This window comes from Streptomyces cyaneus (genome assembly GCF_004028635.1).
In the GTDB taxonomy this organism is placed as follows: domain Bacteria; phylum Actinomycetota; class Actinomycetes; order Streptomycetales; family Streptomycetaceae; genus Streptomyces; species Streptomyces cyaneus.
This window is the reverse complement of the sequence record NZ_RQJW01000005.1, coordinates 1-229594: the sequence shown is the minus strand read 5'-3', so window position 1 is coordinate 229594 and position 229594 is coordinate 1. Positions and strand designations below refer to the sequence as shown.

The window sequence follows — 229594 nt, the reverse complement described above, 5'->3', positions numbered from 1 at the left end:
GCTGCGGCGCGGGCTGCTGTGGGGCATCCGGGAGCTGCAGGTGCAGGCGTTCACCAAGCACCCCGACCAGCTGGGCCTCGTAGAGCAGTTGGCCAAGCGCAACATGGGCCGGTCCATCAAGGACCCCGCCCTGCGCGCCAAGCTCACCCCCGACTACCGCATCGGCTGCAAGCGGATCCTGCTGAGCAGCGAGTACTACCCCGCGCTCGCCCGGCCCAATGTGGACGTCGTCGCCAGCGGGCTGAGCGAGGTCCGCGGCTCGACCGTCGTGGCCGCCGACGGGAGTGCGGCCGAGGTCGACGCGATCATCTTCGGTACCGGGTTCCATGTCACCGACATGCCCATCGCCGAGCGGGTGGTGGGCGCGGAGGGCAGGACGCTCGCCGAGGTGTGGAAGGGCGGCATGGAGTCGCTGCGGGGCGCCTCGGCCGCCGGGTTCCCCAACTGGATGACGATCATCGGACCCAACACGGGGCTCGGGAATTCGTCCATGATCCTGATGATCGAGTCCCAGCTGAACTACATGGCCGACTTCGTACGGCAGCTGAACGTCCTCGGAGGCCGTGCGGCTCTCGACGCGCGGCCGAGCGCCGTTGCCGCCTGGAACCGGCGGGTGCAGGAGCGGATGAAGCGGACGGTGTGGAACACGGGCGGGTGCACGAGTTGGTACCTCGACGCCAACGGTCGTAACAGCACCATCTGGCCCGGTACGACGACCGAGTTCAGGCGGGCCACGCGGCGGGTGGATCTGGCGGAGTACGAACTCCTGCGAGTGCCGGTCGAGAAGGACGCCAAGTCGGAGGTGACCGCGTGAGCCGGCTGATGAACGTCGCCTCCGGGCCGTACGCCCCGCCCGCCCCCGCCCGTGAGCTGACGGCGATATCCGCCGACGGCGCCCGGCTGCACGTCGAGATACACGGTCCCGTGGACGACACCGCCGCGCCCGCCGTCGTTCTCGCGCACGGCTGGACCTGCTCGACCGCCTTCTGGGCGGCGCAGATCCGGGAGCTGGCCGCCGACCACCGGGTCATCGCCTACGACCAGCGCGGCCACGGACGCAGCCCGGCGAGCCCGGCCTGCGGCACCGAGGCCCTCGCCGACGACCTCGAAGCCGTACTGAAGGCGACCCTCGCACCCGGCGAGAAGGCGGTGATAGCCGGGCACTCCATGGGCGGCATGACGGTGATGGCCGCTGCCGCGCGCCCGGGGTTCCGGGAGCACGCCGGTGCCGTCCTGCTGTGCAGCACCGGCTCCTCGCGGCTGGTCGCCGAGTCCACGGTCGTACCCCTACGGCCGGGGCGGCTGCGGACCTGGCTGACCAAGCGCATACTCGGCTCCCGGGCGCCGCTCGGGCCGGTCACGCCGATCGCCCGGGCGATCCTCAAGTACGGGACGATGGGGCCCGGTTCGGCCCCGCACATGGTCGAGGCGTGCGCGCGGATCGTGCACGCGTGCCCGCGCAAGGTGCGGTACGTCTGGTCGCAGGTGCTCGACCTGCTCGATCTCGACCACGGCGTGCGCGAGTTGGCGGTGCCGACCGCCGTGGTCGTCGGTACGGCCGACCGGCTGACCCCACCGGTGCACGCGCGCTCGCTGGCGGCCGCGCTGCCGCACTGTCTCGGCGTCACCGAACTGCCCGGCCTCGGGCACATGACGCCGATCGAGGCGCCCGAGCTGGTGACCGGGAAGATCCGGGAGCTGGTCACGACGTACACGCAGGCCGAGACATACACGCAGGTCGACACATACCCGCAGGTCAAGGAGGGCGCATGAGCAGGGTGAGCCTCGAAGGTCAGGTCGCCGTCGTCACCGGGGCGGCGCGCGGCGTCGGTGAGCTGCTCGCCCGCAAGCTCTCCGCGCGCGGTGCGAAGGTGGCGCTCGTCGGGCTGGAGCCGGACGCCCTCAAGGAGGTCTCCGAGCGGCTGCACAGCGACAGCGACCACTGGTACGCCGATGTGACGGACCATGAGGCGATGGCCCGGGTGGCGCGGGAGGTCAAGGAGCGGTTCGGGAAGGTCGACATCGTCGTGGCCAACGCGGGTGTCGCGACCGGCGGGCCGTTCGTCGACTCCGATCCCGAGGCGTGGCGGCGGGTCATCGAGGTCAACCTCATCGGGTCGGCGGTGACGGCGCGTGCGTTCTTGCCGGTGCTGATGGAGAGCCGGGGGTATCTGCTGCAGATCGCCTCGCTCGCGGCCATCACTCCGGCGCCGATGATGACCGCGTACTGCGCGTCCAAGTCGGGTGTGGAGGCGTACGCACACAGTCTGCGGGCCGAAGTCGGTTACCAGGGTGTACGGGTGGGGGTCGGGTATCTGTCCTGGACCGACACCGACATGGTCCGCGGGGCCGATCAGGACGACGTCATGCGGGAGTTGAGGAAGCGGCTGCCCTGGCCGTCCAACAAGACCTATCCGCTGGGGCCGGCGGTCGACCGGATCGTGGCCGGGATCGAGCGGCGGTCCAGCCATGTGTACGGGCAGTGGTGGCTGCGCGGCATGCAGGGCGTGCGCGGGTATCTGCCGGGGATCATCGGGACCGTGGGGCAGCGGGAGATGCGGCGCTTCGCCGGGCGCCTGGAGGGGATGCGGACGGGGCTGGTCGGGGCGGGGGGCGCCGCCGATGAGCAGGAGAGGACTACGCGGCGTAACTGATCGACATGCGTGCGGTTATCGCCCGTGTGAATCTGGTCGAGGCCCCACCGAGGGGCCAATCCCCCCACTCACTACGGGAGTGAACCCACATGGGCATGAAGGACCAGTTCCAGGAGAAGTCCGAGCGGATGCAGCAGCAGGCTCGTGAGAAGGCCCAGCAGGCCAAGGAGCAGGCGCAGCAGCGTGGGCGCCAGCGGCCGCAGCGGGACGAGGAGAGCGAGCGGTCGCTGCGTGAGGAGCGGGAGCGGCTCGACCAGGACTACGACGCCTAGCCGCTGCGCTCGGCTTTAGCCGGATTGCGTGGGGTGCCCTGTGTGTTGGGGCGCCCCACGTTTGCGTTGCCGGTGGGGTTTCGTTGTCGGGTGCGGGGCGGTGGGGGCTTGTCGCGCAGTTCCCCGCGCCCCTGGGTGGGCTCTCCCGGCGTGTCTCAAGAGCGCGGCGGCAGCTTGGGGCGGGAGCGGTCCGGGACGTGGGCGTAGTCCGGGGGTGTTGCGGGAGGATTCGTCTCCAGTAGCTCGAGGGCCAGTTCCACCGCGTCTGTCAGTTGGGCGTGGCGGCCCTCTGCCCAGTCCAGGGGGGTGCGGAGGACCTCCACGTCCGGGCTCACTCCCTTGTTCTCGATCGTCCAGCCGTAGGCGTCGAACCAGGCCGCGTTCATGGGGACCGTGATCACCGTGCCGTCGCCGAGGCGGTGGCGGCCGGTCATGCCGACTACTCCGCCCCAGGTGCGTTGGCCCACTACCGGGCCGAGTTTCAGGAGCTTGAAGGCCGCGGTGATCATGTCGCCGTCCGAGGAGGTCGCCTCGTCGGCCAGGGCGACCACCGGGCCGCGCGGGGCGTTCGACGCGTACGACACCGGCTGGGCGTTTCTCGTCAGGTCCCAGCCGAGGATCGTGCGGGTGAGCTTCTCCACGACCAGCTCGCTGATGTGGCCGCCCGCGTTGCCGCGTACGTCGACGATCAGCGCGGGGCGGGACATCTCCATCCGCAGGTCCCGGTTGAACTGGGCCCAGCCCGAGCCGCCCATGTCCGGGATGTGCAGGTAGCCGCAGCGGCCGCCGCTCAACTCCCGTACGACGTCGCGGCGTTTGGCGACCCAGTCCTGGTAGCGGAGCGGGCGCTCGTCGATGAGCGGGACCACTGCCACCCGGCGTGCTCCGCCCGCCTCGCCCTCGGCCGGGGTGAACGTCAGCTCCACTGTGGTGCCGCCCGAGCCGGCCAGGAGGGGGTAGGGGCCGGCCACCGGGTCCACCGGCCTGCCGTCCACGTGGGTGAGTACCGCTCCCTCGCGGATTCCCGTGCCTGCCAGGGGGGAGCGGGCCTTGGAGTCGGACGATTCGCCGGGGAGGATGCGCTTGACGATCCAACCCTCGTCGCGGCGTACGAAGTTGGCGCCCAGCAGGCCCTGCCAGCGCTGGTAGTGCGCCGGGCCCTCGTTGCGGCGGGCGGGTGAGACGTAGGCGTGCGAGGTGCCCAGTTCGCCCAGTACCTCGCGGAGCAGGTCCGCGAACTCGTCGGGGGAGGCGACCCGTTCGACCAGGGGGCGGTACTGCTCGAGGACCGCGTCCCAGTCGATGCCGCACATCTCCGGCTCCCAGAAGTACGCCCTGATCAGCCGGCCCGCCTCCGCGTACGACTGCCTCCACTCCGCCGTCGGGTCCACCTCGTGCAGGATGCGGCGCAGGTCGATCCAGACCGTCGTGTCGCTGTCGCCGGACTCGGAGGCGGGCACCGCCCGCAGGTCGCCCTCGTCGACCAGGACCAGGCGGGACCCGTCGCCGCTCACCGTGAACCAGTCCAGGTGGTCGACGAGTTCGGCCTTCTTCGCCTTGCTGATGTTGAAGTGTTCGAGGGTCGGCCGCCCGGTCATGTCGTCCGGGTTGGCGAAGGTCTCGCCCAGCGCGCCCGAGATCGGCCAGCGCAGCCAGACCAGTCCGCCGCCCGCGACCGGGTGTAGCGCAGAGTACTTGGAGGCGGTGACCGGGAAGGGGGTGACCCTGCTCTCCAGGCCCTCGATCTCGACGGTGGTGGTGCCGGCATCCCCGCCCTCCTCGTCCTCCACCGGGTCCAGGCCACCGGCGGCCGGCCGGCCCTCCGGGTTCAGGGCGAACGGGGAGGGGGTCGCGGAGGACAGGGGCACCAGGTAGGGGCGGCAGCCGAGCGGGAAGGACAGATCTCCGGTGTGGACGTCGTACACCGGGTCGAAGCCTCGCCAGGAGAGGAAGGCCAGGTAGCGGCCGTCCCGGGTGAACACCGGGTTCTCGTCCTCGAAGCGGCCGTTGGTGACGTCGACGATCGAGCGGGCCCCTTCCCCGGTTCCGGAGATCCGGGCCAGCTTGATCTGGCGCAGGGAGCGGCCGATGCCCGGGTGCGACCAGGTCAGCCATGTCCCGTCCGGGGAGAAGGCCAGGTCCCGTACGGGGCCGTTGATCGACCGGATCAGCTCTGTGACCTCGCCGCCCGAGTCCTCCGTTCCCGCGGCGGTAGCCGCCTCATCGGGCACAGTGACGAGGAGCAGTCGGCCGTCGTGCGAGGCGATCGCGAGCCGCTCGCCCTTGGGGTCGGCGACCATCTCCAGGACCCGGCCCAGCTCGCCGGAGGCCAGTCGGCGCGGCTCTCGGTCGCCCGTCGCCCGCGGCAGGTACGCGATCTCGATGGCGTCCTCGCCCTCCGCGTCCGTCACATACGCGACCTGGCCGACCGAACCGAGCATCTCCGGGAGCCGGACCCGTACACCGGGGGTGTCGGTCATCGTGCGGGCCGGGCCGTCCCGGTGGGTCAGCCAGTAGAGGCTGCCGCGTACGACCACGGCGCTCGCACGGCCCGTCTCGTCCACGGAGATGCCGTCGATGTGCTGGGCGGCGGGCACCTGGTACCTCCGGCGGCCGGCGCCGGGGCCGCTCAGGCGTACGTCGAGGCGGCGGGGCTGGGAATCCGCGTCCGCGGCGAGGTCGTCCACGATCCACAGATCACCCGCGCACTGGTACACCACTCGGGTGCCGTCACTTGAGGCATGCCGGGCGTAGAACGCGTCGTGGTCGGTGTGGCGGCGCAGGTCGGAGCCGTCGTACGCGCACGAGTAGAGGTTGCCGACGCCCTCGTGGTCGGAGAGGAAGGCGATACGGCCGCCGACGAACATGGGGGAGTGGAGGTGGCCGCCGATGTCCGGCAGCAGGCGTTCGCCGTGCAGCCAGAGGCGGCCCGTGGCCCCGCCCCGGTAGCGCTTCCAGGCGGCCGGTTCGTGGGGCGGGGTGCCGGTCAGGAGCAGGGTCTTGCGCTCGCCGTCGATATCGGCGACCTGGATGTCGGAGCACGGTCCCCAGGGGAGTTTGCGGCCGGGGTCGCCGCCGAGGCTGAGCTTGTAGGCCCAGGTGAAGTGGGAGAAGGGCTCGCCGTGGGAGGCGACGGCGAGGATGATGCCGTCGGGTGTCCAGCCGCACACCTGGGTGTCCGCCGACCCCCAGTGGGTGAGCTGGCGGCCGGGGCCGCCCTCGACCGGTACCAGGTGGATCTCGGGGACCAGACTGCGCCAGCTCGTGTACGCGATGTGGCGGCCGTCGGGCGAGAAGCGGGGGTGGCCGATCTTGGTGCGGTCCACGGTGAGCCGCCAGGCGCGGCCCGGGCCGTCGAGGGGGGCCAGCCACAGGTCGTCCTCGGCCACGAAGCACAGCAGATCGCCGCTCAGATGCGGTAGGCGCAGGTAGCTCACCTCCCCATGCTTTTCCCGTGGACGTACCTGGGCAACTCGTGACACAAGGACTTACGTGACCGGCGCGAGAGCCGGCGGTGACCCAGAACACGAACGAAACCGTTTCGTTTCGATGGGGGATGGGGTACCTTTCTTGGTGTACGAAACCGTGTCGTTCGGAGTGGGAAGGTGGGAACGGTGACCGAGGTCGCAACAGGACGTCGCAGCCGCATCACCCCTGAGCGTGAGGCCGAGTTGTACGAGGCCGTGCTCGACCTGCTCCGGGAGGTCGGCTACGACGCCCTCACCATGGACGCCGTGGCGGCCCGCACCCGGTCCAGCAAGGCGACGCTCTACCGCCAGTGGGGTGGCAAGCCGGAACTGGTGGCGAAGGCGGTCCGGCACAACAAGCCGGGCAATGTCGCCGACGTCGACACCGGGTCCCTGCGGGGCGACCTCCGCGCCCTCACAGCACGCGAGGACGACTGCACCATGCAGCAGAACGCCGCGCTGATGCGGGGTCTGTTCATGGCGGTGCACGGCAACCCGGATCTCCTCCAGGCGTTCAAGGAACTGCTCATCGAGCCGGAGATGGAGGAGTTCCACCGGGTGGTGCGGCGAGCCGTCGACCGCGGCGAGGTCCGCGCCGACTGCCCCGCGCTGGACTACGTGGTGCACATGCTCGTCGGCGCCTTCGCCACCCGCACCCTGATCGACGATCAGCCGCCCACCCAGGCGTTCCTCATCTCGTACATCGATGCCGTGGTCCTCCCCGCCCTCGGCGTTCCGACCGGCTGACCCTTTCCCCAGCAAGCCCTCCACCTGACGTAACCGCTCACGTCGTCGGGCTGATCACCCCTGCCCAAGTACCGACCCCACGACCTGACCGGGAGACGCCTCCGTGGCCACGTTCCTGTACAAACTCGGCCGGCTCGCCTTCAGGCGACGGCACTTCGTCGCCCTCATATGGGTCGCGCTGCTCACCCTCGCGGGCGTTGGCGCGGCCAGTGCCCCCAGCGCCGGATCCAGCTCCTTCTCCATCCCCGGCACCGAGGCGCAGAAGGCCTTCGACCTGCTGGAACAGCGCTTCCCGGGCGGTAGCGCGGACGGCGGCACCGCCCGTGTCGTCTTCAAGGCACCCGACGGCGAGAAGATGACGGACGCCGCCAACAAGGCGACCGTCGAGAAGACCGTGGCGGAGCTGTCCGACGGCTCCGAGGTCGTCTCCGTCGCCGACCCCTACAAGGCGCACGCCGTCAGCAAGGACGGCACGATCGCGTACGCCTCGGTGCGCTACGAGGTGCCCGGCATGGAGTTGAAGGACGCCAGCCGGGACGCCCTGGAGGACGCCGGGCAGCAGGCGCGGGACGCCGGGCTGACCGTGGAGATCGGCGGCGACGCGCTCCAGACGACGCCCGAGGCCGCCTCCTCCGAGATCATCGGCCTCGCGGTCGCCGCGGTGGTCCTCGTCATCACCTTCGGCTCGCTGATCGCGGCCGGTCTGCCGCTGCTGACCGCGCTGATCGGCGTCGGCATCGGCGTCTCGGTGATCACCGCGCTGGCCAGCGCCCTCGACCTCGGCTCCACCACCTCCACCCTCGCCATGATGATCGGCCTCGCGGTCGGCATCGACTACGCCCTGTTCATCGTCTCCCGCTACCGCGCCGAACTCGCCGAGGGCCGCGACCGCGAGGAGGCGGTCGGCCGGGCCACCGGCACCGCGGGCTCCGCGGTCGTCTTCGCCGGCCTCACGGTGGTGATCGCACTCGTCGGCCTCGCGGTGGTCAACGTCCCGATGCTGACGAAGATGGGTGTCGCCGCCGCGGGCACGGTCGTGATCGCCGTACTGATCGCGCTGACCATGGTCCCCGCACTGCTCGGCTACGCGGGCCGGAAGGTCAAGCCGGCCGGAGAGAAGGGCAAGCTCCTCGGACGCGGCAAGAAGGCCGCCGCGAAGGCCGGCGGGGAGGAAGGCGAGAAGGCCGCCGCGGACAAGCCGAACATGGGCACACGCTGGGCGAGCTTTGTCGTACGCCGTCCCGTGGCCGTCCTCCTGCTCGGCGTCCTCGGCCTCGGCGCCGCCGCCCTCCCGGCGACCTCCCTCGAACTGGGCCTCCCGGACGACGGCTCCCAGCCGACGTCGACGACCCAGCGCCGCGCCTACGACCTGCTCTCCGAGGGCTTCGGCCCCGGCTTCAACGGCCCGCTCGTGGTGGTCGTCGACGCGAAGGCGAGCGACGCCCCGAAGAACGCGGTCACCGAGGTCTCCGACGAGATCAAGGGCCTCAAGAACGTCGTCACGGTGACCCCGCCGACGTACAACAAGTCCGGCGACACCGCGACGATCACCGTGATCCCCGACTCCAAGCCGTCGTCGGTCTCCACCGAGGACCTGGTGCACTCCATCCGTGACGCGGGCACCGGGATCACGGCCGAAACGGATGCGAAAGTGCTGGTCACCGGCACGACCGCGATGAACATCGACTTCTCGCAGAAGCTGAACGACGCGCTGGTGCCGTATCTGATCCTGGTGGTCGGCCTGGCCTTCCTGCTCCTGATCCTGGTGTTCCGCTCGATCCTCGTCCCGCTGAAGGCGGCCCTCGGCTTCCTCCTGTCGGTCCTCGCGGCCCTCGGCGCCGTCGTGGCGGTCTTCCAGTGGGGCTGGCTCGCCGACCTCTTCGGCGTCCAGGAGACCGGCCCGGTCATGTCGATGATGCCGATCTTCATGGTCGGCGTGGTCTTCGGTCTCGCCATGGACTACGAGGTGTTCCTCGTGACACGGATACGCGAGGCGTACGTCCACGGCGAGCGGCCCGGTCAGGCCGTGGTGACCGGGTTCCGGCACAGCGCGCGGGTCGTCACGGCCGCGGCGATCATCATGATCGCGGTGTTCTCCGGCTTCATCGGAGCCAGCGAGTCGATGGTCAAGATGATCGGCTTCGGCCTCGCGATCGCGGTCCTCTTCGACGCGTTCGTCGTCCGCATGGCCATCGTCCCGGCCGTCCTCGCCCTGCTCGGCAAGACGGCCTGGTGGCTCCCGAAGTGGCTCGACCGCGCCCTGCCCAACGTGGACGTGGAGGGCGAGGGGCTGCGCACGGACGCCGAGGCCGGGAAGGACACGGACCCCGACGAGGACCGCACGCTGGCACGTGTCTGACCGTTCACCCTTGAAGTGGACCGGCCGGTGAGGGCTCCGTGGGGACGGGGGCTCTCACCGGCTTTTCATGCGGTGCCGCTGCAACGGCCCAACGCAGGGAAGACGGTGCCCACTTCATCCGCTCCGTCGGCGCCGACCCCGCGCGCTGATCAGCGGCGGGGAGTTGACCACGAACGCCGGGTCTCTCAGCAGCGCGTAGAACCGCTGCAGCTCGGCCTCCGTCACGCCGTCCGCCCGCAGCCCCGTCTCCGCCTGCTGCATGTTCACGCGGTGCAGGGCGATGCCCGGGCTGCCGCCCTGCCAGGACTCGGCGTACGTCGTCGCCGTGACGCCCTCCAGGCCCGCCCGCCGCATGGCGCCCAGCACGCGCCGGCCCCAGAGGGTGTCCGCGCCCGCCTTCTCCAGTTGCGCGAGCAGGGCCGCCTGGACGTGGTCCCACAGGGCCGTGGACGCCTCGTCCGGGGTCGCGAGCACCGGAGTCCAGTGGCAGTCGAACTCCTCCAGGACCAGGACGCCGCCCGGGCGCAGGGCCGTGACCAGCCGGTCGAGGACCTGGAGCCGTTCCGGCAGGTGGATGAGGACCAGCCGGGCGTGGATCAGGTCGTAGCCGTCGCCCGGCAGCGGGTCGTTGACGATGTCGTGGTGGATGAGGCGGAGCTGGGGCGCGTGCGGGCGGGACTCGGCCCAGCGGGGGTCGATGTCGGTGACGGTGACCTCGCCGTCGGGGCCGGTTCTCTCGGCCATCCAGTCGCCCAACGAGCCGCCCCCACCGCCGACTTCGAGACAGCGCCAGCCGGGCGAGAGACCGGCCAGTTCGAGCTGGCGGCGGGAGACGTGGTCGTAGCAGGACTCCAGGACGGCGAAGCGGTCCGGTGTGCGGGCGTCCGTGTTGTCGAAGAGATACCGGGACATATCGCCATCTTCGGGGAGTTCGGGGTGGATGAACGGGGAGAGCCCGAGGACACGCCGCGCGTGCGTCGCACATGACCAACTCGGTCGCATGGGCCGTACACGCACCGCTACCGTGCCCTCCATGACGACAGCCGCCCACCCCCGTTTCGCCGCCGCCCTCGAAGAGCTGGGGCTCGGTGAGTTGCACGAGCGGATCCGCCGCTTCCCGGACGCGACCCGTACCGCCGCCGAGGCCGCCGCAGCCGTCGGGTGTGAGCTCAGTCAGATCTGCAAGTCGCTGATCTTCGCGGTCGACGGGGTGCCGGTGCTGGTGCTCATGGACGGGGCGTCCAGGGTGGACTTGGAGCTGGTCCGCAAGGAACTCGGCGCCGAGAAGGTCACAAGGGCCAAGGCCGACGTCGTACGGGAGACCACCGGGTACGCCATCGGGGGCGTACCGCCCTTCGGGCACCGTACGAAGACGCGGGTGCTCGCCGATCGTTCGCTGCTGGAGCACGACGTCGTGTGGGCCGCCGCCGGGAACCCGCATGCCGTGTTCCCCATGGCACCCAAGGACCTTGTCACCCACGCCGGCGCCACCTTGGTGGACGTGCGCGAGCAGACGCAGACTTCGTGACCCCGCTGGTCACCGCCGCCGTGCTGCTGGCGGCCGTCACGCACGCCAGTTGGAACGCCATCGCCCACAAGATCACCGACAAGCTGGTCGCGTTCACGCTCATAGGGGGCGGCGGGGTGCTGATCGGGCTGGCCCTCATACCCTTCGGGGCGTTCCCGGCGGCGGGTGCGTGGCCGTATCTCATCGCGTCCGCACTCGTCCACGTCGTCTACTTCGCGCTGCTCATGAAGTCCTTCCGGCTCGGCGACTTCGGGCAGGCCTACCCCATCGCGCGCGGCACCGCGCCACTCGTCGTCGCCGTACTCGCCGCCCTCGTCGCGCACGAGGTGCCGGACGGGTGGGCGGCGGCCGGGATCGCCTGCTCCTGCGCGGGACTTACCGGCGTCGCCCTGTGGGGTCTGCGCGGGCGCCGGCCCGACTGGGCGGCGATCGGCGCGGCGTTGGCGACCGGGCTGAGCATCGCGGTGTACACCGTCCTCGACGGGCTGGGTGTGCGGGCCTCCGGCTCGTCCCTCGGCTATGTCGCCTGGCTGATGGCGGTCCAGGGCCTCGCCGTCCCGGCGTACGCCGTCTGGCGCTGGCGCGGGGAGACGGTCGCCGTGCTGCGGCCGTTCGCCGGGCTGGGGCTGCTGGGTGCCGCGCTGTCCGTCGCCGCGTACGGGCTGGTCCTGTGGGCGCAGACGAAGGCGGAGCTGGCGCCGATCGCGGCCCTGCGGGAGTCCTCGATCATCGTGGGGGCGGCCATCGGGGCCGTCTTCTTCAAAGAGCGGTTCGGAGCTCCGCGGATCGCGGCGGCGGCTCTGCTGGTGGTGGGCATCGGGATGATGCTGCACGCCAGTTAGGCCAGGCGGTCAGCTGTTCGCTGACCGCCTGTGATCTCTGGTACTGCCAGAAGGGCTGGGCTAGAACGCGCTGTTGTTGCAGCCCATCGTCGAGCCGAGGCGGGTGGCCTGGCTGCCCTCGCTGCCCTCGCCGTTGAGCGCGCCGCCCAGTGCGCCGTTGAGCACCCCGACCACACCGAGAATGTCGATGTTCAGGTCGTGGGACTTGCACTGGGTGCTCTGCTGGACTTTGTACTCGTTGCCCTTCTGGCCCCGGCCGTCGGCGTGGGCGGTTCCGGCGGCCGCGAGGCCGACGGTGCTGAGGGCGGCGACCAGGACGGCGGCCTTGCGAAGCTTGTGCATGTCATCTCCGGTGGAGTGAGGGTGGGTGCGCTGCATGCAGGATCGACTCCTTATGAAAAGGAGCGACTCCTTACGATTAAGGGAGATTAAGTAGGAAAGGCCCCAAATCATCCTGAGGCACGCCGAGTTTCACGATCTTGCACTAGAAGTGCCGCGCGGCAGGGCCTAGGCGAGGGCCGGCTTGCCCACCCGGAACGCGAACTGGCCGCAGTACGTCAGCTTGCGCAGGTTCACCAGGGCCGTCCTGCGGCGGCCGTTCTCCGCCGCCCACTGGTCGATCTCGGTGTTGAGCGGGGACTGTTCGTTCCAGTAGCGGCTGTACTCCGGCGGTCGGCCCAGATAACTCCGCATGATCAGCGCAACTCCGTCGAGGGAGGGCCGGATCTCCTCCAACGCGAGCCCCGCCTCCTCGACCAGGACCCGGAAGCCGTACGGGGTGTAGTTCCACAGGCTGAAGGAGTGGTACGGCTCGAATTGGGATGTTGATCCGATGAAAAGCCCGCCGGGTTCCAGCACTCGGGCGATCTCCGCCAGCAGTTCGCGCGGGCGGGCGACGTGTTCGAAGACCTGGTGCGAGTAGATCAGCGGGAGAGAGTCCGAGCCGAGGGGGAGGTGGACGCCGTCGTAGTGCACCACCGGGTCACCGCCGGGCGTGCGCTGGCCGGCCTCCGGCGAGTCCCGGATGTCGACCCCGACCCAACGCACCTGCGGGGCGTGCTTACGGAAGAGCGCGGCCGACGTCCCGCGGCCGCACCCCAGATCGACGACCAGCCCGGGTGCGCCGGGGGAGCCCATCACCTCGTCGACGTAGTAGCGCGAGGTGACCTGACGGGCGTGGTCGTCGGGGATGCAGTCCCGCATGAGGTCCCAGAGGGTCGCCATGCTTCGATGCTACGGACACTCGCTGTTACGTGCGATTCACGCCCCGTGAAACCGTGACTCCCGACAGATCGTGCGAGGTCACGCTGTTACGGTCGGTGACCGATCGGCCCAGGGCATGGTGGGGCCAAAGACCCGCGGCCACCCGGCGGCTGCGCTCGCTCCACTGTCGGGCCGCCAGGTCGCCGGACTTGTAGTGGTTGAGGGCGTAGCCGCCGGAGTGGATGCGCAGGAGGGTGAAACCGCCGGGGTACTCCTTGGCGGCGGCGACCTCCTGCTGGGTGACGTGCGGGGCCCGCGTCAGCACGGTGCGCTTGTTGCGGTGCGTGTGGCCCGCGTGGTGGAGGAAGACGCCGGGCGCGGACGCGTAGGCGTCGACGACCGCGCGGGCCTGGCGGCGCTCCAGGCAATGGCCGCGGGTCACCGGGAAGACCGAGTCCCGCACGGTCAGCGGATGGTGGCCGAACACGAGCGTCGGCTGGTCCGGCGCTTCCCTCAACCTCGCCCGGAACCAAGCCAGTTGCTCGGCCCCGAGCCCGCCCGCGTCGGCGCCGTTGCCGGTCTTGACGTAGGTGTCGAGGCCGATGATCCGCAGCCCGCCGAGGTCATGGGCGAAGTACTCCAGCCCGTCGTCGCCGCCGACGCCACCCGCGAACGCGGTACGGAAGGTGCTGGTGTCCTCGGAGCGGTCGTGATTGCCGCGTACGACGAAGTAGTCCCGCCCGTGCGTGCCGAAGCCGTCCAGGATCCGCCGGGCCTCGCGCAGGTCGTGCGCGCCTCCACCGGCCGAGATGTCGCCGCCGGCCAGCAGCAGGTCCGCCCCGCGCCGCCGGGCCTCCTCGACCAGGGCCCGGCTCATGAGCTCCGGATACGGCGCACGCCCCGGCTGCTGCGAGATCCCGCGCGGCAGGGGCAGACCGCCGACCAGGCCCGCGGTGGTCTCGCCGAGGTGCAGGTCGTTGCAGAGCGCGACCGACAGCAGGAGCCGGCCGGGCGGAGGCTGCGGGGTGGTGAAGGAGTACGGCCCGCCGCCCGAACCGAACCCGAACGTCGACGTGCCCACCGCGTTGCCGCGCACCAGGTGCAGCGGGGTGGGTGTGGCGGCCACGCCCCGTGAGCGGGCCTGGTAGTAGTACGTCTGCCCCGGCTCCAGGCCGGTCAGCTCGACCTGGTGGTGGGCGGTCGGCCGGCCCTCGGACGCGGTGCGGTTGAGCCGGGAGGGGTGGGTGCCGTAGACGACCTCGCCCTCGGTGATCGCGGGCAGGGGGTGGCCCAGGCCGTCGTCGGTACCGGGGATGCCGGTGTACCAGGTGATGACGGCGGTGTCCTCGGTGAGGGTGACCAGTTCCAGATTGACGGCGGTCAGGTCGTCGGGGTGGTGGGAACGCGCCCGCTGCATGGCGGCCGAGGCCGTGCGCAGCAGGGCAGGGGCGAGGCGCGCGCCGGAGCGCAGCACCTCGCAGGGGCCGGGGAAGGCCGACAGTGCCGCGAGAGCGGGGAGGTGGGCGGAGAAGCAGCAGCGCATGTCCTCGATGTGGCCCGGAGCGGTGAACGGGGGAGGTGGCGTTGGCGGCGGGGCCAGGTCCGGCGCGCGACATCTCCGTGGAACGGGACATCTCCATGGAAGCAGGGCGGAGCCGGTCACCGAAGCGAGTGTGCCGAGTCTCACTGATCCCGAGTTGTGGTCTTTGCTCCGGTACTACGATCGGACGTGCGAAAACTTCACCGAGGGGGCGGGGCAGTGACTGCGCTGAGCGAGGGGTCGGATTCGGGCGCCGGAGTCGGCGGCAGGGCGCCGCTGGACGCGGACCGGATCAAGCATCTGGAGTTCATCCAGGCGACGATCACGCGCTTGGGCACCAACTCGTTTCTCGTGAAGGGCTGGGCGCTGACCCTGGCCGCGGGTCTGCTGGCGCTCTCCGCAAGCCGTCTGAGCTGGCAGCTCGCGGCCGTCGGCGTGGTGCCGCTGCTCTGCTTCTGGTACCTGGACTGCTTCTTCCTGCGCCAGGAGCGGGCCTTCCGACGGCTCTACGACGCCGCCCGGGTCCCCGACAGCACGGTCGAGGTGCTGTCCATGAACGTGGGCCCGTATCTGGCGCGGATGCCCTGGCCGGAGGTCTGGATCACGCCGACGTTACTGCTGTTCTACGCGCCCTTGCTGCTTGCCGACCTCGCGCTGGTCGTCATCGCCTTGTGAACTCAGCGCGCCGGACCGGCGATCGCCTCGCAGAGCCGGGCGGCGAGCGCGTCCGCGGCGGCCTCGGCCTCGTCGACGTCCTCGTCCCGGAACCCCGCCCCCTTCGGCGGCCAGATGGGCCCCATCGCGTCGCCGGGCCGGCGCGGCACGAGGTGCACATGGGTGTGGAGCACGGACTGCGAGGCCACCGCGCCCGCGGAGTTGATCACGTTCATGCCGTCGGGTTCGAGGACCGCGCGCAGCGCCCGGCCCACCACCATCACGGTCTGGAACAGGCGTTGGGCATCCGCCTCGTCCATCGCCCACAGGTCCGCCGAATGAGCCCTGGGCACGACCAGCGTGTGCCCGCGCGTGGCGGGCGCCAGCGGGAAGAAGGCGAGGGTGTGCGCGTCCTCGTACACCACTCGCGCCTTGCCGGTGCCGGCGACGATCTCGCAGAAGGCGCAAGCCTGTTCACGGGCGTCCATGGAACTTCCCTGTCGCTCTAGGGTGTGCGGGGTGGGCGGCATCTTCATCAACTACCGCAGAGGCGATCACGAAGACGTCGTGCGGGAACTGTACGACCAGCTCGAACAGCATTTCGGCGAGGACCAGGTGTTCCGGGACGTCGCGTCCATCGTGCCGGGGCAGCGGTACCCGGACACGCTGCGGGAGCGGGTGGCGGACTGCGAGGTGCTGCTCGTGGTGGTGCACCGGGGCTGGCTCGACGCGCGGGGCCCGTCCGGCGGGCTGCGGCTGGACGACTCGGGCGACTGGGTCCGCCGGGAGATCGACCAGGCCCTGCACACCGGCAAGACCGTCATCCCCCTGCTGCTGGACGGCGCCGACCCGCCGAGACCGGACCAACTGCCGCGGCCCATCCGCGAACTGGCCCACCGCAACGCCCAGTCACTGCGCGCGGCCCGCTTCGAGGACGACCTTTCGGAACTGATCGCCGTACTGGAGACCGACGTCTCCCGCACCTGGCGCCCCGTCCCGCCGCCACCGCCGGGACACCGGCCGGGGTGGTGGCTCGGCGTCCTCACCGCCGTGCTGGCCGGCGCCGCGCTGCTCGGGGTTCCCGCGCTGCCCCAGGACGACGGCTGGGCGCGCGGGGACGGCCTCCCCTGGACCCTGTACGCCACCCTGGGAGGCTGCCTGCTGCTGTGCGCGCCGCTCGTCGCGGTCGCCGTGGGCCGCTTCCTGCTCCGCCGCCCCATCGACAACTGGGAGCGCGACCTGCACGCCGTCAAGCATCAGACGTACGTCCGGCAGACCTGGCCGATGGGCGTAGGGCTGGCGCTCATCGGGTTGTTCTCGGTGCTTCAGCTGTGGGGCGACAAGGGCATGTGGGCCTCCTTGGCCCTCTTGGTCGTCATGGGCCTCGCCGTCGCGCGCACGGGCGCCACCCACATCCGCCTCAAGCGGCGCGACGCCGACCTGTGGGCCCGCTGGCCGCAGGGCCTGCCGGACCGGGTGACCCGGCCCGTGCTGCGCCGGGCGATCGCGCGGCTGGAGCTCCGCCTGGCCGAGTCGCGGCCGCCGCTCTCCCGTGAGCAGCGCGAGAAGGCCGGCTGGGAGCTGGCGGACATGCGCGGGGCGCTCGGGCGGCTGGCGGAGGAGGCGCGGCGCTCTCGAGTGAGGTGGCTGTGCCAGGACCACCCCTGGATCTTCGGCGGCTACTGCGTGGGGCTGGCCCTGATCACGGCCCTGGCCGTGGCGTCCGGGCTCGCCTACGACGCGGCGGGGGAGGGCAGGCCCCGTGTCCATCTCGCGCTGGCGGTCTTCGTGCTGATCGGCGCGGCCCTGGCGCTGGCCACCATGGAACTCGCGCTGCGCCACCAGCGCCGGCTGCGCACCGACCTGGTGACCGAGGCCGCCGGGCGGATCGCCCTGCTCGCCGACCGCGTCACCGCCCTCAGCGCCCCCGCCCGCACCAGGCGCCCCGCCCCGGCCCCGCGGCCCGAGGAGTTCGCCGAGCCCGACTAGGCGCCGAGCCCGACTAGTCGGCGGACCCTTCCGAGGCGCACCCTGGAAGCAGTACTTCCGGAGGTGATCGTCATGATGCACACCGCAGTGGGATGGCATGTCGAGCTGGAGTTCCAGGAGGACGAAACCCACACCAGGGCAGTCGCGATGGTGCGGCTCCCCGACGGCACCGAGGTACGGGCCCACGGGCACGCCTCACGGCACCACACCGACGCGAATCAGCCACGCGTGGGTGAGGAGATCGCCGGTGCCCGCGCGCTGAACGAGCTGGCGATGCAGATGCTCACCAAAGCGCACGGGGAGATAGACCAGGCGTCGGGGCGCACCTCGCACCCGATCCACGTCTGAACCGACCGCTGCGCGAGGGACCCTGAGGGCGAGGGACCCGACCGCTACGCGAGCGCCGCCCGCAGCGCCCGTATCAACCCCTGCGCCCTCGGATCCGCCGTCACCGTCTTGCGGAAGCCGTTCGTCACATAGCCGAACGCGATCCCCGTCTCCGGGTCGGCGAAGCCGAGGGCGCCGCCGCGGCCGGGGTGGCCGAACGAACCCGGTCCCAGCAGGGGCGACGCGGTGCCGTGCAGCATGTAGCCGAGGCCGAAGCGGGTGTTGACGACCAGGACACGGTCCGGGCCGGCCGACTCCTCCGCCCGAGCGAGCTCCACCGTCGCCGGGTCGAAGAGCCGTACGCCGTCGACCTCGCCGATCAGCGTGGCGTAGAAGCGGGCCAGAGCGTCGGCCGTCGCGATGCCGTTCGTGGCGGGGAGGGCGGCGGCGCGGTACGCGGGGTCGTTCTGCTCGGGGAACGGGGTGATCGCGGCGAACGCGCGGCGGGTGAGGGAGTTCGGGTCGTCGTAGGCCTCGGTGACCGTGCGCTTCGGGCGTGCGCGCAGTCCGCCCACCGGCTCGGGCCCCTCGACCCGGCCGCTGCGGCCCACCCGTCCCGCCTCCGACTCCGGCAGCCCCAGCCACAGGTCCAGGCCCAGTGGGCCGGAGACCTCCGCGGCGAGCCACTCGCCGGCCCAGCGCCCCGTCACGCGCCGGACCAGTTCGTCGACCATCCAGCCGTACGTCAGCGCGTGGTAGCCGTGGTCGGTGCCCGGCTCCCAGGCGGGCGCCTGCGCGGCCACCGCCGCGGGGCCGCGGTGCGGGTCCAGCGCCTCCTCGGGCGTGAGCGGGCGGTCGAGCACCGGGAGCCCGGCACGGTGGTTCAGCACGTGCCGGACCAGCAGCCGCTCCTTGCCGTGCGTCTTGAACTCCGGCCAGTACTCGCCCACCGGCGCGTCCAGGTCCAGCTCCCCGCGCTGATGGAGGACGAGGAGCACGGCGGCGGCGACACCCTTGGTCGCCGAGCGCACGACCTGCGCGGTGCCGTGCTGCCACGCCTGCGTACCGTCGACGTCCTTCGTGCCGGCCCACAGGTCGACGACCTTGCGCCCGTCCCGGTACACGGCGACGGCCGCGCCCCGCTCGCCGAGCGTGCCGAAGTTCCGTACGAACGCCTCCCTGACCGGCTCGAAGCCCTCGGCCACTGTGCCGTTCACGCTCACGTCCGTCTCCTCGTCCTGCCTGGTGCGGGTGCCCTTCTACCCAAGCAGGATGGTGACGTCGATGTTCCCCCGGGTCGCGTTGGAGTACGGGCAGATCTCGTGCGCGGCGTCCACCAGCTTGGCCGCGAGGTCGGCGTCCAGCACCGGCAGCGAGACGCTGAGGGCGACCGCGAGGCCGTAGCCGCGGTGCCTGTTGGGGCCGATGCCGACCTTCGCGGCGACCGTGGATCCGGTGAGGTCGTAGCCCTCGCGGTTGCCGACCAGGATCAGCGCGTTGTGGAAGCAGGAGCTGTAGCCGGCGGCGAACAGTTGCTCGGGGTTGGTGCCGTTGCCGTCACCACCGAGCGCCGGCGGCATCGCGACCTTCAGCTGGATCTGGCCGTCCTGGCTGGTGACATAGCCGTCCCGACCGCCGTGCGCGGTGGCCTCGGCGACGTACATGATCTTCGTCGGACGGGTGTCTACGGCGGTGTCCTCGGCGGTCATGGTTGGCCCTCCCCCAGAAGCTGTGCCAATGTGCGGCGCACCGCGTGGGCGCACAAGTACATCGTGCACAAGGTACTTGCCGGTAGGGGATTTGTTGTTACCAGGGGGTAGTAACTGTCGGTAAGCCGAGATCAGCGGGCGCGGTCGGCGACCGCCGTCGCCTTCGCCGCCAGCTGCCACAGCTCCTTGCGCAGCCGCTCCACCTCCGGGCCGCCGAGCCCGGTCTCCGCGAGCAGCGTGCCCGGTACGCACTCCGCGCGCTCCCGCAGCGCTTCGCCCTGCCCGGTGACCGCGACGAGCACCGACCGCTCGTCCCGCGCCGACCGCTCCCGCCGTACCAGCCCCGCCGCCTCCAGCCGCTTCAGCAGCGGGGAGACGGTCCCGTAGTCGAGCCGAAGGGCGGCCGCCAGTTCCTTCACCGGCATCTCGCCGCGCTCCCACAGGACCAGCAGAACGAGGTACTGCGGGTAGGTGAGGCCGAGTTCGTCGAGGAGCGGGCGGTAGGCGGCCGTCACGGCGCGCTGGGCGGCGTACAGCGCGAAGCACAGTTGCTCGTCGAGCAGCAGCGAGCCCTTGGTCTCCTCGTTCGTCACGCGCCCATTGTCACGGACCGCGGATCGAATCCGAACGGCAGCTCCAGGCGATGGGCGCGCATCAGCTCGTCGTCGGACAGCAGCTGCGCCGTCTTGCCGTCCGCCGCGATCACGCCCTCGCTGAGGATCAGGGAGCGCGGGCACAGCTCCAGGGCGTACGGCAGGTCGTGCGTGACCATCAGGACGGTGACGTCCAACGAGCGCAGGATGTCGGCCAGTTCGCGGCGGGAGGCGGGGTCGAGGTTGGAGGACGGCTCGTCCAGGACGAGGATCTCCGGCTCCATCGCGAGCACGGTCGCCACCGCGACCCGGCGCCGCTGGCCGAAGGACAGGTGGTGCGGCGGACGGTCCTTGAACTCCGCCATGCCGACCCGCTCAAGCGCCCGGTCGACCCGCTCCTCCAGCTCCGGGCCCTTGAGCCCGGCCGCCGCCGGCCCGAAGGCGACGTCCTCGCGGACCGTCGGCATGAACAGCTGGTCGTCCGGGTCCTGGAAGACGATGCCGACCCGGCGCCTGATCTCGGCCATGTGCTGCTTGCCGACGGGCAGCCCGGCGACGTGCACGGTGCCCGTGCCGCCGGTCAGGATGCCGTTGAGGTGGAGGACGAGCGTCGTCTTGCCGGCGCCGTTCGGGCCGAGCAGCGCGACCCGTTCGCCGCGGGCGATGGAGAAGTCCACGCCGAACAGGGCCTGGTGGCCGTCGGGGTAGGCGAAGGCGAGGCCGGAGACCTCCAGGGAAGCAGTACTCACAGGGCCCATCCCAACAGACAGACGACAAGGGCGGCGAAGGGGAGCGCGAGGGCGTACGACCACTGTGTCCGGGACGCGGTCACCTCGTCGATCACCGGCATCGAACCGGCGTACCCCCGGCTGATCATGGCCAGATGTACGCGCTCGCCGCGCTCGTAGGACCGGATGAACAGCGCGCCCGCCGACTTCGCGAGGACGCCCCAGTGCCGCACGCCCTTCGCCTCGAAGCCGCGCGACTCGCGGGCGATGCGCATCCGCCGCATCTCGTCCGTGATGACATCGCCGTACCGGATCATGAAGGACGCGATCTGCACCAGGAGCGGTGGGAGCTTCAACCGCTGGAGGCCGAGGAGCAGTTCACGCAGCTCGGTGGTGGAGGCGAGGAGTACGGAGGCGGCGACGCCCAGGGTGCCCTTCGCCAGCACGTTCCAGGCACCCCACAGTCCGCTGACGCTCAGCGACATGCCCAGCACCTCGACCCGCTCGCCCTCCGCCACGAACGGCATCAGCACGGCGAACGCGACGAACGGCACCTCGATCAGCAGCCGCTTCAGCAAGAAGCCGGCGGGCACGCGCGCGACATACGCGACGAGCGCGAGCAGCACGGCGTACAGGCCGAACGCCCACATCGCCTCCCGCGGCGTCGACACCACGACCACCACGAACGCGAAGACCGCGGCGAGCTTGGTGTGCGGCGGCAGGCCGTGCACGGGCGAGTGCCCGTGCCGGTAGAGCCTGTGCGCGTGCCCGGCGCCCACGGTCAGACGCTCGTGCTCGTGGGCGACACGTCGGCCGCCTCGTCCGTACGGCGCCGGCGCACCGCCCAGAAGATGCCGGTGCCCGCGACGACCGTGGCGCCGACGCCGATCACGCCGGCGAGGCCACCGGACAGGCGGGCGTTGTCGATGTCCTTGATGCCGTAGTCCGCGAGCGGGGAGTCCGCGTTGGCATGCTCCTCGGCGGACCCCGCGAAGCCCTTGTCCTCGGCGACCTTCTCCAGGCCGTCGGGGCTGGCGGAGGCGTAGAAGCTGACGAACCCGGCGAGGACGAGGGAGGTGACCAAACCGCTGATCCACAGCGTGCGGCGCGAGGTCCGGGCCGCGACCGGCTGCCCGGCCCCGGCGGCCGGAGCGTCGACGAGCTCCCCGCCGACCCGCAGCTTCAACGGCTGTCGCAGGTCACGGGCGCCGTACACCAGGTCCGGGCGGACGGCGACGACGGCGCCGATGGTCAGCGCGGTGATCGCCGCCTCGCCGATGCCGATCAGCAGGTGGACGCCGACCATGGCGGTGGCGACCTTGCCGATCGAGACGTCGGTGGTGCCGCCGATCCAGAACAGCAGCGTGAACGCGAGGGCCGCGGCCGGCACCGACACCACCGACGCGACGAACGAGGCCGCGGTGATCGACCGCCGGGTCTTCGGCAGGACCTTCACCAGGCCACGGAAGACGGCGTAGGCGACGACGACGCCGACGATCGCCATGTTGGTGATGTTCACGCCGAGCGCGGTGAGGCCGCCGTCCGCGAAGAGGATGCCCTGCATCAGCAGGACCACGGAGATGCACAGGGCGCCCGTATAAGGGCCGACGAGTATCGCGGCCAGCGCCCCGCCGAGTAGATGTCCGCTGGTCCCGGCCGCGACCGGGAAGTTCAGCATCTGCACCGCGAAGATGAACGCCGCCACCAGGCCGGCCAGCGGCGCCGTCCGCTCGTCGAGCTCGCGGCGCGCACCGCGCAGGCTCACGGCGACCGCGGCCGCGGCGACCACCCCGGTCACGGCGGAGGTGGGGGCGTCGATGAATCCGTCAGGTACGTGCACCGTTCGATGATAGTGGCTTAATGCGAATGAGTTGCAAGAGCGAGGAGCTTGTGTATCGCATCCGTGTATCGCATCCGTGTATCGCACATGTGAGATACGGCGGCTACGGGGAGCGCTTTCGGGAAGATATGCGACATTGGAGGGGGAGCGGAAGCACAGCTTTCGCACAGGTCACGCAGCGTGAGAGGGCCGTCCGATGTCGGTAGTCGAACAGTACGCGCGAGCCCATATCGTCACGGACGCCGATCTCTTGCAGGAAGAGCAGGAGGCCGTCCCGGTCGTCCTGTGCTACGACCCCGATACCGACCCGCGCTCGGTGCGCGTGCGGTTGCCCGGGCGCGAGGCCCACGAGTGGACGTTCTCGCGCTCCCTGCTGGAACAGGGGCTGCGTGCCCCCGCGGGGAGCGGTGAGATACGGGTGTGGCCGTGCGGGAGGGTGCAGGCCGTCGTGGAGTTCCACTCGGACCAGGGCGTTTCCGTGGTGCAGTTCGAGTCGAAGGCCTTGATGAGGTTCCTGCGGCGGACGTATCTGGCCGCCGCACCCGTGGCGCGCTGAGACTCAGCCGCCCCTCTTCACCGCCGCTCAGCCGCCCATCTTCAGCAGCGCCGCCACGATCGGGCCCGCCGTGTCGCCGCCGTGGCCGCCCGCCTGGACCACGCCCGCTGCCGCCAGGTCGTTCCGGTACGCCGTGAACCAGCCGTTCGGCTTCTTCTGGCCGTCGACCTCCGCCGAGCCGGTCTTCGCGCCGACATCGCCGACGACCCCGGACATCGCCTCGGCCGCCGTGCCGTAGGCCGCCGTGTAGGCCATCAGCTCGCGCAGCTGCGACAGCGTGGCCGCGGACATGGAGCGGGAGGCGGTGGCGAGGGTGCGGTTGTCGACCGTCGGGGCCACCAGGTAGGGCTGCTTGAAGGTGCCCGTCTTGACGGTCGCCGAGACCGACGCCATGTTCAGCGGGTTCATCCGCACGCCGCCCTGGCCGATGAGCGAGGCCGCCATCTGGGCCTGCGACTGGACCGGGACGGCGCCGTCGAAGGTGGGGACGCCGACGGACCAGTTGTTCATGGAGAGGCCGAAGACCTGCTGGGCCTGCTTGGTGAGGCTGTCGTTGTCCAGCTCGGGGGCCTGGCTGATGAAGGCCGTGTTGCAGGAGCGGGCGAAGCTCGCCTTGAACGTGCCGCCCTTGATCTCGAACTTGTCGTCGTTCTGGAACTTCCAGTGCCCGTACGTGAAGTACTTCGGGCAGGGGTGCTGCTTGTCCGCCGACGCGAGGCCCTTCTCGATCAGCAGCGACGAGGTGATGACCTTCATCGTGGAGCCCGGGGCGAGGGAGCCCTGGAAGGCGGTGTTGAAGCCGTGCGAGGAGTTCGCGACGGCCAGGATCTCGCCGGTCGAGGGGCGCAGGACGACCACCGAGGCCTTGGGTCTGTCGGCCACCTGCTTCTCCGCGGCGGCCTGCATGGCCGGACTCAGCGTCGTCTTCACGGTGCCCGGCGTGCCCTTGCTCAGCTCCAGCAGGGACTTGTCGGACAGCTCGGCTTCCTTGGACTCCTTGCCGCGGATCACCTGGAGCTCGACGCCCGCCTTGCCGCCGGCCTTCTCGCCGTACTTCTCGCGCAGCCCGTCCAGGACCGAGCCCAGCGACGGGTACTCGGCCTCCGTCAGCTCGCCGCCGTCCCGGTCGAGCGCCTTGACCGGCGGGGTGCCGGACTCGCCGGTGACGAGGGTGTCGCCGTCCTTCAGGTCGGGGTGGACGATCGCGGAGTGCCAGTCGACGAGCGGCTTTCCGTCCTCGGCGCGGCGCACGACGGTCAGCGAACTGTCGTACGCCAGCGGCTTGCTGGTGCCCTTGTACGACACCGTGCCCTTCACGGAGAAGGGGACCTTGTCGCCGGTGCGGGGGCCGGCGGTGAGGGTGACGTCCTTGATGTGGGCGTCCTTGGTGTAGCCGGTCAGCAGGGTCTGGGCCGCCGTGGCGTCGTCCGTGGCGGCGGCCGCCGCGGTGACCTTGCCCTGCTGCCAGGCGGTGAGGAACTCCCGGGCCGCGGACGTGACCTCGGTCGCCGACAGCGGGCCGGTCTTGACGTCCTTCGCCTTGTCGTCGGCGCTCGACGACGTCGACTGCGTACGGCTGTCGGCGACGGCACCGCCGCCGAACAGCGCGTAGGCGCCGAACCCGGCGCCGCCGATGACCACGGCGATCATCCCGCCGAGTACCGCGGGGTTGGTCTTCCGTCGCTCGGCGACGAGCCTTCTGTTACCCACTTCTTTCCGTTCCCTCGCGTATTCCAGGGGCCCCCGCCGCCCCGCCGATCTCACGCATACCAACGACGACGACCACCCTAGAGTCCCGTGCCGCGGGGGATAAGTTCAGCCGGAAGCTCGTAGCACGGCTGCGACAATCGGCCCGGCCGCGTCGCCGCCGTGGCCGCCCTGCTGGGACAGGGCCGCGGCCGCCACATCATCACGGAAACCCGTGAACCAGCTGTCGGAGGTGGCCTTTCCGTCGACCTCTGCGGACCCGGTCTTGGCGCCGATGTCGCCGCCGAGCCCGGACATGACCCGCACGGCGGTGCCCTGGGCCGAGGTCGCGGTCAGCCGCATCATCTGCTTCAGCTGGGCGGCTGTGCCCGCCCGCAGCCCGTCGGCGGTGGCGAACGGCCGGTCGTCGAGGTCGCGCGAGACGAGATACGGCTGCCGGAACGTGCCGGTGATCGCGGTGGCCGTCACCGACGCCATGTTCAGCGGGTTCATCTGGACCTGGCCCTGGCCGATGGCGTTGGCCGCGCGGTCCGGGCCGGCGGAGGCGGGGACGCTGCCGTCGACGGAGGTGATGCCGGTCTTCCAGTCGCGGCCGAGTCCGAACCGCTCCTCGGCCTCCTGTGTCAGCGAGGCGTCGGTGAGCGGGTCCTCGTCGACGAGCTTGATGAAGGCCGTGTTGCAGGAGCGCATAAAGCCGTTGGCGAGCGTGGCGTTCGCGCTCTCGTCGGCTTTCAGGCCCGTGAGGTTCTTGAAGGTCTGGCTCTGCCACATCGCCGAGTCAGGGCAGGGCGCGGGGCCGTTCATCGAGGTCACGCCGTTGTCGATGAGCATCGCCGCGGTGATGATCTTCATCGTGGAGCCCGGGGCGACCTTGCCCTCGAAGGCCGCGTTGAAGGCGTCGTCCCGGTGGTTCGCGACGGCGAGGATTTCGCCGGTACTCGGCTTGAGCGCCACCACCGAGGACTGCTTGTGCTGCTGCACCGCCTTCTCGGCCGCCGCCTGCACGCTCGCGCTGAGCGTCGTCTCCAGCTTGCCCGGCTTGCCCTTCGCGAGGGTCAGCAGCGAAGTGTCCGGCGACTCGTCGGCGTGCCGTATCGCCAGCTCGATGCCGGGCGAGCCGCCGGCCTTGCTGCCGTACCGCTCGCGCAGGGTGTCCAGGATCGGGCCGAGCGAGGGGTACTTGCCCTTCGTCAGCACGGTGCCGTTGCGGTCGACGGCCTCGATGGGCGGGCTGGCCGCCTCGCCGGTGACGAGGGTGTCGTCCTTCCTCAACTCCGGGTGGATCACGGTCGGTTGCCAGTCGACGAGGGCCCGCCCGGTGGTGAGCCCGCGCACGACGGTGAGCCGACTTTTGTAGCTGAGCGGCTCGGACTTGCCGCTGTAGGACACCTTGGCCTTCACCGTGTACGGCACGGTGGCGCCCTTCGGCGCACCCGGCGTGATCTTCACGCCGGTGATGTGCGCGGCCTTGCCGTAGGACGTGAGCACGGCCTCCGCGGCCGCGTCGTTGTTCGTGTACGACGCCGCCTGCGCCGCCTGCCCCTTCTCCCAGGCCGCGAAGAACTTCGCCGTGGTCTCCTCGACCTCGTCCCCACTAGGCGGCCCGGACCGCACCGGCGCCGGCCCACCGCCCTGCCCCGTGGCCCCGCCGCCGTTCAACGCGGACATGATGTTGTACGCGCCGTACCCGGCACCCCCCACCATCACGGCGAACACCCCGCCTATGACGGCAGCCTTGACCCCCTTGGACATGGTCCCCTCCCCGTTTTCGTCTTCCGCACTGTAAGTGGCGTGAGGGAACCCTGTGGGAGGAGTTTTCTTTTGTTGGCCGCTTTATGGGCGGTGGAGTGACCGAAGAGCGTCGTAACGCCGTAGACGCGACTGAGCGCTGCGGTCGGCCTGGTCGGCCGGCCGCAGCGCTCAGCGGGAGACGATCCTCAGAGGACGCCGAAGAGAAGGGCGGCCGCGGGAGCAGCCGCCAAGGGGAGGATGCCCGGCGGGTAGGCGGCCGAGTACGGGTACACCAGGTTGGTGGACGTCTGCGCGGGCTGCGTCTCGCGCGCATCGCGCGTGTCGGCGCTGGCGACGGTGGTGGCCGACAGGACAGCTGCGCCGGCGAGGGCGATGACAGCGAGTGTTCGTTTGGTTACGTTCATGTTCAGTGAACGATCATCGACTGCTCCTGTTACGCAAACTACACCCATGTATCCAGCCACATCCGCGACCGCCAGTCGTCGACCGGGATCGCCGTGCCCGTGTAGATCGGCCAGAAGTAGATGAAGTTCCAGGCGATCAGCAGTACCAGTACGCCCGCGCCCGTGGCGCCCACGACCCGGCGGGTCTCGCCGGCGCGTGCGGGGCCGATGATCGCGCCGAGGAGCATGGCTACGGCCAGACAGAGGAAGGGGAGGAAGACGACGGCGTAGAAGAAGAAGATGGTGCGTTCCTGGTAGATGAACCAGGGGAGGTAGCCGGCCGCGACGCCGCAGGCGATGGCGCCCGCTCGCCAGTCGCGGCGGAAGGCCCAACGCCACAGGATGTACAGGACCGCGAAGGCGGCCACCCACCACAGCAGCGGGGTGCCGATCGCCAGGACCTCGCGGGCGCACTTCTCGCCCGCGTCGACGGGGCAGCCGTCCTTGCCGGGCAGGGGGGACTCGTAGAAGAACGACACCGGGCGGCCGTCGACGATCCAGCTCCACGGGTTGGACTGGTAGGTGTGCGGGGACGACAGGCCGACGTGGAACTTGTACACCTGGCTCTCGTAGTGCCACAGGCTGAGCCACCAGTCGGGGAACAGCCACGACCAGCTGCTGGCGCGCTCGTCGGTGCTCGCCCAGTCGCGGTAGTAGCCGCCGCTGCCGTCCGTCGGGGAGAGAAGCCAGCCGGTCCACGACACGAGGTAGGTGACGATCACCACCGGCACGGTCGCGAGGAAAGCGAGGCCCAGGTCGCGCTTGACCACCGCCATGTACGGGTAGCGGGCGCCGGCGACCTTGCGGGCGCCGACGTCCCACAGCACTGTCATCAGGCCGAACGCGATCAGGAAGTACAGGGCGTTCCACTTGGTGCCGAAGGCCAGGCCCAGCATCAGACCCGCCAGCCAGCGCCATGGGCGCCAGCCGAGGAACAGGGTCTCGGCGGTGTGCGCGTCGGGGCGGACCCGGCCGTCGGCGTCGGCGGGCAGCGCGGCGGCGAGTTTCGCGCGGGCCCGGTCCCGGTCGATGACGAGGCAGCCGAACGCCGCCAGCACGAAGAACATCAGCACCCCGTCGAGCAGCGAGGTGCGGGCCATCACGAAGGCCAGCCCGTCGACCGCCATCAGCCCGCCGGCCAGGCAGCCGAGGAACGTCGAGCGGAAGATGCGGCGGCCGATGCGGCACAGCATCAGTACGGCGAGCGTGCCGAGCAGCGCCGTCATGAAGCGCCAGCCGAAGGGGTTGAAACCGAACATCAGCTCGCCGAGCCCGATGACGTACTTGCCGACCGGCGGATGCACGACGTACGCCGCGTCCGTGGGGATCGGGACGTGACCGTTCGTCGACAGGATCAGGTCGTTGGCGTTCTTGTCCCAGTTGACCTCGAAGCCGCGGTGGACGAGCCCCCACGCGTCCTTGGCGTAGTACGTCTCGTCGAATATCACCTTCTTCGGGCTGCCCAGATTCCAGAACCGCAGCAACCCGGCCAGCAGCGTCACCAGCAGCGGACCGCCCCAGCCGGACCAGCGCGCGATCCGCTCGGCGAGCAGCCGCGGGACGCCGAGGAACTGCCACATCCGCGGGCTGGGCTGGACGTACGGCGGCACGAGCCGGTCGCGTACGTCGCTTCTGGGCGCCGCCGTGTAGCCGAATCGGCGCAGCCGCTGCTGCCACGAAGGTCGCTGCTCGTGGGTCGCCTGGCCCTGCCGGGTGTCCGTGGAGGACGCGGTACTGGTCACCGCGCCATCGTAGGGAACACGTCTGTGGGAGTCCCGTGGATGCGCCCTGCGAGGATGGAAACGTGACAGGAACCCTTGTTTTGGCAGGCACCCCCATCGGCGACATCAAGGACGCCCCGCCCCGGCTCGCCGAGGAACTGGCGGGAGCGGACGTGATCGCCGCCGAGGACACCCGGCGGCTGCGGCGCCTCACCCAGGCGCTGGGCGTGCAGCCGGCCGGGCGGGTCGTGTCGTACTTCGAGGGCAACGAGTCGGCTCGTACGCCCGAACTCGTCGAGGCGCTCCTGGAGGGCTCGCGCGTGCTGCTGGTCACCGACGCGGGGATGCCGTCGGTGTCGGACCCCGGGTATCGGCTGGTCGCCGCGGCCGTCGAGAAGGACATCCGGGTCACCGCCGTACCGGGGCCGTCCGCCGTGCTCACGGCGCTCGCGCTGTCCGGGCTGCCCGTCGACCGGTTCTGCTTCGAGGGGTTCCTGCCGCGCAAGGCGGGCGAGCGGATGTCGCGGCTGCGGGAGGTGGTCGAGGAGCGGCGGACGCTCGTGTACTTCGAGGCCCCGCACCGGCTCGACGACACGCTCGCCGCGATGGCCGAGGCGTTCGGCGCCGAGCGGCGGGCCGCCGTGTGCCGGGAGCTGACCAAGACGTACGAGGAGGTCAAGCGGGGCGGGCTCGGGGAGCTCGCGGCCTGGGCCGCGGAGGGGGTGCGCGGGGAGATCACCGTCGTGGTCGAGGGCGCGCCCGAGAAGGGGGCCGAGGAGGTCGGTGCCGAGGAGCTCGTGCGGCGGGTTCGCGTGCGTGAAGAGGCGGGGGAGCGGCGCAAGGAGGCGATCGCGGCGGTGGCGGCGGACGCCGGGGTGCCGAAGCGGGAGGTCTTCGACGCGGTTGTCGCGGCGAAGAACGCGGGGGCGTGAAATGCCGTGTGAGCAGGGCGTATATCGCATGAGCGCGCGCCCCATGCCGAGGTAAAGGGACCCGGCCCTTACGGCAAGGAACGCCCAAGTCGCCGCCAACACTGGACAGATGGCGTGCGTTCGCTCCTGCCGAGGAGTCCACTGGGTGGTGGGACGCGACCCGTCCCACCCAGCGGACCACAGGAGCTGGCATGAGTGAGATCGCACAGCAGACCACGGGCCTTCGCAGCGCCGCGACCGCCGTCGTCCACGAGTCGTATTCGTTCGCCTGCATGCGCTGCGGGCACGGCTGGGAGCAGTCGTACGAGATAGAGCACCACATAGACGGTGACGGCCGCGAGTTCGTCATGTACGTGGCCGACGGCCAGGTGGTTCCGTCTCCGTTGAGCCGGCCCACGTGTCAGAACTGCGACAACCACGTCGTCCGCATCATGCGGGCCGGGCAGGTGTCCTCCGTGCAGAACTCCCTGCACCCCCACCGGTCGATCCCCCGGCAGGCGAAGCCGGAGTCGGAGTCGGCGGCCGGGGCGGACCACCACTGGCATCTGTCCGATCTCCTGCACGTCTTCCACCGCAAGGCGAGCTGAGCCGAGCGCCCGGACGATCAGGCATGCCCCTTTCGTAGGATCGGGGCATGCCTTCGAACGCCACCGACGCTTCCGACAAGCACGCCGCCCCGCCCCTCCCGGAACCGCTCCGGGTGCCGGTCGCCGACTCCCACACCCACCTGGACATGCAGTCCGGCACGGTGGAGGAGGGCCTGGCGAAGGCGGCGTCGGTCGGGGTGACGACGGTCGTGCAGGTGGGCTGCGACGTACGCGGCTCGCAGTGGGCGGCCGAGACGGCGGCACGGCACGACGCCGTGCACGCGACCGTCGCCCTGCACCCGAACGAGGCTCCGCGCATCGTGCACGGGGACCCCGACGGCTGGTCCCGGCAGGGCGCACGCGAACCCGGCGGCGCGGCGGCGCTCGACGAGGCGCTCGCGGAGATCGACCGGCTGGCCGCACTGCCGCATGTCAAGGGCGTCGGCGAGACCGGCCTCGACTACTTCCGCACCGGGCCCGAGGGCAAGGAGGCGCAGGAGGCGTCCTTCCGCGCCCACATCGAGATCGCCAAGCGGCACGGAAAGGCCCTGGTCATCCACGACCGCGACGCCCACGCGGACGTCCTGCGCATCCTCAAGGAGGAGGGCGCCCCCGAACGGACCGTCTTCCACTGCTACTCCGGGGACGCCGAGATGGCCCAGGTGTGCGCCCGCGCCGGCTACTACATGTCCTTCGCCGGCAACGTCACCTTCAAGAACGCCCAGAACCTGCGGGACGCGGTGGCGGTGGCCCCGCTGGAGCTGCTCCTCGTGGAGACCGACGCGCCCTTCCTCACGCCGGCCCCGTACCGCGGACGGCCCAACGCTCCGTATCTCATTCCGATCACGGTGCGCGCCATGGCCGCAGTGCGGGACATCGACGAGGACGCGCTGGCGGCGGCACTCGGACGGAACACGGCACATGCCTTCGGCTACTGACCGATAACCGACGGATAACGCTCGCGCGGGTTCACCTCGGATCTCTGGTTACGCTGCGTAGTCGGCGGCTTTGGAGAGTAACCACCCCTCCGCTAGGTTCTGTGGGCCCGATCCGGACCCCTCCGCTGGAGCGTGTCGTCGTGAGCAACGTGCAGTTCGAGACCTATGGCCCGAGCCCCGCCCACGAGCCCCTGGCGTACGGCGGCTTCGACCCCTACAGCGCTCAGACGCTGGGGTACGGGGTGCAGGGGGCGTACGGGATGCGTACGGACACCTATGGACCTGTGTACGGGGTGTACGCGGGCTACGGCGACCAGGGGGACTACGGCGGCCACGGGGACCACGGGGACCACGGGGACCGTGGGCATTACGGGGACTACGGCGATTACAGCGAATACGAGGACACGTACCGGCCCGCGTACGAGCTGCCCGAGGAGGCGCCCGCGCCCGTGGTGCGCCCCCGGCGTGGTCGGCGGGCGGCGCGTCGGCACCGGGCGCGGGGCGCGGAGCGGGTGGTGGACGGGCCCATGCGGCGGCTCGTGCCGCAGGCGCTGGTCGTCGCGTTCCTCGCGGGCGGGACGACCGCCTTCGTCGCCAAGGACAAGGCGATCGAGCTGACCGTCGACGGCGAGCCGAGCAAGATGCACACCTTCGCGGACGACGTCACCGAACTGCTGGCCGAGCAGGGCGTGGCGGTGGGGGCGCACGACGTGGTGGCGCCCGCTCCCGACGCGGCGCTCTCCAACGGTGACGAGGTCGAGGTGCACTACGGGCGCCCCGTGCGGCTCACGCTCGACGGTCAGCGGCGCGAGGTGTGGACGACCGCGCGCACGGTCGAGGCGGCGCTCGAGCAGCTGGGGGTGCGTGCGGAGGGGGCGTATCTGTCGACGTCGCGCTCCCGGCGGATCGGGCGCGAAGGGCTCGCGCTGGATGTGCGCACCGAGCGCGCGGTGACGGTCATGGCGGACGGCCGGGCGCGCACGATCCGTACGAACGCGGCGACCGTGGGCGAGGTCGTCGAGCAGGCCGGCATCACCCTGCGCGGGCAGGACACCACGTCCGTCCCGCACGAGAGCTTTCCGCGCGACGGTCAGACGGTCACGGTCCTGAGGATCACCGGCCGCAAGGAGATCCGCGACGAGGCGATCCCGTTCGCCGTGGAGCGGATCGAGGACGCCTCGGTGTTCAAGGGCACGGAGGTCGTCGAGCGGGCGGGGCAGCCGGGGCTGCGGCGGATCACGTACTCGCTGCGCACCGTCAACGGGGTCCGGCAGAAGCCGCGGCGGATCAGGTCCGAGGTGGTGCGGGAGCCGCGGACACAGGTGGTGAAGGTGGGGACGAAGCCGTTGCCGACGTCCGTGCGCAGTGCGGGTGATCTGAACTGGCAGGGGCTGGCGGCGTGCGAGTCCGGGGGGCGCGCGGATGCGGTGGATTCGTCGGGGACGTACGGCGGGCTGTACCAGTTCGACACCCAGACCTGGCGGAGCCTCGGGGGCGAGGGGCGCCCGCAGGACGCACCGGCGGAGGAACAGACACAGCGGGCGAAGAAGCTGTATGTGCGGCAGGGGGCTAGTCCTTGGCCGCACTGTGGGGGGCGGTTGCACGGGTGACCGTCCGCGCGCGGTTGCCCGGGGATCCGTCGGCTGCGGAGCCCGCTGCGCTGGTGCGATCGTGCCCGGCGGTGCCCCGTACCCTTGTCGGGTGAGCAGCCCCACCCCTGACGCCCTGCTGGGCCCCGCCGACATCCGTGAGCTGGCGGCCGCCCTCGGTGTGCGTCCCACCAAGCAGCGCGGCCAGAACTTCGTGATCGACGCGAACACGGTCCGCCGTATCGTCCGCACCGCGGAGGTCCGCCCCGACGACGTGGTGGTCGAGGTGGGCCCGGGGCTCGGCTCCCTCACCCTCGCCCTGCTGGAGGTGGCCGACCGCGTCACCGCCGTCGAGATCGACGACGTACTGGCCGCCGCGCTCCCCGCGACCATCGCGGCCCGCATGCCGGAGCGCGCCGACCGTTTCGCGCTGGTGCACTCCGACGCGATGCACGTCGCCGAGCTCCCCGGCCCGCCGCCCACCGCCCTGGTCGCGAACCTCCCCTACAACGTGGCCGTCCCCGTCCTCCTGCACATGCTCGAGACTTTCCCGAGCATCGAACGCACCCTCGTCATGGTGCAGTCCGAGGTCGCCGACCGGCTGGCCGCCGCGCCCGGCTCCAAGGTGTACGGCGTGCCGTCCGTGAAGGCCAACTGGTACGCCGAGGTCAAGCGGGCCGGTGCCATCGGGCGCAATGTCTTCTGGCCCGCGCCGAACGTCGACAGCGGGCTGGTGGCGCTGACCCGGCGCGCCGAGCCGCTCAAGACCACCGCCTCCCGGCGCGAGGTCTTCGCCGTCATCGACGCCGCGTTCGCCCAGCGCCGCAAGACGCTGCGGGCCGCGCTCGCCGGGTGGGCGGGTTCGGCGGCGGCCGCCGAGGCGGCGCTCGTCGCGGCCGGGGTCTCGCCGCAGGCACGTGGAGAGGCGCTGACCGTCGAGGAGTTCGTGCGGATCGCCGAGCACAAGGAAGCCGGCGTCCGGCCGGAGGCGTCCGGCGCCCAGCACAAGGAGTCCGAGTAAGTGAGCGCGAGCGTCGCCGTCCGCGTCCCCGCCAAGGTCAACGTCCAGCTCGCGGTGGGCGCCGCCCGTCCCGACGGGTTCCATGACCTGGCCAATGTCTTCCTCGCCGTCGGCCTGTACGACGAGGTCACCGTGACCCCGGCCGAGGAACTGCGCGTGACCTGCGAGGGGCCGGACGCCGACCAGGTCCCGCTCGACCGTACGAACCTGGCGGCGCGGGCGGCGATCGTGCTCGCCGAGCGCCATGGGATCGACCCGGCCGTACACCTCCACATCGCCAAGGACATCCCGGTCGCCGGTGGCATGGCGGGCGGCAGTGCGGATGGCGCGGGCGCGCTCCTCGCCTGCGACGCGCTGTGGGGTACGAACGCCTCCCGCGAGGAACTCCTCGACATCTGCGCCGAGTTGGGCAGCGACGTGCCGTTCAGCCTGGTCGGCGGGGCGGCCCTCGGCACCGGGCGGGGCGAGAAGCTCCGCGCGCTCGACGTGGGCGGCGATTTCCACTGGGTGTTCGCGATGGCGGAGCGCGGGCTGTCGACGCCCGCCGTCTTCCGTGAGTTCGACCGGCTCGGCGAGGGCACTCACATCCCCGAGCCCGTCGCCTCCGAGCCGCTGCTCGACGCCCTCGCGAAGGGCGACCCCGACGCGCTCGCCGCCGCCGTCTCCAACGACCTGCAGCCCGCCGCCCTCTCCCTCTTCCCGGAGCTCGCCGACACCCTCGCCGCCGGCCGCGCCGCGGGCGCGCTCACGGCGCTGGTCTCCGGGTCGGGTCCGACGACGGCGTTCCTCGCCCGCGACCCCGAGTCGGCGGTCAAGGTGGCCGAAACTCTACGGTCGTCGGGGACCTGTCGGGCGGTGCGTACGGCGTCCGGGCCTGCGCCGGGCGCCACCGTACTGTCTGCATAAAACCGCCACAACATCTCCACATGGGTCAATGTGGCCCCTTGATCTGCATAGATATGTGGGTCAAGTGTTAGCTAGTTCACGGTAGTTGATTGTTAGACAATCATGTTCATGGTCCCTTTCGCGCCACTGTGCGTCATGGAAACGGCTGGCATGATCAGCCATCCCCGGTCCTCTGTTACCGGTGGTACTCCTGAGGAGCTCCCATGGGGCACATGGATCACTTCAGCGCGGGATGGGTCACCCCCGTCCTGTCCTACGCGATGGCCTGCGTCGGCTCGGCGCTCGGACTGCGCTGCACCGTCAGGGCACTTGAAGCGGACGGCGCCTCCAAGCGGAACTGGCTGCTGCTCGCCTCCCTCGCCATCGGCTCCGGCATCTGGACCATGCACTTCATCGCGATGATGGGCTTCAGCGTCGACGGCACCCCGATCCGCTTCGACGTCCCGATCACCGTGCTGAGCCTGCTGATGGCCGTCGCCGTGGTCGCGGCCGGCGTCTTCACCGCCGGATACGGCCGCTCACGCGTGATGTCGGTCGTCCTCGGCGGCCTCGGCACCGGGCTCGGTGTCGCCGCCATGCACTACACCGGCATGGCCGCGCTCAACCTCCACGGCGACGTCGACTACGACCCGATGCTCGTCATCGCCTCGGTCGCGATCGCCGTCGTCGCCGCTACCGCCGCGCTGACGCTCACGCTCATCGTGCGCGGCCCGGTGCTGGCGACCGCCGCCGCGCTCGTCATGGGGCTCGCCGTCAGCAGCATGCACTACACCGCGATGTACGCCGTGAACATCTCGCTGGCGCCCAGCAGCGCGGCCCTGCCCGGCGCCACCGCCACGGAGTTCATCTTCCCGCTGGCCGTGCTGCTCGGCTCGTTCCTCTTCCTCGCCGCCGCGTACGTCGCCCTGTCCCCGACCGGCAAGCGCCACGAGTCGGCGGCCGCGGCGCAGCTGCTGCGCGAGGTCGAGCTCACCACGGCCTGACGGCTCCCCCTGCTCCCTGAGCTTCTCCCCTGACCCAGGTCGAACGAGGTCCCTCATGCGCGTCCCCCGCCGTACCTCCGCCCGGCTGCGCCCCAGATCGGTGCGGGCGAAGATCGTCTCCCTGCTGATGCTGCCCATCGTGTCCCTCATGGCGCTGTGGGGCTTCGCCGCCGTGACGACCGCGTCCAGCATCGGCGACACCGAGCGCGCCAAGGACGTCAACGCCGAACTGCTCACCCCGGTCGGCGACTTCGTCACCGTGCTGCAGGCCGAGCGCACCGCCGCGATGCGGTACGCGGCCGCCCCGGAAGCCTTCGCCAAGGCCCGCCAGGCCACGGACAAGGCCGCCACCGCCCTGCTGAACGGCATCAACGCCTCCAGCTCCGACGCCGCACTCCTCGACGCGAGCCTGCCCGGGCGCATCGAACAACTGGAGGCCGACGCCGGAAGGCTGGCGAAGCCGCGCGCCGAGGCGACCGCGAAGAAGGCGGGGGCGCCCTCGGCCGCGTACACCGCGTACTCGGCGATCATCGAGCACGCCTTCGCCGTCACCGGCGCCCTCACCGGCGACCAGGGCACCGACGCCGCGTCCGAGGCGCGCGTGGTGCTCGAACTCGCCCGCGCGCGGGAGGCGCTGGCGCGGGAGCAGGCGCTGCTGGGCGCCGCCGACGCGCGCGGGACGCTGAGCCAGGGGCAGTACGGGCTGTTCGTGGGCGCCGTCGCCACGCAGCGCGAACTGCTGGAGCCCGCGGTCGCCGACCTGAAGGCGGCACACCGGGTGGCGTACGAGGAGGTCCTGGACGGCGACGGGTACGCGCGCGTGCGGGCCGTCGAGAACCGGGTGCGGGACGCCGGTGCCGGGGCGGCGGCCGTGACGGCCACTTCGCTCGCGGGCTGGGACACGGCGGTCTCCGGCGTGCTGACGGAGCTGACCGAGGCCGAGACGGCGGCCGGAACCGGGGCCGCCGCGCAGGCCGACCCGTTCGGCTGGGACACCCTCGGCGCCTCGGGCATGGCGGTGGTGCTCGGCCTGGTGGGTGTGCTGCTGTCGCTGCTGGTCTCCGTGCTCGTCGGCCGCGGCCTCATCGTCGAGCTCCTCGACCTGCGCAACGACGCCCTGGAAGTGGCCGGCCGACGCTTGCCCCAGGCCATGCGCAAGCTGCACGCCGGACAGGGCGTCGACATCGACGCCGAGGCACCCATGCGGCGGCTGGTCGGCGACGAGCTGGCCCAGGTCGGCACCGCGCTCACCGCGGTGCAGCGGGCGGCGCTGAAGGCGGCGAGCGAGCGGGCCGAGCTGCTCAGCGGGATCTCCGGGGTGTACGTCAGCCTGGCGCGCCGCAGCCAGGTGCTGCTGCACCGTCAACTGGACCTGCTGGAGGGGATGGAGCGGCGGCAGCAGGATCAGGCGGAGCTGCAGGACCTGTTCCGCGTCGACTACCTCGCGACCCGGATGCGCCGCCACTCCGAGAGCCTGCTGATCCTGTCCGGCATCGCGCCGGGACGTGGCTGGCGGGACCCGATTCCGCTGGCGGACGTGCTGCGCGCGGCCGTCGCCGAGATCGAGAACACGCAGCGCGTGCAGATCTGGGCGGTGCCGAGGGTGTCGCTGGTGGGCGGCTCGGTCGCCGACGTCATTCATCTCCTCGCCGAACTGGTCGAGAACGCCACGGCGTTCTCCCCGCCGAGCACCAAGGTGCAGCTGCGCGCCGCCCGGATGCGCGAAGGGCTCCTCATCGAGGTCGAGGACAGCGGCTTCGGCATGAACGAGGACGCACTCGCCGACGCCAACCGCAAGATCCAGTCCGAGAAGGTCGACCTCCTCGACGCCAAGCAGATCGGCCTGTTCGTGGTGAACCGGCTGCGCGAGCGGCAGGGGCTGCGCGTCGAGCTGCGCGCGTCGCCCAACGGCGGCGTCACGGCGGCGGTCCTCGTCCCCGAGAACCTGCTGCGCGACGACATGCCGGTGGGCGAACCAGCGGTCCAGGGGCGGGGCTTGGCCCCGGCGGCGGCGCTGATCGCGCACCGGCGTGCGGACGAACCCGGAGCGTGACGCCGTACTCACAAGTAGGTCTTCTTTGCCCGATCTTCACACGGATGTACTGCGATCGGAGTACTCGTGGGACAGCTGGGGCGATTAGGGTCGGTTGACGTTTCAAGCGTCGGGCCTCCCCCTGCTCGACGCCCGTCACATGCACTTCTGGAAGGCGTACTTCCGTGTCCGAATCCCCCACCCCCACCCCCTCGTCCCACCGTAGAAAGCGCTCGCTCTCCCGGCGTGGCGTGATCGGCGCCGCCGGAGCCGTGGCCGCCGGTGCCGCACTGACACCGGTGGTGTTCGCGTCCACCGACTCCGGCGAGACGGACAACTCCCCGTCCGGCTCCGGCGATTCCGGTACGACGCCGGAGAAGTTCCCCGCCACCCGGACCGAGGCCGCCACCGGCACCGGCGAGGCCACCACCGCCTTCGCCGCCTCCTACGTCGGTGTGCGCTGGTCCGGCGCGAAGCAGGGCGCCGCCATCCGGCTCGCGGACGGCGACTGGCAGACCCTCGCGAGCGGCTGCGCCACCGTCGAGGACGGCGGTACCGCCCTGGTCGCCGCCGCCGACGCCACGGCGTACGAAGTGAAGGCCCCGAGCGGCATCGACGGCGTCCACTCGCTGGCGATCGACACCACCGACGGCCCCGACCGCACCTTCAAGGTGCCGAGCGAGCCCACGCGCGTGCGTGGCGTCGGCTACCTCTCGCGCCCGGCGTGGGGCGCCGACGAGTCCAAGCGGTTCAAGGCGGACGGCTCGGTCAACACGCCGGAGACGTACTACCCGCTGCAGATCATCACGGTCCACCACACCGCGACGCCGAACGACGATCCCGACCCGGCCGCGACGGTGCGCGCGATCTACGAGTACCACGCGATCACCAACGACTGGGGCGACATCGGCTACCACTTCCTCATCGACGAGGCGGGCACGGTCTACGAGGGCCGTTACTCCGGCGACGACGGCATCCCGGCCTTCAACCCGGACGGCGACCTCGTCACCGGCTTCCACTCCGTGGGCTACAACTCCGGCGCCCTCGGCATCGCCCTGATCGGCACCCTCCAGGAGCAGGGCCCGACGGAGGCGGCCAAGGCCTCCCTGATCCGGCTGATCAAGGTGATCTCCCGGTTCAAGGGCCTGGACCCGCAGGCCCAGGTGACGTACGTCAACCCGGTCAACGGCACGAAGAAGGACACGCACGTGGTCGGCGGTCACCGCGACTACTTCGCCACCGAGTGCCCGGGCAACATCATGTACAACCTCCTCGCCGAGGTCCGCGAGGCAGCGGCCCGCCGCTGACATCGGCCACAGTGACGCGCCCCGGGGATCGGCGTCCCCGGGGCGCACTGCTGTTGCGGAAGGTGCGCGGACCCTCGGTCAGAAGGTCAGCTTCCAGCTGTTGATGTATCCCCTGTCGCGCTGCAGTCCGGCCCGACCTGGGGCCTGGACCGTCCGCTGCCCGCGCTGTCCGGGTAGGTGCGAGGGGCTGCTGCACGAACGAGATGGGGGTAGGACCCCTTCTCCCTACGTCCGGGTAAGGGGGAGGGCGAGAAGCGGGGCGAGGAGCTGTCGGTGCGCGCGACTACGCTGGGAGGCTGACCCACGCGGCGAAGCCGCATGTCGATACAGCCCCCTGGGCAGGAGAAAAATGGCCGTCAATCTGGTCAATGTCGAGAACGTCAGCAAGGTGTACGGCACCCGTGCCCTGCTCGACGGTGTGTCGCTCGGCGTCTCCGAGGGGGACCGCATCGGTGTCGTCGGGCGCAACGGCGACGGCAAGACGACCCTCATCCGCATGCTGGCCAAGCTGGAGGAGGCCGACACCGGCCGCGTCACGCACTCCGGCGGGCTGCGGCTCGGCGTGCTCACCCAGCACGACTCGCTCGACCCCGAGGCGACCGTCCGGCACGAGGTCATCCGGGACATGGCCGACCACGAATGGGCCGGGAACGCCAAGGTCAGGGACGTACTCACCGGGCTTTTCGGCGGCCTCGACCTGCCCGGCTTCCCGCAGGGGCTCGACACCGTCATCGGCCCCCTCTCCGGTGGCGAGCGGCGTCGGATCGCGCTCGCCAAGCTGCTCATCGACGAGCAGGACCTGATCGTCCTCGACGAGCCCACCAACCACCTCGACGTCGAGGGCATCGCCTGGCTCGCCCAGCACCTGCGCGAGCGGCGCTCGGGTCTGGTGTGCGTCACGCACGACCGGTGGTTCCTCGACCGGGTCTGCACACGCATGTGGGACGTACAGCGCGGCTCGGTCTACGAGTACGAGGGCGGCTACTCCGACTACGTCTTCGCCCGCGCCGAGCGCGAGCGCATCGCCGCCACCGAGGAGGTCAAGCGGCAGAACCTCGTCCGCAAGGAGCTGGCCTGGCTGCGCCGCGGCGCCCCCGCGCGTACCTCCAAGCCGCGCTTCAGGGTCGAGGCCGCCAACGAGCTCATCAAGGACGTGCCGCCGCCCCGGGACAGCAGCGAGCTGATGAAGTTCGCCTCGTCCCGGCTCGGGAAGACCGTCTTCGACCTGGAGGACGTGACCGTCCAGGCCGGCCCCAAGGTGCTGCTCAAGCATGTGACGTGGCAGCTCGGTCCCGGCGACCGCATCGGCCTCGTCGGTGTCAACGGGGCCGGGAAGACGTCGCTGTTGCGCGCCATGGCCGAGGCGGCGCGGACGGAGGGCGAGACGCAGCCGGCCGGCGGACGGGTCGCCGTCGGAAAGACCGTCAAGCTCGCCTATCTGTCCCAGGAAGTCGGCGAGCTGGACCCCAACCTGCGTGTGCTGGAAGCCGTTCAGCGGGTGCGCGAGCGCGTGGACCTCGGCAAGGGGCGCGAGATGACCGCCGGGCAGCTGTGCGAGACGTTCGGCTTCAACAAGGAGAAGCAGTGGACGCCGGTCGGTGACCTCTCGGGTGGTGAGCGCCGCCGCCTGCAGCTGCTGCGCCTCCTCATGGACGAGCCCAACGTCCTGTTCCTCGACGAGCCCACCAACGACCTCGACATCGAGACCCTGACCCAGCTGGAGGACGTCCTCGACGGCTGGCCCGGCTCGATGATCGTCATCTCCCACGACCGGTTCTTCGTCGAGCGCACCACGGACCGGGTGTTCGCCCTGCTCGGCGACGCCACCCTGCGGATGCTGCCGCGCGGCATCGACGAGTACCTGGAGCGCCGCCACCGCATGGAGGCGCAGGTCGCCGTCGCGGCTTCCACTCCGGCTGCCGAGAAGGCCGTACCGGAGCGGAGCGCCGCCGATCTGCGCGCCGCCAAGAAGGAGTTGCAGAAGATCGAGCGGCAGCTCGACAAGCTCTCCGAGCGGGAGACCAAGCTGCACGCCCAGATCGCCGAGAACGCCACCGACTTCGCGAAGGTCGCCGAACTCGACGCCGAACTGCGTGACTTGGCGGGTCAGCGGGACGAACTGGAGCTGCGCTGGCTGGAACTCGCCGAGGACGCGTAGCGCTCCGCTGAGGGTGCCGCGATGTGTCGTCGTGCAGCTGCGGCGGCGTGGGGGCTGGTCGCGCAGTTCCCCGCGCCCCTTTAGGGGCGCTTCCCGGCGCCCCTTCAAGGCGCCTCCGCGTGCTGTGTGAAGGGGGCGTGCAGGTGCATAACGGGGGTATCACGGGCCGGTTCTCCCTTGGGTACAGGGGTGGAGACGGGCCGGTGCGTTGTCGGTGGCGGGTGATAGAAAGAGCCGTCTGAGAACAGTCTGAGAAACGCCTGGTGTGGCGGAAACGCGACGGCAATGCACGTGGCACCACACCGGTCACAAGGGGGAACCGCGCATGAGCCAGCCGCCCAACCAGCCGCCGCAGGGCGGTTTCGGTGCACCACAGGACCCACGCCAGGGCGGCTTCGGCGCACCCCAGCCTCCGCAGGCTCCGCCCCCGCCGCAGGGCCCGCCCCAGACGCCGCCGCCCCCGCAGGGCCCGCCGCCCGGCGCCCCGCAGCCCGGCTACGGCTACCCGCAGCAACAACCCCCGGCCCAGCCCGGGCAGCCGGGCCCCTACGGCCAGCCGGGCCCGTACGGTCAGCCGCAGCAGCAGCCGGGCCCGTACGGCTACCCCCAGCAGCCCGCCCCGGGTTACGCCTACCCGCCCCAGCCGCAGTACCCGGGCGCCCCCGGCACTCCGCCGCCCGGCTCGCGCAACCCCTTCAAGGGCAAGCCCGCCCTCGTCATCGGTGCCGCGGTCGCGGCGCTGCTCGTCATCGGCGGCACCGTGTTGGCGGTGACCCGCGGCGGCGACGACGACCCGAAGAATCCGGTCGCCCAGCCGAGCGGCGACCCGAAGGGATCCGAGTCCCCGACCGACGACTCCGGCAACGGCAGCGGCGGTGGCGGTGCCGACCCGGAGAACCTCAACGGGGGCCGCCAGGCCGGTGAGGCGAAGGTGCTCTGGTACCAGCAGGCGCCGGACGCGCCCGCTTCCGGCGCCGACGCCCTCGGCATGTGGATCACTGACAAGGCGGCGGTGAAGGCGGCGTACAAGCAGCTCTTCGCCTACAACGTCGGTGACGGCGCGGCCACTTGGGACCCGATCACCTTCCCGCAGAAGATCTGCGCGGTCACCCCGCAGAAGTCGGCCGACGACAAGATCGTCGTGGCGTACATGAGCGGCAGCAGCGACCGCGCCAAGTGCAACCAGCTCCAGCAGATCGACCTCAACACCGGCGCCCAGGGCTGGAAGGCCAGCGTCGCCAACGGCCAGCTGTTCGACAGCACGCTCGACGTCGAACTGTCCATCACCGGCAAGACGCTGATGGTGGGCCGCTCGCAGTCCGGCACGGCGTACGACATCGACAGCGGCGAAAAGCTGTGGGACAAGACGAGGTTCGGGGACAAGTGCTTCCCGGACGCGTTCGCGGGCGGCGAGAAGCTGATCGCCGTGGCGGGCTGCGACGCCACCGGCACCAACGAGCACGACGAGGTGCAGGAGCTCGACCCGGCGACCGGCAAGGCCAAGTGGACCTGGCAGTTCGACAAGGGCTGGAAGGTCGCCCGCGTCTTCTCCCTCGACCCGCTGGTCATCTACAGCACCAACGAGGACAAGAAGCAGTGGAACATCTCCACGTTCGCCTCCGACGGCAAGCGCCGCTCGCAGGTCGGTGTCGCCCTGGAGATCGGCGCCCAGTGCGGCTGGGCCATCCTCCAGCGTGACCTACAGGGCTGCAGCGGTGTGGCCGCCGACGCCGACACGCTCTACATGCCGACCAAGGCGACCACCGGCCCCAACGAGATCATCGCGATCAACCTCGCCAACGGCAAGGAGAAGTGGCGCGTCAAGTCCCCGGCGGACGAGTCGATGCTGCCGATCAAGGTCGAGGACGGCAAGCTCATCGCTTACGTCGATCCGTCGTACGACGCCGGCGGCCAGGTCGTGGCCATCCCGGTCACCGGCAGCAGCCACCAGCCGGCGAAGCTGCTGCAGAACCCCGCGAGCGCCGCGAGTGTCGAGAACGGCTTCTTCTCGAAGGCGTTCGACTGGGTCGGCGGGCGCTTCTACCTCTCCAGCACCCGGCTGAGCGGCAACGACGAATCCAAGGAGAAGCTGATCCTCGCCTACGGCAAGTAACTCGCCTACGGCAAGTAGGGCGTGCGCCCGCTCTCCCCTTCCCCGCCGTCCCCGCCGCATCCCTCGTCGTCCCCCTCCCCTGAGGTACCCACGCCATGACCCAGCCGCCTCCTCCGCCCCACCAGCCCCCGCCGGGGGGAGGGTTCGGCGCGCCGCAGCCACCGCAGCAGCCTCCGCAGCCGCCCGGCCAGGCACCTCAGACACCTCCGGCACCCCAGGGCCCGCCCACGCCACCGGCCGCCGCACCGCAGCAGCCGCCGCAGCCCGCGTACGGCTACCCCCAGGCGCCGCAGGCACCCCAGGGAACCCCGCAGACCCCGCCGCCCGGGTACGGCTACCCCGGCCAGCAGCCCCCCGCATACGGCCAGCCGCAGAATCCGTACGGACAGCCGCCGAACCCGTACGGCGGGCAGCAGCAGAACCAGTACGGGCAGCAGCCCGGCTACGGCTATCAGCAGCCGGTCACGCCGCAGTACCCCCAGCCCGCGGTGCCGGGCGGCGGCTCGAAGTTCAACGCGCAGGTGGCCGTCGTCGTGGCGGCGGCCGTCGTGGTGATCGCGCTGATCATCGGCGGCGGCGTGTGGTACGCCAAGTCCGGTGACGAGGGCGGCAAGGACGACACCGCCAGCTCCAGCGGCGGCACCGGTGGCGGGGACGACGGCGCCGGCGGCGGCGACTTCCCCGACGGCACGGAGAAGGTGCCCGCCAACCCCGGCTCCCAGGTCCTCTTCCGGGTCCCGCCGCCCGACGTCGACGACAAGACCAGCGTCGTCGTGTCCGGCTCGTGGCTGACCGACAAGGCCTACGTCAAGAGCGGCGTCGCCGAGATCGTCGGCTACGACCCCGACAAGGGCACCAAGCTGTGGACGATCCCGCTGCCGGGTCCGGTCTGCCAGGCCGCAAAGCACCTCACCGAGGACAACCTGACGGCCATCGCCTTCGAGCCCGCGATGCCGACCAAGGCGAAGCCCTCGAACGGCTGCACCCAGGTCGCGGCGCTCGACCTCGACGCCGGTAAAAAGCTGTGGACCAAGACCGCCGAGGTCGAGGGCGCCCCGATCCGGTACGACAACATCACCGTCAGCGGCGGCACGGTCGCCGCCGGCGGCACCAGCGGCGGCGCCGCGTTCGACCTCCGCACCGGCAAGCCGCTGTGGATCCCGAAGGCCAACGACAGCTGCTACGACCTCGGTTACGCCGGCGGCCCCAAGCTGGTCGCGGTCCGCAAGTGCGGCTCCTACGACAAGCCCCAGCTGAACATCCAGACCATCGACCCGAAGTCCGGGAAGGTGATCTCCGAGTACAAGATGACCGAGGGCGTCGAGTACGCCAGTGTGATCTCCACCGAACCCCTTGTCGTGGCCGCTGAACTCGGCGAGTCCCAGGACGCCATCGGCATCACGGACGCCTTCTCCATCGACAGCAAGACCGGCAAGCTGCGCATCCGTATCTCCCTGCCGGGCGGTCAGTACAACGCCCGCTGCTCCGGCGTCACCAAGATCGAGTCCTGCACGGGCGTCGTGGTGGGCAACGACCGGCTCTATGTGCAGACCGAGGAGCACGCCAGCGGCGGTGCGCGCGGCCGGACCAACGAGATCGTCGCGTTCGACCTGGCCACCGGCAAGCAGACCGGGCAGCGCGCGGACGCGGGCGACGGGTACGCGATCACGCCGCTGCGCATGGACGGCGGCAATGTGATCGCGTACAAGCGTCCGCCGTACGACAAGGGCGGCCAGATCGTCAGCATCGACGGCGGCAGCTTCAAGGAGACGAAGCTGCTGGAGAACCCGGCCACGAAGGCGGTGCGGGACGTGGAGACCCGGATGTCTCCGGACTACGCCGAGATCGTCTACGCGCAGGGGCATCTGTACATGGCCGCCATGTACGCGAGTGAGTTGACGACTTCGGACACGAGCAAGTCCCATGTGATCGCGTTCGGTACGACCGGCTGACGAACGCGACCGGTCGGCGAACGATCGGTATCGGGTGTGCCGACGGCCCCGTCCCTGTTCAGGGGCGGGGCCGTGCGCGTACCGCTCATCACCCTCGAATGCCGGGAAAGCCAGAAATTCCGTCGATCCGGGGCACTTCTCACCGGTAGGGGGAGCGCAACGTCGAACAAGCGTGTAGCTTCCGGGGGCATGAAGGGCGGGGGAGCCGGGAGGGGGCTTCTGTCCGCGCGGACCAGTGGGCATCCATAGTGGGGCATCCGGGCCGGCGCAGCTGGTTCTGGGTGTTGATGGGGATCCATTGGGGGGACTGGGGGGTTGCTCGATGGGAGTGCGGCTCATGGTGGTCGACGACCACCGATTGCTCGCCGAGGCGCTGGCCTCGGCACTGAAGCTGCGGGGGCACCGGGTGCTGGCCGCGGCGGCTCCGGCCGCGGGGGCGGCGGAGCTGGTGATCGCGCGGGCGCCCGAGGTGTGCCTGCTGGGTACGGCGACACCGGCGGAGCCCGGCATGTTCGACCCGGTGGTGAGGATCAAGCGGGAGCGGCCACAGGTGGCGGTCCTCGTGCTGGGCCCGGTGCCGAGCCCGCGCGGGATAGCGGCGGCGTTCGCGGCGGGCGCCTCGGGTTATGTACGGCATGACGAGCGCATCGAGGGAGTCGAGCGGGCGATCATGAAGGCCCGGTCGGGGGAGGCGGCGGTGGCGCCGCAGCTTCTCCAGGGCGCGTTCAGCGAGTTGCTCAACCCGGCCGCCCAGCCGGACGACGAAGGCCAGCGCCTGCTCCAGATGCTCACACCCCGGGAGGTCGAGGTCCTGGTCCGCGTGGCCGACGGCGAGGACACCCGCCTGATCGCAGCGGGCATGGGCATCGCCCCGTCCACGGCCCGCACCCACGTCCAACGCGTCCTGATGAAACTGGGCGTCGGCTCCCGCCTGGAGGCGGCGGCACTGGCGGCTCGCACGGGGTTGCTGGACCGGGCGGGACCGCTGCCGCAGCCGGAGGCGTGATCTCGGGTGCCGGTGTGGTGCCTGCGGCGCCTGTGCGGGGGCGGGTGGGGGCGCGCGTAGCGCCCGTGGGTGCGTTGGGGGTCGGCGCCGTGCCGGGCCCGTCCGGCGTCCGAGGAGGAGGCCGCACCATCCCGATCCCCCACCCACCCGCTGGGGGCTGCGCTTCTGGACGTCGGTCCAGGCATTTCAGCCCGTCCGGCGTTTGAGGACGAGGCCCGTTCAGGGCCGAAGCGGGGGTCTGGGGGCGGCAGCCCCCAGGGGCGGGGTCGAAGGGGCGGCAGCCCCTGGAGGACGGGACGGGTAGGGGCGGCGGGGGCGAGGGACACCCGGCTCCCCCCACCGACGTCACTCCTTCGACTCGCCCCCCGCTACAACATCCGGCGGCGGCGGAGCCATGGGCCGCAGCTTCAGCCATGCCAGGAAGAACAGGCCGAGGAGCAGCATGCCCAGGCCGGTCCAGAGGTTGATGTTGACGCCCTCGGCCTTGTCGATCGCGGCGTCGTCATCGGTGAGGCCGGTGATCGTGACGATGACGCCGTAGAGCACGAAGAGGCCGCCGATGATGCGCCGGATGTCGAAGAGACGGGCCGCTGTCGCGGACTTCCCCTCCAGTTCGGTGACTTCGCGCAGGACGTCCCTCTCGGAGTACCCGCCGTGTCCGTGACGCTCGGAGGCGTCGGGGTGCTCGGGGCGTTCGGGATGCTCGCTCATGGTCTCTCAACCTCCGGTCGTCAGAAGGAGAACGGGATGTAGCAGGCGGCCGCCAGCACCACCGCACCCCACCCCAGCAGCGCCGGCTTCCGGTACCAGGCCTCGTCGCCCGGCGCCGGCGGCTCGGCCATGCCGGGGGAACGGGTGCCGTAGACCAGGCCCTGGAGTTCCTCCGTCGGCTTGGGCGCCGTGAAGAGGGAGACGGCGACCATCACGACCGCGCCGGCCACGAAGCCCGCGATCGCCGACACGAAGTTCGCGCCCTGGTCGGAGGGGATCGAGATGACGTCCTGCTTGTAGAGGACGAAGTAGTTGATCATCGCCGCCGTCGTGCCGGCCAGCAGGCCCCAGAAGCCCGACTTCATCGACGCCCGCTTCCAGAACATACCGACGATGAAGACCACGAACATCGGCACGTTGAAGAAGGAGAACAGCGTCTGCAGGTAGCTCATGATGTTCGAGAACGACGACGCCAGGAACGCCGTGCCGATCGACGCCAGCACCCCGATCGCCGTGATCAGGCGGCCGAAGCGGACGTAGTAGGAGTCCTCGCGGTCCGTCACCACGTACTTCGCCCAGATGTCCGTGGTGAACACCGTGTTGAAGGACGACACGTTCGCCGCCATGCCCGCCATGAAGGCCGCCAGCAGACCGGTTACGGCGATGCCGAGGACGCCGTTCGGCAGGAGCTGTTCCATCAGGTAGGGGATCGCGTCGTTGTATTGCAGGTCCGAGCCGGAGGTGCCGATCTTCGGTACCAGTACCGCCGCCGCCAGGCCCGGGATCATCACCAGGAACACGATGAAGATCTTCGGGAAGGCCGCGATCAGCGGGGTGCGCTGGGCCGCCGAGAGGTTCTTCGCGGAGAGCGCGCGCTGGACCTCCGCGAAGTTCGTCGTCCAGTAGCCGAAGGAGAGCACGAAGCCGAGGCCGAGCACGATCGTCAGCCAGTTCGCGCCCAGCGGGTTCGCCTCGCCGATGCCGGTGCCGCCCCAGGCGGTGACGAAGTCGTCGCCGTGGGTCTTGGTCAGGGAGTCCGTCAGGCCGTCCCAGCCGCCCACCTTCTTCAGCGCCAGCACGGTGATCGGGATCAGCGCGGCGAGGATCACGAAGAACTGCAGGACCTCGTTGTAGATCGCGGAGGACAGGCCGCCGAGGGTGATGTAGGCGAGGACGAAGAAGCCGGCGACGACGATGGCCACCCACTGCGGCCAGCCCAGCAGGGCCTCGACCACGATCGCCAGGGCGTAGAGGTTCACCCCGGCGATGAGGATCGCGGCGAAGGCGAACAGGACCGAGCTGAGCAGGTGCGCCCACTTGTCGAAGCGCAGCAGCAGGAACTCCGGGACCGAGCGGACCTTGCTGCCGTAGTAGAAGGGCATCATCACCAGGCCCAGGAAGACCATGGCCGGGATGGCGCCGATCCAGTACCAGTGGACGGTGTAGGCACCGTACTGCGCGCTGTTGGCGGCCATGCCGAGGATCTCGGTGGCGGCCAGGTTGGCGGAGATGAAGGCGAGGCCCGTGACCCAGGCGGGCAGCGAGCGGCCCGAGAGGAAGAAGTCGAGGCTGGTCTTCACCGAGCGACGGGCGGCGAAGCCGATGCCCAGCACGACGACGAAGTAGATGCCGAGGATCGTGTAGTCGAGCCAGTTCGTGGGGAGCCGCAGCTCGGCGGCGAGGTAGGTGGGTCCGTGGGGGAGGCTGAGGCTGGGGGTGGGGGAAATTGTGGGGGTTTGCATATGTACTCGCTTCGTTTCGCGAACCGATACAGAGCGGAACCTACGCCCCTGCGTTCAGCAATTGAACACGTCCGTTGATGCTCTTTGTTTGATTGTGATGTTGACGAAGGTGGTGAGTTGTGTTTCTCTATGTTTAGTTCTGTTTGATGGAGACTCGGATGGAGTCCGCCGTGAAGAAGACCTCGACCCAGCTGGCCGACGGTCGTGAGCTCATCTACTACGACCTGCGCGACGACACGGTGCGGGACGCGGTCGACCGCCGTCCCCTGGACCGGACCGTCACGGCGTCCGAGGTCCGTCGCGACGCGCTGCTCGGCGACGCGGTCGCCATCGCCTCGCACCGGCAGGGGCGGACGTACCATCCGCCGGCCGACGAGTGCCCGCTGTGCCCCTCGGAGGGCGACCGGCTGAGCGAGATCCCGGACTCCTCGTACGACGTCGTCGTCTTCGAGAACCGCTTCCCCTCGCTCGCCGGTGACTCCGGGCGCTGCGAGGTCGTCTGCTTCACCTCCGACCACAACGCGTCCTTCGCCGACCTGACCGAGGAGCACGCGCGCCTGGTCCTCGACGCGTGGACGGACCGGACCTCGGAACTGTCATCGCTGCCCTCCGTGGAGCAGGTGTTCTGCTTCGAGAACCGCGGCGCCGAGATCGGCGTCACCCTCGGCCATCCGCACGGGCAGATCTACGCCTACCCCTTCACCACCCCGCGCACCGCCCTGATGCTGCGCTCCCTCGCCGCGCACAAGGACGCGACCGGTGGGGAGAACCTCTTCGACGCCGTCCTGGAGCGTGAACTCGCCGACGAGCGGGTCGTCCTGGAGAGTGAACACTGGGTGGCGTTCGTGCCGTACGCCGCGCACTGGCCGTACGAGGTCCACCTGTACCCGAAGCGCCGGGTGCCGGACCTGCTGGCCCTGGACGAGGACGCGCGCACAGAGTTCCCCCAGGTTTATCTGGAACTCTTGAGGCGCTTCGACCGGATCTTCGACGGGCGGGACGCCGGGGAGAAGTCCGCGGGCGAGCCTCCCACCCCGTACATCGCCGCCTGGCACCAGGCGCCGTTCGGCACACTGGAGGAGTTCGAGGGGGTCGTCCGTGAGGACTTCGCGCTTCACCTCGAGCTTTTCACCATCCGCCGCACTTCCGGCAAGCTGAAGTTCCTCGCGGGTTCCGAGTCCGGCATGAGCGTGTTCATCAACGACATCCGGCCGGAGGCCGCGGCCGAGCGACTGCGAGAGGTAGCGAGTTCATGAGTGGGAAGTACCTGGTCACCGGTGGCGCCGGCTATGTGGGCAGCGTGGTCGCCCAGCACCTGCTGGAGGCGGGTGACGAGGTCGTCGTCCTCGACAACCTCTCGACCGGCTTCCGCGAGGGCGTACCGGCCGGGGCTTCCTTCGTCGAGGGCGACATCCGCGACGCCGCCAAGTGGCTGGACCCCTCCTTCGACGCGGTGCTGCACTTCGCCGCGTTCTCGCAGGTCGGCGAGTCGGTCGTGAAGCCCGAGAAGTACTGGGACAACAACGTCGGCGGCACCATGGCAATGCTCGGCGCCATGCGCGAGGCGGGCGTGCGCAAGCTCGTCTTCTCCTCCACGGCGGCCACGTACGGCGAGCCGAAGGAGGTGCCGATCGTCGAGTCGGCGCCGACCCGGCCGACCAACCCGTACGGCGCCTCGAAGCTCGCCGTCGACCACATGATCACCGGCGAGGCGGCGGCCCACGGACTGGGTGCCGTCTCTCTCCGCTACTTCAACGTCGCGGGCGCCTACGGCGACTGCGGCGAGCGCCACGACCCCGAGTCGCACCTCATCCCGCTGGTCCTCCAGGTCGCTCAGGGCAGGCGCGACGCGATCTCCGTCTTCGGCGACGACTACCCGACGCCGGACGGCACCTGCGTGCGCGACTACATCCACGTCGCCGACCTGGCCGAGGCCCACCTGCTGGCGCTCAAGGCCGCCCAGCCGGGCGAGCACCTCATCTGCAACCTCGGCAACGGCAACGGCTTCTCCGTCCGCGAGGTCATCGAGACCGTCCGCCAGGTCACCGGGCACCCGATCCCCGAGGTCGTGGCCCCGCGCCGCGGCGGCGACCCGGCCGTCCTGGTCGCCTCCGCCGACACCGCCCGCGAGCGGCTCGGCTGGAACCCGTCCCGCGCGGACCTCGCGGGGATCGTCGCGGACGCGTGGGAGTTCGCGCAGCGCCGCGACAGTTAAGTCGTACGGCCGGTACGGACGGCCGTAAGTTCTACGGTCGGTACGGATGGCCGTAAGTTCTACGGTCGGCATGGACGGCCGTAAGTTCCACGGCTGTTCGGCCGGTCAACTCACCGGCCGCTTCGGCCGGTTCAGCAGGGAAGGTCAGGGTCAGGGGATGAGCGTCGAGACGGCAGCCGCGGTCGCCGAGCGGTTCAAGGAGCTGTACGGGGCCGAGCCGGAGGGGGTGTGGGCCGCGCCGGGCCGGGTCAACCTGATCGGCGAGCACACCGACTACAACGACGGCTTCGTCATGCCGTTCGCGCTGCCGCACACCGCGGTCGCGGCGGTCTCACGGCGGGAGGACGGCGTCCTGCGCCTGCACTCGGCGGACGTCGAGGGCGACGTCGTGGAACTGCGCGTCGACGACCTGGCGCCCGAGTCGGACCGGAACTGGACGGCGTACCCGTCGGGCGTGGTCTGGGCGCTGCGCGAGGCCGGCCACGCCCTGACCGGCGCCGACATCCACCTCGCCTCGACGGTGCCGGCGGGCGCGGGCCTGTCGTCGTCGGCAGCGCTGGAGGTCGTCGTGGCGCTGGCGCTCAACGAGCTGTACGGACTCGGGCTCAAGGGCTGGCAGCTGGCCCGCCTGTGCCAGCGCGCCGAGAACGTCTACGTCGGCGCCCCGGTCGGGATCATGGACCAGACGGCGTCCGCGTGCTGCGAGGCCGGCCACGCGCTCTTCCTCGACACCCGGGACCTCTCGCAGAAGCAGATCCCCTTCGACCTGGCAGCCGAGGGCATGCGCCTGTTGGTCGTCGACACCCAGGTCAAGCACTCCCACAGCGAGGGCGAGTACGGCAAGCGGCGCGCGGGCTGCGAGAAGGGCGCGGCGCTGCTGGGCGTGGACGCGCTCAGGGACGTCGCCTACGACGACCTGGACTCGGCGCTCGATCGGATCGGCGACGACGAGGAGGTGCGCCGCCTGGTACGCCATGTCGTCACCGAGGACCAGCGCGTCGAGCGGGTCGTCGCCCTGCTGGAGTCCGGTGAGACGCGGGCGATCGGCCCGGTGCTGACCGAGGGCCACGCCTCGCTGCGGGACGACTTCCGCATCTCCTGCCCCGAGCTGGACCTGGTCGTCGACACCGCCCTGGCGAACGGCGCGCTGGGCTCCCGCATGACGGGCGGCGGCTTCGGCGGCTCGGCGATCGTGCTGACGGAGGCGGCCGACGTCGAGACCATCACCAAGGCAGTCGAAGAGGCCTTCGCCTCGGCCGGTTTCACGGCACCGCGGGTGTTCGAGGCGGTGCCGGCGGCGGGGGCGCGGCGGGTGAGCTGAACCCGACGCCGCCGCGGCTCACCCCAGCCGTTTGGTGAGCGTGTACTCCGTGATCCCCGGCGGATAGTCCGGGATGACGCACACCACGTCGTACCCCTGCTTCTTGTAGAACTCCGGCGCCTGGAAGTCCCATGTCTCCAGGCGTACGGAGGTGCAGCCCCGTTCGGTGTGCGCCGTGCGCTCCGCGCGTGAGAGCAATCGCGAACCGAGACGGGCGCCTCGGTGGCGTTCGTCGACCCAGAGGTAGGTGACATGGAGCCAGGTGGTCCAGGTGTGCCCGACCAGCCCGCCGGCCAGGGCGCCGGAGTCGTCCAAGGCCCAGACCTGGAGCGGACGTTCGCGTTCACCTGGGGTTCCGCGCAGGGCGCGCAGGATCGGGGAGAGGGCGCTGTTGGTCTCCCGCAACCGGCGGCGGAGCAGATCCTGCCGCGATTTGTCGACTTCTGTCTCCAGACGAAACATGCGGCTCACCATAAACGCGCCGGACTACCAGTTCTGCAAATTACCTTCCGCTCCTGCCCCCCGCCCGTACTCTGATGAACGGCACCGGTGGGGGCCGGTGCTGATCAGGGGGCGAGACAAGTCGGGTTCGACGCCCGAAGTGGGGGTAGCAGTTTCTGCACGGCGGCGGCCGTGCGGCCCATCATGCTTCGGGCGTCGTACCCGCGACCGTGTTCGTCTCCCGGTGTCGTCCTCATGACGATGGGGTATCCCCTGCTCTTCGAGAGCTTGGGGAAGGGGGTTTCGTGGTTCGCATCCGAGTGCTGGTCGTCGACGACCATCGCATCTTCGCCGAGTCGCTCGCCGCCGCCCTGGCCGCCGAGCCAGACGTCGACGTCTCCGCCGCCGGCAGCGGCCCGGCCGCGCTGCGCAGCCTGGAGCGCGCGGCCGCCGAGGGGCGCCGGTTCGATGTCCTGCTCGTCGACGCCGACCTGGGTGGCAATGTGGCGGGGATACGGCCCGCCGTGCCCGTTCAGGAGGTGGGCGAGGACGGGCTCGTCGACGGCATCTCGCTCGTCGCCGGCGTCCGCACCGCCCAGCCGGCCGTACGGATCGTCGTCCTCGCCGAGAAGGACGATCCGCGCCGGGCCGCGCACGCCCTGCAGGCCGGGGCGTCCGGGTGGGTGGCCAAGGACTGCTCGCTGTCCCGGCTGCTCACCGTCATCCGCGGTGTCCTGCGCGACGAGACCCATCTGCCGCCGGCCCTGCTCACGGGCGTACTGCGGGAGTTGACGGCCGCGCGCAAGCACCGCACCGAGAGCGAACGGCTGGTGGAGTCGCTGACGCCGAGGGAGCGCGAAGTGCTGCGCTGCATGGTGGCAGGACTGGGGCGCAAGGCGGTCGCCGAGCGCCTGTACCTCTCCCCGCACACCGTCCGTACACACATGCAGAACGTCCTCGGCAAGCTGGGCGTCCACTCGACGCTGGCCGCGGTCGCGCTCGCGCGGCGCGCCGGGGTCGGGCCGGTGGACCTGGGCCCTCCCGGCCGGATCATGCCGGAGGAAAGCAGCAGCGCCTGATCAACGCCGCTGAGCTGCAACGCCCCAAAGGGGCGCGGGGCTGTGTCGATATGCGGCTACCGCCGCGCGGGCGCGACGAGCCCGCAGACGACCGACTACCCATCGCGGCACTCCCCACTCGGCTCTCCCCAGCGGAGCGCTCAGCCGGGGATGTTGTCGAACGGGGCGGTCAACTGGCGTAGCAGACCGGCCAGTTCACCCCGCTGGGCGCGCGACAGCTCCGCGAGGATCGCGCGCTCCTGATCCAGCAGGCCGGCGAGCGCCTGGTCCGCGCGGTCGCGGCCCTCGTCCGTGAGGCGGACGAGGACGCCGCGCCGGTCACTGGGGTCGGGGAGGCGCTCCACGAGGCCCTTCTTGGCCAGGCGGTCGATGCGGTTGGTCATCGTGCCCGAGGTGACCAGGGTCTGCGTCAGCAGCTGTCCCGGGGAGAGCTGATACGGCGTACCCGCGCGCCTGAGCGCGGTCAGTACGTCGAACTCCCAGGGCTCCAGGCTGTGCTCGGAGAAGGCAAGCCGCCGTGCGCGGTCCAGATGCCGGGCCAGTCTGCTCACCCGGCTGAGCACCTCGAGCGGTTCCACGTCGAGGTCCGGGCGCTCCCGGCGCCACGCTGCGACCAGCCGATCGACCTCGTCCTCCATGGAGATCAGTGTAGTGGTTGTGTCGACGTGAAGTCTCTTGACGTCAAGATACTTGCGGGGGCAGGCTGGAGAGCGACAGACAGGAGGCCTTGCCCATGTCCGCTGCCGCCCCCACCTGGGATCCCGTCCAGTACCTGCGTCACGCCGACCACCGCGCCCGCCCCTTCACCGACCTCCTCGCCCGGGTCCCCGACCTCCCCGCCGAGCGGCCCCGCATCGCCGACCTGGGCTGCGGCCCCGGCAACGTCACCGCCCTGCTCGCGCAGCGCTGGCCCACGGCCCGGATCACCGGCTACGACAACTCCGCCGACATGCTCGACAAGGCTCACGTCGAGCACGAAGGGCCGACGCCGGGCGGCGGCCGCCTCGACTTCGCCCACGCCGACGTACGGACGTGGACGCCCGGGGAGCCGTACGACCTGATCATCAGCAATGCCACCCTGCAGTGGGTGCCCGGGCACGTGGACCGGTTCGCGGACTGGGTGCGGGGCCTGCGCCCCGGCGGCACCCTCGCCTTCCAGGTCCCCGGCAACTTCGACGCCCCGAGCCACCGCCTGATGCGCGACCTCGCCCACCGCCACGGCCTCACCGACACCCTGCGCCACGACGACGCCGTGCTCACCCCGCAGGCCTACCTGGCCGCGCTGACCGGCCTGGGCTGCACCGCGGACGTCTGGGAGACGACGTACGTCCATCTCCTGACCGGCGAGGATCCAGTACTGGACTGGGTGAAGGGAACAGGCCTGCGCCCCATCCTGACGGCCCTCGCCGACACCCCCGACCAGCGGGAAGCCTTCCTGCACGACTACCGGGCGGCCCTGCGGGAGGCGTACCCGCCCGGCGCACACGGCACGCCGTTCCCGTTCCGCAGGATCTTCGCCGTCGCCCGCAAGGAGGCCTGACCTTGCTCACCGCCGTCGACCACGTCCAGCTCGCCGCCCCGCGGGGGTCCGAGGACCGGCTGCGCGCGTACTACGTCGATGTCCTCGGCATGACCGAGGTCCCGAAGCCGCCTGTACTCGCGGCGCGGGGAGGGTGCTGGTTCCAGGCCCAGTCCGTGCAACTGCACCTGGGGATCGAGGAGAACTTCCGGCCGTCGAAGAAGGCGCACCCCGGGCTTCGGGTCACCGGCATCGAGGCGTACGCGGCCCGGCTGGCGGACCGAGGAGCGGCCGTCACCTGGGACGAGAACCTGCCGGGGCACAAGCGGTTCTACTCGTACGACCCCGCCGGCAACCGGCTGGAGTTCCTGGAACCGGTGACCGTTGTTTGAGCCCTCTGTTTGAGCGCCACCGCGGAGGGTCACCCGCTGGGTGGACCACGACGTCAAGCCTTGCGAGGAGTGAGGGACGTGGCGAAGGAAGAGAAGGCCAGGGGTAAGAAAGAACAGCTGAAGGGCAAGGCCAAGGAAACGATGGGCCGCACGGTCGGCAACGAGGAGCTGACCGCCGAAGGCAAGGCCGAGAAGAGGAAGGGCAACGCCCGCCAGATGAAGGAGAAGGGGAAGGACACCTTCAAGGGCTAGCTCTTGCGGTGCCCTATCAGTCGCGGCTTCGGCTCCAGGCCGTCCAGCCCGTGCCAGGCCAGGTTCACCAGATGGGCCGCCACCTCCGCCTTCTTCGGGCGGCGGACGTCCAGCCACCACTGGCCGGTCAGGGCGACCATCCCGACCAGGGCCTGCGCGTACAGCGGGGCCAGCTTGGGGTCGAAGCCGCGGCTCTTGAACTCGCGGCCCAGGATGTCCTCCACCTGGGTGGCGATGTCCGAGATGAGAGACGCGAAGGAACCCGTCGACTGCGGGATCGGCGAGTCACGGACCAGGATGCGGAAGCCGTCCGTGTACTCCTCGATGTAGTCCAGCAGCGCGAAGGCCGCCTGCTCGCACAGTTCCCGGGGGTGCCCGGCCGTCAGGGAGCTCGTCACCATGTCCAGCAGGCGGCGCATCTCACGGTCCACCACGACCGCGTACAGGCCCTCCTTGCCACCGAAGTGCTCGTACACCACCGGCTTCGAGACGCCCGCCTTCGCGGCGATCTCCTCCACCGACGTGCCCTCGAAGCCCTTCGCGGCAAAAAGGGTGCGACCGATCTCCAGAAGCTGCTGGCGGCGCTCGGCGCCCGTCATCCGGGTGCGCCGCGCACGCCGCGGCTTCTCATTGCTCGGGGTGCTGCTGGAGTCGGTCGCCACGCCGTCAATCATGCCGCCTTCGCAGGCTCCTTCCGGCGCCGGGAGCCGCCTTCCTCGGTGTTCCGGCGTGAATCGATACGCGAGCGTGACGGCCAGCGCACGTCATAGGCCCAGCCGAGCATCTCGAACCAGCGGATGAACCGCGCCGAGGAGTCGATCTGCCCGCGCTCCACACCGTGCCGCGCGGAGGTCGGGTCGGCGTGGTGCAGGTTGTGCCAGGACTCGCCGCACGACAGGACCGCCAGCCACCACACGTTGCCCGAGCGGTCACGCGACTTGAACGGACGCTTGCCCACCGCGTGGCAGATCGAGTTGATCGACCACGTCACGTGGTGCAGCAGGGCCACCCGGACGAGCGAGCCCCAGAAGAACCCCGTGAACGCGCCCCACCAGGACATCGTCACCAGACCGCCGATCAGGGCGGGCAGGGCCAGCGAGAGCATCGTCCAGTAGATGAACTGACGGGAGATCGCGCGGATCGCCGGGTCCTTGACCAGATCCGGCGCGTACTTCTCCTGCGGCGTCTGCTCCTCGTCGAACATCCATCCGATGTGCGCCCACCACAGGCCCTTCATCAGGGCCGGAAGGGTCTCGCCGAACCGCCACGGGGAGTGCGGGTCGCCCTCGGCGTCCGAGAACTTGTGGTGCTTGCGATGGTCGGCCACCCAGCGCACGATCGGGCCCTCGACCGCCATCGAGCCCGCGACCGCCAGCGCGATCCGCAGGGGCCGCTTGGCCTTGAACGAACCATGGGTGAAGTAGCGGTGGAAGCCGATCGTGATGCCGTGGCAGCCCAGGAAGTAGAAGAAGACCATCAGGCCGAGGTCGAGCCAGCTCACTCCCCAGCCCCAGGCCAGCGGAACCGCCGCGACGAGCGCGACGAACGGGACGGTGATGAAGAGGAGGAGCGCGATCTGCTCGATCGACCGCTTCTTCTCCCCGCCCAGCGTGGCAGAGGTGGTCGTGGTGTCGTCGTTCGCCTTCGGGGCGTCTTCGATCACATCGGAGCTCGTGGTCATGGGCGTCCCCTGTGGGGTTTCGAGGGTTGTGGCAGGTGCCGGGTCGCGGGAACTGTTCCCAGGTTCCGTTACATCGGACCCTACGGTTCCGTAACCTACGGCGTCGTAAGTATGGCAGTGCGTCGCCCGGCGGCAAGAGCCCGAGAGACTGCGCGTCCGCATGGACACCTATCCTTGGAGTCGGTCGGACAGCGCGGTCCGCTCTGAATTCTTCCCGGATGCCAGGAGCCGTATGCGGCCCCCGCCGCGCGGCCCCAGGGCGCCGGGTTCCCTCCCGGACGAGCTTCAACACTGCAAGGAGCCGCACCTGTGAGCAGTGCCGACGACCAGACCACGACCAGCAGTGAGCTGCGTGCCGACATCCGCCGACTGGGTGACCTCCTGGGCGAGACCCTCGTCCGGCAGGAGGGCCCCGAGCTGCTCGAGCTCGTCGAGAAGGTCCGCCGCCTCACCCGCGAGGACGGCGAGGCCGCCGCCGAGCTGCTGCGTGGCACGGAGCTGGACACCGCGGCCAAGCTGGTCCGCGCCTTCTCCACCTACTTCCACCTGGCCAACGTCACCGAACAGGTCCACCGAGGCCGCGAGCTGCGCGCCCGGCGCGCCGCCGAGGGCGGCCTCCTCGCCCGTACGGCCGACCGGCTCAAGGACGCCGACGCCGAACACCTGCGCCAGACGATCAAGCACCTCAACGTCCGCCCCGTCTTCACGGCCCACCCCACCGAGGCCGCCCGCCGCTCCGTCCTCAACAAGCTCCGGCGCATCGCCGCGCTCCTGGAGACCCCGGTCCTCGACGGAGACCGACGCCGGCACGACACCCGACTGGCCGAGAACATCGACCTCGTATGGCAGACGGACGAGCTGCGCGTCGTACGCCCCGAACCGGCCGACGAGGCCCGCAACGCCATCTACTACCTCGACGAACTGCACGCCGGCGCCGTCGGCGACGTCCTGGAGGACCTCACCGCGGAACTGGAGCGCGTCGGCCACAAGCTCCCCGACGACACCCGCCCGCTCACCTTCGGCACCTGGATCGGCGGCGACCGCGACGGCAACCCCAACGTCACCCCCCAGGTGACCTGGGACGTCCTCATCCTCCAGCACGAGCACGGCATCAACGACGCCCTGGAGATGATCGACGAGCTGCGCGGCTTCCTGTCGAACTCCATCCGCTACACCGGCGCCACCGAGGAGCTCCTGGACTCCCTCAAGGCCGACCTCGAAGCCCTCCCCGAGATCAGCCCCCGCTACAAGCGCCTCAACGCCGAGGAGCCCTACCGGCTCAAGGCCACCTGCATCCGGCAGAAGCTGGAGAACACCAAGACGCGCCTGGCCAGGAACATCCCGCACGAACCCGGCCGCGACTACCTCGGCACCAGCGAGCTCCTGCACGACCTCAAGCTGATCCAGACCTCACTGCGCGCACACCGAGGCGCACTCTTCGCCGACGGCCGCATGGACCGCACCATCCGCACCCTGTCCGCGTTCGGCCTCCAGCTCGCCACCATGGACGTCCGCGAACACGCCGACGCCCACCACCACGCCCTCGGCCAGCTCTTCGACCGCCTCGGCGAGGAGTCCTGGCGCTACGCCGACATGCCCCGCGACTACCGCTCCAAGCTCCTCGCCAAGGAGCTCCGCTCGCGCCGCCCCCTCGCGCCCACCCCGGCGCCCGTCGACGCCGCCGGGGAGAAGACCCTCGGCGTCTTCCAGACCATCAAGAAGGCCCTGGCGGTCTTCGGACCCGAGGTCATCGAGTCGTACATCATCTCCATGTGCCAGGGCGCCGACGACGTCTTCGCGGCCGCCGTCCTCGCCCGCGAGGCCGGCCTGATCGACCTGCACGCCGGCTGGGCCAAGATCGGCATCGTCCCGCTCCTGGAGACCACCGACGAGCTCAAGGCCGCCGACACCATCCTGGAGGACATGCTCTCCGACCCGTCCTACCGGCGCCTGGTCGCGCTGCGCGGCGACGTCCAGGAGGTCATGCTCGGCTACTCCGACTCCTCCAAGTTCGGCGGCATCACCACCAGCCAGTGGGAGATCCACCGCGCCCAGCGCCGCCTGCGTGACGTGGCACATCGATACGGGGTGCGCCTGAGGCTGTTCCACGGCCGCGGCGGCACCGTCGGCCGCGGCGGCGGCCCCTCCCACGACGCGATCCTCGCCCAGCCCTGGGGCACCCTGGAGGGCGAGATCAAGGTCACCGAGCAGGGCGAGGTCATCTCCGACAAGTACCTCGTGCCGTCCCTGGCGAGGGAGAACCTGGAGCTGACGGTCGCGGCGACTCTGCAGGCCTCCGCCCTGCACACAGCCCCCCGCCAGTCCGTCGAGGCCCTCGCCCGCTGGGACGCCGCCATGGACGTCGTCAGCAACGCCGCCGAGGCCGCCTATCGCAAGCTCGTCGAAGACCCCGACCTGCCGACGTACTTCCTCGCCTCCACACCGGTCGACCAGCTCGCCGACCTGCACCTGGGCTCGCGGCCCTCCCGCCGCCCCGGCTCGGGAGTCTCGCTCGACGGACTGCGCGCCATCCCGTGGGTCTTCGGCTGGACCCAGTCCCGGCAGATCGTCCCCGGCTGGTTCGGCGTGGGATCGGGGCTGAAGGCGCTGCGCGAGGCCGGCCTCGACACCGTGCTCGACGAGATGCACGAACAGTGGCACTTCTTCCGCAACTTCATCTCCAACGTCGAGATGACGCTCGCCAAGACCGACCTGCGGATCGCCGCCCACTACGTCGACACGCTGGTGCCGGACGAGCTGAAGCACGTCTTCGACGCCATCCGCGCCGAACACGATCTGACCGTCGCCGAGGTCCTCAAGGTCACCGGCGAGAAGGAACTCCTCGACGCGGCACCGGTCCTCAAGCAGACCTTCTCCATCCGCGACGCCTACCTCGACCCCATCTCCTACCTCCAGGTCGCCCTCCTCAAGCGCCAGCGCGACGCCGCCGCCGCGGGCGCCGACCCCGACCCGCTGCTGGCCCGAGCCCTGCTGCTCACCGTGAACGGCGTGGCGGCCGGCCTGCGCAACACCGGCTGAACAACCCCGCACATGACGGTGCCCCCGTGCTTCGTACGAGCACGGGGGCACCGTTCGTTCCACAACCCCGGCGATCAGGCCTTACGACGCCGGAACACCAGGTACCCGCCCGCGCCCAGCAGCGCCGCCGCAGCCGCCGACAGCAGGCCCACCGGAGCACCGTTACCGGTCTCGGCGAGGTCACCCTCGGCGCCGCCCTGCGGCGACGGGGACGCCGCCGGGTCGCCCTCGGAGGACGTCGACGGGCTCGCGCCCGGGTCGGTGGTGGACTCGCCCGGCGTGCCGGACGGGGACGCCGAGGCGGACGGCGAGGCCGTGCCGCCGCCACCCGGCTCCTCGTCCTCGCAGTCCGTCCAGAACACCTTGTGCTTGGCGGAGCCGTTCTCGCCCTCGAAGTTCCAGAACAGCTTGTAGTGCCCATCGGCCAGCGTCATGTCCTCCGTACGGCCATGACCCTCGCCGTCCAGGGTGATCGCACCGGACTTCACCGTCTCGCCCTTGACGGCGGCGGTCGGCGCCCACGCCTCGATGTGCCAGTCGACCTTCTGAACGCTGTCGAAACCGAACGCGTCCAGGTAGAACTCGCACACGTGCGGCTCGTTCTTGCGCAGCTCCTCGCCAGTAGTGGCGTCGTGGATCTTGACGGTGCCGTTGTCACCGGGAGCGGTCGCGTGAGCGGCGGCCGGTGCGGAGAAAACAGCGGCCGCGGCGACGGCGGACAGAGCGCCGACGCGGGTGAGGGTTCGCATGAGGCAGTAGTCCATCTTCGTGAAAGGAACGGGAAGATGTGGAGGGGGCGGCTCAGCATCCAGCCCGCACTGACCCCAGGTCAATCACGAACAGAGAACACTCAGATCCTCCACAGACATGGAGAACGCCGAAATCCTCAGATCGTCACGAAAGCTGCCGTCAGCAGCGCGATCCCCGACCCGGCCATCACCCACGCCGCCCGCGTCCGCCGCAGCCCACCTGCGACAACGACCGAAGCCAGCAACAGCGCACCACCCAGCGGAACCCAGGCGTAGAGAACACCCGCGGGCCCGGACCGTACGACATCGTCACTACCCGGCTTCACCACAACCGTGTACGTCTGCCCCTTACGCACCGCCACGTTCTTCTCGATGACGACCGACTCCCGCGGCTGCGACCCCGCCGAGATCGGCGCGTACGGCCCACTGCACGTGTGAGCACCACACCGCGTCACCTCGATCGTGCCGCTCTCCCGCCCCTTCGTCAGCATCACATGGTGCGCCGTACCCCACGACGCCCACACACCCGCGATCAGAATCAGCGCCGCGACCGTACCCATCGCCGCGAGACGCCCGAACCGCAGCACGGCCACAGCGCCCTGACTGGAAACAACGGCAGAAGGCATGGCCGCGATCCTTGGCCATGCCCCCACGCCCGGTCAACCTCGGCCCGGTCGAGCGGGCGGACAATTCACGAGTTGTACGTGCTTTGCGCCCGCTCCAACCCCTCGATCACCAGACACTCCACCGCGTCCGCCGCACGGTCCACGAAGTAGTCCAACTCCTTGCGCTCCGCCGACCCGAAATCCTTCAACACGAAGTCCGCCACCGGCATACGCCCCGGAGGCCGCCCGATCCCGAACCGCACCCGGTGATAGTCCGAACCCATCACCTTCGTCATCGACTTCAGCCCGTTGTGCCCGTTGTCCCCGCCACCCAGCTTCAGCCGCAGCATGCCGTAATCGATGTCCAACTCGTCATGAACAGCCACGATGTTGCCCACCGGCACCTTGTAGAAATCCCGCAAGGCATTGAGCGGACCACCGGAAAGATTCATGTACGACATCGGCTTCACCAAAACCACCCGCCGGTTCAACGGCCCCGGCGGCCCGATCCGCCCCTCCACGACCTGCGCCTGAGCCTTACCGGCCCGCTTGAACTTCCCCCCGATCCGCCCGGCCAGCAGATCCGCCACCATGAACCCCACGTTGTGCCGGTTCATCGCGTACTCGGGTCCCGGATTACCGAGGCCGGCGATCAGCCAAGGCGCGCTCGGGTCGCTCGTCACGTCCATGTCTCCTTGATACGCGCCAGCCGCTGCCCCCATCGGGAACAGCGGCTGACAAAGCGATGACAGAGCCGACGATCACGCCTCTGCCAGAGCCGAGAATCAGGCCTCGGCGACTTCCTCGCCCTCGGCGGCCCCACCCTCCGGGGCCTCCTCGGCCTGCGCGGACAGGACCTGCAGGACGACAGCGTCCTCCTCGATGGCCAGCGTGGTGCCCTTCGGCAGCGTGATGTCCTTGGCGAGGATGGAGGCACCGGCCTCCAGACCCTCGACGGACACGGTGACCGACTCGGGGATGTGCGTGGCCTCGGTCTCGACCGGCAGCGCGTTCAGCACGTGCTCCAGCAGGTTGCCACCAGCGGCCAGCTCGCCCTCGGTGTGCACCGGGATCTCGACCGTGACCTTCTCGCCCCGCTTGACCAGCTGCAGGTCGACGTGCTCCAGGAAACCCTTGATGGCGTCACGCTGGACGGCCTTCGGGATCGCCAGCTCGTTGGTCTTGCCGTCGATGTCCAGCGCGATCAGAACGTTCGGCGTACGCAGCGCCAGCAGCAGGTCGTGACCCGGAAGCGTCAGGTGCAGCGGGTCCGAACCGTGGCCGTACAGGACACCGGGAACCTTCGAGTCACGACGGATACGACGGGCGGCACCCTTACCGAACTCGGTACGGGTCTCGGCGGAGATCTTTACCTCGGACATGATCACTCCTCGTAGAACTAGAACGGACGTGGTCACCCGGCCACGAACGGCCTGCTACGAAGAGCGCGTCGATAACGGACCGCCGTACAAGCCTCACAAGAAGCGGTACGGCCTCCCTCGCCGAGCAACTGAAGCAGTCTACTCGGCAAAGGAGGCCGCACCCAAAAGGATCTCTACTGCTCGTCGAACAGACTCGTCACCGAACCGTCCTCGAACACCTCACGCACCGCACTCGCGATCGTCGGCGCGATCGACAGCACCGTCAGCTTGTCCAGATCCCGGCTCAGCTCACCCGGCGTCGGCAGCGTGTTCGTGAACACGAACTCACTCACCCGAGAGTTCTTCAGCCGGTCCGCAGCCGGCCCCGACAGCACACCGTGCGTCGCCGTGACGATGACATCCTCGGCACCATGCGCGAACAGCGCATCAGCCGCCGCACAGATCGTCCCACCAGTGTCGATCATGTCGTCGACCAGCACACACACACGACCCTTGACCTCACCCACGACCTCATGGACGGTCACCTGGTTCGCCACGTCCTTGTCCCGCCGCTTGTGCACGATGGCAAGCGGAGCACCGAGACGGTCACACCAGCGGTCAGCCACCCGAACCCGCCCGGCATCCGGCGAGACAACGGTCAGCTTCTCCTTGTCGACCTTGGCACCCACATAGTCCGCAAGCAGCGGAAGAGCGAAGAGATGGTCGACCGGACCATCGAAGAAGCCCTGGATCTGGTCCGTGTGCAGATCCACGGTCAGGAGGCGATCCGCACCCGCGGTCTTCATCAGATCCGCGATCAGACGCGCCGAAATCGGTTCACGCCCACGGTGCTTCTTGTCCTGCCGCGCGTAACCGTAGAACGGCACGATCACCGTGATGGAGCGAGCCGACGCACGCTTCAGCGCGTCGATCATGATCAACTGCTCCATGATCCACTGATTGATCGGAGCCGTGTGGCTCTGAATCACAAAGCAGTCCGCACCACGCGCCGACTCCTGATAACGGACATAGATCTCACCGTTGGCGAAGTCGAAGGCCTTCGTCGGGACAACCCCGACACCCAACTGCTGGGCGACCTCCTCGGCAAGCTCGGGGTGGGCGCGGCCGGAGAAGAACATCAACTTCTTCTCGCCGGTCGTCTTGATCCCGGTCACAGCACTGTCTCCTCAGAGGTGTCGCAGCTGGGTGTCGAGACACCACGCCGCTGCGCGCGACGAGCCGTCTCAGCTGGTGGGTGCGGGTGTGCACTTATCACGGTACGCCGTGTTTGACGCACCTGTTTCCGGTCAGTCCTCGCCCTCACCCTGACGAGAGGCCACCTCAGCCGCCTTCGCGGCCGCACTGCCCGGACGCTTACGAGCCACCCAACCCTCGATATTCCGCTGCTGACCACGGGCCACAGCCAGCGAACCGGGCGGCACATCCTTCGTGATCACAGAGCCGGCCGCGGTGTACGCGCCGTCCCCGATCGTGACAGGAGCCACAAACATGTTGTCCGAACCGGTACGGACATGCGAGCCGACCGTCGTGTGGTGTTTGTCCTGTCCGTCATAGTTCACGAAAACACTCGCGGCACCGATGTTGGAGTACTCACCGATCGTCGCGTCCCCCACGTACGACAGATGAGGCACCTTCGTCCCCTCACCGATCGACGCGTTCTTCGTCTCCACATACGTACCGATCTTGCCCTTCGCACCCAGCCGGGTACCGGGCCGCAGATACGCGTACGGTCCCACCGACGCACCCGGCCCGATGTGAGAGCTGTAGGCCACCGTGTTGTCGACACGGGCACCGGCGTCGACACGCGTGTCCGTGAGCCGACTGTTCGGCCCCACCTCCGCGCCCTCACCGACGTGAGTGGACCCATGCAGCTGGGTGCCCGGGTGCACGACCGCATCCTGCTCGAACGTGACGGTCACATCGACCCAGGTCGTGGCCGGGTCGATGACCGTGACACCGTCGAGCATGGCCCGGTTCAGCAACCGGTCGTTGAGGATGCGACGCGCCTCGGACAGCTGCACACGGTTGTTGATCCCCGCGATCTCACGGTGATCGCCGGCAACGGAAGCACCGACGCGGTGACCGGCCTCGCGAAGAATCCCCAGGACGTCGGTGAGGTACTCCTCGCCCTGACTGTTGTCGGTGCGGACCTTCCCGAGCGCGTCCGCGAGCAACTGCCCGTCGAACGCGAAGACACCGGAGTTGATCTCCCGGATCGCCCGCTGCGACTCCGTCGCGTCCTTGTGCTCGACGATCGCGGTCACAGCACCGGAGACACCGTCGCGCACGATCCGGCCGTACCCGGTCGCGTCCGGCACCTCGGCCGTCAGCACGGTGACCGCATTGCCGTCGGCGGCGTGGGTGGCGGCGAGGCGGGTCAGCGTCTCGCCGGTCAGGAGGGGAGTGTCCCCGCAGACGACGACCACGGTCCCGTCGACCGTGCCGCCGAGCTCCTCCAGAGCCATCCGTACGGCATGCCCCGTGCCGTTCTGCTCCGCCTGGATCGCGGTGCGCACACCGGGGTCGATCTCACCGAGGTGCGCGGTGACCTTCTCCCGCGCGTGACCCACGACCACGACCAGGTTCTCGGGCTGCAACTCGCGTGCGGCGGCGAGCACATGACCCACGAGGCTGCGTCCGCAGAGCTCGTGCAGGACCTTGGGTGTGGCCGACTTCATACGGGTGCCCTCACCCGCTGCGAGAACGACGACGGCTGCCGGGCGAATGGCGCTCACGGGATGCCCTTCGGCTGTGGAGGGGGTGGGGTGACATCCGCAGGATACCGGGGCGTTTCGTGGGGGACATGGGAGCGGGCCCTGACTTGGCAGTCAGGGCCCGAACCGAGGTCTTGTGTGCTGTGGCTCCCCCGCAAGGATTCGAACCTTGTCCTGCTAGATCCAAAATCTAGTGTGCTGCCAGTTACACCACGGGGGACAGCGCTTCAGACCTTACCGGAGACGTGCTTGCGCGTGGGCCACGATCCCGCTCCACCAGCCTTCGATGCGGTTGTACAGGTCAGCGCTTCTTGCCACGCCGATGACCAGGCAGCCGTGGTAGTCGTCGCCGGTGTTCTTCCGGACGGTCTTCGGGTTGTGCTTCTTGAGCGTCGGCTTGGCAAAGATCGAGACGTCGATGTCGGCGATCTCTGCCCAAAACCGGTGCGCGGCGTCAATGTCGGCAGACTCGTGGATAAGGACACGGAAGCCCAGGCGTTCCCGGTTCACATCGAGCAGTTCGAGCCAGGCTAGGTAAGTCTGGATCACGCCCGGGTCGCTGTTGACGAAGATGGCGCGCTCTCGGCGGTCGTACGGCTTGCTCTTCGATCCCTCGGCCCAGTACAGCGCGACCCCTGCCATGAACAGCTCGCGGTCCGTCAGTTCGCCGATCTCCCGGCAAGCTCCGAGCTTGGTCTTCTTGCGCTCCGCGTTCTCCGCCGCACGCCTCCTCGCCAGGCCTTCGTGCATGAGGGCCCGCTGTTCCTCCGGTGTGTAGCGAGGCTCGGGCCTTGGCAGATCCCGTACCCAAAGCGACACCGAGCTCCTGGAGCACCCCAGCTCCGCCTCGATCTGGTCGTACGTCCATCCCTGGAGCCGTAGCTCCCGCGCCTTCGCCTTCAGGTCGTCCTTCGCGTTCGGTCGCTTCGTCCACTCCGGCGGTGGTTCCCCCTTCACTAGCTGGTTGAGGATGTCGTTGTTGAAGATCTTCAACTCGTCGCGGATCTGCCGAAGGCTGTAGCCCCGCCGCCGCAGTGCCACCGCCTGCTCCCGCAGCCCCTCGAAGTCGGCGTATTTGCCTTGTGGATGTGCCATAGGCATACCGTCCGGGCGGAATGATCGCTTCCGGCGTCGAACGGTGAGCGATTCAGCAGTTCGAGGGATATCGGGTGGTTTCGCTTACGTTCGGTTACGCGCTGTGGTGTAGGCCAGTCCACAAAAGTCGCCGGAAAACCGGGCCGGGGCGCCCGTAGGCTGGAGGCATGACCACGACGGGGGAAGCCCACGCAGAGGCGCCGCCACCGGGGGCGGGGCCGTGGTGGTGGGGCAGGGTGCGCAGTGCGGTGCTGGACGTGAGTCTGGCTGTCGTGTCGGCGCTGGAGTGCGGGGGCGAGGGGGTTCGGTTCGCGCGGGATGCCGGGATTCCGGAGGCCGCGGGGGTTGTGTTCGGGGTGTTGGCCGGGTCGGTGCTGGTGTTGCGGCGGCGGTGGCCCATCGCTGTGGTGCTGGTGTCCATTGCCGTCATGCCCGCCCAGATGGGGTTCCTGATGGGCATCGTCGGGCTGTACACCCTCGCCGCTTCCGAGCTGCCGCGGCGGATCATCGCCTCGCTGGCGGGGATGTCGTTCGTCGGGATGCTGATCGTGACGTTCGTGTGGGTGCGGCAGGGCGTGGCGAGTGGGGATCTGACGTTCGGGGACTGGGTTGTTCCCCTTGCCTCTCTCACCACCGCGGTCGGTATGACCGCGCCGCCTCTTCTGCTCGGGCTGTATGTGGGGGCTCGGCGGCGGCTCATGGAGAGTCTGCGGGAGCGGGCCGACAGTCTTGAGCGGGAGCTTCAGTTGCTCGCGGAGCGGGCCGAGGAGCGGGCGGAGTGGGCGCGGGGCGAGGAGCGGACCCGGATCGCGCGGGAGATGCATGACGTCGTCGCGCATCGGGTGAGTCTGATGGTGGTGCATGCCGCTGCGCTGCAGGCTGTGGCGAGGAAGGATCCCGAGAAGGCTGTGCGGAATGCCGCGCTCGTGGGGGACATGGGGCGGCAGGCGTTGACCGAGTTGCGGGAGATGCTCGGTGTGCTGCGCAGTGGCAGTGCGGAGAGGGTTCAGCGGGTTGTCGTGCCGCTTGCCGCTGTGGGGGCTGCCGCTGCTGCGGCTGCTGATCGGGAGATGGGTGGCGGTGGGGACGAGGGTGGTGCCGAGGGGCCTTGTCTGTCCGAGTTGGATGAGTTGATCGGGCAGTCGGCCGCTGCGGGGATGGCGGTGGATCTGTCCGTGGAGGGGGAGTCGCGGTCGTATGCGCCGGAGGTCGAGCAGACGGCGTATCGGGTGGTGCAGGAGGCGTTGACGAACGTCCACAAGCATGCGGCGGGGGCGAAGACGCATGTGCGGTTGGCGCATCGGGTGTCGGAGATCGCGATGCAGGTGGAGAACGAGCCGCCGCCGGAGGTGTCGTCGGCGGGGTCGGCGCGGTTGCCGTCGGGGGGCAACGGTCTGGTGGGGATGAAGGAGCGGGTCGTGGGGCTGGGCGGGGTGTTTGTGTCCGGGCCGACGGATGCGGGGGGTTTTCGGGTGTCGGCGGTGATTCCGGCGGCGTAGTGGCGTCGGCGGGGGTGTGTAGGTGTGTCAGCCGGCTGTGAGGCGTGCCGGTTCTATGCCTGAGACGAGGCCGGCGAGGGCTTGGTCGATGTCGGGGCCGAGGTACCAGTCGCCGGTGTGGTCGAGGGCGTAGATGCGGCCTTCGGTGTCGATGGCGAGGAGGGCCTGGGTCTCGGTTTCGGTGCCGAGGGGGCAGACCTCGGTGTCGAGGGCGCGGCCGAGGTCGCCGAGGGTGCGGGCCATGTGGAGGCCGTGGAGCGGGTCGAAGTGGACGTGGGCGGGGGCGACCTGGCGGCCGGGGCCGGTGGGGGTGAGGTGGAGGCCGCCGAATTCGGCCCAGGCCTCTACGGCGGCGGGGAAGACGGCGTGGCGGTGACCGGCGGGTGAGGCGTGGTCGCGGAGGGTGTCCGCCCAGTATTCGGCCTGTTTGATGTCCCAGCGTCCGGGTTGCCAGCCGGCGGCGCGCAGGGCGGCGTCGACGGGGACGGGGAAGCGGGTGGTTGAGGTGCGGTCGGCTTGCATCGGCCCTTCGTTCGTCTCGTTCGTCGTCCGTGCTGTGTGTGCGTGTGTGTGCGTGTGTGGTGCGGTGGGGGTCAGTTGCCGGGGGTCGTCGGGTCGACGATGCGGACGCCGAAGTGGGCGCTGAGGGCGGTGCAGGCGCGGCAGGGTGTGGCGAAGCTGCCGTGGAGGGGGTCGCCGTCCTCGCGGATGCGGCGGGCGGTGAGCTTGGCCTGTTTGAGGGCTTTGCGGGCTTCGCCGTTGGTCATGGGTTTGCGGGCGGCGCGTTTGCTGCGGGCGTCGTCGGCGGCGGCGAGGTGCCGGGAGATGAGGATGGTCTCGGCGCAGCGGCCGGTGAAGCGGTCGCGTTCTGAGCTGGTGAGGGTGTCGAGGAAGTCCTGGACGAGGTGGTGCAGTGGTGGGGGTTGGTCGCCGCGGGCGGCGGTGCCGGTGAGGGTGGCGCCGCGGACGGAGAGGGCGGCGGCGACGGTGGGGAGTATGCCGTCGCGGCGGTGACGGAGGGTCGGCGCGTGGGGTGTTTCGGCGGCGCTCCAGCCGATGCGGGGGTCGCCGGAACTCGCTGCGTGTGGGCCTGTCTGCGTCGCGTTCATGTTCATCATCCCCTCCCGAGCATCCCCCGGGCATGCTCTCGGACGTCACAGAGTGCCAAAAGGCGTGGCGGGTGCGGAAGCTGGGGCCGTGCGACACGCCCGGGTTTGGGCGGGCTGTCACGGCGGGGTGACGGCTGGTCACGGAAGCGGAGGGGGTCGTGGCCGGTGCCGGTGACCGGTGTCGTCGTACCGCATAGGCTGTCGGCACCGCTTTCCGTGCGGTGACGTATGGACGCAGACGAGACAGTCGATACGGGGTGTTGTGACCGAGTGTGGTCATGGCGGGCCGTATCAGAACGCCGCAGGGGGCAACCGCCATGACGACAGGTCGGCTCGGGCAGCAAGCCGCGCCGCCGAACGCGGCCTACGCCGGGCAGGTCGTGCATTTCCCGGATCCGGTTCGGGCGTCCCGTCACCCGAGAGGAGTACGGGTGGACGAGCGTGGTTACCCCGACTTCTCGCCGTATGCGCGGGCGGCGGCGGAGATCGCGGAGCCGCCGGAGGGTTTCGGTGTCGACGAGTTGCGGCTGACGGACTATGTGTCGGCGAACGCGGCGCTGGCGGCGTCCGGGCACGATCTGTGGGACACGATCCCGGCGGTGGCGACGCCGCATGGCTGGACGTGGCATCACGTGGTGGGTTCGCGGCGGCTGGAGTTGGTTCCGGTCGAGGTGAAGGCGCTCCTCAGGCATCACGGTGGGATCGCGACGTCGACGGTGGACCAGCACAAGCGGGGGACGCGGCCGTTGCAGGAGACGCGGCCGGCGCATTTCGGGCTGCCGAAGTCGGGTGTGGCGGTGACGGAGCAGCAGGTGCTGGGGGTCGAGGAGGATCTCGGGTATCGGCTGCCGGGTGCGTATCGGTCGTTCCTGAAGGCGGCGGGTGGGTGTGCCCCCGTGGGCACGGCGCTGGACGCGGAGTTGGGGCTGCTGGTCGATCAGCCGCTGTTCACGGTGCGGGACGAGGCGGCGGTCAATGACCTGGTCTACGTCAACAAGTGCCTGCGGGACCATCTGACCAAGGACTACCTGGGTGTCGGGTTCGTGCAGGGCGGGTTGCTGACCGTGAAGGTGAAGGGCGAGCGGCTCGGTTCGGTGTGGTTCTGCGCGTACGACGACGCGCGGGACGTGGATCCTTCGTGGTCGCCGGCCGAGCGCGTGGAGCGGTTGCTGATGCCGTGCGGTGAGGACTTCGACGTGTTTCTGTCCCGACTGGCGGGTTCTCCGCCGGAGTTGGAGACGGTCGCGAATCTGATGGTGGACGGTGGCTTCGCGAGTGCGGTGCCCGTGGCTGCCGCGGCTGTGGGGGAGTGAGCTTCGCGATGGTGACGTTCGCGCAGGCGCAGGAGCGCGCGGAAGAGTGGATCAACGGGGATGTGCCGTCGTACCAGCATCGTGAGGTGCGGGTGCGGGAGTTCGAGCTCGGGTTCGTGGTGTGGGCGGAGGACCGTGCGGACGGTCCGCGCTCGGGCGGGGGTGCGCAGCGGCTGGTGATCGCCCGGGACAGTGGTGAGGCCACGTTGTGGCCTTCGCTGCCGGTGGGTGAGGTGATTCGCCGGTACGAGGAGGAGTACGGCCGTGCGGCCACGGTTGCGGAACCGGCTCCGGCGGCTCCGGCTCGGGTGGACCTGAATCAGACGTCGTTCCTGTTGACACCGCCGGAGTGGTTGCAGGAGGCGGCGGACCGGATAGGGGTTCCGGATCGGCGGGGCGGGGGTTCGAGCTCGGACTTCGACACGCGTGCCGGTGCGGGTGCGGGTGCGGGTGCGGGTGTGGCTGTGGATGCGGGCGAGGGCGCGTCCGGCGGTACGTCCGGTACGTCCGGAGGCGGGGCGCTGCCTGAGACGCACGGCGGGGTGCCGGGCGGCTCTTCGGCGCCTCCCGCTGCGGGGCTGCCCGGTGTGCCGGACGGGGCGACCCCTTGGGCCGGGACGGACACCAACGCCGATGCCGGTGAGGACCGTTCCGTGCCGTTGCCGGAGACGGTGTTCGCGCCGCCGTTGAGTGGTGACGACACCGCGCTGCCGGATGCCAAGACGGCGCTGATGTCGGGCGGGAGCCGGCTTCCGCCGACTGCGGTCGAGCCGGCGGTCGACGAGCCGAGCGCGCCGGGTGGCCAGGGTGGTGCGCCGCAGGGCAGCACGCCGCCACCGGGTGCGACGCCGCCGCCTGTGCCGGGGCCCGGTGGGGCGTCGTACGGCTATCCGCAGGGTGCGGGTGTGCCGGGTACGCCGCCTCCAGGGGCGACCCCTCCGCCGGTGCCGGGTGCGCCTTCGTACGGCTATCCGCAGGGTGCCGGTGCGCCGCAGGCTCCGGGTGGGCCGGGGCAGCCGCTCGCGCCGAACGCCGGGGACATCGCCGATGCCGCGACGCGCAAGGCGGCGCCTCCTCGTGCGCGGGGTGGGGCGACGCCGCCTCCGCCGCCGGGTGCGCCGGGGGTGCCGGGTGCGGGGGGTACGCCGCCTCCGCCGCCGCCCGCTCCGGGTGTGCCGTCCGCTCCGGGTACGCCGGGTGCGCCGGGGGTGCCTGGTGCGCCGGCGGGTGGGTACGTTCCGACGCAGCTCGTGTCGGCGCTCGGGCCCGATGGACCTGAGGGTGCTGCCGGGCCGGGGGCTCCGCAGGGGCCGGGTGTCGCTGACGCGCCTGGCGTGCCGCAGCCGCCTGGTGCCCCCAATCCGCCCGGCACGCCCGGCGGTACGCCTCCGGGCGGGGTGCACCATGCCGCTACGGTGCTGGCCGACCCGGGGCAGATGGGTGGCCCTCCGCAGCCTCCGGGTGCCCCGGGGATGCCTGGTGCTCCGCAGCCTCCCGGTCCTCCCGGTCCTCCCGGTGCGCCGCAGCCCCCGGGCGTCCCGCAGCCTCCCGGTGCCCCGGGCATGCCGGGTGGACCGGGCGCCCAGGGTTCCTCCGGCGGTGCGGGCGGTGCCGTTCACCACGCGGAGACCGTGCTGGCCGCGCCTCCGGTGGGCGGCCCCGGTGTGCCTCCGCCGCCGCCGGCGCCCGGGGTCCCGCAGCCACCGCAGGTCCCTGGCGTGCCTCAGCCTCTTGGCGCTCCCGGCGTTCCTGGTATGCCGCCGGGCGCCCCCCAGCCTCCCGGCGCCCCCGGTATGGCCCCGCCCGGCCCCGGTATGGCTCCGGGCGCCCCCGGTATGGCTCCGGGTGGTCCGGGTATGCCGCCCGGTGCCCCGCAGCCGCCCATGCCGCCGGGTGCGGTCCCGCCGCCTCCCGGTCAGCCCGGGCCAGGTCAGCACGGCCCCGGTCAACCTGGGCCGGGTCAGCCGGGTCAGCCGGGTCCCGGTCAGTCCGGGCCGGGCCGGCCCCCGGCGTACGGCTACCCCCAGCAGCCCACCGGCCAGCCGACCGTCGGCCCCGGCTATCAGGCCGTTCTCCGCTACCGCGCGCAGGACGGGTCGGAGCAGCAGCTGATCCGGCGTTCGGCGCCGGGGACGCCGCACCCGGAGTGGCAGATCTTCCACGAGCTGCGGGGCATGAACGTGCCCCCGGACCAGGTGCTGGAGCTGCACACCGAGTTGGAGTCGTGCGAGCTGCCGGGTGCCTACTGCGCACGGATGATCCGGGAGCAGTGGCCGCAGGCGCGGATCACGTCCATCGCGCCGTACGGCACGGATCACGCGAGCCGGCAGCAGGGCATGCAGCAACTGCTCGCGCACCAGGGCGAGTTGCACCAGGTGGCCGACGGGCCCGCCCGCCCGGCGCCGGTGCGCGCCCCGCTTCCGCAGGTGCACGCGGCGCCGCCGATTCCGCCGGAGGGCGTGGCGCAGGAGCTTGCGGGGGCGTTCGGGCCGGGGCTCTTCCGGTTCGAGCAGGCCGCCGTGTCGCGGCAGGGCGTGCCGCCGGTCGTGGCGCACAGCCTCGTCGTCGGCGGTCTGCCGATGGACATGGGCCCGTTCTTCTGGGCGCAGGCCCAGCCGGGGCGGCCCGTTCCGACGCTGGCGGAGCTGGCGGCCGAGCGCGGGGTGCAGCCGGCGTCGGACGCGGGCTCGTATCTCGTCATGGGCAGCGACTTCGGCAGGGCTCTGTGCGTGCAGTACGGGACGGCGAACATCGTCGCCGTGCCCGTGGAGGCGGGCCCGGGCGGCGCGCCCGTACCGCCGCAGTTCGTGAACACCGGGCTGCCCGAGTTCCAGCGCTGCCTGGCGCTGCTCGGCCGGATGTGGCGTCTTCGCTTCGGCCTGAACCAGGAGCAGGCGGGCCGCTGGACCGTCGACTTCCAGGCCCAGCTCGCCGCCCTCGACCCGGCGGCGCTCGGATCGCCGGAGAGCTGGTGGTCGGTGCTGCTGGAGCAGATGTGGGACGGGTTGCTGTGACGCCGCCCGGCTGCTTGTCGTGAGGTGACATCACCCGACTGCCGCTGACGGCGGCGGGTGGGTGGTGAAAGGGCCGGCTCTCGGTTGTGTGACCGGGGCCGGCCCTTTCGCATGCCCCGGGCGCCCGCATGCCATGACGCCCCGCACCAGCACGCCCGCGTGCCTTCGCCCCGCACGCCATGACATCCCCGCGCCCGCACGCCCCGCGCCCTCCCGACCCGCCCCTTCGCGCCCCTGTGCCTCGGCATCTCTCCTCTGTGTCTCCGCGCCTGTGCCGTGCCCCTGCGCCTACCTCGTGCCCCTGCGCGCGGAGTGTCGCGTTATGAGCGATTCCACCTGATACATCAAGATGGGCGCTAAATCATCATTTTTGTCGTTCGGTGGAGAGGGGTTCCAGGATGAGCAGCGCACCGGTCTCGCTCTACGACTTCGCGGTCGTACGAGGGCGTGGCTACCGTCCCGAACAGGTCGACGCCTACGTCGACGCCCTCTTCCACGACCGCGACGCCGCCTGGGAACGGGCCGCCCGCCTCACCGTCCTCGCCCGGGAGATGGAGGAGGAGGTGGAGCAGCTGCGTGAGGAGGTGGCGCAGCTCGCCCCGCAGACGTACGAGACGCTCGGGGGGCGTGCGCGGCGGATCCTCACGCTGGTGCAGGAGGAGGCCGAGAACCTGCGGGAAGGTGCGCGGCAGGAGGCACAGGCCCTGGTCGACGAGGCGCAGAAGCGCGCGAACGGCGTGCGTGACGCGGCACAGGCGTACGCGGACGCTGTACGCGCCGACGCGGAGGAGCGTGCCGATGAGCGGTTGCTCGCGGCGCGCGCCGAGGCGATCGAGCTCCGTGTCACCGCCCGGCGCGATGTGAAGGAGGGGCGCGGGGAGGTGCTCGGCACGTTGCGTGAGGTGCGGGAGCGCACCGCCGGGATGCTCACCGAGCAGGACAAGGAGCACACCACGCGGTGGACCGAGTTCGAGCGGGAGGCCGAGGAGCGGCTGGCGGCGCTGGAAGTGTTCGAGAAGGAGGGGATGGCGCGGGCCGAGGCCTCACTGGCCGAGGCGGAGCAGGAGCTCGCGGACGCGCACGCCTCGACGCAGCGCTTGCAGGAGGAGGCGCGGGCGCGCGCGACGGAGCTGCTCGCACAGGCCCGGCGACGGTCGGACGCCATCGCCCGGGAGACGGAACGGGTGCTGCGCGAGCACGGGGACATGTGGGACGACGTGCGGGCGCACATCGGGCAGATGCGGGTCAGCCTGACGGCGCTGACGGGGCAGGCCGCCCTGGAGTGAGCGCGCCGCCGGTTGCGGGCCGCTGCGTTCGGGCGGGGAGGGGACGGGACGGGACGGGAACTGGTCGGCACCGGAGGTGAGTTGAGGCTCCGCGCCGCCCCGGGCCCGGTCCGGACCCGGCCCGGCGTCGCCGCGAGATCGCCGTACTGGCAGAGGTGGCCCTGCTCGGTTGCGCCGTCGCCTTGCTCGCCGCCCGGCCCGTACTCGACGAGCCCCACCCCCTCGGCTTCCCGGCGGTCAACTCGCCGCAGTCAGTTCCCCCTCCGTACCGCCCCCGCCAGAATCCACCCCTCCACAGCCTCGTACTGCCGTCGCTGCTCCTCCGACTTCCGCCGCCCCGACACGACCGTCCCCAGCCAGCCGAAGAGGAACCCGGCCGGGACGGACACCAGCCCGGGCGTCGTGAAGGGGAACCAGTTGAAGTCGGCGTCGGGGAAGGCCGAAACCGGCGATCCGGAGACCAGGTTGGTCCCCGGCATCAGCACGAGCACGACCACCGAGCCGCCGATGAGGGTCCACAGCAGACCGGCCCGCGTGTACCGGCGCCAGAACAGGCTGTAGACGAGGGCCGGGGCGATGGCCGAAGCCCCCAGGGAGAAGGACAGGGTCACCAGCGGCTGCAGGCTGCGGTGCTGGACCATCGTCGCCAGCACGATCGCCGGGACCCCCACCGCCAGCGCCGACAGCCGCGCCAGCATCATCTCGCGGCGGCCGGACAACTCCCGTACCCGGACGGCGAACACGTCATGGGCGAGGGAGTTCGCGCAGGCGAGGATCATGCCCGCGACCGAGGCGAGCACGGTGAGGAAGATGGCCGTGGTGACCGCCGTGAACAGGAAGGTCTCCGCGGCGGAGACGTCGGCGCCGAAGGCGGCCCTGGAGCCCAGCAGATAGGCCGTGTTGCCCTGCGGGTCCGCCCCGGCGATGACCTGACGTCCGATCAGCGCCGTCGCGCCGAAGCCGATCACCGTGATCACTAGCACGAACAGCGCCACGCCGGCCACCGCCCACGACATCGAACGCCGCACCTGACGCGCGCCCGTCGCCGTGTACATGCGCATCGTGATGTGCGGCAGACACGCACCGCCGAGGACGACCGCGAGTTGCGAGCTGATCATGTCCAGGCGGGGATGCGGTCCGCCCGCGAACTGCAGCCCCGACTCCAGGAACGCCGAGCCGACCCCGCTCTGCTGCGCCGCGGCGCTGAACAGCGCACTCGGATCCCAGTCGAACCGTGCCAGCAGCAGTACGGCGACGACGGTGCCCGATCCGAGCAGCATCACCATCTTCAGGATCTGGATGAGCGCCGTGCCCTTCATCCCGCCGATCGCCGCGTAGCTGATCATCAGCACGCCGAGCCCGATGATGCACCCCGTCTTCAGCGAGTCGCCCGAGAACCCGAGGATGAACGCGAGCAACTGCCCGGTCCCCGCCAGCTGCACCAGCATCAACGGCACCAGCGCGGCCAGCGTCACCGCGCACGCCGCGATACGCACCCCCCGCCCCGGCATACGGCGCGCCAGCGCGTCACCCATCGTGAACCGGCCCGCGTTGCGCAGGGGTTCGGCCAGCAGGAACATCAGCAGCATCAGCGACAGGACCGTGCTCAGCGCCAGCACGACCCCGTCGTACCCGCACAACGCGACCACGCCGGTCGTGCCCAGTACGGTCGCCGCGCTGATGTAGTCGCCGGCGATCGCCAGGCCGTTGCGCATCGGGGACAGGGAGCTGTAGCCCGTGTAGAACTCGTCGAGGTCGTCGCGGTCCGGGCCCATCATCACGCACAGCAGCAGCGTGATGGTGGCCACGGCACAGAAGGCGACCAGGGACATCGCCTGCGCGTCTCCGCTGAAGTCAGTCATCGCCCCGTCCCCCTCTGCCCCGCGCTCCTCTGCCCTGTTCCCCTCTTCGCCGACTCCCGCTTGGCTTCCACCGCGGCCTCCTTGCGGATGCGGTCCGCGAGCGGGTCGACGTAGCGCTGGGCGGTGTGCTCGTACAGGCCTATCGCCAGCAGGGTGACGGGCAGTTGCAGTAGCCCGAGCAACAGCCCGGCGGGCAGCCCGTCGGTGACGGTGCTCGACATGAACCCGGGCGCGAAGGCGGACAGGATCAGGAAGAGGGTGAAGTAACCGAGCGCGGTGAGCGTCGCCACGCGCCGCTGCCAGCGGTAGGCGGTGCGCAGGATGCGCAGGTCGCGGTGGTGGCCGAGGGGCGGGTGGTCGGGGGTTCGGTGTCGTGGGGGTGGGGGTGGCTGAGGTGGGGCGGGGGGCTGCCAGGGATAGGTGGGCGAGGGTGGGTCGTACGGGGAGGACATCCCGTTGCTCCTTGCATGGCTCGGGTCCGGTGCGGCCGGACCGCAGGGAGGTGGGGGGCGGGCGAGCCATGCACGTTACTTCGGAGTACCGGGAGTGTGTGCGGTTTTCATCAAACTGAGCGGTCGGTATGCGCTTACTACGCCAAACCGTGTCTGACCTGGGGTGTTACCCCCGTTAACTCGGACCATTGAAGCGGCTGTGGGCTCCTCGGTCGCTGGGGCCGGAGGCGCGGGCGCGGAGTGCCTTGCGGTAGCTGTCGACCGCTTCGCCGACCCATTCCATGCGCTCTCGCATGTCGTCGGAGGTGCGGCTTCTGACGAGGGTCCGCAGTAGGTAGTCGGGAGAGAACTCCCCCGCGAAGCCGTCCGGGGCGTTGGAACGGATCATCGGCTCGTTGGTGAACACCGAGGAGTCGTCGTCGGAGTGCTGGTACGTCCAGCGGCACGGCCAGCGCCGCAGCGCGGTCTCTCCGACGTACCTGACCGCGCCCTCGAAGAACCCGTCTGCGGCCACCGCCTCCAGCGAGGCGGGGCCGTCGAAGCGGTCCAGCACAAGCCGTTCCAGCTCCGAGAGCGAGTCGAGCGAGTAGTCGAAGGGGAAGCCGTCCGGCAGATGGGCCGTTCGCCACCGGTCCAGGGCGGCGTCCATCGAAGCCAGCCACTCGTCAAGACACCGGCGGGACTCCTCGCTCGCATGCAGGCGGTCGTCCTCCAGGTACCAGGCGATCGTCTCGGGCTCCGCCGTGGGCATTCCGTCGCGAACCCAGTTGCCGAGCTGCACCGGCATCGGCAGACCGAACTCCTTCAGCCCTTCTAGCTGGTCGGGCGTCAACAGGAGCCACCAGGCGTCGTAGGACTCCTCGTCCAGCTGGTGGAAGCCCCGTGGATCGTCGTTGCCGGGCACGAGGTCGCCGATGGCGTCGAAGGCAGCGTTCCAGTCCATGTAGCGGGTGCTGTCGGAGAGGTGTTCCGTCGGGTGCCAGATCGACCGGCCATTGCGCCGGAAGTGCAGGTACTCGTCTCCGTCCTCGTCCGTCACCAGCTCGACGTCCTCGACGACCACCGAGCCGCCCGAGCACGCCGCCGCATCGAGCAGCAGCTCCTCGTACCCGTCCGCAAGATCGCCCGACACCTTTTCCGGCATCTGAAAGCCGAGGCCGCATTCGCCGAGGAGGAAGGTCAGCTCGGCGGTGTCCTCGAACTCCTCGTCCAGGTCCATGCCGATCCCGGCGGCCTTGGCCAGGCCGGCTGCGGCTTGTTCGTCCGTCGCTATGCCCAGGCGGACCAAGGTGTCCGCAAATCCACGGAGGGTGCGTCGTGTTGCGTTGGTCATGACGGCACCCTGTCATGGCCCCGGTGATGAGGTGAGCTCCGCGAACACGTCTCCCTCCAGCGCCTGTTGAGCCATCATGGACGCACTCGTAGTGGTGCGCGGGATGCAAGGGGGAGGCCACATGAGTGATGTGTCGGTGCCGGGGCGGGTGTTCATCTCGTACGCCCATGACGACGCGGGGCACATCGACAAGGTCAGGGACTTCTACCACTTCCTGCGCCGGTGCGGAATCGACGCCGACTTGGACCTGCCCGCAGGCGAACGCCGCCGGGACTGGGCGCTGTGGATGTTGCGCGGCATCCGGGACAGCCGGCACGTGATCGTCGTCGCCTCGCCGGAGTACAAGCGGCGTGCGGAGGGCGATGCGGCGCCCGGTGAGGGCAAGGGGGTGCAGTGGGAGTCCATGCTGCTGCGAAACCTGGTGTACGAGGATCATGCCGCCGCGTTGGAGAAGATCGTCCCCGTCGTCCTGCCCGAGGGCTCCGCGAAGGACCTGCCCGTGTGGCTGGGCGGCAGCCCCACCGGCCACTACGCCGTCGAGGGGTTCGCCGTCGACGGCGCGGAGAAGCTGCTGCGGCTCCTGACCGGTCAGCCGTACGAGACGGAGCCGCCGCTGGGGCCGAAGCCGGTGCTGGCGCCGCGTGAACCCGTTGCGGCCGCCACACCGTTGGTACTGCACCCGCCGGTGACCGCGTCGGCGCCGGTGCCGCCTCCGGATCCTCCGCCGCCGACCTTCGTGATGCCTGAGCCGAAGGATCTGATCGACGCGCTCATGGCCTGCCGGAAGCTGCGTCAGCTGTACTACCGCCATGAACTCCTGGAGATGATGAGCGAGTCGCTGGGCGGCCCGGACTATGTCTTCGACGTGCCCGAGTCAGCCGAAGCCCGGACACATCTGCGCGCGCTGGACGGCCGTATCCGGCGTACGACACTGATGGCCGACGCGGTGCTGAAGGTGATGTACCTCGCCTTGGAGGAGATCGCACCGGACGACATCGGCACCAAGCGAGTGCGGGAGCTGCTCGTCGCCTGCGGACTGGTGCTCGGGGAGGCGTGAGTGTTCCGCCACCTGCGTCGCAGGCTTTCCGTCGGCCGTACCGCACCCCAGGGCACCGGCCCGCCCCCGCCCCGCCCGGAGCGCGAGACCGAGCGGGACACGGAACAGCTCCTTGTCGGGATCCTGGCCGCCATCCCTCGGCTGCGGTCGGTCGACGGGCGTAAGGACCTGCTGCAACAGGCAGACCCCCGGCTCGGCGACGCCGCCCCCGAGCACAACGTCACCCGTGACCATCTGCATGCCATCGTCGCCACCGCTCGGCGCACCGGGACGCTGCAGTCGTTGCGGGACGCTCTGGCGTGCGTGGAGCCGGACGACATCGCCACCGAGTGGTTCGATCTGGCGGTCGTGGTCCTGACCGGGCCACCCGGCCCGTTGCCCGCGCCCTTCATGCTGGAGCTCATCGGCGGACTGCACAGACAGAAGGTGGGTTTCGGCTGGACGGCGGTGCACCAGTACCGCACCGAACGCCGCACCGCAGGCCGACCACTGGACGCCGACCGGCTCCCGCAGGTGCTGTCCAAGCTCTACGACGCACGGGTGACTCCCGCCGAACCCGACACCCCACGCACCCAACTGCTGCGCTTCCTCGCCCTGCTGGCGGCGGAGCCCGCCATCGGGCCGCAGCTCGCCCGTCTGCTCGCCTCCGTCCAGGGGCGGGGAGCGGGCGCCGGAACCCCGCCCGCGAGCGGCGACCGGCAGGTCATCATCCAGATACGGGTCGAGGAGGAGGACGCGCCGAGCGACCTGCCGTACACCCAGCGCCGCTACTCCCTGCGCGGCTACCACTACGAGCGCGTCGGTGACGGCCGGCCCGCCTTCCGGGGCTCGCAGTCCCTGCCCGGCACCTTCGCCGGCGGCGAACTGATGGACTGCGGCCGCGGTTTCCTTGCCGCCTGGCAGGAACCGGCCGAGGCCGGCCGGGGAGTGAACAAGCGGGTGGAGTTCCTGCTGCCGCACTCGCTGCTCGACCACCCCGCCGAGTCGTGGCCCGGTGGTTCGGCCGGCGTGCCCCTCAGCCGCAGCTGCCAGGTCGTCGTCCGCTCCCTGACCCGGTACAAGGACAGCACGATCCACGACGAATGGATCCGCCGCTGGCAGGCACTGGAAGCAGCGGATCGCGACGGTACACCGGGCGACGCGCTGGAACGCATCGGCTGGATGGGGCCCGACACTCCGGAACGGGCGGACGGCCGGAACCCCACGGCGAAACCCTGGAGTTGTCCCGGCAGCAGCTATTCGTCCCTGCGGCTGTCCGACCCCGCCGACGTCGCGGACTGGTTGCTCGAACACGCCGACCTGTCCTGCCTGGGACTGGGGATCCCGTACGACCACCGTGACGAGCTCATCCGGGAAGCGGTACGAGGCGCCCTGCTGGAAGACGGAATCCCGGTCATGGTCTGGCGTCGCGACGACGGCGACCCGGGCTCGCTGCTGGACGTCCTGCGCCACTGCCGGCCGCTCGACCGGCTGGCAGACCTGCCGCACAGCGTGCACGAGGCCCGTAAGCGCGGGCGGCGCGATCCCGAGAGCGTGCACAACCGGATAACCCTGCTGTGGGACGACCCGACATGCGTCTTCAGCGGCCAGGACCAGCAGATGACCGGTACCCGCGGGGCCGGCGAAGGAGCAGCATGACGAAGAAGCCGGACTGGTGGGTCTACGAGGGGACGGGCACCCCGCACGACGGCATCAAGAACCTGCCCAAGGCGCCCCCGTGGCGCGCCTTCCGGCACGGCGGCGAACAGCCGGCCCGGCTGCTCGACACCCCGCAGGCCCCCGACGACGACGCCGTCCACCGCCATCTCGGCCGAGAGGGCCAGGGCGTCGCGTACCAAGCCGGTGAGCGCGAGATCCACCTCGTCAACCTCGCCCTGCACCTGCGCCGCCCCCTGCTGCTCACCGGCAAGCCCGGCACCGGCAAGTCCACGCTCGCGTACGCCGTCGCGCAGGAACTGAAGCTCGGCCCGGTGCTTCGCTGGGGCATCACCAGCCGTTCCACCCTCAAGGACGGGCTGTACGAGTACGACGCCGTGGGCCGTCTCTACGACGCCGGCCTGCGCAACGCGGGCTCCCTGACCGGCGGTCGGGAAGGCGAGGCGCCCCCGCCGCCCGACATCGGCAAGTACATGTGGCTGGGACCGCTCGGGACGGCCCTGCTGCCGTGGAAGCGGCCCCGGGTCCTGCTGATCGACGAGATCGACAAGAGCGACATGGACTTCCCCAACGACCTCCTGAACGTCTTCGAGGAGGGCGAGTTCATCATCCCCGAACTGGCCCGGATGGAGGGCAAGGAACAGACGGTCATGACCGCCGACCGTAAGAAGGTGCAGGTCAAGGGCGGTGAGGTGGCATGCGCTCAGTTCCCGTTCGTCGTGCTGACCAGCAACGAGGAGCGGGAGTTCCCGATGGCGTTCCTGCGCCGCTGCATCCGGCTGGAGATCGGGGCGGCGGACAAGGGGCGTCTGGCCGGCATGGTCGCCGCGCACCTCGGGGAGCCGGGGACCGGCGGCGACGGCTCCTCCGCCGAGGTGCGGGGCAAGATCATCGGCGACTTCCTCACCAAGCAGCGGGAGAAGGGCACGCTCGCCAACGACCAGCTGCTCAACGCGCTGCTCATGGCGGAACGCGGGCTGTGGAACGACGAGACGGGGCGGGCCCTGCTGGACGAGGATCTGCTGCGGCCGCTGGATCGGGGCTGAGCGGGCTGTGACGGGGGCTGAGGGAGCCGACGGAGCGGGGGGAGCCGGGGGAGCCGCGGCCGGGCCCGGTTCCGTGCCCGACGACGTCCTGCGGGAGGAACTGGCCCGCCTCCTGGACGCGGGAGGCGCGCCGGACGTCGACGATGCCCTCGACGTGCTGTGGATCGCCCGGCTCAGCGGCCTCGACCCGGTCGACTGGTCGCTGCTCGGCAACGGGACGGACCCGACGCAGCCCCCGCCCCCGGCCGCCCCGGTCGCGCCCCCACCGCAGGACGACGACTCCACCCCTGACACCGGCCCCGAGTCTCCGTCGGCCCGCCTCCACCTTCCAGGCGGCACCGACGGCACAGCGTCCGCCGGCCCCGGCGGCGCACACGCCATCCGCGTCGCCCAACCCCAGGCCCTCCCCGATGCCCTCGCCCTGACCCGAGCCCTGCGCCCCCTGCGCCAGACGGTGCCCTCGACTCGCGCCCGCACCCTCGACGTGGAGGCCACGGCGGCAGCCTCGGGCGATACCGGGCTGCTCCTGCCGATCCTGCGCCCCGCCCCTGAACGCCGGTTCTCCGTCGACCTGTTGATCGACACGGGCACGACGATGAAGGTCTGGCACCGCCTCGCCGATGAGCTGCGGACCCTGCTCGCCCGGCACGGTGCCTTCGCCGACGTGCGGGCGTGGGCGCTTCAGACCGACGGTCCGGAACCGACGCTGGCGCCGTTCCGACGCAGCGGCGCGCAGGCGGCGTCGCCGGTACGGCGCTGGCGGCAGGCCTTGACGGACCCGGCCGGGCGGCGCGCGGTCCTGGTCCTGACAGACGGGGTGGGCCCGTCCTGGTACGGCACGGAGCTGCCTGCGGCGCTGGCCGACTGGTCCGTACGACGCCCCGTCGCCGCGCTCCAGGTGCTGCCCGGACGGCTGTGGCACCGTACGGCGCTGCGTACGTCTGCGGTGCGGGCGCGTGGCACGGAGACCGACCGGGCGACGATCGAGGTGCGGTCGTCGGGGCCGTTGCCGGGCATTGCCCGCGGGCGTGCGGGGGCGGAGGACCGGGCGCGGATCCACTGGCTGCCGGTGCTGGAGGTGTCCGGTGACTGGCTGAGCCCGTGGGCGCGGCTCGTGTCCGGCCGTACGACGGACTGGGTGCCGTTGCGGGCCGCCGCGCTGACGATGGTGAAACGGCCGACGCTGCCGGGCGCGGGGGCGGGGGCGAGCACACCGGGGGAGTGGATCGAGCGCTTCGAGGAGGGCTACTCGCCGGAGGCGTTCAAGTTGCTGCGGCTGCTGGCCGCCGCACCGCTGAGTCTGCCGGTGATGAGACTGGTCCAGCGCACCATGCTCCCGGCGTCGACGCCGATGCATCTCGCCGAGATCTTCCTCTCCGGGCTCCTCGTACGCCGTACGCCGGCCTCCGTACCGGGTGAGGATCCGGACAGCGTGCTCTACGACTTCCGGGACGGTGTACGGGATGCGCTGCTGGACCGGCTGACCCGTACGGAGTCGCTGCGGGTCCTTGAACAGGTCGTCGACGGCGTGAGCGAGCGGGTGGCGGCGACGTTCGGCGGGGTGACCGACTTCGGGGCGCTGCTGGCTGCCGTGGGGGAGCGCGGCGGGCTGGACGGACGCGAACTGCCGGAGGGCAGCCGGGCGTTCGCGGAGGTCGCGCTGGCCGTGGTCGCCGGGGTCGGCGGGGATCACGCGGAGGTTGTGGAGAGGCTGACGCGGGGGCGGGGGAGGGGCGCTGCGCCGACGGAATCGGTGCCGGAGCAGGGGGAGGAGCGGAGGCGGAGGCGGGGGCTGTTCTCGTGGTGGCGCAGGAAGGGGGCGCTGGAACCGGAAGTGGGTGAGGCGCGGCGAGAGGGCAGCGTCGTGGCCGGCGGGAACATCGGGGTGGCTCGGACCGGTGAGAGGGTGCCGAGTCGGATACCTCCAGGACCGAAGTTCTACGTCCGCAGGGAAGAAGAGGCGTCGAGTGTCCTGCGGTCGATAGCCGGGAGTAACCGCGACGCTGTCGCGCGGGGGCTGCTGCCGATGTGGACACAATGCATGATCGTTGGAGCTCGCGGCGTGGGCAAGACCGCGCTGGCCATCGAATGTGCCCAGGCGTCTGCCGACACGTTCACGATGGTCCGCTGGATCCGCGCCCACAAGCCTGACATCCTGCGGGAGGACCTTGCCGCCCTTGCGGACGACCTCGGCATCACGCTTCCTGAGAACACGCAGTGGGAACGCCTGGACCGCCTCTTCGCCTATCTGAGTGACAATCCGGGCTGGCTGCTGATCTACGACGGCGTCACTTCGGAAACCTTCTTGACCGACGAGGATGATTCGGATCCGTGGCCCACCTGGTTGCCGCCGCCGCACTCCGGCAGCTTGTTGGTCACCCTCTCTGAGGGGACGCGATGGTGGGAAGAGCCGTACGAGACGGTGACACTGAGCGACCTGAGCCGTGAAGCGGCTGTGGAATTCGTTCGGGAGGCGCTCGCTCCGTATCGCGGAGAGGTGTGGCACGAGGTCGCCGAACTGGCCGATGTCGTGGAGCTCATGGGGACGAACCCAGGAATACTGGCGGCGGTAATTTCGAATTTCACGGAGCGACGCGTGCCGATCGCCCCCTTTGTCGAGGGGCTTCTGGTCGGTCGTCTGGACACACGCGAGTTCCTGTCCTCTCTCGTCAGCATCAGCCAGGAGGGTCGCTTCGTGGGTACTGGCGTCGCGGTGAGACCGGACGTCGTGCTCGCCGCCGGATTCAGCCCGAGCCCAGGAGTACTCCAGGTCCGAGGACCGGACGGTGTGGAGTTCCGAGTCGTCCGCGCATCTGTGGTACCTGAAACACCGAGGCTAGTCAGCATCGAGCTGGAAGAGGCCGGTCTTCCCGCAGTCCCTCTTGCCCCCTCTGGCGAAAGCGCCTTCGCCGCAGCGTGGTACGAGGAGCCCGTGGAAGGCTCGCGGACACCCAAAATCAAGCTGAGCCTTGCCTCCTCGGAGGCTCTGGTTCCTCCCCCGGGTGCGGTGGTTACTGACGCGAACGGAAGACTGTGTCACCTGCATTCCGCGAAGGGCGTGGCGTGGCCCGTCAGTCCTGGACTCATCGACCGGATCGCGCTGTCCACGGGGAGGGTCTCGCACGTTCGTGAGCGCGAACCGGAGGCGATGCCGTCCGAGGCGCCTCGGGAAGGGCCGCTGTTCTTCCTGAGCTACAACCGTGCGGCATATCCGGCTTCAGGTAAGACACATGGCAATCCGGAAGAGGACTTCTTCCACCTTTTGAGCCGACACGTCATGGAGATGACGGATTTCGCCGGAGAGAGTCCCGGCTTCATGGCTGCCAGCCTGACCAAGGGTGCACGCTGGCAGGAGGAGACATACGCTGCCCTGGCCGAGGCACGAGTCTTTGTGCCGTTGTTCTCGCCCTCGTACTTCGAGAGCGCGTGGTGCCGCAGGGAGTGGTCGGTCTTCAGGTGGCGTCAATCCCTGGGCGGGGTGATCGCGACGGTGCCTGTGCTCTGGGAGCCCGCCGACCCCACACAACTGCCGCGAGAGGTCAGGGAAGTGCAGTACATGTCACCGACACTCGACAGCGAACTTGCCGCAGTGGGTGGTCTGCGGGGCCTGCGCGAGTCCGGGCAGTGGTCGCAGTACCGACGTGTTGCCTGGGCCATCGCGCAGACGATCGTGGAGGTGGCCCAGCGTCAGGCTCTCCCTCCGGTCGACACCAGCCTGCTCGCCGACGTGCGCGACTTCTCCGAGGAGGAGCAACCTTGACGAACCGGATTGTCCTCGATCGCCACCCGTGCAACTCGCCTCCGTGCGGAGACCGTTGTCACGGCGTTGGCGTGGAGCAACCCAGTCCGACCTCGCGAGCCGCTTCCCGCCCCGTCAGTGCCCGAGATGCGTGCGCCGATAGCGGACCGCGGGCCGACCGCCCACAACGACGTCTTCCACGACGGCGAAGGAGTTCCGCTCCAGGACGGCCCGGGACGCCAGGTTGTCCAGGTGAGTGACCGCGACCAGGGCCGTCAGCCCGTAGGCCGTACCGGCCACCTGGCACACCTCCGCAACCGCCGCCGTGGCGACGCCCTTGCCCGCCGCTCGCTCGCCGATCCGGTACCCCAACTCGGCGGAACCGTCGACCGCATCCATCAGGTTCACGCGGCCGATGAGGCGACCCTCGTCGTCCAGCACGAGGTGGAAGTGGCAGACCCCGGCCTCCTGTTCGGCCAGCAACGCCTCGTGCCTGGCGGCGAACCCGGCGGCGCTGAAGTACGCGTCCCCGCGGTCCGGCACCGTACGCGCGAAGTACTCCCGGTTCTCGCGCTCGAAGGCGAGCACGGCGTCCGCGTGGTCGGCGCGTAGGCGCTCCAGGGTCAGCATGACGGACAGCGTAGGTGCGTACCTCCATGGTAGCACGGGGTTATCGGGAAGGGGGGCCTGCGGGATGACGCCAGGTCAGCGGGGCGCGACCTACCGTCTTCCGCATGAACAGATCACGCTTCTTAGCGGTCGCGGCATCCGCGGTGCTCACGCTCGGGCCGGCCCTCACCCTGCCGGTCGTCAGCGCTGGGTCCGCCTCCGCCTCCGCCGCCTCCGCCACCCCCGTGTCCGACGCTTCCCCGGTCGCCGACCCGGCCCGACTGCCCCGCCCCACCGGCCCGCACACCGTCGGCCGCAGCACCCTCCACCTCGTCGACGCCGACCGACCTGACCCCTGGGTACCGTCAGCCGGCCCCCGTCAGCTGATGGTGTCCATGTACTACCCCGCGCGCCCCGGCACGGGCGGCCCGACGGCGCCCTACATGACCACCGAAGAGGCCCGCCACCTACTGGAGTTGAGGGCCCCGGACGCCACGATCCCGCCCGAGGCGATCAGCGGCGTCCGTACCTGGGCGCACACCGACGCGCGCCCGGCGCCCGCCAGGTTCCCGCTCGTCGTGCTCTCGCCCGGGTTCACGCTCCCGCGTGCGACCCTCACCGGCCTCGCCGAGGACCTCGCCAGCCGCGGGTACGTCGTAGCCCTGGTCGACCACCCGTACGAGAACGCCGGTACGACCCTGCCCGACGGACAGACCCTGCCCTGCGCCATCTGCGACGAGTTCTCCTCGATCGGCGGCTCGACCGTCGCCGAGAGCAGGGCCCAGGACGTCTCCTTCGTGCTCGACCGGCTGACCGGGCGCCACCCGGCGTGGCGGTACGCGCGCGTGATCGACGCGAAGCGGATCGGCATGGCCGGGCACTCCATCGGCGGCAACGCCGCCGCCACGACGATGGCCGCCGACGCGCGCGTGCGGGCCGGCGTGAACATGGACGGCACCTTCTTCGTCCCGGTGCCCGACACCGGTCTCGACGGCCGCCCCTTCCTGATGGTGGGGGCCGAGAACAGGCCGCCGCTCGACACGACCTGGGACGAGGCCTGGGCCCACCTGGACGGCTGGAAGCGCTGGCTGACCGTCGCCGGGACCGACCACGGGTCCTTCACCGACGTACCGCTGCTCGCGGAGTTGGTCGGCATCCCGGACATCGCACCGCTTCCCTACGAGCGTTCGTCGGCCCTCACGCGCGCGTACGTCGCCGCCTTCTTCGACCTGCACCTGAAGGGCGTTGCGCAGCCGCTGCTCGACGGGCCGTCACCGGCCAACCCCGAGGTCAGCGTCCGTCTTCCTTGAGGACGTCTTCTTCGAGGACCTCTTCCTTGAGGACGTCTTCATCGAGGGCGTCTTCCTTGAGAACCGGGAACCGCCTCGGCGCCAGCAGCAACAGCACCAGGAAGGCCAGCGCCGCCGCGCACGACGCGCCCAGGTATACGGCGTGCACCGCGTCGGCGATGGCCCGCCTGGTCGCCTCCGGTGCCGTGCCGCCGGAATCCAGCGCCCGCGTCACCGAGTCCAGGTCGCCCGCGCCGCCGAGCCGGGACGCCAGTACGCCGTTCGCCACCGCGCCGAAGAGGGCCGCGCCCACCGTCTGGCCCGTCTGACGGCAGAAGAGGACGGACGCCGTCGCCGTACCCCGCTCCGACCACCCCACCGTCGACTGCACGCCCACGATCAGCGGCAGTTGGAACAGGCCCAGCGCAGCCCCGAGCAGCAGCATCAGCAGCGTCGGCTGCCACGCCTGACCGGGATAGGGCAGGAACGGGAACGCCAGCAGGATCAGCGACGCCGACCCGATCCCCAGCATCGCCGTGTTGCGGAAGCCGATCCTGCGATACACGTGCTGACTGAGCGCCGCCGACACCGGCCAGCTCAACGTCCAGACGGACAGCACGAATCCGGCCGCCACCGGGGCCAGGCCGAGGACCGACTGGGCGTAGGTGGGGAGGAAGACCGCCGGCGCCACCATCAGCAAGCCCAGCGCGCCCAGCGCCAAGTTCACCGCTGCGATCGTCCTGCGCCGCCACACCCAGCCCGGGATGATCGGCTCGGCCGCCCGGCGTTCCACCAGCACCACGACCGCCACCAGCGCAAGTCCCGTACCGAACAAGGCGATCGACGGTCCCGACAGCCACGGCCACGCCACCCCGCCCTGCACCAGCGCCGTCAGCAGCACACCCCCGCACGCGAACACCGCCAACGCGCCCGCCCAGTCGACACGCGCGCGCGTACCCGTCGCTTCGCGCTCAGGTTCGTGCAGGTACCGCACGATCAGCCACAACGCCACCGCCCCGATCGGCAGGTTGATCAGGAAGATCCAGCGCCAGTCCGCGTACGCCGCCAAGACCCCGCCCACCCCCGGTCCGGCCACCGCCGACACCGCCCACACCGTGGACAACTTGGACTGGATCTTCGGGCGTTCCTTCAGCGGGTACAGATCCGCGGCCAGTGTCTGCACCGTCCCCTGAAGGGCCCCGCCGCCCAGCCCCTGCACGATCCGGAACGCGATCAGCGCCGCCATGTTCCAGGCCACCGCACACAGCAGCGACCCCAGCAGGAACAGCGCCGCGCCCGCGATCAGCACCGGCTTGCGGCCGAAGGTGTCGGAGAGCTTGCCGTACACCGGGAGGGTCACGGTCACGGCCAGCAGGTAGCCGGAGAAGAGCCAGGAGAAGACCGAGAAGCCGCCGAGGTCGCCGACGATCTGCGGTACGGCCGTGGAGACGATGGTGGCGTCGAGCGCGGCCAGCGCCATCGCGAGCATCAGGGCCGCGACCACGGCTGCGCGCTTGTCGGTTCCGGTGCGCTGTGCGGTGTCGCGTATCGCGGGTCTCGTACTGCCCACCGGGCTCCTCTCCTAATGCATTCCCCTTGCACCTATATACCGGCGAACAGCTTCCCACTTGACCCTGACGTCGCGGGAGGGTGGAGCCTGGATGCGTCCGAGGGCGGAGACGACCCCGAGGCCTCCTCCACCGGAGGGTGGACTGCCCCTAGGGGTACCTCCGTACTAGGTCTCGGGGAGGGTTGGTACCGCCGGAGGACGAGACGCGGCGGGGGCGGTCCTTAATCTGGCTTTACGCCGCTGGGGGGGCGGCCGACCGAACCGGCGGGGGTGGGGTTTACCCCCGTACAAGACGGGGCCGGGCACCAGCGCGCCGGGCCCGTCCCCGCCACGAGACTGACTCTCGTACCCAGGCTTCGTGATTCACCCACGTACCGATCTGCGTCCATCTATTGACCGACTTAGGAGACATACCGTGACATCGGCTGTAACCATTCCCAGGCACGGGGGCACTGGAGGGCGTACGGCCGTTGCCGCGCGGGCGCGGCAGGTCGTCAAGGCGTACGGGTCGGGGGAGACCCGCGTCGTCGCCCTCGACCATGTCGATGTGGACATCGCGCGTGGGCAGTTCACCGCGATCATGGGACCGTCAGGGTCCGGCAAGTCCACCTTGATGCACTGCCTCGCCGGGCTCGACACCGTCACCAGTGGGCAGATCTACCTCGACGACACCGAGATCACCGGGCTGAAGGACAAGAAGCTCACCCAGCTGCGCCGGGACCGGATCGGCTTCATCTTCCAGGCCTTCAACCTGCTGCCGACGCTCAACGCACTTGAGAACATCACGCTGCCCATGGACATAGCGGGCCGTAAGCCGGACAAGCAGTGGCTCGCGCGCGTGGTCGACACAGTGGGACTTTCCGACCGACTGAAGCACCGGCCGACCCAGCTCTCCGGCGGTCAGCAGCAGCGTGTCGCCGTCGCCCGGGCCCTGGCCGCGCGGCCGGAGATCATCTTCGGTGACGAGCCGACCGGCAACCTCGACTCCCGGGCCGGTGCCGAAGTCCTGGGCTTCCTGCGCAGGTCGGTCGACGAACTCGGGCAGACCATCGTGATGGTCACGCACGACCCGGTCGCCGCCTCGTACGCGGACCGGGTGCTGTACCTCGCCGACGGACGCATCGTCGACGAGATGTACAAGCCGACCGCCGACGCCGTCCTGGACCGCATGAAGGACTTCGACGCCCGGGGGCGTACGTCATGACCGTCGTGAAGACCTCGATGCGCAACTTCTTCGCGCACAAGGGGCGTATGGCGCTGTCGGCCGTGGCCGTGCTGCTGTCGGTGGCCTTTGTCTCAGGGACTCTCGTCTTCACCGACACGATGAACACCACCTTCGACAAGCTCTTCGCCGTCACCTCCTCCGATGTCACCGTCAGCCCCAAGGAAGCCAAGGACGAGGACGACGGCGGCGGTACGGGACGGCCCAGCTCGCTGCCCGCGTCGGCCGTCGAGCAGGTCGCGGCCGTCGACGGGGTCAAGAAGGCGGAGGGCGCGGTCGGCTCGACGAGCGTGACCGTCGTCAACTCCGAGAACAAGAACATGGGTTCCTCCACCGGCGCGCCCACCTTCGCCGGCAACTGGACCCAGAGCGACCTGAAGTCCATGGAGATCACCTCCGGGCACGCCCCGCGCGGGCCCACCGAGGTCATGGTCGACGCGGACACCGCCGACAAGCACGACCTGAAGCTGGGCGACGAGCTGCGCACCATCGCCGCCACCGGCGACATCCGCGCGCGCATCGTCGGCATCGCCTCCTGGAAGGTGACCAACCCGGGCGCGGCCGTCGTCTACTTCGACACCGCCACCGCCCAGCGCACCCTGCTCGGCAGCACCGGCCGCTTCACGCAGGTCTCCGTCACGGCGGCCGACGGCGTGAGCGACGCGCGGCTCAAGCAGGACATCGCGCAGGCCATGGACGGCGCGTACAAGATCCAGACGGCCAAGGAGACCGCCGACGAGAACCGCAAGGACGTCGGCGCGTTCATGAACGTCATCAAGTACGCCATGCTCGGCTTCGCCGGGATCGCCTTCCTGGTCGGCATCTTCCTGATCATCAACACCTTCTCGATGCTGGTCGCCCAGCGCACCCGCGAGATCGGCCTCATGCGGGCCATCGGCTCCTCCCGCCGCCAGGTCAACCGGTCTGTGCTGGTGGAGGCGTTGCTGCTCGGCGTCGTCGGATCGGTGCTGGGCGTGGGCGCCGGTGTCGGCATCGCCGTCGGCCTGATGAAGCTCATGTCGATGGCCGGCATGAACCTCTCCACCGACGACCTGACGGTGAAGGTCACGACCCCGGTCGTCGGCCTGCTCCTGGGCGTCGTGGTCACGGTCCTCGCCGCCTACCTCCCCGCCCGCCGCGCCGGCAAGGTCTCCCCGATGGCCGCCCTGCGCGACGCCGGTACGCCGGCCGACGGCAAGGCCGGCTGGATACGCGCTCTGGTCGGGCTGGTCCTGACGGGCGCGGGCACCTTTGCCCTCTACGCGGCCGCCACCGCCGACAAGGCGAGCGACGGTGCGCTGATGCTGGGCGGCGGCGTGGTGCTGACCCTGATCGGCTTCGTGGTCATCGGTCCGCTGCTCGCGGGCGGGGTGGTCCGGGTGATCAGCGCCGTGCTGCTGCGCGCCTTCGGGCCCGTCGGCCGCATGGCCGAGCGCAACGCCCTGCGCAACCCGCGCCGCACCGGTGCCACGGGCGCCGCCCTGATGATCGGCCTCGCCCTGGTGGCGTGCCTGTCGGTGGTCGGCTCCTCGATGGTCGCCTCGGCGACGAGCGAACTCGACAAGTCGGTCGGCGCGGACTTCATCGTCATGAGCGGGCAGCAGAAGATCGTGGAGAAGGCCGAGAAGGCGATGCAGCAGACGCCGGGCCTGGAGCACGTCACCCGCTCCAAGGAGGTCCGCGCCACGCTGACCTCGCCGGACGGCAAGACCGACGACACCGGGCTCACGGCCGCCGACCCGACGTACGCCGAGGACCTGCGCCGTACGACCACGGAGGGCACCCTGACCGCGGCCTACGGCAAGGACGCCATGTCGGTCGGCTCCGAATACGCCGCCGACCACGGCGTGCACGTCGGCGACACCGTCACCGTCGCCTTCAAGGGCGGCGAGAGGGCGAAGCTGAAGGTCGCGGCCATCACGGACGACGACACCTCCTTCGACCAGGGCGCGCGCTACATCAGCATCGAGACGCTGCAGAAGTACCTCCCCGCCGACCGGATCCCGCAGAGCGACATGCTGCTCGGCAAGGCGAAGGACGGCCAGGAGGAAGCTGCCTACGCGGCCCTGAAGAAGTCGCTGCACGACTACCCGCAGTACCCGGTCCGCGACCAGACCGACTACAAGCAGGAGCTCAAGGACCAGATGGGCCAGCTCCTGAACATGATCTACGGCCTGCTCGCCCTGGCGATCATCGTGGCGGTCCTGGGCGTGGTGAACACCCTGGCCCTGTCGGTGGTGGAACGCACCCGCGAGATCGGCCTGATGCGCGCCATCGGCCTCTCCCGCCGCCAGCTGCGCCGCATGATCCGCATGGAGTCGGTGGTGATCGCCCTGTTCGGCGCCCTGCTGGGCCTCGGGCTCGGGATGGGCTGGGGCGCGACGGCCCAGAAGCTCCTGGCTCTGGAGGGTCTGAACGTCCTCGACATCCCGTGGCCGACGATCATCGGGGTCTTCATCGGCTCGGCCTTCGTGGGCCTGTTCGCGGCGCTGGTGCCGGCGTTCAGGGCGGGCCGGATGAACGTACTGAACGCGATCGCGACCGAGTAGCCGGCCAAGAGCCACCGCACACGGGGGTTGCGGAGGACGGGCCCGGTCCGGGAGGAGACACCACCTCCCGGACCGGGCCCGGCACTGTGTAGGAGGCCGCCTACCCGCTCACCCGCTCACCCGCTCACCCGCTCACCCGGTCCGTCGCTCCAGGAGTACGACGCCGTAGGCGGTGCCCTTGATGGCGTACTGGGCGCGCGGGTGCAGGGCGTGGGCGTAGGCCTCGACATCGCGGTAGCGCTTGCGGGAGTTGTCCAGGGCGATGAAGTCGGGGTTGATGCCGCGTGTGTTGCTGACCCAGAAGACCCGGCAGCGCGAGGTGAGCCGGCTGATCGGAGCGATGTTCGCCTCGACGGAGGCGTTGTCGGGCACCTGGGCGAGGAGCCGTTCGATGGCCGTCACGCGCGCGGGCTTGCGATAGATCTCGCTCTCGGTCAGCGCGGCGAGCGGCAGCGAGGTGGTCAGCGCGAGTGAGGCGGCCGCGACGGCGGCGGGCAGGTGATGGACGTACGACCGCAGCCACGCGCGCGTGCTGTGCCGGGAGGTGTCGAGGGCGTCGACGAGGGCGAGGACGACGATGGGCATCAGGACGGCGTTGTAGTGCCAGTCCGTCCCCCAGTACTGCGGGTAGGAGGAGACGAAACGCCAGCCGATGGTGGGCAGGGCGACGAGGAGGAGCGGGGACCGCAGGGCGAGCAGTCCGGTGGTGGGGATGAGGAGCCAGCAGAGCGTACGGAGTTTGGTGTCGAGGCCGTCGAAGGGCCCGCCGCCGCCCGACGACTTGCTCACCTTGTTCCAGTAGTCGTAGGTGCCGGCGGAGTTGAAGCTCGGTATGACCAGCAGCAGGGTGGCGGCGACGGCCACCACGCCGAAGACGGCGACGCCGATCGCGTACCGGGACGCGAGCGGGGAGCCTTGCCGAGCCCGCCAGGCGACGACCAGGGCGATGGCGGTGAGGGTGAACCCCAGGTCCTCCTTCACCAGGACGAGCGGAATCGCCCAGAGCAGCGCGGCCCGCCAGCGCTTCGCGAGCATCGCCTCCAGACTGAAGGCGATGAGCGGTACGGCGAAGCAGATCTCATGGAAGTCGAAGTCGACGGCCTGCTGAAGCCCCCACGACAGCCCGTACGCCACCCCGATCGCAAGCCCACGCCGCCGCCCGAGCAGCCGGGCCGCGGCACGGGTGACGGGGACGGCGGACAGGGCGAACAACGCGGCCTGCGCGACGAGCAGGGTGACCGGGGAAGGAAACACCCGGTAGAGCGGCGCGAGCAGGGCCGTCACCGGGCTGAAGTGATCGCCCAGGATGTTGAAGCCGGGCCCCTTGAGATCGGCGATCGGCGCCTGAAGATGCGCGTACGACCGGATGACCTGCTCGAAGATCCCGAGATCCCACGACCGCTGCCCCAGATGCCGGTAACGACCGACGGACACGATCGCATAGCCCACGAAGAGCGCGGCAGCGAGCAGCCAGGGTTCACGCCGCCCGGGATCGGGCTGCGCCTGCCCGCCGGAGGGCGTGGCGGGGTCCGGTATGTGGGGGTCCGAGGACGTCTTCGGCGTCGCGGAGGTGGCGGGGGTGGGCATGGAGGGACCTTACGCGGTACGGGGTCGGGGCCCTTTGCCCACCCGCACATTGCGAGCCCGACCCACCCGCGGGGGGCTCTGCCTCACTGCGGCGGCGGTCACTTCTTGGTGCCGGTCCAGGCAATGTCAGCCCGTCCGGCGTTTGAGGACGAGGCCGTTCAGGCCGATGGGGGTCCAGGGGGCGGAGCCCCCTGGCGGGGTGGAAGGGGCGGAGCCCCTTCAAGGACGGGACGGGTAGGGGCGGCGGGGGCGAGAAACGCCCGACCCCCGCAGCCACGCCGGAGTGACAGAGAACGGACGTTATCCACAGCCCCCGGCACCCGCCCCCGCAGCGACGTACGCTGGAAGCCCCCGGCCCGTCACACGCGTCGGGCCCTTCGTGTTGCCCACCCCGGACGAAAGCGCCCCCGAATGAGCCTGCACGGTCTGCTCGACGCCGTAGTCAAGGACACCGCCCTCGCGGAAGCGATCACGGCCGCCGCAGACGGCAACCGCATGCACGTCGACCTGGTCGGCCCCCCGGCGGCCCGCCCGTTCGCGATCGCCGCCCTGGCCCGCGAGACGGACCGCCCGCTCCTGGCGGTGACGGCGACGGGCCGGGAGGCCGAAGACCTGGCGGCAGCCCTGCGCTCCCTCCTCCCCCCGGAGGGCGTCGCGGAGTACCCGTCCTGGGAGACCCTCCCGCACGAGCGCCTCAGCCCCCGCAGCGACACCGTCGGCCGCCGCCTCGCGGTCCTGCGCCGCCTGGCCCACCCCCGCCCCGACGACCCCGAGACGGGCCCGGTCTCCGTCGTCGTAGCCCCCATCCGCTCGGTCCTCCAGCCCCAGGTCAAGGGCCTCGGCGACCTGGAACCGGTCGCCCTGCGCACGGGACAGACCGCCGACCTCAACGAGATCGTCGAAGCCCTCGCCGCCGCCGCGTACGCACGCGTGGAGCTCGTCGAGAAGCGCGGCGAGTTCGCCGTACGAGGCGGCATCCTGGACGTCTTCCCGCCCACCGAAGAGCACCCCCTGCGCATCGAGTTCTGGGGCGACGACGTCGAGGAGATCCGCTACTTCAAGGTCGCCGACCAGCGCTCCCTCGAAGTCGCCGAGCACGGCCTGTGGGCCCCGCCCTGCCGCGAACTCCTCCTCACCGACGACGTACGCGCACGCGCGCGTGCCCTCGCCGAACAGCACCCCGAGCTCGGCGAACTGCTCGGCAAGATCGCCGAGGGCATCGCGGTCGAGGGCATGGAGTCCCTCGCCCCCGTCCTCGTCGACGACATGGAGCTGCTGCTCGACGTCCTGCCCAAGGGCGCCATGGCCGTCGTATGCGACCCGGAGCGGGTACGCACGCGTGCCGCCGATCTCGTGGCGACGTCGCAGGAGTTCCTGCAGGCGTCCTGGGCCGCCACGGCCGGCGGCGGCGAGGCGCCCATCGACATCGGCGCGGCCTCCCTGTGGTCCATCGCCGATGTCCGCGACCGGGCGCGCGAGCTGGAGATGATGTGGTGGTCGGTGTCGCCGTTCGCGGCCGACGAGACGCTCGACGCGGACACCCTCAAGCTCGGCATGCACGCCCCCGAGTCCTACCGCGGCGACACCGCGAAGGCCCTCGCCGACACCAAGGGCTGGCTCGCCGACGGCTGGCGCACGGTCTTCGTGACCGAGGCCCACGGCCCGGCGGCCCGCACGGTCGAGGTGCTCGGCGGCGAGGGCGTGGCGGCCCGCCTGGAGACCGACCTCGGGGAGATCGCCCCGTCGATCGTCCATGTCGCCTGCGGCTCGATCGACTACGGCTTCGTCGACCCCGTGCTCCAGCTGGCCGTCCTGACCGAGACCGACCTGTCCGGGCAGAAGGCGGCCGGCAAGGACGGCGCCCGCATGCCGGCCCGCCGCCGCAAGACCATCGACCCGCTCACCCTGGAAGCGGGCGACTACATCGTCCACGAGCAGCACGGCGTCGGCCGCTACATCGAGATGGTGCAGCGCACCGTCCAGGGCGCCACGCGCGAGTACCTCGTCGTCGAGTACGCCCCCGCCAAGCGCGGCCAGCCCGGCGACCGCCTGTACATCCCCACCGACCAGCTGGAGCAGATCACCAAGTACGTCGGTGGCGAGGCCCCCACCCTGCACCGCCTGGGCGGCGCCGACTGGACGAAGACCAAGGCACGCGCGAAGAAGGCCGTCAAGGAGATCGCGGCCGACCTGATCAAGCTGTACAGCGCGCGCATGGCGGCCCCCGGGCACACCTTCGGCCCGGACACGCCCTGGCAGCGCGAGCTGGAGGACGCCTTCCCGTACGCGGAGACCCCCGACCAGCTGACGACCATCGCAGAGGTCAAGGAGGACATGGAGAAGTCGGTCCCGATGGACCGCCTGATCTGCGGCGACGTCGGCTACGGCAAGACGGAGATCGCGGTCCGGGCGGCCTTCAAGGCGGTCCAGGACGGCAAGCAGGTGGCCGTCCTGGTCCCCACGACTCTCCTGGTGCAGCAGCACTTCGGCACCTTCTCCGAGCGCTACTCGCAGTTCCCGGTGAACACCCGGCCCCTGTCCCGCTTCCAGACCGACACCGAGGCGAAGGCGACCCTGGAGGGCCTGAAGGACGGCTCGGTGGACATCGTCATCGGCACCCACCGCCTGTTCTCGTCGGAGACCAAGTTCAAGGACCTGGGCCTGGTCATCGTCGACGAGGAACAGCGCTTCGGCGTCGAGCACAAGGAGCAGCTGAAGAAGCTGCGCGCGAACGTCGACGTACTGACGATGTCCGCGACCCCGATCCCGAGGACCCTGGAGATGGCGGTCACGGGCATCCGCGAGATGTCCACGATCACCACCCCGCCCGAGGAGCGCCACCCGGTCCTGACCTTCGTCGGCCCGTACGAGGAGAAGCAGATCGGCGCCGCGATCCGCCGCGAACTGCTGCGCGAGGGCCAGGTCTTCTACATCCACAACCGGGTCGAGTCGATCGACAGGGCGGCCGCGCGGCTGCGCGAGATCGTCCCCGAGGCGCGTATCGCGACGGCGCACGGCCAGATGTCGGAGCAGTCGCTGGAACAGGTCGTCGTCGACTTCTGGGAGAAGAAGTTCGACGTGCTGGTCTCGACGACGATCGTCGAGTCCGGCATCGACATCTCCAACGCCAACACCCTGATCGTGGAGCGCGGCGACAACTTCGGTCTGTCCCAGCTGCACCAGCTGCGCGGCCGAGTGGGGCGTGGGCGCGAGCGCGGGTACGCGTACTTCCTGTACCCGCCGGAGAAGCCGCTGACGGAGACGGCCCACGAGCGGCTCGCGACCATCGCCCAGCACACGGAGATGGGTGCGGGCATGTACGTCGCCATGAAGGACCTGGAGATCCGGGGCGCCGGCAATCTGCTGGGCGGTGAGCAGTCCGGCCACATCGCGGGCGTCGGCTTCGACCTGTACGTGCGTATGGTCGGCGAGGCGGTCGCGGACTACCGGGCGTCCCTGGAGGGCGGCGTCGAGGAGGAGCCGCCGCTCGAGGTCAAGATCGAGCTCCCCGTCGACGCCCACGTCCCGCACGACTACGCGCCCGGCGAGCGGCTCCGCTTGCAGGCCTACCGTTCCATCGCCTCCGCCAACACGGAGGAGGACATCAAGGCCGTACGCGAGGAACTCGTCGACCGCTACGGCAAGTTGCCGGAACCGGTCGAGAACCTCCTGCTGGTGGCGGGCCTGCGCATGCTGGCACGCGCGTGCGGCGTCGGCGAGATCGTCCTGCAGGGCAACAACATCCGATTCGCGCCCGTGGAGTTGCGGGAGTCCCAGGAGCTCAGGGTCAAGCGCCTGTACCCGGGCACCGTCATCAAGCCGGCGGTGCATCAGCTGCTGGTGCCGCGTCCGAAGACCGCGAAGGTGGGCGGGAAGCCGCTCGTCGGGCGGGAGTTGCTGGGGTGGACCGGGGAGTTCCTGGCGTCGATTCTGGGGTCGTGACCAAGGCGGGTCGTCTCAGGCGGCCCGCACCTCGGTGTTCTGGCAGGCGTGCAGCAGCCATCTGCCGTCGTCCTGCCTGGTCATGACGTACAGCGGGGCGCCCTCGGTGTCGCCGTTCGGTGAGTGGTAGACCTGCCGGACCTTGACGGCCGCCACGTCGGGGCGCAGGAACTGCGTGTGCACCACCTCGTAGGTGACCTCGCCGTCCCAGGTCGCGGCGGGCAGCACGGCACGGGTGAACTCGGCGATCGCGTCGAAGCCGATGAGGACCTTGCCGTGGGCGGTCGTCCACAGGGCGTCGGGGTGGAAGAGGGCGAGGAAGCCTTCGGCGTCCTTGGCGCGCTGGGTGCGTTCGACGGTGGCGACGACCTGCTCGATGGCCTTGCGGTCGGCCTCTCGGACGGCGTCGAGGGCCTTGACGGCCTTGCTGTCGGCGGCTTCGGTGGCGTTGCTGTCGGCGCCTTCGGGGGCGTTGATGTCCGCGGTTTCGGTGGTCATGCGGAACACCCTGCGACCTCAACCGGACTTGAGGTCAAGCGCCGCGGCAGCGCGAAGCCGCCCGCGGGAAATGGGTCTCCGCGGACGGCCTCCGTTCTCGGGCCAAGTGGTCCTTCGTGGTCCTCCATGGTCCTCCGCGGTCCTCCTCGGGGCTCCGGTCCCTACGGCCGATCGGGCCTGTCGCGGTCCATGCCGAGTTCGCGTTCCATCCGCTGCTGTGCGTCGTCGGTCTGGCTCTCGTACTTGTTGCCCGTCTTCTCGTTGACCTTCTGTTCCGCGGCGTCGGACATGTTCCTGGCCTTGTCCTGCGCGTGGCGGTTCTTGAACCTGTCGAAGATGCCCATCCAGAGCTCCTTCCGGAGTGACTCACCACCGACGATACGCCCGGGTTGTGAGGTATGCGCGCTTGAGCCCGTTGTGGTCTGGACCTCTTGAATGCCGCGGTGCGCCGGGCCGCTACCGTGTGCCCGACGGGGTACCAGGGAAAACCGCCTGTGCGGGGCGGAGCGGGCGACAAAGGGAGGGGCGCATCGTGATGCGTCTGAGGGGCGGGGCGGCGAGCGCCGCGGCGATGCTCGGCATGGTGCTGGTACTGGCAGGGTGCGAGAACGTCGACCTGCCCGTGGACGGCGAGCCCACCGGCTCCGTCCCGGCCACGGGTTCCGGCCGTGCCGTGAGCCCACTGGACAACCCCGACGGCACGAAGCCGGGGCTCGCGCCCCTCACCTCGGACGCCGACCGGGCCGAGGCGCGCGCCCTGATCGAGAAGGTGGCGACGAAGGGCCGCGGCCCCAAGACGGGTTATGACCGGGACGAGTTCGGCTATGCGTGGATGGACTCGGCCCCGGGTGGTATCCCGTTCGCGCGCAACGGCTGCGACACCCGCAACGACCTCCTGCAACGCGACGGCGAGGACATCCGTTTCCGCTCCGGCTCGGACTGCGTGGTGACCTCCATGACCCTGCACGACCCGTACACGGGCCGGACGATCGAGTGGGCCAAGTCCCACGCGACGAAGGTGCAGATCGACCACGTCATGCCGCTGTCCTACGACTGGCAGATGGGCGCCTCCCGCTGGCCCAAGGGCAAACGCCAGGACATCGCCAACGATCCCCTCAACCTCATACCGGTCGACGGCCCCACCAACGGCTCCAAGGGCGACTCCGGCCCCGCTTCCTGGCTGCCCCCGAACAGGCAGATCCGCTGCTCGTACGCGGTGCGCTTCGCCCAGGTGTCGCTGAAGTACGAACTTCCGGTGACGACCGCCGACAAGGAGATGATGCTGGGCCAGTGCGGGGGGTGACCAGGCGCGCGACGGAGAGGCGGTGGGGCGAAATCGGCTTTCCGGTGCGGCCGCCCCGCGCCTACGGTGGCGGGCATGGAGCTGAAGATATCGAGCCTCGCCGAACGCCCCGAGATGCTCGATCGGGTCGTCGAAATGGCGGACACCTGGCCGGAGTTCACGGTCCAGGACCTCGTGGGCAACGCCCACTACGGCCGGATCCCGCGCGAACTCCCCCAGTACGTGCTGTTCGCCGAGGACGAGCGGGGCGAGGTCGTCGCCCACGCCTACAGCGTGCCGTTCGCCCTCGCCGCCGAGGGCCGGCGCCGGCTGCCCGCCCGAGGCTGGGACGAGGTGCTGGTGTGGGCCTTCGCCGACCTGCGCAGCGGCATCCGTCCCGACACGGTCAGCGCCATCTCCGTCGTCATCGCCCCGCACGCCCAGGGCAGCGGCCTGTCCGCCCGGATGCTCTCCGCGATGCGCGACAACGCCCGGTCCCACGGCTTCCACGAGGTCGTCGCCCCGGTCCGCCCCAACGCCAAGCACCTCGAACCGCACACCCCCATCGAGGAGTACGCCCGTCGCGTACGCCCCGACGGCCTGCCCCACGACCCGTGGCTGCGCGTCCACGCCCGCGCCGGCGCCACCATCGACTCCGTCGCCCCGGCCTCCATGACCGTCGCCGGCTCGCTGGAGCAGTGGCGCCGCTGGACCGGCCTGCCCTTCGACACCGCGGGCGACATCGAGGTGCCCGGCGCGCTGGTGCCGGTGCGATGCGAGCCGGAGCGGGACTACGCGGTCTATGTCGAGCCCAACGTGTGGATGCGGCACCCGCTGTGAGACCGCCTGATCCGGAGGCCGAGCCTCCGTGCGACCTGGGGCGTCGTGCGAAGTGATCAGCACGACAACGGTTCGGTACAACCGGTGACCGCATGTCGGTGTCGACCTATACGCTCGAAGCGACAATCGCACGACCGAGGTTGCCCCGCACCGGGCAGGGTCGGTCGACACCGTACGCCCACTTCAGGCATCAGGAGCAGTCATGCAAGGCCACGGCTACACACAGCCGGTGAAGCAGCAGCCGCCCACCGGGGTGCTGGTCTTCCTGCGCGTGTTGTTCGTCGTGCTCTCGGTGTGCAGCTTCGGCACGCTGACGTGGGCGATGATGCTGCGTCTGGCCATCGTGACCCGCAAGGTCCTCGACTGGTGCCTGTTCGGGGCGTCGATCGTGGTGGAGTTCCTCGGCCTCTACCTGATGGGTTCCGAACCCGGCGACGAGATCCACACCCCGGGCGGCTGGACGGGCCTCGCCCTCGTCCTGGGCGGCCTCGTGGCCGCGATCGCCTACTACCTCTCCGCGGAAATACGCCACTTCCACCAGCTCCGCTTCTCCGGCTACCCCACGCAGCAACCCCCGGCCCCGGCCTACGGCTACCCGCAGCCCCAGTCGCCGTACACCGCCACGACCGTGCCGCAGGCGCCGCCGATACCCCACACCCCGATACCTCGCACGCCGGCACCCCGCGACGCCACCCCCCACACCCCCGTACCGCCGCCCCCGGCCCCGCGCCCCGCGCCCGCGCGTATCGACCAGGTGCGTGCCGAGCTCGACGAGCTCAGTGACTACCTGCGCCAGCACGACGGCCGGCAGGACGGCAACCACGAGGGCGGAAGGTGACCGTGGCGACAGCACGTGTCGTCGCAGGCCGCTATGAACTGTCCACGCTCATCGGACAGGGCGGCATGGGACAGGTGTGGACGGCGTACGACCAGCGGCTCGACCGGCGCGTGGCGGTGAAGCTGCTGCGCCCCGACAAGGTGGCCGGGCAGGATGCGGACGAGCTGCGCCGCCGGTTCGTGCGCGAGTGCCGGGTGACCGCGCAGGTCGACCACCCCGGGCTCGTCACCGTGCACGACGCGGGCAGCGAGGGCGAGGAGCTGTTCCTCGTCATGCAGTACGTCGACGGCGCCGACCTCTCCGACCACCTCGCCGAGCGCAACCCGTACCCGTGGCAGTGGGCGGTCGCGGTCGCCGCGCAACTGTGCGCCGTGCTGAGCGCCGTACACGCCGTGCCGATCGTCCACCGCGACCTCAAGCCGCGCAACGTGATGGTGAAGCAGGACGGCACGGTCACCGTCCTCGACCTCGGCGTCGCCTCCGTCATGGACGCCGACACCACCCGCCTCACCCACACCGGCACCCCCATCGGCTCACCCGCCTACATGGCCCCCGAGCAGGCGATGGGCGGCGCGGTCGGCCCGTACACCGACCTGTACGCACTCGGCGTACTCCTGCACGAACTCCTCAGCGGTGACGTCCCGTTCTCCGGCTCGACGGCGCTCGGCGTGCTGCACCGGCACCTGTACGAGGCCCCGCTTCCCGTGCGCCGTATCCGCCCCGAGGTCCCCGAGGCACTTGAAGCCCTGGTCCTGCGCCTGCTCGCCAAGGACCCGCAGCACCGCCCCGCCTCCGCGCAGGAGGTGTACGAGGACCTGGCGCCGCTCCTGCCCGCGCGCGGGACGCCCACCGGATCGCCCCTCGACCCCACCCGCCCCTTCCTGCGCCCGCACGCCCCCTGGCCGGACCGCGCCCGCACCCCCGCGCCCCAGCCCGCCCCCGTCACACCGGTCGCGCCCGCCACCGAGAAACCGGACGTCGCGCGCGCCGTCGACGAGGTCAAGCGCCTCCTAGGCGAGGGCCGTATCACCCAGGCCGTCGACATCCTCGGCGCGATCCTGCCCGCTGCCGCCGAACAGCACGGCGAGAACTCCCCGGTCGTGCGCACCCTGCGCAAGCAGTACGCGGCCACCCTCATGGACGACGGCCAGTACCGGCGCGCGCTGCCCGAACTGCGCCGCCTCGCCGACGAACGCGCTACCGAGGCCGGCCAGGCCGACCCGCAGTCCCTGCGTTTCCGCTACGACGCCGCCCACTGCCTGGAACAGCTCGGCGAACCGGCGGCCGCGCTCGCCGAGTACCGCTCGCTGCTGCCGTACTACGAGAACCAGTACGTCTCCGGCGACCCCCAGCTCGCCCACGACGTGCGCCGCCGCATCGGCCACCTCCTGCTCGCCCTCGGCGACCGCCCCGCCGCCCACGACACCCTGGCCCGCCTGCTGCTCGACGTGGAACGGCTGCACGGCCCCGGCCACCCGCTCGCCGGGGACGTACGGCGGACGCTGCAGTGGCTCGGGCAGGTACGCGGCTAGTTTTTGCCGGGGGTTGAAAGATCCTTGTGACGCCCGCGGGGCGGCGTTTCCCGAACCCAGGACGAGTGCCGGTTACGTTGCGAGCCGCTTTCTTGTCACGCGAAGTCACGCGAAGTCATGCAGACCATGGGGTGGGGCCGGACATGTCGAGTCACCGTCAGTCGAAGAAGCGCAGATACCTCACCTGGGCGGTGGCCGGCGCAGCAGTCGTCGCCGGGGCCGGCATCGCCGCGCAGACCTCCATGGCCGCCACCACCACCTGGCCCGCGCAGCGGACGTACACCGGCCGCGCCTTCGACACCTGCGCCGCACCCTCCCTCTCCGCGATGAAGGCCTGGCGCACCAACGGCTTCTACGGCGCCGCCGCCGTCTACGTCGGCGGCAAGAACCGCGGCTGCTCCCAGCCCAACCTCACCGCCTCCTGGGTGAAGTCGGTCAGCTCGGTCGGCTGGAAGCTCATCCCGATCTACCTCGACATGGAGCCGTACGACATCACGAACAAGGCGTGCAACGACGCGGTCCTCACCTACGTCCGCGCCTTCGACAAGGGCCTGCGCGCCAAGATCTACCGCGCCGGCTACTACGGGGTCACCAGCTCCAGCGCGAAGGCCGTCGCGACCGCCACGGACAAGACCGACCTGCCGGGCAAGCTCTGGTATGCGCTGTGGGACAAGCAGAACACCACGACCGCGGACTGGCCGTGGGGCGCCACCCAGTACACCGGTCACAGCCGCGGCTACCAGTACATGGTCAACAGCAAGGAGACGCGGAACGGCTACACGATCACCGTGGACCGCGACGCGTGGGACGCGCCGGTGGCCATCACGGGCTGAGCAGGCCAAAGCGGGCCGAGCGGACCGAGTGGGCCGTGCGGGTCGTGCCGGGGAGGCGTCGGTGCCCGAAGTCCTCGTGAATCGTTGGTCGAATGGGTTGGCCAGAGCTTGCCGACTGCCTACCATCGATCACCGCAAGACTTTGTGCACCGTCGCACAATCTCCTCGGGAGGTTTCCTTGCACCGCCGCCGTCGCACCGCGCTCCTGCTCTCCGCCGCGATCGCCGCGGCGCCCTTGCTCACCGCTTGCGGAAACGATGCGCATCCCGGTGCGGCGGCCGTCGTCGGCGGCCAGCGGATCACCGTGGCGCAGCTGGAGAACAGGGTGAGCGAGGTGCGCGCGGCTCAGCGCGCGGCCGTGCCGGACGACGCCCAGTACGCGCAGGTCATCGCCAAGTCGGGCACCCTCCCGCGCGACGTTCTGCACAACCTGGTCCTCGACCGGGTGCTGCACCGCGCCGCGCAGGACGCGGGCGTGACCGTCACCCGCAAGGAGCTCCAGAAGATGCGCTCCGAGCTGGAAGGGCAGGTCGGCGGGGCCAAGGCGCTGGAAACGGCCTGGCTCCAGCAGTACGGCATCGCCCCGGAGCGCCTCGACGAGAACCTCCGCCTCCAGCTCGAGGCCCAGAAACTCGCCGCCGCCCTCGGCACCGACACCGGCAAGCCGGCCTTCTGGAACGCCCTGGCCGAGGCCTCCAAGAAGCTCGACATCGACCTCAACCCGCGCTACGGCACCTGGGACGTCCAAAAGAGCAGCCGGGCGGACGCGAAGACGCCGTGGGTGCGCGAGGTGACGGCGGCCGGGACACCGCAGACGGCGTAACGCCACGGCGGGGCGGCCCGCCCCCTGTGGACAACCGCGGAGCCGCCCGGCCTGTGGACAACGACGGGCAGCCCGCCTGTGGATAACTCAGGGGGTTGTGCGTGGCTTGGGTTACGTTCGGATCGTGAACGCAACCAGTCCCGAAGCCGCCCCCGGCCGCATCGTCCTGCTCACCACCAGCCACCGCGTCGCACCCGGCCTGCTGTCCTGGCCGGCGTGGCAGGCGCTGCACGCCGCCGACCGCGTGCTGTGCGCGGACGGCGCGCATCCGCAGCTGCCGTATCTGCGGGAGGCCCGGATAGCGGTCGACGAGGCCGCCCCGACCGCCGAGGAACTGATCGACGCCTGCGCCGGCGGCCGCACGGTCGTGGTCGTGGCCACCGGTGAGGGCGAGCCGGCCCTGACGGACGGCCTGGCCCGCCTGGCGGGCAGCGGCCGCATCCAGATGCCGGAACTGGAGCTGCTCCCCGCCTCCTACGACCTCCCGGGCGCCCGCCTCCTCGACCTCGTCCAGGTCATGGACCGCATTCGCGCCGAGTGCCCGTGGTCCTCCCAGCAGACCCACAAGGGCCTGGCGAAGTACGGCATCGAGGAGGCGTACGAACTCGTCGAGGCGATCGAGGACGGCGACCGCGACGAGCTCCGCGAGGAACTGGGCGACGTGCTGTTGCAGGTCGTCTTCCACTCCCGTATCGCCGAGGAGGACCCGGAGTCCCCCTTCTCCATCGACGACGTGGCCGGCGGCATCGTCACCAAGCTCATCCACCGCCACCCGCATGTCTTCGGCGACGAGACGGCGACGACGCCCGAGGAGGTCAAGGAGCACTGGCTGCGCACGAAGGCCGTGGAGAAGCAGCGGGAGTCGGTGACCGAGGGCATACCCCTGGGCCAGCCGGGCCTCGCCCTCGCGGCGAAGCTGGCGTCGCGGGTGCGTACGGCGGGGCTGGAGGTGCCGCTGCCGTCGGGTGAGGGCATCGGCTACGAGCTGCTCGCGATGGCGGTGCGGGCGGAGGCGGCCGGGGTGGATCCGGAGGCGGCCCTGCGGGTTGCCGCGCGGGCCTACCGGGATGCTGTGCGGGCTGCTGAGGGGGTGTCCTCTTAGTACCGTGGGGGCAACGGGTGGGTGCGAGCCGTGGGGGCCGGTGTGGCAACGGAGTTGGAGGAGCTGAGGGACGCGCTGTTGCGCGCCATGCTCGACTCGCGGGACGCATCGCAGCGGGTCTTGAAGCCGCTGATGCGGTCGAGCATCGCAGGGGCGGCGGACCTCTGGATCCGGACAGCCGGAATCGCCTCCACGGACAGTGCGGACGCCCACGACTGGGTCAGGTTGCTGGCGATCCTGCGCAGAAACCATCCCCGGGAGTTCTCCGACCTCAAGGCGATCGCGGCCGACCACGCCGCCCCCTTGCCCCCTCCGACCAGCACCGCCTCCGGCGTCACGGCCGGCGGTCCCCGTTCCGTCGCGGCGGGCGGGGACATCGGGCTCGCCGTGACCGGCGACAACACCCGCTCCAGGTATGTCGCCGGTGACCACATCGACTTCCGCGACTCAACCTTCCACGACCGCGTCGTCGGGGTGCAGCACAACCACTACGGCACCGTTCCCGCCCCGGCGGAGTTACGGCCGGTGGGTGATGTGGGGCCGCGGGAGTTCGGCGTACGCCCGACCCGGCCCGTCCCCGGGCTGCCCGACGTGCCGCCGTATGTGCCGCGCGACTGCGACGAGAACCTGCGTGCCCAACTCGCCGGCAGCAGCCTCGTGCTGATCCTGGGTGAACCGTGCGTGGGCAAGTCGTACACCGCGTGGCATGGCGTGCGGTCCTTGGAGGGGCACCGCCTGTACGCCCCGGATCCGGGCGAGGACCTGCGGCCCCTGGCGGCCGCACTGCAGAGCAACCCCGGCAAATCCGTCGTCTGGCTGGACGAGCTGACCGGCCATCTCGGCGCGGGCCGCCTGGATCTGCGGCTGCTGGGCCGGCTCAGCGATCTCGGTGCCGTCGTGCTCGCCACGATGAGCTTCGCCGACTACTACCGGCGCCGCACGGGGACCACCCCCGGCGACCGTGTCATCGCCGCGGCGCGCACGGTGGAGCTGGCGCGCGAGTGGACCGAGGCCGAACTGGCACGGCTGGCGCCGCTCGACGATCCACGGGCGTATCCGGCGTACGTGTGGAGCGGCCGGGAGGGCGTGGCCTCGTACTTCGCCGTCGGGCACCACCTGTACGACGAGTGGCGCCGCGTAGGCACGCGACTGGAGCACCCCCGCGGGCAGCTGCTCGTCCGGGCAGCGGTCGATCTCGCCCGCTGCGGGGTCACGGGAGCGGTGCCGGCCGGGCTGCTCGGGAGGGTCCAGGAGCAGTACAGGGCGGAGGACCGGGAGTCGTTCGAGGACGCCCTCGCCTGGGCGACGGCACCGATGTTCGGGGTTTCGGGACTGCTCGTGGCGGGCGAGGAGGACGGCACCTGGCGGGCGTACGGGGCGCTGGTTGCGGAGGCCCTGCGGTCCGGCGACCTGGAGCCGGTGCCGGACGGGGTGTGGTGGACGCTGCTCGACGCCGCCCGGGAGCCGGACTCCTCGCTCGACTTCCCCGCCGTCCTCGACGCGGCCCGCAATGCGTTGCACGACCGCGTGGAGGCGGGGGACACGGAGGTCGCGCTCGGGTTCGCCCGGCGCACCGAGGGCGACGAGCGTGAGGTGTGGCTGCGGCAGGCGGCGGATGCGGGGGATCCGTGGGCGGCCGTGGAGCTGGCGGAGATCCGTCGGGACCGCGGGGAGGAGGCCGACGCGCTGTCGTACCTGGAGCGGGCGGCCGAGGCGGGCAGCGCGCGGGCCGCGGCGAGGCTCGGGAGCCTGTTGCGGGACCGGGCCGAGCACTGGCTGCGTACGGCGGCCGAGGCCGGTGAGGCAGGGGCGGCGCACGACCTCGCCCAACTCGTCGGCAGCACGCCGGGGCGGGGGAACGAGGCCATGCGCTGGCACCTGAAGGCGTACGCGCGTGGCAAGACCTCGGCTGCGGTCGCCATCGCCAAGCTGCTGCACGCCGCGGGCAGCGAGGAGGAGGCCGAAGCGTGGTACCGGCGCGCGGTCGACGAAGGGGACGTGCAGGGGGTGTGCGACCTGGGGGCCCTGCTCTTCCACAAGGGCGCTGATCACGACACGGAGGCGGAGTCGCTGCTCCACAGGGCTGCCATGGCCGGGCACGTCCAAGCTCCGACCATGCTCGGCATGCTGAAGGAACGGCAGGGCGACACCGATGCCGCACTGGCGTTGTACGGCGAGGGGGAAAAGCGAGGCGACCCGGCCGCCGAGTACTTCAGAGCCGCGTGCAGCGGTGAGCCGCTGACCTCGGAGTGGCTCCGCAGGGCCGAGGAGCAGGGCTACTACTGGGCGTACAAGATGCGGATGGCCATCGAGCGGGATTCGTCGGCCCGGCCGGATACCGTCAAGGAGTGACCGACCAGCCCACCGCCTCCTCCGCCTCCGCGGTTCCCGCCCCCGAACTCTTCACCTGGGAGTTCGCGACGGACCCCTATCCCGCCTACGCATGGCTCCGCGAGCACGCCCCAGTGCACCGCACCCGCCTCCCCAGCGGCGTGGAGGCCTGGCTGGTCACCCGCTACACCGACGCCAAGCAGGCCCTCGCCGACGCCCGCCTCTCCAAGAACCCGGCCCACCACGACGAACCGGCCCACGCCAAGGGCAAGACCGGCATCCCGGGTGAGCGCAAGGCCGAGTTGATGACGCACCTGCTGAACATCGACCCGCCCGATCACACCCGCCTGCGCAGACTCGTCTCCAAGGCCTTCACCCCTCGCCGCGTCGCCGAGTTCGCCCCCCGCGTGCAGGAGCTCACGGACCACCTCATCGACGGGTTCGCAAAGAAGGGGAACGCCGACCTCATCCACGAGTTCGCCTTCCCGCTCCCCATCTACGCCATCTGCGACCTGCTCGGTGTCCCCCGCGAGGACCAGGACGACTTCCGGGACTGGGCGGGCATGATGATCCGGCACCAAGGCGGCCCCCGGGGCGGCGTCGCACGGTCCGTGAAGAAGATGCGCGGCTATCTCGCCGACCTCATCCACCGCAAGCGCGAGGCACTCCCCGACACCCCCGCCCCCGGCGAGGACCTCATCTCCGGCCTCATCCGCGCCTCCGACCACGGCGAGCACCTCACCGAGAACGAGGCCGCGGCGATGGCCTTCATCCTGCTGTTCGCCGGCTTCGAGACGACTGTCAACCTCATCGGCAACGGCACCTACGCCCTGCTCACCCACCCCGAGCAGCGCGCCCGCCTGCAGACCTCCCTCGCCCGCGGCGAAACCGCCCTCCTCGCCACCGGCGTCGAGGAACTCCTCCGCTACGACGGCCCCGTCGAACTCGCCACCTGGCGCTTCGCCACCGAACCCCTCACCATCGGCGGGCAGCACATCGCACCCGGCGATCCCGTCCTCGTCGTACTGGCCGCCGCCGACCGTGACCCGGAGCGGTTCGCGGACCCCGATGTCCTGGACCTCGGCCGCCGCGACAACCAGCACCTCGGCTACGGCCACGGCATCCACTACTGCCTCGGCGCCCCGCTCGCCCGCCTGGAGGGCCAGACCGCCCTCGCCACTCTCCTCACCCGTCTGCCGGACCTGGAACTCGCGGTGGATCCGGCCGAGTTGCGGTGGCGGGGCGGCCTCATCATGCGTGGACTGCGCACACTGCCGGTCGAGTTCACACCGACCCGGTAGGGGCGCTCTCTGTACCCAGCACGGCCCTCTCGCACACCTGAAGATGACAGACCCTCTAGTCTGTGATCTTCACGTGATCTACGCGGCATTAACTTGTGACAAGTGATCGCCTGCCTATACGTTCACGGATCAGCGCGGCCCCTGCATCACCGGCTTCACCCGGTCGCGCCGGTCCCTGCTGTCTCGCGAAAGGCCCCTGCATGCTCTCCGGGAACGGTCGTCACCGTCGCCCCCGTCAGGCTCCGGCGCTCCTCGTCGCGGCCGGAGTGACCGGGTCCGCCATCGCCATCCCGCTCCTCGGCGCCACGGGCGCGAGCGCGGCCGAGGGCACCGTGTGGGACAAGGTGGCCGACTGCGAGAGCGGCGGCTCCTGGAGCGCCGACGAGGGCAACGGGCGCTACGGCGGACTCCAGTTGACGCAGGACGACTGGGAGAAGTACGGCGGCCTCGACTACGCCTCCAGCCCCGACCTGGCCAGCCGCTCCCAGCAGATAGCCGTGGCGCAAGACGTCCTGGCGGACCGGGGAACCAGCCCCTGGGGCACCTGCGCAGTACTCAACGGACTCACCAAGACGTCCGGGTCCGTCGACCTCGACACCGGGGTGGCGGGAGACTCGCCCTCCGAGGTGTCCGGATCCTCCGGTTTGCTCGATTCGTCCGGATCGTCGAACTCATCCAGCTCGTCCGGTTCATCGAGTTCATCCGACTCGTCCGAGGGTTCGACGTCGTCCGACGGCTCCTCGAACTCGCCGAGCGGTTCGCCCGACACTTCGTCCGAATCGCCCGAGAATTCCTCGTCTTCGTCCTCTTCGTCCTCTTCGTCTTCTAAGGCCGAAGACTCCTCGAAGTCCGATGCGTCCTCGGGCTCGAAGGCCTCAAAGTCGCCGGACAGCTCACCCACTGCGAGCTCGAAGAGCGACAATCGGGACAACTCTGAGCAGGATGTGGGTTCCTGGAGCCTCGTCGACACCGGGTCGATCGACGACACGGCAGCCGGCTCCGGACGTCATCGCGGTCCCAGTGCCGACGAGAGCGAGGACTCCGAGGCGGCGACCAAGTCCTCCGGCCGGCATGCCTCGTACACCGTCCGCGCCGGCGACACTCTCGCCTCCATCGCCGACTCCCTTGACCTCGACGGCGGATGGTCCGCGCTGTACGACGCGAACAAGCGGGCCATCGGTACTGACGCGAACCACATCTTCCCCGGTCAGACCCTGGATGTCCCCACCAAATAGGGGGCGAACAGGGCGAAAAACAGCGGAAGTTCGCGTCACGGTTCGCACTGTATGTCCGTTTTGAATGTAGTGAGAGATAGATCTCAGAAGCCCTGATCGTCTTTGAAATTCCGCGAATCGCGTGGCTACGGTCATGACCGCTCGTCACCACGAGCCCCGGCTGCCGCAACGCCGAATCCTGCCAGCGGCCGTACGGGAACAGTCGTCGCGTAAAGCGCCGTAGGCAGGAGCGGGGGACCCAAGGTAAGTGCCGGGTCCGGCAGTTGAGGCCCTTCGGGGCCGCACGGCCGGAGTCGGCTTGGGGTGAAGCCGCGCAACGGGAGCCGAAAGGCGAACGTGCGCGGCCGGGCAACTCAACCGGCCCGAACCCGACAGCTCACCTCGCAGGCGTCGGTGAGGGGATCTCTCCATGCTGTTTTCCAGCAAGGGCAAGCACCGTCGTCCGTCCAAGGCCGCTCGCGCCATAGCCGTCGTCGGTGTCACCGGCGCCGCCGCCGTCGCCGCCCCGCTGATGGCGGCCGGCAGCGCCTCCGCCGCCACCGCCTCCGAGTGGGACACCGTCGCCCAGTGCGAGTCCGGCGGCAACTGGTCGATCAACACCGGCAACGGCTACTACGGCGGTCTGCAGTTCTCCGCCTCCACCTGGGCCGCGTACGGCGGCACGGCCTACGCCTCCACCGCCGACCAGGCCAGCAAGGCCCAGCAGATCCAGATTGCCGAGAAGGTCCTCGCCAGCCAGGGCAAGGGTGCCTGGCCGCACTGCGGCACCGGCCTGTCGAGCGCCGCGTACAGCGGCTCCGGCTCCTCGTCGAGCGGTTCCTCGCAGAGCAGCGAGACCACCACCCGCTCCACCGAGCAGCAGTCGGCCTCCCGCTCCAGCGAGCGTCCCGCCGCCAAGAAGAGCACCAAGACCGTCACCACCCCGACCGGCAAGAAGGTCAAGAAGGGCGACGGCGAGTACAAGGTCGTCAAGGGCGACACCCTCAGCTCGATCGCCGCGGAGCACGACGTCAAGGGCGGCTGGGAGAAGCTCTTCCAGCTGAACAAGGACATCGTCGAGGACGCGAACCTGATCTACCCGGGTCAGCAGCTGCACCTGAAGTAGTCCTGAAGCGATAAGCAATACAGGGCCGACAGCTGAACCACAGCGCCCTCACATCCGTGGACTTCATAGTGAAGACCTCGTGAGGGCCACCCCCGTCCCCACGGGCTCCCCGCTCCGGTGCGTGTTCCCCCGTACGCACCGGGGCGGGGCTTTTTCTTTCCCTGTATGTCACCCACCCTTTGTTCCGGCAGGGAACAATGGGTACGGTTCGGTCCTGTCCACGGGACGGTCGGTCGGCTGCCGATGTCCCCGAGGCGGTTAGGCTCTAGTCGCAAGGCTCACAGCCCCGCACTACCAGCGTCACATCCACGAAGGAGATGCTCGTGCCGTCCATCGACGTCGTCGTAGCCCGGGAAATCCTCGACTCGCGAGGGAACCCCACCGTCGAGGTCGAGGTCGGCCTCGACGACGGCAGCACGGGTCGTGCCGCCGTTCCGTCCGGCGCCTCCACCGGCGCCTTCGAGGCCATCGAGCTTCGCGACGGCGACCAGAACCGCTACCTCGGCAAGGGTGTCGAGAAGGCCGTCCTCGCCGTCATCGAGCAGATCGGCCCGGAGCTCGTCGGTTACGACGCCACCGAGCAGCGCCTGATCGACCAGGCCATGTTCGACCTGGACGCCACCGACAACAAGGGCTCGCTCGGCGCGAACGCCATCCTCGGCGTCTCGCTCGCCGTCGCCCATGCCGCCTCCGAGGCCAGCGACCTCCCCCTCTTCCGCTACCTGGGCGGCCCGAACGCGCACCTGCTGCCGGTGCCGATGATGAACATCCTGAACGGCGGCTCGCACGCCGACTCCAACGTGGACATCCAGGAGTTCATGATCGCCCCGATCGGCGCGGAGACCTTCTCCGAGGCCCTGCGCTGGGGCACCGAGGTCTACCACACCCTCAAGAAGGTGCTGAAGGGCCGCGGCCTGTCCACCGGCCTCGGCGACGAGGGCGGCTTCGCCCCGAACCTCGGCTCCAACCGCGAGGCCCTCGACCTCATCCTCGAGGCCATCAAGGAGGCCGGCTACACCCCCGGCGAGCAGATCGCCCTCGCGCTCGACGTCGCCGCGTCCGAGTTCTACAAGGACGGCTCCTACCTCTTCGAGGGCAAGGCGCGCTCCGCCGCCGAGATGACCGACTACTACGCCGAGCTGGTCGAGGCGTACCCGCTGGTCTCCATCGAGGACCCGCTGTTCGAGGACGACTGGGACGGCTGGAAGACCATCACCGACAAGCTCGGTGACAAGGTCCAGCTCGTCGGCGACGACCTGTTCGTCACCAACCCCGAGCGCCTGGCCCGCGGCATCGACGAGGGCGCGGCCAACGCCCTGCTGGTGAAGGTGAACCAGATCGGCTCGCTCACCGAGACCCTGGACGCCGTCGAGCTGGCCCAGCGCAGCGGCTTCAAGTGCATGATGTCCCACCGCTCGGGCGAGACCGAGGACGTCACCATCGCCGACCTCGCCGTCGCCACCAACTGCGGCCAGATCAAGACCGGCGCCCCGGCCCGCTCCGAGCGCGTCGCCAAGTACAACCAGCTGCTGCGCATCGAGGAGATCCTCGACGACGCGGCGGTGTACGCCGGCCGCAGCGCCTTCCCGCGGTTTCGCTCTGCGAACCATTAAGCACAGCAAGGGCTGAGCCCCGGCTGACCCCAACCTGGGGTGAGCCTTAGCCAGTCGTACGTACGTCCCCGTACTCGGTCCCGTACCGTGTGCGGGGACGTACGCGTGTGAAACGGGAGGCGGGACATGGCCGTGAAGGACCGGGACCGGTTCTCCACCGCGACCAGGATCCGGTTGCTCGGAGAGCAGACGGCGGCCCGCGTCTACCGCTCCCAGACCAAGCGGCAGGCCCGGCGCTCCAGGCTCACCGGACGCGCCGCGCTGCTCGCGCTGGTCGTCTGCTCGCTGGTCGTGGCGCTCGCCTACCCCATAAGGCAGTACGTCTCCCAGCGCGCCGACATCGCCGACATGCGGCGGCAGAAGGAAGAGGCGGCCCAGCGCGTCGAGCAGCTGCGCGATCTCAAGGCACGCTGGCAGGACGACGCGTACGCGAAGCAGCAGATCCGGCAGCGGCTGCACTATGTGATGCCCGGGGAGACCGGTTACATCGTGATCGACCCGGACGCGGCCAAGCAGTCGCGGAACGAACTGGGCGCGGCCGACCGGCCCTGGTACACGAACATCTGGGACGGGGTCGACAAGGCCGACGCCTCCGACCACTGAGACCGGCGAACCGGTCGCCCGGACCCGTCGTCCGGACCGGCCGACGGGTTCGCCGACGAGAACCGATAGAAAGACAGGCATGGAAACGCCCCCGCCGCCCACCCCGCGTACCGACCCCACCGACGCGGACGTCGAGGCATTCAAGCAGCAGCTCGGACGTCCGCCGCGCGGGCTGCGCGCGATCGCGCACCGGTGCCCGTGCGGGCAGCCGGACGTGGTCGAGACGGCTCCCCGGCTGCCCGACGGCACGCCCTTCCCGACGCTGTACTACCTGACGTGCCCCAAGGCGTCGTCGGCGATCGGCACGCTGGAGGCGAACGGCGTGATGAAGGAGATGACGGCGCGGCTGGAGACCGACCCGGAGCTGGCGGCCGCGTACCGTGCCGCGCACGAGGACTACATCCGGCGGCGCGACGAGATCGAGGAGCTGAAGGGCTTCCCGAGCGCGGGCGGTATGCCGGATCGGGTGAAGTGCCTGCATGTGCTGGTCGCGCACTCGTTGGCGGCCGGGCCTGGTGTCAATCCGCTGGGGGACGAGGCGATCGCGATGTTGCCCGAGTGGTGGGCGAAGGGGCCGTGCGTGGTCTCCGCCGAGTGATCTCGCCACCGCCGCCCCTACCCGTCCCGTCCTGAAGGGGCTCCGCCCCTTCGACCCCGCCAGGGGGCTCCGCCCCCTGGACCCCCGTCGGCCCTGAACGGGCCTCGTCCTCAAACGCCGGACGGGCTGAGAATGTCCCGCACATCGAAAGGCACCCCCATGACCCGCGTCGCCGCCATCGACTGCGGTACCAACTCCATCCGGCTCCTCGTGGCCGACGTGCACCCGGTTACCGGTGAACTCGTCGACCTGGATCGCCGTATGACCATCGTGCGGCTCGGACAGGGCGTCGACCGGACCGGCCGGCTCGCCCCCGAGGCGTTGGAGCGTACCTTCGCCGCCTGCCGTGACTATGCGGCGATCATCAAGGAGCACGGCGCCGAGCGGCTGCGCTTCGTCGCCACGTCCGCCTCCCGGGACGCCGAGAACCGGGACGAGTTCGTGCGCGGGGTCATCGACATCCTGGGGGTCGAGCCCGAGGTCATCTCCGGGGACCAGGAGGCCGAGTTCTCCTTCACGGGCGCGACGAAGGAGCTGGCGGAGCACGATCACTTCCCCAAGCCCTATCTGGTGGTGGACATCGGCGGCGGGTCGACCGAGTTCGTCGTCGGCGAGGAGCACGTGCGCGCGGCACGCTCCGTGGACGTCGGCTGTGTGCGGATGACCGAGCGTCACCTGGTCCGCGACGGCGTCGTCTGCGACCCGCCCTCCGCGGAGCAGATCGCGGCGATGCGGGCCGACATCGAGGCGGCCCTCGACCTCGCCGAGGAGACGGTGCCGTTGCGCGAGGCGCGCACGCTGGTGGGGCTGGCCGGTTCGGTCACCACGGTGTCGGCGATCGCCCAGGAGCTGCCCGAGTACGACTCGACCCGCATCCACCACTCCCGGATCACCCGCGAGCGGGTCCGGGAGATCACCGACTGGCTGCTGCACTCCACCCACGCCGAGCGCGCGGCCGTACCGTCCATGCATCCGGGGCGAGTCGACGTCATCGCGGCGGGTGCGCTGGTGCTGCTCGCGATCATGGAACGGATCGGTGCGCAGGAGGTCGTCGTCAGCGAGCACGACATCCTCGACGGCATCGCCTTCAAGGTGGCGGAAGCCGCGGAAGAGCAAGGGCACGGCGGCTGATCTGCGGCGGCGACGCAAAACGGCCCCGGTACCTCGTGGTGAGGAACCGGGGCCGTCGTCTTGGCCCGTGCGGGCTGTCCGTCAATTGCAGAGAAGGACCAGGAGGCCGCTGCACGACCCGCCGTCGTGGTCGCCGTGGCCGTGGTGGTCGTGGTGGTGGTGATGGTGGTGGCCGCCGTCCGCGGCCCTTGTGACGACGCGTGAGGTGGACGGTGCTGCCGCAGCGGATGCGGCGGTTGCCGCCCCCACCGCGAGAGCGATGCCCAGAGCCGCGCCGACCGAGACTATTCGCGAGGTGGCCCGCTTGAGGGCCTTCTGTGAGGTGATCATGGCTGCACGCTATGCACACTTCTGTCCATGCGCGCGCGGAATGTGCCTGACGGGTGAACGGTGATCCAGGCCGCCGCAGGAGGGTGGTCCGGGTCTCGTTTGCTACTGGACGGTAGCCGCCGACTGAGCAGGTCGGCTAGCGTATGAGCGCCCCCGAGGGGGTCTTCCGGGCCCTTCGGGAACCCTCCGGAGGCACCCGCCGAAGAAACTTCGTGAAGTTCTTCACAAGGAATTCTGCCCTGTCGGGGCGCGGATCGGCGTCGGTTGACCCGTCCGAGGGGTGAACAGGCCCTTGAACATGTTCAGATGGCCGGTGTAAGGGTGGGCGGGGAGCCTCTCGCCGGAGGGTGTTTCGACCCGCTCACAGGGCCTCCGAAAACCCAGAGAGGCAGCTCACGCGGCATTGACAACGGGGTGTAACGCACCCTGGTTCCCGATCGTGACCATGACCTGCGTCACGCGGGCCGGGGAGTGTAGCACAGGGCCTGCAAGAGCTTGTGAAGGGGCGCACGAGCGACCCCCCTGAGACGGGTGGATACTCGATGGCATGAGCACCACGGAGCGTCCCAGGATCCTCGTAGTAGGCGGTGGGTACGTAGGCCTGTACGCAGCTCGGCGCATTCTCAAGAAGATGCGCTACGGCGAGGCGACCGTCACGGTCGTCGACCCCCGGTCGTACATGACCTACCAGCCCTTCCTCCCCGAAGCCGCCGCCGGCAGCATCTCCCCGCGCCACGTCGTCGTCCCGCTGCGACGCGTGCTGCCCAAGGCGGAGGTCCTCACCGGCCGGGTCACCACCATCGACCAGGACCGCAAGGTCGCCACGATCGCCCCGCTGGTCGGCGAGGCGTACGAGCTGGCCTTCGACTACCTGGTTATCGCGATGGGCGCGGTCTCCCGCACCTTCCCGATCCCCGGCCTCGCCGAGCAGGGCATCGGTATGAAGGGCATCGAGGAGGCCATCGGCCTGCGCAACCACGTCCTCGAGCAGCTTGACAAGGCCGACTCCACGACCGACGAGGAGATCCGCCGCAAGGCGCTCACCTTCGTCTTCGTCGGCGGTGGCTTCGCGGGTGCGGAGACCATCGGCGAGGTCGAGGACATGGCCCGCGACGCGGCCAAGTACTACACCAGCGTCTCCCGTGAGGACATGCGGTTCGTCCTCGTCGACGCCGCCGACAAGATCCTTCCCGAGGTCGGCCCGAAGCTCGGCCTGTACGGCAAGGAGCACCTGGAGGCCCGCGGGGTCGAGGTCTACCTCTCCACCTCGATGGACTCCTGCGTCGACGGCCACGTCGTGCTGAAGAACGGCCTCGAGGTCGACTCCAACACGATCGTCTGGACGGCCGGCGTCAAGCCGAACCCGGCCCTCGCCCGCTTCGGTCTGCCGCTCGGCCCCCGCGGTCACGTCGACTGCGAGACGACGCTCCAGGTCAAGGGCACGGACTACATCTGGGCCGCGGGCGACAACGCCCAGGTCCCGGACCTCGTCGGCCGCAAGGCGGGCAACGACAACGCCTGGTGCCCGCCGAACGCCCAGCACGCGCTGCGTCAGGCCCGCGTCCTCGGCGACAACGTGATCTCCGGTATGCGGGGCTTCCCGCAGAAGGACTACTCGCACGCCAACAAGGGCGCGGTGGCGGGCCTCGGCCTCCACAAGGGCGTGGCGATGATCGTCATGGGCAAGATGAAGATCAAGCTCAAGGGCCGTCTCGCCTGGTACATGCACCGCGGCTACCACGGCCTGGCGATGCCGACCTGGAACCGCAAGGTCCGCGTCTTCGCCGACTGGACCCTCGGCATGTTCCTCAAGCGCGAGGTCGTCTCCCTCGGCGCGATGGAGCACCCGCGCGAGGAGTTCTACGAGGCCGCCAAGCCGGCGCCGGTCGCTGCCGCGAGCAAGACCGACAAGGCTGACAAGGCCGACAAGGGCGAGAAGGCCAAGGCCTCCTGACCCTCGCCGGTCGCTGAACCAACCGAAGGACCTCCCGCCATCCGTGGTGCGGGAGGTCCTTCGGCGTTCGTCCCTCCGGGACGGTTGTTTGCCCAGCTGTAACGCGCGTGGGGGACTGCGCACGGGGCTCCCAGGTGTTTACGTGGTGTTGGACATTCCGGGATCCCATCACGGAGGTGTGCGCCATGGCAGACGCCGCTGTGCGGCTGAAGGGCCTGCTGGAACAGTTGCTGGGAGTTCCGCTCCCGGTGCGTATCCGCGCCTGGGACGGTTCGCAGGCGGGTCCGCCGGGCGCGCCGACCCTGGTCGTACGCAATCGCCGTGCCGTGCGGCGGTTGTTGTTCAAACCCGGTGAGCTGGGGCTCTCCCGGGCCTGGGTCGCGGGGGACCTCGACATCGAGGGGGATCTGTACGCCGCCCTCGACCTGCTCGCCGGACTCGTGTGGGAGCGGGGGGAGGACGCCCGGAGCCTGGCTCAGGCGCTCCGGGATCCCGAAGTGCGGGCCGCCGTACGCGGGCTGGTCAAGCTCGGCGGGCTTCCGCTGCCGCCCGCGCCGCCGCCGGAGGAGGTGCGCCGGGTCCGCGGCCATCTGCACACCAAGCGCACCGACAGACGCGCCATCAGCCATCACTACGACGTCGGCAACGACTTCTACGAGATCGTCCTCGGGCCGTCCATGGTGTACTCCTGCGCCTACTGGTCGGCCCCGCCCCCGCACGGCACCCTCGAAGCCGCCCAGCACGACAAGCTCGACCTCATCTGCCGCAAGCTCGCCCTGAGACCCGGCCTGCGGCTGCTCGACGTCGGCTGCGGCTGGGGCGCCATGGCCGTGCACGCCGCCCGCGAGTACGGCGTGAGCGTCGTCGGCATCACCCTCTCCCAGGAGCAGGCGGCGTACGCCCGCAAGCGCGTCGCCGACGAGGGGCTCACCGACAAGGTGGAGATCCGCGTACAGGACTACCGGGACGTCGAAGACGGGCCCTACGACGCCCTCTCCTCCATCGGCATGGCCGAACACGTCGGCGCCGAGCGGTATCTGGAGTACGCCGATGTGCTGTACCGGCTGCTGAAGCCCGGTGGGCGGCTGCTCAACCACCAGATCGGGCGGCGGCCGCAGCGCGACGAATCCACGTACCAGGTCGACGAGTTCATCGACTCCTACGTCTTCCCCGACGGCGAGCTCCAGCCCATCGGCGTCACCGTCGCCCAGCTGGAGCGGGCCGGCTTCGAGGTGCGTGACATGGAGTCGCTCCGGGAGCACTACGCCCTGACCCTGCGCCGCTGGGTCGCCAACCTGGAGGCCGACTGGGCGCGGGCCGTCAAGCTCACCAGCCCGGGGCGCGCCCGCGTCTGGCAGCTGTACATGGCCGCCTGCGCACTCGCTTTCGAGCGCAATCGCATCGGGGTCAACCAGGTGCTGGCCGTCAGAACACCCGATTCCGGTGACTCCGGGATGCCGCTGCGGGCCCGCAAGTGGACGGAGACCGGGCGCGGTTGATCCGGACGCAAGCGGAAGGGCCGGGCTCCCCCGTCGTGGGGAAGCCCGGCCCTTCGGTGTGCCGGGGCGTGGCTACTCGGCCTTGATCGCGTTGAGCATGTTCAGCTTGGCGGCGCTGCGGGCCGGCCACAGCGAGGCCAGGACGCCCACCAGCGCGGCCAGCACCAGGAAGATCCCGATCCGGTCCCAGGGCAGGACCAGCGCGTAGCCCGGGACCTGGTCCGCGAAGGTTTCGCCGATCGCCCAGCCGAGGAACGAGCCGAGACCGATGCCGACCACCGCGCCGAACACCGAGATGACCACGGCCTCCAGCCGGACCATCCGCTTCACCCGGCGCCGGTCGAGACCGATCGCCCGCAGCATGCCGATCTCCTGCTGCCGTTCGAAGACCGACATCGCGAGGGTGTTGACGACGCCCAGCACCGCGATGATCAGGGCCATCGCCAGCAGGCCGTACATGATGTTCAGCAGGGTGTTGATGGCGCCGCCGAACTCGTTGCGGATGTCCTGCCGGTCCATGACCGTGATCGCGGGGTTGTCGCCCAGCGCGTCGATGAGGACCTTCTCGTTCGCCGCGGACTGGCCGCCGTCCACCTTCACGAAGATCTGCCGGATGTACGGCTTCACCTCGTGCGGGTTCACGACCTTCGTGTCGACGAGGACGGGGGAGAGGAACTCGCTGTCCTTGAAGACGGCGCCGATCGTCAGGGTGTCCTTCTTCTCGTCGTTGAAGGTGACGGGGACGCTGTCGCCGGTCTTCCAGCCCTTGCTCTTGGCCGTCTTCTCGGCGACCGCGATCTGCCCCTTGGCGAGCGAGCCGATGTTGCCGCTGACGACGTCGACGTTCAGGACCTGCTCGATGTCGCCCGGCGTGACCGCCGAAGCGGACACGAAGTCCTCGTCACCGGCCTGGAAGTAGACGTCCTGCTGCGGCGAGACCGCCGAGACGCCCTTGGCCTTCTCCAGCGCCGTCAGTGCGGTCTGGTCGAGGTCGCCGCCGTTCGCCATCGAGACCATGTAGTCGGCCTTGATGTTGGCCGTGGTCATCTTGTCGATGGCCGTGCCGACGGTGATACCGAGCACCGACAGGCCGGTCACCAGCGTCAGCCCGATCGCCAGCGCCGAGGCGGTGGCGCCGGTACGGCGCGGATTGCGGACCGCGTTCTGGCCGGCCAGCTTGCCGGCCACCCCGAACGGGCCGACCAGCAGCGGACGGACGAGCGCGATCACGGGCCGGGACAGCAGCGGGATCAGGATGATCACACCGATCAGCGCGAAGAACGCGCCCGCCCCGATGTACATCCGGCCGTCGTCGCCGCCGGCCGAGGCACCCGTCACGATCGCGGCAGCGCCCAGAGCGGTGATGGCCGCACCGATGGAGTTGCGCACCACCAGCGACTTGGTGGTGGCCACCGCGTGGACGCTGTTCATGGCCGCCACCGGCGGGATCTTCGCGGCCCGGCGGCCGGGCAGCCAGGCGGCGAACATCGTGATCAGCACACCGACGCCGATCGCGGCGATCACCGGCGTGGCGGAGATGATCAGCGGGCCGCCCGGAATCTTCATGTCGAACGCGGCCATTCCGGAGCGCAGACCGACCGCGAGGCCGATGCCGAGGACGAAGCCGATCACCGAGGCGACCAGGCCCACCACCGCGGCCTCGGCGAGCACCGAGCGGGTGATCTGCTTGCGCGACGCACCGACGGCGCGCATCAGGGCGATCTCCTTCGTGCGCTGGGCGACCAGCATCGTGAAGGTGTTGGAGATCAGGAAGATCCCGACGAAGAGCGCGATGCCCGCGAAGCCGAGCAGCACCTGCTTGAGCGAGCTCATACCCTGCTCGATCTGCTCGGCCTGCTCGTCGGCGAGCGCCTGGCCGGTCTTGGCCTCGGCGGTGTCCGGCAGCAGCGGCTGGACCGCGTCCAGGATCTTCGCGTCGGACGCGCCGGGGGCGGCGGTGACGGTGGCGCTCTCGAAGTAGCCCGGCTTGAGGTACTGCTTCTGGGCGACCGCGGTGTCGAAGAGGACGAGGCTGCCGCCGGCGTTCACGGCGCCGTCGTCGGTGGTGAAGACGCCGCTGAGGGTGTACTCCTTCACCGGCCCGTTGGTCGCGACGCGGACCCGGTCGCCGACCTGGTACTCGCCCTTGGCGGCGGAGTCCTTGTCCAGGGCGATCTGATCGTCCTTCACCGGGCCGGAGCCGTCGGTGAACGTGTAGGCGGTGTCCTTGCCGTCCTTGCCGGGAGCGAAGTTGGAGCCCTTGTTGGACCAGCCGACGCCGATCAGCTTCCCGTCGGGGTCGGCTACCCCGGCGAAGCCCTCGACGCGGCCGTACGCGCCGGCGACGCCGTCCACGGCGGCGATCTTGTCGAGGGTCTTCCGGGAGAGGCCGGGCTCCTCCTTGGCGTCGTCCGGGTCGGCGTGCGAGGTGATGGCGACGGCGACGTCGTCGTAGCTCTTCGCCGACTGGTTGCGGAAGGCGTTGGAGAGGGTGTCGGCGAAGACCAGGGTGCCGGAGACGAAGGCGACGCCGAGCATGACGGCGAGCACGGTCATCAACAGCCGGGCCTTGTGCGCGAGTACGTTGCGCAGGGCGGTGCGGAACATCAGCTGGTGCGGCCCTTCGCGTCGAACTGCTTCATGAAGTCGAGGACGTTGTCCGCGGTGGGCTTGTACATCTCGTCGACGATCCGGCCGTCCGCGAGGAACACCACCCGGTCCGCGTACGCCGCGGCCACCGGGTCGTGGGTCACCATCACCACGGTCTGCCCCAACTCCCGTACGGAGTTGCGCAGGAAGCCCAGCACCTCGGCGCCCGAGCGCGAGTCGAGGTTTCCGGTCGGCTCGTCGCCGAAGATGATCTCGGGCTTGGAGGCCAGGGCGCGGGCCACGGCGACGCGCTGCTGCTGGCCGCCGGAGAGCTGGGCGGGGCGGTGACTGAGGCGATCGGCCAGGCCCACCATCCGGATGACCGAATCCAGCCACTGCTTGTCAGCCTTGCGGCCCGCGATGTCCATCGGGAGGGTGATGTTCTCCAGGGCCGTCAACGTCGGCAGCAGGTTGAACGCCTGGAAGATGAAACCGATCTTGTCCCGGCGCAGCTTGGTGAGCTGCTTGTCCTTCAGGGAGCCCAGCTCGGTGTCACCGATGCGCACCGAGCCGGACGAGAAGGTGTCCAGGCCGGCGACGCAGTGCATCAGCGTGGACTTGCCGGAGCCGGACGGGCCCATGATCGCGGTGAACTCGGCCTGCCGGAAGTCGACGGAGACCCGGTCCAGGGCGACCACCTGGGTCTCGCCCTGTCCGTAGATCTTCGACAGATCCGTGGCACGCGCGGCCACGCTGGTGGCCCGGTCGGCGATGGATGCGGTGGTCACGAGAAGGCGCTCCTGAGGGACGACGGTGTGTTCGAGGACGTCATCCATCGTCCCGGCCGAGTGCCGCCGTGTAGTCAGTCGCTGTTCTGGTTCCGAAGGCAGACTCCGGAGGGACCGGGCACCGTCGTGTCATACCTGAGGATGACGAGGAACCCTGACGGGTGTTCGTGTCAGGAACAGGTGGAGCGTCCTCGTTCGGACGGTGAAATTCCGTCATTCCGTATGCGCCGCCGAGCGCCGCACGTAAGGCTATTGGCAAGTGCGGATGGCGCGTTCCGTGGGCTGATGCACCCTCAGACGTCAATAAAATAAGACAACATCGGTCCGCCCGTCCGCTGTTCGGGGGATGTATCCCGATAGGCTCGGAACCTCGATGCGGAGCCCATGGCCTGCCCAGATGGTGGAATGCAGACACGGCGAGCTTAAACCTCGCTGCCCCTTCGCGGGCGTGCCGGTTCAAGTCCGGCTCTGGGCACTTCCGAGTCTCTCCTTCCCTTCAAGAGTTCACGCGCAACCGTTGACAGCGGGCGTGCGCGGCCGGAGACTCGCGTCAGGAAATGGTGAATGAAACTTCACCTGGCGAACAACGATGGAACAGTGACGAACAGCGAAGGGAAGCGACCGATGCGCACCACCGTCGGCATCATCGGAGCGGGCCCCGCCGGCCTCCTCCTCGCCCGGCTGCTCCACAACGCCGGCATCGACTCGGTCGTCCTGGAGAGCCGCGACCGCGCCTACGTCGAACACCGCCAGCGCGCCGGAATCCTGGAGCAGGGCACGGTGGACGTGCTGCGCGCGGCCGGCGCCGCGGAGCGCATGGACCGCGAGGGCCTGCGCCACGACGGCATCGAGCTCCGCTTCGACAGGCAGCGCCACCGCGTCGACTTCCCCGCCCTCACCGGCGGCCGGTCCGTGATGGTCTACGCCCAGACCGAGGTCTGCAAGGACCTCATCGCCCTCCAACTCAAGGAGGGCGGCCCGCTGCTCTTCGAGGCGGAGGCCCTGGCCGTCGAGGGCGCGGACACCGACAGCCCGCGCGTGCGCTTCCGGTACGAGGGGAGCGAGGTCGTCCTCGAATGCGACTACGTCGTCGGCTGCGACGGCTTCTGGGGCGTGTCCCGCAAGGCGATCCCCGCCGAGCTCACCCGGGTCTTCGAGCGGACGTACCCCTTCGGCTGGCTCGGCATCCTCGCCGACGTACCGCCCTCGCACGACGAACTCGTCTACGCCCGCCACGACCGCGGCTTCGCCCTGCTGTCCATGCGCTCCCCGTCCGTCTCCCGCCTCTACCTCCAGGTGCCCGAGGGCACGGACGCCGAGGCGTGGAGCGACGACGCGATCTGGGCCGAGCTGGAGCGCCGCTTCGAGACCGCCGACGACTGGCGCCTGGAGCGCGGACCCATCACCCAGAAGTCGGTCACGCCCATGCGGTCCTACGTCCACGAGCCCATGCGCCACGGCCGTCTCTTCCTCGCCGGTGACGCGGCACACATCGTGCCGCCGACCGGCGCGAAGGGCCTGAACCTGGCCGTCGGTGACGTCGTCACCTTCGCGAGGGCGTTGACGCACGAGCGGCGGACCGGTTCGGCGGAGCTCCTCGACGCCTACTCCGAGACCTGTCTGCGCCGCGTCTGGCAGGCCGAGCGGTTCTCGTACGACATGACGACGCTGCTGCACCGCGCCCCCGACGCCACGCCCTTCGAGGACCGGCTCCAGCTGGCGCGACTGGAGCGGATCGCGGGGTCGAGGGCGGCCGAGACGGATCTGGCCGAGGGATACACGGGGTTCCCGTTCGGGTGATCGAACCTGTGGGGCGGGGGAGTGATCTCCGGATCTCCGGCCGGTTCCGGCCACGTACCAGGTTCGTCATGAATGAGCCCCTCCGTGGCTGGGAATCACCCGGCCGCGTAGCGTGTTGCGCAGCACGACGAGGGAAAGATCCTCCCCAAGCACTAGGGTCAATCCTTTGCCTACCTATTACTCTTGAGCCAAGGCCACGCCTGGTGGCCATGGAGGAGTGAAATGAGGAGCAGCAACCCGGTCTTCTCGCGACGGGGGTTCAGCCGCGACAACGGCTACGCGGGCTTCAACACCGCGCCGCAGGCCGGGGGCGCCGCTGTCGGCACGCAGGGCAACCCGTACGCCCAGCCGCAGGCCGGCAACCCGTACGCGCAGAACCCTTACGCCCAGAACCCGTACGCCCAGCAGGACCTGCAGCACGGCGCACCGCCGCAGGCCCCGGCCACCACCGGCCGGATGACGCTGGACGATGTCATCCTGCGCACCGGCACCACGCTCGGCGTCCTGATCGTCACGGCCACGCTCGCCTGGGCGCTGCTGCCCGTCGACGAGGCGAACATCAGCCGGTCCTACGGCATCGGCATCGGCGCCGCGCTGATCGGCATGGTCCTGGCCTTCGTCCAGTCCTTCAAGCGCAAGGCCTCGCCCGCGCTGATCCTGACCTACGCCGCGTTCGAGGGCGTGTTCCTCGGCGTGATCTCCAGCATCGTCGACAACCACATCGCCGACGGTGCGGCCATGCAGGCGGTGCTCGGCACGATGGCGGTCTTCGCCGCGGTGCTGGTGGCCTACAAGGCCGGCTGGATCCGCGTCAACCGCCGCTTCGTCGGCTTCGTGATGGCGGCCGCGCTCGGCTTCATCCTGCTGATGGCGGTCAACCTGCTGTTCGCCGTCTTCGGCGGCGGTGACGGCCTCGGCTTCCGCAGCGGCCCGCTCGGCATCATCATGGGTGTCGTCGGCATCCTGCTCGGCGCCTGCTTCCTCGCCCTGGACTTCAAGCAGGTCGAGGACGGTCTCGCCTACGGCGCGCCGCGCGAGGAGGCCTGGCTGGCGGCCTTCGGCCTCACGCTGACGCTGGTGTGGATCTACATGGAGTTCCTGCGGATCATCGCGATCCTCAACAGCAGCGACTAGTCTGCGACGGTTGTGCAGCGAAGGGCCCCGGGCGTTTACATCATGCGGCTACCGCCGCGTGGTCCCGGGGCCCTTCGTCGTCTGTGAGCGGTCCGTCTGTGCGCGCCTAGAGGAATTTGCGCGCCGCCCTCCTCAGGTCGTACTCGTGGACGATCGCCTTCGCGTGGCCGTACGCGAGGTCGTATTCGTGGCGAAGCCAGCTGACCTTCTCTTCGAAGCGGAAGAGAGCCGGTCCTTCTTCTACGGTGCGCAGCCAGTCGGAGACTTCACGACCGGTGCAGTGGGGGATGCGGGCGAGCATGTTGCGGTGGGTCTCCTCGGAGAGGACGTGGGACATCGGCGCCTCCGGACGCAAAGGGGATGTAAGCCGGTCCTTCAGGTCACCGTGCCTGAGCGTTCGCCCGTTGGCAACAGTCGCGGTGCGACGCGTAGGTTTGTGGGGTGGTTGATACGACGCCCTTGACTCGTGCCGTTGATCACTTCGCCGACCGTTTGAGGGCCGCGCCCCAGAGTCGGCTGCAGAGGGGGGCCGCGGGGGAGGCACTGCGGCTGGCCAGGGAGTTGGCCCGGTGGGCGCAGGTGGTGGAGGCGCCCGGGGTGGAGCCTCGGGAGATGCCGGACGCCGGCATGTTCGCCGCGGCCGACCAAATCACCGTTGCCGTGCACGACTTGGCTCTCGTACTCACGAACGAGGGTGAGGTCGAGGACGCGCTGAGGCTGGTGGAGGAGGCGCAGAAGCGGGCGGGGGTGTGACCGGGTGCAAACCGAGTGCAGCCCCTAGAGGGACGCTATGACCCGGTCCGCCAGGATGTAGACGTTCTCCTCGCCGCAGGCGAAGGTCAGGGTGTACGCCCCCGACACTCCCGAACCGCCCAGCAGCACCGGCGTCTGGCCTGCGCGCAGGGCCGCCGCCAGGCGTTCCGCGGTCTCGCGGTGGCCCGGGGTCATGCACAGCGTGGTGCCGTCGGCGAAGACGTAGACGTCGAGGGTGCCGAGCGGGCCCGGGCGGACGTCGGTCAGTTCGGTGGCGGAGACGGCCAGTTCCTCAAGGGTGGCCACCGTGCGCTCGTGATCGTTCACGGCCGGTGACGAGACCGGGACGAAATCCGGGTGGGAGGGGTGGCGGCGGCGGGCCGCGGCCAGCTCCGGGGACTCCCCGGCGAACTCGTCGGCGTCCGCGGTCGTCTCGCTCACCGGCTCCAGGTGCTCCAAGCCCGCGAAATCGGCCTGGCGGGGCAGGAACAGCTCGCTGTCGGACAGGCCGAGCAGAGTGGGTGCGTCGGAGGCGTCGCGGGCCTCCTGGGCGGCCCAGAAGGCACGCGCCTCGGCCAGCTCCCGCTCGCGTTCCTCGGCGAGCGCCTCGGCCACCGCGGCGCGTATCTCATCGGCGTCGGCGGAGAGGCGGGCGGGCGGAACGAGACCGCGGGCCGCGGCCGCGTTGGTCTGTGCCAGCTCGGTGTGCAGGGCCGCGACCTGTCGGCGCAACACCATGAGGGTGCGCAGGACGGCGACGCCCACGGCGCCGGTGGCGGCCGTGGTGAGCAGCAAGGCGATCGGCATGGCGCTCACTGACGTACTCCCGGTTCAAAGTCGACCCCCGACTTCCTACATCAGCTTGAAGGGCGGACTATCCAGCTGTCAGTGCGTAACGTCACGAAACGGACAGGACTTTGGGCCCTGTGTTTAGTGGTGAAGCGGCTCTGACCTGCGTAAATCCCTCCGCGAAGGGAGATAGGTCACATCCTGGGGGAGATTGGATCACAAATCGGCCCAGAACCTTGGAGTTTCCCGGGTTCTGGGCCGAAGGCTCACGCTGGGTGGTGAGTTGACTACCTAGGGGCTGGCTCGGGGCTGCCTCGGGGCTGCCTCGGGCTGCCGAGGTGATCTGGATCGGTGGGTCAGCTCAGGCGCTCGATGACCATCGCCATGCCCTGGCCGCCGCCGACGCACATCGTCTCCAGGCCGAACTGCTTGTCGTGGAACTGGAGGGAGTTGATGAGCGTGCCGGTGATGCGGGCGCCGGTCATGCCGAAGGGGTGGCCGACGGCGATGGCGCCGCCGTTGACGTTCAGCCTGTCGAGGTCGATGCCCAGCTCGCGGTAGGAAGGGATCACCTGGGCGGCGAACGCCTCGTTGATCTCGACCAGGTCGATGTCGTCGATCGTCAGGCCGGCGCGGCGCAGGGCCTGGTTGCTCGCCTCGACCGGGCCGAGGCCCATGATCTCCGGGGAGAGGCCGGAGACGCCGGTGGAGACGATGCGGGCGAGCGGGGTGAGGCCGAGCTCGCGGGCCTTGGTGTCGGACATGATCACGACCGCGGCCGCGCCGTCGTTGAGGGGGCAGCAGTTGGCGGCGGTGACGAGGCCGTCGGGGCGGAAGACCGGCTTGAGGCCCGCCACGCCCTCCATGGTGACGCCGGGGCGAGGGCCGTCGTCCTTGGAGACGACCGTGCCGTCCGGGGTCGTGACCGGGGTGATCTCGCGCTCCCAGAAACCGTTCTTGATGGCTTCCTCGGCGAGGTTCTGCGAGCGGACGCCGAACTCGTCCATGTCCTGGCGGGTGATGCCCTTGAGGCGGGCCAGGTTCTCGGCGGTCTGGCCCATCGCGATGTACGGGTCGGGGACGAGGCCGTCCTCGCGCGGGTCGTGCCAGGTCGTGCCCTCCTGCTGGGCGACCTCGGCGGTGCGGGCCTCGGCCTCGGCGAACAGGGGGTTGTGCGTGTCCGGGATGCTGTCGGAGTTGCCCTTGGCGTAGCTGGAGACCATCTCCACGCCGGCCGAGATGAAGACGTCGCCCTCGCCGGCCTTGATGGCGTGCAGGGCCATGCGGCTCGTCTGGAGGGAGGAGGAGCAGTACCGGGTGATGGTGCAGCCCGGGAGGTGGTCCATTCCCATCTGTACGGCGACGATGCGGCCGAGGTTGTTGCCCTGCTCGCCGCCGGGGAGGCCACAGCCGAGGTGCAGGTCGTCGATGTCCCTCGGGTCCAGCTCGGGGACCTTGGCGAGGGCCGCCTGGATGATCGTGGCGGTGAGGTCGTCGGGGCGCAGGTCTTTCAGGGAGCCCTTGAAGGCGCGGCCGATGGGGGAGCGGGCGGTCGAGACGATCACGGCTTCGGGCATCACGGCTCCATTGGCATACCGGGGGTCAGGCAGGGCTGTGAGGGAAGTTACCCGTCCGTACGGCCAGGGTCACCGGTAGTGCGGTGTGACCCTGGCCGCAATTTTCTAAGCGCTTGCTTTCCTCGCCCCCGCCGCCCCTACCCGTCCCGTCCTCCAGGTGCTGCCGCCCCTTCGACCCCGCCTCCTGGGGGCCTGCGGCCCCCAGACCCCCGCTTCGGCCCTGAAGGGGCCTCGTCCTCAAACGCCGGACGGGCTGAAATACCTGGGCCGGCGCTGAGAAGTGACCGTCGACGTCGCGAGGCTGGGCCCCCAGCGGGTGGGTGGGGGATCGGGATGGCCGTGCTCGTCCTCGAACGCCGGACGGGCTGGATGATGCTGGCCGGCGCTGGGAAGTGACCGTCGACGTCGCGAGGCTGGGCCCCCAGCGGGTGGGTGGGGGTTTGGGATAGTGACGGCCTCGTCCTCGAACGCCGCCGGACGGGCTGGATGAAGCCGGCCGGCGCCGGGAAGCGGAGGTGCTGGAGGGCGGGTCTCAGAGTCTTTTCGAGTCCAGCCTCTTGGCCGACCGAGACGGGTGGGCGGGTGGGCAAAGGCCCGGGGGTCTGGGGGCGGAGCCCCCCAGGGCCTTTCGAGTCCAGCTTCCTGGCCGACCGAGTCGGGTGGGCGGGTGGGCAAAGGTCCGGGGGTCTGGGGGCGGAGCCCCCAGGGTCTTTCGAGGGCAGCTTCCTGGCCGACCTGCGGGGTTGAAGGGGCGGCGGCCCCTTCATGGGGACGGGGTTGCCGGGGAGCGGTCCGGTTCGGGGACGCGGCGGCGGCGTCGGCGCTTCAGCAGGGCCCAGGGCCCCTTCGGCCCCGTCGGCATCGCTGCCGTGACCTCCGTGCCCGCCTCCGACGCGGCCTCGGCCGCCGCGCGGGCCACCGGGAGGAAGCCCTCGCGGCGGGTGACGTCGGGGCGTTCCTCTTCCGCCGGCCACAGGCCCAGGGCCGCGCAGACCGTCGGGAGTACCGCCATCGCCGCCGTGGCGTAGCCCTCCGCCGAGGGGTGGTAGTTGTCGGGGCCGAAGAGTTCACGTGGGTTCGCCGCGAACTCCGGACCCAGCAGGTCGCCCAGCGACACCGTGCGGCCGCCCTGTTCGACGACGCCGATCGTCTGGGCGGCCGCCAGCTGGCGTGAGGCCCGGCGGGCCAGCCAGCGCAGGGGCTGCTGGACCGGTTCGATCGTGCCGAGGTCGGGACAGGTGCCGACCACCACTTCCGCACCGGCCGTGCGCAGGCGTCGTACCGCCGAGGACAGGTGGCGCACCGAGCGCGTCGGTGGCATACGGTTCGTGACGTCGTTGGCGCCGATCATGATCACGCAGATGTCGGGCAGCAGGGCGGGGTCGGCGAGCACCAGGGCCACCTGGCGGTCCAGGTCGTCCGAGCGGGCGCCCGGCAGGGCCACGTTGCGCATCAGCACCGGACGTTCCGCCACCGCCGCCAGCCCCGCCGCCAGCAGCGCACCCGGGGTCTGACCTGCCCGGTGCACGCCCTGGCCCGCGGCCGTCGAGTCACCCAGGATCGTCAGCCGCAGCGGCGGTTCGCTCGGGGTGTCGTACAGGTGGCCGTAGCGGCCGTCGGCGTTCGGTACGTGGTTGTCGGTGCCGTTGCCCACATGGCGCCTTGCCAGCCGTACCTCGGCGAGAAGGAGACCGACGGCCGCCGCGCCGGCCAGACCGATCCCGCCTCCGCCGTACGCCGCGCCCGCCGCGATCCGCCGGGCCACCCTCGCCCTCGACATGCTCGTCATGCGTCGCCGCCACCTCCTCGTAGCCGTACACCCACTGCTTGCCCCGCACGGACCGTGGCCCAATCCCAACGGCGAGTGAACGACCTTTACGAGCCCCCCGCAGGCCATAGGCTGGCGTAACCACTACGACCACCTCTTTTTCAGCATCCGGAGACAACGGTGCATTTCCACGACTCGATGATCAGCCTCGTCGGCAACACCCCGTTGGTGAGGCTCAACAACGTGACCAAGGGCATCGGGGCGACCGTCCTGGCCAAGGTGGAGTACTTCAACCCGGGCGGATCCGTGAAGGACCGCATCGCCCTGCGCATGATCGAGGCCGCGGAGGAGAGCGGTGCGCTCAAGCCCGGCGGGACCATTGTTGAGCCGACCAGCGGTAACACCGGTGTCGGGCTTGCCATCGTGGCCCAGCAGAAGGGGTACAAGTGCATCTTCGTGTGCCCCGACAAGGTCAGCACCGACAAGATCAATGTGTTGCGGGCCTACGGGGCCGAGGTCGTCGTCTGCCCGACCGCCGTCGATCCCGAGCACCCGGACTCCTACTACAACGTCTCCGACCGGCTCGTGCGCGAGACGCCCGGCGCGTGGAAGCCGGACCAGTACTCCAACCCCAACAACCCGCTCTCCCACTACCACTCCACCGGCCCCGAGCTGTGGGAGCAGACGGAGGGGAAGATCACCCACTTCGTGGCGGGCGTGGGCACCGGCGGGACGATCTCCGGTACCGGTCGCTATCTGAAGGACGTCAGCGACGGCAAGGTGCAGGTCGTCGGCGCCGACCCCGAGGGCTCCGTGTACTCCGGCGGGTCCGGGCGGCCGTATCTCGTCGAGGGCGTCGGTGAGGACTTCTGGCCGACCGCGTACGACCGGACCGTCGCCGACGAGATCGTCCCCGTGTCCGACAAGGACTCCTTCCAGATGACCCGGCGGCTGGCCCGCGAGGAGGGGCTGCTGGTCGGCGGCTCGTGCGGCATGGCGGTCGTGGCCGCGCTGCGGGTCGCCGAGCGGCTCGGGGAGGATGACGTCGTGGTGGTGCTGCTGCCGGACAGCGGGCGTGGCTACCTCTCCAAGATCTTCAACGACGAGTGGATGGCCGACTACGGCTTCCTCGAGGACGAGGGCCCGAGCGCACGCGTCTCAGACGTCCTCAACGACAAGGAGCACGGCGCCATCCCGTCCCTCGTCCACATGCACCCGGACGAGACGGTCGGCCAGGCCATCGAGGTGCTGCGCGAGTACGGCGTCTCGCAGATGCCGATCGTGAAGCCGGGCGCCGGCCACCCGGACGTCATGGCGGCGGAGGTCGTCGGGTCCGTCGTCGAACGGGAACTGCTCGACGCGCTGTTCACCAAGCGGGCCTCGCTCGACGACCCGCTGGAGAAGCACATGTCGGCCCCGCTGCCGCAGGTCGGCTCCGGTGAGCCGGTCGGGGACCTGATGTCCGTGCTGGGCGCGGCCGACGCGGCGATCGTCCTCGTCGAGGGCAAGCCGACCGGTGTGGTCAGCCGGCAGGACCTGCTGGCCTTCCTCGCCAAGGGCGGGAAGTAGCGGCGAACCTGCGGTGAACGGGCCGTGTCCGCGGCGAACTTGCGGTGACCGGGGCCGCTCGGGCCGTCGCGGAACTGGTACGAGCGCGTCACGTTCACGCAGCACCGGCTTAACACGGGTCCGGCACATTAGTGGGTGTCGGCAGGGCGGGAGCGGCTCCCCGCCCAGGCCGGCACCAAAACGGCGTCAAGGACCTCCGGAGCGGCTCCCGGACCTCCACCGACGCCTAGGACGCGCAAGCCCGGCCTGACCCGGCCCGCGTCCCTCGCGGGGACCGCCGTCGTCCCGCCCCCCGGAAACGGGGGTGCGGCGGTCCCCGCGCACAGCTTTTTCAGGGCAGGGCTACGCGTGGGTCGTTGTCCAACTGGCCAGCAGCGCAAGCCTCTCCGCCGTCTCCGAGCCCGGCTCCGGCGTGTAGACCACGAGTGTCTGTTCCGGTGCCTCCGGGAGCGTCAGCGACTCGTACGGGAGGGTCAGCAGGCCCGCGACCGGATGCCGCACCCGCTTCACGCCGTACATGCATGCCTTGACCTGGTGGTCGGCCCACAGGCGGCGGAAGTCCTCGCTCTTGACGGAGAGTTCGCCGACGAGTTCGCGCACGCCGCGGTCGTCGGGGCGGGCGCCCGCGCTCAGCCGCAGGTGGGCCACGCTCTGAGCGGCGATCGCGGCCCAGTCGGGGTAGAGGTCGCGGCCCTCGGGTTCGAGGAAGAGCCGGCGGACCATGTTGCGCCGGGAGGGGGCCATGCTGCTGAAGCCGGTCAGGGCGTCGGCCAGGGCGTTCCAGGCCAGGACGTCCAGGCTGGGCCCGAGGACGAAGGCCGGTGTGCGCTCCATGCTGTCGAGCAGCAGTTGGATGCCCGGGCGGACGCGTGGCGTACTCCGGCGGCGCTCGCCCTTCTTCGGTGGCCGGGCCACCGCGTGCAGATAGGCGTGCTCGGTCTCGTCCAGGCGCAGTACGCGCGCGATCGAGTCCAGTACGGCGTCCGAGACTCCCCCAGACTTCGTCCGGGAGGTGCCCCCAGGTCCCCGGCCCTGCTCCAGGCGGATGTAGTAGTCGACGCTCACCCCGGCCAGCTGCGCCACTTCCTCGCGGCGCAGCCCGGGCACCCGGCGCCGGCCGTGCGAGGCCGGCCCCACGCCTGGATACGGCCGCGGAAGTCTTCAGAACCGTGACTTCGCAGCGCACCCGGCGTTGCAGCCGCTGTCTGGGGGCTACGCCCCCAGACCCCCCGTTTCGGCCTGAACGGCCTTGTCCTCAAACGCCGGACGGGCTGGTAATGCGCACCAACCCGGCACCGAGAAGCAACGGCCGACCCTGCGGAGCCAATGGCGGCATCGGCGAGGCCGTCGCCGTACTGCTGGCCGCCCAGGGGGCGCGGGTCGCGCTGCTCGCGCGGCGCGGGGAGCGGCTGGAGGCGATCACCGAGAAGATCCGGGCCGACGGTGGACGGGCGCTGGCCGTGGTCGCGGACGTCACCGACGACGCGTCCGTGGCGGCCGCCGCGGACCGGATCCACGAGGCGTACGGGACCGTCGACCTGGTCGTCAACAACGCCGGCGTCATGCTGCCCAACCCGATCGAGGACGCGCGCGTCGACGAGTGGCAGCGGATGATCGACACCAATGTCACCGGTGTCCTGCGGGTCATCGGCGCCTTCGCCGAGGATCTGACGGAGGCGGCCGGGCAGGGCCGCAGCGCGGATCTGGTGAACGTCTCGTCCATCGGCGCGCACGTCACCGGCTTCACCAACTACGCCGTGTACGGGGCGACGAAGGCCGCTGTCACCCATCTCTCGGCGCTGCTGCGAGGCGAGTTCGGGCCGCGGGACGTGCGGGTCACCAACATCGAGCCCGGGCTGACCGAGACCGAACTCGCCTCGCACATCGACAACGACGGTCTGCGCGAGCAGGTCGGCGGGATGGTCGAGGCGATGGGCACACTGGCGGCCGGGGAGCTCGCCGATCTCGTCGCCTACGTCGCCAGCCGCCCCCGGCACGTCAACCTGCGGCAGGTCGTGGTGCTGCCGACCCGGCAGGCGTGAGGGCCGTAGCCGCTCAGGGAGGCTCAGTCCTCCCAGCGGTCCTCGTCCTTGGCCGACTTGCGGCGCCAGCTCCGGAACAGCCCGGGGTTGGTGCGGGCCGCCTGGACGACGTTGACGCCGACGATGCCGACCCAGCTGACCAGCAGGCCGGGGAGGTGGGCGGTGCCGGCGCCGATCGCGGACAGCGGGACCGCCAGGACCAGCGAGACGATGCCGAAGCCGAAGCGCTCGCCGAAGGAGTCCGTGGCCTTCGGCGACCGGGCGCCCCGGGCCACCACCATCTGCTGCTCGGCCAGCTGCCGCCGCAGCCGGCGCTCGACCGCCCCGTCGATGCGCTGGTCGACCTTCTCCAGGAACGAGTCGACCAGCGCGGACTCGTATTCGTCGCCTAGTTCCCTACGGGCCTGCAGGGTTGCGTTGAGTTCCCTCTTGAGCTCGGTGTCCCGCGCATCCATTCCGGTCATACGCCCACGGTAGGGAGCGCGGGCGGTGGCCGCACTGGGGTTAGCCCCCCTGTTGGCATGGGGGTACACGGCAGGGCGCCGTCACTTCACCAACCCGTGCTCCTTCGCGTACGCGTCCGCCACGTCCTGAGGGTCCTTCTTGTCCTTGTCGACCTGCCGGTTCAGCTCGGTGAGCTGGGCGGTGGTCAGGGTGTTGCCGAGGCGGGCGAGGGCCTTGCGGACCGTGGAGTCGGCCTTGCGGTCGGCGATGAGGGGGACGACGTGCTGGCCGGGGATGAGGTTCTTGGGGTCGGTCAGGACCACCCAGTCGTTGGCCTGGATGTCGGTGTCGGTGGTGAAGAGGTTCGCCACGTCCACGTCGCCCTTCTTCAGGGCGCCCTTGACCAGCGGACCGGAGGAGTCGAGGGATTTGAACTCCTTGAACTCCACCCCGTACACGTCCTTCAGACCGACCGCGCCCACCTCCCGCTTCTTCACCTCGGGTGCCGCGCCGATGACCAGCTTGCCGTTCTGCTTCTTCAGGTCGGCGAGGGAGGTCAGGCCGTACTTCTCGGCCGTCTCCCGGGTGACGACGAAGGCGTCGGAGTCCTCGGCCATGCCGTACGGCAGCACCTGGAGGCCGCTGGGGAGGGCGATGGTGAGGGCGTTCTGCATCTCGCCCTCCTCGGTCGCGGTCGCCTTGGGGGCGACGTAGTGGAGCAGGGCGCCCTGGTACTCGGGGAGCAGATCGATGTCGCCGCCCTTGAGCGCGGGGATGAGGATCTCGCGGGTGCCGAGGTTGGGGCGGACGTTCACCTTCACGCCGGCCTCCTGCAGCACGGCGGCGTACAGGTACCCGAGCACCTGGTTCTCGGTGAAGTTGGCGGTGCCGATGGTGATGCCGCCCTTGCTGGAGCCGCCGCCACCGCTGGTCGAGCCCTGGCTGTCCAGGGACGTGATGCCGCTCGCGCAGGCGGAGAGGGCGGGGACGGAGGCCGCTGCGAAGAGGCCGCCGAGGAGAGTACGTCGGTTCATCGAAAGGGTCCCTAGGCAGTGCGGTGGCGGAAGAGGATGCGCTGGAGGCCGGAGAGGGCCAGGTCCAGGGCCACGGCGACCACGGCGACCAGCACCGCGCCGCCGAGCACCTGCACGAGGTCGCGCTGGGCGAGGCCGTCGAAGACGTAGCGGCCCAGGCCGCCGAAGGAGACGTACGCGGCGATGGTGGCCGTCGCCACGACCTGGATCAGTGCCAGGCGCAGGCCCGTCATGATCAGGGGGAGGGCGAGGGGGAGTTCCACCTGGAACAGGACCTGGTGGCCGCGCATGCCCTGGCCGCGTGCCGCGTCCTTCACGTCCGGGTCGACGGCCGTCATCCCGGCGTAGGTGTTGGTGACGATCGCCGGGACCGCGAGGGCGACCAGGGCGACGTAGACCGGGAGCATGGACAGTCCGCCGGCCAGGAAGACCAGGACGACCAGGCCGACGGTCGGCAGGGCGCGGCCGAAGGACGCGAGGTTGATCGCGAGGAAGGCGCCCTTGCCGGTGTGGCCGATCAGCAGGCCCAGGGGGAGGCCGATCGCCGCCGCGATGAGCGTGGCGACGAGGGAGTACTGGAGGTGTTCGGCCAGGCGGTGGCCGATGCCGTCCGGGCCCGACCACTGCTCGCCGCTGACCAGCCAGGCGCCGAGGTTGCTGAAGAGTTCGTACATGTCAGGCTCGCCGCCTCCGCCAGGGGGTCAGGACGTACTGCAGGGCGACCAGAGCCGCGTCCGCGACCACGGCGAGCAGGAGGGTGAGGACCACTCCGACGATCACCGGGGTCGGGAAGTTGCGCTGGAAGCCGTCGGTGAAGAGCTGGCCGAGGCCGCCGTCGCCGATGTAGGTCGCGACCGAGACCAGGGAGATGGACATGACCGTCGCGATCCGGACGCCCGCCATGATCACGGGGAGGGCGAGCGGGAACTCGACGGTGAGGAGCGTGCGCAGGGGGCGCGTGCCCATTGCCTTCGCGGCCTCCTTCACCTTCACGGGGACCGAGTCGAGGCCTTCGACGGTGTTCCGGAGCAGCACGACCAGCGTGTAGATCGTCAGGCCGATCACGGTCGTCGTGCGGGTCAGGCCGGACACCGGCAGCAGGAGCACGAAGATCGCGATCGACGGGATCGTGAACAGGACGTTCGAGAGGCCGAGCAGGAAGCCGCGCAGGGGGCGGATCCGGTGGGCGATCACCGCGAGGGGGAGGGAGATCAGGACGCCCAGGAAGACGGCGGTGAGTGCGGCCTGGAGGTGGGAGATCGTCAGGGTGGTGAGGTCGTCGGTGTGGTCGCCTATCCACGACCAGTCGATGGTCATGCGGCCACCCGCGCCTCGGTGTGGGCCTGTCCGGCGTGCTCGTGGATGTCGTCGCGGGACGAGACGCCGGTGAGGGCGCCCTCCGCGTCGACGCGGGCTATCAGGCCGGTGGGGGAGGCGATCGACTCGTTCAGGGCCGCCAGGAGCGAGTCGGTGTCCTTGAGCGGTCGTACGGGGAGTTCGGCGCCCTTCGTGTCCTTGGTGGCCTTCGCCGCCCAGTGCAGGGGCTTGTTCGCCGCGTCGAGTACGAGGCTCCAGTCGCCGCTCTCCGGTGCCGGGCCCTGCGGGACGTCCGCGAGGGTCCGCAGCGACAGCAGCTTCAGGCCGCGCTCGGCGCCGAGGAAGTCGGCCACGAAGTCGTCGGCGGGGCGGGCGAGGAGCTCGGCGGGGGAGGCGCACTGGACGAGGTGGCCGCCGGTGCGGAAGACCGCGATCTGGTCGCCGAGCCGGACGGCCTCGTCGATGTCGTGGGTGACGAAGACGATGGTCTTGCTCAACTCCTTCTGGAGTCTGAGCAGTTCGTCCTGGAGCTGGGTGCGCACGACGGGGTCGACCGCGCCGAACGGCTCGTCCATCAGCAGCACGGGCGGATCGGCGGCGAGCGCGCGGGCGACGCCGACGCGCTGCTGCTGGCCGCCGGAGAGCTGATGTGGGTAGCGCTTGCCGGCGTCGGCCGCGAGACCGACGGTCTCCAGCAGTTCCGCCGCCCGGGCGCGGGCCTTGCGGCGGCTCCAGCCGAGCAGCAGCGGCACGGTGGCGATGTTGTCGAGCACCGTGCGGTGCGGGAACAGGCCCGCCTGCTGGATGACGTACCCGATGGAGCGGCGCAGTTCGGCGGCGTCCTGTCGGGTGACGTCCTTGCCGCCGACCCGGATGGTGCCGGAGGTCGGCTCGACCATCCGGTTGATCATCCGCAGGGTGGTCGTCTTGCCGCAACCGGAGGATCCGACGAGGACGGTCACGCCGCCCTCCGGCATCTCCAGGGAGAGGTCGTGGACTGCTGTCGTGCCGTTGGGGAAGCGCTTGTGGACCGCGTCGAACTGGATCATGAGATGTCCTCTGCCCGGCTGTATAACCTCATGCAGAGTTCTCGGTGGCTGAATAGATTGTCAATACTCTGCTGTTAATCCGCGGTAACGGATGGCCGGGGAGCGGGACTGGGTGACCGACTTGGGGGTGTTTCAGGGGTTATGGCGTCTCAGATCGTGGATGGATGTCACTCGTGCCCGAGGGGTACGCGGGCCGGAACGGTCCAGTCGGCCGGTGCTCGCCAGTCACGCCACTGCTCCCACCAGCACGCCCCCCGCTCGATGAGATCCACGACGGAGGCGGCCGCCGCACGGACGGCGTCCGCCTCCTCGGCGTCGAAGCCGCCCGTGCGCACTCGCTCCTCGAAGTGTTCGACGTCCTTCCATCGGTACGGGGAGCCGTCGCCCGGGATGATCAGGTCCAGCTCGTGGTCCAGCGTGTCGAACCCGCGCTCCGTGCGGACGAGGGGTGCCTGGAAGTTGACGTACCACTCCGACAGGGCGCCGTCCTCCCAGCGGCCCCACACGGAATAGCCGTCCCCGGGGCGCTGCAACTGCAGGACCCCGCTGGACTGCCACACGTGCTCGAACTCGATCCAGGGGTGCAGGCCCCACCGGAAGTCGCCGTGCCCGAAGGTGAGCGGCGTGCCCTGGGCCAGGTACACGGCGAGCGCCCGCTCGTCGTCGCTCGCGACCCGCACCGGGTACACCAGCCATTCGCGGCCGGACAGAATCTCCCGCCGGACGACGACCTCACCGCTGCGGAACCGTGACCTCATGGCGCCCGACCCTAGTGGATCATGAGATGTCCCTTGCCCGGCTGTATAACGTCATGCAGAGTTCTTGGTGTCTGAATACGTGGTCGAAGCTGCACGGATTGAGGGGTGTTTGAGCCTTATGTCGTCTCGGATCGTGGACACACCCGGCGCTGTGCACACCGGGCACACCGGCCTGGTCGTCCTCGACGGGATCGGGCTCCGCGTCGAGGACGTCGTACGCCTCGCGGGCGGCACCGCGCGCCCGGTTCCCGCGGCCGACGCGATGAAGCGTGCCGAGGAGTCCTGGGACGCCGCCCGCCTCATCGCCGCGACCGGACGTGTCTACGGCCGCTCCACCGGCGTGGGCGCCAACCGGAACGAGGACGTGCCCACCGACGCCGCCGCCGAACACGGCCTGCGCCTGCTGCGCAGCCACGCCGGCGCCATCGGCGAGGAGCTGCCCGCCCGGCAGGTGCGGGCCATGCTGGCCGTCCGCGCCAATCAGCTGCTCGCCGGCGGTGCCGGCCTGCGGCCCACCGTCGTCACCGCGCTGTGCGAGGCGCTGGAGAGCGGGGCCCACCCGGTCGTGAACGAGTTCGGCTCGGTCGGCACCGGCGACCTCGCGGCGCTCGCGCAGACCGGCCTCGCGCTCGCGGGCGAGCACCCCTGGCGCGGCTCCGGCGCCCCCGAGCCGCAGCAGCTCGACAACAACGACGCCCTCGCGTTCATCAGCAGCAACGCCCTCACCCTCGGCCAGGCGGCCCTGGCCCTGCACGAACTGCGCGGCCTCGTCGCCGCCACCCAGGTCGTCGCCGCCCTGTCCCTGCTCGCCGTCGACGGCTCCCACGAGGCGTACGCCGCCCCCGTGCACGCCGCCCGACCGCACCGGGGCAGCGCCGAAGTCGCCCGCCGGATGCGGGAGTTGATCGGCGCCGAGGACCGGCCGACCCCTCCGCTCGGCCGGATCCAGGACCCGTACGGCTTCCGCTGCCTGCCCCAGATCCACGGTCCCGCGCACGACGCGGCCGACGCCCTGGAGGAGGTGCTCGCGGTGGAGATCAACGCCGCCGCCGAGAACCCCCTCATCTCCCCCGAGGACATGGCCGCCTACCACCACGGCGGCTTCTACCAGGCCCAACTCGCCCTCGCCCTGGACCACTTCCGGCTGGCGCTGACCCAGGTGGCCCGGCTGTCGACGTCCCGCCTGTCCACCCTGAACGAGCCCGCGTACACCCGCCTCAAGCCCTTCCTCGCCGACCACGAGCCCGCCTCGTCCGGCGTGATGATCCTCGAGTACGCCGCCGCGGCCGCCCTCGGCGACCTGCGCGCCTTCTCCGCCCCCGCCTCGCTCGGCCACGCTGTACTCTCCCGGGGCGTGGAGGAGCAGGCCAGCTTCGCCTCGCTCGCCGCACGGCAGACACTGCGCGCGTGCGGCGCGTACCGTCTGGTCGTCGGCTGCGAACTCGTCGCCGCCGTACGGGCGTTGCGGCTGCGCGACCTCAGGCCCGACCCGGATCTTCCGGTGGGCCGGGCACTGGAGCTGGCCGAGTCGGTGCTCGACGACGACCTGGCCGACCGCCCGCTCACCGATGACGTGACGGCGGCGGCAGCACTGCTGGACCGGTTCACGGACATCTGGAGGGGGAGCGCCGCATGAGCGCGGACAGGAACACGAACGGGTCGGCGCACGGGACGGACAGCCCCGCCGCGCGGCTCCAGGCGCTCTTCGAGGGCCACCGGCTCACCCCGACCCAGCGGCGCATCGCGCACAGCATGGTGCGGCAGGCCGCCGACGTGCCGTTCCTGTCCAGCGTGGAACTGGCCGAACTGGCCGGGGTCAGCCAGCCCTCCGTGACCCGCTTCGCCGTCGCCCTCGGCTTCGACGGCTACCCCGCGCTGCGCAAGCACCTGCGCGAGGTCGCGCCCGTGGAGCCGGCCCCGGACGCCGGCTCGTACAACGAGTACCAGCAGGCCGTCGAGGCCGAGATCGAGAACCTCCGGCATCTGGCGGAGGTGCTGGCCGACCCGCGCCCGGTGCAGAAGGCGGGGCGGCTGCTCGCGGCCTCGCGTCCGCTGCCGGTGCTCGGCCTGCGGGCGGCCGCCTCCCAGGCGTACGGCTTCTCCTACTTCGCCGCCAAGGTGCACCCGGACGTACGGCTGCTGCACGAGGGCGGCACGATGATCCACGACCGTATCGACGCCGCCGTACGGGCCGGCGCGACGGCACTGCTCTGCTTCGCGCTGCCCCGGCACCCGCGCGAGGTCGTGGACACCCTGGCGTACGCCAAGGAGGCCGGGCTGACGGTGGTGACGGTGGCCGACTCCGCCTTCGCGCCGGTCGCCAAGGTCTCCGACCTGCTGCTGCCCGCCGCCGTCGGCACGGGCCTCGCCTTCGACACGGCCTGCGCGCCGATGCTGCTGGGCCGGGTCCTGCTGGAGGCGATGTGCGACGACCTGCCGGACGCCCAGGCGCGGCTGGAGGAGTTCGACGCGCGGGCGGTGGCGCGGGGGCTGTTCGTCGAGTGAGTCGTCGAGTGAGTTCCTGAGGGCCGAGCGAGTTCTTAAGGCTCGTCTCACATTGACTGGCTAGCGTGCGCGCACAGCAGCTGGACAGACGTGAGACGGGAGGCGGAACGTGGCACGCGGAGGTGGGCAGGGGCTGGCTCGGGTGGCCGTCGTCGTACGGGCCGGGGCGGCACCGCTGTGGTGGCTCGGGGTGTTCGCGGCGGGCATCGGGGTGCTGGTGCCGGGGCTGACGGGCCGCAGGATCGGCGTCATGGCCGGCGCCGCACTGTTCATCGTCGCGACGGCCGTGGTCGCGTACGCCCGCCGCAGGCGCTACACCGCGCTGAGTCGTTCGGCCGCCCGCGCCGGCAAGCACGACGTGCTCCAGGACCGTGCGGTCGCCGTCCGCAACTGGCGCCGGGGTCACCGCTGGTGGCTGGTGCTCGCCTTCGTCGCCGCGCTGGGCAGCGCTTTCGCCGTGCCTGCGGTGGGCGGGATGCTGCTGGCGGGGTGCGGGGCGGGGCTCCGGCTCAAGGCCGCGTGGCTCGGACGGCTGGAGCGGGCCGAGAACGCCCTGCTGTGGGTACGGGTGGACTGGCTCGACGGCCGGAGCGGCCGGCCCGCGGGCAAGGCGGTCAAGGCCTACCGCAGCACGGGCATCGCGGCGGGCGACGCGGCCCCGGGCGGGGCGCGCCGCCGCACCGCGGCACTGGTGTAGGGCGCGGTCAGACCTCCAGGTCTTCCTCGATCTTCTTCAACTGGTGCCGGGCCATCGCCAGGTTGGCGCGCTTGGCGTCGAGGACCAGATACAGGAAGAGACCGTTGCCCCCGCGCCCGGTGATCAGCCGGATCAGGTGGTACTGGTCGCTGAGGGTGATCAGGATGTCCTCGATGCCGCCCTTGAGGCCGAGGTGCTCCATCGTGCGCATCTTGGCGCGGACGACGTCGGTGTTGCCCGCGGCGGCGACATTGAGGTCGAAGGTCTTGCTGCCGCCCAGCGTGCCGAGCGCCATGCCGCTGGTGTAGTCGACCAGCGCGGCCCCGGTCGCGCCCTCGATGGAGGCGAGGCATTCCTTCAGGGTGGTCTCGGTGTTGGCCATGACGTGTGGTCCTCTCAACTCTCGGTAGTGGTACGCGCGTTGGCGGCAGTACGTGCCGCACGCGCGGTTCTCGTGCGGGTGGGCATGGGTTTGGCGGGCTCCTTGGCGGAGCTCTTGGCGGGGCTCCTCTTCGGGGGCGCCGCGTCGGCGTCGACGAGCTCTCCGATGCGGGCACCGGCGCGGCGGCCCTCCAGGTGCAGCCGGCCGACGTTGACGCCGTCCGTGGCGAGCAGGGTCAGTACGGCGGTGCGTCCCGCGGCGTACGTCGCCACATAGCCGTCCGTCCCGCGCACGAGCAGCTCGCGGAAGTCGCCCCGGCCGGTCGCGTCCGTCACCCGCATCGCGACGCCGAGTGCGGCGGCGGTCAGCGCGGCGAGGCCGTCCGGTTCGACGCCGGGGGTGTCGTGGGCGAGGACGAGGCCGTCCACGCCGGCCGCGAGTGCGCCGGTCAGCTGGGGCACGCGGGCTCTGAGCCGGCGGAACTCGTCGAGTATCGGGGCCTCGGCCGCCATCAGGTTTCTCCTCTCGGCGCGGGACCGCTGCGGCGGGCGAGGCACCCCGTCCGGCTCACGGTCCTCGAACGATTTGCGGTCAAAGGGCCTCCAGCGCATCCCTGACCCTCTTCAGCAGCGCGACGTAGGGATCGGCGGCGGCGTCGTCGGGCGGGTGGTCCTCGGCGGCGGGCGGCGGCTGCGGGGACACGAGCCCCGCGGCGGCCAGCCGCCGTAGGTGCACCAGCGTGTGGAACGCCGGTCTGCCCAGCTCCCGCGCGATGTCGGCGGCCCGCCGTACGCCGTCCACCCGGGCGAGCACGGCGGCCTGCCTCGGCGGGACCGCCGGGGCCGCGACCGGGTCGGCCCGGATCAGGGGTGCGGCGTCGGTCGCCGGGTCGGGCCAGATGCGGCGCAGCAGGGCGCGGCGGCGCAGCGTCTCGCGCTCCAGGGCGGCGACCGGCACGGGGTGCACGGAGGCGAGCCAGTGGGCGGTGCCGTAGCGGAAGCGGCCGGGCGTACTGCTGGGGGCGAGGGCGAAGTACGCGGCGTCGTACAGGGCGCTCGCCTGCGCCAGCTCCAGCGCCCCCGGCGTGACACCGTGCCGCAGCAGCCGCCCCTCGTCGGCGCTGCCCTCGGCGTCCTGCCAGGTCTCGGCGTCGAGGGTGCCGTGCAGCGTGAGGAGCATGCCGAGGCCGGGGGCGAGAGGGCTCTCGGCGTGCACCACCCGCCCCTCGACGAGATGCAGCGTGCCGTGCTCGCGGTCCAGGACGCCGGTGGCCCGCTCCTCCGCGAGCCGGGTCAGCATCGGCGAGACACCGCCCCCGGCCCGCTGGTGTGCGGTCGTCCGGTCCCGGACCGGCAGCCGCGGAGGCGGCGTGGTTCCGACCACGGTCATCCCAGCACCAGCCGCTCGGCCATCTCGCCCAGCCGGATACGGGCCAGCGCGAGGTTGCCGTCCGCGCGGGCCAGCCACAGGTACAGGAACACGCTGCTGTCGAAGGTCGTCGGCACGAACCGCAGTACGTGGTAGCTGTCCCGGTTGCTGAGGATCACGTCCTCGACGGGCGGATCCCCGGCGTCGGCGCCCTCGCCCGGCCCGAACGCGTGCTGCTCGGCGGCCAGCCGCGCCAGCTCCGCCGCCTCGGCGGCCGCCGTCTCGTGGTCACCTCCCGGAGGATCGCCCACGGTGCCCAGGGCCAGCCCGCTGGTCCAGTCGACCAGCGCGGCGCCCCGTGCACCGGGCAGCCGCATCGTCTCCAGCAAGCACTCGTCGATTCCGGGCACCGTCGCTCCCCTCCCGCCTGGGGTTCGGCTGAGTGATGGCCAAACTACGCAACGTGTGTGCGGCGAGTGAGCGTTCGGGCATTTTCCAGTGGAACATGCGCCGAGTGACTAAGGTGGGTCAACTGTCCCTGTTTTCACTCCAGTTGATCACATAACGGCGTACTGCTCCTCGTCGGCGTGCATCAACGGCGCTTCGGCGCGGGCAGGGTGGTGAGCGATGTCGCGTGCGCCCCTCCGGATTCGGCCACGATCTCGTCGAGCGACTGCGGCTCGCGCACGGTCGCGAAGGCGATGCCCCCCGCCTCGTCCGGAGCGAAGCCGTAAACGCCGGGCCGGGCGAGGGAGTTGTAGGCGTAGTGATGTGCGAAGTAGTACGCCCCCGTGTCCACCGCCGCCGCGTAGTCCCCTTGCTCCAGCAACGGCAACGCGCACCCCTCGGCCAGCAGGTCGCCCGAGAAGCAGGCCGGCCCGGCCACGTCCTGCACCACGGCCGGACCCTCCTTCGGGCACCCCTTGCCGTCGTACGCGGAGATCCTCAGCGGCCAGCTCCCCGGCGCGTACACCGTCCGCGTCGCGACCTGCACGCCCGCATGCGTGACCGCCACCGGCCGCCCGCCCGCACTCTTGGCGTACTCGACCCGCGCCACGACCGTCCCGTGCTTGGCGAGCAGTGACCGACCGAACTCCGTGACCAGCCCGTACCGCCCGTCGAACAGCCCCGGCACCGCCTCGTTCAGCAGCCGCGCGTACTGCGCGTACGTCGGTGTCGTCGCGTCCGAGGCGAAGTTCACCGGCAGCCCGCCGCCGATGTCGAGCGTGTCGATCTGCCGCCGCCCGATCCGCCGGTTGATCTCCTCCGCGAGCGCGTACGTCTGGGCGACCCCTTGGGCCATCAGCGCCAGCGGGATGCCCTGTGACCCGGTGTGCGCGTGCAGCCGCGTCAGCCATGGACGGTCCTGGTACGCCCGTACGACCCACTCCCGCGCCCCCTCGTCGCGTAGCGCCACCCCGAACTTCGAGGTCGCCGTGGCCGTGGACGTCGCCTCGATGGAGCCCCCGCCGACCTGCGGATTCACCCGGATCCCCAGCGGGGAGCGGCTGGCGGCCGACCGCACCAGGCCGTCGATGCGGTCCAGCTCCTGCGGATTGTCCGCGTTGACGGCGATGCCCAGCGCCAGCGCCTCCCGCAGCTCGGCCGGCGTCTTGGCGGGCGAGTCCAGCACCGTCATCTCCGGGCGCAGCCCCGCCGCCCGCGCCAACGCCAGCTCACCCGGGCTCGCCACCTCCGCGCCGATGCCCTCCTCGCGCAGCAGCCGCAGCACCGGCACCAGCGGGGTCGCCTTCACCGCGAAGGCGTGCAGCACGGGCGTGCCCGGCGCCACCACCGCGTCGAACGCCGCCCGCAGCGCCGCCGCCGACTCCCGGATGCCGGTGACATCGAGCAGGCCGACGATGGGGGAGCCGGGCCCCAGCAGCCCCTGCTCCACGGCGGCCCGCACCGCCTCGTCCCGCCGGGTCACCCGGTCGGCGTCATACGCCGGTATCTCGAAACCGTTGCCCACTCCGCTGTCCACAACATCCCCCGTCATGTCGTTGTCCGAGCCCATACATCCAGCCAAACATCCGTGACGCGCGAGCGCTGGCCCGCGAACGTATTGACTAGCTCTATTCAGACAGTCAGGATGTGAATACCAACCTCAACAGTTCGCAGTCACAGTCCGCTGGGAGGCAGACCATGTCAGGACCCCGCCCCGTCCGAGCGCCGCGCGGTACGGAACTGAGTGCCCTGGGATGGCAGCAGGAAGCCGCCCTGCGGATGCTGCAGAACAACCTCGACCCCGAGGTCGCCGAGCACCCCGACAAGCTCGTCGTCTACGGCGGCACCGGCAAGGCGGCCCGCGACTGGCGCTCCTTCGACGCGATGGTGCGCACGCTGAGGACGCTGAAGCAGGACGAGACCATGCTCGTCCAGTCCGGTCGCCCCGTCGGCGTCATGCAGACCCACGAGTGGGCCCCCCGCGTCCTCATCGCCAACTCCAACCTCGTCGGCGACTGGGCCAACTGGGAGGAGTTCCGCCGCCTGGAGGCCCTCGGCCTCACCATGTACGGCCAGATGACCGCCGGCTCCTGGATCTACATCGGCACCCAGGGCATCCTCCAGGGCACCTACGAGACCTTCGCCGCCGTCGCCGCGAAGAAGTTCGACGGCACCCTCGCCGGGACGATCACCCTCACCGCCGGCCTCGGCGGCATGGGCGGCGCCCAGCCGCTCGCCGTGACCATGAACGACGGTGTCGCGATCTGTATCGACTGCGACCCGCGCGCCATCGAGCGGCGTATCGAGCACCGGTACCTGGACGTGAAGGCCGACTCGCTCGACCACGCGTTGCAGCTGGCCGTAGAGGCCCGTGACGCCCGCCGCCCCCTCTCCATCGGCGTTCTCGGCAACGCGGCGGAACTGCTCCCGCAGCTCCTCGCCATGGGCGCCCCCATCGACATCGTCACCGACCAGACCTCGGCGCACGACCCGCTCGCGTACCTGCCGCTGGGCGTCGACTTCGAGGACATGGCGGACGCCGCCGCCAAGGACCCGGCGGGCTTCACCACCAAGGCCCGCGAGTCGATGGCCCAGCACGTCGAGGCCATGGTCGGCTTCATGGACGCCGGTGCCGAGGTCTTCGACTACGGCAACTCGATCCGGGGCGAAGCCCAACTCGCCGGTTACGAGCGGGCGTTCGCCTTCCCCGGCTTCGTCCCCGCCTACATCCGCCCCCTCTTCTGCGAGGGCAAGGGCCCCTTCCGCTGGGCCGCCCTCTCCGGCGACCCCGCCGACATCGCCAAGACCGACAAGGCGATCCTGGAGCTGTTCCCGGAGAACGAGTCCCTGGCCCGCTGGATCAAGATGGCGGGGGAGCGGGTGCACTTCCAGGGCCTGCCCGCGCGCATCTGCTGGCTCGGCTACGGGGAGCGGGACAAGGCGGGCGAGCGGTTCAACGACATGGTGGCGAGCGGCGAGCTGGCCGCGCCGCTGGCGATCGGGCGCGACCACCTGGACTGCGGTTCGGTGGCCTCTCCCTACCGCGAGACCGAGTCCATGCTCGACGGCTCCGACGCGATCGCCGACTGGCCGCTGCTGAACGCCATGGTGAACGTGGCTTCGGGTGCCTCCTGGGTCTCCCTCCACCACGGGGGTGGCGTCGGCATGGGGCGGTCGATCCACGCCGGCCAGGTGACGGTGGCCGACGGCACGAAGCTGGGCGGGGAGAAGATCCGCCGGGTGCTCACCAACGACCCCGGCATGGGCGTCATCCGGCACGTGGACGCGGGCTACGACATCGCGGAGTCGGTCGCCGACGAGCGCGGTGTCCGCGTCCCGATGCGCGAAGGTGACGACGCGTGACCTTTCACAGCATGTGGGCGGAGTTGCTGCCGATCGGCCGCAGCTCCGCCTCCGGCGGCTACCGCCGCTTCGCCTGGACCGGCGCCGACCTCGACTGCCGGGCCTGGTTCAAGGAGCAGGCCGAAGCTCGCGGGCTCGCCTACGAGGTCGACCGGAACGGGAACCAGTGGGCCTGGCTCGGGGATCCCGCCGCCGGGGGCGCCGTCGTCACCGGGTCGCATCTCGACTCCGTGCCGGACGGAGGCGCCTTCGACGGGCCGCTCGGGGTGGTGTCGTCCTTCGCCGCTCTCGATGAACTGCGCGGCAGGGGGGTCGACTTCGCCAAGCCCCTCGCCATCGTCAACTTCGGCGATGAAGAGGGCGCCCGGTTCGGGCTCGCCTGTGTCGGGTCACGGCTCGCCGCCGGGCAGCTCACCGTCGACAGCGCCCACAAGCTGACCGACGGGGACGGGGTCAGCCTGCCCCGAGCGATGGAGGCCGCCGGGTACGACCCCGACACCATCGGCGCCGACCCGGAGCGGCTCGCCCGCATCGGTGCCTTCGTCGAGCTGCATGTCGAGCAGGGGCGGGCCCTGGACCTGTCCGGCGACCGGGTCGGCATCGCCAGCGCCATCTGGCCGCACGGCCGGTGGCGGTTCGACTTCCGGGGCGAGGCCAATCACGCGGGGACCACACGCCTCGTGGACCGGCGCGACCCCATGCTGTCGTACGCCGAGACCGTGCTCGCCGCCCGCCGGGAGGCCGAACTCGCCGGTGCCGTCGCCACCTTCGGCAAGATCGCTGTCGAGCCCAACGGCGTCAACGCCATCCCCTCCCTGGTGCGCGGCTGGCTCGACTCCCGGGCCGAGGACCAGGCGAGCCTCGACGCCGTCGTCGGCGGCATCGAGAAGGCGGCCCGTCAGTACGCGGAGGCCCACGGCATCGACCTCGACATCGTCCGTGAGTCCTTCACGCCCGTCGTCGAGTTCGACCACGCCCTGCGCGACGAACTCGGCCGCATCCTGGGCAAGGACACCGACCTCACCGTCCCCGTCCTGGGTACCGGTGCCGGACACGACGCCGGAATCCTCTCCGGGAGCATCCCGACCGCCATGCTGTTCGTACGCAACCCCACGGGCGTCTCGCACTCCCCGGCCGAGTTCGCAGCCGAGGACGACTGTGTGGCCGGAGTCATCGCCCTCGCCGACGTACTGGAAGGACTGGCCTGCACGTGACGCCCACCCAGCAGACCCGTACGTACTGGCTGGAACACGCCTGGCTCGACACCCACGTCGAGCCGGGCGTGGCCGTGACCGTGTCCATGAGCGGCTCCGCCGCGGGCGCGGACGGCCGCATCACCGCCGTCCGTACCGGCGAGGAAACCCCGCCCCCCGGCGCCGAGATCCTCCGCGGGCTCACGCTCCCCGGCCTGGCCAACGCCCACTCGCACGCCTTCCACCGCGCCCTGCGCGGCACCGTCCAGGTCGGCTCCGGCACCTTCTGGACCTGGCGCGAGGTCATGTACTCGTTCGCCGACCGGCTGACCCCGGAGACCTACCACGCCCTCGCCCGCGCCGTGTACGCCGAGATGGCGCTGGCGGGCATCACGGCCGTCGGTGAGTTCCACTACCTCCACCACGCCCCGGGCGGCACCCGGTACGCCGACCCGAACGCGATGGGCGAGGCCCTCGTCGCGGCCGCCGCCGACGCCGGCATCCGTATCACCCTCCTCGACACCGCCTATCTCTCCTCCGGCTTCGGTCAGCCGCCCAACAGCCACCAGCTCCGCTTCTCCGACGGGAACGCCGAGGCCTGGGCCGAACGCTGTTCAGTTCTCAAGGACCAGGATCACGCACGGATCGGGGCGGCGATCCACTCCGTACGGGCCGTGCCCGCCGACCAGTTGGCGACCGTGGCGCGGTGGGCCGAGGAGCGGCGGGCCCCGCTTCATGTGCACCTGTCCGAGCAGACCGCCGAGAACGAGGCGTGCCTGGAAGTCCACGGCTGCACGCCCACCCAGCTCCTCGCCCTGCACGGTGTGCTCGGCCCGCGCACCACCGGCGTCCACAACACCCACCTCACCGCTGAGGACATCTCCCTCATCGGTGGCAGCGGCACCGGCACCTGTATGTGCCCGACCACCGAACGGGACCTCGCGGACGGCATCGGGCCGGCCGTCGCCCTGCAGAACGAGGGCTCCCCGCTCTCCCTCGGCTCCGACAGCCACGCCGTCATCGACCTGCTCGAAGAGGCGCGCGCGATGGAGCTGAACGAGCGCCTGCGCACCCGCACCCGAGGTCACTGGACGGCGGCGGCCCTCTTGCGGGCGGCCTCGGCCGACGGCCACGCGGCTCTCGGCTGGGACGACGTGGGCACCATCGAGCCCGGCGTACGCGCCGACCTCACGACGATCGCGCTCGACTCGGTCAGGACGGCAGGGCCGCTTCCGCGGCTCGGGGCCGAGACGGCCGTATTCGCTGCGTCGGCAGCAGACGTGTCGCATACGGTCGTGGGCGGTCGGCACGTCGTGCGGGACGGGGTCCACACCCTCGTACCGGATGTGCCGAAAGCTCTCGCGGACGCCGTCGAAGCCCTGCGCGGCTGACCCCGGCCCCCTCACCCGCGCGGCCCGCCTGGGCCCCCGCCCCCGAACCCACCGCCGACCAGGCCACCAAGGACGCCATGAGCAACGCGACGACCGTCAGCCCCGCCCACTCCGCGAGCACCGCAAGCACGCTCATCACCAACATCGCCGCCCTGGTCACCAACGACCCCTCCCTCGGTGACGGTTCCCCCCTCGGACTGGTCCAGGACGCGGCCGTCGTCATCGAAGGCGACCGCGTCATGTGGACCGGTGATCAAAGCAAAGCACCCGCCACTGACAATCGGGTCGACGCAGGCGGCCGGGCGGTCATCCCGGGCTTCGTCGACTCCCACTCCCACCTCGTCTTCGCGGGCGACCGGACGCAGGAGTTCAACGCCCGCATGTCAGGCCGGGCCTACAGCGCGGGCGGCATCCGCACGACTGTCGCCGCCACCCGCGCCGCGAGCGACGAGGAACTCGAGGCCAACCTCACCCGTTACCTCCGTGAGGCGCTGCACCAGGGCACCACTACCTTCGAGACCAAGTCCGGCTACGGCCTGACGGTCGAGGACGAGGCCCGGGCGCTGCGCATCGCCGCCGCCCACACCGACGAGGTCACCTACCTCGGCGCCCACATCGTCTCGCCGGACTACGCAGAGGACCCGGCGTCGTACGTCGCCCTCGTCACCGGTGAGATGCTCGACGCCTGCGCCCCGTACGCCCGTTGGATCGACGTCTTCTGCGAGAAGGGCGCCTTCGACGGCGACCAGGCCCGCGCGATCCTCACCGCCGGCAAGGCCAAGGGCCTGCACCCCCGCGTCCACGCCAACCAGCTCACCTACGGCCCCGGCGTCCAGCTGGCCGTCGAACTCGACGCCGCCAGCGCCGACCACTGCACCCACCTCACCGACGCGGACGTGGACGCCCTCGCGAGCGGCAACACCGTCGCCACCCTCCTCCCCGGCGCCGAGTTCTCCACCCGCGCCCAGTGGCCGAACGCCCGCCGCCTCCTCGACGCGGGCGTCACCGTCGCCCTCTCCACCGACTGCAACCCGGGCTCGTCCTTCACCTCCTCCGTGCCCTTCTGCATCGCGCTCGCGGTACGGGACATGGGAATGACCCCGGACGAGGCGGTCTGGTCGGCCACTGCGGGCGGCTCGGCAGCCCTCCGCCGCGACGACATCGGCCGCCTCACCCCGGGCGCCCGCGCCGACCTACTCCTCCTCGACGCACCGAGCCATGTGCACCTGGCCTATCGGCCGGGCGTTCCGCTGGTCAGCGGGGTGTGGCAGAAGGGCATTCGGGTAGGAAGGTGATCCCCGCGGACGCGTGTTGGTGCCTTACCGGGTTGGCTTACGCCGCCCCCGCCCGCCACCGCTGCCCCACACCCCCACCAACCGGCTCCAGCGACAGCCTCCCCCCGGCGCCGCCTTCAGGCGTCACCGCCGTCTCGAAGGCGATGGCCGGGCGGATCAGTCCGTCGCCGTCCACCATGAACATCAGGTTCTGCCCGTTGCGGCCGTAGACGGAGTCGCAGGTCCAGATCCCGACCCCGCGGTCCGTCGAACCTCGGCTGTCCAGGCAGAAGTCGGGATCGGCCGCCGACTGCAGCAGACCGCGAGCCGAGTCGACCCGCCAGCGCTGCGTGCGGGAAGAGGTGCAAGGAGCCGTGATCACGTCGGTCCCGTTGAAGAAGGCCCCGCCGACGTCCAGGCACAGCCCGGAGCCGACGTTCACGACCTGGGCGTACGTGCCGTCCGGCGGGTGTGTGGGGGAGGGCGACGGCTTCGGGCGCGCCTTCTTGGTCGGCGTGGAACTCCTCGTGGGGGAAGGAGACTTGGACGCCCGCGACGGGGACGGTGAGGGCGAGGGTGATGACTTCGACGGTGTCGGTGTCGGCGTCGGTGACACGGTGGCCGTCACCGTAACCGCCACCGGCGGCACACTCACCGGCGTCCCGACCGAGCCCACCGGCGCCTGCGACGACGAACCGCCCTGCGCCACCAGGAACGCCACCAGCGGCAGCAGGGCCACCCCGAGCGCCGCCGACACCAGTACGAACCGACGGCGATCCCACGGCCAGGCCCCCTGCGCCCACCTCCCCTCCGCAGCACGGCCGCCTGCGCGCCCGCCAGCAAGGCCGGCGGCCTTCCCCTCTCCCGCGTCGCCCGCCGCATACGCCGTCCCGCCCCATGGCAACAGCCCCTCCGCCAACACCGTGCGTGGAGTGTCCCGGAGCGCCGACAGTTCCTCGTAGGCCGTCGTGCAGTGCGGGCAGCGCGCCATGTGGGCGTGCAGGTCGGCGCTGTCGCGCGGGCTGTCCGGACGTACCGACTCCTCGATGAGACGGCCGAAGTCGGGGCAGTCGGGATCGTCGGAGGCGGCGAGACGGGTGCGCAGGCAGGCGCGGGCCAGCTGCTGGAGCGCGGGGGCGGTGCCGTACGTGACGTCCGCGCGGGTGAGGCCGAGGAGCCCGGCGGTGCGTTCCACGGGCTCGCGCTCCACGACCCCGTACCAGATCAGGCCCTGCGTGCGGGACGGGAGCGACTGGAACGCCGTGAGCATGGGCGGGACCGGGCCGGAGGGGCCGGCTGTGTTCAGGACGAGCAGCAGGCTCGCGTCGAGGCCCGCCGCCCGCTCGTCCATGGCCCATGTGCGGGTCAACCCGGCGGTCAGGAGCAGGAGTTGATGCCGCCAGGGCAGGCCCGGGTCGACGCCGCGTGCCGTCTGGCGGGCCGCGAGCGCGAACGCCTGGGCCGCCAACTGCCGTGCCGTGGAGTCGTTCGGGGTGCACAGGCGGGCGTAGGCGAGGACGGGTGCGTGATGGCGGGCGCGGAGTTCCTGGAGCGCCGGGTACGCGGTGACCGTGTCGGCGCGCAGCAGCTCGGTGAGGCGTGCGTCGGAGGCGCCCGCGTGCGCCCCTGGGTCAGAGTCCCTGCCGTCGTCGGCCCGAGCCATCCGCCTGCCTCCTTGCAGCCTTGCGACCCGTCCGGGACCTGACTTACCGGCGGGTATGACGGCTCATAGTGGAGGAAGGCGAGTTCTGGGGAAAGGGTTTCTGTGGGTAACCGTGATCGGAAGGCTTCGGACGGCTTCGGACGGCTCGGTCAGGACGGCGGCGCGAACCTGAGGCTGCGGAGCATCCCTTCGAAGCGGGCGAAGTCGGCCGACGTGCCCCGCTCCTTGTCGCGGTTCACGTTCTCGAGGTTCACGGTGCTCCAGGCCACCAGCACCTTTCCGGCCACGTCGACGACGGCCACCCGCAGTGCCAGGTCGGGCTGGAGCCCGTAACAGTCGACCACGTCCTCGGCCTCCGCGGGGCAACCGAGTATGCCGTCGAGCGGCCAGTCGGTGGTTCCGGTCAGCAGGGTCGCGGGCCGGCCGTCGACGGTCGTTTCGACCTCGTCCCGCCACTTGGCGTGATACTCGACCTGCTCACGCAGGAAGGCCAGGTACTTCTCGTAGCTTCCGGGCGGCTTCTGCCGGTTGGGGTGCTCGGGCCGGTACACGGCCGTCGGCAGCAGGAAACTGACCTCGTCGCTGTCGGACTTCACCCAGGTCAGAAATGTCCGGGTGTCCGATGCGGGGCGCGGCCCGAGTGAGGCCGGGACGGCGACGGTGAACGGCACGGCGAATGCCTTGCTCGCATACGTCACCGATGACGCAGCCGTGCGGCCGGCAGGCGACGAAGGGCTCTCGGCCGTGGACCCGGTGCTGCACGCGGAGGCGGCGCACAGGACAGACATGGCCAAGGCGGCCATCAGGCGTCGACGATTCACCATCCGCCCTCACCATCCGCACTTACCTCACCCAGCCAGGACCGGCTTCCGCGCCTTCTGGCACGACTCTGAACCACTCCGTGAGCCGCGGCAACCGCAAGCGAGCCCTGCCGGTGAGCAGGGCGAAAGCACTGTGCCCGGTGCCCGGCCGACCAATTCGGCGGGGCACCGGGCACAGTGCACGTCAGCGCGAGGGAGGCATCGCTCCCGCGGTCATTCCTCGACCGTCAGTCCCTTGCGGAGCCGGATCAGCGTCCGCGACAACAGCCTCGACACATGCATCTGTGAGATGCCGAGTTCGTCGCCGATCTCCGACTGGGTCATGCCCGCGACGAACCGCAAGGAGAGGATCTTCCGGTCTCTGGGCGGCAGTTCGGCGATGAGCGGCTTCAACGACTCGACGTACTCGATGCCTTCGATGCCGTGGTCCTCGTAGCCGATCCGGTCGGCGAGCGCGCCCTCGGCGTCGTCCTCCTCGGGCTGGGCGTCCAGCGAGGAGGCGGTGTACGCGTTCGACGCCGCCATGCCCTCGACGACCTCGTCGTTGGTCAGACCGAGGCGCTCCGCCAGTTCCGCCACCGTCGGGGCGCGGTCCAGCTTCTGGGCCAACTCGTCGCCGGCCTTGGCCAGGTCGAGCCGGAGTTCCTGCAGCCGGCGCGGGACGCGCACCGACCACGAGGTGTCGCGGAAGAAGCGCTTGATCTCGCCGACGATGGTCGGCATCGCGAAGGTGGGGAACTCCACGCCACGGCTGAGCTCGAAGCGGTCGATCGCCTTGATCAGGCCGATGGTGCCGACCTGGATGATGTCCTCCATCGGCTCGCTGCGCGAGCGGAAGCGGGAGGCGGCGAACTTGACCAGGGCGAGGTTGAGTTCGACGAGCGTGTTGCGGACGTACGAGTAGTCGTGGGTCCCTTCCTCCAGCGACTCCAGCCGCTCGAAGAGGGTCTTGGAAAGGGCCCGCGCGTCCACCGGCCCCACCTCGTCGTAAGGGGGGATGTCCGGAAGCCCGGCGAGTGCGTCGTCCTGGCCGAACTCCTGACCGAAGTCCTGGCCCAAGTCCTGTTCGGAACGAACGTCGCTGCTGCGCTCGATGGGATCCAGATGTTCCGGTCGGGGTGCCGACGTCGCCGTCTGGGTATGCGATGCGTCGAGCCGGGGTGACATGATGTCCTCCATCGTTCTCGGCATATGGCTGCCGAAGCCTGTGCGTGCACTGCGGTGTGCGGCGCCTCCAAAGCCGGCCGAGTCGGTTACGTGTCTCTACTAGCCCTACCCGCTTTCGGGAGCCCACCGCAAGTGCGCTCTGTTCCGAAATGTCCGTTTCTGGGTGGATGTTCGGGTGTTGGAGGGCGTAGGGAAGGCGTAGTGTTCGAGAGCGTCAGTCAGCAGCCACGACGTCGGGAGTGAGAGACGGCATGGACCGCGGGACGGTCGGCAGCGCACAGTCTGGCCGACTTCTGGTCGAGGTGCGGGAAGAGGGCTCCAGTGCCGTCGTGACCCCGGCGGGTGAGTTGGACCACCACACCGCCGATTTGTTGCGTGAGCCACTCGAGGACTGCCTCGGCAAGGGCTTCAGTCGGCTGGTCGTCGACTGCTCGCGGCTGGAGTTCTGTGACTCCACGGGGCTGAACGTGCTGCTCGGGGCGCGGCTGAAGGCGGAGGCCGCCGGTGGCGGGGTGCATCTCGCGGGCATGCTGCCCGTCGTTGCGCGCGTGTTCGAGATCACAGGGGCCGAAGCGGTCTTCACGGTCCACGACTCGCTCGCCGACGCCCTGGCCGACGAGGCCGACGGGCCGGATTGAGCACTCGCGTCCGGCACCGCATCGGACGTCACATCATTCGTGCCGAATCCGGGGGTGTTCCCTCGGCGCGGTCGGGCAGGAGCATCCTGAAACTGTCGGCTGTGAGGTCGGCCACCGGGGGTGGGGGACTGTGACCGAGGTATCAGGCAAGGACGTGTACTGGCGTACTGACTCTGCGTACAGACTTGTGAATCGTGTGAACGTTGAACTGGTGAATCGGTGAGGTGAAGCGCTGATGAGCACCACCCGGCCTTTCTCGCCGGGCGACCGCGGCCCCGAGCCCAGCGGCGCTTCCGGGGCGGCCAAGGGGGGCGTACCGGCGACGGGCGGCGCCGAGCAGGGCGCCCCGGTGGCCGGAGCGTCCGACGGGGGCGCCGTGCCGTCCCTGCCGCCCGAGAGAGCCGAGAGGCCCTTGGGGGGCGAGGGGCCCGAGGGGGCCGTCTCGGCCGCCGAGGCGTCGGTGGCGCGTCAGGTCCGTCGGCTGGGCTTCGAGGGGCAGAGCGGGGTCGTTCCGCTCGCCCGCGACTTCGCCCGCCAGGCCCTGTACGCGTGGGGCTGGCTGCCCGCCGCCACCGCCGACCAGCGGGCCGCCGCCGAGGACGTACTGCTCGTCGTCTCCGAGCTGGTCACCAACGCCTGTCTGCACGCCGAGGGGCCGGACGAGATGTGGATCGCCTGCGACAACAAGGTGATCCGTATCGAGGTCTCCGACAAGGGCACGGGCCAGCCGGCCCCGCGTACCCCGCACCGCGCGGGCCGCCCCGGCGGCCACGGCATGTTCATCGTGCAGCGGCTGTGCCTGGACTGGGGGGTCGTACGGACGCCGGGGGTCGCGGGCAAGACGGTGTGGGCGGAGCTGGGAGCACCGGCGTAATTCGTTTCCGCCGGTCGAAGGTGCCCCTTACGCTCGTCTGCAACGCGCTGACGGAGACGAGTAGCCCGGGCCCCGCGAGCCGAGAGAGCCGCCACCTGCTGTGAAGGCGGCCTCGCGCACCCGGCGTGAATCCCCTCCCGAGTGCGGGGAGGAAATGCCCCGCCGGCCGGCCCCCGTCATCGGGCCCGAACGAGTCCGTCGTACGGCCACGCAGGTGGTGTACGGCGGTGAAGGCGTGGTGGCACCGCGAGCACCCTCTCGCCCACGCCCCGAGGGATCACCCCGGGGCGGACCGTGCGCCCCGGCCGACCGGACGGAGCGCGCACCATGCTCGACGTCACCCTCATCCGAAACCACCCCGACCAGGTCCGCGAGGCCCTGCGCAAACGCGCCGTGGACGCCGACATCCCGGCCTTCCTCACCCTCGACACCGCCTTCCGCGAGGCCCGCACGGCCGTGGAGCGGCTGCGCGGCGAGCGACGACGGATCTCGGCGGAGATCGCCGCACGACGCCGGGAGCACCCCGCGACCGACGAGCCACAGGCCACCGCCGGGCCCCAGGCCGACGAACCCCGGGCCACCGCCGGGGCTCAGGCCGGCGAGCCGCAGGCCGCCGCCGGGAATGAGGTCGACCAGCTCCGGGCCGCCGCCGGGGCTCAGGCCGACGAACCCCGGGCCGCCGCCGGGGCTCAGGCCGGCGAGCCGCAGGCCGCCGCCGGGAATGAGGTCGACCAGCTCCGGGCCGCCGCCGGGCCCCAGGCCGACGAACCCCGGGCCGCCGCCGGGGCTCAGGCCGGCGAACCGCAGGCCGCCGCCGGGAATGAGGTCGACCAGCTCCGGGCCGCCCCCGGGCCCCAGGCCGACGAACCCCAGGCCACCGCCCGGACCCAGGTCGACGAACTCCAGGCCGCCGCCAAGACCCTGACCGGCGAACTCGCTGAGGCGGAGGCTCGTCTCGCCGAACTGGCCCGCAGGCACCAGGAGTTCCTCGACGCTCTGCCCAACCTCCCGGACGACGACGTCGTGGCGGGTGGCAAGGAGAGCAACGAGGTCGTACGGGTCGTGGGGGACGCACCCGCCTTCGACTTCCCGGCCAGGGACCACGTGGAGCTCGCCCAGGACCTCGGTCTGGTCGACTACAAGCGGGGCGCGGCCCTCGCAGGCAACGGCTACTGGATCTACCGTGGCCAGGGCGCCGCCCTGGAGTGGGCGTTGCTCAACCACTTCCTCGACGCACACCGCCGCGCCGGGTACGAGTTCGTGCTGCCGCCGCACCTGCTGACGTACGAGGCCGGGTACACGGCCGGGCAGTTCCCCAAGTTCGCCGACGAGGTCTTCCGCGTGGACGAGCACTTCCTGCTGCCCACCGCCGAGACCGCCCTGGTCAACCTCCATCGCGGCGAGACGCTCGACGAACGCGAGCTGCCGCGCAAGTACGTCGCCTACACGCCCTGTTACCGCAGGGAGAGCGGCAGCCACCGCACGGCGGACCGCGGGACGCTGCGGGGCCACCAGTTCAACAAGGTCGAGCTGTTCCAGTTCGCCCGGCCGCAGGACTCGGACGCCGCGCACCTCGAACTACTCGCGCGGGCAGAGGAGTTGGTCGCGGGGCTCGGCCTGCACTACCGGGTCACCAAGCTCGCCGCCGGGGACACCAGCCCCGCGCAGGCCAAGACCTACGACGTGGAGGTCTGGCTGCCCAGCCTGGGCGCATACGCCGAGGTCAGCTCGGTGTCGAACGCCCGCGCCTACCAGGCCCGGCGCGGCGGCATCCGCTACCGTCCGGCCGCCGGCGGCAAGGCGACCCACCTCCACACCCTCAACGCCTCGGGCCTGGCCACCAGCCGGCTGCTGCCCGCGATCCTGGAGCAGTACCAGCGGGCGGACGGGACGGTGGTCGTGCCGGAGGTTCTGCGGCGCTGGGGGATGCCCGAGGTGCTGCGCCCGGCCTGACCCTGGGTTACCGAGGGTCACCCTCTCCACCCGACCCCCCTCACGCGCACGCCGGATCGTCACAACTCCGGCGTGCGCCGTGTCTTCCTTCCTCAGGGCCCCGGGCGTACCTTGACGGCCGATCTGATGTGCCGTCAGGAATGAGGGGATCGTGTCGAAGCAGAAGCGAACCGCCGCGCTCGCGACCGCCGCGGCCCTGGCCGGCTCGGCGGTGTTGATGGCCGCCCCCGCTGCCCGGGCCGAGGTCGTCGACGTCAACTACGCCTGCAAGACGCCGATCGGCGACAAGAGCGCCGTCTCGCCCATCGACATCAAGGGCGTCAAGAGCGGCAGCGGCTACAAGATCACCATGTCGTGGCAGAAGGGCGTCTCGTCCAGCCCGGTCGAGCTGGGCAAGGGTGCGATGAGCCCGAGCGCCACCATCAAGCTGGGCGGCGCCGACAGCGGCACCATGTCGGTGACCGGCCCGGCCAACCAGGAGAAGATTCCCGCCAACACCCCCATCAAGATCAATGACTTGACGGGCACGTACACCCCGAAGAAGACCGGCAAGGTCACGTTCACGGCGGCCGTGCTCACCATCAAGGCCCTCGGCACGACGACCACGTGCACGCCCACCAACAGCCCCGGACCGTCACTGACCCTCGACGTGACGGCGGCGGCCGGCGCGGGAAGCGGCACCGGTCAGGGAGGCTCCGGCTCCGAACTCCCGCAGACCGGCCCCGAGGACTCGGCGATCGCCCTGGGCACCCTCGGCGGCACGGTCCTGCTTGCGGGCGCGGCCGGCGCGCTGTGGCTGACGCGGAGGGGGCAGGCGGCGGTGCGCCGCTGACCGTTCTCGTCCCACACCGCTGGAGCCGCCGATGTCGTCAGCTGCCCGTGTCCTGTGCCTGTCCCTGCTGGCTCTGCTGGTCGCCGCCGCCCCCACGGCGACCGCCGCCGAGGGCTGGTCCGTCGCGCCCTCCGGCGGCGGGCGGCCGTCCTTCTACGCCGAGGGTGAGGCGGGGGCCTTGCTGCAGGACACGGTGTCCTTGACGAACCCGGGCCGCGAACCGGTCACCGTACGGCTGCACGGCACCGGCGTCCCGATCGCCTTCGCCGAGAGCCGGGTACGGATACCGGCCCGCACCCGCGCCGAGGTCCCGTTCACGGTGACCGTCGGGGCGGGCACGGCCCCCGGTGACCGCTCCGCCGGGATCATCGCCCGCGACACCGACGGCCGCACGCAGACCGTCCCGCTCCGCCTCCGTGTCACCGGCCCCGAACTGTCCGCGCTCACCGTCGAGCATGTCGCGGTGCGCGCCGAGGGCATCACATACGAGCTGGTCAACCGGGGTACGACCGCCCTCGCCCCGACGCTCGCGGTGCGCGCCGACGGTGTCCTCGGCCGCCTCCTCGACCGTGCCCCGCGCCCGCTCCCCGTCGATCTGCCCCCGGGCAGCCGCACCGAGCTCACCGAGCCGTGGCCCGACCGGCCCGCGCTCGACGCGGTCGACGTACGGCTGACGGTGACGGCGGCGGGCGGCGCGAGCGACACGGCTCAGACATCGGTGAGGTTCGTGCCGTGGGGCGGGGTGGCGGGCGTCGCGGGGGCACTGGCGACCGCGGGCGCCTTGTTCGCCGTACGGCATCGAAGGCGCCGTAAGCCGTACGACGGCGAACGGGACGAAGCCGAACGGGACGAAGCCGAACGGGACGAAGCCGAACGGGACGGAGCCGAACGGGACAGGGCCGAACGGGACAGGGCCGAACGGGCACTGCGGCCAACCGAGTTGACGGGAGCGGGGACGTGAACGCCAGGGTGCGGATCGCGGCGTTGCTGGCCGTGCTGGCGCTGCTGTCGCCGGCGGCGGCCGTGAGCGTTTCGGCGGCGGACGGGCCGCCCACCGTGAAGCTGTCCAAGTCCCAGGCGGGGACGGGCGGTTCGATCACCGTGACCGGCAGTGGCTGGCGGCCGCGCACGTTGCTGATGATCCTGATCTGCGGCCAGTCCGTGCCGTCGACCGGCGTGACCGGTGGCACCAACTCCTGTGCCAACGCGGACGGCAGGGCCGTGACGACGGATGCCGAGGGGCGCTTCAGCCGGAAGCTGCCGGTGGCCGAGCCGCCCGTGCCGTGTCCGTGCGTGGTGCACGTGGCGACCGCCACCGGGGCGAAGGCCGAGGCCGACGCGATCTTCCAGGTGGCTGGGCACGCCGTCGAGCCGCTGCCCGCGGAGCCGACGGGCGGGCGCCTGTCGGTGCTCACGGACACCCGGCTGGAGGGCGCCGGCGGCCTGCTGACGTGGTTCGGCGCACCGCCGGCGCGGACGCTCGTCTTCACCGTCGGCAATGTGGGCACCTCCGCCGTGAAGAACCCGGTCTTCCAGGTCGGCACCTCCCATGGCGTGTTCGCCCCCCAGTGGGAGGAGCAGCAGTGGCGCGGCACGATCGAGCCCGGCAGGAAGGCGCGGATCGAGCTGCCGGTGGAGCTCGCCGCCGGGGCGCACGGCGGCTACACCGTCTCCCTGAAGTACGGCGGCAAGGTGATGGCCGAACAGCCCTGGGGCGTGGGCCGGCCCTGGGGCGTGACGCTGTTCTGGGTCCTGGTCTGTCTGGTCGTACCGGCGGCGTTGTTCCGCGTCGGGATGGCGGTGGTGGACCGGGTACGGCCGCGGCAGAGCGCCCGCCGCCGCGGCTTCCGCCTGCCTGAAGTCGCCCTGCGCATCCCGGGGTTGAAGCCCCGCGAAGAGGCGATGCACGCCTCTTCCGCCCCCTCGACCCTGCCGTGGTTCACCCCGGACAACGACCCGGGCACGGCCGGTCGGCTCTCCGCACCGCACGACGACGACAGCCCGACGAGTCGTACGAGTCCTACGGGTCCTGCGGCTCCGACCAGGAAGGGACCCCCGTGAGCAAGCGAAGGAGAGTCACACCGGCAAGCCCGAGAAGAGGTGGCGCGGCGGGCGTCGCCCTGATGCTCGGCGGCGCGGGCATCCTGCTCGGCGTGTCCGCCGCGCCCGCTCAGGCCGCCGAGGTGTCGTACGCGACCGAGTGCATCCCGCCCGCCATCTCCGGGCTGCCGCCGGTCCAGGGCACGACCAAGGTGGAGATCACCGCGCCCGCGGAGGCGAAGGTCGGCGACGAGGTGGAGATCGTCTGGAAGTTCGTCCAGGCGGCGTCGAAGAACCCGAACATCCTCGACCTCGGGCAGGACACGGTCCAGCCGACGGGGACGCTGAAGGCGGCCGGTGCGCAGACGGCCGCCATCGCCATGGAGGGGCCGCGGCAGAACCCGCCGATCCCCAAGAACAGCGACATGAAGCTGTCCGACATGAAGGGCAAGCTGAAGCTGACGGCGCCGGGCGAGGTGACCCTGACGCCGGACGCGTACAACATCAACGTCAACAAGCCGATCTCCACGGACACCAAGTGCACGCCGAAGGAGACGGTGAAGTCGGCTGCGACCATCAAGGTGACGGACGGGGGCGGGAGTTCGGGCGGTACGACGGGAGGGTTGCCGACGGTCGTGCCGACGCTGCCCACCAGTGTGCCGACGGACCTGCCGACAGGTCTGCCTACGGGGTCATCGAGCCCCTCCAGCCCCACGCCGAGTGAGAGCGAGACGGGCGGGGACACCGGCGGTTCGAGCACCGGTGGCGGGGGCGGTGACGGCGGCCAGACCGACTTCACCGGCAAGGAGGTCCAGGTCCCGTACAAGTGCAAGACGCCCATCGGCGACAAGGAAGCGACCTCGCCGGTCCAGATCAACGCCAAGAAGGACGGCGGCAGCTTCGACCTGACGGTCCAGTTCAAGAAGTCGGTGATGGACAGCCCCGCCGACATCCCCAAGGACTCGGTCAAGCCGTCCATGGAGGTCGTCCTGGGCGGCTCCGACAAGGGCACGGTCCATGTCGAGGGCCCGACCAACTCCGAGGACATCAAGTCGGGCGAGCCGATCGAGATCCCGGACCTGACGGGCACGTACAAGCCGGGCGCGAGCGGCGAGTCGACACTCTCCCCGGGAGTCCTGACCATCGAGGCCCTGGGTACGACGACGACCTGCACGCCGGCCAAGACGGAGGTGTCCTTGACGCTGGACACGACCGAGCAGGCGAGCGGCGCGTCCGGCGGCGGCTCGGCGGGCAGCTCGACCGGCGGTTCGGCGGGCGGTTCGTCGACGGACGGCGGCCTGGCGGCGACGGGCGCCGAGGACCACGGCTCGCTGAAGGCCCTCGCTCTGGTGGCGGGGACGGCACTGCTCCTGGGGGGAGCGGTGTTCACCTTCATGCCTGGGCGTCGCCTGCGTTAGCCCCAGCGCCCAGTGCCCAGCGCCCAGCACCCACCGCCTCGGCCGACGTGCCGCGCTTGCACGCCGGCCGAGGCGCCGCCGCCTCCTCACCTGCCGTGGTCCACCCGTAGATGCGTCCGCATCAGCACGTTCGCGTCGGCCACCGCGCTGTGGTCGTACGCCTTGCGTGCCGCGGCCCGTCGTGCCGCGAGTTTCCGGCAGGGCTCGCAGCCGTCCACGGGGACCGGTGAGCGGCTCACGTCGAACGAGGGGTACGGCGGCGGCTGGGTCACGGCGCGCACCCCCGTCCGACGCTCCAGTGCTCCCGCAACTCCCGTTCGCAGGCGCCTGCTTCGGCGGTCCGGCCCGCCTCTCTCGCCGCGTCCCGCTGGGCCAGTAACGCCCCGCACACGTCACAGGCGGGCGGCGGCGGGGGCGCCGCCACCCATGCCGTGCGCGCGGTCACGCGGACCACCGCTCGAGCGCCGACTCCATCGCGCGCAGCACGGTGGGCGTAGGCCGCGCCCAGCCGCCGGGCGGCGTCCAGGTGACGGACGAGCGGTTCGGGCGCGTGCGGCGGGGGAGTCGGGGGACGCGGGGGAGAGACGTGGCCGTCATGGCTCACTCCTTGAGGTTCGCTTCCGAGGAACGCCTGTGCTGCACGCATTCGCTGGATTACGCTGCGTGTTCAGGTGGTGCAGGTACGAGCATGCCGTGCCGGGGACGCGAAAAGGCTGCTGAGACGCGCTAGTTCCACGTTCGGCACTCCAAATTCCACAAATTCCACAACCCGGCGGAGGGGGAGACAGGGTGCCGCAGCGACGGACAGTGACGAGCCGGAGCCATGAGCCGCGATTGAGGTACGCGGAGGAGGTGCGGCGGCTGCGGGAGGGGAGAGGGCTCACCTTGCGGGAGCTCGCCGATGAACTGGGCTGGGACTGGTCGACGCTGGGGAAGCTGGAGAGGGGCCAGACGCTGGGGAGCCCTGAGGTGGCCCAGGCGCTGGACGAGTTCTACGGGACGCCGGGGCTGTTGCTGGCGTTGTGGGAGCTGGCGGTGGGGGACCCGACGCAGTTCAAGGAGCAGTACCGGAGGTACATGCTGCTGGAGGCCGAGGCGGTGGGCTTGTGGCAGTTCTCCGTGAGTGTCCTGCCGGGTCTGCTTCAGACGGCAGGGTACGTGCAGGAGGTGCTCACGACAGGCGGGATCAAGGGCGAGGAGCTCGCCAAACAGGTGGACGCACGGCTGGGCCGTCGGGCGCTGCTGATGGGTGAGGATGCCCCGCCGTTTCGCGCCATCCTGGCCGAGGCGACGCTGCGCACACCGCCGAGAGACGCCGGGGCTTGGCGGGAGCAGCTTGAGTATCTCGCGGAGGTGGCCGAGCGCCCGAACATCACGCTCCAGGTGCTACCGCAAAGCTCCGGTCTGCACGGCTTGGTCGGGACTGACGTGATGTTCCTCAAGCTGCAGGACGGTCGAACCGTGGCCTACACCGAGACCGCGTATCACGGCGAACTTGTCCAGGAAAGTAGGGAGGTTGACCGGCTGCAACGTGCGTACGATTCGATGCGTGACCTGGCGTTGTCCCCGGCCGAGTCGCTGAAGTTCATCGGGCAGATGCTGGAGGAAGCACCGTGCGATCCATCGACCTGAACGGCGTGACGTGGCGCAAGAGCAGCTACAGCAACCCTGACGGCGGTAACTGCATCGAGGTCTCCGACGACTTCCTCACTGCCGCCCCCCTCGTCCCCGTCCGAGACTCCAAGAACCCCCACGGCCCCGCCCTGATCCTCCCGGCGACCGCGTGGGCGTCCTTCGTCACGGCCGTACGGCACGGCGAGCTGTCGAACTGACCTGACCCGCACAACACGGAGGCCGTCGCACCCACACGAGTGCGACGGCCTCCGTCCGCTCAGCTCAGCCGCAGGCGCTAGCGCACGTCGCCCATGAGCGCCTTGACCTTCTTGCGGTACATCCACACCGCGGCACCGGCGATGACGGCGAGGGTGGCCTCAAGCGCGACGAAGCTCATCTTGTTGAGGTCGACGCCACCGGCGGCCGGGTCGGACAGAAGCGCGGTGACGGAGTCGCCCGCGGTGACCGCGAGGAACCAGACGCCCATCATCTGGGAGGCGTACTTCGCCGGCGCCATCTTCGTGGTGACCGACAGACCCACCGGGGACAGCGTCAGCTCACCGAGCGTCTGGACGAAGAAGATCGCCACGATCCACATCGCCGCGGCCTTCTCGCCGTCCTGGGCGATCGACAGCGGGATGAGGAACACGAAGAAGGACACACCGATCAGGAGCAGACCGGACGCGAACTTCACGGCCGTGCTCGGCTCCTTGCCGCGCCGGTTCAGCCACACCCACAGCCAGGCGAACAGCGGCGCGATGGCCATGATCAGGACCGGGTTGACCGACTGGTACCAGGAGACCGGGAACTCCCAGCCGAAGACCCGGTTGTCGGCCGAGGAGTCGGCGAACAGCGACAGCGTCGTGGCGCCCTGGTCGTAGATCATCCAGAAGACGGCCGCGGCGACGAAGAAGTAGATGTACGCCGAGACCTTCGACTGCTCGGTGGAGCTCAGGTCCTTGTCCCGCTTGATCCGGGCGATGACCCAGATCGGGACGATCAGGCCGATGACCGTGAGCGGGATCGTGGCCCAGGCCTCCGTGAAGTGGCCGGAGAGGCCGACGACGGCGTAGAAGACCGCGGGCACGGCCAGCCACAGCAGGCCCTTGCGCAGGGTGTTGCGCTTCTCCACGGCGTCCATCGGGGTCGGCACGATCTCGCTGCGGGCGCTCAGGTGGCGGGTGCCGAGCAGGAACTGGGCCAGGCCCAGCGCCATGCCGAGCGCGGCCAGCGCGAAGCCGAGGTGCCAGTTGACCTTCTCGCCGACGGTGCCGATGATCAGCGGCGCGGCGAAGGCGCCGGTGTTGATACCGATGTAGAAGACGGTGAAGGCACCGTCGCGGCGCGGGTCGTTCGGGCCGTCGTAGAGGTGGCCGACCATCGTGGAGATGTTGGCCTTCAGCAGGCCCGAGCCGATCGCGACGAGGGCGAGTCCCACGTAGAAGATGCCGGCCGACGGCAGGGCCAGGGTCAGGTGGCCGAGCATGATGATCAGGCCGGCCAGGGCGACCGTCTTACGCGGGCCGAGGATGCGGTCCGCGACCCAGCCGCCGGGCAGCGTGAGCAGGTATACGAGAGACACGTACACCGAGGCGATGGTGATGGTGGTCGCGCCGCTGAGGTTGAGGCCGTTGTCGGCCACCAGGTACAGCGGGAGCAGCGCCTTCATGCCGTAGTAGGAGAAACGCTCCCACATCTCGGTCATGAAGAGAGTGGCCAGGCCGCGGGGGTGGCCGAAGAAGGTCTTCTCGGAGCCGGGGGTGCCCGGGCGGGCCGAGTCCTTCGTCAGGCTGGACGCCATGGTCGATCCTTGCTGTCGGGACGCGCACCGACGTTGACTGTCACGCGCCCGGTGGGGGGCGGCCGGCACCGGCGGGGCACAGTCGCCCACCCCCACGCCCACGGGGAGTTCCGCTCCGGGTCACGAAGCGGCGGACGGCGGCCACCGGGATCCACGCCCCCGTCCTTGGGGGCCCGGCCACAGGTCATTCCAGGCAGACACAAAAGAGACCCTCAGCGTCAAGTGCCGCCGAAGGTCCCTGTAGTGCTACAGGCGTAGATTCACCATACGTCAGGACACTGCCGGATATGGAAGGACTTGAGACACGTATCACAGGTGTCGAGGGAACCGCAGGCACCCTTTCCAAGGTCCTTTCCAGGATCGCACCTCGCACACGATGGTCTGTACCACAGCGCCCGAAGGTAAGAGACGCGCCAAGAACCGGTAAGAATCAAGGCGCCCGATCACACCCCAGCTCTTGTCATGGGCGGACTACCATCAGCTCATGACCCGTGTACTGCTCGCCGAGGACGACGCGTCCATTTCGGAGCCGCTGGCCCGCGCACTGCGCCGGGAAGGGTACGAGGTCGAGGTGCGGGAGGACGGCCCCACCGCGCTCGACGCAGGAATGCAGGGCGGTATCGACCTCGTCGTGCTGGACCTCGGCCTGCCCGGCATGGACGGCCTGGAGGTGGCCCGGCGACTGCGTGCCGAGGGCCACGCCGTGCCGGTCCTCATCCTGACCGCACGTGCCGACGAGGTGGACACCGTCGTAGGCCTCGACGCGGGCGCCGACGACTACGTCACCAAGCCGTTCCGGCTCGCCGAACTGCTGGCCCGGGTCCGGGCCCTGCTGCGGCGCGGGTCGGCCGAGCCGCAGCAGCCGCCGGCCACGCACGGCGTGCGGATCGACGTCGAGTCGCACCGGGCGTGGATGGGCGACGAGGAACTCCAGCTCACGGCCAAGGAGTTCGACCTGCTGCGGGTGCTGGTGCGCGACGCCGGCCGGGTGGTGACCCGGGACCAGCTGATGCGGGAGGTCTGGGACACGACCTGGTGGTCGTCGACCAAGACGCTCGACATGCACATCTCGTGGCTGCGCAAGAAGCTCGGCGACGATGCGGCGAACCCTCGGTACATCGCCACGGTGCGGGGTGTGGGCTTCCGGTTCGAGAAGAGTTGACGCGGTCGCGCCGTTGCGGGCTTGTGGCTTGTGGCTTGTGCAGTGCGCGGCTGCGGGTTGTGTGTGGCTGGTCGCGCAGTTCCCCGCGCCCCTTCCAAGGGCGCTGTACGCACCGGTCGTTTTAGTGTCACTGTCCGGAGGGACCTGTGCGTCGCCGTCTTATCCAGTCGACCCTCGCGGTCGTACTCGTTGTCATCGCCGTCTTCGGCGTCTCCCTCGTGATCGTCGAGACCAGGACGATCACCAACACCGCACAGGAGCGGGTGGACACCGAGGCGGTCCGGCTGGTCAGCATCGTGGACAGCCGGCTGCTCGGTGACGAGACCGTGGACGCCGCGGTGCTGCGGGACCAGATCCAGGGGGATCGTTACGCCGAGATCCGGATCCCGGGCAAGCCGGTGATCCAGGTGGGCTCCAAGCCGACCGGTGACGTCATCAGCGCCAAGGAGACCGGCGAGGAGGGCGAGACGGTCGTCGTGCAGGAGCCGCGGTCGTCGGTGACGCGGGAGGTCGGCCGTACGTTGCTGATCATCGGCGCGGTGGCCCTGCTCGCGGTGATCGCGGCGGTCCTGCTGGCGGTACGCCAGGCGAATCGCCTCGCCTCCCCGCTCACCGACCTCGCGGAAACGGCGGAACGCCTCGGCTCGGGCGACCCGCGCCCCCGCCACAAGCGGTACGGCGTCCATGAGCTGGACCGAGTGGCGGACGTGCTGGACTCCTCGGCCGAGCGCATCGCCCGCATGCTGACGGCGGAACGCCGCCTGGCCGCGGACGCCTCCCACCAGCTCCGCACCCCCCTCACGGCCCTGTCCATGCGCCTTGAGGAGATCACCCTCACCGAGGATCTCGACACGGTGAAGGAGGAGGCGACGATCGCCCTGACCCAGGTGGAGCGCCTCACCGACGTGGTCGAACGCCTCCTCACCAACTCCCGCGACCCGCGCAACGGCTCCGCCGTCACCTTCGACCTCGACGAGGTCATCCAGCAGCAGCTGGCCGAGTGGCGTCCGGCGTACCGCAGTGTCGGGCGGGCGATCGTCAGCTCGGGCAAACGTCACCTCCAGGCGGTCGGCACGCCGGGCGCGGTCGCTCAGGTCCTGGCGGCCCTGATCGAGAACTCCCTCATGCACGGGGGCGGCACGGTGGCCCTGCGGACGCGTGTCACGGGCAATCAGGCGGTCATCGAGGTCACCGACGAGGGCCCCGGCATTCCTGCGGACCTGGGCGCCCGCATCTTCGAGCGGGCCATCAGCGGGCGCAACTCCACGGGCATCGGTCTCGCGGTGGCCCGTGACCTCGCGGAAGCCGATGGTGGCCGCCTGGAGATGCTCCAGACGAACCCTCCGGTACTCGCCCTGTTCCTCTCCCGCACACCACCGCTGAAGAAGTCGGCGGAGGATGCGGGTCCGACGGTCAGGTAACCGCAGGGGTTCTCGCCCCCGCCGCCCCTACCCGTCCCGTCCTCCAGGGGCTGCCGCCCCTTCGACCCCGCCGTCCTGGGGGCCTGCGGCCCCCAGACCCCCGCTTCGGCCCTGAAGGGGCCTCGTCCTCAAACGCCGGACGGGCTGGAATGCCTGGGCCGGCGTCCAGAAGCGCAGCCCCGGACGGGCGGAAATGCCGGGACGGCGTCGAGAGGTGAAGCCCCCCTGCGGGTGGGTGGGGGATCGGGATGGCGGAGCTCGTCCTCAAACGCCGGACGGGCTGAAATACCTGGGTCGGCGCTGGGAAGTGACCGTCGGCGCCGCGAGGCACAACCCCCACCTCAAGCGCCGGGCGGGCTGGAATGCCCTGGGTGAAATCAGCCCGTCCGGCGTTTGAGGACGAGGCCGTTCAGGCCGATGGGGGTCCAGGGGGCGTAGCCCCTTGGCGGGGTGGAAGGGGCGGAGCCCCTTCGAGGATGGGACGGGTAGGGGCGGCGGGGGCGAGGAAGCCCAGGGTGTACCCCCGGCGGCCTCGGCGCGTCAGCCCACCCGCTGTCGTACCCGCGGCTTCTCCGCCGCAGCTTGCCGAGGCGGCTCCAGGAACGATTCCGCTCCGGTCACTGCCTGCTCCGCCTCCTCCGCAGGAGGAAGCGCGCGGAACACCCACGTCCGATACGACCAGAACCGGAACAGCGTCGCGATCCCGATGCCGAGGAACTTGAAGATGTTGCTCTGCAGCGGACTGTCCCACCCGAACCCGTACGTCGCCGCGTACAGCACACCGTTCTCGATCACCAGACCGACCACGCTGAACAGCAGGAACAGACCCAGTTCCTTCGTACGACGACTCTTGTCGCGATCCCGGTACGTGAAGTAGCGGAAGCCGACGTAGTTGAAGACGATCGCGACGACGGTGGCGATGACGCTCGCCCGCACCACCTGGAGGTCGGTCACATGCCGCACCAGGTTGAACACGAGGAGATTGACCAGCAGCCCCGCTCCACCCACCGCGCCGAACTTGGCAACCTCACGCATCAGCCGGTCAAAGCGCTGCCGCACAGCACTGCGAGGTACTGGAGGCGCCGCATGAAGCCCCGAGGAACCACGTCCCATGGTCGTGAAGGCTCCTGTCGGTCGATATGTCGGTCGGTTTTCGTCAACCCAGCCATGCTAACCACCCCCCTCCACGATTGCCTGTGGGCGAGCTCATAGGTCGGGACATAGGTCGGAAAGAGACCCGGAAAAGTCCGGTAAGAGGGTCGCCCCGACGCGGCCGATACCCTAGGGGCGTGACGTTCCCGGTAGTCGGCATGGTCGGCGGGGGGCAGCTCGCTCGTATGACACACGAGGCGGGCATCCCGCTCGGCATCAGGTTCAAGCTCCTCAGTGACACCCCTCAGGATTCCGCGGCGCAGGTGGTGAGCGATGTCGTCCTCGGCGACTATCGCGACCTCGACACGCTGCGCGACTTCGCGAGGGGCTGCGATGTGATCACTTTCGATCACGAACACGTACCCACCGAGCACCTCAGGGCTCTGGAGGCGGACGGCATCCCCGTCCGCCCGGGCCCTGACGCACTCGTGCACGCCCAGGACAAGGGCGTGATGCGCGCGAAGCTCGACGCGATCGGCGTGCCGTGCCCACGGCACAGGATCGTGACCGACCCGGGCGACGTCGCCGCCTTCGCGGGCGAGGGCGACGGCTTCCCCGTCGTCCTCAAGACCGTCCGCGGCGGCTACGACGGCAAGGGCGTCTGGGTCGTCGACTCCGTCGAGGAGGCCGCCGAGCCGTTCCGCGCCGGCGTCCCGGTCCTCGCCGAGGAGAAGGTCGACTTCGTACGGGAGCTCGCGGCGAACGTCGTACGCTCCCCGCACGGCCAGGCCGTCGCCTACCCGGTGGTCGAGTCCCGGCAGGTCAACGGCGTCTGCGACACCGTCATAGCCCCCGCGCCCGACCTCGACGAGAACCTCGCCCTCAGGGCCGAGGAGATGGCCCTCACCATCGCCAAGGAACTCGGCGTCGTCGGCCACCTCGCCGTCGAGCTGTTCCAGACCCGCGACGGCCGCATCCTCGTCAACGAACTGGCGATGCGCCCGCACAACTCGGGCCACTGGACCCAGGACGGCGCGATCACCAGCCAGTTCGCCAACCACGTCCGCGCGGTCCTGGACCTCCCCCTCGGCGACCCGCGCCCGCGCGCCAAGTGGACCGTCATGGTCAACGTCCTCGGCGGCGACTACCCCGACATGTACTCCGCGTACCTGCACTGCATGGCCCGCGACCCCAAGCTCAAGATCCACATGTACGGCAAGGACGTAAAGCCCGGCCGCAAGGTCGGCCACGTCAACACCTACGGCGACGACCTCGACGACGTGCTGGAACGCGCACGTCACGCAGCCGGCTACCTGAAGGGCACGATCACCGAATGAGCACCGCTGTCGGCCCCGTCGTGGGCATCGTGATGGGGTCGGACTCCGACTGGCCCGTCATGGAGGCCGCCGCCCAGGCCCTCGACGAGTTCGAGATCGACTACGAGGTCGACGTCGTCTCCGCGCACCGGATGCCGCGCGAGATGGTCACGTACGGCGAGCAGGCGGCCGAGCGCGGCCTGAAGGTGATCATCGCGGGGGCGGGCGGCGCCGCTCACCTCCCCGGCATGCTCGCCTCGGTGACGCCCCTGCCGGTCATCGGCGTCCCGGTCCCGCTGAAGTACCTCGACGGCATGGACTCCCTGCTCTCGATCGTGCAGATGCCGGCCGGCGTCCCGGTCGCCACCGTCTCCGTCGCCGGCGCGCGCAACGCCGGTCTGCTCGCCGCCCGTATCCTCGCCACCCACGACGAGGACCTGCTGCAGCGGATGCGCGAGTTCCAGCAGGAGCTGAACGACCAGGCCACCGAGAAGGGCAAGCGCCTGCGCGCCAAGGTAGAGGGCGCGAACGGCTTCGGCTTCGGCTCGGGGAAGTGACGGCGATGACCTCCCTGGAGGCAGCCCGGGAACTCCTGCGCGAGTTCCCGGTCGTCGACGGCCACAACGACCTCCCCTGGGCCCTGCGCGAACAGGTCCGCTACGACCTCGACGCCCGCGACATCGCCGCCTCCCAGGGCGCCCACCTGCACACCGACATCCCCCGCCTGCGCGAGGGCGGCGTGGGCGCGCAGTTCTGGTCGGTGTACGTCCGCTCGGACTACGCCGGCGACAAGGCGGTCAGCGCCACCCTCGAACAGATCGACTGCGTACGGCAGTTGCTGGCGCGCTACCCGGCCGACCTGCGCCCCGCGCTGACGGCGGCGGACATGGAAGCCGCCCGCGCGGAGGGCCGTATCGCCTCCCTGATGGGTGCCGAGGGCGGCCACTCCATCGCCGACTCGCTCGCCACGCTGCGGGCGCTGTACGCGCTCGGCGTCCGCTACATGACGCTCACCCACAACGACAACATCGCGTGGGCCGACTCGGCGACGGACGAGCCCGGCGTGGGTGGTCTGTCGGCCTTCGGCCGCGAGGTGGTCCGGGAGATGAACCGCGAGGGCATGCTGGTGGACCTCTCGCACGTGGCGGCCACGACGATGCGGGACGCGCTGGACGCCACGTCGGCCCCCGTGATCTTCTCCCACTCCTCCGCTCGCGCGGTGTGCGACCACCCGCGCAACATCCCCGACGACGTCCTGGAACGCCTCCCCGGCAACGGCGGCGTCGCGATGGTGACGTTCGTGCCGAAGTTCGTGCTGCAGGCGGCGGTCGACTGGACGGCCGCGGCCGACGAGAACATGCGCGCCCACGGCTTCCACCATCTCGACACCACCGCCGAGGCGATGAAGGTGCACCGCGCCTTCGAGGAGAGCACCCCGCGCCCGATCGCCACCGTCTCCACGGTCGCCGACCACCTGGACCACATGCGCGAGATCGCGGGCGTGGACCACATCGGCATCGGCGGCGACTACGACGGCACCGCCTTCACCCCGGACGGCCTGCGCGACGTGTCCGGCTATCCCAACCTGATCGCCGAACTGCTGGACCGCGGCTGGTCAAAGCCCGACCTGGCCAAGCTGACCTGGCAGAACGCGGTACGGGTACTGGGCGCGGCCGAGGACGTCGCCCGCGACCTTCAGGCGACGCGGGGCCCGTCCAACGCGACCATCGAGGCGCTGGACGGCTGATCGTCGAGGGCGGGGTAGTCGGTGTAACCGGTCGCCCCGCCCGTGTACATCAGGTACCGGTCCCGGACCGGGTTGAGCGGTGCGCCGAGGCGCAGGCGGGTGACCAGGTCCGGGTTGGCGAGGAACGGCCTGCCGAGGGCGACCAGATCGGCCCCGGCGGCCAGCATGCCGGCCGCGGCCCGGGTGACGCCCGCGGTGGTGAGGTCGGGCAGTACCGGGTTGCCGATCAGGACGCCGGGCCAGTCCGCGCGGATCCTCCGGTACACCGCTGTGTCCGGGTCGGCGTGCACGAGGTGCAGATACGCCAGGTCCAGATCCCGCAGCCGGGCCACCAGCGCGGGGTAGAGGACGTCGGTGTCGTCCTCCTCGATGCCGTTGACGGTGTTTCCCGGGGAGATCCGCACGCCCACCCGGTCGGCGCCGATCGCGTCGGCCACCGCCTCGGTCACCTCCGCCGTGAACCGGACCCGCCGCTCCACCGGCCCGCCGTATCCGTCCGTCCTGCGGTTGGTGTTCCCGGCGAGGAACTGGTGCAGCAGATGCCCGTTGGCCGAGTGCACCTCGACTCCCTCGAAGCCCGCGTCGACGGCCCGGCGGGCGGCCGCGGCGAAGTCGGCGACGGTGGCCCGGATGTCGGCGACCGTCATCTCCCGGGGGACGACGGCCGGCAGGTGCCCGCGCGGCGTGAAGATCGTCTCCTGCAGCGGCACGGGGGAGGGCGCGACGGGCGTCAGGCCGGTGGTCTCCGGATGGCTGACCCGCCCGCCGTGTTGGAGCTGCAGGAACATCCGCCCGCCGCCCTCCCGCACGGCCTCGGTCACCCGCCGCCACCCGGCCAGGTGCCGGTCGGTGTGGATCGCTGTGATGTTCGGGTACGTCTGCCCGACCGCGTTCGGTGTCGAGGCCTCGCCGATGATCAGGCCGGCCGTGGTGCGCTGGGTGTAGTGGGTGACCATGAGGTCGGTCGGGGTGCCGTCCGCCGCCGCGCGGTTGCGGGTGAGCGGTGCCATCACCAGGTGGTGGGGAAGTGCGAGCCGGCCGAGCCGGGCCGGTGCCAGGAAGTCCGTCGTCTGCGTCATTCCCGTACGCTAAAACTTGACATCAGTGTCAGATTCAAGCCCGGGCAGTCGGCGGGCGCGGACGCGGACGCAGAGGCGGAGATGCGGATCGGTGAACTCGCCCGGCGCACCGGCGTGAGCGAGCGGTCGCTGCGCTACTACGAGACCCAGGGCCTGCTGCGCGCCGAGCGCACCCCGGGCGGCCACCGCGACTACCCCGAGGCGGCCGTGGACCGGGTCGTCCGGATCCAGGAGCTCTTCGCCGCCGGCCTGCACAGCAGCCGGATCGTGCAGTTGCTGCCCTGTATGCGGGACACCGACGGCGGCCCCTCCGCCGTCGCCACGCCCCGGCTGGTCGAGGACCTCACCGCCGAACGCGACCGCATCGACCGCATGATCGCCGACCTCGTCCGCTCCCGGGACACCCTGAACGAGGTGATCGAGGCGGCGCGGCAAGGCTGACCGGCCGCGCGCGTGCCCCGTACGCCCGTACGCCCGAACACCCTGTCCACCAGGTCGCCGTCTGCCCGGCCCCGCGGGGGCCGCCGTGAAGATCGCCGACCTCGACCGCGACCGGAGGGTTCGCTACTCGCCGTGCTCGATCCGGCAGAGGCAGAACGGGTGCCCCGCCGGGTCGGCGTACACCCGCCAGTCCTCCTTGTCCTCGGCGTGCAGCAACCGTGCGCCCAGCTTCAGCACTTTCTCCTCGGCCGCGTCGACCTCCTCCCAGGTGGACCCCGCGTCGAAGTCGAGGTGGAACTGCTGCGAGTTGCGGTCGGCCCGCGGCCACTCCGGCGGGGTGTGCCCGGGCGCCGCCTGGAAGGAGAGCCGTGGCCCGCCCGGGATCTGGAGTACGACCCATTCGGGGTCGTCGTCCTCGGGCGCACCGCCGCCGACACCGGCGTAGAAGCGGGCGAGGGCGCGCGGGTCGGGGCAGTCGATGACGACGGAACGTAGGCGTGCCACGGGACTCATGGATTCCTCCGGCGGTCGAGGCGTGATCAGCAGGCGCACAGGCAGAACGGGTGCCCGGCTGGATCCGAGTAAACCCGGAAGCTCCGCGACCGGTCCTCGGCGTCCAGCGGCTTCGCCCCCAGTGCCAGTACGCCTTCCTCGGCCGCGTCCAGGTCCGCGACGGTCAGGTCCAGATGGAACTGCTGGGAGTGATCGGGCGCCGGCCACTGCGGCGGTACGAACCCGGGGGCGGCCTGGAACGCCAGCGACTGCCCGCCGGGCACCTTCAGGTCCACCCAGTCCCCTTCGCCCTCGACGTTTCCGCCGAGCACGCGCGCGTAGAAGTCGGCGAGGGCACGGGGGTCGGGACAGTCCAGGACGACGACGCCCAGTTCGGCGATGGCCATGACTTCCTCCTTGAAGTCTCGGTGCCTTGGTTACCCCTACAGCACTGCATGGGGTAACCCCGTTACTGCATGCTCCCGCATTGGCGGTAACGTCGCAAGGGGAATCGGGAGGTAGCGTGCAGCCATGAGTGAGAGATCGCCCGCGCCCGGGGGCCTGGAGCTGGTCGAGTCCCTGGTCAACACGCTGGACATCGAGTCGGGCGCCGACTCGCTGGACACGGCGGAGGGCCGGGCGCGCTTCGGGCTGGCCGAGGAGGACATACCGGGAGCGCGGGAGCTGCGGGAGTCGCTGCGGGTGGTTCTTCTCGCACACGCGGGGCATCCGCCGCATCGTGCCGTGACGCCGCTGGGTGAGCTGCTGGCGGCGGGCCCGCTGCTCGTCACCGTCGAGGCCGCCGACGGCTCGGCCGGCCTCGCCCCCGCCGACGAGGGCCCGCTGCTCTCCCGGGTGGCGGCGGCCATCGCCCAGGCCCTCGTCGAGGGCACGTGGCACCGGCTGAAGGCCTGCGAGGCCGTCGACTGTCACTGGGCGTACTACGACCGCAGCCCGGCGGGCCGCGGTCGTTGGTGCTCGATGCAGGTGTGTGGGGCGCGGGCGAAGATGCGGCGGTATCGGGCGAAGTGACGTCATGACGCCATGACGCCTGGAAGTGACGTCATGACGCCTACTGGAAGTGCCCCGCGCCCCTCAGGGCATTGCTGTCAGGGCGTTGCCGTCAGGGTTTCTCCTCGCGGGTCCGGGACGCCCGGGAGCCCACCAGGAGCAGGCACAGGACCGCGACGCCCGCGACTATCCCGGTCAGGACCAGGAGCGGGTCCAGCGGGCGGGTTGTCGACGCGGTGACCTGGGTCTGCGGCACAGAGGTCGGCGTGGGTGCGGGCGACGGTGACCCGGGTGGCGCGGACGCCGCAGCCGACGCGGACGGTGTGGACCGTACGGGCGAGGGGGCCGGTGAGTGTGTCGCCGCTGTCGGACTCGGTGCGGTCGCGTGGTGACCGGACGACTGGTGTCCCGTCGACGACCCGGTACCCGAGTGGTCGTGCGTCGGCGCGGGCGCCGAAGTCTTCGGTGCCGCCGCCTGGACCACGATCCGGGCCGTCATGTTCGGGTGGACGGTGCAGTAGTAGGCGTACGTCCCCGGGGTGTTGAAGGTGAAGCTCCAGCTTCCGCCCTTGTTCAGCATGGGGGAGTGGAAGGCGGCCGGAGCCGACGTGGTCTTCACGTCGTGCGGGGCGGTGTCCTGGTTGGTCCAGGTCACCGTGGAGCCGGCGGTGACGGTCAGGGTCGCGGGGCTGAAGGCATAGCCGCTCATGGCGACCCGGTACGTCGCCGCCGACGCCCGGCCGACCGGCAGCACGAGCAGCATCCCGACCAGGACGGCCAGGACAGCCAGGGCGAGGACGGTCCCCGGGACCGCTCGCCGTGCCGCCCTCATGCGAACTCCCCGGCGACCAGCAGCCGCAGCCGCGTAGTGGGCCGCAACCGGCCGAACCGGAAGCCGGTGGCGCGGCGCAGCAGCCGGTACGACAGTCGGGCGGTGCCCACGAAGAGCAGCAGGTCGTCGGACCGCTCGACGACCCGCAGCCGCAGCAGCGCGGGGAAGTCGGTGCCGTCGATGCCGAGGTCGCCGGTCAGCTGGACGATGCCGGTGCCCTCGTGGGCGTGGGCGTGGGCGTGCGCGTGGTCGAGGGTGAGCACGCCCTTGAGGTGGGCGCCGTCGAGCTCGAAGCGGAAGGTGGGGTGTTCGTCGGTCTCCGGGACGGTGAGCGCGGCCGCCGCGAGGGTGAGGCGGCGGCGCCGGAGCGGCAACGGGCCGCACAGAGCGGTGAGTTCGACCAGCGAGCGGCCGGGGGCCACGGCATACCGGCCGGGCAGGGGCAGCCAGGGGGGCGAGCCGGGAGCCCCGGGCGGGGTCGGGTCGACGGGCAGGGTGACGGTTGTCATCCCGGTCTCCTTGGAAAGCGGTTCCGGAAGGGCGGCGGTGACGGGGACAATGGGGGAGCGCCGGTCCGGCCGACTGAGCCTCGGCCGGACCGGCGTCCGTCTTGCGCGCGGGCGGTGTCAGCAGCTGTTGGTGAGGAAGTCCTCGGTGGGCGTGAGCAGGTGCTCGGCCCAGACCGTGTGCATCTGCACGTAGCTGTCGACGTTCAGCAGATCGGCCACCTGCTGCCCGGGCGACTCCTCCAGGTGCGCCTTGTTGATGTGGTTCAGCAGCACGCTGAGCGTGTCGTCGAGGATCGTGCCGCCGCCCTTGGTGGCGGGCGTCAGGATGCTCTCGATCCACACCGTGTGCGTCTTGATGTACGCGTCCAGCGCCAGCGCGTCCTGCACCTGCTGGCCCGGGGACCGCTCCAGGTGCGCCGCGTTGAGGTGCTGGAGGATCGGCAGCAGCACGTCCTGGACGCTGGCGCACTGCTCGTCGCCGCCACCGGAGCCGCCGCCGGACGTACCGCCCGACGAACCGCCCGACGTGCCGCCGGAGCCACCACCGGACGTACCGCCCGTGCCGCCACCCGACGTACCGCCCGTGCCGCCACCGGAGCCGGAGCCACCGGAGGAGCCGCCGCTCGACCCGCCCGAGGAACCACCGGACGAGCCTCCGGACGAACCGCCGGACGAACCGCCGCCGTCGGGGGCGACGACCTTCACGGACGCCACCATGTCCGGGTGCACCGCGCAGTAGTACTCGTACGTCCCGGCCGTGGTGAAGGTGTACGACCACGAGTCGCCCTGCTCCAGCGTGCCCGAGTCGAACTTCTTCGGGCCCTTGGTCGTGGTGACCGTGTGCGGCACGCTGTCGTGGTTGGTCCAGCGGACCGTGTCGCCGACCTCGACGACGAGCTGTTTCCCGTCGCCGAACTTGTTGTTCATGATGTCGACCTGGTGGTCCGGCGCCGCGTCGGCCGCCGGCTGGGCCTGGGCCGCGGCGGCAGCGGGCGCCTGAGCCGCGCCCGCGTCCGCCGTGGAGGCTGCCCCGGCCGAGGTGCTCGAGGCGGCCTGGAGCAGCCCCAGGCTGAGCACCGCGGCCAGCGCCGCGCCGACTCCGGCGACCAGCAGTCCCCGGTTGCCCGCGGGCGGCCGGTGACGCGGTGCCGCGTCGCTCTCATTACGTGGATTCAACGCAACTCCTTTGATTTGCATGGGAGTTCACTGGCCAGGGTTGGCCGTGACCAGCAGACCCGTCACGGCGAGCACGACGAGGACCAGCCCCGTCTCGGCCGCGACCGAGTAACCGAAGGGCCGCACGGTGGCGGCGTCGCCGCGCAGCAGCACGGCGAGATCGAGGCGGGTACGCACCCACTGACGGCTGGCGAGGGCGACCAGCAGGACGGCCGCGAGCACGGCGGTCTTCGCCAGCAGCAGATGCCCGTACGAGGTGTGCAGCAGGGCGTCGTACGACCCGACGACCTGCCACGCCAGTACCAGTCCGGCGGCCACGATGCCCGCCACGCTGACGGCCGCCAGCCGTGAGTAACCCGGTACCACCGCGGCCAGCTCATCGGGACGCCGCCGCGGCAGCACCGCCAGCGCGAGCATGACCAGACCGCCGATCCACAGCGAGACGCCGAGCACATGCACGAGGTCGGCGATCGCGCCCCAAGTGGGCTCACTTCCCTCGGCGTTGTGGCCCGCCATGCCGGTCGCCCGCAGCAGCCCGAGGCAGACCGCGAGCGCGCCGACCCGCCAGCCGGGGGAGCGGGAGGTGCGGGGCCCGCCCTGGAGCAGCGCGCTCAGCACCACGGCCGCGAGCACCCACAGCAGGACCCGGGCGGCGAGCACGACGCCGGGCTCGGTGGTCAGGACGTCCGCGTACGTCTCGGCGCGCAGGGCCTCCCGCAGGCCGCCCAGCGTCGCGTATGCGCCCTGGAGCCCGATCGCCGCGACCGACGCCAGCAGGCCGCACGTCCAGGCCAGTCCCAGCAGCGCCCGGGCCCGCGGCTCGTGCGCGCCGCGCGGCCACAGCAGCGTGACGAAGGCGAGGCCCCCGATGAACAGCGCCAGGGAGAGATAGCCGGCCCAGCGGGCGGCGACGAGGCCGTTGCGCACCAGGGGGGACGGTGCGGTCACGGCCTCGTCGCCGCGGTCCTGTGCGGCCGGTGCCGCGATGCCGAAGTCGAGCCGGCCCGAGGAGGCGTGCCCGTCCTCCTCGTCGACGACCGACCAGACGACGGCGAAGGAGCCGTCCGCCGGGCGCCCGAGGGCGGCCCGTACGACCTCGCCCTTGTGCCCCGGCACGAGGGACACCGGGAGCCGGTCGCCGTCCACGGTCATGACACGGACCCCGGCCGGCTCGACAGGCTCGTCGAAGGTGAGCGTGAGGTGGTCGGGGGCCTGCTTCAACTCGGCGCCGTTCGCGGGGCTGGAGGTGACCAGCTCGGTGTGGGCGGAGGCCTGCGGGGAACCGAGGAGGACGTAGAGGAGCGGGGTGAGGACGAGGAGGAGGAGCGTGCGGCGGGGGGTCACGGCGTCGCCTCCGGGGAGGGGCTGACGCCGCCGAGGAGGGACGGGAGCGGGGCGAGGCCGACGCAGGGGGAGGGCTGCGGGGCCGGGGACGCCTCGGCGGTGGGGTTGAGGAGACCGAAGACGGGCTCGGTGAGGCCGGTCAGGAGCGGCCCGGCGAGCCGGACCTCGCCGTCCTCGCAGGTGGCGTCGTCGCCGGGCGGGGTGGTGCCCGGCGCGGACGGGCCGGAGGAGGGCGGGGACGTGGGGGCGGAGGGCGTGGGGGAGCCGCCGTGGCCTGTGTGGCCCGTCCCGCCGGAGGTGCCTGTGTGGCCGGTGTGATCCGTGCCGCCGGGGTAGTAGACGCCGGTGACCGGCAGTGCCCCGGCCCCTGCCGCGCCCCCCGCGGCTCCGCCCGGGATGTCGCCCGGGGTCTCCGACGGGGTGGCGGCCTCGCCCGGGGGTGACGGCGAGGTGACCGCGGGCGGCGGGGCCGCGGTCGCGTCGGAGGAGGCGGCGGGGGCGCCGATGCCCGACGCGTATCCGAGTACGACCACCACGGCGCCGACGAGCGCTCCCGCGACCAGTTCGTCGCGGTGGTCGTGCGGCCACAGGGACCGGCGGAACAGGGGCATGGTCACTCCTGGCATGGGCTGTTCAAAACCAGCGAACGCCGACCAGTGGAGTGGCACGCGAATTCCGCGCGGCTACGCGTCAGTTAAACAGCTGTTGCGGCGCCTCTCTTTCGAGGGGACCCCCGCTGTGAGACCGGGTGAGACCATCGCTATTCCGCGCAATGCGGCTGTGAAGAATTCGCGTGCGAGTATTTCTTTTCCCTCACGCTACTCGAATAGAATGCGAAGCCGCGTGAGGATTTCAAGGAGAATGGCATATGCGTTGTGCGGGCTAGCCGTGGGCCGACCGCGGGCGCCCGCGGGCCCGTCCCCCCGAGGGGAGGGCCGGGCGAGCGCGATTTCTCTGCCTGAACGGCCCGCCTTAACAGCCCGCCTGAAACGACGGGCCTTTTCTCAGGCCGTCGGCCGTCCCATCGCCCGATAAGTCCAGCCGGCCTTCCGCCACAACTCCGGGTCCAGGGCATTGCGCCCGTCCAGAATGACCCGAGCCGCCGCGACATCGCTCAGCGCCGCCGGGTCCAGCTCGCGGAATTCCCGCCATTCCGTCAGATGCAGTACGACGTCGGCGCCCCGTACCGCCTCGATCGCGCTGTCGGCGTAGCCGAGGGTCGGGAAGAGGCGGCGGGCGTTGTCCATGCCCTTGGGGTCGTACACCGTGACCTGGCCGCCCTGGAGGTGGATCTGCCCGGCGACGTTCAGCGCGGGCGAGTCCCGGACGTCGTCCGAGTCGGGCTTGAAGGTGGCGCCGAGCACGGCGACCCGCTTGCCGAGGAAGGGCCCGCCGCCCAGCGCCTGCCGGGCGAGCTCCACCATCTGGCCGCGCTGGCGCATGTTGATCGAGTCGATCTCGCGCAGGAAGGTCAGCGCCTGGTCGGCGCCCAGCTCGCCGGCCCGGGCCATGAAGGCGCGGATGTCCTTGGGCAGGCAGCCGCCGCCGAAGCCGATCCCGGCCCGCAGGAACTTCTTCCCGATCCGGTCGTCGTACCCGATGGCCTCCGCGAGCTTGGCGACATCGCCGCCGGCGGCCTCGCACACCTCCGCCATCGCGTTGATGAAGGAGATCTTCGTGGCGAGGAAGGAGTTGGCGGAGGTCTTCACCAGCTCGGCGGTGGGGAAGTCGGTGACGACGAAGGGGGAGCCGGCGGCGATCGGGGTGGCGTACACCTCGCGCAGCAGCTTCTCGGCCCGCTCGCTGCGCACACCGACCACGATCCGGTCCGGGTGCAGGGTGTCGTCCACGGCGAAGCCCTCGCGCAGGAACTCCGGGTTCCAGGCGAGCTCGGCGTCCTCGCCGACCGGCGCGTGCGCGGCGAGGTAGGCGGCGAGGCGGTCGGCGGAGCCGACGGGGACGGTGGACTTGCCGACGACGAGGGCGGGGCCGGTGAGGTGCGGGGCGAGCGACTCGAAGGCGCGGTCGACGTACGACATGTCACAGGCGTACTCGCCGTGCCGCTGAGGCGTGTTCACGCACACGAAGTGCACATCGCCGAACGCCCCGACCTCGGCCCAGTCCATGGTGAACCGCAGCCGCCCGGTGGACCCCTCGATCCCGGCGACATGCTTGCGCAGCAGCTCCTCCAGTCCCGGCTCGTACATCGGGACCTCGCCGCGCCGCAGCATCTCGATCTTCTCCGGCACGACATCGAGCCCCAGCACCTCGAAGCCGAGCTCGGCCATGGCCGCCGCGTGCGTCGCGCCGAGATAACCGGTGCCGATCACGGTGATCTTGAGGGCCATGGGGTACTCCAGAGGTCTACGGGGTTCGGCAGAGGTCAACGAAGGTCCGGCGGTGATGCGGGCCCGAGCATAGTCGGGCCGTTCGACGGGCAACTTTCCAGCTGTCGCCAAGCTCACGTATCACTCCCGTGAGCCGCCCCCTAAAATTTGAGTTACTTAACGGTAATTAGCGCCGGTGGCGCACTTAGACCACACAGCATCCTCTAGACCACACAGCGTCCTTGGAGCGTGAGAGACCTTGGCCGGATCGGCTGACTTCGACCTGTACCGCCCGTCCGAGGAGCACGACATGCTCCGCGACGCGATCCGCTCGCTGGCCGAGGCGAAGATCGCGCCGCACGCGGCCGCGGTGGACGAGGAGGCCCGCTTCCCGCAGGAGGCGCTGGACGCGCTGGTCGCGGCCGACCTGCACGCGGTGCACGTACCCGAGGAGTACGGCGGCGCGGGCGCGGACGCCCTCGCCACGGTGATCGTGATCGAGGAGGTGGCCCGCGTCTGCGCGTCCTCCTCCCTCATCCCCGCGGTGAACAAGCTGGGCTCGCTCCCGGTGATCCTCTCCGGCTCCGAGGACCTCAAGAAGCGGTACATGACCCCGCTCGCCAAGGGCGACGGCATGTTCTCGTACTGCCTCTCCGAGCCGGACGCGGGTTCCGACGCCGCCGGCATGAAGACGAAGGCGGTCCGCGACGGCGACCACTACGTCCTGAACGGCGTGAAGCGCTGGATCACCAACGCCGGTGTCTCCGAGTACTACACGGTGATGGCGGTCACCGACCCCACCAAGCGCTCGAAGGGCATATCGGCCTTCGTCGTGGAGAAGTCGGACGAGGGTGTCTCCTTCGGCGCGCCCGAGAAGAAGCTCGGCATCAAGGGCTCCCCGACCCGCGAGGTCTACCTGGACAACGTTCGCATCCCGGCGGACCGCATGATCGGCGAGGAGGGCACCGGCTTCGCCACGGCGATGAAGACGCTGGACCACACCCGCATCACGATCGCCGCGCAGGCCCTCGGCATCGCCCAGGGTGCGCTGGACTACGCCAAGGGCTACGTCCAGGAGCGCAAGCAGTTCGGCAAGCCGATCGCCGACTTCCAGGGCATCCAGTTCATGCTCGCCGACATGGCCATGAAGATCTCGGCCGCCCGCGCCCTGACCTACCAGGCCGCCGCCGCCTCCCAGCGCGTCGACGCCGACCTCACCTACCTGGGTGCCGCCGCCAAGTGCTTCGCGTCCGACGTGGCGATGGAGGTCACCACGGACGCCGTCCAGCTGCTCGGTGGCTACGGCTACACCCGTGACTACCCGGTGGAGCGCATGATGCGCGACGCCAAGATCACACAGATCTACGAGGGCACGAACCAGGTCCAGCGCATCGTGATGGCGCGCAACCTGCCGTAGGACCGCCGTAGCACTGCCGCGGTCTGTCGTAGCTCCTCTCCGATCGCCCTTCGCTCTCCCCGGGCGGAGGGCGATCCGCGTTCGGCGCCCAAGTGCCGTGCGTCCACGCCGAGTCGGGCCTGCCTCGGTGCGTCTTCGCCCACGTAGCGGCGGACGCACGACCCGGAGGCGCTCCCGGTCGTCCGCCGCCTCTTGGACCGGCGTCGTCTCCTGCCCGCCCCGGCCCCGGACGCCGCCGACGGGGAGCCGTAACCCCAATGGGGGCGGATCGGGGGCGTCCGTCCGATGGCGCGGTGCGGCGGGCGGGCGTAGGACGGAAGGGCACGGGGCCCGCCCCGGGCTCCCGCACGCACCCCAGGAGGAGCCATGACCCAGCAACGAACCATGACCACCATGAGCAAGGAGATGCAGGCCTGCGTCGACGCGTGCATGTCCTGCCACGTGGTCTGCGAGGAGACGATGAGCTCCTGCATGCAGATGGGCGGCCAGCCGCAGATGCAGATCATGCGGGCGCTCATGGACTGCGCCGAGACGACCCGTATGTGCGCGGACATGATGATGCGCCGCTCGCCCATGACGGCCGAGATGTGCGCGATGTGCGCCAAGGCCTGTGACATGTGTGCCGAGGCGTGTATGTCCATGCCGGACGACCCGCAGATGATGCGCTGCGCCGAGGCGTGTCGCCGCTGCGCCGAATCCTGCCGCGCGATGTCGGGCGTCACCATGTGACGACCGTCCGGCAGCACTCCCCGAAAACACTCGAGGGCACCCGCAGGGGTGCCCTCGACTGCTGTGCCCTCGACTGCTGTGCGCCGCTCAGTTGCCGGAGACGGTCACCGTCTCGTCGTTCTTCAGCTGCTCCACCAGCGTCTTCACCTTCGCCTTGTTCCAGACGAGGTTGCCGTTCGCGGAGCCGGAGATCGGCATGTTCATCGACTTGCCGTCGCCGCCGGTGACGCCCTTCATGGACCAGAACATGTCCGCCAGGTCGAACAGGCTCATGTCCTTGTCGACGATCAGGGTGTCCAGCCCCGCCCCCATGGTCGGGTACAGCTTGAACGGGTTGAGGATCGTGCTCGGCGTCGCCACCTGGTTGGCCAGGGCCGAGAGGAACTTCTGCTGGTTCTTCGTACGGTCCAGGTCGGAGCCGGGCAGCGCGTACCGGGTGCGGACGAAGGCGAGCGCCTCCTCGCCGTTCAGGGTCTGCTTGCCCTTCTTGAAGTCCGCGCCGGACTTGGAGTCCTTGATGTCCCGCGGGATGTCGATCTCGACACCGCCGACCGAGTCCACGATGTTCGCGAAGCCCGCGAAGCCGATCTCGACGTAGTGGTCGATGTGCAGACCGGTGTTGAACTCGACGGTGCGGACCAGCAGCTCCGGGCCGTCCTCGGCGTACGCGGCGTTCAGCTTCACGTGCCGGCCCGTGCCCTGGTACGTCTTGCCGGACTCGGAGCCCACGAAGGTCGGTATCTCGACGTCCGAGTCACGCGGCAGTGAGATCAGCGTCGGCCCGTTGTCGCCGGTGTGCAGGATCATCATCGAGTCCGTGCGCTTGCCCTCGGCGGACCCGGTGTGCAGCGCCTTCTTCTCCTCGGCCGACATGCCCTCACGGCTGTCGGAGCCGACGATCAGATAGTTGGTGCCCTCGCCCGCCTCCGGCCGGTCGATGACCTTGGACAGGTCGACCTCGCGGTTGAGCTTGGAGTCGGCCCAGAAGTAGGTGGCGACGGACGTCACGACCAGGAGGGTCACGACGGTGATCGAGGTCACCTTGATACGGCGCCGCCAGTTCGGCGCGGGCCGCGGCTCGCGCGTCCCGCGGCCTCCGGGGCCGCCCGTGCCGCCCCCGCCGTAGACCTGGCCGGTGTTGTAGCCGCTGTCGTACCCGTCGTCGACGGGGTCGTCGCCGTAGCCGCCGTAGCCGCCGTGGCCCTGGCCGTTCACGTACGACGGCTGCTGCGGCACCCCGCCGTACCCCTGGCCGGGCGGCGCCGTCGGACCGCGGCGGACCTGCCGCATCACGCGTGCACCCTCGGGCTGTGCGCTCGAGCTGCCGCGTCCGTAGCGGTTACCGCGATTGTCGTCGGACCATCCACCGGGCCAGTCATTCATGCGCCCCAGTGTGCAGGGCACGGCCAGGTGACTTACAAGGTTCGGGGGAAAATAGAGGCACGGCTGTTGCGAACCCAACACAAAGTCCGCGAATGTCGGGGCGGCATAAGGTGGAGGCCATGACACACCAGGTCACCGCAGCGGAATCCGGCACTCCGGAAATCCCGGGCAAGCCGACATCCGCATCCCGCACCACCCTCAGCCACATCATGACCCACAACGACACCAACCTGCTGGGTACGGTGCACGGCGGCGTGATCATGAAACTCGTCGACGACGCGGCGGGCGCGGTGGCCGGCCGGCACAGCGGCGGCCCCGCCGTCACCGCCTCCATGGACGAGATGGTCTTCCTCGAACCCGTCCGCGTCGGCGACCTCGTCCATGTGAAGGCCCAGGTCAACTGGACCGGCCGGACCTCGATGGAGGTCGGCGTAAGGGTCTTGGCCGAGCGCTGGAACGAGTCCGACCCGGCCACCCAGGTCGGCTCGGCCTACCTCGTCTTCGCGGCCGTCGACGCCGACGGCAAGCCGCGCCGCGTCCCCCCGGTCATACCGGAGACCGAGCGCGACAACCGCCGCTACCAGGAGGCCCAGATCAGGCGGACGCACCGACTGTCCCGCCGCCGCGCGATCAAGGAACTGCGCGAGAAGCGGGCGGCGGAGGGGTACGAGGACTGAGGGGTACGAGGAGTGAGGGGCCGGGGACCAAGGGGTGCCGGAAGCCCGGATCACCCGGAGCCCGGGTCACCCGAAGCTACGCGCACCCCGCCTCGTCGCCCCGCACGACCACGGACTCGCCCTGGGTCGGGTCCTCGGCGCGTACCTTGCGTACCTGTCTGAAGTCGGTGCCGACGATCACCTTCAGGGTCGAGCCCATGCCCTTGACCGCGCGCAGCTCGCTGCCCGGCAGTGCGGCCGCCAGGGACTTCGCCGAGCGGTCCCAGCGTGGGTCGTGGGCGACGACCGTCCGCTTCACCGGGCGGTCCGCCGCGCTCACCGGCCGCCCCGTCGTACGGAAACCGGTCGCCGCCAGCGCCGCATCGACGTGCTCGCCGAGGTCGGCCGCCTGGGTGCCGTTCTCCACCTGGACGTGGATCTCCTGCGGGGCGACCTCCACCGGTACCGCCCTTCTCCTCGGCCGGTGCGCGGACAGGGGCTCGTCCTCGCGCAGGGCCCTGAACAGGCGCTCGGACTTCGCGGCGTCCCACTTCACCGTGGAGCCGACGCCCTTCACGGTGTACTCCAGCTGGCGGACGGGCACGGTCGTGAACTCCGACGACGACGGCGAGAAGTTCCGCATCGCCCGCCCGAGGTCGAGCAACTCGCCCGTCCCGAAGCCCTTGTCGGCCCGCACCGAACCCAGCACCGCCCGCGTCACATCCCGGAACCGCATCGGGTTCAGCAGGATCCCGGACGACGTCGCCCGCTCGATCAGCGCCGCCATGAAGCGCTGCTGGCGCTGCACCCGGCCCAGGTCGGAGGCGCTGTCGACATGCCGCGCACGCACGTACTGCAACGCCTCCCCGCCCATCAGCCGGTGCGTACCGGCCGGCAGGTCGAGCCCGGTGTAGGAGTCCTTCATCGGCTCGGCGGTGCAGATCTGCACCCCGCCGACCACGTCCACCGTCCTCATGAAGCTGGTGAAGTCGACCTCGAGGTAGTGGTCGATCTTGACGTGGGTCATGTGCTCGACCGTGGCGACGGTGAGGTTCGGGCCGCCCTCCGCGTACGCCGCGTTGATCTTGATGGGGTGTGCCTTGCGCCCCTCACCGGCGGGCACCTCGGCGTACGAGTCGCGCGGCAGGCTCACCACACTCGCCCGCTCCCGGTCCTCCGAGATGTGCACGATCATGATCGTGTCGGTGCAGTGGCAGGGCGCCCCGCCCAGCCGGTACTTGCGCCGCTGCGCCTCGCTGATGCGGTCGCGGCCGTCCGTGCCGACCAGCAGGACGTTCATCCCGTGCCCGGCCTGCGGCCGGTTCTTCATGTCCTTGAAGGGGTCCACCCGCGCGATCTTCGCGTCCAGGCTGGTCACCACCGCGTGCCCGATCCCGGCGGAGGCGAGGACCACCACGGACAGCGTGGTCACCGCCCGCATGGCCCAGCGCGGCCTTCTCCGCCGCACGGGCGCGACCGGCCGCGCCCCGCCGCGGGACGGCTGCGGGCGGCGCTGCGGAGGGGCGGGGGAGCGGCGGGGCGGCGTGGGCATGGGGGGCTACCTTCCGCTGGGGCTTGCCCTGGGGGCCGTACGTGGGATCCGTGAGCACCGTAGGCCCATACGATCTGCTGACCGGGGCAGCGACCCCGGCGGGGCGCACCGGTGTCCCCCGTTCGCGGTAACGTGAGGCCCCTATGAACGCCAATCCCGACGTGCAGCTCCCCGCCGTGTCCGTCATCATGCCCGTCCTGAACGAGGAGCGGCATCTGCGCGGAGCAGTCCAAGCGATCCTCGCGCAGGAGTACGCCGGCGAGATGGAGGTCGTGATCGCCCTCGGTCCGTCCACGGACCGCACGGACGAGATCGCGGCTCAGCTCGTTGCCGAGGACTCCCGCGTCCATACGGTTCCGAATCCGACCGGGCGTACGCCCGCCGCGCTCAACGCCGCGATCAAGGCCTCGCGCCACCCGATCGTCGTGCGCGTCGACGGGCACGGGATCCTCTCGCCGAACTACATCGCCACCGCCGTACGGCTCCTGGAGGAGACCGGCGCACAGAACGTCGGCGGCATCATGCACGCCGAGGGCGAGAACGACTGGGAGCACGCCGTCGCCGCCGCCATGACCTCGAAGATCGGGGTCGGCAACGCCGCCTTCCACACCGGTGGCGAGGCGCAGGCGGCCGAGACCGTCTACCTCGGCGTCTTCCGGCGCGAGGCGCTGGAGCAACAGGGCGGCTACAACGAGGAGTTCATCCGCGCCCAGGACTGGGAGCTCAACTTCCGGATCAGGGAGGCGGGCGGGCTCATCTGGTTCTCGCCCGAGCTGAAGGTGTCGTACCGGCCGCGGCCGAGCGTGCGCGCCCTCGCCAAGCAGTACAAGGACTACGGCCGCTGGCGCCACGTCGTCGCCCGCTACCACTCCGGCTCCATCAACCTGCGCTACCTCGCACCGCCGACGGCGGTGTGCGCGATCGCCGCGGGCCTCGTGCTGGGCGCCCTGGTCACCCCGTGGGCCCTGGTGATCCCCGGCGGCTACCTCGCGGCCATCACCGCCGGCTCGGTCCCGGCGGGCAAGGGGCTGCCCCTGAAGGCACGCCTCCAGATCCCCGTCGCCCTGGCCGCCATGCACATGTCCTGGGGCTACGGCTTCCTGACCAGCCCGCGGTCCCTGGCGAAGAAGGTCATCGCCTCGCGCCGCCCGGCGGTGCGCAGGGTCGACGCGGCTTCATGAGGGAACGGCCGTAGTACGAGTGATGGTTGTCGCGGCTGTGCCGCGACAACCACCACTGCCCGCAGACCTCAGCCGCAGTGGAAGTAGCCCGACGGGGGCACGTGGTCCTGCAGGAAGTTGGCGCCACCGTTGGGCTTCCACATGTCCAGCTCGAAGTTGATGCAGGTGTTCCTGCCGTTCACCTTGACGGGGCCAGCCTCGTAGCTGAAGTAGCCGTTGTCGTTGTCGTGTCCGCCGGCCTTCGACCACAGGTCCAGGTTCATGCGGGAGCTGACGCCGTAGTAGGAGCCCGCCTTGACGGACCTCGCACAGTTGTAGGTGCCGTCCCAGTACAGGTAGGTCGTGGCGACGTGCGGGTGCGAGCTCACCGAGTAGTCGTAGTGCTTGATCTGGTCGATCAACGTTCCGCTGCAGGAACCGGCGGCGCTCGCCGCGGGGGCGACGGCGATGGGCATCGCGACGCCCAGGCCGAGGACCATCGCCGCGGTGGTGATCCAGCGGGTGGTTCTGAACTTCACACGCTTGAACATCAGTTGAGACCTCTCACTTTCGAGACGCGATTGAGCCGCCCACCTCGATGTGGGATCTCGTGAAGCCCCCGTGAACGGCGTGACGATAGTGGCATGTTCCGGTCACAAGATGATCATTTAGTTTCACCGATGACTGGAAACCAATGTCAATTGGCCGAGAAAAGCGGAACCGCCCTCAAGTTGAGGGCGGTTCCGCAGGTCGGCGCGGTGTCGGCTGTCGACTACCAGCGGTAGGGCGCGTACACGTCCATGCACTGCCCCTCGTCCGAACCGTTGATGGCGTCGGAGTTACTGGGCAGGCTGCCCGCCGACGGCTTGGACTCCTTCGGGTACGCGGTGCCCGTGCGCCAGTCGGAGCCCACGACGACCGTGACACCGGAGACGTCGGTGGACTTGCGCACCGAACTCTGCGGGATTCCCAGCGACTTGGCGACCTGCTGGGCATCGCCCTTGAGGTCCTCGCTCGGGTAGCGCACGACCGTACGCTCCTCGGAGACCGCCGGTGACGTGTCCTGCATCGCCTGCGTGAACCCCTTGCCCACCAGCTGCTGGGCGATCGCCCCCGCGCGCCCGGCGACCGGGGCGAGGGTGTCGGTCCTGGTGCCGTTCACCACCGTGACGCCGATCCGGCCCGGCGGGGACGAAGGGGAGGTGGTGGGCGTCTTCTCCTCGTCGCCGTTCTTGTCGGCCGTGCCGCCCTTGCCGCCCTTGCCGTTCTTGTCGAAGGGCACGTCGTCGCGGAGCATCTGCCACATCTTCTCGGCGCCCTCCGCCGGGATGAGGTGGTTGGCGTTCTGCGGATCCTGGACGTTCGGCATCGTCGTCATGGTGATCCGGTCCGTCGGCACCGACTTGAGCTGCATGCCCAGGTCGTACAGCTTCTTCACGGTGCCGATCTCCTCGGAGACCTTCAGCGACGTCGTGGCCGACTCGGCCAGGCTCATCAGCCGCCCGCCGTCGGTGAAGACGTTCTGCTTCTTCAGCGTGCGGATCATCGAGTTCATGTACATGTGCTGGGCCCGCGCCCGCAGCGGGTCACTGCCCCACGCGTGCCGGGTGCGCAGCCACTGCAACGCCTGCTTGCCCTTGATGTCCTTCCGGCCGGCCTTCATCTTCAGGCCGGAGCCGCCGGGCACGCCGGGCAGCGGGCGGTCCCACACGTTCTGGTTCACACAGACCTCGACGCCGCCGATGGCGTCCGCCATGCTCACCACGCCCGCGAAGTCGATCGTCATCCAGTGGTCGATGTAGACCCCGGTGAGGTTCTGCCAGGTGGCCAGGGTGCAGCCGGCTCCGCCACGGGCCAGCGACGTGTTGATGATGTCGTTGGTCGCCCGGAAGGTGTCGCCCGTCTCCGGGTCGGTGCACTTGGGGATGTCGACCCGGGTGTCGCGCGGAATACTCACTACCGCGGCGCTCTCGCGGTCCGCGGACAGGTGGATGAGCATCTGCACGTCGCCCAGCGGCGGGTTGCCCCGGTTGTCCCTGCTGCCGCCCAGTGCCACGTTCGCATCGGAGTTACGGCTGTCGGAGCCGATCAGCAGGATGTTCAGCGGTGTCTGCCCGGCGGCGTTGGGCTCCGCCTTCTCGGCCTTGGAGTCGCCGCTGCTGCGTTCGCCCTTCTCGATATTGCCGTTCAGGTGGCGGTAGTACAGGTACCCGGCACCGGCGGTCCCCAGTATCACGACCGCCAGAAGCGTCGCCGACCAGCGCAGCGCACGCCGTCTGCGGCGCCTGCCGTCGGCTCCCTGGCCGCCCCGGCGTCCCCCTCTGCGCCGCCCGCCGCCGTGCCGGCCGCCCTGGTCGGCCGACGTGTCCTGGTCGGCCTGCCGGGTGAGCGACATGGTGTCGTCCACAGCGGGGGCCTCCCCTCGCACACTGCTCTGCGCCAACTCTCTGCCCTTCCCCACCCTTAGCCCGACATGGCTTCGCTCCTCCGCGCCGGACCTCCCTGTCCGGTGCGGAGCGCACCATGTCAGACCTCCCTGTCCGACACCGGTTCGCACCATGTCAGACCACTGTGTGTCCGAACCGGGTTGGCCACGTGTCGGCAAAATCCAGGCCCGGCACGGCCGTGCGGCATGTCGGACGAAGGGCGCCTGACACAACCACGGCCGCCGCCTGACACAACCACGTCCTGTGTCAGACCAACGAGCGTGCGGCACAGTTGCGTTCCCGGCCGGAGTTTCAGAGCCGAATCCTGCGTACCGACAACGGGCCCGTCTTCAGCCCGAGTCGGCTGTGGGACGGACCCGTTGGGCCGGTACTACTTCGCGCACTCGACCTTGTCGGCGGTGGACTTCTCCACGTCGGGCGCCTTGGTCGGAGCCGTGAGGGACACGCCCGCACCCTTGAAGTCCTTGCCCAGCGTCAGTGTCATCGTGGGCAGGCCCTGGGAGTTGGTGACGCTCTTGCCGGGCTTCATCGCGGAGCCGGAGAGCCCCATGATGGCGGCGAGCCGGCGCGCCTGGTCCGCCTGGTCCGGCGCGTACTCGAGCGTCGTCTTCGCCAGCGTCGCCGGGGCGTTGCCCGCGTTCTCGGACTTGGTCACGCCCTCCTCGGTCTGCAGCCAGGTGAGCGTCGACGACGCGCTGCCGGCGACAGCACCGCCGTTGAGGATCCGCACCCGCACCTCGGAGGCGTCGGACTTGGTGCCCTTCAGCCGGGCGGCCACGGCGGCGGCTTCCTTCTTCTTCTGCTGCTTGACCTCGGTGAAGGAGACGTCGTTCTGGATCGCCTCGAAGACCTGGGGAGCCGTGGTCGGGTTGAGGACGACGGTCACCTTCACCTTCTCGGCCGGGTTGTCGATCACCGGAACCGTCGTGAAGGTGAGGTTCTTGGTGTTGAGCTTGCCCAGCTCCAGACCCAGGTCCTTCAGCTTGTCGATGCTGTCCAGCTGGGAGTCGACGGTCAGCGCCTTCGTGCCCGCCTCGGCCAGCTTGATCATCTTGGTCGGGCTGGTGAGCGTGTCGTTCGACTTCAGCTTCCGCATCAGCGCGCTGAGGAACTGCTGCTGCAGCCCGATCCGGCTCAGGTCACCACCCAAGCCGACGGAGTGGCGGGTGCGGACGAAGGCCAGCGCCTGCTCGCCCTCGATCACATGCTCGCCCTTGGTGAGGTTGAGGTGGGAGTCGGGGTCGTCGATGTCCTTGCCCAGGCACACCTCGACGCCGCCGACCGCCGTCGTCAGCGTCTTCACCGCGTTGAAGTCCGCCACCATGAAGTTGTCCGGCTTGATCCCGGTCAGCTCGGTGACCGTGCGCGCCGTGCAGCTGGGCGTACGGCCTTCCTGGCCGAGGCTCTTGTTGAAACGTTGGCCGGTCTCGCCCGGGATGACCTTCTGGGAGCCGTCTTCCTGCGTCGTCGGGCAGTCCGGGATGTCGACGATCAGGTCGCGCGGGATGCTGAGCGCGGTCGCGTTCGAGCGGTCCTTGGAGACGTGGAGCAGGATCGTGGTGTCGGCGTGCCCGGCGCTGCCCGAGTCGCCGTACTTGTCGTTGCCCGCGCCGGTGCGCTTGTCCGTGCCGATGAGCAGGATGTTGATGGCCTTGTCCTTGCTGAAGCCACCGGTGCTCGCGCCGTCGTCGGAGACGGACTGGATGTTGCTGTTGAGGTGCTCGATGTAGAGGTACGCGCCGGTCGCCGCGGCGACGACTACGAACGCCATGATTCCGCCGGTCCAGAGCACGGCCTTCTTCGCCTTGCTCTTCTTCTTCGCCGGCCGACGACCGCGCCGCCCCGGCGGCGGCTCCTCCGGGGCCCCCCGGCGCCGGCGTTGCGGCGGGACCTCACGCCCCGGCGCCGGCCGCGTCTCGGGTGCCACGGTCCCGTTGCGCACCGCGCCGCCCGCGCCGCCTGCCTTCGTGCCGGCGGCCCGTGAGGCGGCGCCCGCCCGTGAGGCGGCTCTGCGCGGTCCGGGAACCGACGACTGCGGAACGGAAGGGGTCAGTCGCAGTTCGTATTCACCGGTGCTCGGATTGAGTACCCACTGGTCTGCGGGGTCGATGTCGTCCGCCCGCCCACGGCCTTGCGCGTCCACGGTTGTCTGATTCCTCCGTCGGGGCCACGCGGCGCCTTCCCCCTCCAAGGCGCTCGGGTCTCTCGGTCAAACAGTGCGCAAGCCTAACTACGGCCGGGTGCACCGGATCGCTCACACTATCCGCCCAGTTCAGCGTCAAGCGACGACGGTGACAAATTCCACTTCCCTACAACTGGGCAATCCATCCCATTTCTTTGAACTGGGGTTCGCCGACTTGGTGAGCGTTTTACTTACAGGAGTTCTCGGCGGCGGTGTTACCGCGGAAGGTGGGTGCCGGGGGAGTGGGCCCTGTGTGCTCGTCGGGGCGCTGGGCGCCTGCCTTCCCATCGCCGGAATGGGAACTCCTGTGCGGAGATGTGTGCAGAGCTCCATGGGACGTTTCGGGCGAATTGGCTACTTCCACCGGGGCGTCGACACGCAGTCGCTCGAAGAGCCGATCGGCCTCGGGCTCCACGAGTTGGTCGCGGTTGGAGTTGTAGGTGTACGACTCCCGAGGAACGGTGAGGAATTGCACGCGTTCGGTGGGGATGTCGCGCACGCCGCGGACGAGTTCGTACAAACCGCGCAAGCTGGCCAGGGCCGGGTCGGTGGTGAGGGAGGACGTGGCGGCGTCCAGGACGGGGTAGAGCCTGACCGGATTCAGCAGTACGTCGTTGCTGCGCACCTTCTGGACGAGCGCGGCGAGAAATTGTTGCTGGCGTTCCATGCGATCGGTGTCGCTGCCGTCGCCGAGGGACTTGCGGGCGCGGACATAGCCGAGGGCCTGCTCGCCGTTGAGGGTCACCTTGCCGGCGGGGAGCCTGAGCTTGGCGGCCTTGTCGTTGATGGGCTCGGTGAGGCAGATCTCCACGCCGTCGAGGGCGTCGACCATCTCCTTGAAGCCGTGGAAGTCGACGACCACGTGGTGGTCCACTCGGATGTTCGTGAGCCGCTCCACGGTGCGGACGGTGCAGGCCGAGCCGCCGACCTGGAAGGCGTAGTTGAACATCGCGAACATGGGCTCGCTGCGGCGGCCGTCGGCGCGCCGGCAGCCGGGGACGTCCACCATCAGATCGCGGGGTATCGAGACGGCGGTGGCGCTGCGGCGCCCTGCGGACAGGTGCAGCAGGATCGTGGTGTCGGACCGCTCGGTCCCGGAGTCGCGGCCGTAGCGCCGGTTTCCCTCGCCCGCCCTCGAGTCCGACCCGATGAGCAGGATGTTCCGGGCGTCGCGTACGAGGGAGGTGGGGCGCTCCTTCTCGTACCGGGCGAGTTCGGCTGCGGCGGCCTCGTCGGGCGTGATGTTGGAGTCGAGCTTGGCGTAGACGGCCCACCCGGCTCCGCCGGCGGCGACGAGTACCAGCCCGATCCCCAGGGCCCCTCGCCGCATCCACCGCCGTACGGGCCCCCTCCTACGGGCCGACGCCCCCCGGCGCGCGCGTGCGGTGTCGGTCACGGCTGGGTCCACCCCTCATGGCGTCGTGCGTGTGGTGTGGGCTGCTGTTACGACCATGGCTTGGATGGGGGGTGGGGGGTGGGTGGTGGGGGGCCGAATGGGTGACGGTTGCCTCCGGCGGTGGGGCGGGGATGCCTGCGGCGGCCCGTTGCTGTTCGGTGGGGGTGCGCGTAGCGCCCAGGGTTCGGTGGGTGGGTCGGGGCCGCGCCGGGGGGTGTCCGTCCTCGGACCGGCGGTGCCCTTAATCCGAGAGGTCCCGCGTGTCGACGCCGGCCACTGCGGGCGGACACCCCCCGGCACGTCCCCTTCCCGCCGTGGGCGGGTGCGGGTCCGTGGGGGTGCGCCCGGAGGGGGGCCGCGCGGCGCTGACGGTCACTTCCCGGCCCAGGCAATTCAGCCCGTCCGGGGTTTGAGGACGAGACCGCGCCATCCCCAGCCCCCACCCACCCGACTGGGGGGCTTCGCTTCTCAACGCCGGTCCAGGCAATTCAGCCCGTCTGGGGGTGCCCCCTCTGGGGGAGTTTGAGGACGAGGCCCGTTCAGGGCCGAAGCGGGGGTCTGGGGGCCGCAGGCCCCCAGCAGGGCCCGCGTTGATGCCGGGGGCTGGGCAGCTACGGCGTGTGGTGGTCCGGCCTGGCTGACGCCGTCACCCGTTCGCTGTCGATGCGCTTGGCCAGGGCCTCCTCGTCCAGGGACTCGAGGTGGCGGCATAGAACCACCGAGCCGTCCGTTGCCAGCGCCGCGTACAGGCCGGCGTTGAGGCCGTCCCAGGTGTCGTAGGGGAGGGAGGAGAGGATGCGGGAACCCGGGCCCGTGAGGCCCAGCCCCGGCGCCTCGGCGCGGGCGCGTTCGACGACCTCGGCGCCGCTGAACTCTCGGCCGGCCACGATCAGGGCCGGGTCCTCGGGATCGACCGGCGCGTACGGGGCGAAACGGTCACCCTGGCTCGGTACTTCCACGGCGTAGTCGGCGAAGCCGGCCGGCGGCTGCGGGAAGCGGCCCCCCAGCGGCCGTAGCGCCAACGCGACACGTTCCCCTCGGCACGCCCGAGCGGCCTCCAGGGAATCCGGTCCGCTCACGACCACGTCGGCCGCCGCCGGATCCCCGCCCACATCCGCGATCGCGCCCACCGACGAACACGCCAGCAGCCAGACCGCCGTCTGCCAATGGGCGGGCAGCAGGAGCGTGACGCGGTCACCCGGCCCGGCCCCGAGGTCGCCCTGGAGGAGATTCGCGGTCTTGGCCACCCAATTGGCGAACGTGGCCACGGACAATTCGACGCGTTCCCCGGTGGCGTCGTCGTAGAAGGTCACCAGGGGGCGTCCGGGATCCGCGGCGAGCGCGGAACGCAGCAGGTCGGCAGGGGTGCGATCGGTGGCGTTCACCTGCGCAAGCGTACGCGGACAGGCAGGCGCACACCCCCCGTTGGGGGCACCCGGCCGCCACCGGTTCGGGCGAATCGGATACCGACACTCCGTCAACTTCCAGATGGACAGGTTTGTATGAATATGTCCAACATCGGGGGTATGCGTGGATTCCTTGCTTCCTCGATCGGTGTCACGTGCGCGGCCGCTCTATGCCTCCCGCTCACCCCACCCGCCGTCGCGTCGACCGCGAGACCGGCGCTCAGCGCGGAAGCGGCCACGCGCGGGGAGACGGTGGCCGGGCCGGCGGTGCGTCAGGGCGACGCCGAGTCGTACGTCCCCGGCAGCACCCAGTCGATGCCCCTCGCCCCACTCACCCCCCTCGCCCGTGACCGCGTCGTCGGCGCCCCCGCCGAAGAGGGCCTGTCCCCGAGAGACGTACGGCACTTCTCCCTCGTCGGCGTCGTCTGGGACGACCCGGACGCCGAACTGCACGGCCGCGTCCAGGTCCGCACCCGCGCCGTCGACACGGGCACCTGGTCCGGCTGGCAGGACGTGGAGACGCACAACGGCGAGCACGCGGCCGACCCCGGCAGCGTCGAACGCACCTCCGGCCGGGTACGCGGCTCCACGGCACCGTTGTGGGTCGGGGAGTCGGACGCGGTGGAGGTGCGGGTCACGGCGCAGGCCGTCGAGACCGGCGCCAAGGAGGGCGTACGGGGGCCGGGCAGTGGTGACCCGACCCCGCCGGCCGGCACCAGCGTCGTCTCTCCGCTCCCCGCCGGCCTCCGCCTCGAACTCGTCGACCCCGGCGAAGCCGCCCCCGCGCCGGACGACCCCGGCGCCCCCCGCCCCGGCTCCCTGCAGGCCGAGACCGCCGAAACCGCCGAGGCCCTCGGTGCCTCCGCCGCCGACACGGCCGCCTCCGCCGCCAACGCCGAACTCGCGCCCCTCGGTGTCTCCGAGATCCCCGCGCTCGGCCGCGCCGAGACCGAACGGGAGCTGCTGGCCCTGCGCGGTAACGAGTTGACGCAGGAGCAGAAGGCGAAGCCGTACATCGGGCCGCGGCCGCGCATCGTCACGCGGCGCGGCTGGGGCGCGAACGAGGGGTGGCGGGAGCGGCAGTTCGTCTACACGAAGAAGGTGAAGGCGGCCTTCGTGCACCACACGGCGACCGGCAGCAAGTACTGGTGCTCGCAGGTCCCCTCGCTCATTCGCGGTATCTACCGCTACCACGTCAAGAGCATGGGCTGGCGCGACATCGGCTACAACTTCCTCGTCGACAAGTGCGGAAACATCTACGAGGGACGCGCCGGGGGAATGGCGAAGCCGGTCCTGGGTGCCCACACTCTCGGTTTCAACACCAACAGCATGGGGATCGCCGTCCTCGGCAGCTACGGCTCCACCAAGCCGACCCGCGCCGCGGTGAAGGCCGTGGCCCGCCTCACGGCTTGGAAACTGGGCCTCTACGGGGCCAATCCGCGCGGAAAGACATACCTGAAGTCCGCCGGTGGCAATCTCTACCGAAAGGGAAAGAACGTACGACTGAATGTGATCTCCGGCCACCGGGACGGCTACTCCACGGAGTGCCCGGGACTCCAGCTCTACCGCAAGCTCGGCACGGCCCGCGCAACGGCTGCCCGCTACCAGGGCCGCTGAGCCGGGGGCGGAGTACCACGCTGCCGTCGAGGCCGCCGGGCAACGGACTGCGTACAACGGACTGCGTGCAACGGTCTGCATACAACGGTCTGCATACACTGGCCGGCCGAAAGACAGTACGGCCGGTCCCGGCAGGAAGCAGAGACGACAGGTGACAGAAGCGATCCTCCTGGTCGGCGGCAAGGGCACTCGGCTGCGTCCGCTCACCGTGCACACGCCGAAGCCCATGGTCCGGGCGGCCGGAGTCCCCTTCCTCACACACCAGTTGGCGAGAGCGAGAGCGGCGGGCGTCGAACACATCGTCCTGGCCACCTCCTACCTGGCCGAGGTCTTCGAGCCGTACTTCGGCGACGGCTCCGCACTCGGACTCCACCTGGAGTACGTGACGGAGGAGGAACCCCTCGGCACGGGCGGCGCGATCCGCAACGTGGCTTCCCGTCTCCACTCAGCGCCCGACGACCCCGTCCTCATCTTCAACGGCGACATCCTGACGGGCCTGGACATCAGGGCGCTGATCCGCACGCACGAGACGACGGGCGCGGACGTCTCCCTCCACCTCACCAAGGTGACGGACCCGAGGGCCTACGGCCTGGTCCCCACGGACGACACGGGCCGGGTGACGGCGTTCCTGGAGAAGCCCCAGACCCCCGAGGAGATCGTCACCGACCAGATCAACGCGGGGGCGTACGTCTTCCGCCGCTCGGTCATCGACACGATCCCGGCAGACCGCCCGGTCTCGGTCGAACGCGAAACCTTCCCGGACCTCCTCTCGGCCGGGGCCCACCTCCAGGGCATGGTCGACTCGACCTACTGGCTCGACCTGGGCACGCCGGCGGCCTTCGTCCGAGGCTCGGCGGACCTGGTCCTCGGCCGTGCCCCTTCCCCCGCGGTCCCCGGCCGCTGCGGCGACCGCCTGATCCTCCCCACGGCCAGGGTGGCCCCCGACGCCAAGCTGACCGGCGGCACGGTGGTGGGCGAGGGCGCCTTCGTGGCCGAGGGGGCGCGCGTCTTCGGCAGCACGATCCTCCCCGGCGCCGTCATCGAACCCGGCGCCATCATCACCGACTCCCTCATCGGCACCCGCGCCCGCGTAGGCGAACGCTCCGTCCTCACCGGCACGGTCATCGGCGACGGCGCGGTAATCGGCGCCGACAACGAGCTGAGGGAGGGCGCCCGGGTGTGGTGCGACGCCCGCATCCCAGCAGGAGCGCTCCGCTTCTCACCGGACCTGTAGCCCCCACCCCACCCCGGTGGGCCCAGGCATTTCAGCCCGTCCGGCGTTTGAGGACGAGCTCGTACCGTCCCTGGCCCCGCCCACCCGCCGGGGGCTGTGCCTCGCGGCGTCGACGGTCACGTCCCGGCGCCGGCCCAGGCACTTCAGCCCGTCCGGCGTTTGAGGACGAGGCCCGTTCAGGGCCGAAGCGGGGGTCTGGGGGCCGCAGGCCCCCAGGGAGCGGGGTCGAAGGGGCGGCAGCCCCTGGAGGACGGGACGGGTAGGGGCGGCGGGGGCGAAAACTCCGGCGGCAACCACAGCGCACAGGCCCCTCGTCACAACTGCCCGATATCCCCCCGATACATCCGCGGCGCCCGCCGAGCCGGAACCCGCCCACTCAGCAAAATCAACCGAGCCGCCCGATGCCGCTGCCCCGCATACGGCTCCAGCAACTCCAGCATCACGGAGTCATCCGCATCCCGATCCCCGGCAAGCGCCCACCCCACGATCCCCGGCAGATGCAGATCCCCCACAGTCACGGCATCCGCCGCCCCATGACTCCGCTGCACAACCTCCGCAGACGTCCACGGCCCGATCCCCGACACGACCTCCAACCGAGCCTGCGCCTCCGCCGGAGACATCCGCACAGCCTCCTCCAGCCGCGCAGCAACCCGTACCGCTCGCAAAATCGTGGACGCCCGCTTGTTGTCGACCCCGGCCCGATGCCACTCCCAGGACGGAATCAGCCGCCACGTCCCCGCATCCGGCATCACACACATCCGCCCCGGCGCGGGCCCCGGCGCAGGCTCCCCGTACTTCCGTACCAGCAACCGCCACGCCCGATACGCCTCATCGGTCGTGACCTTCTGCTCCAGAATCGACGGAATCAACGACTCCAGCACCAGCCCGGTCCGCGTCAACCGCAACCCCGGCCGCCGATGCCGAGCCACCGCCACCAGCCGATGCCGCGGCACGAAGGCGGACGGATCGTCGGCGGCCCCGAGCAACTCCGGCAACTGCTCCAGCAGCCACTCGGCCCCGGGCCCCCAGGCCTCGCCCCGCACTTCGGCACCCCGCACGGTGACCCGCAGCGTCCCGGCCCCGGCAGGCGTACGACAGGCCCGCCACACCGCCCCGTCCGGCATCGCCCGGAACGTCGGATCCCCCGGCCCACGCCTCAGCGGCCCCAGCACCAGCCCGAGATCGAGCGGCCCGTCCGGCACCACCGTCCGCACCTTCGCCGGCGCGACAGCCTGCCGCGGCACACCCGCAGGCACAGCGACATGCCCACCACGCACAGTCGTACGCGTGGGCCGCGGAGCGAAACGTCCTGCCACGAACAACGTCCTAGGGGTACGGAGGGGTCCTACGAGCATAGGTACCGGACGAGTCCTACGAACGCAGGAACCGGCGGATTCCTACGAGCGCAGGAACCGGACGAGCCCTACGAACGCAGGAACCAGCGGAGTCCTACGAGCCCTGTATCGAACCGTTCCTACGAGCCTATGCGCCGCGCGGCGCCCATCAGCGGACCTCGATGAAAGCCCCCGCATCCCGCTCCGGCCGCGCCCGCGGTTCCTCCGCCGGATGACCGACCGCCACCGCCCCCATCGGATCCCAGTCCTCCGGCAACCCGAGCACGTCCCGCACCACATCCCGGCAGAACATGGTCGAGGACACCCACGCCGACCCCAGCCGCTCCCCGGCCAGCGCGACCAGGAAGTTCTGCACCCCGGCACCGGTGGCGACGACGAACATCTCCCGCTCGGCCCCGTCCCGCCGCGCGTCGCCGTACGTGTGCGACCCGTCCATGACCAGGCAGGGCACCACCAGATACGGCGCGTTCCGCAGCACGTCCCCGCGTCGCACCCGCTTGGCGATGGACTCCTCGCTCTTGCCGTCCCGCCGCAGATCGGCGACCCACGCATCGCGCATCGCGTCGAGCAGCCGTGTCCGCGACTCCTCCGACTCCAGCAGCACGAACCGCCAGGGCGTCGTGTGATGCGGCGCCGGCGCCGTCACGGCCGCCGCGACCGCCCGTCGCACGGCTCCGGGGTCGACGGGCTCGTCAGTGAAGGCCCGTACGGTACGCCGCTGGGTGACCGCCTCCCGCACGGCCTCCGACGTCCCCAGCCGGAACATGTCGTCACGCGCGCCGCGCACCAGGGCCCGCGCCCCCTCCCCGTGGTCCTCGGCGACCGTGTGCGCCAGCCCGCGCACGACGGCGACGGGCAGCCCGGCGGCCTTGCCCTTCACCAGGTCACCGGCGGCGGCCAGTTCGTCCGCCGTCGCCACGACGGTCGCGCTGAGCGGATTGCCGTACGCGTCCGTGCCCCCGCGCAGATCGTCGAGCACCCGCACGCCCGCGGCGCCGATCGCCACGTCTGTGAGCCCGGCGCGCCAGGGCCGCCCGAAGGTGTCGGTGACGACGACCCCGACCTCGACGCCGAGGGCGTCCCGCAGCCCCTCCCGGATCGCCCGCGCGGACGCGTCCGGGTCCTCGGGCAGCAACAGCACGGTCCCGGCCGGGGTGTTGGAGGCGTCGACCCCGGCGGCGGCCATCACGAGCCCCTGCCGGTTCTCGACGATACGGAGGGCGCCGCGACGAGCCACGACCCGTACGGTCTCCGCATCGATCGCGGCCTCCCGGTCGATCGCCTCGACCATGCGCCCTTCCGCCTTGGACACGATCTTCGAGGTGACGAGGAGGACATCCCCGTCGACCAGCCCGGGTTCGGCGGCGGCGATCAGCTTCGCGAGGTCGTCGCCCTGCTGGATCTCGGGAATCCCGGAGACGGCCCAGACCCGGTAGCCGTCGGCAGCCATCTCGCTCAAGCCCCCCGCACCTCCTCCGCCAGGGCCAGGGCTTCCCTGGCCATCTGCGCGGTCGCGTCGGCGTCGGTCATCATCAGCGGTACGGCCCGGCAGCGGATACCGGCCGCCTCGACCCGCTCCACGGCACTCCCGTCGACGGTGTCGACGAGCCAGCCGTCCAGCAGTCCCGAGCCGTAGTGCTCGGCGACCGCCGCTGCCGTCGACTCCACGCCGACCGCCGCGAGCACCTTGTCGGCCATCCCGCGCACGGGCGCGTCCCCGACGATGGGGGACAGGCCCACCACCGGCACCCCGGCGTCGGCGATCGCCTCACGGATGCCGGGCACGGCGAGGATCGTGCCGACCGAGACGACCGGGTTGGACGGCGGGAAGAGGATGACGTCCGCCTCGGCGAGGGCCTCCAGGACGCCCGGCGCCGGCTTGGCCTGCTCCGCGCCGACCGGCACGATCGCCTCGGCCGGTACCGAGGCGCGCAGCCGCACCCAGTACTCCTGGAAGTGGACGGCCCTGCGTTCGCCGTCCACCTCGATCGCGACATGCGTCTCGACGCGGTCGTCGGTCATGGGGATGAGACGGACGCCCGGCTTCCAGCGGTCGCACAGCGCCTCGGTCACCGCGCTGAGCGGGTATCCGGCGCCGATCATCTGCGTCCGCACGATGTGCGTGGCGAAGTCCCGGTCGCCCAGCCCGAACCACTCCGGCCCCACGCCGTACGCCGCGAGCTCCTCCTTGAGATGGAACGTCTCGTCGGCCCGGCCCCAGCCCTGCTCCTCGTTGATGCCGCCGCCGAGCGTGTACATCACCGTGTCGAGGTCCGGGCAGACCTTCAGCCCGAAGAGGTGGATGTCGTCCCCGGTGTTGCCGATGACCGTGATGTCCGCGTCCGGCGCGGCCCGCTTCAGACCGCGCAGGAACCGGGCACCACCGATGCCGCCTGCCAGAACCACAATGCGCATGGGAGCAAGTCTTGCAGGCGGGTACGACAACGGGTCAGGCAGTCACCGGACTCGGCTCGATACGAGCCTCGCAGGCCGCCGGTGCGTGCATCGGCATCTCGGTCAGGCCCGGGTAGTACACGTGCAGGCTCACCGCCGGCTCCAGCGCGTCGTTCACGACCTCGTGCATGTAGCCCGGGGCGAACACGCGCTGCGCTCCCGCCTCCAACACGCGCGTACCGCGCTCCGTGCGCTCGGTCAGCGTGCCGTCGAGGACGGTCAGGACGCCGGAGGAGCGGCCGTGGTCGTGCAGTCCGCTGCCCTGTCCGGGCACCCAGGACAGCAGCCACACCTCGTAGCCGGGGCCGGTGCGCAGCCGGTGGTACCAGCGCGTGGTCGCGTCGTACCGGACGAGGTGCTCCCACTGGGCGCGGTCGGCGGCGATGGAGCGGGCCAGGCCGACGAACTCGGCGACGGTGGCCGGGTGCTCGCGCGGAGCCTGGAGGAGGTGCGGGACTTCGAGGATGTCGCCGGCGATCTGGAGGTCGCTGTCGCTGTTCATGGGGTGCGGTGGTTCCTCAGTGAAAGTGGTCAGAGGGAACGGAAGCCGAGTCGCGGCCGACTCGACCTACAGCTGGAGCAGGTGTGGCTCAACAGCTGGAACAGCAACAACAGCTACAGCGAACGTGGGCAGCACCGAGGGACCCGGCGGTGCGGGTCGAGGTGAGTGCCAAGTTCGCGAGCATGCCCACAAGGACAGCGGTTTGCACCTCCACTGTCAACTCGACGCCCGTTATGTGGGACATGTTTCACCTCATCCGGTTCATCTCTGTGGCGAAAGGTTTGTTCATGGGTTGACCGGGACACATGGCGCACATCCGGGCGCACGGCGCCGTTGTGATCCTGTGATTCGACTGTGATCCGGTTCGCTTCTGCGGGCGTGTGCAACGAGATCGAACTTCTGGGCGTCCTTTTCCGTACAAGCTCTGCGCGGGGCTGGATGCCCTCCTGGGTCTCGTCTGCTTGTCAAGGTTTAGGACGATTTGAACACTTTCCGCTAGGCCTTGGTTCCGCAGAGTGAATAAGGGGCTCAATAGCAGATCTCGGCTTGACTCGCCCGGAGCAGCACACTTGTAATTTCACTCGTGTCGTTCAGCCGAAATCGGTAACGGCTACATCACGGGGACGCGGAAAGAACAGACGAGGGGCGCACATGACCGAGCTGGTGCAGCAACTGCTGGTCGACGACGCGGACGAGGAACTCGGCTGGCAGGAGCGCGCGCTGTGCGCCCAGACCGACCCCGAGTCCTTCTTCCCCGAGAAGGGCGGCTCCACCCGCGAGGCCAAGAAGGTCTGCCTCGCCTGTGAGGTCCGCTCCGAGTGCCTCGAGTACGCCCTCGCCAACGACGAGCGCTTCGGAATCTGGGGCGGTCTGTCCGAACGTGAGCGCCGCCGGCTGAAAAAGGCGGCCGTCTGACCCGCCTCCCGGCCGCAACCGCGCGTACATCTGCCATACCCGCGCGTACACGGCCATATCCACGCGTAACTCCATGCGTGCACGCGCGTACACACGCGTACATACGTCTCGCACACGTCTCGCACACGTCTTGAACGGCCCGTCGCAGGTGGTTATCCACAGGCGGCGGGTCGCCGTCATGCCCAGCCGATAGTGTGGTCGCTCGTCCGAGACGCCCCGCTGCCCCCTCGGGGCACAGGCGTCCACCGCAGTCCACCGAACCGGGGCCCGTACCTCGATGTCCGTGCACAGCCACACGGCAGCCCATCAAGACGCCGCTGCCACACCTGAGTTCCCGCGTCATGTGGTGACCGCGGTGCTCGTCTCCCACGACGGCGCCCGCTGGCTGCCCGACGCGCTCGCCGGGCTGCTCGGCCAGGAGCGCCCCGTCCAGTTCGCCATGGCCGCCGACACCGGCAGCGCGGACCAGTCCGCGCAGCTGGTCACCGACGCCCTCGGCGACGACCGCGTACTGCACCTCGCCCGGCGCACCGGATTCGGCCAGGCCGTCGAGGAGGCCAACCGCACGGCCCCCGTCCTGACCCCGGACGAGCTCACCTATCTGAAGCGGCCGAGCGGCTGGGACCCCGTCACGCGCACGTGGCGCGACGACGCCTACGACATGCCCGAACTCCCCCACGGGGAGCCGGTGCAGTGGCTGTGGCTCCTGCACGACGACTGCGCCCCCGAACCCGACGCCCTGGCCCAGCTGCTGCGCGTCGTGGAGAACGAGTACGAGCTGGGCCGCGACGACGTCGCCGTCGTAGGCCCCAAGCTGCGCGGCTGGTACGACCGCCGGCAGCTCCTCGAGGTCGGCGTCACCATCGCCCACTCCGGCCGCCGCTGGACCGGCCTCGACCGCCGCGAACAGGACCAGGGCCAGCACGACCACGTCCGGCCCGTGCTGTCCGTGTCCACCGCCGGCATGCTCATCCGGCGCGACATCTTCGAACAGCTCGGCGGCTTCGACCGACGGCTGCCCCTGATGCGCGACGACGTCGACCTGTGCTGGCGCGCCACGGCCGCCGGCCACCGCGTCCTCGTCGCCCCCGAGGCAGTCGTACGACACGCCGAGGCGTCCTCCCGCGAGCGCCGCACCGTCGACTGCGTGGGCCGCACCGCCGCCTCCCCGCACAAGGTCGACAAGGCCGGCGCCGTCTACACCCTGCTCGTCAACAGCCGCACGGCAGTGCTGCCCTGGGTGCTGCTGCGCGTCGTGCTCGGCACCGTCCTGCGGACCCTGGCCTACCTCGTGGGCAAGGTCCCGGGCCAGGCCCTCGACGAGATCCGTGGACTCATGGGCACCCTGCTGCGCCCCGAGCGGATCATCGCCGGGCGGCGCAGGCGCGGAAATCCCGTCGTCGACAAGGGCGAGCTGCGGGCGCTGTTCCCGCCGCCCGGCGCGACCGTGCGGGCCACCGTCGAACAGGTCGCGAGCAGCCTCGTCGGCCGCTCCGACCCCGAAGTGGCCGCGGGCGCGGGACGGCACGGCGGCGCGATCGAGTCCGGGCCCGGCGGCGACGACGCGGACTTCCTCGAGATAGAACAGTTCGCCCGCCTCAAGCGCGTCGCCCGCAAGCCCGGCCCGGTGCTCTTCCTCGTCCTGCTGTTCGTCTCGCTGATCGCCTGCCGGGAACTGCTCGGCGGCGGCGCGCTCGCGGGTGGTGCGTTGCTGCCTGCTCCGGCCGACTCCGGTGAGCTGTGGTCGCATTACGTGGACGCCTGGCACCCGGTGGGCGTCGGCGGCACCCCGTCCGCGCCGCCGTACCTGGCGATCGTGGCGATGCTCGCCTCCACACTGCTGGGCTCGACCGGCCTCGCGGTCACGGTCCTGCTCGTCTGCTCGGTGCCGCTGGCCGGGCTCACCGCCTACTTCGCCTCCCGCCCGCTCGTCGAGTCGCGCCTCCTGCGCGCGTGGGCGGCCGTCGCCTACGCCTTCCTGCCCGCCGCCACCGGCGCCCTCGCCGGCGGCCGCATCGGCACCGCCGTCCTCGCCGTCCTGCTGCCGCTCATCGCGCGCGCGGGCATCGCCGCCAGCGGCCTGGCGAACAGCTCCGGCGCGCGCGGCAGTTGGCGCGCGACCTGGGCGTACGCGCTGCTGCTGACGATCACCACGGCCTTCACGCCGATCGTGTGGCCGATCGCGCTGGTCCTCGGACTCGGGCTGCTCGCGGTGCGGCGCGCCGACATCACCGCCTACGGCCTGCGCTTCCTGGCCCAGTTCGGCGTGCCCCTGCTGGTCCTCGCGCCCTGGTCGCTGTCGCTGCTTCCGTTCGGCTTCTTCCAGGAAGCCGGTCTCAAGTACGGCACCTCGGCCGCGTCCGGCCTGGACCTGCTCGGTGCCAGCCCCGGCGGGCCCGGCACCGTCAGCGGCCTGATGCTCATCGGCGTCGTGCTGGCCGCGCTGGCCGCCCTGATGCGCTCCGAGCGCCAGTTCGGAATCTGGACGGCGTGGGCGGTCGCCCTGGTGGGCCTCGTCTTCGCGGCCCTGTCCAACAGCTCCACCTGGTCCGGTCCCGCGACCCTCGTCTACGGCATCGCCCTCCTGGCCGCCGCCCTCCTCGGCGCCGACGGGGCACGCTCGCGGGTGGCCGAGCAGAGCTTCGGCTGGCGCCAGCCGGTCGCCGCGCTGATCGCCTTCGCCGCGGCTGCCGGCCCGCTGCTCGTCGCGGCCGGCTGGATGATCCGCGGCGCCGACGGGCCGCTGGAGCGGCGTGACCCCGTGCAGGTGCCCGCGTTCGTCGCCGAGGAGAGCAACACCCGCGACCAGGCCCGCACCCTCGTCCTCGACAGCGACTCCCCGGCCCACGTCGGCTACGTGCTCGTCCGTGGCTCCGGCGCCCGCCTCGGCGACGCCGAACTCGCCGCCGAGGACGGGGAGAACGCCGCGCTCGACAAGATCGTCGCCAACCTTGTCGCCGGCTCCGGCGCCGACCAGGCCGACCAGCTGGGCGCGTTCGCGGTGCGTTACGTCCTCGTCCACAAGGGCGCGCCCCGCGAGGTCGCGCGCGTGCTGGACGCCACGCCCGGGCTGTCGCGGCTGAGCGAGCAGAACGGCAGCGCGTTGTGGCGGGTCGACCGGCAGGTGTCGCGGGCGGCCGTCGTCGCCGGCACCGGGACCGGGTCGGGGTCTGCATCCGGCGCTGGGTCCAGTGCCGCTGAGCCTCAGCCCGTCGCCGCAGGGCCCGTCGAGATCCACACCACGATTCCGAGTGGCTCCGAAGGGCGTGTCCTGCGCCTCGCCGACAGCGCCGACGACGGCTGGACCGCCACCCTGGACGGCAAGCCGCTCACCGCGACCACCGTCGACGGCTGGGCCCAGGGCTTCGAGCTCCCGGCAGCCGGCGGCAGGCTGGACGTCACCTACGACGACCCGATCGGCCACACCGCCTGGCTGTGGACCCAGGGCTTCCTCGCCCTCGTCCTCGTCGTGATGGCCCTTCCCGGACGACGCCGCGACGTCGACGACGACCTGCCCGAGGAGCCGGCCGTCCCGGCCGAGGCCATGGTCGGCGAGGGCCGGCGGGCCCGTCGGCTGCGGGCCCAGGCCGAGGCCGAAGAGGCCGAGCAGGGCGGCGAGTTCCCGGCTCCTCCCACGGAGCCACCGGCTGCGGCGATTCCGCAGCAGCAGCCCTATGGCATGGGGGTCCCCCCGGGCGAGGATGTTCGAGCCTGGGGGAGGGACACGCCCACTTACGCGGGCGCCGAGTACGGCGGCTACGGCGGTGAGCAGTACGAGGGCGCACAGCAGTACCCGGCGGGCGGCGCCTACGACCAGACGTATCAGGCGGATCCGTATCAGGGCGGCCAGTACGACCCGTACGCGTACGGCGGACAGTCCTCGACGGGGTCGTACGAGGGGACCTACGACGCGTCGTACGACCAGACGTACCAGCAGGGCTACGACGCCACGTACGACCCGGCGCAGCCGCATCCGAACGGCAGTGAGCGTTCCGACGGGAGCCAGCAGTGAACCGCACCACCCTGTCCCTGATCGTCGGCGCCACCGCCCTCGCCGCCATCACCGGGATCGCGACGCTCACCACGCCGGACGCGTCCGGCACGAACACCGCCGAGGCGGCCGCCGAACTGCCCGTGGAGCGTACGAGCCTGGTGTGTCCGGCGCCGAGCATCTCGGACCTCGCCGAGACGACGTACACGTCGTTCACGCCCGTCACGAAGGGGGCGGGGAGCGGCGGGAAGGCGGCACTGCAGTCCGCGGCGCAGGAGTCGGGTGCCGGAGCGGACGCCAAGGGCAAGAAGGCCGGTGAGGCCGGTAAGGCCGACAAGCCCGTCCTGGAGGCCAAGGAGCCGGGTACGCCGGTCACCGGGGACGCGTCCGGAGGTGACTCGCCGGCGCTCATCGGGACCGCCGACGGGAAGTTCGCGCCCGGCTGGACCGTGCAGGAGACGACCGAGGTCGCCGTGGGCACGGGGCGTGGCCTGCAGGGCGTCAACTGCACCGCGCCGGACACCGAGTTCTGGTTCCCGGGCGCCAGCACGGCTGCCGACCGCACGGACTACGTCCATCTGACCAACCCCGACGACTCCGCCGCCGTCGTCGACATCGAGCTGTACGGCAAGGACGGTGCCCTCGAGACCACGGTGGGGGAGGGGATCACGGTTCAGCCGCACTCCGGTGAGTCGATCCTGCTGTCCACGCTCACCGGTGAGAAGCAGACCAACGTGACCGTGCACGTGAGCGTGCGCAGTGGCCGGGTGGGTGCGGCGGTGCAGGCGCTGGACGACAAGCTCGGTGGGGACTGGCTGGCCGCGTCCGCCGATCCTGCGGGGAGCCTGGTTCTGCCCGGCATCCCGAAGGACGCCAAGGCCGTGCGACTGGTCGCCTTCACGCCGGGGGACGCGGATGCGGACCTCAAGGTGCGGCTTGCCTCGCCGTCCGGGGCGATCACGCCTGCCGGGAACGAGACGTTGCACGTCAAGGCGGGCATGACGAGTTCGGTGGACCTCGGGGACGTCATGCGCGGCGAGGCGGGATCGCTGGTGCTGACGCCCACGGACCGGTCCGTGCCGGTGGTTGCAGCGGTGCGGGTGGTTCGTGGTACCGGCGCCAAGCAGGAGACGGCGTTCATTCCGGCGACCCGACCGGTGGGCACGCGCGCGACGGCGGTGGACAACCGGGCCAAGGGCACGACGTTGTCTCTGACCGCTCCCTTCGGCTCGGCGGAGGTCAAGGTGACGGCGTCCGCGGGGAGCGAGGGTGGCACGGCGGCCTCCAAGACGTACACGATCAAGTCCGGGACGACACAGGACGTCGAGATCCCTGTGCCGAGCGGCCTGAAGGGCACGTACGCGCTGACGGTGGAGTCGGTGTCGGGTGGGCCGGTGTACGGCGCTCGGACGCTGGCCGTGACGGAGGAAGGGGTGTCCGGCTTCACTGTGCAGACGCTGCCGGACGATCGGGGGATGGTGGCTGTGCCGGAGGCGGACGAGGACTTGTCGGTACTGCAGAAGTAGGGCGGGGGATGCCTGCGGCGGCCCGTTGGCGTTCGGTGGGGGTGCGCGTAGCGCCTGCGGGTGCGTTGTGGGTCGGGGCCGTGCCGGGGGGTCCGTCCTCGGACCGGCGGTCGCCTTAGGCCGAGAGGTGCTGCGTGTTGACGCCGGCCACTGCGGGCGGACACCCCCCGCACGTCCCCTTCCCGCCGTACGCGACTGCGGGCCCGCGGGGCCACCGGCCCATTCCTGCGTTCGCCCCTGCTGTGCGCACCCGGCCGCGGCGCGCAGCTCGTCCGCCCCAGCCGCGGGCAGTCGTGCCGCTGGGGCGGCACGGGTGGGCGCGGGCGGCACGCGTGACTTGGCCCAGCCGACGCAGTTAGTCCTCGCCGTAGCGGGGGTCCACCGTCTCCGGTGTCAGGCCCAGTAGCTCGGCCACCTGTTCTACGACCACCTCGTGGACCAGGGCTGCTCGTTCGTCTCGGCCCTTGGTGCGGATCTCCACCGGGCGGCGATAGATGACCACGCGCGCGGGGCGGCCCTCACGGGCGGGGATCGTGCCGCCGAGGGGGACCGCTTCGTCGTTCCAGGTGCGGCCGGGGCCGTCCAGGCGGGGGACCTCGAGGACCAGGAAATCGATGTCGGCCAGTTGGGGCCAGCGGCGTTCGAGGCGTTCCACGGAGTCCTGCACCAGGTCGGCGAAGGCGTCGGCCCGGCTGGCGGCGAGCGGGACCTGGGGCGGTGCGATCGGGCCGCGCATGCCTCGCCCGTGGCGATCACGGCGGCGGGGCCCGGGGCCGGCGGCACGGGGCGGTACGGGGGCGTCCATCACTGATGAAGCGTAGTCCTCGGGACCGGTGCGTGTCCGATCACGGTGGGGTGATCGAGGTGTGCATCCACTCGCCGTACGGCATGTCGGCAGATGACCATTCCAGCCAAGGTTGGGCTCGATTCCGTATCTCTCCGAGACCGGTGGGGTCGAGGTGTTTGATGTGGTTTGTGGTAAGTGGTACCCGGTCTCGGGGGTGTTCGGGATCTCGGAAGAACGCTTCCGTGCAGGTCAGTGGCGTGGGGCGTAAGGGGCGTGTGGGGTGTTTCACAGCACGACACGGTGGGGTGACCTGGGGGAGAGTCGTCGCGGCCCGCTCAAGAGTGCGGTACCGTCCAACGTCGTGAGCCCTGTACGTCGCTGTTCGCGCACCGCTTGCGGCCGTCCCGCCGTCGCGACGCTGACGTACGTCTACGCCGACTCGACCGCGGTCCTCGGCCCGCTCGCCACCTACGCCGAACCCCACTGCTACGACCTGTGCGCCGAGCATTCCGAGCGCCTCACCGCCCCCCGTGGGTGGGAGGTCGTGCGGTTGCTGGACGGCTCGGCTCCGGCCCGTCCCAGCGGTGACGACCTGGAAGCGCTTGCCAACGCTGTGCGTGAGGCGGCCCGTCCGCAGGAGCGCGCGGCCCAGGCCGGTGGAGGCGGGGGGCGTGGCGCCGATCCGATGGAGGTCGCGCGGCGAGGGCACCTGCGAGTGCTGCGGTCGCCCGACAACTGACGGTCGGTTTTCTCCGCCTGTGCGGGTGTTTCCCGTGTGCTTGTTTCGTTGAGTGATGCACAGGCATTGACGTGTCATTGGCGCGGACACGACCATTCCGTATGCCGGAACGAGAAATCGCTTTCCGCATGGCGGAATCCGGGGAGGCGCCCGTGTACGTCCAGGAACTGGAACCCGTCGCCGACTCGCTCGGCCTGTCCGCATCAGTGGCGGCGCTGCCGCTCGTGATCGTGCTCGTCCTGCTGGGTGGGGTCCGGCTCAAGGCGCACTTGGCGGGGCTCACGGGGCTTGTGGCGGCCGTACTGGTCGCCTGGCTCGCGTACGGCATGCCGCTCGGTCAGACGCTCTCCAGCGCCGCCCAGGGGGCCGTCTTCGGGCTCTTCCCCATCCTGTGGATCGTCGTCAACGCCCTGTGGGTGTACCGGATGACCGTCCGGACGCGTCATTTCGACATCCTGCGGCGGTCGTTCGGGCGGCTGTCCGACGATCCGCGGATCCAGGCGCTCGTCGTCGCATTCTGCTTCGGAGCCCTGCTTGAGGCCCTTGCCGGGTTCGGGGCGCCAGTCGCGATCTGCTCGGTCATGCTGGTGGCGCTCGGGTTCGAGCCGGTGCGGGCGGCGGTCGTCGCGCTGGTCGCCAACACCGCGCCCGTGGCCTTCGGCGCGATGGGGACGCCGGTGGTGACGCTGGCTCAGGTCACCGGGCTGCCACTGGATGATGTGGCCTCCGTGGTGGGGCGCCAGACGCCTTTGCTGGCCCTGGTCGTGCCGCTCGTGCTGGTCGGGCTCGTGGACGGGCGGCGCGGGCTTCGGGAGACGTGGATCCCCGCTGTCGTGTGCGGAATCGCCTTCGCCGTCGCCCAGTTCGCCGCCTCGAACTACGTCTCCGCGCAACTCGCCGACATCGGCGCCGCCTTGGCCGGCGCGGGCGCCCTGGTTGCCGTACCGCACGCGCGCGTGCCCGCCACCGAGGCCGTACGCGCGTCCGTGCTGACCGGGGCGCGGAGCGAGGAGCTGGACGAGGACGACCCGCCGCGAGAAGTCGTACGGGCCTATGCGCCGTACGCGTTGATCGTCGTGATCTTCTCCATCGCGCAGATCCCGGTGGTCAAGGACTGGCTGGCCGAGGCGACCCAGATGTACGACTGGCCCTTCCTGAACGTCGTGAACCCGGACGGGGAGCCGGTCGGCGGCAATGTCTTCAGCTGGCCGATCGTGTCCACCGGCGGCACGCTCGTGCTGCTCGCCGGGGTGTGCACGGCGGTCGTCCTCGGCGTGCACGCGCGCGTGGCGGTCAAGGAGTGGGCCGCGACCGTGCACGAGTTGAGGTTCGCCATCCTGACCGTGACGTCCGTACTGGCACTCGCGTACGTCATGAACCTCTCCGGACAGGCCGCCACCATCGGCTACTTCGTGGCGGCGGCCGGCGCCGGACTCGCCTTCCTGTCGCCGGTTCTGGGCTGGTTCGGAGTCGCCGTGTCCGGGTCGGACACCTCGGCCAACGCGCTGTTCGGCGCGTTGCAGGTGACGGCGGCCCGGGAGTCGGGGTTGTCGCCGGAACTCCTGGCGGCCGCCAACAGTTCAGGTGGTGTGCTCGGCAAGATGATCTCGCCGCAGAACCTCACCATCGCGTGCGCGGCCGTAGGCCTCGCGGGCCGGGAGGGGGACTTGCTGCGGCGGGTACTGCCGTGGAGTGTGGGCCTGCTGCTGGTGATGTGTCTGATCGTGGTCGGACAGAGTTCACCGGTGCTGGGCTGGATGCTGCCCTGACGTCGGCGCTGACCTGAGGTTACGGCTCGGAGTCCACTCGGTGGGCACACAGCGCACTGTCAGTGAGGGCGGGTAGTTTGGGGTGACCGACAGGACTTTCAGGAGGGTTGGCCGTGGCTGCTGATCTGTCACAGCTCGTGAAGGCGTACGACGTCCGCGGGGTCGTCCCGGACCAGTGGGACGAGCCGCTGGCCGAGCTCTTCGGGGCCGCCTTCGTCCAGGTGACCGGCGCGAGCGCGATCGTGATCGGGCACGACATGCGGCCCTCGTCCCCCGGCCTGTCCCGTGCCTTCGCACGCGGAGCGGCGGCCCAGGGGGTCGACGTCACCGAGATCGGCCTGTGCTCCACCGACCAGCTGTACTACGCCTCGGGCGCGCTGAACCTGCCGGGCGCGATGTTCACGGCCTCGCACAACCCGGCCCAGTACAACGGCATCAAGATGTGCCGCGCGGGCGCGGCCCCGGTCGGCCAGGACACCGGCCTCGCCGAGATCCGCGAACTGGTCGAGGGCTGGACCGACTCGGGCGCCCCGGCACCGGCCGCGCAGACCGGCACGATCACGCAGCGGGACACGTTGGAGGACTACGCGGCCCACCTCCGCTCCCTCGTCGACCTGACCTCCATCCGCCCCCTGAAGGTCGTCGTCGACGCGGGCAACGGCATGGGTGGCCACACGGTCCCCACGGTCTTCGAGGGCCTGCCCCTCACCCTCGTCCCGATGTACTTCGAGCTGGACGGCACGTTCCCGAACCACGAGGCGAACCCGCTGGACCCGGCGAACATCGTCGACCTCCAGAAGCGAGTCCGCGAAGAGTCCGCCGACCTCGGCATCGCCTTCGACGGCGACGCCGACCGCTGCTTCGTCGTCGACGAGCACGGCGCCCCGGTCTCCCCCTCCGCCGTCACGGCCCTGGTGGCCTCGCGCGAGCTCGCCAAGCACGGCGGCAAGGGCACGATCATCCACAACCTGATCACGTCCTGGTCGGTCCCCGAGGTGGTGAGGGAGAACGGCGGGACCCCGGTCCGCACCCGCGTCGGCCACTCCTTCATCAAGGCCGAGATGGCAAAGACCGGCGCCATCTTCGGCGGCGAGCACTCCGCCCACTACTACTTCAAGGACTTCTGGAACGCCGACACGGGCATGCTGGCCGCCCTCCACGTCCTTGCGGCCCTGGGCGGCCAGGACGGCCCCCTCTCCGGCCTGGTAGCCCAGTACGACCGCTACACCGGCTCCGGCGAGATCAACTCCACGGTCGCCGACCAGACGGGCCGCCTGGCAGCCATCAAAGCTGCCTACGAGGGCCAAGAGGACGTAGAACTGGACGAACTCGACGGCCTGACGGTGACGGCCGCCGACTGGTGGTTCAACGTCCGCCCGTCCAACACGGAACCCCTACTGCGCCTGAACGCGGAGGCAAGGGACGAGGCGACGATGGCGAAGGTACGGGACGCGGCGCTGGCGATCATCAGGGGCTGAGGGCTGAGGGCTGAGGGCTGAGGGCTTCGCTCCTCACACGCCGGCCCGCATGCCTCGGCCCGTCCGCCGTTCGAGGACGAGACGCATCATCCCCAGCCCCCACCCACCCGGCTGGGGGCTCTGCCTCGCGGCGCTGACAGCAACTTCCCAGCGCTGGCCAGCATCATCCAGCCCGTCCGGCGTTCGAGGACGAGGCCATTGCCATCCCGAACCCCCACCCACCCGCTGGGGGCTTCGCTTCTCAACGCCGGCCCAGGCACTCCAGCCCGTCCGGCGTTTGAGGACGAGGCCCCTTCAGGGCCGAAGCGGGGGTCTGGGGGCGGCAGCCCCCAGGACGGCGGGGTCGAAGGGGCGGCAGCCCCTGGAGGACGGGACGGGTAGGGGCGGCGGGGGCGAGAACATCCCGACGCGTACCCCCACGCCCCACCCCCCCACCGCCCCCGCCCACCTCTCCCCGCCCAACCCCGGCACCCCGCCCCCACCGGCGGTACGCTGACCAGGCACATCCGCACACCCGCACGTACCGCACACACCCACCCCAGAAGGGACCCCTCATGCCGCTGGAAGCCGGCCTCCTGGAGATCCTCGCCTGCCCGGCCTGCCACGCCCCCCTGAAGGAGCAGGACACCGAGCTGATCTGCACCGGCCAGGACTGCGGCTTGGCGTACCCCGTCCGCGACGGCATCCCCGTTCTGCTCGTCGACGAGGCCCGCCGCCCCGCGTAAGGCGACGGCACGGCCACCGGCCCCAAGACGCCCGGTCACCGTCCAAGACCAAGACGACCACCGACGTACGGATAACCGACCACCGGCATGAGCCACCGCCGCCCGGCGTACGGACCTACAGCTACCCGCAACCGGACCGCACACCACCGGCACAGAGAAACCCGCCCACCGGCACCCGCCGCCCCCCCCCCGCCACCAGCGACCGGCAACGGACAGCAGACAACGAGCACCAGGCACCGGGGCACCGCGCACCGGCACAAAAACACACGGCGCCCGCATAAAGACCCCCCGCCCGCGCCAAGACAAACAAAGACACCCCGCGGACACCCCGCGCCCGAGCAAAGCCCCCGGCGAACACAACCGCGCAGGAAACACGGCCGCAGGAAGTACCAAGTACCCCCGCAGAAGTACCCCCGCAGGACAAAGCCCCAGACGACCCGGCGATCGGAGGCTGCCGCCCATGCTCGACGAATCGCTGCTGGACACGCCGGAGGCCCTCGCAGAGGCCGACCGCCGTGCCCTGCTGCGCGGCGCGGCCGAAGCCGGCGCCCGCGTCCGCACCGCCGCCCGGCACGCCGCCGAGGCCGGCGTCCACGACCTCAAACCCGACGGCCGTCCCCGCGCCATCCTCATCGCGGGCCCCGGCGCAGCCGCCATCTGCGTCGCCGACCTGCTCGGCACGCTCGCCGGCGTCACCAGCCCCGTCACCCGACTGGCCCCGGCCGGTGTCGCCCCCGCCGCGGGCGCCCTGCGATGGGAGCTGCCCGGCTGGGCCGGCTCCGTGGACCTGCTGCTGATCACCACCCCCGACGGATCCGAGCCGGGCCTGTCCCTGCTCGCCGAGCAGGCCTACCGCCGCGGCTGCACGGTCGTCGCCGTGGCCCCGGCCGGCTCCCCGCTCACCGAAGCGGTGCACAACAACCACGGCCTGTTCGTGCCGATGGCAACCGCCCCGTACGAGCCGGTCGAACCCTTCGCGGCCTCCGCCCCCGGCGTCCTGTGGGCGCTGCTCACCCCGCTCCTGGCGCTCCTCGACCGCACCGGCATGATCACCGCCCCGCCCGAGGCTCTCGAGAAGGTCGCCGACCGCCTCGACCACATCGCCGAGCGCTGCGGCCCCGCCATCGCGACCTACAGCAACCCCGCCAAGACGCTGGCCGCCGAACTCGCCGACACGCTCCCGTTGATCTGGACCGAGGGAGTCTCCGCCGGCCCGGCCGGCCGCCGTTTCGCCGCCGCGCTCGCCGAGCTCTCCGGGCATCCCGCGCTCGTCGCGGAGCTGCCCGAGGCACTCGCCTCGCACAACGCCCTGCTCGCCGGCACGCTCGCGGGGAGCGCCGACCCCGACGACTTCTTCCGCGACCGCGTGGAGGAGGCACCGGCTCTGCACGCGCGCGTGGTGCTGCTGCGCGACCGCCCGCTCGGCGGCCTCACCGCCGCGCCCGCCGCCCGGGACCTGGCCCTCAGCCATGACACGCCGATCAGCGAACTGGAGCCGGAGCCCGGCGGCGAACTCGAGACCCTCGCGGAACTGATCGCCATCACGGATTTCGCCGCCGTTTACCTGGCGCTCGCCTCGGGAGCCTGATCTGTCTCAGGACGCCCTGACCGCCGTACGCGCAAGGAACCACTAGTCGTACACAAGGCGAACCCGCGTCCTACCGATGAGACCCGAAACGACCCGGCGTCACGCACAGAGAGCAGGCAGAAAACCGCATGGACCGCCTCGACAACACCATCCGCCCCTACGCCTGGGGTTCTACCACCGCGATCCCGAAGCTCCTCGGCGTCGAGCCGACCGGCGAACCGCAGGCGGAGATGTGGATGGGCGCGCACCCGGGCGCACCCTCGCGCACCGAGCGCGGGACGCTCGTCGAGGTCATCGAGGCCGACCCGGAGCGGGAGCTGGGCGCCACGGCGGTGGCGAAGTTCGGCCCCCGCCTGCCCTTCCTCCTCAAGATCCTCGCCGCCGGCGCTCCGCTCTCCCTCCAGGTGCACCCCAACCTGGCGCAGGCGAAGGGGGGTTACGAGGACGAGGAGCGCCGCAACATCCCCGTGGACGCCGGCCACCGCAACTACAAGGACGCCAACCACAAGCCCGAACTGATCTGCGCGCTCACCGAGTTCGACGGCCTGTGCGGCTTCCGCGCCCCGCTCCAGGCCGCCGACCTGCTCGACGGCCTCGGCGTCGACTCCCTCAAGCCGTACGTCGACCTGCTGCACGCGCATCCCGAGGACGCGGCGCTGCGTGAGGTCCTCACCGCCGTCCTCACCGCCGACCCGGACGAGATGGCCCACACCGTCGCCGAGGCCGCGGCCGCCTGCTCCCGCCTCGGTGGCGACTACGCCCCGTACGCCGACATCGCCCACCACTACCCCGGCGACCCCGGCGTCATCGCCGCGATGCTCCTCAACTCCGTACGCCTCCAGCCCGGCGAGGCCCTGTTCCTCGGCGCCGGCATCCCGCACGCCTACCTCAACGGCCTCGGCGTAGAGATCATGGCCAACTCCGACAACGTCCTGCGCTGCGGCCTGACCCCCAAGCACGTCGACGTCCCCGAACTCCTGCGCATCGTCCGCTTCGAGGCCGCCGACCCCGGCGTGCTGCGCCCGGAAGCTGCCCCGGACGGCGAGGAGGTCTACGAGACCCCGATCGAAGAGTTCCGGCTGTCCCGCTACGTCCTCCCGGAGGGCACCACCGCGCACGACCTCACGCGCGCGACCCCGCAGATCCTGCTCTGCACGGCGGGTTCGGTCCGCGCGGGAGAACACGAGCTGACCCCCGGTCAGTCCGTCTTCGTACCGGCGGGCGAAAAGGCCGAAGTGTCCGGGGCCGGTACGGTCTTCCGCGCCACGGTCGTGGCCTGACCGAGAGCCGTCCGACGACCCGGCGCACCGTTGTCGGACCGGGCTGCAACAATGGCCCACCGGCAAAGGACGGGCAAAGCCGCTCGGGGGCCGCACGCTTCCGTCGGCGACGCCTGGACTGCGTACGTACGAAGGCCGTGATGGCTACGACGGCCGTGAAGGCTACGACAGCCGCGAAGGCTACGAAAGCGAAGGGACAACGCGACACATGAGCGCGTCAGGCGGTACCAAGGCGATCGTGGCGGCACTCGCCGCCAATCTCGCGATCGCGGCATCGAAATTCGTGGCGTTCGCGTTCAGCGGCTCGTCGTCGATGCTCGCCGAGGGCGTGCACTCGCTCGCCGACTCCGGCAACCAGGCCCTGCTGCTGGTGGGCGGCAAGAAGGCCCAGCGCGAGGCGACCCCGCAGCACCCCTTCGGCTACGGCCGCGAGCGCTACATCTACGCCTTCCTCGTCTCGATCATCCTGTTCTCGGTCGGCGGCATGTTCGCCCTCTACGAGGGCTACGAGAAGATCAAGCACCCGCACGAGATCGAGCACTGGTACTGGCCGGTCGGCGTCCTCGTCTTCGCGATCATCGCCGAGACCTTCTCCTTCCGCACGGCCATCAAGGAGTCCAACTCCCTGCGCGGAACGAAGTCCTGGAAGGAGTTCGTCCGCCACGCCAAGGCCCCCGAGCTGCCCGTCGTCCTCCTGGAGGACCTCGGCGCACTGGTCGGTCTGGTCCTCGCCCTCGGCGGCGTCGGCCTGGCCCTGATCACCGGCGACGGCGTCTGGGACGGCATCGGCACCATCTGCATCGGCATCCTGCTCGTCCTGATCGCCATCGTCCTGGCCGTCGAGACCAAGTCGCTGCTGCTCGGTGAGGCCGCGGGCGTCGAGGACGTCCAGAAGATCGAGGCCGCCATCGTCGACGGCGACACGGTCACCCGCATCATCCACATGCGCACGCTCCACCTCGGCCCCGAGGAGCTCCTGGTCGCCGCCAAGATCGCCGTCCAGCACGAGGACACGGCCACCGAGGTCGCCTCCGCCATCAACGCCGCCGAGGCCCGCATCCGCGACGCCGTCCCGATCGCCCGCGTGATCTACCTCGAGCCCGACATCTACAGCGAGACCGAGGCGGCCAAGGGCCCCGACCGCGACGCGACGCCCGGGGGACCGGCACCGCACGGCGCCGGACACTGACGGCCCACCCATGCCGAAGGGGCCCGCCGGAATTCCGGCAGGCCCCTTGGTCTTCTGCTCTTCGCCCGGGACCGCGTCCTCAGACCTGCACAGCCCACGGCGGTGGGGGCGGCATCATGGCCCGCGCCTTCCGCCGTACGACCATTGCGGCGATCCCCAGACCGATCCCGACCAGCACCAACAACACCCCGAGCATCATCGCCGTCCCCAGTAGCGCCGGCATGGTGTAGTCGTCGATCACGCGCCCTCGGATCGCGGACTCCGGAAGTGTCCCGCCGTGGTCGTCGAGGAAGGCCCGCGAGTCACGGGAATTCGCGCGGTGGTCGCCCATCAGGAACAGCCGGCCCTCGGGGACCCGCACGTCGTAGGACATGGGGTAGCCGCCATGGGCGTCCCCGCCCTTCACATACGGCTCCTCGAGCGGTTTCCCGTTCACGGTGACACGGTCGTCCGCCTCCGCTCCCGTGCAGCACGCCACACGGTCGCCGCCCACGCCGATGACCCGCTCTATCACCAGCGCGTCGAAGCCGTACCGGTCCGGCGCCGAGAGCACCACGACATCCCCGCGCTGCACCTCACTTCCGTCGATCCGCTCGTAGACGAGCCGGTCGCCCGGCCCGTACGTCGGCGTCATGCTCGTGCTCGACACGACGGAGCCACCGAAGGCGTGCCGCGCGTAGCCGAGAGCGCCCAGCCCCAACAGCAGCCCCACCAGCCCCACCACGACGGCTGCGATCCCCAGTCCCCGCCCTTTGCCCGACATCACGTTCCCCTCCACGCGGCCCATCCGCGGGCGCTGAGGGTAGCGGACGCCTGTGCACAGACTGTGCGGGCCGACACCCGACCACGGGGCCCGCGCCCGACCACGGGGCCCGCGCCGACCACAGGCGCGGACCGACCACGGGCGGGCGCGGACCCGGCCACGCGGCTACCCGACTTCGCCCAGCACCCCGAGCACGGCCGAATCGTCCGGCGCGCCCAGCAACCGCTCCCGGAACCCCGCATCCGTCAACTTCCGCGACAGCAGCGCCAGAATCCGCAGATGCTCGTCACCCGCGGCCGCTTCCGGTACGGCGATCATGAACACCAGCCTCGCCTTCGTACCGTCCAGCGAGCCCCACTCCACGCCCTCGGCGGACCGCGCGAAACCGACGACCGGCGCGGTCACCGCATCCGTCTTGGCATGCGGAATCGCGATCTCCTCCCCGAGCCCGGTCGTCCCCTGCGCCTCCCGCCGGAGCGCGGTCGCCACCAACTCGTCCACGTCCGCGACCCGGCCGGTACGCGCCAGCAGCGCGGCCATCTCCCGGATCGCGGACTCCTTGTCCTCCGCGTCGAGTTCGACCTTCACGGTCTGCTCGGTGAGATAGCCGGAGAGAACCTCGGCCGTGGCGCCCTCCGCAGCCGTAGCGGTCTTCGTACGCACGGCACCCCGCTCTGCGACGGCACCAGCACCCGGCACCCCGACGCCGGCCCCGACCAGCGCGGGCTCGAGACCTGCCGTGCCCGCACCTGTGCCCGTACCCGTACCTGTGTCCGTAGCCGCACCCGTGCCCCTACCGACGACCGCCTCCCCACGCAGCCTGCGCTCACTCAGGTCGATCAGCGCCACCGTCGTCAGCGCAGTGAGGACCGAGCCGATCACCACGGCCACGAAGAACATCGGCACGCCGCTCACCGCGCCCAGCACGGCCACGATCGGCCCGCCGTGCGGCACAGCGTCCTCGACCCCGGCGACCCCGGCGATCGCACCGGCGACCGCGCCGCCGATCATGTTGGCGGGGATGACCTGCGCGGGTCGTGCCGCGGCGAACGGGATCGCGCCCTCGGAGATGCCGAAGCAGCCCATGAACAGCGAGGCGAGCCCGGTCTCCCGCTCCTGCTCGGTGTACAGCCGCCTGCGTATCAACGTGGCCAGGCCCTGGCCGAGCGGCATGACCGGGATCGCGGCGGCACACATGCCCATGACCGTCTGGTTGCCGGTCGCGATGAGCCCGGCGCCGAACAGGAACGCCGTCTTGTTGACCGGCCCGCCCATGTCGAACGCGATCATCAGCCCGAGAATCGCACCGAGCAGGATCGCACTCGTGCCGGTCATCCCGCTGAGCCAGCTGGTCAGGTGCTCGAACACCCAGGAGATCGGCTTCCCGATGACGTAGATGAAGAACAGCCCGAGCGCCGTCGTCGCCACGATCGGGATCACGATGATCGGCATGATCGGCTGCACGAACTTCGGGACCTTGACCTTCTTGATCCACAGCACCAGATACCCGGCGAGGAACCCGGTCACGATCGCCCCGATGAAGCCCGCGCCCGCCTTGGAGTCGTACAGCGAACCCGTGTTGGCGATCCAGCCACCGATCATGCCCGGCACGAGCGCGGGCCGATCCCCGATGGCATACGCGATGTAGCCGGACAGGATCGGCACCATCAGCGTGAAGCCGATGACGCCGATGTTGTTGATGTCCATCCAGAAGGAGCCCTTCGGGATGACCAGACCGCCCGACGGGTCCGTGTGCCCGCCCAGCGAGAGCGAGATCGCGATCAGCAGCCCGCCGACCACGACGAACGGGATCATGTAACTGACCCCGTTCATCAGCGCCTTGTACCCGACGCTCCGCTCCTTGCCGCGGCCACCGCTACTGCCGCCACCGCCGGCCACCGAAGCCGCAGGTCCGGCCCCCGCCTCGTGCACGGGCGCCGACAGCACCCGCTCGATCAGCCGCTCAGGATGGTGAATGCCCTCGGCCACCCCGACACTGAGGACCCGCTTGCCCGCAAAACGGCTCAGGTCCACGTCCTTGTCCGCGGCGACGATGACGCCGTCCGCGGTTTTGACATCGTTGTCATCGAGGACGTTTTCGGCCCCGATGGATCCCTGTGTCTCCACCTTCATCTCGATACCGCGGCTCTCGGCGGCCTGCGCGAGCTTCTCAGCCGCCATGTACGTGTGAGCGATGCCGGTCGGGCACGCGGTCACCGCGAGCAGCTTCAACCGCTTCCGCTCGCCACCGCCGCTGCCCGTGGGGGGAGGGCCGGCCGGACTTGTCACGTCGATCTCCTAACGCCTTTGTCATGCGGAAACGCCGTCCCAGACATCCCGCAAGATCGATCAGATGTTCCGATTCCCTGGCATCCTGCACCACCTCACCGCAGGCTCAAAGGCGCGAAGGTCCCGCATCGTCCCGGTCTGCCGCCTCCTGTTCGCGGTTCGTTGGTGTCCTGTTATCGCTCCCGCACCCGACCTCCACCTGGACCTCCCGCCGACCCGTGAAGCCCCCTCGTACTCCCCCTGCACGGCCCCCTTCATGGCCTGATCTCTTCGGAGGCGGACTGGGGGCCGCCGGGGCTCCCGGTGTAGCTTGGGTCAGAGCCAGACGTCGCTGCTGATGGCGGTCGGGCGGTCCTGACACGGACCGACCGAGGGAGAGAGGGCCTCCGACGGACTGCGCTGCGCGTACGCGGGCATGCCTGTGTCCTCTTCGGGCACCCCTGTGTCCGCCGCCGCGCAGACCAGCCGTACCCACCCTCGACCCAACCCCGAGGAGCAGCTCGTAATGACGACTGTCGAGAACCGACAGGACTTCAAGGTCGCCGACCTCTCCCTGGCCGAGTTCGGCCGCAAGGAGATCACCCTCGCCGAGCACGAGATGCCCGGCCTGATGGCGATCCGCAAGGAGTACGCCGAGGCGCAGCCGCTGGCCGGCGCCCGCGTCACCGGCTCCCTGCACATGACCGTGCAGACCGCCGTCCTCATCGAGACCCTGGTCGCCCTGGGCGCCGAGGTCCGCTGGGCGTCCTGCAACATCTTCTCCACCCAGGACCACGCCGCCGCCGCGATCGCCGTCGGCCCGAACGGCACGCCCGACAACCCCCAGGGCATCCCGGTCTTCGCCTGGAAGGGCGAGACCCTGGAGGAGTACTGGTGGTGCACGGAGCAGGCCCTGACCTGGCCGAACACCCCCACCGGCGGCCCGAACATGATCCTGGACGACGGCGGTGACGCCACCCTCCTCGTCCACAAGGGCGTGGAGTACGAGAAGGACGGCAAGGTCCCGGACGTCGACACGGCCGAGTCCGACGAGCACCGCGTCATCCTCGAACTCCTGCACCGCACCATCACGGATGGCTCGCAGAAGTGGACCCAGCTGTCCTCCGAGATCCGCGGCGTGACCGAGGAGACCACGACCGGCGTCCACCGCCTGTACGAGATGCAGCGCGACGGCATCCTCCTTTTCCCGGCGATCAACGTCAATGACGCCGTCACCAAGTCGAAGTTCGACAACAAGTACGGCTGCCGCCACTCCCTGATCGACGGCATCAACCGCGCCACCGACGTACTGATCGGCGGCAAGACCGCGGTCGTCTGCGGCTACGGCGACGTGGGCAAGGGCTGCGCGGAGTCCCTGCGCGGACAGGGCGCCCGCGTGATCATCACCGAGATCGACCCGATCTGCGCCCTGCAGGCGGCGATGGACGGCTACCAGGTCACGACCCTCGACGAGGTCATCGACAAGGCCGACATCTTCATCACCACGACCGGCAACAAGGACATCATCATGGCCTCGGACATGGCCAAGATGAAGCACCAGGCGATCGTCGGCAACATCGGCCACTTCGACAACGAGATCGACATGGCCGGCCTCGCCAAGGTCCCGGGCATCGTCAAGGACGAGGTCAAGCCGCAGGTCCACACCTGGACCTTCCCCGACGGCAAGGTCCTCATCGTCCTGTCCGAGGGCCGCCTGCTGAACCTGGGCAACGCCACCGGTCACCCGTCCTTCGTGATGTCCAACTCCTTCGCGGACCAGACGCTGGCCCAGATCGAGCTGTTCACCAAGCCGGACGCCTACCCGACCGGTGTGTACACGCTGCCCAAGCACCTGGACGAGAAGGTCGCCCGCCTCCACCTGGACGCACTCGGCGTGAAGCTGACGACCCTCCGCCCCGAGCAGGCCGCGTACATCGGCGTCGAGGTCGAGGGCCCGTACAAGCCGGACCACTACCGGTACTGAGCCGAGCCGCTGCCGAGCCGAGTTGCTGCTGAACCGAGCCGGCGTGAGCCGGGCTTCCGGGCGATGGATTTCGCGAGGTAGCTCCCGGCGAGCGTGGGTCGGCACGGCAGCTCTCCGGCAGCGTGTCCGTGCACTGACACGCCCCTCAGCAGCAGATCCTCAGAGGCAGGCCCCCGCACCCCCGTGCCGGGGGCCTGCCCCTTTGGCCCGCATGGCCTCCCTGGCCCATGCGGCCGAACCAGCCCGTCAAGCCCCAGGACCCCGATGCCCCGCGGCCGATATTCGCTCCATGATCCGCACGATCACACCCCCCTCGCAGAAGAACACTTCCACTGCGCCCCCGGCCCTTCCGGCTGGCGCTACGTCTCCCAGCTGACCACCCCTGCGGGCGACCACAGCGGCTCCGTCGACCTCACCCTCGACGAACTCGGCCGCCCCATCCGTCTCGAACTCCACGCCGGCGGCTGGCAGGTACGCGGTGCCGCCCTCGACGGCGTCACCTGGGTCCGAACCGACCCCACCGGGGCTCACGCCACGGAAGGCAATGTGCGCGCCCATGCCTTCACCGGGATGTCCCCCGCGTTCCTCATCGCCACCACTCGTCTCCTGCGCCTCACCCCTTCCACCTCAGCAACCCGCGTCCGCCTCGTGGCCCTCACGGATCCGGTCCTCGCCCCGCGCACCGTGGACCAGTCCTGGGCCTTGGTGAACAGAGAAACACACGCCACTGACAACGCCCCCCTGACCGTGGACGAATACCAGGTCACAGCCCTGGACACGGGCGAGCAGCACGCCGTACACATCGCGGGCGACGTGGTCCTCGCGGCACCCGGCATCGAACTGGAGGACCTGGACTCGCCGCCGTCGACGTTCGCTTGACCGACGCCGGGCAGATCGGAAGTCCGGGCGGGGCAGGCAGTTGGCCGACGCGAGGAGTGAGCCAAGGCACGCGGCAGCTTCCCGCGCTCGGCTGGCCCGACTCGCGGAACTGGCGGCCCGTCCCGACGCCCCGCGCCTGGCCGTTGCGGCGCTACGCCGGTGGGACGAACCCGGTGGTGGGCCGGTCGGCCGATGGGGTCTCCTGCGACGCCGGAGCCTGCTGCTCGGCGTCCTGCGGTACAGGGGAACGATCTCCTTCGGCCTGAACGGAGGACTGAGCGCCGAGCGAAGCCGCCCCTACGCCGTAGGCGCCAGGCTGAGACGGAGCAGCGACAGGCGACATAGCCGGCGGGCCGTACGCGCCCGGCGCACCACCCCCAGGGCTCGCACCACCTGTCGCGCCGGTACCACCGGCGCCAACAGAGGCACCACCCGAAGTCGGCCCATTCCCGAACGCGCGCCGCGCCTCCCGCGCTTGCCGTTCCTGCAGAACCGCCGCGAGATACGCCGCCGGCGGCACACCCTGCGGCGCCGAAGCGCCCGTGCGCGCCGCCAGGTCCGTCGCGAGCCGCTCCGCCATGCTCCATCCGACCTGTGGGTCGAGTTGCTGCATCCGCGTCAGGTATTGGCGAATGGCCAGCCACAGCCCATCCGGAACCGCCGACAGGTCGAGCCCCGAGAACCGTCCGGCCAACCACGGCGGAGGCGGGGGAACGAAGCCCGTCCGCGCGAGAGGCACTCGTTCTCGTACGACGAGAGTCCCGGCGAACACGTCACCGAGCCGACGCCCGCGCGCGGACACCAGAGAAGCGATGACGGCGACGACGCCGAGCGTCATCAAAATCTCGATCACACCTATGAGGCCACGCACCAGAGCGTGCCGGAAGCGGATCGGTCCGCCGTCATCACGCACCACTCGCAGCCCGCACGCCAACTTCCCGAGAGAGCGCCCGTGGCTGAGCGTCTCCACCGCGATCGGCCCGCCGACCAGCAGCAGAACGAACGTCGCGATCGACAGCGCGGTCTGCGCCGCCTCGTCCAGAGAAGCGGTGGCAGCCACCACACCAATGGTCACGACGATGTAGGCGATCACGGCAACGGCCAGATCGAGCAGCACGGCCAGCGCCCTGCTGGGCAGCTTCGCAGGGCGCAACTCCAGCGCCACCGCCTCGCCCGTCACCAGCTCACTCACGCGGTCCGTCCTTCCCCTGCCCTGCCCCTGGAATGGCCAGTCTGCCAAGCTGAGGGCGCATTGCGTCGCAGTACGACAAGCTGACACCTACGACGAGTCGCCGACGAACAGCCGAGGAGCAGGAAAGCAGATGGACCTCGACGTCTTCGTCACCGCCCACCGCGCAGAGTGGGACCGCCTCGATGCTCTGCTCGGGCGCCAGCGCCGTCTCACCGGCGCCGAGGCCGACGAACTCGTCGCCCTCTATCAGCGCACAGCCACCCACCTTTCCCTGATCCAGTCCAGCGCCCCAGATCCGCAGTTGACGGGCCGGCTCAGCCAACTGGTGGCACGCGCGCGTAGCGCCGTGACAGGCACGCGACGTGCCTCCTGGCGCGATGTCACCCGCTTCCTTACCCACGGCTTCCCAGCCGCGGTCTACCGATCGCGCCACTGGTGGATACCTACGGCGCTCCTCTCCACCCTTGTCGCAGCTCTCCTGGGCTGGTGGATAGGCACGCACCCCGAGGTACAGGCCACCATCGCGGCCCCCAGGGAACTGCGCGAGCTCACCCGCCCCGGCGGCCAGTACGAGACGTACTACTCAAGCCACCCGGCGGCCTCCTTCGCGGCCCAGGTCTGGACGAACAACGCCTGGGCCGCCGCCCTGTGCCTGATCCTCGGCGTCTTCCTCGGCCTCCCGGTGCTCTGGATCCTCTTCCAGAACATGCTCAACCTCGGTGTCGGCTTCGGTCTCATGTCCTCGGCAGGACGCCTGGACACCTTCCTCGGCCTCGTCCTGCCGCACGGCCTCCTCGAACTGACCGCGGTCTTCGTCGCCGCCGGCACAGGCCTACGCCTCGGTTGGACCCTCATCGACCCGGGCCCTCGCACCCGACGCTCTGCCCTCGCCGAGGAAGGCCGAGCCGCAATCGGCATGGCGATAGGCCTCGCACTGGTCCTCTTCGTCTCCGGCGCGATCGAAGGCTTCGTCACCCCGTCGGGCCTGCCCACGTGGGCCCGCATCACCATCGGCGTCGCCGCTGAGCTGGCTTTCCTCGCATACGTCTATGTCCTCGGTGGACGTGCCGCCCGCGCCGGTGAGACAGGCGATGTTGAGGCAGCCGAGCGAAGCGCCGCCGTGCCGACGGCCGCCTGATGTGCGAACACCCCTGCTGAGCTGCTAGTCTCCTCTTCGCCCCACAAGAACCGTTGACACGGAGCGCGTGGGGAGGTAGATTCGAACAGTTGCCTGGAAGTGGACGTAGAGCCCGCCCCGGCAGAGTGAGTGTCTGTCTGCTTCAGTGGAACATCGATTCCCGAAGAAGCCCCTCCCGATGATTTCGGAAATGAGTGGCCGGCCAGTCCGGCCCGGAACTTCTGATAAAGTCGGAACCGCCGGAAAGGGAAACGCGAGAGCGGGAACCTGGAAAGCGCCGAGGAAATCGGGTCGGAAAAGGATCTGATAGAGTCGGAAACGCAAGACCGAAGGGAAGCGCCCGGAGGAAAGCCCGAGAGGGTGAGTACAAAGGAAGCGTCCGTTCCTTGAGAACTCAACAGCGTGCCAAAAATCAACG

General features: G+C 70.6%; 198 protein-coding genes, 2 tRNA genes and 1 riboswitch (1 of these 201 cut by a window edge). Of the genes, 110 read left to right on the top strand and 90 right to left on the bottom strand.

All coding sequences use genetic code 11. The features are described 5' to 3' along the window. The 4 genes from EHO50_RS19560 to EHO50_RS19545 all read left to right on the top strand — a co-directional run. Positions 1-814, top strand: the 3' portion of a protein-coding gene (locus tag EHO50_RS19560; protein ID WP_128431477.1) for a flavin-containing monooxygenase. The gene continues 692 nt to the left of window position 1, outside the view; 814 of the gene's 1506 nt are visible here — the last part of the coding sequence; its start codon lies beyond the left edge, outside the window; the stop codon is at positions 812-814. Next, positions 811-1773: an alpha/beta fold hydrolase gene (locus tag EHO50_RS19555; RefSeq protein WP_128431476.1), complete on the top strand. Its 963-nt coding sequence runs from the start codon at positions 811-813 to the stop codon at positions 1771-1773. Before EHO50_RS19560 ends, EHO50_RS19555 begins: the two co-directional genes overlap by 4 nt. Then, positions 1770-2654, top strand: coding sequence for an SDR family oxidoreductase (locus EHO50_RS19550; RefSeq protein ID WP_128431475.1), 885 nt, complete (start codon positions 1770-1772; stop codon positions 2652-2654). Before EHO50_RS19555 ends, EHO50_RS19550 begins: the two co-directional genes overlap by 4 nt. 89 nt (positions 2655-2743) lie before the next feature. Next, entirely contained in the window at positions 2744-2926 is a 183-nt protein-coding gene (locus EHO50_RS19545) for a hypothetical protein (RefSeq protein ID WP_128431474.1), read from the top strand. A 155-nt stretch (positions 2927-3081) separates the two neighbouring features. Here EHO50_RS19545 and EHO50_RS19540 read toward each other — a convergent pair whose 3' ends face one another. After that, complete coding sequence (locus EHO50_RS19540) at positions 3082-6363, bottom strand: S41 family peptidase (RefSeq protein WP_128431473.1); 3282 nt, start codon at positions 6361-6363, stop codon at positions 3082-3084. Between the two features lie 177 nt (positions 6364-6540). On the opposite strand from EHO50_RS19540, the gene EHO50_RS19535 reads away from it, so the two are divergent. Next, positions 6541-7140: a TetR/AcrR family transcriptional regulator gene (locus EHO50_RS19535; protein WP_128431472.1), complete on the top strand. Its 600-nt coding sequence runs from the start codon at positions 6541-6543 to the stop codon at positions 7138-7140. 103 nt (positions 7141-7243) lie between these two features. After that, positions 7244-9499 (top strand): MMPL family transporter, encoded by a 2256-nt coding sequence (locus EHO50_RS19530; protein ID WP_128431471.1) that lies wholly within the window; start codon positions 7244-7246, stop codon positions 9497-9499. Positions 9500-9613: 114 nt separating this feature from the next. On the opposite strand, the gene EHO50_RS19525 is transcribed toward EHO50_RS19530, so the two are convergent. Beyond that, entirely contained in the window at positions 9614-10411 is a 798-nt protein-coding gene (locus EHO50_RS19525; RefSeq protein ID WP_128431470.1) for a class I SAM-dependent methyltransferase, read from the bottom strand. Between the two features lie 88 nt (positions 10412-10499). Between EHO50_RS19525 and EHO50_RS19520 the strand changes: the two genes are divergently transcribed. Continuing rightward, positions 10500-11027 (top strand): YbaK/EbsC family protein, encoded by a 528-nt coding sequence (locus EHO50_RS19520; RefSeq protein WP_128431469.1) that lies wholly within the window; start codon positions 10500-10502, stop codon positions 11025-11027. Beyond that, the gene (locus EHO50_RS19515; RefSeq protein ID WP_128431468.1) at positions 11024-11869 is read left to right on the top strand and encodes a DMT family transporter; all 846 of its coding nucleotides are present in this window, start codon (positions 11024-11026) and stop codon (positions 11867-11869) included. Before EHO50_RS19520 ends, EHO50_RS19515 begins: the two co-directional genes overlap by 4 nt. Positions 11870-11929: 60 nt before the next feature. Here EHO50_RS19515 and EHO50_RS19510 read toward each other — a convergent pair whose 3' ends face one another. The 3 genes from EHO50_RS19510 to EHO50_RS19500 form a co-directional block, all read right to left on the bottom strand. Continuing rightward, on the bottom strand, positions 11930-12211 hold the full coding sequence (locus EHO50_RS19510; RefSeq protein WP_128431467.1) for a hypothetical protein: 282 nt from the start codon (positions 12209-12211) through the stop codon (positions 11930-11932). Between the two features lie 165 nt (positions 12212-12376). Then, a complete protein-coding gene (locus tag EHO50_RS19505) occupies positions 12377-13093 on the bottom strand; it encodes a class I SAM-dependent methyltransferase (protein ID WP_128431466.1) in 717 nt (238 codons plus the stop codon). A 25-nt stretch (positions 13094-13118) separates the two neighbouring features. Then, positions 13119-14615 carry a purple acid phosphatase family protein gene (locus EHO50_RS19500; protein ID WP_181449658.1) on the bottom strand — a complete coding sequence of 499 codons (1497 nt, stop codon included), beginning with the start codon at positions 14613-14615 and terminating at the stop codon, positions 13119-13121. Between the two features lie 216 nt (positions 14616-14831). Between EHO50_RS19500 and EHO50_RS19495 the strand changes: the two genes are divergently transcribed. Next, entirely contained in the window at positions 14832-15287 is a 456-nt protein-coding gene (locus EHO50_RS19495) for a hypothetical protein (RefSeq protein ID WP_128431465.1), read from the top strand. 2 nt (positions 15288-15289) lie between these two features. Here the strand turns inward: EHO50_RS19495 and EHO50_RS19490 are convergent, their stop codons facing one another. Next, positions 15290-15754, bottom strand: a complete 465-nt coding sequence (locus tag EHO50_RS19490) for an HIT family protein (protein ID WP_128431464.1) — start codon at positions 15752-15754, stop codon at positions 15290-15292. Positions 15755-15785: 31 nt separating this feature from the next. Between EHO50_RS19490 and EHO50_RS19485 the strand changes: the two genes are divergently transcribed. Continuing rightward, positions 15786-17255 (top strand): toll/interleukin-1 receptor domain-containing protein, encoded by a 1470-nt coding sequence (locus EHO50_RS19485; RefSeq protein WP_164904885.1) that lies wholly within the window; start codon positions 15786-15788, stop codon positions 17253-17255. A 72-nt stretch (positions 17256-17327) separates the two neighbouring features. Beyond that, a complete protein-coding gene (locus EHO50_RS19480; RefSeq protein WP_128431462.1) occupies positions 17328-17603 on the top strand; it encodes a DUF1876 domain-containing protein in 276 nt (91 codons plus the stop codon). A gap of 44 nt (positions 17604-17647) precedes the next feature. Here EHO50_RS19480 and EHO50_RS19475 read toward each other — a convergent pair whose 3' ends face one another. From EHO50_RS19475 to EHO50_RS19450, 6 genes are all read right to left on the bottom strand, one after another. After that, on the bottom strand, positions 17648-18805 hold the full coding sequence (locus EHO50_RS19475) for a serine hydrolase domain-containing protein (protein ID WP_128431461.1): 1158 nt from the start codon (positions 18803-18805) through the stop codon (positions 17648-17650). A 36-nt stretch (positions 18806-18841) separates the two neighbouring features. Continuing rightward, positions 18842-19291 (bottom strand): organic hydroperoxide resistance protein, encoded by a 450-nt coding sequence (locus tag EHO50_RS19470; protein WP_128431460.1) that lies wholly within the window; start codon positions 19289-19291, stop codon positions 18842-18844. A gap of 131 nt (positions 19292-19422) precedes the next feature. Continuing rightward, positions 19423-19884, bottom strand: coding sequence for a MarR family winged helix-turn-helix transcriptional regulator (locus tag EHO50_RS19465; RefSeq protein ID WP_128431459.1), 462 nt, complete (start codon positions 19882-19884; stop codon positions 19423-19425). Beyond that, complete coding sequence (locus EHO50_RS19460) at positions 19881-20642, bottom strand: energy-coupling factor ABC transporter ATP-binding protein (protein ID WP_128431458.1); 762 nt, start codon at positions 20640-20642, stop codon at positions 19881-19883. The genes EHO50_RS19465 and EHO50_RS19460 overlap by 4 nt, the downstream gene beginning before the upstream one ends. Continuing rightward, positions 20630-21391: a cobalt ECF transporter T component CbiQ gene (cbiQ, locus tag EHO50_RS19455; protein ID WP_128431457.1), complete on the bottom strand. Its 762-nt coding sequence runs from the start codon at positions 21389-21391 to the stop codon at positions 20630-20632. The genes EHO50_RS19460 and cbiQ overlap by 13 nt, the downstream gene beginning before the upstream one ends. A gap of 2 nt (positions 21392-21393) precedes the next feature. Continuing rightward, entirely contained in the window at positions 21394-22452 is a 1059-nt protein-coding gene (locus tag EHO50_RS19450) for an energy-coupling factor ABC transporter permease (RefSeq protein WP_128431456.1), read from the bottom strand. Positions 22453-22648: 196 nt separating this feature from the next. Here EHO50_RS19450 and EHO50_RS19445 point away from each other — a divergent pair, with 196 nt between their 5' ends. Continuing rightward, the gene (locus tag EHO50_RS19445; RefSeq protein ID WP_128431455.1) at positions 22649-23008 is read left to right on the top strand and encodes an SsgA family sporulation/cell division regulator; all 360 of its coding nucleotides are present in this window, start codon (positions 22649-22651) and stop codon (positions 23006-23008) included. Positions 23009-23035: 27 nt separating this feature from the next. On the opposite strand, the gene EHO50_RS19440 is transcribed toward EHO50_RS19445, so the two are convergent. From EHO50_RS19440 to EHO50_RS19425, 4 genes are all read right to left on the bottom strand, one after another. Continuing rightward, the gene (locus EHO50_RS19440; protein WP_128431454.1) at positions 23036-24718 is read right to left on the bottom strand and encodes a penicillin-binding transpeptidase domain-containing protein; all 1683 of its coding nucleotides are present in this window, start codon (positions 24716-24718) and stop codon (positions 23036-23038) included. A gap of 105 nt (positions 24719-24823) precedes the next feature. Then, entirely contained in the window at positions 24824-26467 is a 1644-nt protein-coding gene (locus EHO50_RS19435; protein ID WP_128431453.1) for a penicillin-binding transpeptidase domain-containing protein, read from the bottom strand. Between the two features lie 185 nt (positions 26468-26652). Then, entirely contained in the window at positions 26653-26871 is a 219-nt protein-coding gene (locus EHO50_RS19430) for a hypothetical protein (RefSeq protein WP_128431452.1), read from the bottom strand. Positions 26872-26909: 38 nt separating this feature from the next. Beyond that, a complete protein-coding gene (locus tag EHO50_RS19425) occupies positions 26910-28652 on the bottom strand; it encodes a dolichyl-phosphate-mannose--protein mannosyltransferase (protein ID WP_128431451.1) in 1743 nt (580 codons plus the stop codon). A 62-nt stretch (positions 28653-28714) separates the two neighbouring features. Here EHO50_RS19425 and rsmI point away from each other — a divergent pair, with 62 nt between their 5' ends. From rsmI to EHO50_RS19360, 13 genes are all read left to right on the top strand, one after another. Next, positions 28715-29563 carry a 16S rRNA (cytidine(1402)-2'-O)-methyltransferase gene (gene rsmI, locus EHO50_RS19420; protein WP_128431450.1) on the top strand — a complete coding sequence of 283 codons (849 nt, stop codon included), beginning with the start codon at positions 28715-28717 and terminating at the stop codon, positions 29561-29563. Positions 29564-29754: 191 nt separating this feature from the next. Continuing rightward, a complete protein-coding gene (locus tag EHO50_RS19415; protein WP_128431449.1) occupies positions 29755-30150 on the top strand; it encodes a hypothetical protein in 396 nt (131 codons plus the stop codon). 47 nt (positions 30151-30197) lie between these two features. Then, positions 30198-31088: a TatD family hydrolase gene (locus EHO50_RS19410; protein ID WP_128431448.1), complete on the top strand. Its 891-nt coding sequence runs from the start codon at positions 30198-30200 to the stop codon at positions 31086-31088. A gap of 140 nt (positions 31089-31228) precedes the next feature. Next, positions 31229-32698 (top strand): resuscitation-promoting factor, encoded by a 1470-nt coding sequence (locus EHO50_RS19405; protein ID WP_128431447.1) that lies wholly within the window; start codon positions 31229-31231, stop codon positions 32696-32698. Positions 32699-32789: 91 nt separating this feature from the next. Continuing rightward, entirely contained in the window at positions 32790-33698 is a 909-nt protein-coding gene (gene rsmA, locus EHO50_RS19400; protein WP_128431446.1) for a 16S rRNA (adenine(1518)-N(6)/adenine(1519)-N(6))-dimethyltransferase RsmA, read from the top strand. Continuing rightward, positions 33699-34604 carry a 4-(cytidine 5'-diphospho)-2-C-methyl-D-erythritol kinase gene (locus EHO50_RS19395; protein ID WP_128431445.1) on the top strand — a complete coding sequence of 302 codons (906 nt, stop codon included), beginning with the start codon at positions 33699-33701 and terminating at the stop codon, positions 34602-34604. 203 nt (positions 34605-34807) lie between these two features. After that, positions 34808-35587, top strand: coding sequence for an MHYT domain-containing protein (locus EHO50_RS19390; RefSeq protein ID WP_128431444.1), 780 nt, complete (start codon positions 34808-34810; stop codon positions 35585-35587). A gap of 55 nt (positions 35588-35642) precedes the next feature. Next, positions 35643-37640 carry a sensor histidine kinase gene (locus tag EHO50_RS19385; protein ID WP_128431443.1) on the top strand — a complete coding sequence of 666 codons (1998 nt, stop codon included), beginning with the start codon at positions 35643-35645 and terminating at the stop codon, positions 37638-37640. A gap of 164 nt (positions 37641-37804) precedes the next feature. Next, positions 37805-38926, top strand: a complete 1122-nt coding sequence (locus EHO50_RS19380; RefSeq protein ID WP_342786953.1) for a peptidoglycan recognition protein family protein — start codon at positions 37805-37807, stop codon at positions 38924-38926. Positions 38927-39275: 349 nt separating this feature from the next. Then, a complete protein-coding gene (locus EHO50_RS19375) occupies positions 39276-41084 on the top strand; it encodes an ABC-F family ATP-binding cassette domain-containing protein (protein ID WP_128431442.1) in 1809 nt (602 codons plus the stop codon). Positions 41085-41409: 325 nt separating this feature from the next. Then, on the top strand, positions 41410-43197 hold the full coding sequence (locus tag EHO50_RS19370; protein ID WP_128431441.1) for an outer membrane protein assembly factor BamB family protein: 1788 nt from the start codon (positions 41410-41412) through the stop codon (positions 43195-43197). A gap of 95 nt (positions 43198-43292) precedes the next feature. Beyond that, on the top strand, positions 43293-45149 hold the full coding sequence (locus tag EHO50_RS19365) for an outer membrane protein assembly factor BamB family protein (protein WP_128431440.1): 1857 nt from the start codon (positions 43293-43295) through the stop codon (positions 45147-45149). A 322-nt stretch (positions 45150-45471) separates the two neighbouring features. After that, a complete protein-coding gene (locus EHO50_RS19360) occupies positions 45472-46155 on the top strand; it encodes a helix-turn-helix transcriptional regulator (RefSeq protein WP_128431439.1) in 684 nt (227 codons plus the stop codon). 345 nt (positions 46156-46500) lie between these two features. Here EHO50_RS19360 and EHO50_RS19355 read toward each other — a convergent pair whose 3' ends face one another. Beyond that, positions 46501-46866, bottom strand: coding sequence for a hypothetical protein (locus tag EHO50_RS19355; protein ID WP_128431438.1), 366 nt, complete (start codon positions 46864-46866; stop codon positions 46501-46503). A 20-nt stretch (positions 46867-46886) separates the two neighbouring features. Beyond that, positions 46887-48608 (bottom strand): sodium:solute symporter family protein, encoded by a 1722-nt coding sequence (locus tag EHO50_RS19350; protein ID WP_128431437.1) that lies wholly within the window; start codon positions 48606-48608, stop codon positions 46887-46889. Between the two features lie 170 nt (positions 48609-48778). Here EHO50_RS19350 and galT point away from each other — a divergent pair, with 170 nt between their 5' ends. From galT to galK, 3 genes are all read left to right on the top strand, one after another. Next, complete coding sequence (gene galT / locus EHO50_RS19345; protein WP_128432468.1) at positions 48779-49864, top strand: galactose-1-phosphate uridylyltransferase; 1086 nt, start codon at positions 48779-48781, stop codon at positions 49862-49864. Beyond that, on the top strand, positions 49861-50823 hold the full coding sequence (galE, locus tag EHO50_RS19340; RefSeq protein ID WP_128431436.1) for a UDP-glucose 4-epimerase GalE: 963 nt from the start codon (positions 49861-49863) through the stop codon (positions 50821-50823). The genes galT and galE overlap by 4 nt, the downstream gene beginning before the upstream one ends. 157 nt (positions 50824-50980) lie before the next feature. Continuing rightward, complete coding sequence (gene galK, locus EHO50_RS19335; protein WP_128432465.1) at positions 50981-52144, top strand: galactokinase; 1164 nt, start codon at positions 50981-50983, stop codon at positions 52142-52144. An 18-nt stretch (positions 52145-52162) separates the two neighbouring features. On the opposite strand, the gene EHO50_RS19330 is transcribed toward galK, so the two are convergent. Continuing rightward, entirely contained in the window at positions 52163-52618 is a 456-nt protein-coding gene (locus EHO50_RS19330) for a GNAT family N-acetyltransferase (RefSeq protein WP_128431435.1), read from the bottom strand. A 272-nt stretch (positions 52619-52890) separates the two neighbouring features. Between EHO50_RS19330 and EHO50_RS19325 the strand changes: the two genes are divergently transcribed. Beyond that, positions 52891-53664, top strand: a complete 774-nt coding sequence (locus tag EHO50_RS19325; protein ID WP_128431434.1) for a LuxR C-terminal-related transcriptional regulator — start codon at positions 52891-52893, stop codon at positions 53662-53664. Positions 53665-53804: 140 nt separating this feature from the next. Here the strand turns inward: EHO50_RS19325 and tamR are convergent, their stop codons facing one another. After that, entirely contained in the window at positions 53805-54302 is a 498-nt protein-coding gene (gene tamR, locus EHO50_RS19320; RefSeq protein WP_059196100.1) for a MarR family transcriptional regulator TamR, read from the bottom strand. 95 nt (positions 54303-54397) lie between these two features. Between tamR and EHO50_RS19315 the strand changes: the two genes are divergently transcribed. The 3 genes from EHO50_RS19315 (at position 54398) to EHO50_RS19305 (ending at position 55827) form a co-directional block, all read left to right on the top strand. Next, entirely contained in the window at positions 54398-55204 is an 807-nt protein-coding gene (locus EHO50_RS19315; RefSeq protein WP_128431433.1) for a trans-aconitate 2-methyltransferase, read from the top strand. Positions 55205-55206: 2 nt separating this feature from the next. Further along, entirely contained in the window at positions 55207-55575 is a 369-nt protein-coding gene (locus tag EHO50_RS19310) for a VOC family protein (protein WP_128431432.1), read from the top strand. 78 nt (positions 55576-55653) lie between these two features. Beyond that, positions 55654-55827, top strand: coding sequence for a CsbD family protein (locus EHO50_RS19305; protein WP_128431431.1), 174 nt, complete (start codon positions 55654-55656; stop codon positions 55825-55827). On the opposite strand, the gene EHO50_RS19300 is transcribed toward EHO50_RS19305, so the two are convergent. Continuing rightward, positions 55824-56501 carry a TetR/AcrR family transcriptional regulator gene (locus EHO50_RS19300; RefSeq protein WP_128431430.1) on the bottom strand — a complete coding sequence of 226 codons (678 nt, stop codon included), beginning with the start codon at positions 56499-56501 and terminating at the stop codon, positions 55824-55826. The two genes, EHO50_RS19305 and EHO50_RS19300, sit on opposite strands and share 4 nt — an antisense overlap. Beyond that, positions 56498-57508 (bottom strand): acyl-CoA desaturase, encoded by a 1011-nt coding sequence (locus EHO50_RS19295; RefSeq protein WP_128431429.1) that lies wholly within the window; start codon positions 57506-57508, stop codon positions 56498-56500. The genes EHO50_RS19300 and EHO50_RS19295 overlap by 4 nt, the downstream gene beginning before the upstream one ends. Before the next feature lie 309 nt (positions 57509-57817). On the opposite strand from EHO50_RS19295, the gene ppc reads away from it, so the two are divergent. After that, positions 57818-60547 carry a phosphoenolpyruvate carboxylase gene (gene ppc, locus EHO50_RS19290; RefSeq protein ID WP_128431428.1) on the top strand — a complete coding sequence of 910 codons (2730 nt, stop codon included), beginning with the start codon at positions 57818-57820 and terminating at the stop codon, positions 60545-60547. Between the two features lie 74 nt (positions 60548-60621). On the opposite strand, the gene EHO50_RS19285 is transcribed toward ppc, so the two are convergent. The 8 genes from EHO50_RS19285 to EHO50_RS19250 form a co-directional block, all read right to left on the bottom strand. After that, positions 60622-61296 carry an LPXTG cell wall anchor domain-containing protein gene (locus EHO50_RS19285; protein WP_128431427.1) on the bottom strand — a complete coding sequence of 225 codons (675 nt, stop codon included), beginning with the start codon at positions 61294-61296 and terminating at the stop codon, positions 60622-60624. Between the two features lie 137 nt (positions 61297-61433). Continuing rightward, complete coding sequence (locus tag EHO50_RS19280; protein ID WP_128431426.1) at positions 61434-61922, bottom strand: hypothetical protein; 489 nt, start codon at positions 61920-61922, stop codon at positions 61434-61436. Between the two features lie 65 nt (positions 61923-61987). Beyond that, on the bottom strand, positions 61988-62590 hold the full coding sequence (pth, locus tag EHO50_RS19275) for an aminoacyl-tRNA hydrolase (protein ID WP_128431425.1): 603 nt from the start codon (positions 62588-62590) through the stop codon (positions 61988-61990). A gap of 96 nt (positions 62591-62686) precedes the next feature. After that, positions 62687-63283: a 50S ribosomal protein L25/general stress protein Ctc gene (locus EHO50_RS19270; RefSeq protein WP_128431424.1), complete on the bottom strand. Its 597-nt coding sequence runs from the start codon at positions 63281-63283 to the stop codon at positions 62687-62689. 173 nt (positions 63284-63456) lie between these two features. Further along, positions 63457-64437: a ribose-phosphate diphosphokinase gene (locus EHO50_RS19265; protein ID WP_128431423.1), complete on the bottom strand. Its 981-nt coding sequence runs from the start codon at positions 64435-64437 to the stop codon at positions 63457-63459. Between the two features lie 132 nt (positions 64438-64569). Next, positions 64570-66018: a bifunctional UDP-N-acetylglucosamine diphosphorylase/glucosamine-1-phosphate N-acetyltransferase GlmU gene (gene glmU / locus EHO50_RS19260; RefSeq protein ID WP_128431422.1), complete on the bottom strand. Its 1449-nt coding sequence runs from the start codon at positions 66016-66018 to the stop codon at positions 64570-64572. A gap of 123 nt (positions 66019-66141) precedes the next feature. Then, a tRNA-Gln gene (locus EHO50_RS19255) sits at positions 66142-66217 on the bottom strand. 14 nt (positions 66218-66231) lie between these two features. Then, positions 66232-67092 carry a hypothetical protein gene (locus tag EHO50_RS19250; RefSeq protein ID WP_128431421.1) on the bottom strand — a complete coding sequence of 287 codons (861 nt, stop codon included), beginning with the start codon at positions 67090-67092 and terminating at the stop codon, positions 66232-66234. A 167-nt stretch (positions 67093-67259) separates the two neighbouring features. On the opposite strand from EHO50_RS19250, the gene EHO50_RS19245 reads away from it, so the two are divergent. Then, positions 67260-68591: a sensor histidine kinase gene (locus tag EHO50_RS19245; RefSeq protein WP_128431420.1), complete on the top strand. Its 1332-nt coding sequence runs from the start codon at positions 67260-67262 to the stop codon at positions 68589-68591. Positions 68592-68618: 27 nt separating this feature from the next. Here EHO50_RS19245 and EHO50_RS19240 read toward each other — a convergent pair whose 3' ends face one another. Next, entirely contained in the window at positions 68619-69113 is a 495-nt protein-coding gene (locus tag EHO50_RS19240; RefSeq protein ID WP_128431419.1) for an SUKH-3 domain-containing protein, read from the bottom strand. Positions 69114-69184: 71 nt separating this feature from the next. Continuing rightward, positions 69185-69700, bottom strand: a complete 516-nt coding sequence (locus EHO50_RS19235; RefSeq protein WP_181449657.1) for a YwqJ-related putative deaminase — start codon at positions 69698-69700, stop codon at positions 69185-69187. 317 nt (positions 69701-70017) lie between these two features. On the opposite strand from EHO50_RS19235, the gene EHO50_RS19230 reads away from it, so the two are divergent. The 3 genes from EHO50_RS19230 (at position 70018) to EHO50_RS19220 (ending at position 75313) form a co-directional block, all read left to right on the top strand. Next, a complete protein-coding gene (locus EHO50_RS19230) occupies positions 70018-71013 on the top strand; it encodes an SMI1/KNR4 family protein (RefSeq protein ID WP_128431417.1) in 996 nt (331 codons plus the stop codon). A gap of 8 nt (positions 71014-71021) precedes the next feature. Then, positions 71022-74027 (top strand): SUKH-4 family immunity protein, encoded by a 3006-nt coding sequence (locus tag EHO50_RS19225; protein ID WP_128431416.1) that lies wholly within the window; start codon positions 71022-71024, stop codon positions 74025-74027. 398 nt (positions 74028-74425) lie between these two features. Continuing rightward, on the top strand, positions 74426-75313 hold the full coding sequence (locus tag EHO50_RS19220; protein ID WP_128431415.1) for a DivIVA domain-containing protein: 888 nt from the start codon (positions 74426-74428) through the stop codon (positions 75311-75313). Between the two features lie 251 nt (positions 75314-75564). On the opposite strand, the gene EHO50_RS19215 is transcribed toward EHO50_RS19220, so the two are convergent. The 3 genes from EHO50_RS19215 to EHO50_RS19205 all read right to left on the bottom strand — a co-directional run bounded on the left by EHO50_RS19215 (position 75565) and on the right by EHO50_RS19205 (position 78960). Continuing rightward, on the bottom strand, positions 75565-77175 hold the full coding sequence (locus EHO50_RS19215) for a sodium/solute symporter (protein ID WP_128431414.1): 1611 nt from the start codon (positions 77173-77175) through the stop codon (positions 75565-75567). Further along, positions 77172-77627, bottom strand: coding sequence for a DUF485 domain-containing protein (locus tag EHO50_RS19210; RefSeq protein ID WP_128431413.1), 456 nt, complete (start codon positions 77625-77627; stop codon positions 77172-77174). Before EHO50_RS19210 ends, EHO50_RS19215 begins: the two co-directional genes overlap by 4 nt. Positions 77628-77802: 175 nt before the next feature. Continuing rightward, positions 77803-78960 (bottom strand): hypothetical protein, encoded by a 1158-nt coding sequence (locus EHO50_RS19205; protein WP_128431412.1) that lies wholly within the window; start codon positions 78958-78960, stop codon positions 77803-77805. Positions 78961-79081: 121 nt separating this feature from the next. Between EHO50_RS19205 and EHO50_RS19200 the strand changes: the two genes are divergently transcribed. The 4 genes from EHO50_RS19200 to EHO50_RS19185 all read left to right on the top strand — a co-directional run bounded on the left by EHO50_RS19200 (position 79082) and on the right by EHO50_RS19185 (position 86479). Next, on the top strand, positions 79082-80017 hold the full coding sequence (locus EHO50_RS19200; protein ID WP_164904883.1) for an SEFIR domain-containing protein: 936 nt from the start codon (positions 79082-79084) through the stop codon (positions 80015-80017). Then, positions 80018-81655 carry a VMAP-C domain-containing protein gene (locus EHO50_RS19195; RefSeq protein WP_128431410.1) on the top strand — a complete coding sequence of 546 codons (1638 nt, stop codon included), beginning with the start codon at positions 80018-80020 and terminating at the stop codon, positions 81653-81655. Continuing rightward, positions 81652-82719 (top strand): AAA family ATPase, encoded by a 1068-nt coding sequence (locus EHO50_RS19190; protein WP_128431409.1) that lies wholly within the window; start codon positions 81652-81654, stop codon positions 82717-82719. The genes EHO50_RS19195 and EHO50_RS19190 overlap by 4 nt, the downstream gene beginning before the upstream one ends. Before the next feature lie 73 nt (positions 82720-82792). Further along, on the top strand, positions 82793-86479 hold the full coding sequence (locus EHO50_RS19185) for a TIR-like protein FxsC (protein ID WP_128431408.1): 3687 nt from the start codon (positions 82793-82795) through the stop codon (positions 86477-86479). Between the two features lie 114 nt (positions 86480-86593). Here EHO50_RS19185 and EHO50_RS19180 read toward each other — a convergent pair whose 3' ends face one another. Next, positions 86594-87088 carry a GNAT family N-acetyltransferase gene (locus tag EHO50_RS19180; RefSeq protein ID WP_128431407.1) on the bottom strand — a complete coding sequence of 165 codons (495 nt, stop codon included), beginning with the start codon at positions 87086-87088 and terminating at the stop codon, positions 86594-86596. Positions 87089-87192: 104 nt separating this feature from the next. On the opposite strand from EHO50_RS19180, the gene EHO50_RS19175 reads away from it, so the two are divergent. Further along, positions 87193-88377 carry an alpha/beta hydrolase family protein gene (locus EHO50_RS19175; RefSeq protein WP_128431406.1) on the top strand — a complete coding sequence of 395 codons (1185 nt, stop codon included), beginning with the start codon at positions 87193-87195 and terminating at the stop codon, positions 88375-88377. Here the strand turns inward: EHO50_RS19175 and EHO50_RS19170 are convergent. Continuing rightward, positions 88358-89926: an MFS transporter gene (locus EHO50_RS19170; protein WP_128431405.1), complete on the bottom strand. Its 1569-nt coding sequence runs from the start codon at positions 89924-89926 to the stop codon at positions 88358-88360. The genes EHO50_RS19175 and EHO50_RS19170 overlap by 20 nt on opposite strands. A 415-nt stretch (positions 89927-90341) precedes the next feature. On the opposite strand from EHO50_RS19170, the gene EHO50_RS19165 reads away from it, so the two are divergent. Both EHO50_RS19165 and EHO50_RS19160 read left to right on the top strand, forming a co-directional pair. Beyond that, on the top strand, positions 90342-91130 hold the full coding sequence (locus tag EHO50_RS19165; protein ID WP_128431404.1) for an ABC transporter ATP-binding protein: 789 nt from the start codon (positions 90342-90344) through the stop codon (positions 91128-91130). Further along, positions 91127-93697 (top strand): ABC transporter permease, encoded by a 2571-nt coding sequence (locus EHO50_RS19160; protein ID WP_128431403.1) that lies wholly within the window; start codon positions 91127-91129, stop codon positions 93695-93697. Before EHO50_RS19165 ends, EHO50_RS19160 begins: the two co-directional genes overlap by 4 nt. A gap of 132 nt (positions 93698-93829) precedes the next feature. On the opposite strand, the gene EHO50_RS19155 is transcribed toward EHO50_RS19160, so the two are convergent. After that, on the bottom strand, positions 93830-95284 hold the full coding sequence (locus EHO50_RS19155; RefSeq protein ID WP_128431402.1) for a DUF2079 domain-containing protein: 1455 nt from the start codon (positions 95282-95284) through the stop codon (positions 93830-93832). Positions 95285-95695: 411 nt separating this feature from the next. On the opposite strand from EHO50_RS19155, the gene mfd reads away from it, so the two are divergent. Beyond that, positions 95696-99226, top strand: a complete 3531-nt coding sequence (gene mfd, locus EHO50_RS19150) for a transcription-repair coupling factor (RefSeq protein WP_128431401.1) — start codon at positions 95696-95698, stop codon at positions 99224-99226. A 15-nt stretch (positions 99227-99241) separates the two neighbouring features. Here mfd and EHO50_RS19145 read toward each other — a convergent pair whose 3' ends face one another. Together EHO50_RS19145 and EHO50_RS19140 are read right to left on the bottom strand one after the other, a co-directional pair. Next, on the bottom strand, positions 99242-99724 hold the full coding sequence (locus EHO50_RS19145; protein ID WP_246101240.1) for an SgcJ/EcaC family oxidoreductase: 483 nt from the start codon (positions 99722-99724) through the stop codon (positions 99242-99244). A 161-nt stretch (positions 99725-99885) separates the two neighbouring features. Beyond that, entirely contained in the window at positions 99886-100068 is a 183-nt protein-coding gene (locus EHO50_RS19140) for an Rv0909 family putative TA system antitoxin (RefSeq protein WP_128431400.1), read from the bottom strand. Positions 100069-100259: 191 nt separating this feature from the next. Between EHO50_RS19140 and EHO50_RS19135 the strand changes: the two genes are divergently transcribed. From EHO50_RS19135 to EHO50_RS44535, 15 genes are all read left to right on the top strand, one after another. After that, positions 100260-101027: an HNH endonuclease family protein gene (locus EHO50_RS19135; protein ID WP_128432459.1), complete on the top strand. Its 768-nt coding sequence runs from the start codon at positions 100260-100262 to the stop codon at positions 101025-101027. 75 nt (positions 101028-101102) lie between these two features. Beyond that, entirely contained in the window at positions 101103-101846 is a 744-nt protein-coding gene (locus EHO50_RS19130; RefSeq protein WP_181449656.1) for a GNAT family N-acetyltransferase, read from the top strand. 202 nt (positions 101847-102048) lie between these two features. Continuing rightward, positions 102049-102684: a hypothetical protein gene (locus EHO50_RS19125; protein ID WP_128431398.1), complete on the top strand. Its 636-nt coding sequence runs from the start codon at positions 102049-102051 to the stop codon at positions 102682-102684. Positions 102685-102722: 38 nt separating this feature from the next. Further along, positions 102723-104216: a serine/threonine-protein kinase gene (locus EHO50_RS19120; protein ID WP_281288230.1), complete on the top strand. Its 1494-nt coding sequence runs from the start codon at positions 102723-102725 to the stop codon at positions 104214-104216. A 143-nt stretch (positions 104217-104359) separates the two neighbouring features. Further along, positions 104360-105049: a glycoside hydrolase domain-containing protein gene (locus EHO50_RS19115; protein WP_128431396.1), complete on the top strand. Its 690-nt coding sequence runs from the start codon at positions 104360-104362 to the stop codon at positions 105047-105049. Between the two features lie 178 nt (positions 105050-105227). Next, positions 105228-105872: a SurA N-terminal domain-containing protein gene (locus tag EHO50_RS19110; RefSeq protein WP_128431395.1), complete on the top strand. Its 645-nt coding sequence runs from the start codon at positions 105228-105230 to the stop codon at positions 105870-105872. A gap of 124 nt (positions 105873-105996) precedes the next feature. After that, the gene (locus EHO50_RS19105; protein WP_128431394.1) at positions 105997-106974 is read left to right on the top strand and encodes a nucleoside triphosphate pyrophosphohydrolase; all 978 of its coding nucleotides are present in this window, start codon (positions 105997-105999) and stop codon (positions 106972-106974) included. A gap of 42 nt (positions 106975-107016) precedes the next feature. Next, positions 107017-109326 (top strand): SEL1-like repeat protein, encoded by a 2310-nt coding sequence (locus tag EHO50_RS19100; protein ID WP_128431393.1) that lies wholly within the window; start codon positions 107017-107019, stop codon positions 109324-109326. Further along, positions 109323-110606: a cytochrome P450 family protein gene (locus tag EHO50_RS19095; protein ID WP_128431392.1), complete on the top strand. Its 1284-nt coding sequence runs from the start codon at positions 109323-109325 to the stop codon at positions 110604-110606. The genes EHO50_RS19100 and EHO50_RS19095 overlap by 4 nt, the downstream gene beginning before the upstream one ends. A gap of 200 nt (positions 110607-110806) precedes the next feature. Continuing rightward, positions 110807-111841 carry a LysM peptidoglycan-binding domain-containing protein gene (locus tag EHO50_RS19090; RefSeq protein ID WP_128431391.1) on the top strand — a complete coding sequence of 345 codons (1035 nt, stop codon included), beginning with the start codon at positions 110807-110809 and terminating at the stop codon, positions 111839-111841. Between the two features lie 205 nt (positions 111842-112046). Further along, positions 112047-112246: riboswitch (cyclic di-AMP (ydaO/yuaA leader) on the top strand. A 4-nt stretch (positions 112247-112250) separates the two neighbouring features. Continuing rightward, entirely contained in the window at positions 112251-112946 is a 696-nt protein-coding gene (locus EHO50_RS19085) for a LysM peptidoglycan-binding domain-containing protein (RefSeq protein ID WP_128431390.1), read from the top strand. A gap of 323 nt (positions 112947-113269) precedes the next feature. Beyond that, the gene (gene eno, locus EHO50_RS19080; protein WP_128431389.1) at positions 113270-114559 is read left to right on the top strand and encodes a phosphopyruvate hydratase; all 1290 of its coding nucleotides are present in this window, start codon (positions 113270-113272) and stop codon (positions 114557-114559) included. Positions 114560-114685: 126 nt separating this feature from the next. Further along, complete coding sequence (locus tag EHO50_RS19075) at positions 114686-115162, top strand: FtsB family cell division protein (RefSeq protein ID WP_128431388.1); 477 nt, start codon at positions 114686-114688, stop codon at positions 115160-115162. Positions 115163-115241: 79 nt separating this feature from the next. Beyond that, on the top strand, positions 115242-115760 hold the full coding sequence (locus EHO50_RS44540; protein WP_128431387.1) for a DUF501 domain-containing protein: 519 nt from the start codon (positions 115242-115244) through the stop codon (positions 115758-115760). Between the two features lie 159 nt (positions 115761-115919). Next, positions 115920-116891 carry a Ppx/GppA phosphatase family protein gene (locus tag EHO50_RS44535; protein ID WP_128431386.1) on the top strand — a complete coding sequence of 324 codons (972 nt, stop codon included), beginning with the start codon at positions 115920-115922 and terminating at the stop codon, positions 116889-116891. An 81-nt stretch (positions 116892-116972) separates the two neighbouring features. Here the strand turns inward: EHO50_RS44535 and EHO50_RS19060 are convergent, their stop codons facing one another. Beyond that, a complete protein-coding gene (locus EHO50_RS19060; protein WP_128431385.1) occupies positions 116973-117221 on the bottom strand; it encodes a hypothetical protein in 249 nt (82 codons plus the stop codon). A gap of 547 nt (positions 117222-117768) precedes the next feature. On the opposite strand from EHO50_RS19060, the gene EHO50_RS19055 reads away from it, so the two are divergent. Next, complete coding sequence (locus tag EHO50_RS19055; protein WP_128431384.1) at positions 117769-119175, top strand: NAD(P)/FAD-dependent oxidoreductase; 1407 nt, start codon at positions 117769-117771, stop codon at positions 119173-119175. Positions 119176-119360: 185 nt separating this feature from the next. Continuing rightward, entirely contained in the window at positions 119361-120674 is a 1314-nt protein-coding gene (locus tag EHO50_RS19050; protein ID WP_128431383.1) for a class I SAM-dependent methyltransferase, read from the top strand. Between the two features lie 72 nt (positions 120675-120746). Here the strand turns inward: EHO50_RS19050 and EHO50_RS19045 are convergent, their stop codons facing one another. Next, a complete protein-coding gene (locus EHO50_RS19045; RefSeq protein ID WP_128431382.1) occupies positions 120747-123281 on the bottom strand; it encodes an ABC transporter permease in 2535 nt (844 codons plus the stop codon). Then, positions 123281-124051 carry an ABC transporter ATP-binding protein gene (locus EHO50_RS19040; protein WP_128431381.1) on the bottom strand — a complete coding sequence of 257 codons (771 nt, stop codon included), beginning with the start codon at positions 124049-124051 and terminating at the stop codon, positions 123281-123283. The genes EHO50_RS19045 and EHO50_RS19040 overlap by 1 nt, the downstream gene beginning before the upstream one ends. A gap of 391 nt (positions 124052-124442) precedes the next feature. Between EHO50_RS19040 and EHO50_RS19030 the strand changes: the two genes are divergently transcribed. The 3 genes from EHO50_RS19030 to EHO50_RS19020 all read left to right on the top strand — a co-directional run bounded on the left by EHO50_RS19030 (position 124443) and on the right by EHO50_RS19020 (position 126985). Further along, positions 124443-124526 (top strand) — tRNA-Leu (locus tag EHO50_RS19030). A gap of 149 nt (positions 124527-124675) precedes the next feature. Then, on the top strand, positions 124676-125851 hold the full coding sequence (locus tag EHO50_RS19025) for a 4-hydroxybenzoate 3-monooxygenase (RefSeq protein ID WP_128431380.1): 1176 nt from the start codon (positions 124676-124678) through the stop codon (positions 125849-125851). Positions 125852-126073: 222 nt separating this feature from the next. Then, positions 126074-126985: a Bax inhibitor-1/YccA family protein gene (locus tag EHO50_RS19020; RefSeq protein WP_128431379.1), complete on the top strand. Its 912-nt coding sequence runs from the start codon at positions 126074-126076 to the stop codon at positions 126983-126985. 106 nt (positions 126986-127091) lie between these two features. Here the strand turns inward: EHO50_RS19020 and EHO50_RS19015 are convergent, their stop codons facing one another. After that, entirely contained in the window at positions 127092-127322 is a 231-nt protein-coding gene (locus tag EHO50_RS19015; protein WP_095753563.1) for a DUF4287 domain-containing protein, read from the bottom strand. Positions 127323-127426: 104 nt separating this feature from the next. Between EHO50_RS19015 and EHO50_RS19010 the strand changes: the two genes are divergently transcribed. After that, complete coding sequence (locus tag EHO50_RS19010) at positions 127427-127738, top strand: hypothetical protein (protein WP_164904882.1); 312 nt, start codon at positions 127427-127429, stop codon at positions 127736-127738. A gap of 24 nt (positions 127739-127762) precedes the next feature. Here EHO50_RS19010 and EHO50_RS19005 read toward each other — a convergent pair whose 3' ends face one another. From EHO50_RS19005 to EHO50_RS18995, 3 genes are all read right to left on the bottom strand, one after another. Beyond that, on the bottom strand, positions 127763-128545 hold the full coding sequence (locus tag EHO50_RS19005; protein ID WP_181449671.1) for a hypothetical protein: 783 nt from the start codon (positions 128543-128545) through the stop codon (positions 127763-127765). A gap of 338 nt (positions 128546-128883) precedes the next feature. Next, positions 128884-130104, bottom strand: coding sequence for an acetyl-CoA C-acetyltransferase (locus tag EHO50_RS19000; protein WP_128431376.1), 1221 nt, complete (start codon positions 130102-130104; stop codon positions 128884-128886). 763 nt (positions 130105-130867) lie between these two features. Beyond that, positions 130868-131893: an SGNH/GDSL hydrolase family protein gene (locus tag EHO50_RS18995; RefSeq protein ID WP_128431375.1), complete on the bottom strand. Its 1026-nt coding sequence runs from the start codon at positions 131891-131893 to the stop codon at positions 130868-130870. A gap of 159 nt (positions 131894-132052) precedes the next feature. Here EHO50_RS18995 and EHO50_RS18990 point away from each other — a divergent pair, with 159 nt between their 5' ends. Further along, entirely contained in the window at positions 132053-133441 is a 1389-nt protein-coding gene (locus EHO50_RS18990) for a cystathionine beta-synthase (protein ID WP_128431374.1), read from the top strand. 342 nt (positions 133442-133783) lie between these two features. Here EHO50_RS18990 and EHO50_RS18985 read toward each other — a convergent pair whose 3' ends face one another. Then, positions 133784-134578 (bottom strand): helix-turn-helix transcriptional regulator, encoded by a 795-nt coding sequence (locus tag EHO50_RS18985; RefSeq protein WP_128431373.1) that lies wholly within the window; start codon positions 134576-134578, stop codon positions 133784-133786. 140 nt (positions 134579-134718) lie between these two features. Between EHO50_RS18985 and EHO50_RS18980 the strand changes: the two genes are divergently transcribed. Next, positions 134719-135483, top strand: a complete 765-nt coding sequence (locus EHO50_RS18980; RefSeq protein WP_128431372.1) for an SDR family oxidoreductase — start codon at positions 134719-134721, stop codon at positions 135481-135483. Between the two features lie 23 nt (positions 135484-135506). Here EHO50_RS18980 and EHO50_RS18975 read toward each other — a convergent pair whose 3' ends face one another. From EHO50_RS18975 to EHO50_RS18950, 6 genes are all read right to left on the bottom strand, one after another. Beyond that, positions 135507-135947, bottom strand: coding sequence for a hypothetical protein (locus tag EHO50_RS18975; RefSeq protein ID WP_128431371.1), 441 nt, complete (start codon positions 135945-135947; stop codon positions 135507-135509). A gap of 81 nt (positions 135948-136028) precedes the next feature. Further along, entirely contained in the window at positions 136029-136961 is a 933-nt protein-coding gene (locus EHO50_RS18970; protein ID WP_128431370.1) for an ABC transporter substrate-binding protein, read from the bottom strand. 11 nt (positions 136962-136972) lie between these two features. Further along, complete coding sequence (locus tag EHO50_RS18965) at positions 136973-137635, bottom strand: ABC transporter permease (RefSeq protein ID WP_128431369.1); 663 nt, start codon at positions 137633-137635, stop codon at positions 136973-136975. 1 nt (position 137636) lies between these two features. Continuing rightward, complete coding sequence (locus EHO50_RS18960; protein ID WP_128431368.1) at positions 137637-138278, bottom strand: ABC transporter permease; 642 nt, start codon at positions 138276-138278, stop codon at positions 137637-137639. Further along, positions 138275-139327, bottom strand: a complete 1053-nt coding sequence (locus tag EHO50_RS18955) for an ABC transporter ATP-binding protein (protein ID WP_128431367.1) — start codon at positions 139325-139327, stop codon at positions 138275-138277. The genes EHO50_RS18960 and EHO50_RS18955 overlap by 4 nt, the downstream gene beginning before the upstream one ends. A 167-nt stretch (positions 139328-139494) precedes the next feature. Next, positions 139495-140085 (bottom strand): ribonuclease FAU-1 family protein, encoded by a 591-nt coding sequence (locus EHO50_RS18950; protein WP_128431366.1) that lies wholly within the window; start codon positions 140083-140085, stop codon positions 139495-139497. 118 nt (positions 140086-140203) lie between these two features. On the opposite strand from EHO50_RS18950, the gene EHO50_RS18945 reads away from it, so the two are divergent. The 3 genes from EHO50_RS18945 to EHO50_RS18935 all read left to right on the top strand — a co-directional run bounded on the left by EHO50_RS18945 (position 140204) and on the right by EHO50_RS18935 (position 143287). After that, positions 140204-141721: an aromatic amino acid ammonia-lyase gene (locus EHO50_RS18945; protein WP_128431365.1), complete on the top strand. Its 1518-nt coding sequence runs from the start codon at positions 140204-140206 to the stop codon at positions 141719-141721. After that, a complete protein-coding gene (locus tag EHO50_RS18940) occupies positions 141718-142590 on the top strand; it encodes a MurR/RpiR family transcriptional regulator (protein ID WP_128431364.1) in 873 nt (290 codons plus the stop codon). The genes EHO50_RS18945 and EHO50_RS18940 overlap by 4 nt, the downstream gene beginning before the upstream one ends. Before the next feature lie 109 nt (positions 142591-142699). Beyond that, a complete protein-coding gene (locus EHO50_RS18935; protein ID WP_128431363.1) occupies positions 142700-143287 on the top strand; it encodes a hypothetical protein in 588 nt (195 codons plus the stop codon). A gap of 7 nt (positions 143288-143294) precedes the next feature. Here EHO50_RS18935 and EHO50_RS18930 read toward each other — a convergent pair whose 3' ends face one another. From EHO50_RS18930 to EHO50_RS18910, 5 genes are all read right to left on the bottom strand, one after another. Next, complete coding sequence (locus tag EHO50_RS18930; protein WP_128431362.1) at positions 143295-143669, bottom strand: roadblock/LC7 domain-containing protein; 375 nt, start codon at positions 143667-143669, stop codon at positions 143295-143297. Positions 143670-143683: 14 nt separating this feature from the next. Beyond that, positions 143684-144181, bottom strand: a complete 498-nt coding sequence (locus tag EHO50_RS18925) for a roadblock/LC7 domain-containing protein (protein WP_128431361.1) — start codon at positions 144179-144181, stop codon at positions 143684-143686. A gap of 79 nt (positions 144182-144260) precedes the next feature. Further along, positions 144261-145058, bottom strand: coding sequence for a transcriptional regulator (locus EHO50_RS18920; RefSeq protein ID WP_128431360.1), 798 nt, complete (start codon positions 145056-145058; stop codon positions 144261-144263). Next, the gene (locus EHO50_RS18915) at positions 145055-145447 is read right to left on the bottom strand and encodes a hypothetical protein (protein WP_128431359.1); all 393 of its coding nucleotides are present in this window, start codon (positions 145445-145447) and stop codon (positions 145055-145057) included. The genes EHO50_RS18920 and EHO50_RS18915 overlap by 4 nt, the downstream gene beginning before the upstream one ends. 182 nt (positions 145448-145629) lie before the next feature. Then, positions 145630-147036, bottom strand: coding sequence for a type III PLP-dependent enzyme domain-containing protein (locus EHO50_RS18910; RefSeq protein WP_425472217.1), 1407 nt, complete (start codon positions 147034-147036; stop codon positions 145630-145632). 146 nt (positions 147037-147182) lie between these two features. Between EHO50_RS18910 and hutU the strand changes: the two genes are divergently transcribed. Genes hutU through hutI form a run of 4 tightly spaced genes read left to right on the top strand, consistent with a single transcriptional unit; the run spans position 147183 to position 152726 of the window. Then, positions 147183-148847, top strand: coding sequence for a urocanate hydratase (gene hutU / locus EHO50_RS18905; RefSeq protein ID WP_128431358.1), 1665 nt, complete (start codon positions 147183-147185; stop codon positions 148845-148847). After that, on the top strand, positions 148844-150061 hold the full coding sequence (locus tag EHO50_RS18900) for an allantoate amidohydrolase (RefSeq protein ID WP_246101238.1): 1218 nt from the start codon (positions 148844-148846) through the stop codon (positions 150059-150061). The genes hutU and EHO50_RS18900 overlap by 4 nt, the downstream gene beginning before the upstream one ends. Beyond that, positions 150058-151431, top strand: coding sequence for a formimidoylglutamate deiminase (locus EHO50_RS18895; RefSeq protein ID WP_128431357.1), 1374 nt, complete (start codon positions 150058-150060; stop codon positions 151429-151431). The genes EHO50_RS18900 and EHO50_RS18895 overlap by 4 nt, the downstream gene beginning before the upstream one ends. Beyond that, positions 151428-152726 (top strand): imidazolonepropionase, encoded by a 1299-nt coding sequence (gene hutI / locus EHO50_RS18890; RefSeq protein ID WP_128432451.1) that lies wholly within the window; start codon positions 151428-151430, stop codon positions 152724-152726. Before EHO50_RS18895 ends, hutI begins: the two co-directional genes overlap by 4 nt. A 37-nt stretch (positions 152727-152763) precedes the next feature. Here hutI and EHO50_RS18885 read toward each other — a convergent pair whose 3' ends face one another. From EHO50_RS18885 to EHO50_RS18875, 3 genes are all read right to left on the bottom strand, one after another. Further along, positions 152764-154368 carry an RICIN domain-containing protein gene (locus EHO50_RS18885; protein WP_128431356.1) on the bottom strand — a complete coding sequence of 535 codons (1605 nt, stop codon included), beginning with the start codon at positions 154366-154368 and terminating at the stop codon, positions 152764-152766. A 149-nt stretch (positions 154369-154517) separates the two neighbouring features. Next, the gene (locus tag EHO50_RS18880; RefSeq protein WP_128431355.1) at positions 154518-155192 is read right to left on the bottom strand and encodes a hypothetical protein; all 675 of its coding nucleotides are present in this window, start codon (positions 155190-155192) and stop codon (positions 154518-154520) included. 210 nt (positions 155193-155402) lie between these two features. Beyond that, a complete protein-coding gene (locus EHO50_RS18875) occupies positions 155403-156368 on the bottom strand; it encodes an RNA polymerase sigma factor SigF (protein ID WP_164904880.1) in 966 nt (321 codons plus the stop codon). 239 nt (positions 156369-156607) lie between these two features. On the opposite strand from EHO50_RS18875, the gene EHO50_RS18870 reads away from it, so the two are divergent. The 7 genes from EHO50_RS18870 to EHO50_RS18840 all read left to right on the top strand — a co-directional run bounded on the left by EHO50_RS18870 (position 156608) and on the right by EHO50_RS18840 (position 164111). Then, on the top strand, positions 156608-156994 hold the full coding sequence (locus tag EHO50_RS18870) for an STAS domain-containing protein (RefSeq protein WP_128431353.1): 387 nt from the start codon (positions 156608-156610) through the stop codon (positions 156992-156994). Between the two features lie 235 nt (positions 156995-157229). Next, a complete protein-coding gene (locus EHO50_RS18865; protein ID WP_128431352.1) occupies positions 157230-157868 on the top strand; it encodes an ATP-binding protein in 639 nt (212 codons plus the stop codon). A gap of 327 nt (positions 157869-158195) precedes the next feature. Then, positions 158196-159821 (top strand): serine--tRNA ligase, encoded by a 1626-nt coding sequence (gene serS / locus EHO50_RS45640; protein WP_281288216.1) that lies wholly within the window; start codon positions 158196-158198, stop codon positions 159819-159821. A 151-nt stretch (positions 159822-159972) separates the two neighbouring features. Continuing rightward, positions 159973-160653 carry an LPXTG cell wall anchor domain-containing protein gene (locus EHO50_RS18855; protein ID WP_128431351.1) on the top strand — a complete coding sequence of 227 codons (681 nt, stop codon included), beginning with the start codon at positions 159973-159975 and terminating at the stop codon, positions 160651-160653. Between the two features lie 31 nt (positions 160654-160684). Beyond that, entirely contained in the window at positions 160685-161614 is a 930-nt protein-coding gene (locus EHO50_RS18850; RefSeq protein WP_246101235.1) for a COG1470 family protein, read from the top strand. Continuing rightward, positions 161611-162714, top strand: a complete 1104-nt coding sequence (locus EHO50_RS18845) for a hypothetical protein (RefSeq protein WP_128431350.1) — start codon at positions 161611-161613, stop codon at positions 162712-162714. The genes EHO50_RS18850 and EHO50_RS18845 overlap by 4 nt, the downstream gene beginning before the upstream one ends. Before the next feature lie 62 nt (positions 162715-162776). Further along, positions 162777-164111: a hypothetical protein gene (locus EHO50_RS18840; RefSeq protein WP_128432446.1), complete on the top strand. Its 1335-nt coding sequence runs from the start codon at positions 162777-162779 to the stop codon at positions 164109-164111. A gap of 86 nt (positions 164112-164197) precedes the next feature. Here the strand turns inward: EHO50_RS18840 and EHO50_RS18835 are convergent, their stop codons facing one another. Together EHO50_RS18835 and EHO50_RS44050 are read right to left on the bottom strand one after the other, a co-directional pair. After that, on the bottom strand, positions 164198-164383 hold the full coding sequence (locus EHO50_RS18835) for a hypothetical protein (protein WP_128431349.1): 186 nt from the start codon (positions 164381-164383) through the stop codon (positions 164198-164200). Between the two features lie 169 nt (positions 164384-164552). Beyond that, positions 164553-164708 carry a hypothetical protein gene (locus EHO50_RS44050; protein WP_164904879.1) on the bottom strand — a complete coding sequence of 52 codons (156 nt, stop codon included), beginning with the start codon at positions 164706-164708 and terminating at the stop codon, positions 164553-164555. 192 nt (positions 164709-164900) lie between these two features. Here EHO50_RS44050 and EHO50_RS18830 point away from each other — a divergent pair, with 192 nt between their 5' ends. Both EHO50_RS18830 and EHO50_RS18825 read left to right on the top strand, forming a co-directional pair. Beyond that, a complete protein-coding gene (locus tag EHO50_RS18830; RefSeq protein WP_128431348.1) occupies positions 164901-165743 on the top strand; it encodes a helix-turn-helix domain-containing protein in 843 nt (280 codons plus the stop codon). Then, positions 165725-165943, top strand: a complete 219-nt coding sequence (locus EHO50_RS18825) for a DUF397 domain-containing protein (RefSeq protein WP_128431347.1) — start codon at positions 165725-165727, stop codon at positions 165941-165943. The genes EHO50_RS18830 and EHO50_RS18825 overlap by 19 nt, the downstream gene beginning before the upstream one ends. 77 nt (positions 165944-166020) lie before the next feature. On the opposite strand, the gene EHO50_RS18820 is transcribed toward EHO50_RS18825, so the two are convergent. After that, the gene (locus EHO50_RS18820) at positions 166021-167526 is read right to left on the bottom strand and encodes a peptide MFS transporter (RefSeq protein WP_128431346.1); all 1506 of its coding nucleotides are present in this window, start codon (positions 167524-167526) and stop codon (positions 166021-166023) included. A 484-nt stretch (positions 167527-168010) separates the two neighbouring features. On the opposite strand from EHO50_RS18820, the gene EHO50_RS18815 reads away from it, so the two are divergent. Beyond that, positions 168011-168688 carry a response regulator transcription factor gene (locus tag EHO50_RS18815; protein ID WP_128431345.1) on the top strand — a complete coding sequence of 226 codons (678 nt, stop codon included), beginning with the start codon at positions 168011-168013 and terminating at the stop codon, positions 168686-168688. A gap of 146 nt (positions 168689-168834) precedes the next feature. Then, a complete protein-coding gene (locus tag EHO50_RS18810) occupies positions 168835-170109 on the top strand; it encodes an ATP-binding protein (protein WP_128431344.1) in 1275 nt (424 codons plus the stop codon). Between the two features lie 540 nt (positions 170110-170649). Here the strand turns inward: EHO50_RS18810 and EHO50_RS18800 are convergent. Beyond that, a complete protein-coding gene (locus tag EHO50_RS18800) occupies positions 170650-171222 on the bottom strand; it encodes a GtrA family protein (RefSeq protein ID WP_128431342.1) in 573 nt (190 codons plus the stop codon). A gap of 176 nt (positions 171223-171398) precedes the next feature. Here EHO50_RS18800 and EHO50_RS18795 point away from each other — a divergent pair, with 176 nt between their 5' ends. The 3 genes from EHO50_RS18795 to EHO50_RS18785 are packed head-to-tail and all read left to right on the top strand — an operon-like array spanning position 171399 to position 174264. Beyond that, positions 171399-172538, top strand: coding sequence for a 5-(carboxyamino)imidazole ribonucleotide synthase (locus EHO50_RS18795; RefSeq protein WP_128431341.1), 1140 nt, complete (start codon positions 171399-171401; stop codon positions 172536-172538). Next, entirely contained in the window at positions 172535-173074 is a 540-nt protein-coding gene (purE, locus tag EHO50_RS18790; RefSeq protein ID WP_181449655.1) for a 5-(carboxyamino)imidazole ribonucleotide mutase, read from the top strand. Before EHO50_RS18795 ends, purE begins: the two co-directional genes overlap by 4 nt. A gap of 5 nt (positions 173075-173079) precedes the next feature. Continuing rightward, positions 173080-174264, top strand: coding sequence for a dipeptidase (locus EHO50_RS18785; RefSeq protein ID WP_128431340.1), 1185 nt, complete (start codon positions 173080-173082; stop codon positions 174262-174264). Here EHO50_RS18785 and EHO50_RS18780 read toward each other — a convergent pair. Further along, complete coding sequence (locus tag EHO50_RS18780) at positions 174213-175343, bottom strand: alkene reductase (RefSeq protein WP_128431339.1); 1131 nt, start codon at positions 175341-175343, stop codon at positions 174213-174215. The two genes, EHO50_RS18785 and EHO50_RS18780, sit on opposite strands and share 52 nt — an antisense overlap. 81 nt (positions 175344-175424) lie before the next feature. Between EHO50_RS18780 and EHO50_RS18775 the strand changes: the two genes are divergently transcribed. Beyond that, positions 175425-175784 (top strand): MerR family transcriptional regulator, encoded by a 360-nt coding sequence (locus EHO50_RS18775; protein WP_128431338.1) that lies wholly within the window; start codon positions 175425-175427, stop codon positions 175782-175784. Positions 175785-175907: 123 nt separating this feature from the next. On the opposite strand, the gene EHO50_RS18770 is transcribed toward EHO50_RS18775, so the two are convergent. Both EHO50_RS18770 and EHO50_RS18765 read right to left on the bottom strand, forming a co-directional pair. Then, positions 175908-176297, bottom strand: coding sequence for a VOC family protein (locus EHO50_RS18770; RefSeq protein WP_128431337.1), 390 nt, complete (start codon positions 176295-176297; stop codon positions 175908-175910). 26 nt (positions 176298-176323) lie between these two features. Next, positions 176324-176683 carry a VOC family protein gene (locus EHO50_RS18765; protein ID WP_128431336.1) on the bottom strand — a complete coding sequence of 120 codons (360 nt, stop codon included), beginning with the start codon at positions 176681-176683 and terminating at the stop codon, positions 176324-176326. 124 nt (positions 176684-176807) lie between these two features. Here EHO50_RS18765 and EHO50_RS18760 point away from each other — a divergent pair, with 124 nt between their 5' ends. Beyond that, a complete protein-coding gene (locus tag EHO50_RS18760) occupies positions 176808-177308 on the top strand; it encodes a CGNR zinc finger domain-containing protein (RefSeq protein WP_128431335.1) in 501 nt (166 codons plus the stop codon). A gap of 91 nt (positions 177309-177399) precedes the next feature. Here EHO50_RS18760 and EHO50_RS18755 read toward each other — a convergent pair whose 3' ends face one another. The 6 genes from EHO50_RS18755 to EHO50_RS18730 all read right to left on the bottom strand — a co-directional run bounded on the left by EHO50_RS18755 (position 177400) and on the right by EHO50_RS18730 (position 183496). Then, positions 177400-178119 carry a cupredoxin domain-containing protein gene (locus EHO50_RS18755; RefSeq protein WP_128431334.1) on the bottom strand — a complete coding sequence of 240 codons (720 nt, stop codon included), beginning with the start codon at positions 178117-178119 and terminating at the stop codon, positions 177400-177402. Continuing rightward, positions 178116-178628 carry a hypothetical protein gene (locus tag EHO50_RS18750; RefSeq protein ID WP_181449654.1) on the bottom strand — a complete coding sequence of 171 codons (513 nt, stop codon included), beginning with the start codon at positions 178626-178628 and terminating at the stop codon, positions 178116-178118. The genes EHO50_RS18755 and EHO50_RS18750 overlap by 4 nt, the downstream gene beginning before the upstream one ends. A gap of 117 nt (positions 178629-178745) precedes the next feature. Beyond that, a complete protein-coding gene (locus EHO50_RS18745) occupies positions 178746-179804 on the bottom strand; it encodes a cupredoxin domain-containing protein (protein WP_246101234.1) in 1059 nt (352 codons plus the stop codon). A gap of 27 nt (positions 179805-179831) precedes the next feature. Continuing rightward, positions 179832-181148 (bottom strand): copper resistance CopC/CopD family protein, encoded by a 1317-nt coding sequence (locus EHO50_RS18740; RefSeq protein ID WP_128431332.1) that lies wholly within the window; start codon positions 181146-181148, stop codon positions 179832-179834. Further along, positions 181145-181759 carry a hypothetical protein gene (locus EHO50_RS18735; protein ID WP_128431331.1) on the bottom strand — a complete coding sequence of 205 codons (615 nt, stop codon included), beginning with the start codon at positions 181757-181759 and terminating at the stop codon, positions 181145-181147. The genes EHO50_RS18740 and EHO50_RS18735 overlap by 4 nt, the downstream gene beginning before the upstream one ends. 393 nt (positions 181760-182152) lie before the next feature. Further along, a complete protein-coding gene (locus EHO50_RS18730) occupies positions 182153-183496 on the bottom strand; it encodes a UDP-glucose dehydrogenase family protein (protein WP_128431330.1) in 1344 nt (447 codons plus the stop codon). Between the two features lie 238 nt (positions 183497-183734). Here EHO50_RS18730 and EHO50_RS18725 point away from each other — a divergent pair, with 238 nt between their 5' ends. Together EHO50_RS18725 and EHO50_RS18720 are read left to right on the top strand one after the other, a co-directional pair. Next, complete coding sequence (locus EHO50_RS18725; protein ID WP_128431329.1) at positions 183735-184892, top strand: acyl-CoA dehydrogenase family protein; 1158 nt, start codon at positions 183735-183737, stop codon at positions 184890-184892. A 366-nt stretch (positions 184893-185258) separates the two neighbouring features. Then, on the top strand, positions 185259-185621 hold the full coding sequence (locus EHO50_RS18720; protein WP_128431328.1) for a four-helix bundle copper-binding protein: 363 nt from the start codon (positions 185259-185261) through the stop codon (positions 185619-185621). An 87-nt stretch (positions 185622-185708) separates the two neighbouring features. Here EHO50_RS18720 and EHO50_RS18715 read toward each other — a convergent pair whose 3' ends face one another. Next, positions 185709-187004, bottom strand: coding sequence for an LCP family protein (locus tag EHO50_RS18715; RefSeq protein ID WP_181449653.1), 1296 nt, complete (start codon positions 187002-187004; stop codon positions 185709-185711). Positions 187005-187123: 119 nt separating this feature from the next. Between EHO50_RS18715 and EHO50_RS18710 the strand changes: the two genes are divergently transcribed. Beyond that, on the top strand, positions 187124-187681 hold the full coding sequence (locus tag EHO50_RS18710) for an acyl-CoA thioesterase (RefSeq protein WP_246101233.1): 558 nt from the start codon (positions 187124-187126) through the stop codon (positions 187679-187681). A 76-nt stretch (positions 187682-187757) separates the two neighbouring features. Here EHO50_RS18710 and EHO50_RS18705 read toward each other — a convergent pair whose 3' ends face one another. Continuing rightward, on the bottom strand, positions 187758-189212 hold the full coding sequence (locus EHO50_RS18705) for an LCP family protein (protein WP_128431326.1): 1455 nt from the start codon (positions 189210-189212) through the stop codon (positions 187758-187760). A gap of 143 nt (positions 189213-189355) precedes the next feature. On the opposite strand from EHO50_RS18705, the gene EHO50_RS18700 reads away from it, so the two are divergent. Further along, positions 189356-190393, top strand: a complete 1038-nt coding sequence (locus EHO50_RS18700) for a glycosyltransferase family 2 protein (RefSeq protein ID WP_128431325.1) — start codon at positions 189356-189358, stop codon at positions 190391-190393. 68 nt (positions 190394-190461) lie between these two features. On the opposite strand, the gene EHO50_RS18695 is transcribed toward EHO50_RS18700, so the two are convergent. The 5 genes from EHO50_RS18695 to EHO50_RS18670 all read right to left on the bottom strand — a co-directional run bounded on the left by EHO50_RS18695 (position 190462) and on the right by EHO50_RS18670 (position 197782). Continuing rightward, positions 190462-190911 (bottom strand): hypothetical protein, encoded by a 450-nt coding sequence (locus EHO50_RS18695; RefSeq protein WP_128431324.1) that lies wholly within the window; start codon positions 190909-190911, stop codon positions 190462-190464. A gap of 233 nt (positions 190912-191144) precedes the next feature. Next, positions 191145-192815: an LCP family protein gene (locus tag EHO50_RS18690; RefSeq protein WP_425472216.1), complete on the bottom strand. Its 1671-nt coding sequence runs from the start codon at positions 192813-192815 to the stop codon at positions 191145-191147. A gap of 374 nt (positions 192816-193189) precedes the next feature. Next, entirely contained in the window at positions 193190-194962 is a 1773-nt protein-coding gene (locus EHO50_RS18685) for an LCP family protein (protein ID WP_128431323.1), read from the bottom strand. 226 nt (positions 194963-195188) lie between these two features. Continuing rightward, entirely contained in the window at positions 195189-196331 is a 1143-nt protein-coding gene (locus EHO50_RS18680) for an LCP family protein (protein WP_128432434.1), read from the bottom strand. Positions 196332-197008: 677 nt separating this feature from the next. Continuing rightward, entirely contained in the window at positions 197009-197782 is a 774-nt protein-coding gene (locus tag EHO50_RS18670) for a TIGR03089 family protein (protein WP_128431321.1), read from the bottom strand. Positions 197783-197923: 141 nt separating this feature from the next. Between EHO50_RS18670 and EHO50_RS18665 the strand changes: the two genes are divergently transcribed. Together EHO50_RS18665 and manB are read left to right on the top strand one after the other, a co-directional pair. Then, positions 197924-199420: a peptidoglycan recognition protein family protein gene (locus EHO50_RS18665; RefSeq protein WP_128431320.1), complete on the top strand. Its 1497-nt coding sequence runs from the start codon at positions 197924-197926 to the stop codon at positions 199418-199420. A gap of 151 nt (positions 199421-199571) precedes the next feature. Further along, entirely contained in the window at positions 199572-200654 is a 1083-nt protein-coding gene (manB, locus tag EHO50_RS18660; protein ID WP_128431319.1) for a mannose-1-phosphate guanylyltransferase, read from the top strand. Between the two features lie 314 nt (positions 200655-200968). Here manB and EHO50_RS18655 read toward each other — a convergent pair whose 3' ends face one another. The 4 genes from EHO50_RS18655 to EHO50_RS18640 all read right to left on the bottom strand — a co-directional run bounded on the left by EHO50_RS18655 (position 200969) and on the right by EHO50_RS18640 (position 204965). Beyond that, positions 200969-201970, bottom strand: a complete 1002-nt coding sequence (locus EHO50_RS18655; protein WP_128431318.1) for a DNA-3-methyladenine glycosylase family protein — start codon at positions 201968-201970, stop codon at positions 200969-200971. 187 nt (positions 201971-202157) lie between these two features. Continuing rightward, positions 202158-203459: a coenzyme F420-0:L-glutamate ligase gene (locus EHO50_RS18650; RefSeq protein ID WP_128432431.1), complete on the bottom strand. Its 1302-nt coding sequence runs from the start codon at positions 203457-203459 to the stop codon at positions 202158-202160. Positions 203460-203464: 5 nt separating this feature from the next. Further along, complete coding sequence (gene cofD / locus EHO50_RS18645) at positions 203465-204424, bottom strand: 2-phospho-L-lactate transferase (protein WP_128431317.1); 960 nt, start codon at positions 204422-204424, stop codon at positions 203465-203467. Positions 204425-204458: 34 nt separating this feature from the next. Further along, positions 204459-204965 (bottom strand): cysteine dioxygenase, encoded by a 507-nt coding sequence (locus EHO50_RS18640; RefSeq protein WP_128431316.1) that lies wholly within the window; start codon positions 204963-204965, stop codon positions 204459-204461. A gap of 651 nt (positions 204966-205616) precedes the next feature. Between EHO50_RS18640 and EHO50_RS18630 the strand changes: the two genes are divergently transcribed. The 3 genes from EHO50_RS18630 (at position 205617) to EHO50_RS18620 (ending at position 211397) form a co-directional block, all read left to right on the top strand. After that, positions 205617-205880, top strand: a complete 264-nt coding sequence (locus tag EHO50_RS18630; RefSeq protein WP_003975777.1) for a WhiB family transcriptional regulator — start codon at positions 205617-205619, stop codon at positions 205878-205880. A 277-nt stretch (positions 205881-206157) separates the two neighbouring features. Continuing rightward, a complete protein-coding gene (locus EHO50_RS18625) occupies positions 206158-209892 on the top strand; it encodes a glycosyltransferase (RefSeq protein ID WP_128431314.1) in 3735 nt (1244 codons plus the stop codon). Continuing rightward, positions 209889-211397: a DUF5719 family protein gene (locus EHO50_RS18620; RefSeq protein ID WP_128431313.1), complete on the top strand. Its 1509-nt coding sequence runs from the start codon at positions 209889-209891 to the stop codon at positions 211395-211397. Before EHO50_RS18625 ends, EHO50_RS18620 begins: the two co-directional genes overlap by 4 nt. A gap of 355 nt (positions 211398-211752) precedes the next feature. Here EHO50_RS18620 and EHO50_RS18615 read toward each other — a convergent pair whose 3' ends face one another. Continuing rightward, positions 211753-212202: a metallopeptidase family protein gene (locus tag EHO50_RS18615; protein ID WP_079052001.1), complete on the bottom strand. Its 450-nt coding sequence runs from the start codon at positions 212200-212202 to the stop codon at positions 211753-211755. 343 nt (positions 212203-212545) lie between these two features. Between EHO50_RS18615 and EHO50_RS18610 the strand changes: the two genes are divergently transcribed. The 7 genes from EHO50_RS18610 to EHO50_RS18580 all read left to right on the top strand — a co-directional run bounded on the left by EHO50_RS18610 (position 212546) and on the right by EHO50_RS18580 (position 220952). Then, entirely contained in the window at positions 212546-212923 is a 378-nt protein-coding gene (locus EHO50_RS18610) for a DUF3499 domain-containing protein (protein ID WP_030053098.1), read from the top strand. Positions 212924-213075: 152 nt separating this feature from the next. After that, on the top strand, positions 213076-214692 hold the full coding sequence (locus EHO50_RS18605) for an L-lactate permease (RefSeq protein WP_128432429.1): 1617 nt from the start codon (positions 213076-213078) through the stop codon (positions 214690-214692). Between the two features lie 113 nt (positions 214693-214805). Beyond that, positions 214806-216170: a phosphomannomutase/phosphoglucomutase gene (locus EHO50_RS18600; protein ID WP_128431312.1), complete on the top strand. Its 1365-nt coding sequence runs from the start codon at positions 214806-214808 to the stop codon at positions 216168-216170. A gap of 554 nt (positions 216171-216724) precedes the next feature. After that, positions 216725-216895: a Trm112 family protein gene (locus EHO50_RS18595; RefSeq protein ID WP_007382472.1), complete on the top strand. Its 171-nt coding sequence runs from the start codon at positions 216725-216727 to the stop codon at positions 216893-216895. Positions 216896-217355: 460 nt separating this feature from the next. Further along, positions 217356-218483: an SIS domain-containing protein gene (locus EHO50_RS18590; protein WP_128431311.1), complete on the top strand. Its 1128-nt coding sequence runs from the start codon at positions 217356-217358 to the stop codon at positions 218481-218483. 128 nt (positions 218484-218611) lie between these two features. Then, positions 218612-219763, top strand: a complete 1152-nt coding sequence (gene manA / locus EHO50_RS18585; protein WP_128431310.1) for a mannose-6-phosphate isomerase, class I — start codon at positions 218612-218614, stop codon at positions 219761-219763. Between the two features lie 208 nt (positions 219764-219971). Further along, on the top strand, positions 219972-220952 hold the full coding sequence (locus tag EHO50_RS18580; protein ID WP_128431309.1) for a cation diffusion facilitator family transporter: 981 nt from the start codon (positions 219972-219974) through the stop codon (positions 220950-220952). Positions 220953-221031: 79 nt separating this feature from the next. Here EHO50_RS18580 and lepB read toward each other — a convergent pair whose 3' ends face one another. Together lepB and EHO50_RS18570 are read right to left on the bottom strand one after the other, a co-directional pair. After that, positions 221032-221715: a signal peptidase I gene (lepB, locus tag EHO50_RS18575; protein ID WP_128431308.1), complete on the bottom strand. Its 684-nt coding sequence runs from the start codon at positions 221713-221715 to the stop codon at positions 221032-221034. A gap of 165 nt (positions 221716-221880) precedes the next feature. Next, entirely contained in the window at positions 221881-224004 is a 2124-nt protein-coding gene (locus tag EHO50_RS18570) for a fructose-specific PTS transporter subunit EIIC (protein WP_128431307.1), read from the bottom strand. Between the two features lie 505 nt (positions 224005-224509). On the opposite strand from EHO50_RS18570, the gene ahcY reads away from it, so the two are divergent. Both ahcY and EHO50_RS18560 read left to right on the top strand, forming a co-directional pair. Next, positions 224510-225967 (top strand): adenosylhomocysteinase, encoded by a 1458-nt coding sequence (gene ahcY, locus EHO50_RS18565; RefSeq protein ID WP_128431306.1) that lies wholly within the window; start codon positions 224510-224512, stop codon positions 225965-225967. 264 nt (positions 225968-226231) lie between these two features. Beyond that, on the top strand, positions 226232-226846 hold the full coding sequence (locus EHO50_RS18560) for a hypothetical protein (protein ID WP_128431305.1): 615 nt from the start codon (positions 226232-226234) through the stop codon (positions 226844-226846). A 151-nt stretch (positions 226847-226997) separates the two neighbouring features. Here the strand turns inward: EHO50_RS18560 and EHO50_RS18555 are convergent, their stop codons facing one another. Continuing rightward, on the bottom strand, positions 226998-228038 hold the full coding sequence (locus tag EHO50_RS18555; protein ID WP_128431304.1) for an RDD family protein: 1041 nt from the start codon (positions 228036-228038) through the stop codon (positions 226998-227000). 130 nt (positions 228039-228168) lie between these two features. On the opposite strand from EHO50_RS18555, the gene EHO50_RS18550 reads away from it, so the two are divergent. Continuing rightward, on the top strand, positions 228169-229176 hold the full coding sequence (locus tag EHO50_RS18550) for a stage II sporulation protein M (protein WP_128431303.1): 1008 nt from the start codon (positions 228169-228171) through the stop codon (positions 229174-229176). Positions 229177-229594 lie beyond the last annotated feature (418 nt).

What these genes read in the sequence shown, in the direction of transcription:
- EHO50_RS19525 (WP_128431470.1), bottom strand. Translation starts at nt 10,411, where the DNA reads ATGTCCCGGTATCTCTTCGACAACACGGACGCCCGCACACCGGACCGC.
- EHO50_RS19280 (WP_128431426.1), bottom strand. Translation starts at nt 61,922, where the DNA reads ATGCCTTCTGCCGTTGTTTCCAGTCAGGGCGCTGTGGCCGTGCTGCGG.
- EHO50_RS18920 (WP_128431360.1), bottom strand. Translation starts at nt 145,058, where the DNA reads ATGACCGTGGTCGGAACCACGCCGCCTCCGCGGCTGCCGGTCCGGGAC.
- EHO50_RS19055 (WP_128431384.1), top strand. Translation starts at nt 117,769, where the DNA reads ATGAGCACCACGGAGCGTCCCAGGATCCTCGTAGTAGGCGGTGGGTAC.
- EHO50_RS44050 (WP_164904879.1), bottom strand. Translation starts at nt 164,708, where the DNA reads ATGACGGCCACGTCTCTCCCCCGCGTCCCCCGACTCCCCCGCCGCACG.
- EHO50_RS19145 (WP_246101240.1), bottom strand. Translation starts at nt 99,724, where the DNA reads ATGACCACCGAAACCGCGGACATCAACGCCCCCGAAGGCGCCGACAGC.
- EHO50_RS18960 (WP_128431368.1), bottom strand. Translation starts at nt 138,278, where the DNA reads ATGACCATCGACTGGTCGTGGATAGGCGACCACACCGACGACCTCACC.
- EHO50_RS18955 (WP_128431367.1), bottom strand. Translation starts at nt 139,327, where the DNA reads ATGATCCAGTTCGACGCGGTCCACAAGCGCTTCCCCAACGGCACGACA.
- EHO50_RS19550 (WP_128431475.1), top strand. Translation starts at nt 1,770, where the DNA reads ATGAGCAGGGTGAGCCTCGAAGGTCAGGTCGCCGTCGTCACCGGGGCG.
- EHO50_RS18775 (WP_128431338.1), top strand. Translation starts at nt 175,425, where the DNA reads ATGCGGATCGGTGAACTCGCCCGGCGCACCGGCGTGAGCGAGCGGTCG.
- EHO50_RS19045 (WP_128431382.1), bottom strand. Translation starts at nt 123,281, where the DNA reads ATGTTCCGCACCGCCCTGCGCAACGTACTCGCGCACAAGGCCCGGCTG.
- EHO50_RS19375 (WP_128431442.1), top strand. Translation starts at nt 39,276, where the DNA reads ATGGCCGTCAATCTGGTCAATGTCGAGAACGTCAGCAAGGTGTACGGC.
- EHO50_RS19435 (WP_128431453.1), bottom strand. Translation starts at nt 26,467, where the DNA reads ATGTCCAAGGGGGTCAAGGCTGCCGTCATAGGCGGGGTGTTCGCCGTG.
- EHO50_RS19470 (WP_128431460.1), bottom strand. Translation starts at nt 19,291, where the DNA reads ATGACCGCCGAGGACACCGCCGTAGACACCCGTCCGACGAAGATCATG.
- EHO50_RS44535 (WP_128431386.1), top strand. Translation starts at nt 115,920, where the DNA reads ATGACCCGCGTCGCCGCCATCGACTGCGGTACCAACTCCATCCGGCTC.
- EHO50_RS19125 (WP_128431398.1), top strand. Translation starts at nt 102,049, where the DNA reads ATGCAAGGCCACGGCTACACACAGCCGGTGAAGCAGCAGCCGCCCACC.
- EHO50_RS18910 (WP_425472217.1), bottom strand. Translation starts at nt 147,036, where the DNA reads ATGACGGGGGATGTTGTGGACAGCGGAGTGGGCAACGGTTTCGAGATA.
- EHO50_RS19135 (WP_128432459.1), top strand. Translation starts at nt 100,260, where the DNA reads ATGCGTCTGAGGGGCGGGGCGGCGAGCGCCGCGGCGATGCTCGGCATG.
- pth (WP_128431425.1), bottom strand. Translation starts at nt 62,590, where the DNA reads ATGGACGTGACGAGCGACCCGAGCGCGCCTTGGCTGATCGCCGGCCTC.
- EHO50_RS19205 (WP_128431412.1), bottom strand. Translation starts at nt 78,960, where the DNA reads ATGACCAACGCAACACGACGCACCCTCCGTGGATTTGCGGACACCTTG.
- EHO50_RS18885 (WP_128431356.1), bottom strand. Translation starts at nt 154,368, where the DNA reads ATGGCTCGGGCCGACGACGGCAGGGACTCTGACCCAGGGGCGCACGCG.
- EHO50_RS18590 (WP_128431311.1), top strand. Translation starts at nt 217,356, where the DNA reads ATGCTCGACGAATCGCTGCTGGACACGCCGGAGGCCCTCGCAGAGGCC.
- EHO50_RS19190 (WP_128431409.1), top strand. Translation starts at nt 81,652, where the DNA reads ATGACGAAGAAGCCGGACTGGTGGGTCTACGAGGGGACGGGCACCCCG.
- EHO50_RS18710 (WP_246101233.1), top strand. Translation starts at nt 187,124, where the DNA reads ATGACACACCAGGTCACCGCAGCGGAATCCGGCACTCCGGAAATCCCG.
- EHO50_RS19480 (WP_128431462.1), top strand. Translation starts at nt 17,328, where the DNA reads ATGATGCACACCGCAGTGGGATGGCATGTCGAGCTGGAGTTCCAGGAG.
- EHO50_RS18975 (WP_128431371.1), bottom strand. Translation starts at nt 135,947, where the DNA reads ATGACCGGAATGGATGCGCGGGACACCGAGCTCAAGAGGGAACTCAAC.
- EHO50_RS18980 (WP_128431372.1), top strand. Translation starts at nt 134,719, where the DNA reads ATGCGCACCAACCCGGCACCGAGAAGCAACGGCCGACCCTGCGGAGCC.
- EHO50_RS18640 (WP_128431316.1), bottom strand. Translation starts at nt 204,965, where the DNA reads ATGAACAGCGACAGCGACCTCCAGATCGCCGGCGACATCCTCGAAGTC.
- hutU (WP_128431358.1), top strand. Translation starts at nt 147,183, where the DNA reads ATGTCAGGACCCCGCCCCGTCCGAGCGCCGCGCGGTACGGAACTGAGT.
- EHO50_RS18875 (WP_164904880.1), bottom strand. Translation starts at nt 156,368, where the DNA reads ATGGAGGACATCATGTCACCCCGGCTCGACGCATCGCATACCCAGACG.
- EHO50_RS19020 (WP_128431379.1), top strand. Translation starts at nt 126,074, where the DNA reads ATGAGGAGCAGCAACCCGGTCTTCTCGCGACGGGGGTTCAGCCGCGAC.
- EHO50_RS19090 (WP_128431391.1), top strand. Translation starts at nt 110,807, where the DNA reads ATGCTCTCCGGGAACGGTCGTCACCGTCGCCCCCGTCAGGCTCCGGCG.
- EHO50_RS19115 (WP_128431396.1), top strand. Translation starts at nt 104,360, where the DNA reads ATGTCGAGTCACCGTCAGTCGAAGAAGCGCAGATACCTCACCTGGGCG.
- EHO50_RS19230 (WP_128431417.1), top strand. Translation starts at nt 70,018, where the DNA reads ATGACGACAGGTCGGCTCGGGCAGCAAGCCGCGCCGCCGAACGCGGCC.
- EHO50_RS18730 (WP_128431330.1), bottom strand. Translation starts at nt 183,496, where the DNA reads ATGGCCCTCAAGATCACCGTGATCGGCACCGGTTATCTCGGCGCGACG.
- EHO50_RS18550 (WP_128431303.1), top strand. Translation starts at nt 228,169, where the DNA reads ATGGACCTCGACGTCTTCGTCACCGCCCACCGCGCAGAGTGGGACCGC.
- EHO50_RS18765 (WP_128431336.1), bottom strand. Translation starts at nt 176,683, where the DNA reads ATGGCCATCGCCGAACTGGGCGTCGTCGTCCTGGACTGTCCCGACCCC.
- EHO50_RS19175 (WP_128431406.1), top strand. Translation starts at nt 87,193, where the DNA reads ATGAACAGATCACGCTTCTTAGCGGTCGCGGCATCCGCGGTGCTCACG.
- EHO50_RS19015 (WP_095753563.1), bottom strand. Translation starts at nt 127,322, where the DNA reads ATGTCCCACGTCCTCTCCGAGGAGACCCACCGCAACATGCTCGCCCGC.
- EHO50_RS18970 (WP_128431370.1), bottom strand. Translation starts at nt 136,961, where the DNA reads ATGAACCGACGTACTCTCCTCGGCGGCCTCTTCGCAGCGGCCTCCGTC.
- EHO50_RS19430 (WP_128431452.1), bottom strand. Translation starts at nt 26,871, where the DNA reads ATGAACGTAACCAAACGAACACTCGCTGTCATCGCCCTCGCCGGCGCA.
- EHO50_RS19360 (WP_128431439.1), top strand. Translation starts at nt 45,472, where the DNA reads ATGGGAGTGCGGCTCATGGTGGTCGACGACCACCGATTGCTCGCCGAG.
- EHO50_RS19005 (WP_181449671.1), bottom strand. Translation starts at nt 128,545, where the DNA reads ATGCCGATCGCCTTGCTGCTCACCACGGCCGCCACCGGCGCCGTGGGC.
- EHO50_RS19155 (WP_128431402.1), bottom strand. Translation starts at nt 95,284, where the DNA reads ATGCCCACCCCCGCCACCTCCGCGACGCCGAAGACGTCCTCGGACCCC.
- EHO50_RS19390 (WP_128431444.1), top strand. Translation starts at nt 34,808, where the DNA reads ATGGGGCACATGGATCACTTCAGCGCGGGATGGGTCACCCCCGTCCTG.
- EHO50_RS18625 (WP_128431314.1), top strand. Translation starts at nt 206,158, where the DNA reads ATGTCCGTGCACAGCCACACGGCAGCCCATCAAGACGCCGCTGCCACA.
- EHO50_RS19140 (WP_128431400.1), bottom strand. Translation starts at nt 100,068, where the DNA reads ATGGGCATCTTCGACAGGTTCAAGAACCGCCACGCGCAGGACAAGGCC.
- cofD (WP_128431317.1), bottom strand. Translation starts at nt 204,424, where the DNA reads ATGCGCATTGTGGTTCTGGCAGGCGGCATCGGTGGTGCCCGGTTCCTG.
- EHO50_RS19300 (WP_128431430.1), bottom strand. Translation starts at nt 56,501, where the DNA reads ATGATTGACGGCGTGGCGACCGACTCCAGCAGCACCCCGAGCAATGAG.
- EHO50_RS18595 (WP_007382472.1), top strand. Translation starts at nt 216,725, where the DNA reads ATGCCGCTGGAAGCCGGCCTCCTGGAGATCCTCGCCTGCCCGGCCTGC.
- EHO50_RS19365 (WP_128431440.1), top strand. Translation starts at nt 43,293, where the DNA reads ATGACCCAGCCGCCTCCTCCGCCCCACCAGCCCCCGCCGGGGGGAGGG.
- EHO50_RS19415 (WP_128431449.1), top strand. Translation starts at nt 29,755, where the DNA reads ATGAGTGAGATCGCACAGCAGACCACGGGCCTTCGCAGCGCCGCGACC.
- EHO50_RS18865 (WP_128431352.1), top strand. Translation starts at nt 157,230, where the DNA reads ATGAGCACCACCCGGCCTTTCTCGCCGGGCGACCGCGGCCCCGAGCCC.
- EHO50_RS19235 (WP_181449657.1), bottom strand. Translation starts at nt 69,700, where the DNA reads ATGAACGCGACGCAGACAGGCCCACACGCAGCGAGTTCCGGCGACCCC.
- EHO50_RS19025 (WP_128431380.1), top strand. Translation starts at nt 124,676, where the DNA reads ATGCGCACCACCGTCGGCATCATCGGAGCGGGCCCCGCCGGCCTCCTC.
- EHO50_RS19460 (WP_128431458.1), bottom strand. Translation starts at nt 20,642, where the DNA reads ATGGGCCCTGTGAGTACTGCTTCCCTGGAGGTCTCCGGCCTCGCCTTC.
- EHO50_RS18965 (WP_128431369.1), bottom strand. Translation starts at nt 137,635, where the DNA reads ATGTACGAACTCTTCAGCAACCTCGGCGCCTGGCTGGTCAGCGGCGAG.
- EHO50_RS44540 (WP_128431387.1), top strand. Translation starts at nt 115,242, where the DNA reads ATGGAAACGCCCCCGCCGCCCACCCCGCGTACCGACCCCACCGACGCG.
- EHO50_RS18700 (WP_128431325.1), top strand. Translation starts at nt 189,356, where the DNA reads ATGAACGCCAATCCCGACGTGCAGCTCCCCGCCGTGTCCGTCATCATG.
- EHO50_RS18925 (WP_128431361.1), bottom strand. Translation starts at nt 144,181, where the DNA reads ATGGCGGCCGAGGCCCCGATACTCGACGAGTTCCGCCGGCTCAGAGCC.
- EHO50_RS18850 (WP_246101235.1), top strand. Translation starts at nt 160,685, where the DNA reads ATGTCGTCAGCTGCCCGTGTCCTGTGCCTGTCCCTGCTGGCTCTGCTG.
- EHO50_RS19410 (WP_128431448.1), top strand. Translation starts at nt 30,198, where the DNA reads ATGCCTTCGAACGCCACCGACGCTTCCGACAAGCACGCCGCCCCGCCC.
- EHO50_RS18630 (WP_003975777.1), top strand. Translation starts at nt 205,617, where the DNA reads ATGACCGAGCTGGTGCAGCAACTGCTGGTCGACGACGCGGACGAGGAA.
- EHO50_RS19180 (WP_128431407.1), bottom strand. Translation starts at nt 87,088, where the DNA reads ATGCTGACCCTGGAGCGCCTACGCGCCGACCACGCGGACGCCGTGCTC.
- EHO50_RS19240 (WP_128431419.1), bottom strand. Translation starts at nt 69,113, where the DNA reads ATGCAAGCCGACCGCACCTCAACCACCCGCTTCCCCGTCCCCGTCGAC.
- EHO50_RS18820 (WP_128431346.1), bottom strand. Translation starts at nt 167,526, where the DNA reads ATGGCGTCCAGCCTGACGAAGGACTCGGCCCGCCCGGGCACCCCCGGC.
- EHO50_RS18580 (WP_128431309.1), top strand. Translation starts at nt 219,972, where the DNA reads ATGAGCGCGTCAGGCGGTACCAAGGCGATCGTGGCGGCACTCGCCGCC.
- EHO50_RS19385 (WP_128431443.1), top strand. Translation starts at nt 35,643, where the DNA reads ATGCGCGTCCCCCGCCGTACCTCCGCCCGGCTGCGCCCCAGATCGGTG.
- EHO50_RS19225 (WP_128431416.1), top strand. Translation starts at nt 71,022, where the DNA reads ATGGTGACGTTCGCGCAGGCGCAGGAGCGCGCGGAAGAGTGGATCAAC.
- EHO50_RS18995 (WP_128431375.1), bottom strand. Translation starts at nt 131,893, where the DNA reads ATGACGAGCATGTCGAGGGCGAGGGTGGCCCGGCGGATCGCGGCGGGC.
- serS (WP_281288216.1), top strand. Translation starts at nt 158,196, where the DNA reads ATGCTCGACGTCACCCTCATCCGAAACCACCCCGACCAGGTCCGCGAG.
- purE (WP_181449655.1), top strand. Translation starts at nt 172,535, where the DNA reads ATGAGCACCGCTGTCGGCCCCGTCGTGGGCATCGTGATGGGGTCGGAC.
- EHO50_RS19200 (WP_164904883.1), top strand. Translation starts at nt 79,082, where the DNA reads ATGAGTGATGTGTCGGTGCCGGGGCGGGTGTTCATCTCGTACGCCCAT.
- EHO50_RS18720 (WP_128431328.1), top strand. Translation starts at nt 185,259, where the DNA reads ATGACCCAGCAACGAACCATGACCACCATGAGCAAGGAGATGCAGGCC.
- EHO50_RS19520 (WP_128431469.1), top strand. Translation starts at nt 10,500, where the DNA reads ATGGGCCGTACACGCACCGCTACCGTGCCCTCCATGACGACAGCCGCC.
- EHO50_RS18650 (WP_128432431.1), bottom strand. Translation starts at nt 203,459, where the DNA reads ATGGCTGCCGACGGCTACCGGGTCTGGGCCGTCTCCGGGATTCCCGAG.
- EHO50_RS19270 (WP_128431424.1), bottom strand. Translation starts at nt 63,283, where the DNA reads ATGTCCGAGGTAAAGATCTCCGCCGAGACCCGTACCGAGTTCGGTAAG.
- EHO50_RS19220 (WP_128431415.1), top strand. Translation starts at nt 74,426, where the DNA reads ATGAGCAGCGCACCGGTCTCGCTCTACGACTTCGCGGTCGTACGAGGG.
- EHO50_RS19000 (WP_128431376.1), bottom strand. Translation starts at nt 130,104, where the DNA reads ATGCCCGAAGCCGTGATCGTCTCGACCGCCCGCTCCCCCATCGGCCGC.
- EHO50_RS18715 (WP_181449653.1), bottom strand. Translation starts at nt 187,004, where the DNA reads ATGAATGACTGGCCCGGTGGATGGTCCGACGACAATCGCGGTAACCGC.
- EHO50_RS19210 (WP_128431413.1), bottom strand. Translation starts at nt 77,627, where the DNA reads ATGTCCTCCCCGTACGACCCACCCTCGCCCACCTATCCCTGGCAGCCC.
- EHO50_RS18770 (WP_128431337.1), bottom strand. Translation starts at nt 176,297, where the DNA reads ATGAGTCCCGTGGCACGCCTACGTTCCGTCGTCATCGACTGCCCCGAC.
- EHO50_RS18735 (WP_128431331.1), bottom strand. Translation starts at nt 181,759, where the DNA reads ATGCCCCTGTTCCGCCGGTCCCTGTGGCCGCACGACCACCGCGACGAA.
- EHO50_RS19075 (WP_128431388.1), top strand. Translation starts at nt 114,686, where the DNA reads ATGGCCGTGAAGGACCGGGACCGGTTCTCCACCGCGACCAGGATCCGG.
- EHO50_RS19350 (WP_128431437.1), bottom strand. Translation starts at nt 48,608, where the DNA reads ATGCAAACCCCCACAATTTCCCCCACCCCCAGCCTCAGCCTCCCCCAC.
- EHO50_RS19285 (WP_128431427.1), bottom strand. Translation starts at nt 61,296, where the DNA reads ATGCGAACCCTCACCCGCGTCGGCGCTCTGTCCGCCGTCGCCGCGGCC.
- EHO50_RS18760 (WP_128431335.1), top strand. Translation starts at nt 176,808, where the DNA reads ATGAGTGAGAGATCGCCCGCGCCCGGGGGCCTGGAGCTGGTCGAGTCC.
- EHO50_RS19330 (WP_128431435.1), bottom strand. Translation starts at nt 52,618, where the DNA reads ATGGTGAGCCGCATGTTTCGTCTGGAGACAGAAGTCGACAAATCGCGG.
- EHO50_RS18840 (WP_128432446.1), top strand. Translation starts at nt 162,777, where the DNA reads ATGCTCGGCGGCGCGGGCATCCTGCTCGGCGTGTCCGCCGCGCCCGCT.
- EHO50_RS18665 (WP_128431320.1), top strand. Translation starts at nt 197,924, where the DNA reads ATGCGTGGATTCCTTGCTTCCTCGATCGGTGTCACGTGCGCGGCCGCT.
- EHO50_RS19490 (WP_128431464.1), bottom strand. Translation starts at nt 15,754, where the DNA reads ATGGACGCCCGTGAACAGGCTTGCGCCTTCTGCGAGATCGTCGCCGGC.
- EHO50_RS18755 (WP_128431334.1), bottom strand. Translation starts at nt 178,119, where the DNA reads ATGAGGGCGGCACGGCGAGCGGTCCCGGGGACCGTCCTCGCCCTGGCT.
- EHO50_RS18615 (WP_079052001.1), bottom strand. Translation starts at nt 212,202, where the DNA reads ATGGACGCCCCCGTACCGCCCCGTGCCGCCGGCCCCGGGCCCCGCCGC.
- EHO50_RS19295 (WP_128431429.1), bottom strand. Translation starts at nt 57,508, where the DNA reads ATGACCACGAGCTCCGATGTGATCGAAGACGCCCCGAAGGCGAACGAC.
- EHO50_RS19085 (WP_128431390.1), top strand. Translation starts at nt 112,251, where the DNA reads ATGCTGTTTTCCAGCAAGGGCAAGCACCGTCGTCCGTCCAAGGCCGCT.
- EHO50_RS19050 (WP_128431383.1), top strand. Translation starts at nt 119,361, where the DNA reads ATGGCAGACGCCGCTGTGCGGCTGAAGGGCCTGCTGGAACAGTTGCTG.
- EHO50_RS19250 (WP_128431421.1), bottom strand. Translation starts at nt 67,092, where the DNA reads ATGGCACATCCACAAGGCAAATACGCCGACTTCGAGGGGCTGCGGGAG.
- EHO50_RS19130 (WP_181449656.1), top strand. Translation starts at nt 101,103, where the DNA reads ATGGAGCTGAAGATATCGAGCCTCGCCGAACGCCCCGAGATGCTCGAT.
- EHO50_RS19215 (WP_128431414.1), bottom strand. Translation starts at nt 77,175, where the DNA reads ATGACTGACTTCAGCGGAGACGCGCAGGCGATGTCCCTGGTCGCCTTC.
- EHO50_RS18815 (WP_128431345.1), top strand. Translation starts at nt 168,011, where the DNA reads ATGACCCGTGTACTGCTCGCCGAGGACGACGCGTCCATTTCGGAGCCG.
- EHO50_RS19510 (WP_128431467.1), bottom strand. Translation starts at nt 12,211, where the DNA reads ATGCACAAGCTTCGCAAGGCCGCCGTCCTGGTCGCCGCCCTCAGCACC.
- EHO50_RS19315 (WP_128431433.1), top strand. Translation starts at nt 54,398, where the DNA reads ATGTCCGCTGCCGCCCCCACCTGGGATCCCGTCCAGTACCTGCGTCAC.
- EHO50_RS19545 (WP_128431474.1), top strand. Translation starts at nt 2,744, where the DNA reads ATGGGCATGAAGGACCAGTTCCAGGAGAAGTCCGAGCGGATGCAGCAG.
- EHO50_RS18950 (WP_128431366.1), bottom strand. Translation starts at nt 140,085, where the DNA reads ATGAGGTCACGGTTCCGCAGCGGTGAGGTCGTCGTCCGGCGGGAGATT.
- EHO50_RS19505 (WP_128431466.1), bottom strand. Translation starts at nt 13,093, where the DNA reads ATGGCGACCCTCTGGGACCTCATGCGGGACTGCATCCCCGACGACCAC.
- EHO50_RS18880 (WP_128431355.1), bottom strand. Translation starts at nt 155,192, where the DNA reads ATGGTGAATCGTCGACGCCTGATGGCCGCCTTGGCCATGTCTGTCCTG.
- tamR (WP_059196100.1), bottom strand. Translation starts at nt 54,302, where the DNA reads ATGGAGGACGAGGTCGATCGGCTGGTCGCAGCGTGGCGCCGGGAGCGC.
- EHO50_RS18800 (WP_128431342.1), bottom strand. Translation starts at nt 171,222, where the DNA reads ATGGGACGTGGTTCCTCGGGGCTTCATGCGGCGCCTCCAGTACCTCGC.
- EHO50_RS19245 (WP_128431420.1), top strand. Translation starts at nt 67,260, where the DNA reads ATGACCACGACGGGGGAAGCCCACGCAGAGGCGCCGCCACCGGGGGCG.
- EHO50_RS18560 (WP_128431305.1), top strand. Translation starts at nt 226,232, where the DNA reads ATGCCCCGCGGCCGATATTCGCTCCATGATCCGCACGATCACACCCCC.
- EHO50_RS18940 (WP_128431364.1), top strand. Translation starts at nt 141,718, where the DNA reads ATGAGCGCGGACAGGAACACGAACGGGTCGGCGCACGGGACGGACAGC.
- EHO50_RS19160 (WP_128431403.1), top strand. Translation starts at nt 91,127, where the DNA reads ATGACCGTCGTGAAGACCTCGATGCGCAACTTCTTCGCGCACAAGGGG.
- EHO50_RS18930 (WP_128431362.1), bottom strand. Translation starts at nt 143,669, where the DNA reads ATGGCCAACACCGAGACCACCCTGAAGGAATGCCTCGCCTCCATCGAG.
- EHO50_RS19370 (WP_128431441.1), top strand. Translation starts at nt 41,410, where the DNA reads ATGAGCCAGCCGCCCAACCAGCCGCCGCAGGGCGGTTTCGGTGCACCA.
- EHO50_RS18785 (WP_128431340.1), top strand. Translation starts at nt 173,080, where the DNA reads ATGACCTCCCTGGAGGCAGCCCGGGAACTCCTGCGCGAGTTCCCGGTC.
- EHO50_RS18705 (WP_128431326.1), bottom strand. Translation starts at nt 189,212, where the DNA reads ATGCCCACGCCGCCCCGCCGCTCCCCCGCCCCTCCGCAGCGCCGCCCG.
- EHO50_RS18680 (WP_128432434.1), bottom strand. Translation starts at nt 196,331, where the DNA reads ATGCGGCGAGGGGCCCTGGGGATCGGGCTGGTACTCGTCGCCGCCGGC.
- EHO50_RS19060 (WP_128431385.1), bottom strand. Translation starts at nt 117,221, where the DNA reads ATGATCACCTCACAGAAGGCCCTCAAGCGGGCCACCTCGCGAATAGTC.
- EHO50_RS19500 (WP_181449658.1), bottom strand. Translation starts at nt 14,615, where the DNA reads ATGCGCTGCTGCTTCTCCGCCCACCTCCCCGCTCTCGCGGCACTGTCG.
- EHO50_RS18750 (WP_181449654.1), bottom strand. Translation starts at nt 178,628, where the DNA reads ATGACAACCGTCACCCTGCCCGTCGACCCGACCCCGCCCGGGGCTCCC.
- lepB (WP_128431308.1), bottom strand. Translation starts at nt 221,715, where the DNA reads ATGTCGGGCAAAGGGCGGGGACTGGGGATCGCAGCCGTCGTGGTGGGG.
- galE (WP_128431436.1), top strand. Translation starts at nt 49,861, where the DNA reads ATGAGTGGGAAGTACCTGGTCACCGGTGGCGCCGGCTATGTGGGCAGC.
- galK (WP_128432465.1), top strand. Translation starts at nt 50,981, where the DNA reads ATGAGCGTCGAGACGGCAGCCGCGGTCGCCGAGCGGTTCAAGGAGCTG.
- manA (WP_128431310.1), top strand. Translation starts at nt 218,612, where the DNA reads ATGGACCGCCTCGACAACACCATCCGCCCCTACGCCTGGGGTTCTACC.
- mfd (WP_128431401.1), top strand. Translation starts at nt 95,696, where the DNA reads ATGAGCCTGCACGGTCTGCTCGACGCCGTAGTCAAGGACACCGCCCTC.
- EHO50_RS18870 (WP_128431353.1), top strand. Translation starts at nt 156,608, where the DNA reads ATGGACCGCGGGACGGTCGGCAGCGCACAGTCTGGCCGACTTCTGGTC.
- EHO50_RS18780 (WP_128431339.1), bottom strand. Translation starts at nt 175,343, where the DNA reads ATGACGCAGACGACGGACTTCCTGGCACCGGCCCGGCTCGGCCGGCTC.
- ahcY (WP_128431306.1), top strand. Translation starts at nt 224,510, where the DNA reads ATGACGACTGTCGAGAACCGACAGGACTTCAAGGTCGCCGACCTCTCC.
- EHO50_RS19445 (WP_128431455.1), top strand. Translation starts at nt 22,649, where the DNA reads ATGTCGGTAGTCGAACAGTACGCGCGAGCCCATATCGTCACGGACGCC.
- EHO50_RS19355 (WP_128431438.1), bottom strand. Translation starts at nt 46,866, where the DNA reads ATGAGCGAGCATCCCGAACGCCCCGAGCACCCCGACGCCTCCGAGCGT.
- EHO50_RS18945 (WP_128431365.1), top strand. Translation starts at nt 140,204, where the DNA reads ATGTCGTCTCGGATCGTGGACACACCCGGCGCTGTGCACACCGGGCAC.